Origin of the sequence: Mesorhizobium hunchu (genome assembly GCF_040081975.1) — a bacterium.
Lineage (GTDB): Bacteria > Pseudomonadota > Alphaproteobacteria > Rhizobiales > Rhizobiaceae > Mesorhizobium > Mesorhizobium hunchu.
On sequence record NZ_JBEBMG010000005.1, the window covers coordinates 57,145 to 285,788 of the forward strand.

Sequence of the window (228,644 nt, forward strand, 5' to 3'; positions counted from 1 at the left end):
GTCAAGGGCGTGGACGACAAGCTGCCGCAATAAGCGGTCGAACTGGCGTACAAAGCGAAAAGGGCGCCGTGAGGTGCCCTTTTTCTTGGCGAGGTTTACCTTGCCAACTTTTCCGGGTCAGACGGACTGACCGTAAAGATCACAGGCGTCGGCACGGTCGATCTTCGCCTCGTCGAGCCAGTGCAGAAGCATCCGGGGCCGTCCTCCGTCTTGCCGGAGAGCCGGCGATGAAGGTCGAGCGGGATGCGCTCCAGCGTCTTCGGGCGCCGCGGCTGACAAAGCTCACGCAGGGAGCGGACATCCAGGAGTTTTCCGCAGGCGTTTCTCCCGATGCCGCTACCCTGATCAGCTTACCGCGTTGTTGACGTGCGGCCAGACTTCCATCCAGCCGCGCCAGACCATGTCCAACGCGACGTAGAGGATGATGAGCAGGCCGATATAGGCGATCCAGCGGTGGCGATGCAGCAGCCTGGCGATGAAGGAGGCGGCCAGCCCCATGAGGGCGATCGACAGGATGAGGCCGGTCACCAGCACGGCGAAATGATCGCGCGCAGCACCCGCTACGGCCAGCACATTGTCCAGCGACATGGAGACGTCGGCGATGACGATCTGCGTGGCCGCCTGCGCAAGCGTCTTCCGGGTCCGGCCGGCGACGGTTCCGTCGCGGTCGATATCGACGTTGGAAAGCGCCTCCGCCGCCTCGTTCTCGTCGTCATGCGAAGTGCGCAACTCGCGCCACATCTTCCAGCATACCCACAAGAGCAGGATGCCGCCGGCCAGCAGCAGCCCGACGATGGCCAGCAGTTTCACGGTGACGGCGGCGAAAAGGATCCTGAGCACGGTTGCCGCAAGCACGCCGATGAGGATCGCCTTCTTGCGCTGTTCGGCTGGAAGGCCGGCGGCGGCGAGGCCGATGACGATGGCATTGTCGCCGGCCAGCACCAGGTCGATGGCCACCACCTGCAGGAGAGCGGTTATTCCGGCGGCACTGAATATGTCCATCGACCCGTCGCCTCTCGTCTCGGATACCCTGTCGGTGGGCTATCGCGTCTTTTCGTCCCCCGTCAAGCGGCGGATGGGCAATCTACGGCAATGAAGGTGTTGACGAGGGTGAGTGCAGGACGGCGGTTGGACGGATAAAGGACAATCCGGCGACGACCACACGCTCATGAGCGCCGGTCATGCTCAATCATACAGATTGTATCTGGTCCACTCGTCCTTGGGGATTTCGGCGCCGATCTTGTATTTGAAGTCCAGCACTTCCATGTGGTCGGGCGCCGTCTCGCACTTGAATTTCAGCCGATACCACTCGCCTTTGCTTCGGAACGCCGCGCCCGGACTGCGGATGGAATCGGTGGTCATCTGCGGCGTGGCGAAAGCATAGGCCACGACCCGGTCGGCCCTGTACTGACGATTATCTTGCGTGATGCGGTCCAGTACCTCTGCGTCGCAACGCTGTTCCAACCGCGTCTGCGGATCAAGCTTGAGAAGGCCGGCCCGCAGCGCGTTATCCATCGCATCGGCGTGGCCGGTGATCGCAAGGATAGCCAGAGCGGCACAGAAAGACTGGAGAATACGAGAAGACATGGGAATCAATTTGCAGTTTCGATTGTTGATCCTCGTGACGGCGAATCGGTGATCAATACACCGGAAGTCAGCAGATAATCCAACAAGCCGCCCGTGACATTTCAATTCGTCGTGTTTCATTTCCGGCGCATCGTCGACAGGCGCTACGCATCAGGAGTGCCTGTCACGCTGGTCGGGCATGATCGATGCAATCGCTTCCCTGTCTCGAGCCGTCGCCGGATTATAGACGATCATGCTCAGGTCGGGACGACCATCGATCGAGAACGCCGAATATTCGAAGGCCAGGGGGCCGATCACGGGGTGACGTATATGCTTGACGATCTCGCCGGGCGGGCCGGAAATCCCGTGGTCGCTCCACATCGCACTGAACTCCGGACTGAGGCGGCAAAGCTCGGCGACGAAAGGTTCGATCTCCGAGCCAGCGCCGGCACGCGCGGAATCGACGCGGAACGCGCCCAGCGCGAACCGCGCGACTTCTTCCCAGTCGTATTGCGCCGCTTTTGCGCGAGGATCCAGGAAGATGTAACGTAGGATGTTACGCTCCTGCGGCGGTAACGCCCCGTAGTCGATCAGCATGACGGTGGACGCCCGGTTCCAGGCCACGACGTCCCAGGTGGCTGTCCGGATCAGGGCAGGGGTCGGGTCGAGCGCATCGAGCACCCGTTGCAGCCGGGGCGTTACGCCGTCGTTCTTCCGGTAGCGCGCCTCTGGCGGCCTGCCGAGGCCGAGCAGGAACAGATGCTCGCGCTCGATATTCGTCAGCATCAATGCGCGCGCGATGCGGTCGAGCACGTCGGCGGAGGGCGCGCCGCCGCGCCCCTGTTCGAGCCATGTGTACCATGTCGGGCTGATGTTCGCCCGCTGAGCCACCTCCTCGCGTCGCAGCCCGGCTGTGCGGCGGCGCTCGGCCGAAAAGCCGAAGGCAGCCGGATCCAGCCTCATGCGCCTGTCGCGCAGATAGGAGGCCAGCGTATTTCGTACATTGGAAACGTCGCTCATCCGGTTAACAATCTTACTATGATAAAGTCACGCATTTACCAGGATACGCCGAGCGTACATCTCTGTCTCCATCAAAAACAGGAGACTTGCCCATGCGCGTTTTCGTCACCGGCGCCACCGGAAACATCGGATCGAAAGTCGTGAGAGAACTTATCTCGGCGGGCCATCAGGTGATCGGCCTGTGCCGATCCGACGCGAAGGCGCCCGCGCTCGCCGCACTGGGAGCGGAAGTGTACCGCGGATCGATCGCCGAGCCGGAAAGCCTGAAGGAAGGCGCGGCGCGCTCCGACGGAGTCATCCATCTTGCCTTCAATCACGACTTTTCCCGCTTCGCGCAGAACTGCGAGGACGACAGGCTCGTCGTCAAGGCGCTCGGCGACGTGCTTGCCGGCTCGGATCGCCCGTTGATCGTGACCTCCGGAACGCCCATCGCCAACACGGTTCCGGGCGAGCCGGCCAGGGAAGGCAACGCAACGGTCGGCTCCGAGACCCATCCGCGCGCTGCCTCGGAGGAGGCGGCCGCCGCCGCCGCTTCGCAGGGCGTCAACGTGTCGGTCGTGCGGCTTCCGCAGGTCCATGATCGCCTTACGCAGGGCCTCATCACGCCCGCGATCCAGATGTTCCGCGACATGGGCATGTGCGCCTATGTCGGAGACGGGTCGAATCGCTGGCCGGCCGCTCATGTTCTCGACGTCGCGCGCCTCTATCGCCTTGCGGTCGAGCGGGCAGAACCTGATGCCAAATATCATGCGGTGGCGGAGGAGGGCGTTCCGATGCGCGACATCGCGACGGCGATCGGCCGGCGCCTGAACCTCCCGGTCAGGTCGATACCTGAGGACGAAGTCGAGGCGGTGTTCGGCTGGCTCGCGCTGTTTGCCGGCCATGACATGCCGGCCTCGAGCGAGCGGACGCGCGCCGTGCTGAACTGGAATCCGACGGGGCCGGATCTGCTCTCCGATCTCGCGCAACTGAATATCTCAGGCGAGGGGCAAGTTTGATCGAACTGACGGGCGCAGGCGCTTGCGCCTGCGCTTCAAATCATGGAAGAGGCGCGCGAGCATCTGCGTTCTGGAGAAACACGGAATGAAGCGAATTCTGCCGGCGGCAGCCTGCATTCTTGCCGCCGCCTTGGCCGGTTGCGCAACCACGCCGGTCGATTACGCCGCCTCGCTCTCGACGCAGGATCCGAAATGGCAATCGTCGCAATGCCAGCAGGCTCGCAGCGACGCGCAGGCCTACGATGCCCGCGAGAAAGAGCATCCGAGTTGGGGGACGGGCATCTTTCTGGGACCGTACGGCCTCGGCATCGTCTCGGCCATCAAGGAGCACGAGCAGAAGCAGCGAAGGGCGTTTGCCCGCGAGGTCCACATGAATTGCTCGAGCCTGCCCTTGCCGAAAGAATTGCAGGCTGACGCGTCCTCGCAGGGCGGCTCCGCGAAATACCCTTAGGCCATAGCGGGCTTGACTGGCGGAGGGAGTGGGATTCGAACCCACGGTGACATCGCTGCCACGCCGGTTTTCAAGACCGGTGCCTTAAACCGCTCGGCCATCCCTCCGGTGTCGATTCTGGCAGCTTTCAGCGATCGTCCACTCTCGTTCGATGCTGCCACTGCCGTTTGCTTCCGCATACGGTCGCGAGTTCGGCTTTACCTCGCTGGCAATCATAGCGTCAACCTGCATCCCCACGTCTGCCGAAGGGAACCATGACGGCCTGCACGGCCGAGGCCATCGACGAGGGCGAACCGGGCACAATATCGAATTAGCCGCTGCTGGCATTGAGACCCAATTGGTTGCGATCCATGTTCTGGTGCATCCATGACTGTTTCCTGCGCCTGCGCTCGCAACAATTGCGCACCGGCAATGCCGCCGGGCCACGGCAAAGCTCCTTTTGATGTATCGCCCTCACACCACGACGAAATCCCCATTCGAGATGGTGGGATGGGTCGAGAGCGTCGCGAAGTGGATGGCGGCACCGGCGCCGCTGCCGTCGGCATCGTAGCTGAGCCAGCCGTTGGTTGCGTTGTAGAGGATATGCTGGGCGGCTGTCGTGGCTGCGCCGATGGCGAAGGCGGAGGCGGCGAGCGTGCCGGTCGCCGTCAGCGCGGTGAAGACGGCATTCTCCAGCCGGATGGTGTCGTCGGCGGCAACAAAGTCGGTGATGGTGTCGACATTGGCGGTGTTGTTGAGCGCCGTGGTGAAGGCGAACGTATCATGGCCCGTCCCGCCGGTCAGCGTGTCGTTGCCCCAGCCGCCATTGAGAGCGTTATTGCCGGCATTGCCGACCAGCAAATTGTTGAGGTCGTTGCCCGAGACGTTGACGTTGGCGCTGCCCGTCAGCACCCCCATCTCGACCGCCCCGTTGACATGAGCCGTGTCCCAAAGATTGATCGTCAGCGCCGATTGTATCCTGTCGAAACCGTTCGAACCGGCCACGCTCTCATCGACGATGTCGTTGGCGTTGTCGACGACGTAGGTGTCGTTGCCGGCACCGCCCTGCATGGTGTCGGCGCCGGCGCCGCCGTTGATGAAGTTGCCGCCGGCATTGCCGACCAGCAGGTTGTTGAGGCCGTTGCCGGTGAGGTTGACGTTGGCACTGCCCGTCAGAACGCCCATCTCGATGGCGCCCTTGAAATGGACAGCGTCGGCAAGGTTGATCGACAGCGCCGACTGCACCCGGTCGAAGCCGTTCGAACCGGCCACGCTCTCGTCGACGATGTCGTTGGCGCTGTCCACCACATAGGTATCGTTGCCGGCGCCGCCCTGCATGGTGTCGTTGCCGGCACCGCCGTTGATGAAGTTGCCGCCGGCATTGCCGACCAGCAAATTGTTGAGGCCGTTGCCGGTGAGATTCAGATTGGCGCTGCCCGTCAGAATGCCCATCTCGATGGCGCCCTTGAAATGGACAGCGTCCGCAAGGTTGATCGACAACGCCGACTGCACCCGGTCAAAGCCGCTGGCACCTGTCTCGTCGACGATGTCGCCGGCGCTGTCCACCACATAGGTATCGTTGCCGGCGCCGCCCTGCATGGTGTCGTTGCCGGCACCACCGTTGATGAAGTTGCCGCCGGCATTGCCGACCAGCAGGTTGTTGAGGCCGTTGCCGGTGAGATTGACATTGGCGCTGCCCGTCAGCACGCCCATCTCGATGGCGCCCTTGAAATGGGCCGTGTCGGCAAGATTGAGAGAGATCGACGACTGCACCCGGTCGAAGCCGCCCGAGCCGGCCACGCTCTCGTCGACGACGTCGCCGACATTGTCGACAATGTAGGTGTCATTGCCGGCGCCGCCCTGCATGGTGTCGGCACCGGCCATGCCGTTGAGTAGGTCGTTGCCCGCGCCGCTGCTGATGACGTTGTTGCCGGCGGTGCCGACGATCTGGTCGTTGCCGCCGCCGGTAATGGCGCTCTCAAAATTGATAAAGCTTTCGTAGGCGAAATTGGTCGCGCCGGTTGCCAGATTGACGGTGTAATCACCAGCGAAAGACCGCGTGTCCAACGTATCGACGCCGGCGCCACCGTCGAGCACTTCGGGAACGATTCCGCTGGAGAGTCCGGCGAGCATCAGGTCGTTATCGGCGTCGCCGTAATAATGCCCTTCGCCGCTGGAAACGATCGTGTCGTTGCCGCCGTTGCCATGCACGGTCTGGTCGACGCCTTCGGCACCTTTGAGCGTGTCGTTGTCCACGGAGCCGCTGACGGCGATGGAAGCGGCGCTGATGATTGCGCCACTGAGGTCAGCGACGCCGCCGGCGCCGACGTCGTTGCCGAGCATGTCGACAAAAACGGAGAATGCGCCGCCGACCGTGATCGTCGGCGAGGAGGTCATGAAGACATTATCGCCGGCGAGGAGCGTCAGCGAGCCGTTTGTCGTGATCCCGGCCTGCACGACGATGTCGCCGCCGCTGCGCAGCACAAGGTTCGACGCATTGGCTGGCGAGATAGCGCTGCTCACCGTGAGCCGACCCGTGAAATCGTCGACATTGCCGATGGTGAGATTAGGCGTGAAGACACGATCCAGCTCGGCGTCGGAGAGTTCCAGCGCGAAGGCAGCGTCGCCCGCGCTGCCGAGATCGATTTCGCGGCCAGCCGTGACAGGGCGAAGCATGACCTCGCCATGCTCGGCGCCGATGCCTGATGTGCTGGCAATCAGAATCCGGTCCGCGTCCACGATCACGTCGCCGGAATTGGACGCGATCGGCTGCGGACCGCCTGCAATGGACGCAGGATCGACGACGAGCGCGCCGTTTGCGCCGGTGGTCAGGATCACGTCCGCGCCTGCGTTCCCATTGGCGAAGATGCTCCCGTCGGTTCCGGCGACACTGCGCACATGGATGTTGCGGCCAGCCGTGATGGAGACGTTTCCACCCGTACCGCCGCCGAAATCGTCCGAGGCCAGGTCGGCGAAACCGTCGATGAGGAAATCGCGTCCCGCATGGATGGTGATGCTGCCGCTGGCGCGCACGTCATTGTCGAAGTCGGTGCCGATAATGCCGAAACCAATGTCGCGGCCCGCCTCTAGCACGAGGTCACCTTTCGGCACCGTGATCGCGTCCCGGTCGGCATTGGCGATGATATCCGAGTCGATCCCGTTGGCTGTTAGCGCGACGTTCCCGGAGGTGTCGCCGCCGCGGACCGACTCCGTGCCGGTGCTGTCACCGAGCAGGATCGAGCCGATGGTGGAGAAACTGATGTTGCCGGAAGTCAGGACCCGCAGGCCGCTGATGGCGTCGCTTATGCCACCGATCTGCACAGATCCGAAATTGCTGAGCGTTATGCCGCCGGTTGTGGTCTCGGCCTCGATGATCGCCGCCTGCGTCTCGATCGCATTGCCCGGTGTTCCGATGCCTGTGCCCGCACTGAAGGCGATCTGGCTCGCGACGACGTCGACACCGGCGTCGATGCCAAGCTCGGCGATGCCTCCGTTCACAGCCAGCGTGGCCGCGCCAGTGGTCCGGACATTGCCGATGGTGACCGATTGAGGCGACGCTGCCGCCGAGGCGAGGTCGCCGATGGTGAAGTTTGCGGCCCCGAGCGGATCGGTCAGGTTGACTGCCAGATTCACGCCTGGTGCATTGGTGGTGAAGGAGAGACTGTCCGCCGGATAAGCAAACGTGAAGATGACGGCGCCCGTTCCATCGCGGATCACCGAGGTGCTGTTGCCGGCAATGCCGTCGTCATCGAGAGTGTAGTTGCCCGTGGTCGTAAAAATCAGATTGAGCGGCATGATCGCATCCCTTCTGCGAACGCGCGGTACAGCGTGAACGAAACAGCATATGGGAGGCGTGTATCGACCGTATGTCGCCGGCGAAGAAGCGCCCGGTTTAGGTCGGTCGACGATTCCGCTCGAAGAAGCCATGATTCGGCCCGCCCGCCGCCGCAATCGATTAACAGGCCGCTAAACAATTCCTGCGCAGATGGAAGCGGCGCATACGGGCCGGCACGAGCCCTGGCGCTGCGGCTTTCGATTTCGACCGCGAGGCAGGGACGGCAGGGGACAATCGCAACATGCAGAATTCGGTGTGTCCGCGCCTTCGTCGCGCCTCGGCCCTCGCGATCCTTGCGGCATCGGCGGCGCTGCTTGCCGGCTGCGCCACGCCCGAACCAAAGGGAACGGTCCACAAGCCTCGGTCAAAAGAATATTTTTCCGAGAGCGACTATGGCGTGAAGGCGAGCCCTTACGCCGGCGCGCGGCGGCTCGTCGGGCGCAACCAGGTCGGCAAGCCGTACCAGGTACGCGGCAAGTGGTATTATCCCAAGGAGTACAAGACCTACTCGAAGGTCGGCACCGCATCCTGGTACGGCGACGCCTTCCACGGCCGGCTCACCGCCAACGGCGAGGTCTACAACGTGTCGGACCTGACCGCGGCCCACCCCACCATGCCGCTGCCGAGCTACGCCCGCGTCACCAATCTCGCCAACGGCTCCTCGGTGGTCGTGCGGGTGAATGACCGTGGACCGTTCCATGACGGACGATTGATCGATCTTTCCCAGCGTGCCGCCAAGATGCTGGGCTACGCCAATGTCGGCACGGCCAAGGTCAAGGTCGATTATATGGGACGCGCGCCGCTGGAGGGCGACGACCAGCCTTTCCTGATGGCTTCCTATCGACCGGGCGACCAGGCACCCGACCCGTCGGACGGGTTGCCGACCGGCGTGATGGTGGCGATGAACGGCTCGACGCCGAGCGCCAGCCCGAAAGCACCCGCCTTCCCGGGCAACCGCAAGACGGCCGCGCCGTTCGACCTCATCGCACCCGCGACCGCACAAGCCTCGCCCGCCGACCTGTCCTTGCCGGAAGTCGGACCGGCGCCTCGCGAGCGGCCCGGAGAGAAGAAGGCCGCGAAGCCGACCAAGCTGCCCTTCGCGATGGCGTCGCTTTCCTATGCCGACCAGCGCGTCAGCCGGGCGGCCGAGGCGTTCTCCGCGTTCGACGGCCGGCTGTCCTCGGACGACGTGGTCCGTTCCTGGAAGCGGCTCAATCCGCAGGCAGCGCAGGACCCGAGCGGGCAGGGGAGCGGCTATGTGGCGGTCGGTACATTCGCCACCGAGCGTGAGGCACGACGCGCCGCCGACGCGCTTGCCGGTTCAGGGCGGATCGATATCCAGCCTTCGCGGCACGATGGCAACGACTGGTATTCCGTCAACCTCCACCCGGACGGCCACGGCGACCTCGATGCGCTTCTGCAGGCTGCCTGGTCAACCGGCGCGGCCGACGCACTGGCCGTGCGGGACTGACCGTACGGCGCGCGCCCGACACCGGAAGCGGTTGCTTCCACGGGAAGGGAGCTGATAGGTTCATCCGCCTGTCCTTCCGGTCGAGCTTCGCCTTGATTTTGCCCTTCCAGATATCCCGCCGCCTCTCGACCGATAGCATCGGGCGCATTCTGTCTTCGCTGCTTTGCTTCGCGGCATTCGTCGCTGCGTGCCTGCCCGCGCAGGCACAGCTTTTCGAGACCAAGGCGGCCCACGCCTACATGATCGACGCCGATACCGGCAGCGTGCTGTTCTCGAAAGACCCCGACGCGCTGATGCCGCCGGCCTCGCTCGGCAAGCTGATGACGATGGAAATGGCCTTCAATGCAGTCAAGTCTGGTCGCCTCAGACTGGACGACACGTTCACCGTCAGCGAGCACGCCTGGCGGACGGGCGGCGCGCCGTCGGGCACGTCCACCATGTTCGCCAAGCTGAAATCCACGATCCGGCTGGAAGACCTGATCCGCGGCGTGATCGCGCAGGCGGCCAATGACGGCTGTATCGTGATCGCCGAGGGCATGGCCGGCTCGGAATTGAATTTCGCCCATCAGATGACCGAGCGCGCACGGCAGATCGGGCTGGAGAAATCGACTTTCGTCAATGCGACGGGCCTGCCGGCGGACGGCCAGCAGACGACGGTGCGTGAACTGGTGACGCTCGCGCGGCATCTGTGGCGCGACTACCCGGACCTCTACCGCTACTACGGGGAAAAGGAATTTACCTGGAACAAGATCCGCCAGCTCAACCGCAATCCGCTGCTGTCCATGGACATCGGCAGCGACGGGCTGGCCGTCGGCGCCAGCGAACAGGACGGATTCGGCATTGTCGGATCGGCCGCACAGGGCGGGCGGCGCGTGTTTGCCGCGCTGAGCGGGTTGAAGGACGACAAGGAGCGCGCCGAGGAAGCGCGCAAACTCATCGAATGGGGCCTGCGGTCCTTCGAGAAGTCCGAAGTATTCGCGGACGGAGAAACCGTCGGCGAGGCGGAGGTCTTCGGCGGGCAAAAATCCGGGGTTGCGTTGAAGGCGAAGGGGCCGGTCGAGCTTTTCCTGCCCATCACCAATCGCGACAAGATCACCGCGCGCATCGTCTATCAGGGGCCGCTGGCGGCTCCGGTCGAACAGGGCCAACCGGTGGGTGAACTGAAAGTATGGATCGGCGACACGCTCAGCCAGCAGGTGCCGCTCTACGCAGCCGAATCCGTCTCCATCGGCTCACTGCCCCAAAGGGCGCTCGATGCCGCAAAGGAACTGCTGGTCGGCTGGCTGCGCTGAGACGCCGCCTCACCGTCGCCCGTCATGGACCTTTTCGTTCCCGCGCCCTATGACCATATGCGAGGGACAGAAAAGGCTCGCAGGTGGCACGCGGATTCTTCATCACGTTCGAAGGCGGGGAAGGGGCCGGCAAGTCGACGCAGATCGACAGGCTGGCAAGCAAGTTGCGCGCCAAGAAATACGACGTCGTCCTGACCCGCGAACCTGGCGGCTCGCCGGGCGCGGAGGCCGTGCGGCACGTCCTTCTGTCCGGCGCGGCGGAGCCGTTCGGGCCTGAAATGGAGGCCCTGCTGTTCGCCGCCGCCCGTTCCGATCATGTCGAACAGGTGATCCGCCCCGCGGTCTCGCGTGGCGCGATCGTATTGTGCGACCGCTTCCTTGATTCCTCGCGCGTCTACCAGGGCGTCACCGGCGGACTCGACGACGACTTTATGGCGAGCGTCGAGCGTGTCGCGATCAACGGCATGATGCCGGACCTGACGCTCATCCTCGACATAGACCCGCGGGAGGGGTTGCGGCGGGCGACGGCACGCCGCGACAAGGACGACGGTCCCGACCGCTTCGAGAAGGAGACGCTGGCGATCCACCAGCGCCGGCGCGACGCCTTCCTTAAGATCGCCGCTGCCGAACCGGAGCGCTGCATCGTCGTCGATGCCTCCCGCGACCCCGCAGAGGTAGAGGACATCGTCACCGCGGCCGTTTTCGCCGCGCTCGCGGAACGCCTGCCGGCGACGAGGACAGCGCAGGCATGAGCTTCGAACGCATCGCGCCCGAGCAGCACGACACGCTGGACGGTGTCGCCGAACCGGCTGAGAATCCGCTGCTCGTCGGCCATGCCGACGCTGCCCGCACGCTGACGCAGGCCTATCGCGCCGGAAAGCTTCCGCATGCCCTGATCCTTGCCGGCCCCCACGGCATCGGCAAGGCGACGCTCGCCTTCCACCTCGCTCATCACCTGCTGAAATATCCGGACCACCGGGAGGCGCCGGAGAAGCTGGCCGTTCCCGATGCGGGATCGTCGCTGTTCCGGCAGGTCGCCTCGGGCGCGCACCCTTCGGTGCTGCACCTGACCAGGCCTTATGACGACCGCGCCAAGCGCTTCAAGAGCGTTTTGGCCGTGGACGAGATCCGCAAGGTCGGTCAGTTCCTGTCCATGACCTCGCATGACGGTGGCTACAGGGTCGTCATCGTCGATTCAGCAGACGACATGAATATCAATGCAGCCAATGCCTTATTGAAGAATCTTGAGGAACCGCCTAAGCGTACCGTCTTCGTCCTGGTCGTCCATGCACCGGGCCGCCTGCTGCCGACCATCCGCTCGCGCTGCCAGACGGTGCGGCTGGCGCCGCTCGCCGACGACGACCTGCTTGGCGTGCTCGACCGGACCGACCAACCGCCGCCGCAAGATCCCGAGTCGCGGGCGGCGTTGGCGAAGCGGGCAGGAGGCAGCGTGCGTGCCGCCATTCTGCTCACGCAATATGGTGGGCTGGAGATCGCCGAAGCGCTCGACAGACTGGCATTGTCGGCCACGCCCGAGATCGCCGACCGTCACAGGCTGGCGGACGCGGTTGCCGGGCGCGATCAGGCCATTCCGTTCGGCGTCTTCAACCAGCGGGCGCTGGAACTGTTGTCGAACGGGGCAGGGAAGGCGGCGGACCAAGGCGATCTCGTTCGCGCGAAATCGCTCTCCGACACTTGGCACGAGGCGCTGTCGGCTATATCAGAGGCTGAAACCTACAATCTCGACAAGAAGCAGCACGCGCTGACCATGATCGAACGGCTGAACTCTGCATTGCGAATGTGACGCTGCCCAGCGCGCCGGGATGGCAATCGCCGTCCCGATGCGATAATCCACCGCGACATTTGCATTCAGAGACCGCCCTTTCATGTCACGCGAAAAATTCTACATCACGACTGCCATTTCCTATCCCAACGGCAAGCCGCATATCGGCCACGCCTACGAGCTGATCGCCACCGATGCGCTGGCCCGTTTTCAGCGGCTCGACGGCAAGGATGTCCTGTTCCTCACCGGCACCGACGAGCACGGCATCAAGATGCTCCAGACAGCCCGCAAGGAAGGCGTGCCGCCGCGCGAACTGGCCGACCGCAACGCCGCCGAGTTCCAGCGCATGGGCAAGGTGCTGAACGCCTCCAACGACGACTTCATCCGCACGACCGAAGAGCGCCACTACAAGGCGTCCCAGGCGATCTGGAAGGCGATGGCCGCCAATGGCGACATCTACAAGGGCGGCTATGCCGGCTGGTACTCCGTGCGCGACGAAGCCTATTACGGCGAGGACGAGACGGAAGTCCGCGCCGACGACGTGCGCTACGGCCCGCAAGGCACGCCGGTCGAATGGGTCGAGGAGGAGAGCTATTTCTTCCGCCTTTCCGCCTATCAGGACAAGCTGCTCGCGCTCTACGAGAGCCAGCCGGACTTCATCGGTCCAGCGGAACGGCGCAACGAGGTTGTCAGCTTCGTCAAATCGGGTCTGAAGGACCTCTCCATCTCGCGCACCACCTTCGACTGGGGCGTGCCGGTGCCCGGCGACGAGAAGCATGTGATGTATGTGTGGGTCGACGCGCTCACGAATTACATCACTGCCGCCGGCTATCCTGATGAAAATTCAGAAAAATGGTCGTTCTGGCCGGCGAACGCGCATATCATCGGCAAGGATATCGTCCGCTTCCACGCGATCTACTGGCCGGCCTTCCTGATGTCGGCCGGAATCGAGTTGCCGAAGCGCGTCTTCGGCCACGGCTTCCTGTTCAACCGCGGCGAGAAGATGTCGAAGTCGGTCGGCAACGTCATCGACCCCTTCACGATGGTCGAGCACTATGGACTGGACGCCGTGCGCTACTTCTTCCTGCGCGAGGTGCCGTTCGGCCAGGACGGCAGCTACAGCCACGAGGCGATCGTCAACCGCACCAACGCCGATCTCGCCAACGACCTCGGCAATCTGGCGCAGCGCTCGCTGTCGATGATCGCCAAGAACTGCGATGGCAAGGTGCCGCAGCGCGGCGATCTCACCGAGGCCGACCGCGCGATCCTCGACCTCGCCACGGAAGCGCTTGCAACGGCGCGGCGCGCCATGGCCGAGCAGGCGATCCATCAGGCGCTGGCGGCGATCTTCGGCGTCGTGGCGGAAGCCAACCGCTACTTCGCCGGCGAAGCGCCCTGGGGCCTGAAGAAGACCGACCCGGAGCGCATGGAGACGGTGCTGTGGGTGACGGCCGAGACGGTGCGGCGTGTCGCGATCCTCTGCCAGCCCTACATTCCGGGCTCGGCCGGGAAACTGCTCGACACCCTGGCAGTACCTGAAGACCGTCGGCAGTTCGAGCATCTCGCGGCCGAACACGCCCTGAAGCCCGGAACCGCGCTGCCTGCGCCGCAGCCGGTGTTCCCGCGCTACGTCGAGAAGACGGAAGCGGACGCCTGATGCTCGTCGACAGCCATTGCCATCTGGATTTCCCGGATTTCGCCGAGGAGCGGGCGGCCATCGTCGCCCGCGCCCTGGCGGCCGGCATCGGCCGCATGGTGACGATCTCGACGCGCGTCAGGAAATTCGACCAGATCGTTGAAATCGCGGAGACTTTCCCGGAAGTCTATTGCTCCGTCGGCACCCATCCGCACAATGCCGGAGAAGAGACGGACATCACGGCCGGCGATCTCGTGCGGCTGGCGGGACATCCGAAAGTGGTGGCGATCGGCGAGGCCGGTCTCGACTATCACTACGACCGCGCCCCGCGCGACGCGCAGGCCGCCGGCTTCCGAACCCATATCGCGGCCGCTCGCGAAACGGGCCTGCCGCTGGTCATCCATGCGCGCAGCGCCGACGAGGACGTCGCCGCCATATTGAGGGACGAGACGGGGAAGGGGGCCTTCCCCTTCATCCTGCATTGCTTTTCTTCCGGGCGCCGGCTTGCCGAAGTCGGCATCGAACTCGGCGGCTACGTCTCCTTCTCCGGCATCCTCACCTTCAAGAACTCCGCGGACCTGCGCGCCATCGCCGCCGACATTCCGCACGACCGGTTGCTGGTGGAGACGGATGCGCCCTATCTCGCTCCTGTTCCGCATCGCGGCCAGCGCAACGAACCGGCCTTCGTGACCGAAACCGCAAGGGTGCTGGCCGAAACCGTCGGCGTCTCGCCGCAGGACATCGCCTCGATCACCACCGATAATTTCTTCCGCCTGTTCACGAAAATGCCACGGCCGACGACGCCGAACGGGCAGGGCGCCTGACGGTGGCCGATGCCGGGGTCAGTCCTGGGGGCGAGCGCCTGCGCCTGACCATCCTCGGCTGCGGTTCCTCGCCCGGAACGCCGCGCATCACCGGCGATTGGGGCAATTGCGACCCGGCCAACCCACGCAACCGCCGCATGCGCTGCGCCGCCATGATCGAGCGGATCGGTCCCGCCGGCGTCACGCGCGTCGTCATCGACACCGGGCCGGACTTTCGCGAACAGATGCTGATGGCCGACGTGGAGCGCATCGACGGCGTGGTCTACACCCATCCGCATGCCGACCATATCCATGGTATCGACGATCTGCGTTCCTTCGTGCTGGCGCAGCGGCAGCTCGTCGACATCCATGCCGACAGGCCGACGCTGGCAAGGCTGCACGAGGCCTTCGGCTACTGCTTCCAGACGCCGCCCGGCAGTTCCTATCCGCCGATCCTGCGGGCGCACACGATCGACCATGACCGGGCAGTGACGATAGAAGGAGAGGGGGGCGCCCTCACCTTCGAGCCGCTGCCGCAGGTCCACGGCGACATCGTCTCACTCGGCTTCCGGGTCGGGCCGCTGGCCTACTGCCCCGACGTCAGCGCTTTTCCGGAGACGACGGCGGCGAAGCTGACAGGCCTGTCCCTGCTGGTCATCGACGCGCTCCAGTACAAGCCGCATCCGAGCCATTTCTCGCTCTCCGAGGCACTCGGCTGGATCGACAGGCTGGCGCCCGAACGCGCCGTCCTGACCCATATGCACATCCCGCTCGACTACGCGACGGTGCTTGCGGAGACGCCGGAGACCATCGAACCCGCTTTTGACGGGATGATCCTGGAAATTCCATACAATTCAATATGAAGGAGAATTTTCTTCATGGTTGGAAGCATTGATCGGGTGACGGCGGCGGCGGCTGATGCCGGGCTTGCGATCGAAGTGAAGCGCATGGGCGCCTCGACACGCACCGCCGAGGAAGCGGCCGAACAATGCGGCTGCGGCGTCGCCCAGATCGTCAAGTCGCTGGTGTTCCAGGGCGAGACCAGCGGCAGGCTTTTCCTCTTTCTCGTATCGGGCGCCAACCAGCTCGACCTTGCCAGAGCGGCGGCGCTGGCCGGCGAAGCGCTGAAGCGCGCAGATCCGCGCCATGTCCGCGACGAGACCGGTTTCGCCATCGGCGGCGTCGCGCCGATCGGTCACCTGATCGCGATCCCGGCGTTCGCCGACGAGACGCTGCTGGCATACGACCGGGTATGGGCCGCGGCCGGCGCGCACGACGCGGTGTTCGCTGCCGAACCGAAAGCATTGATCGAGGCCGCCAAGGCACAGGTCGCTGCACTGGCGGCGTGACGGCGCAGCGTCGCCGACGAGACAGGTCGGCCAGGCGATGCGGATTGTCGGTTACGCTGAACGCCGGCCATTTCAAGGCTTTTGCGCATGTCCAATAGTTCCATAATCTATCTTATGCGACTTTCGTTGATGCGCTGGGAGCAATCCGATTCCCTGTCCTTGATCCATGAGCGGACTTCCCTGACTCGCGTCCGTTAGCGGATGCTCCCTCTTTCCCGGCGAGCAGCTTTCCGCTACGGGCGTCTTCCGCTTCACGGCCTATCCGACATCGAAGTGTGTTCGCCGTCCGGCCAGGCACCTTTGCGAAAAGCCTCAAACACCAGCGCACGTAGCCAGCGGTGGCCGCTGTCGGCGTCCATTCGCGGGTGCCATATCTGCGATATGGTGAGTTCCGGCATCGGGATGGGCAGTTCGAACAGCGTTATCTCGTAGCCGGGAAGCGCCAGGCAGGCGGAGTGCGGGACGAGACCCAGAAGGTCCGAGGCCGAGACGACCGCGATCACCGCCGGGAAGCCGGGAACGACGACCCTCACCCGACGTGAAAGCCCAAGCACGGCCAGCGTCTCGTCCGCCGGGCTGGATTTGTCGCGCCGCCGTGCGAACACCACATGGCTCCAGGCGCACAGACGTTCAGGCGTTACCGGCTGCTCGAACAAGGGATGGCCGGCCCGCGCGATACCGACATAACGGTCGCGATAGAGAGACTGGGCGCGAAGCTCGCCGGGCTCCTCGGAAATCACTCCGATCTCGATGTCGATCACGCCGGTTCGCAACGGCTCGATGTCCTTGTCCGGCTTCGGCATGAAGCGCAGCCGCACGCCAGGCGCCACAGCCGACACCGCCGCGCTCAATTTAGCGGCATAGAGCTGCGTAAAGGCCTCGTTGGCGCGGATTGTGAACTCCCGCTCCATATATCGGGGATCGACGGGCGGCGGCGGCCGCAACACCGCCTGTGTCCCCGCCGAAAGCATACGGACCTGTTCGGCGATCGCCTCGGCATGAGGCGTGAGCACCATCGCCCTGCCGGCCGGCACCAGGACCGGATCGCCGAGCGATTCCCTGAGCCGCGACAGCGTGCGGCTCATTGCGGAGATGCTGAGGCCAAGCCTGCCCGCAGCTCGCGTCACGCTGCGTTCCTGAAGCAGGACATCGAGAGCGGTCAGCAGGTTAAGGTCGATGCCACGCATGGCGTCATATGCAAATCTCGATTGACTCTATTGCGTCTGGTGCAATCTATCGCAAGGCAATATCAGGACGGAGCCATCAAGGAAAGCTCCCATGTCACAGACGATTCTCGAACCCCATGCCGACGGCCTGCCGTCACCGCGCCGGTATTTCGCCGTAGGCGTCCTTCTCCTGACCCTCGTGCTCGTGGTGCTCGACGGCGCCATCGCCAACATCGCCCTGCCCTCCATCGCGTCTTCATTGAACGCCAGCCCGAGTGATACGGTGTGGGTGATCTCGAGCTACCAGCTTGCGGTCCTTGTGGCGCTGCTGCCCTGCGGGGCCATCGGCGAAATGCTCGGCGCGCGGCGGGTCTTCCTCGCCGGCGTCGCGCTCTTCACACTGGCCTCCGCCGCCTGCACCTTTTCCACCACGCTGGAGATGCTGGTGGCCGCGCGCTTCGTACAGGGGCTCGGTGGCGGCGCGATCATGGCGCTGGGCATCATGAACATGCGCTTCTCGGTGCCGCACCGTCTCCTCGGCACCATCATCGGCATCAATGCGATGACGGTCGCCATCTCGTCTGCCGCCGGACCTGGCATAGCGGGCGCGATCCTTGCCGTTGCGTCATGGCCCTGGCTGTTCGCCGTCAACATTCCGCTCGGCATCATCGTGCTGGCATCGGGCGCCCTCCTCGCCCCTTCCCGAGGGGTGGCGCGCAAGCTCGACGGCAGGGCACTGGTCGCCAACGCGCTGATGTTCGTCCTGTTCTTCGTCGGCGCCGACCGAATTGCCGAGGCGCCGGTTTCAGGCGGCCTGCTGATCGCCGGTTCGGTCGCCTGCCTGGTCACGCTGCTGCGGATCGAGCGCAAAAGCACCGCGCCGATCGTGCCCACCGACCTGTTTGCCGCACCGGCGTTCCGCTTCTCCGCCATCGCTTCGGTGTGCTGCTTCACCGGCCAGACGCTGGGTGTGATCGCCCTGCCCTTCTATCTCCAGCATGGGCTCGGCATGACGGCGACCGAGGCCGGGCTTTACATGATGCCCTGGCCCGCGGCGGTAGCCGTCATTGCGCCGATCTCCGGGCGGCTAGCCGATCGGATGAAGACGGCCTGGCTCTGCGCTGTTGGCGGTATCCTGCTCGCCATTGGCCTCATCGGCGTCGGCCTGCTGCCGGACGACCCGCATCACGTGGCCTTCATCGTCGGCACGGTGGTCGCCGGGCTCGGCTTCGGCTTGTTCCAGACCCCGAACAACCGCATCCTGCTTCTGTCGGCGCCCAAGGCGCGCAGCGGTGCCGCCGGCGCCATGCAGGGCACCGCACGATTGACCGGGCAGACCCTCGGCGCGATTGCCATGGCGATCACTTTCTCCGTCGTCCCGCTCACCGTGGCTCCGGAGGTCGCATTGGTCCTGGCCGCTGCCTTTGCCGCAGTTGCGGCCGTGGTCAGCCTTGGCCGTGTGCGCCATGAAACGGAAGGATGGAATACGGCGATGGGGAGCGCGGCATGACTTTGGCCCCGGACCTCAAGCGACCGTCACGGGACACTGCCGCCGTTCAGTCCGTGCTCAGCCCTTCCCGCCTTCGAAGCGGCTGCTGTCGTCGCGATCGCGTTCGTAACCCTTCATCCCCGGAAACGGCGGCAGCCAGGATTCGCGACGGACGGTCCAGAGCTCGTAAGTCGGCCTGAACCGATCGATCTCGTCGAGCGCTCCGACACTGACTTCGACCTCGTCGCCGGTGCGCGCGAACACGGACGAGCCGCAGCGTGGGCAGAAATGCCGTCCGGCGTAGTCGCGCGTTTCGCCGTCGACCGTCACCGTCTCCGCGGGAAATATCGCGGAGGCGTGAAAAAGCGCTCCGTGATGCTTGCGGCAATCGAGGCAATGACAAAGGCCGACACGGTATGGACTGCCGGTCGCGACGAAACGGACATCTCCACACAGGCAGCCGCCGGCAAGTTGGTCCATTTCGCGTCCTCCCAATCGGTTCCAGTCGTTTGGCAGCGAACAACGAAACCCGCCCCAACGCAAATTCGCTGGCGGTCGACGCGCGCTTTGCGTATCACAACGCTCGCCCCCACCGGAAAACCCCCATGTTCGAAACGCTGCAAGCCGCCCCCACCGACAAGATTCTCGCGCTGATCGGCCTCTATCGGGCCGACCCGCGTGCCGGAAAAGTCGATCTCGGCGTCGGCGTGTACAAGGACAGCGACGGACGCACGCCGGTCATGTGCGCCGTGAGGGAAGCCGAAAAGCGGCTGTTGCAGGATCAGGACAGCAAGACCTATCTCGGCCTCGCCGGCGACCTCGCCTTCAATGCGGCGATGACCAAGCTGGTGTTCGGCGAGGCCGGCGATCCCGCCCGTATCCGCACCGCCCAGGCACCGGGCGGTTCCGGCGCGCTGCGCCTCGTCGCCGAACTGATCCAGCGCTCGCGACCGGGTGCTTCCGTCTGGATGTCCAGCCCCACATGGCCGAACCACGCGCCGATCATGCGCGGCGCCGGGCTCAAGACGCGCGACTATCCCTATTTCGACGCAAGGAGCGGCACGGTTAGCTTCGACGCCATGCTCGATGCGCTGGGAAAGGCCGAGCCCGGCGATGTGGTGCTCCTGCACGGCTGCTGTCACAACCCGACCGGCGCCAATCTCGACGCCGCGCAATGGGCCGCGGTCGCTGACCTGCTTGCCCACAAGCACCTCCTGCCCTTCATCGACATCGCTTACCAGGGCTTCGGCGAGGGGCTGGATGCGGATGCCGAGGGTCTTCGCATCGTCGCGGCCAGGGTCCCGGAAATGCTGGTTGCGGCGAGCTGTTCGAAGAACTTCGCCGTCTATCGCGATCGCGTCGGCGCGGCGATGGTCATGGCGGGCGACAGTGCCCAGGCCGACATCGCCATGAGCCAGATGCTGGCGGCGGCGCGCACGCTCTATTCGATGCCGCCGGACCATGGGGCCGCCGCTGTCCGCATCGTGCTGGAAGACCCCGCCCTGCGCGCCGACTGGGAATCGGAACTGGAGGACATGCGCCAGCGGATGCTGCGCCTGCGCGTCGCGTTCGCCGAAGCGCTCAGGCGCCAGTCGAATTCGGACCGCTTCGATTTCATCGCCGAGCATCGTGGCATGTTCTCGCGTCTCGGGCTCACCGAGCATCAGGTCGAGCGGCTGCGCGACGAACATGCGGTCTACATGGTCGGCGACAGCCGTATCAACGTGGCCGGCCTGCCCGAGGACCGGCTGGACGACCTGGCCAAGGCCATCGTCTCGGTGCTGGATTGAGCCGATGCGGCCATCCAAGGACATCGGACGCCTGATCGAGATCATGGCGGCGCTGCGCGCCCCCGATACGGGCTGTCCGTGGGACGTGGAGCAGGATTTCTCGACAATCGCGCCTTACACGATCGAAGAAGCCTACGAGGTCGCCGATGCGATCCAGCGCGGCGACCTCGACGATCTGCGCGACGAACTCGGTGACCTGTTGCTGCAGGTCGTCTACCACGCGCGCATGGCCGAGGAGATCGGCGAATTTGCCTTCGGTGACGTGGTCGAGGCCGTCACCACCAAGATGATCCGCCGCCATCCGCATGTCTTCGGCGACGAGAAGGCCCGCAGCGCCGGCATGGCCAAGGGCATGTGGGAGAAGATCAAGAGCGAAGAGAAGGCCGAAAAGCGCGCCGCCCGCATCGCGCGCGGGCTGGATCCGGAAGATCATGGCAAGGGGTATCTGGACTCCGTGCCGGTCGCCCTGCCCGCCCTGACGCGCGCCCTCAAACTTCAGGAGAAGGCTGCGCGGGTCGGCTTCGACTGGGGCGAGGCCGCGCCCATCCTCGACAAGATCGAGGAGGAGATCGGCGAACTCAGGGAAGCGCTCCACAAGGGAGACACGGCCTCCATCAAGGACGAGTTCGGCGATATGCTGTTCGCGCTCGTCAATCTCGGCCGCCATCTCGAACTCGATTCGGAGGCCGCGCTGGCCGGCACCAACGACAAGTTCCGCACCCGCTTCCATCATGTCGAGCGGGCGCTGGCGCAGGCAGGCAGGTCGCTGGACGAAGCCACGCTGGAGGAGATGGAAGCGCTGTGGCAGCAGGCGAAGGGGAAGGCCTAGCCTCCCTCGGTCGTCATCCCGGAATTCCGGCGCGAGCAAAGCGAGCGAGGAATATCCGGGATCTATTCCGTGGCATCTCCGAGAAATTCCGGACTGGATCCCGGCCCTCGCCTCACGCCCGGAGCCTGCAATCGGGCTTGCCGGAGGCAAGACCCGGGGGTCGCCCGGCAGCGGCCGGAATGACGAATTCGTCTATGCCCTGCCCCGCAGCCGCCCTTCCAGTTCCTCACGCGCGCTTTCGGTCATGGTAAGCGACAGCGCGACGCTGCCGTCTTCCTCGTCCTTGCGCGACACCACTTCGCTGTTGCGGTAGATCCAATCCGCGAGGCGAAGCTGCGAGGGCTGGAGCGTGACCGCGCAGGACGTCAGCTCTCCCGAGACATGCGCCTCGATCGCAGCCAGAAGCGTCTCGATCCCCTCGCCGGTCACGGCCGAAACGGCGACGGGCGGACGCCTCGATTCGGCGCCTTCGGAGAGCAGCCGCGTGCGGTTGGCCTCGTCGAGAAGATCGATCTTGTTCCACACTTCGATGACCCGCTTGGCATCATGGGCGTCGACGCCGAGATCGGCGAGAACGCCCTCGACGTCCTCGGCCTGCGCCGCCGTGTCGGGATCGGAGATGTCGCGCAGATGCAGCACGAGGTCGGCCTCGACCACTTCTTCCAGCGTCGCCCGGAAAGCGGCGACCAGATGGGTGGGAAGATCGGAGATGAAACCGACCGTGTCGGACAGGATGACAGGCGTGCCGTGCGGCAGGCGAAGACGGCGCAGCGTCGGGTCGAGCGTGGCGAACAGCATGTTCTCCGCCAGCACCCCTGCTCCCGTCAGCCGGTTGAACAGGGTGGACTTGCCGGCATTGGTGTAGCCGACGATGGCGACTACCGGAAACGGCACCTTCTTGCGCTTGGCGCGATGCAGATCGCGCGTGCGCCGCACCGTCTCCAGCTCGCGCTTCAGCTTGACGATCTTGTCCTGCAGAATCCGGCGGTCGGCCTCGATCTGCGTCTCGCCGGGGCCGCCGAGAAAGCCGGCGCCACCGCGCTGGCGCTCCAGGTGGGTCCAGCTCCGCACCAGCCGGCCCTTCTGGTAGTTCAGATGCGCAAGCTCGACCTGCAGCGTGCCTTCCTTGGTGCGCGCCCGCTCCCCGAATATCTCGAGGATCAACCCGGTCCTGTCGAGAACCTTGGTGTTGAGCTCCTTCTCCAGGTTGCGCTGCTGGACCGGCGTCAGGGGATGATCGACGATGGCGAGCTCGGCATGGCTCTCCTTCACGATCTCCGCCAGTTCCGCCACCTTGCCGGTGCCCAGCAGTGTCGCCGGTCGCGGATCGTTCACCTGGATGACCGCGACATGGACGGGATCGAGCACGATCGCGCGCGTCAGCCCGACCGCCTCGTCGCGACGGGCCTCGGGCGACCGTCTGGGATTCTGGCGCCCCGAATCATCCTGCGAACGCGTCAGGACAGGCACGATGACGACCGCGCGCGTCGCGGCCGTCGCGTCTTCCGGCCTTACGGCCGGCTTGCCGCGGACAGCGCGGTCCGCGTTTTCACTGGTGGTCAATTAGCCTTGGCTTTCCTCGGCATCGAACATCTGCACGGGCTGGCTCGGCATGATGGTCGAAATGGCATGCTTGTAGACGAGCTGCGAATGGCCGTCGCGCCTCAGCAACACGCAGAAATTGTCGAACGAGGTCACCACCCCGGTCAATTTCACGCCGTTGATGAGGAAGATCGTCAGTGGGTTCTTGCTCTTGCGAACAGAATTCAGGAACAGATCCTGAAGGTTTTGCGAACGCTCCGCCATTCTTCTTATCTTTCGCCAATCCCCGTCCCTTGCCTGACCAATGCGCCAAAATAGTCGGCACATGTCAAGGGCGCAAACATCCCCCCGTGGTCAACGGCAAGCAGTACGAGTTATATTGAAGTACATTTAACGGTTGTGCCGTTATCAGGCCGGGCTTTTTTCCGCAACGTCAAAAAATGCTTCCCTTAGGGAAAGGGTGACGGAACCGGGTTGGCCGTTTGCTATCGTCCGTCCGTCGATCTCTACGACCGGCATCGCCAGCGTCGTGGCCGAACTGACGAACGCCTCGCGGGCCTCCTTGGCTTCTTCCACTGAAAAATGGCGTTCCTCGAACCGAAGCCCGAGCTTGCCGATCACATCGAGGAGCGTGGTGCGGGTGATGCCGCGCAAGATGCCGTGTTCGGCCGGACGCGTGACCAGCACGCCGTCGCGCGTGACGATCCAGGCGTTGGACGAACCGCCCTCCTTCACCATACCCTCCGCGTCCACGAACCAGGCCTCCTGGCAGCCCGCCTCCTTGGCCTTCTGCTTGGCGAGCACGTTGGGCAGAAGCCCGACCGACTTGATGTCCACCCGCTCCCACCGGTTCTCCGGAACCGTGATGACCTTGATGCCCGTCTCCGCACGCTTGGCCTGGAAATTCGGATCGACCTTTTTGGCCGTGACCACCAGCGACGGCTTTACGTTCGACGGAAACACGAAATCGCGTCCCGCCACGCCACGCGTGACCTGGAAATAGACCAGGCCGTTTTTCACGCCATTGCGCCCGACCACCTCGCGCAGGATGATTTCCAGCGCGGCGCGCGACACCGGCCAGTCGATCGAAAGCTCGGCGAGCGACCGGTTCAGCCGGTCGAGATGACGTCGCATGTCGACGATATAGCCGCGCGCCACCTCGCAGACTTCGTAGACGCCGTCGGCGAACTGATAGCCGCGGTCCTCGATGTGCACCGTGGCTTCGCGATGCGGAAGATAACGGCCGTTGACATAGGCTATGCGGGGCATGGGTCCCTCTGAACGGATAGCGAATAACGAATTGGGAGTAACGAATAGGGAACGGAGCAGCAAGGCAAAGCGGATAAGCCAACGACCAGCGCGGCGTCTCTCCTCGCTACTCCCAATTCGCCCCCTCAAACCCCGAGCGATTTCAGCTTTCGATGCAGGGCCGAACGCTCCATGCCGATGAATTCGGCGGTCTTGGAGATGTTGCCGCCGAAACGGTTGATCTGCGCCACCAGATAATCCTTCTCGAACTGCTCGCGCGCCTCGCGCAGCGGCAGCGCCATGATATGCTGGTCCGACTGGTTGGGCGTGCGCGGCATCACGTCGCCGATTTCCGAAGGCAGGAGGTCGGCTGTGATGGGCGTTTCGGCGGTGTCGCCGCGCGCCAGGATCATCAGCCGCTCGACATTGTTGCGCAACTGCCGGACGTTGCCGGGCCAATTGTGGGCCTGCAGCACGGCCATCGCGTCGTCGCCGATCCGGCGCGGCTTGATGCCGGTCTGGCGCGCGATCTGCTTCATGAAATTGTCGACCAGATAGGGAATGTCCTCGCGACGCTCGGCCAGTCCCGGCACCATGACGGGAACGACCGCCAGACGGTGATAGAGATCCTCACGGAAGCGGCCCTCGGCGATCATCGCTTCCAGGTTCTGCGAGGTCGAGGAGATGATGCGCACGTCGACCTTGACGCGCTTGGTGCCCCCTACCCGCTCGAACTGCTGCTCGACCAGCACGCGCAAGATCTTGTTCTGCGTCTCGCGCGGCATATCGGCGACCTCGTCGATATAGAGGATGCCGCGGTGCGCCTCCTCCAGCGCGCCGACCTTGCGCTCGGTTCCGTTGGATTCGGTGCCGAACAGCTCGATCTCCATGCGCTCCGGCGTAATGGTGGCGGCCGACAGCGTCACGAACGGACCGCTCTTGCGCGCCGACAGCGCGTGGATGGCGCGCGCCGTCACTTCCTTGCCGGACCCTGAAGGGCCGATGATCATGACGCGGCTGTTGGTCGGGGCGACGCGCTCGATGGTCTGGCGCAACTGGCTCATCGCCGAGGACATGCCGATCAGGTCGAAGGTCTCGCCGCTGCGCTGCTTGAGATCGGATACCTCGCGCTTCAGCTTCGAGGTCTCCAGCGCGCGTTCGGCGATCAGGATCAGCCGGTCGGCCTTGAACGGCTTCTCGATGAAGTCGTAGGCGCCGCGTCGGATCGCCGACACGGCCGTCTCTATGTTGCCGTGGCCGGAGATCATCACCACCGGGAGATTGGGGTGCATGGTCTTGATCTCGTCCAGCAGGGCCAGGCCGTCCAGCCGCGAGCCTTGCAGCCAGATATCGAGGAAAACCAGACGCGGAACGCGATCGGCGATCGCCGCGAGCGCGCTGTCGGCGTCGTGCGCCGTGCGCGTCTCGTGGCCTTCGTCGCTCAGGATACCGGCGACGAGTTCGCGGATGTCTTCCTCGTCGTCGACGATAAGGATGTCAGACGCCATTCTCGACCTTCTCAGTTCTTCCGTCTTTCGCCGCGCCGCCGGAGTTAGTCCCCGAAGGCAGGATCAGACTGATCATTGCGCCCCGCCCGCCGTGAAAATTCGCGGGGGCGTCGTGAAGTTCCAACCGCCCGCCGTGGTCCTCGACGATCTTCTTGACGATGGCGAGCCCGAGGCCGGTGCCTTTCTCGCGCGTCGTCATATAGGGTTCCAGCAGCCGCTGGCGATGTTCGCGCGGCAGCCCCTTGCCGTTGTCGATCACATCGACCCGGTAGTTCTCGCCGTCGCGCGCCGCCCTGATGCGGATGACGCCGTGCTCGCCATCCTTCCACTCAAGTCCTTCCATGGCCTCGGCGGCGTTTTTCACGACGTTGCCGAAGGCCTGCGCCATCAGCCGGCTGTCGAAAGTGCCCTTCATCGGCTCGTTGCCGAAGTCCCGCTCGAAGGCGATGTCGGGGCGGCTCACCTCGACGAGGAAGGAGGCCTCGCGCAAAGGCTCGCGCAGGTCGATCGCCTTCATCTCCGGCTTCGGCATACGTGCGAAGGAGGAGAATTCGTCGACCATGCGCCCGATATCCCCGACCTGCCGGATGATGGTGTCGGTGCACTGGTCGAACACCTCGCGATCCTCGGTGATGACCTTGCCGTAGCGGCGGCGGATGCGTTCGGCCGAGAGCTGGATGGGCGTGAGCGGATTCTTGATCTCGTGGGCGATGCGGCGCGCCACGTCGGCCCAGGCCGACGAGCGCTGCGCCTGGACGAGGTCGGTGATGTCGTCTACGGTGACGACATAGGCCTTCTCGTCGGAATCGCCCTCGTCCTCCTCGATCGTCACCTGGACGTTGAAAGTCCGTTCCGCACCGGAGCGGAAGAAGGTCACCTGCTCCCGATAGACCGGCTTGCCCGACTTGAGTCCGATCTCGAACACCCGGCCGACATGCGGCATCAGCGCCGACAGGTTCTGGCCGACCGCAGCCTCCGAGGACAGCGCCAACATGGTCTCGGCCGACCGGTTGACGATGGTGACGATGCCGTCCTGGTCCACGCCGATGACACCGGCGGTGACGCCGGCCAGCACGGCTTCGGAGAAGCGGCGGCGCTCGTCGATCAGATCCTTGGCCGAAAGCAGCTCGTTGCGCTGCGATTTCAGTTCCAGCAGCATCTTGTTGAAGGTGTCGCCGAGATAGGCGACGTCGCCGTCAGATGGCCGCACTGGCACCGAAACGTCGAGATTGCCGGTCGCCACCTCGTCGGCCGCGCCGATCAACTGGCGGATAGGGCGAACCAGCCGGTCGGCCACCGCGATGCCGGTCCAGATCGCCGACAGGATGATGATGAGGGTCAGCGACAGGTAGGGCAGCGCGAAGGCCACCTGCGTGGTGCGCCGGTTGTCCTCCATACCCCGGTATTCGTCGGTGTTGGCCCGCACGATCTGGCGCGCCTTGATCACCTGCGGATCGACGAGCCGGATGGTGTAGAGATAGAGCCCCTCGATCTCCTTGAGCTTGATGATCGCGCCCATGATGTTGCGCGTCCGCGGCTCGATCAGCAGCGGACGACCGTTAGACGCTTCAGCCACCGCGCCGTCCGGAGGCTCGGGCATGGCGAAGTCGGCGTCGGTCTGTGCGCTCATGACGAAAGAGCCGTCGGGCTTGACCAGCGCCGCATGCGCCAGCCCGCGCCCGACGGCTTCCTTGTTCATCAGGTCGAGGAATCCGGTGCGGTCGAGCCCGTACAACTGGCGCGCATTGTCGAGGTCGTAGGCCATCGACAGGGTCGTGCCCTGCAGGTTGCGGGCGTTCTCCTGCACATAGGCGTCCGCGATCGACAGCGACGAACTAACGATTGCCTTGGTGCGGATCTCAAACCAGCGGTCGAGGCCGATATTGAGGGTTATCGCGGCGATGACGGCGACCATGATGGCCGGGATCGCCGCGACCAGCGCGAACATGGCGACAATGCGCACATGAAGCCGCGCAGCCGCCTTGCCGACGCGCCTGGCGGTGATGATGCGGTTGATCTCGCGCCCGATCAACGCAATGAGGGCCAGGATGAAGGTGGCATTGACGACGATCAGGGCCAGCGTCGTATCGGCGTCCGGCGTCAGCGGCGTGACGCCGACGAGGATCGCAAAGGAGATCGCCGCCGTCAGCAAGGCGCCGATGATCGCCACCACGCCCGGCAGCGCCAGCAGCCGGCGAGTGTCGCGCACCGCGGTCTTCGTGAACATGGCGCCGTTCAGCGCCGGAATCTGCAAGGCCATGTCGCCGTCTAAAGCTACGATTGCGTCACTTTTATGCAACGCATTGTGGCGACTTTGCAACAAACGGAACCGAAGCCCACATCTTTTGCAGACGGCCCCGGCCTGCTGAGCGGCGTGGAACGGATCAGCCCTGCCGGCCCGACTTGTAAACGTTGACGCCGAGATCGCGAATCTTCTTTCTCAGCGTATTGCGATTGACGCCGAGCAGTTCGGCCGCCTTGATCTGGTTGCCGCGCGTCGCTGTCATCGAGGCCAGGACCAGCGGGTATTCGACCTCGGCCAGAATGCGCTGGTAGAGGCCGGCCGGCGGAAGGTCCTGGCCGAAAGAGGCGAAATAACGCTGCAGGTGATGCTCCACCGCCTGACCTATGGACAGATCGTCGGGAATGAGAGCGCCGGCATCGGGAACCACCGGCCGTTCGCCGGTCTTGAGCTCCGATTCGATGATCTCGGCGGAGATCTCTTCCTGCGGGTAGAGCGCGGCCAGCCGGCGGACGAGATTCTCCAGTTCACGCACATTGCCGGGCCAGGGATAGCGCTTCATAAGCTCCAGCCCGCCAGCGGCTATGCGCTTGGTCTGCAATCCCTCCTTCTCGCCAAGCTTGAAGAAATGGCGCACGAGGTCGGGAACGTCCTCCGACCGCTCGCGCAGCGCCGGCAGGCGCAAGGGCACAACGTTCAACCGATAGAACAGGTCTTCGCGGAACAGCCCCTGGTTGATGAGTGTGCGCAGGTCCTTGTTGGTGGCGGCGACGATGCGCACGTCGGTGCGGATCGGCGTGCGGCCGCCGACGGTGGTGTATTCGCCCTGCTGGAGAACCCGCAGCAGGCGCGTCTGCGCCTCCATAGGCATGTCGCCGATCTCGTCGAGGAACAGCGTGCCGCCCTCCGCCTGCTCGAAACGGCCGGACGAGCGGTTCTGCGCGCCGGTGAAGGCGCCCTTCTCGTGGCCGAACAGCTCCGACTCGATCAGGTCGCGCGGGATGGCGGCCATGTTGATGGCGACGAAGGGGCCGCCGCGGCGGCGTCCGTATTCATGCAGCGCGCGCGCCACCAGTTCCTTGCCGGTGCCCGACTCGCCGGAGATCATCACCGTCAGGTCCGTCTGCATCATACGCGCCAGCATGCGGTAGATGTCCTGCATGGCGGCGGAGCGGCCGACCAGCGGCATGGAGTCGGGCTGGTCGTCGCCACGGCCGTCCATCTTGGGGCGCCGCGGCTCCGACAGTGCACGATCGACGATGTTGAGCAGTTCGGTCAAGTCGAACGGCTTGGGAAGATATTCGTAGGCGCCGGTCTCGGAGGCGCGAATGGCGGTCATGAAGGTGTTTTGCGCGCTCATGACGACGACCGGCAGTTCCGGCCGTGCCTTCTTGATGCGCGGCAGCATGTCGAAGGCGTTCTCTTCCGGCATCACCACATCGGTGATGACGAGGTCGCCCTCGCCCGCCGCCACCCATCGCCACAGGGTCGAGGCGTTGGAGGTCACGCGCACCTCATGTCCCACACGCGACAGCGCTTGGTTGAGAACGGTGCGGATCGCCGCATCGTCGTCGGCGACCAGAATAGTGCCGCGCGTCGTCATCCGCGGTCTCCCTGTGCATTGGCGCCGGTTGCGGCGCTCGTTCCCTTCCAGGCCGGCATCAACACGCGGAACGTGGTGCCGCGCGCCGTCGAATCGCACTCGACGATGCCGCCATGCTCGCCGATGATCTTCGCCACCAGCGCCAGTCCGAGCCCGGAGCCGTTGAGCTTGGTGGTGATGAAGGGATCGAAAAGGATCGGCAGGATGTCTTCCGAGACGCCCGGCCCATTGTCGCGCACGCAGAACTCCAGCGGCAGCGAGACGCGATCCGGCGTCCCCGGCATCGAGACGCGAATACCTGGCCGGAACGCAGTCGACAGGGTGATCTCTCCTTGCGGATCGCTGCCCACGGCTTCGGCGGCGTTCTTGACCAGGTTGAGGAACACCTGGATCAACTGGTCGCGGTTGGCGTAGACCGGAGGCAGAGATGGATCGTAGTCCTCCATGATCTTGATCCGGTTGGCGAAACCGTTCTTCGCGATCGCCTTCACATGGTCGAGGACGACATGGATGTTGACTGGATAGCGATCGATCGGCCGCTCGTCCGAAAAGACCTCCATGCGGTCCACCATCGAGACGATCCGGTCGGTCTCCTCGGTGATCAGCCGCGTCAGCGCCCGGTCCTCGTCCGAGGCCGACAGTTCGAGCAACTGCGCGGCACCCCTGATGCCGGAAAGCGGGTTCTTGATCTCGTGCGCCAGCATGGCCGCCAGCCCGGTGACCGAGCGCGCCGCCCCGCGATGCGTCATCTGGCGGTCGATCTTGTCGGCCATCGACCGTTCCTGGAACATGATCACCACCGAACCCGGAAATTCGGGCACCGGCGCCGCGTAAAGGTCCACGACCTTGTCGATGCCGAGACGGGGGGACGAGACATCGACGCGGTATTCGTTGACCGGCGCCTTGCGCTCGCGCACCTGATCGACAAGCGCCAGCAAGGGACTGCCGAACGGAACCAGCTTTTCCAGCGTATTGCGGGCGAGGATCGCGGCGCTGGAGCGGAAGAAGTCTTCCGCATCCGCATTGGCGAAGGAGACGAGTCCCTGCGGATCGACCATGATGACGGGGCGCCGGATCGTGTTGAGGACGATCTGCGCGGCATCGGCTGGATTGCCCATGCCCGAACCGGGTGCAGGACCGCTCATGCCGCGCTCCGCAGACCGGCGGCCGCTTCATCGCCGCCTTCGGAAAATGCCGCATGAAGAGCCGCAACCACCTCTTTCGGATCGAAACTCGTCAGGATCAGCCTGCGCCGCGCGTCCCCGGTCGAAGGCGCGTGACGATCGAGATACCAGCCGAGATGCTTGCGCGCCTGGCGCAGCCCGCTTTCCACACCGTAGAGCGACAGCATGTCTTCGTAATGGGAGACGATGTAGTCGGCCAGCGATCTCCCCACCGGCAGGCCAAGCATCGCCTGTCTGTCTTGTGCTTCAAGACAGTCGCCTTGAGATCTGGCGACGAATCCGGGCGCCGGGCACCCCCACCCCTGTCCCCTCCCCACAAGGGGGAGGGAGACGCCGACACCGTCATTTCGTACAAAACTGTCATCGTCGGACCACTGTGGCGCCGCCGCAAAGTTCCCCTCCCCCTTGTGGGGAGGGGTTAGGGGTGGGGGTTCGACGTGAGAGACTGCTCCGGCCGCGGCGGCAATCGCGCCGGCGGTCCACGGCGCGCCGTAATGGGCGCGACCGACCATGACGGCGTCTGCGCCCGATTGCGCAAGAATTTCAGCCGCATCGGCGACGGTTGCCACATCGCCATTGGCGACGACGGGAATGGAGACGGCTTCCTTCACCCGCCGGATGGCGCGCCAGTCTGCCCTGCCCTTGTAGAACTGGCAGCGCGTGCGTCCATGCACCGTCACCATCTTGACACCCGCCTGCTCTGCCCGGCGCGCCAGCGAAGGCGCATTGAGCGCCTCCTCATCCCACCCCAGACGCATCTTGACGGTCACCGGCACCTTCACCGCGCCGATCACGGCATCGATCAGCGTCAGCGCGTGGTCGAGATCGCGCATCAGCGCCGATCCGGCATAGCCGCCGGTCACCTTCTTCGCGGGACAGCCCATGTTGATGTCGACGATGTCGGCGCCCTCGCCTTCCGCGATCCGCGCCGCTTCGGCCATATGGGGAGCCTCGCGCCCGGCCAGTTGGACCATGTGGACCGGCAGGCCGGAATGACGGATCCGCAGGTCGAACCCCTCGCGCCCGCGCGCCAGTTCTCCGCTCGCCACCATTTCGGACACGACGAGCCCCGCCCCGTGCGCGTGGGCGCGGCGCCGGAAAGGCTCGTCGGTGACGCCTGACATAGGCGCCAGGAACACGCGGTTGCGAATTTGCACAGGGCCGATCCGCAACGGTTGCGCCAGTTTTTCAGTTTCGCTCATGCACAAAAACGCAGCAGCCATCCTAGTTGCACATAATCTAACCAGATCGATCGGTTTTGTGCAATGCAAAATAACGCCGCATCGAAGCCAAAAAGGGATCGACCTTGCCCTGAGGGGGCGTCACGTCTAATCGGTCAGACATGACAGAGGCGGCTGCCATTTCAGACGATCACTTGCGGCGAAAGGTTGCCGCCGTCATCGTTGCCGCCGGCCGGGGCGAGCGCGCCGGTCAGGCCGACGGACCGAAGCAATACAGGCCCATCGGGGGCCGCGCCGTCATCGCCCATACGCTGGAAACATTCCTTGCCCATCCCTCGATCGGCTTCGTCGTCACGGTTATCCATGCCGACGATGCGGACTTATTGCGCCAGGCGGCCGGCGAGCATCTCGATCGGCTCATCATCGTCCAGGGCGGACCGACGCGCCAGCATTCCGTCCGGCTCGGCCTGCTGGCGCTTGCCGGCCACGCGCCGCCCTTCGTGCTGATCCATGACGCCGTGCGGCCTTTCGTCGACGCAGACCTGATCGACCGCACCGTCGCGGCCATAGACGAGCGTACCGGCGCCCTGCCCGCCATGCCGGTCGCGGAGACGCTGAAACGCGGCGCGCATGACGGCACGATCGCCGAGACCGTTCCGCGCGCCGGGCTTCATGCCGCGCAGACGCCGCAGGGCTTCCCCTTCGCGCCGATCCTCGATGCGCATGAAAAGGCCTTCCGGGCCGGCCGCAGCGACTTCACCGACGACGCTGCGATCGCCGAATGGGTGCAGATGCCGGTACGGCTCGTCACCGGCTCTCCCGACAACGTCAAACTCACATGGGCGCGAGACATTGCCATGGCAGACCAAAGGCTTATGGGAAGAAGTTCACATTTCCCCGACGTCCGGGCCGGCAACGGCTACGACGTTCATTCCTTCGAGCCGGGCGACCATGTCGTGCTGTGCGGCGTCGCTATCCCGCACGGCAAGAAACTTGCCGGCCATTCGGATGCGGACGTCGGCCTTCACGCCCTCACCGACGCCCTGCTCGCCACTTGCGGCGCCGGCGACATCGGCACGCATTTCCCGCCCTCGGACCCGCAATGGAAGGGAGCGGCGTCGCGGCTCTTCGTGGAGCATGCGGCCGGGATTGTGCGCGAGCGCGGCGGCCGCATCGCCAGCGCCGACGTCACACTGATCTGCGAGGCGCCGAAGGTCGGCCCGCACCGCGCCGCCATGACGGCGGCGATGGCGGACATGCTGAAGATTTCGCCCGATCGGGTCTCGGTGAAGGCAACCACGAACGAGCAACTGGGTTTTATCGGACGCGAGGAAGGCATCGCGGCCATCGCGACCGCCAGCGTGATCTATCCAGGGGAGGTTCCCGAATGAGCGAGCCGGGACCGGGCGAAATCAAGCAGAGCGAGATCGGGCGTCTGGCCGATCTTTTTCTGAAAGCTTGCGCGCGCCACAAGATACTGGCTGCCACGGCCGAAAGCTGCACCGGAGGCCTCATCATAGCGGCGATGACCGACATTCCCGGCTCGTCGTCGATGGTGGACCGGGGGTTCGTCACCTATTCCAACGAGGCCAAGATGGACATGCTCGGCGTCTCGCCCGCCACGCTCGATGCGCACGGCGCGGTGTCGGCTGAAACAGCGCGGGAAATGGCGGCCGGTGCGCTCAGGCACTCCCGCGCGGGAATTGCGCTGGCGGTCACCGGCATCGCCGGCCCGGACGGCGGCAGCGCCGACAAGCCCGTTGGGCTGGTATGGTTCGGACTTGCGGTGAAGGACCGGCCGCCGGTCGCCGAAAAGCGCATCTTCGACAACCGCGGCCGCGGCTTCATCCGCCGCGAAACCGTCCGCCATGCGCTTGAGATGGGCTTGGAGGCGCTCGGCGAAGACTGACCGTCACCCGGTGCCGTAGATCACGTCGGCGCGCTTCTCGAAGGCTTCGGAGAACATGCGGAAGGCGCGATCGAACATGGTGCCCATGACCGCGCCGAGAAGACGGCTCTTGAACTCGTAGTCGATGAAGAAGCGCACGAAGCAGCCGTCACTCGCCGGCTCGAAGCCCCAGAGGTTGGTCAGGTATCTGAACGGTCCGTCGATGTATTTGACGTCGATGACCTTTTCCGCCGGCTTCAGCAGCACCTGCGTGGTGAAGGTCTCCCGGATCGCCTTGTAGCCGACGCTCATGTCTGCCACGAGCACGGTCTTGCCGTCGCGCTCCCGGCGCGAGCGCACGGTGAGGCTTTCGCAAAGCGGCAGGAATTCGGGATACTTCTCGACATCGGCGACAAGCGCGAACATCTCGTCCGGCGTGTGGGCGACACGGCGCGTGGCCTCAAATTTCGGCATGAAGGCTCAGGCCGACTTTCTGGCGAGTTGCGCCTCGCGCGCGGCACGCAGGCGGGCGAAGTCCTCGCCGGCGTGATGCGAGGAGCGCGTCAGCGGGCTCGACGCCATCAAAAGGAAGCCCTTCGTCCTGCCCACCGTCTCGTAGGATTTGAACTCGTCGGGCGTGACGAAACGCACGACCGGATGGTGCTTCTTCGACGGCTGCAGGTACTGGCCGATGGTCATGAAGTCGACCTGCGCGGAACGCAGATCGTCCATCAGTTGCAGGACCTCGTTCCGCTCCTCGCCGAGGCCGACCATGATGCCGGATTTGGTGAAGATCGACGGGTCGAGCTCCTTGACCCGCTGGAGAAGGCGGATCGAGTGGAAATAGCGGGCGCCCGGCCGCACCGTCAGATAGTTCGACGGAACCGTCTCGAGATTGTGGTTGAACACGTCCGGCCGCGCCGCGACGACGATTTCAAGCGCGCCTTCCTTGCGCAGGAAGTCCGGCGTCAGGATCTCGATCGTGGTCGAGGGCGTGGCGGCGCGGATCGCCCTGATGACTTCTGCGAAATGCTGCGCGCCGCCGTCCGCCAGATCGTCGCGGTCGACAGAGGTGATGACGACATGGTTCAGCCCCATCGTCTTCACCGCCCTTGCCACGCGTACAGGCTCGTCGGCGTCGAGCGGCAGGGGGATGCCCGTGGCGACGTTGCAGAAGGCGCAGGCGCGCGTGCAGACCTCGCCCATGATCATGAAGGTGGCGTGCTTCTTGTCCCAGCACTCGCCGATATTTGGGCAGCCCGCTTCCTCGCAGACGGTCACCAGCTTGTTCGACTTCACGATCTCGCGCGTCTCGGCATAGCCCTTGGAGACGGGCGCCTTGACGCGGATCCAGTCCGGCTTGCGCAGCACTTCCTGGTCGGGCCGATGCGCCTTCTCGGGGTGGCGCGGCCGGGGCTTGGCTGAAAGGTCGAGGACGGTAACCATCAGATATCGCTCTTATGTCGCCTCAGAAGGCGGGTTTCCCACACATAAGGTCTTTGCCTGCAAAGAGAAAGGCCGCGTCGGCGCATGCCGGCACGGCCTTTCCCGCATGGCTCGAAAGAACGCTCAGCGCTTGACGACGCGGGCGATGAAGATGAGCAGGCACGCCCCGACGAAACCGGTGACGAGATAGGCGATCCAGCCCGCTCCGAATGTCCCGAGGTTCAGCGCCTGAAGGATGAAGTTCAGCACCACCGCGCCGATGATGCCGAGAATGACGTTCATGAAGATGCCCATATTGCTCTTCATGACCATTTCCGCCAGCCAGCCGGCAACGCCGCCGATGACGATGGCTGCTATCCAGCCAACCCCGTTCACGTCCATGGATCGTCTCCCTCAAGGATAGGTTGAAGTGCCTGTGGAAACAGTTCTGCCGGCCGAATGGTTCCATCGTCACGCGTTCAGCGCCCGGCCGTAGGCGTCGAGCACGCTTTCCTTCATCATTTCAGAGAGCGTCGGGTGCGGGAAGACCGTGTGCATCAGTTCTTCCTCGGTCGTCTCCAGGTTCATGGCGACGACGAAGCCCTGGATCAGTTCGGTCACTTCCGCACCGATCATGTGGGCGCCGAGCAATTCACCGGTCTTCTTGTCGAAGATCGTTTTGATGAAGCCTTGGTCCTCACCGAGCGCGATGGCCTTGCCATTGGCGCCGAACTGGAAGCGGCCGACGCGGATGTCACGTCCTTCCGCTTTCGCTTTCTGTTCGGTCAGGCCGACAGAGGCGACCTGCGGGCTGCAATAGGTGCAGCCGGGAATCTTGGACTTGTCGAGGCCGTGAACGCCGGGAACGCCGGCGATCGTCTCCACGCAGATGACACCTTCGTGCTCGGCCTTGTGCGCCAGCATGGGCGGACCGGCGACATCGCCGATGGCGTATATGCCGGGCACGTTCGTCGCACCGTAGCCATCCACGGCAACGCAGCCGCGATCGGTCTTCACGCCGAGCGCTTCCAGGCCGAGGTCCTCGATATTGCCCTGCACGCCGACGGCCGAGATCATCCGGTCGGCGGTGATCTTCTCGGTGGTGCCGTCCTTCTTCTCGATGGTGGCGGTGACGGAGTTCGCACCCTTCTCGACCTTGGCGACCTTCGCCTCCAGCAGGATCTTCATGCCCTGCTTCTCGAACTGCTTCTGCGCGAATTTCGAGACTTCGGCGTCCTCGACCGGCATGACCTGCGGCATGACTTCCACCACGGTCACGTCGACGCCCATCGTGCGGTAGAAATAGGCGAATTCGATGCCGATGGCACCTGAGCCCATGACGAGCAGCGACTTCGGCATCTCCTTCGGCACCATCGCCTCGAAATAGGTCCAGATCAGCTTGCCGTCCGGCTCGATGCCGGGCAGCACACGAGGACGCGCGCCGGTGGCGACGATGATGTGCTTGGCCGTGTAGGTGCCGTCGCCTTTCACGCCCTTCGGAACAGGCGGCTGCGGTTCCATCGGCTTCTTGGCGGTCTTGGACACCACCACCTCGCCGGGTTTGCCGCCTGCCGGCGCCTTGGCGATCTTTCCCTCGCCCCAGATGACATCCACCTTGTTCTTCTTCATCAGGAAGGCGACGCCGCCGTTCAGGCGCAGCGACACTTTTCTCGAGCGGTCCACCACGGCGGCCGTGTCGGCGCTGACCTTGCCGTCGATCTTGAGGCCGTAGGCGTCCGGGTGGTCGGCATAATGCTTGATCTCGGCCGAGCGCAGCAGTGCCTTGGTCGGGATGCAGCCCCAGTTCAGGCAGATACCGCCCAGATGTTCGCGCTCCACGATCGCCGTCTTGAAGCCGAGCTGGGCCGAGCGGACAGCGGTGACATAGCCGCCGGGGCCGGAACCGATGATGATGACGTCGTAGTTTTCAGCCACGGTGTTTCTCCGTTCAAAGTTCCAGCATCACGCGCACGAGGGGCGCAAGCGCGGCCCCGATAGCCCGCGTGTTTTCGGCATCCAGATGGACGCCGTCGATCGGCGTGGTCGCCGCCACCGACCCGGCGTCGAAGAAGCCGCAGCCCAGTTCGTCGGCAAGCCCGGCATAGAGCGCGGAAAGATGGCGCGAAGCCTCGTCGCCGCCGGCGAACATTGCCTTGAATTCCGCATTGTCCGTCCGGCTGACCGAAGGCGGCGCGACGAGCAGAAGCTGCGGCGCGGGCCAACCGAACGGATAGTCGTGACACCGCACGATCTCCGCCAATCGCCGCATGCCCTGCATGGCCGCGACGGGGTTGCCATGGACCCACGGCTTCATGTCGTTCGCGCCGAGCATGACGATGACCAGATCCAGCGGCGCGTGGGTGGTCAGGAGTGTCGGCAAAAGCCGAGCGCCGTTGCGGTCGGCCCCGGCGAGCCAATCGTCGAAGGCGGTGGTGCGGCCGTTCAGACCCTCGGCGTCGACATGGACGCCATCGCCGAGGATGGCCTGCAGGACACTCGGCCAGCGATCCGCCAGCGCATGACGACCCTGCGTGGCGGCATCGTAGCCCCAGGTCTGGGAATCGCCGTAGCAGAGGACCGTTTTCATAGGCCTGTCGCGCTCCAGGATTCGGCCTCTACACCAGCATCGCCATCGGGTTTTCGATGAGCTTTTTGAAGGCGGCGATGAGTTCGGCGCCGAGCGCACCGTCGACGGCCCGGTGGTCGGTCGACAGCGTCACCGACATGACGGTGGCGATCTTGATCTCGCCGCTCTTCACCACCGCACGCTGCTCGCCCGCGCCGACCGCCAGGATCGTCGCATGCGGCGGGTTGATGACGGCGGAAAAGTCCTTCACCCCGAACATGCCGAGATTGGAAACGGCCGTCGTGCCGCCCTGATATTCCTCGGGCTTGAGCTTGCGCTCACGGGCGCGTCTGGCGAGGTCCTTCATCTCGTTGGAGATCGCCGACAGCGACTTCTGCTCGGCCTTCCTGACGATCGGCGTGATCAGACCGCCGGGAATCGAGACGGCGACGCCGACATCGGCATGCGCATGTTTCACCATCGCGCTCTCGGTCCACGAGACGTTGGCGTCCGGCACGGCAACCAAGGCCATTGCCATCGCCTTGATGATCATGTCGTTGACGGAGAGCTTGTAGGCAGGCGCCTCGCCCTTGTCGGTCTTCTTCATCGGCGAGGCGGCGTTCAGCTGCGAGCGCAGGGCCAGCAGAGCGTCGAGTTCGCAATCGACGGTCAGGTAGAAATGCGGGATGGTGGACTTCGCCTCGACCAGACGCCGCGCGATGGTCTTGCGCATGTTGTCGTGCGGGATCAGCTCGTAGGAGCCGGGCTCGAACAGCTTCAGCACCGCATCGTCCGACATCGGCATCGGCGCGGCGGTCGCAGCCTTGCCAGCGGGCGCAGCCTTCGCGCCGCCGCCGGAAATCGCCGCCTCGACATCCGCCTTGACCACCCGCCCATGCGGGCCGGAGCCGGAAATGGCGGAAACATCGACACCGGCATCCTTGGCGATACGCCGCGCCAACGGCGAAGCGAATGTCCGATCCCCATTGGCGGGTGAACCCGAAGCGACCGCCTTCGGCGCAGGCTGTGCGGGAGCCTCAGCCTTCGGCGCTTCGCTTTTCGGCGCGCCCGCCTTTGGCTCGGCCTTGGCAGCCTCGGCTTGCGGCGCTTCGGCCTTCGCTTCCGGCGCGGAATCTCCGCCGGCCTTTGCGGCAGCGGCGACATCCTCGTCCTCGCCGGCGAGTACGGCGATCAGCGCATTGACCTTGACGCCCTCGGTGCCGGCCGGCACGACGAGCTTGGCGACCGTACCCTCGTCCACGGCTTCGACTTCCATCGTCGCCTTGTCGGTCTCGATCTCGGCGATCACGTCGCCCGGCGCGACCTTATCGCCTTCCTTGACCAACCACTTGGCGAGATTGCCCTCTTCCATCGTGGGCGAAAGGGCCGGCATGGTGATGTTGATGGGCATTATTCCCTCCCCTCCGCTCAGCGATAGGTGACGGCTTTCACCGCCTCGATCACCTCGGCCACGCTCGGCAACGCCAGCTTTTCGAGATTGGCGGCGTAAGGCATCGGCACGTCCTTGCCGGCGATGGTGATGACCGGCGCATCGAGATAGTCGAATGCCTGCCGCGACACCTGGTTGGCGATGAAGTCGCCGACCGAGGACTGCGGATAGCCTTCCTCGATCGTCACCAGCCGGTTGGTCTTCTTCACCGAGGCGATGACGGTCTCCAGATCCATAGGACGGATCGTGCGCAGATCAATGATCTCGACGTCGATGCCCAGCTTGGCAAGCTCGGTCTCTGCCTTGATCGCATAGGTCATGCCGATGCCCCATGACACGATCGTGACGTCCCTGCCCGCCTTGTGGATGCGCGCCTTGCCGATCGGCAGCACGAAATCGTCCAGCTTCGGCACATCGAAGGAGTGGCCGTAGAGAATCTCGTTTTCGAGGAAGATGACCGGGTTCGGATCGCGGATCGCCGCCTTGAGCAGGCCCTTGGCGTCCGCTGCCGTGTAAGGCTGGACGACCTTCAGGCCGGGAATATGCCCGTACCAGGCACCGTAATCCTGGCTGTGCTGCGCCGCGACACGGGCGGCAGCGCCGTTGGGGCCGCGGAAGACCATTGGCGCACCCATCTGCCCGCCGGACATATAGAGCGTCTTGGCGGCCGAGTTGACGATCTGGTCGATCGCCTGCATGGCGAAGTTGAACGTCATGAACTCGACGATCGGCTTCAGGCCGGCCATCGCCGCGCCAACGCCGACGCCGGCGAAACCATGCTCGGTGATCGGGGTATCGACCACGCGCTGCGGGCCGAATTCCTGCAACAGCCCCTGCGTGACCTTGTAGGCGCCCTGATACTCGGCGACCTCCTCGCCCATGACGAAGACGTCCGGATCGCGCCGCATCTCCTCCGCCATCGCGTCGCGCAGCGCGTCGCGCACCGTGGTGGAGACCATCTCGGTGCCGGCGGGAATGTCGGGATCGGCCGTCGCTTCCGACTTCGGCGCGGCGGGAACGGGCGCCGCCTTGTCCGCCGCAGGTTCTTCGGCAGCCTTCGCGGCGGGCTCCTCGGTCTTGGCCGGCGCCTCCGCCGTGGCGGGCGCGGCGGCCTTGCCGATGTCGTCGGCGCTCTCGCCTTCCTGCAGGAGCACAGCGATCGGCGCATTGACCTTCACGCCTTCGGTGCCCTCCGGGACGATGATCTTGCCCAGCGTGCCCTCGTCCACGGCTTCGACTTCCATCGTCGCCTTGTCGGTCTCGATCTCGGCGATCACGTCGCCGGGGGCGACCTTGTCGCCCTCCTTCTTGACCCATTTGGCCAGATTGCCCTCTTCCATCGTCGGCGAGAGCGCGGGCATGAGAATATCGATCGGCATGTCCTGTCTCTCCCCTTAGAGCAGCACGTCGGTCCAGAGCTCGGACGCATCCGGCTCCGCATCGTGCTGCGCGAAATCAGCGGCATCCGCGACGATGTCGCGGACTTCCTTGTCGATGGCCTTCAGGTCGTCCTCGCTGGCCCATTTCTTGTCGATCAGGCGCGCCTTGACCTGCTCGATCGGGTCGTGCTCGGAGCGCATCTTCTGCACCTCCTCCTTGGACCGGTATTTCGCCGGGTCCGACATGGAGTGGCCGCGATAGCGATAGGTCTGCATTTCCAGGATGATCGGCCCGTTGCCCGAACGGCACCACTCCGCCGCCATCTCGCTCGCGGACTTGACCGCGCGCACATCCATGCCGTCGACCTGGATGCCGGGAATCTTGAACGAGGCGCCGCGATGCGAGAAGTTCGTCTCCGCCGAGGACCGCGTGACCGCCGTGCCCATGGCGTAGCGGTTGTTCTCGATGACGTAGATCACCGGCAGCTTCCACAGCGAAGCCATGTTGAAGCTTTCGTAGACCTGGCCCTGGTTGGCGGCGCCGTCGCCGAAATAGGTGACCGAGACGTTGTTGTTTTCGCGATACCTGTTGGCGAAGGCGAGGCCCGTGCCGAGCGGCACCTGGGCGCCGACGATGCCGTGGCCGCCGTAAAAATTCTTCTCCTTGGAGAACATGTGCATGGAACCGCCCTTGCCGCGCGAATAGCCGCCGATGCGGCCGGTCAGTTCCGCCATGACGCCGCGCGGCGACATCTCCATCGCCAGCATGTGGCCGTGATCGCGATAGGCCGTGATCATCTGGTCGCCTTCGATCAGCGCCATCTTGACGCCCGTCACCACGGCCTCCTGGCCGATATAGAGATGGCAGAAGCCGCCGATGAAGCCCATGCCGTAAAGCTGGCCGGCCTTTTCCTCGAAGCGGCGGATCAAAAGCATGCCGCGATAGGCGGAAAGCTCCTGTTCCTTGCTGAAGTCCGCGGGCTTCGGCGTCGAAGGGACGGACGCCTTCGCATCCGATCTCGATCTACCGGACTCGCTTCTCGATTTTGATGCGGCTTTGGATTTGGCAGGCGCATTTCTGGCAGCGGTGGCCATCAAATCACTCCCTGTTGGCGTCTCTTGGCGGACATGCAGGGAGATCGCGCCTCCCCATCGGTGAAGAAGGCTAGCACGCAAAATAGGCTTTCACCATGCGGAAAAACGCATGGCTGTCATGCACGTAACCGATTAGAATTATTGAATCTTAGGTTGATTAACCGATATCAGGTTAATTCGTCGCCGAGGGTATCATCACGATAACCTCGTCGGGGCGCGCCACATTGAGGGCTCGCCGCGCCTGCTCGTCGAGCATGTCCTTTTCCAAGGTGCCATCGTGCAGCAATTGCACGCGCCGTTCAAGCGCTACCCGCCGCTCCTTCACGGTATCGAGCTGCGCCTGCAATTCGGCGATCCTGGCCTGGAGCTTGTACTTGGAATTGATGCCGTATTCGCCGTGATAGGCATGGAAACCGAAATAGGCGAGGACCGCCGCGCAAAGCGTCGGCACGATCAGCCGACCGGTGTTCCTCTGCCTGTGCTGGCGTGTCCACATAAGAGCCATTCCCTGTTGGCTCTTTGTCGCCCGATTGTGCTTAATGGACGGTTACGGCACGGCATATTCCGTGCCGTACAGTCGCAGATGATGGCCGGATCGGCGTCCACTCAGCCTTTGACGATGGAACGGCCAGCATAACTCGCCTGCTCGCCCAGTTCCTCTTCGATGCGGATGAGCTGGTTATATTTGGCGATGCGGTCCGAGCGCGACAGCGAGCCTGTCTTGATCTGCCCGCAATTGGTGGCCACGGCGAGGTCGGCGATGGTCGAATCCTCGGTCTCGCCCGACCGATGCGACATCACGGCCGTATAAGCGGCCTTGTGCGCGGTCTCGACCGCATCGAGCGTCTCGGTGAGCGAGCCGATCTGGTTCACCTTGACCAGGATGGAGTTGGCGACGCCCATTCGGATGCCGTCGCGCAGGCGTGCCGAATTGGTGACGAACAGGTCATCGCCGACCAGTTGGACCTTCTTGCCGACGAGATCGGTGAGGATTTTCCAGCCTTCCCAATCGTCCTCGGCCATGCCGTCCTCGATCGAGACGATCGGGTAGTCGCCTGCCAGCTTGGCGAGATACTTGGCCTGGGCTTTCGGGTCGCGCGTCTTCTTCTCGCCTTCGTATACGTAGTTGCCATCCTTGAAGAACTCGGTCGATGCACAGTCGAGGCCGAGCGCGATCTCCTCGCCCGGCTTGTAACCGGCCTTCTCGATCGATTCCATGATGAAGTCGAGCGCCTGCGGCGCGCTCTTCAGGTTCGGCGCGAAGCCGCCCTCGTCGCCGACATTGGTGTTGTGGCCGGCGTCCTTGAGCCGCTTCCTCAACGTGTGGAACACCTCGGAACCCCAGCGGACCGCCTCGCGCAGGCTGGACGCGCCGACCGGCATGATCATGAACTCCTGGAAGTCGATCGGATTGTCGGCATGGGCGCCGCCGTTGATGATGTTCATCATCGGGACCGGAAGCACATGCGCGCCCGCGCCGCCGACATAGCGATAAAGAGGAAGGCCGGCGGCCTCGGCGGCGGCCTTGGCGACGGCCAGCGAAACGCCGAGAATGGCGTTGGCGCCGAGACGGCTCTTGTTGGGTGTGCCGTCCAGCTCGATCATGGTACGGTCGATATGGATCTGGTTTTCGGCCTCCATGCCGCCGATCGCCTCGAACAGTTCGCCGTTGACCGCCTCGACGGCCCGCTCGACGCCCTTGCCGAGATAGCGCTCGCCGCCGTCGCGCAGTTCGACCGCCTCATGCGCGCCGGTCGAGGCGCCCGACGGCACTGCGGCGCGGCCCATCGAACCGTCTTCGAGAACGACGTCGACCTCGACGGTCGGATTGCCGCGGCTGTCCAGAATCTCGCGGCCCACGATGTCGACGATGGCGGTCATTGGGCAATCCTCTTTTCGATCGATTGAAATCGTCGCCCGTCTTAGCCAAAGCGCGGCAAAACGCAATCCATGCGGCCTGAACTTTGACGTGAAGACGACAAGCAAAAGACCCCGCGTCGCCACGGGGTCTCCAATCGCTGCCGTCCTGGAAACGGCTCAATGCCAATAGGGCTGCACGCCGTAATAACTGTAGGATTCATCGCGAACGGCCTCGCCGTCGCCGGCTGTCAGCTCATTGATCGAGTGTGCGGGAGCCGCCTTGAGCTGTTCCTTGGTGAAAGGCACGACATAGCCGCCTTTGTCTTTCTCATAGTCGAGACTGGCCCACGGCACGGCGTGGTACTTCTCGCCCATGCCGAGAAAGCCGCCGAATCCGATGACGGCGAACATGATGCCGTTGGACAGCTTGTCCAGCATCACGTCCTCGATCTCACCGATGGATTCACCGGCTGAATTGTAAACCGACGTGCCGATCACGCGCGAGGCGGCGATGGCTTCGGTATGTCCTGTCTGAGTGGTCATGGTACGCTCCTCGTTGTTGCTGTCGGATACCAGAACAATGAGGCGCGGGGACGAAGGTTCCGTCCATGCTCGACCGGTCAGTCGGTGAGGACGAACGTCACCTTCATGTTGACGCGGTAGGCCACGATCCTGCCGTCCTCGACCTCCACCTTCTGTTCCTGCACCCAGGCGCCGCGGACGTTCTTCAGGGTCTTGTTGGCGCGCTCAACGCCCTTCTCGAGCGCATCCTGGAAGCTCACTTTCGACGACGAGGTGATCTCGGTGACACGGGCGACGGACATGGGCTTCTCCTCATGGCTGATCAACTTCCCCCGGTTGGAAGCCTATCGCCTGGCGTCGACCGCCACAAGGCAAGTGAATCAGGATTTCGCGATGCGGTCGAAAGCCATCAGCCGTTCCAGCAATGCCGGCAAATCCTTCAGCGGCACCATATTCGGCCCGTCGGAGGGGGCGTTGTCCGGATCCTCATGCGTCTCGATGAAGACGCCCGCGACACCGACGGCGACGGCCGCACGTGCCAGCGTTTCCACGAACCGGCGATCGCCGCCGGTCGAGCCACCCTGCCCGCCCGGCTGCTGCACCGAATGTGTCGCGTCGAAGATGACGGGCGCCCCGATCTCGGCCATCACCGGCAGCGCGCGCATGTCGGAAACCAGCGTGTTGTATCCGAACGAGGCGCCGCGCTCGGTCACCAGCACGTTGGCGTTGCCCGATTCCGTCACCTTGGCGACGACGTTCTTCATATCCCACGGCGCGAGGAATTGGCCCTTCTTGACGTTGACGACCTTGCCGGTCCGCGCAGCCGCGATCAGCAGGTCGGTCTGACGGCTGAGGAAGGCCGGTATCTGCAATATGTCCACATGCGGCGCGACGATCGCGCATTGGTCTTCCGTGTGGACGTCGGTGAGCACCGGCAGGCCGAATTCCCTGCGCAGATCGTCGAAGATCGGCATGGCCGCCTCCAGCCCGGCGCCGCGGCGGCCGGAGAGCGAAGTGCGGTTCGCCTTGTCGTAGCTGGTCTTGTAGACGAGCCCGAAGCCGAGCTTCCCGGCCAGTTCTTTCAGGCTACCTGCCATGTCGAAGGCATGCTGGCGCGATTCGAGCTGGCAGGGCCCGGCGATGACGGCCAGCGGCGCGTCATTGCCGAAGCGGACATCGCCGACGGAAACGGTTGCGTTCGGCTTGCTCATGAAATCTCCTCGAAAACGAAAGTAGCGCCCTGTCCGGAAGCCGGCGGCACGACGACCCAGCCGTCACGCAAATGGTGGCTGACATCGCCTGCGGCAAGAAGGTCCGCCAAGGGCTCGATCCGGTTCACGCCGAAGACGATGGCCGCGAAGCGCAGCGTAGACGGTTGGACCGGAACGCCGAACCGGCGCTCGAATCCGTCCGGCTCGCTCAGGGTCAATACGGCATTCGGCAGAACGAGCCTGTCGCCGGCCACGGCATCTTCCGTCGCTCCGGCCGCCTGCGCCAGGAAGCGGAGCTTGCCCGCGGGGTCGGTCGCCACCCCGACAATCTCGCGGATTGCCAACGCGCCGTTCTCATGGACCTCCAGCGCGCTGCGATCCACCTTGGGCGCGTTGACGCGCTCGCAGGCGAAGACGAAGGCGTCTGCCATGTCAGGCGACGCCGCGAAGGCCAGCCGGAACGAAGCCGTATCCTGACAGCCCGAGGCATCCACGAACGGGCGCGAGAAATCGAGCCGCCTGCCGGCCGAAATACCTGCGTCCAGATAGGTGGAGTGGTCGGCATCGGCATTGCCGGTACCGAACACGACGGCGGAAAAGCCTTCGTCGCTATTGCGGGCCCGGAAGGCGCGATCGCGGCCGACGAACACGTTGCCTGCCGCTGCCGCCCGGTCGACTTCGGCGGAATCGCCGACAGCCAGCGGCTCGATGAACGAGCCGTCCGCCAGATAGATACAGCAATTGACCGTGCCGAACGGATGCGTGCCTTGCGGCGCGACGGTAAAGCCGAGCGCCGCCAATCGCGCCCGCGCCGTCGCAAGGTCACGCGTGGGAAGAACCAGATGGTCGAGCGGATGCGTTGTCATACGGGGTTTCGTGTGCACGAAGACGAGGCCGTATTCAAGCGCCCCTTTGATGCGCGGCCCATGCGGCCGAATCGGTCAAGCGACCCGCTTCTCCACGGCGATAAGCGCGATCCGCATAAAATGTCTTTAAGGCAAAAGCCGGCAAATCATCCGGTTTCCCTTACGCAAGGTGAGGCGTAACGTCGCGCCTACGCGCTTGAGTGCGCGCAACCATCAAAAACGGGGACAGCAATGACAATACCAGGCGCTTCACCCGACCTCTACAATGAAGACCTTGCGCCGGCCAAGGTCCGCAATTGGGGTCCGTTTTCCATCTTCAACGTGTGGACGTCGGACGTTCACAGTCTTTGGGGCTATTACCTGGCCGCCAGCCTGTTCCTGTTCTGCGGTGGCTTCGTCAACTTCCTCATCGCTATCGGCGCAGGGTCGCTGATCATCTTCGTGCTGATGAACCTGATCGGCTATGCCGGCGTGAAGACCGGCGTACCCTATCCCGTTCTCGCCCGCGCCTCGTTCGGCATATGGGGCGCCAACATTCCTGCCCTGGTGCGCGCGATCGTCGCCTGCTTCTGGTACGGCGCGCAGACGGCAGCCGCGTCGGGTGCGGTCGTCGCGCTGCTGGTGCGCAATCCGTGGTTCGCGGATTTCCACGCCAATAGCCATATGCTGGGTCACTCGACGCTCGACGTGATCTGTTTTCTCATCATGTGGATACTGCAGTTGATGATCATCCAGAAAGGCATGGAAACGGTCCGCCGCTTCCAGGACTGGGCCGGGCCGACCGTATGGGTGATGATGTTGATCCTCGCCGTCTACCTGTGCTTCAAGGCCGGAACCTTCGCCATTTCCAGCGACATTCCCATGGACGTTCTTCTGGAAAAGACGAAGGACGCAGGCGTTCCCGGCACGCCGGGGTCGGTGGGCTCGCTGGCCGCGGTGGCAGCGATCTGGGTGACCTATTTTTCGGCGCTCTACCTCAACTTCTGCGACTTCGCCCGTTACGCGCCTGACAAGGCCGCGTTGCGCAAAGGCAATCTGTGGGGCCTGCCGGTCAATCTGATCCTGTTCTCGCTGGTCGCCGGCGTGACCACCATCGCCGCATGGGACGTCTATCACGAGGTGCTGCTGCATCCGGACGAGATCTCAGCCAAGTTCGATTCGTGGTTCCTCGCGGCGCTGGCTGCGCTGACCTTCGCGGTGGCGACGCTCGGCATCAACGTGGTCGCGAACTTCGTCTCGCCGGCCTTCGACTTCTCCAACGTCTTCCCGCGCCAGATCGACTTCAAGAAGGGCGGCTACATCGCCGCGCTCATCGCGCTGGTGCTCTATCCCTTCGCTCCGTGGGAAGGCTCGGCCGCATCCTTCGTCAACACGATCGGCGCGACGATGGGGCCGATCTTCGGTATCATGATGGTCGACTACTATCTGATCCGGAAAGGCGAGCTGGACGTGGTCGGTCTCTACAAGGAAGACGGCGAATTCCGCTTCCAGAACGGCTGGCACGTCAACGCCTTCATCGCCGCGATCGTCGGCGCGATCTTCTCCTCGATCCTGCCGAACTTCACCGACTGGCTGCCGGCCTGGTGGGGCGTCTACGGCTGGTTCTTCGGCGTGGCGATCGCAGGCGCGGTTTACTACGTGCTGCGCACCGCCGCGCTCGGCGCCGGCGCGAGAGCCGCGAAAGCATAGTATCTTTCCGGACGACCTCAGGAAGGGCGGCTTCGGCCGCCCTTTTTTTATGTATCGGAGATCATCTCCGCCAAGCCGCGCACCGTATTCCAGTTGCGGCTGGTGCCGACGCCGAGCCGCTTGTGGTTCATGGCCGCGAGCAGGCGCGAGTTCGGCCGGTCGCGCGAGAAGAAAATCCACGGGTCGCCGTCGACAAGCTCGACCTTCTCGTCCGGCGACGCCGCCTGGCGCAAGGGCTCGATTTCGCTCCCGGACACCTGCTTTCGCATGACGCGAACGGCGACCTGATCCGGCGCGTCGCTGGATTCGTCCGGGAAAGGATTAGCGGCGGCGAGCCTGAACCAGGCATCGGCCGTCCGGACGATGATCGGGACGAAGCGTCCGAAATTTTTCTCAAACGCAGCCTCAAGGCGCGCTTCCATGACGGAAACACTGCCCTCTTCCGTTGAAAAAACAAGGTTTCCGCTGGAGGCAAGCGTGCGGACGTTCAGCAAGCCGAGGCTCTCGGCCATGGTGCGAAGGTCCGCCATGACAACACGCTTCTGTGGCGTCAGGACGACGCTGTAGAGAAGCGCGGCGTAGGCGGCCATCGGTCTGCTCTCGTCACAGTCCAGATCGATTCTACACCAGCCGGCTCTGCTCCACCGCCGCTTCGATGAACGACGCGAACAGCGGGTGCGGCTCCAGCGGACGGCTTTTCAGTTCGGGGTGATACTGGACGCCGATGAACCAGGGATGATCGGGATATTCCACTGTCTCGGGTAGCACGCCGTCGGGTGACATGCCGGCGAACACCAGCCCGCAGTCCTCCAGCCGCTGCTTGTAGTCGATATTGACTTCGTAGCGGTGACGATGACGCTCGAAAATATCGGTGCCGCCATAGATGTCGGCGATCTTGGATTCGGGGGCCAGCCGCGCCTCGTAGGCGCCGAGGCGCATCGTACCGCCGAGATCGCCGGCTGCCTTGCGCTTCTCCAGCATGTTGCCTTTCAGCCATTCGGTCATCAAGCCGACGACGGGTTCCTTGGTTGGGCCGAATTCCGTGGACGACGCATTCTCGATGCCGGCGAGCGAGCGAGCCGCCTCGATGCAGGCCATCTGCATGCCGAAGCAGATGCCGAAATACGGCACCTTGCGCTCACGCGCGAACTTCGCCGCGAGAATCTTGCCTTCCGAGCCACGCTCGCCGAAGCCGCCGGGCACGAGGATGCCATGCACCTTCTCCAGGAACGGCGCGGGATCTTCCTTTTCGAAGATTTCGCTCTCGATCCAGTCGAGCTTGACCTTGACGCGATTGGCCATGCCGCCATGCGACAGCGCCTCGATCAGCGATTTGTAGGCGTCCTTCAGCCCGGTGTATTTGCCCACGATGGCAATGGTCACCTCGCCTTCCGGGTTGTGGATCAGGTTGGAAACGCCCTCCCAGGGGGCCATGCGCGGTTTCGGGGCGGGCTCGATGCCAAAGGCGGCCAGCACTTCGCCGTCCAGTCCTTCCTTGTGATAGGCGATCGGCACGTCGTAGATGTGACCGACGTCGAGCGCCTGGATCACCGCCGACTCGCGCACGTTGCAGAAGAGCGAAAGCTTGCGGCGCTCTTCCTTCGGAATGGCACGGTCGGCGCGCACCAGCAGGATATCCGGCGCGATGCCGATGGAGCGCAGCTCCTTGACCGAATGCTGGGTCGGCTTGGTCTTCAGCTCGCCTGCTGCGGGAATCCACGGCATCAGGGTCAGGTGAACATAGACGGCCTGCCCGCGCGGCAAGTCGTTGCCGATCTGGCGAATCGATTCGAGGAACGGCATCGCCTCGATGTCGCCCACCGTGCCGCCGATCTCGCAGATGACGAAGTCATAGTCCTCGTTGCCGTCGAGGACGAAATTCTTGATCTCGTCGGTGACGTGGGGAATCACCTGCACGGTCGCGCCGAGATAGTCGCCGCGCCGCTCGCGCTCGATGATGTTCTTGTAGATGCGCCCGGTGGTAATGTTGTCGGCCTGGTTGGCCGAGCGGCCGGTGAAGCGCTCGTAGTGGCCAAGGTCGAGGTCCGTCTCGGCCCCGTCGTCGGTCACGAACACCTCGCCGTGCTGATAGGGGCTCATCGTGCCCGGATCGACATTGAGGTAGGGATCGAGCTTCTTGATGCGCGCGCGGTAGCCGCGCGCCTGCAACAGGGCTCCGAGAGCCGCTGCGGCTATGCCTTTTCCAAGGGAAGAAACCACGCCGCCAGTGATGAATACGTATCGCGCCATGGGACCCATCGCTTAACGCGGCTTGATTGATTCCGCCAGAGGAAAAACCGCCGCGATCGGTTTTTCCCGGCATTGCTTGCCCGCTTTGCGGCCTTGCCGGCGCTTGCGGTCAAAACAAAAGGGCCGGCTCGTCGCCGGCCCTTTCGCCAGAATTCGTCGTCCGTCAGAGAATGACGACCTTGGTTCCCATCTTCACGCGGCGATAGAGGTCCATCACCTGATCGTTGATCATGCGGAAGCAGCCGTTGGAGGCGCTGGTGCCGATGGTCTGCGGCTGGTTGGTGCCGTGGATGCGCAGATGCGTGTCGGTCCTGCCCTGGTAAAGGTAGATGGCGCGCGCGCCGAGCGGGTTGTCGGGGCCGCCGGGCATGCCGTCCTTGTACTGGCCGTAATGCTTCGGCTCGCGCTTCTGCATGTCGAGAGTCGGGATCCAGCGCGGCCATTCCTGCTTGTCGCCGACCGTGGTGGCGCCCTTGAACTGCAGGCCCTCGCGCCCGACAGCGATGGCATAACGACGCGCCGTGAAGGGCGTTTCGACCAGATACAGGCGACGCTCGGACGTGTTGATGACGATCGTGCCCGGCTCATAGCCGGTGAAGTTCACCTCCTGCGGCTCGAATTCCGGTTTCACCTTGAACGGCCTGCGGGCCTGGCGCTTTTCCAGCACCGAATCCAGCGCACGCGTCTCCGGCAGATAGGAGATCGTCGACGCGCTGCTGCCGCCGAAAAGACCGGCGAACAGCCCGCCGGACGACCTCGATCCCGACGTATCCGAACGAAGCTCGCCATTGTTACCAGTGGACGTGATGGTCGCGACATCGGCGGAAACAGGCTGCTCGACTTCTTTCACCGACTCGGCCTTGGCCACCGCCTTGACAGGCTTGGCTTCCTCGGCCGTCTTCTGGCCTTTGGAAGACAGAAATGCCTCGCGTCTCGCCTGTGCCCTCGCCTTGGCCGCTTCGCGCAGCGCGAGCTTCCTGGCCTCAAGCGCCTTTGTCCTGGCTGCGGCCTGCTCGGCCTTCACCTGTGCCTCGAGTTCCTTGATGCGGGCGAGATCCCCGTCCGTCGGCTTCTTCTTGCGCTTCAGCTGCCTCAACTCGGCCGCGGGACTCTTGGCCGCGACGAGAACAACGTCCGACTTGACGGCCTCAGCCGACGGTTCGGCCGACGGCATGGCGGCGAAAGCGGGAGCGCCGAGGCAAAGCACGGCGGCTAGCCCGGCGAGGATGGAGCTGCGAAGCTTCATGACGATATCCGATCAGGTGTGTTGCCCACGGCATAGCCCGCGCTCGCCCGAGCGCTGCAACTGCCGCACTTTCGCTATAATCGATCAGGAGGACGAGCCTCAAGCGGCAGCGAGGGCTGAACGCGGTCGAATCTTCGTGAACGCGTGGCATTTGCCGCAACTGTGTTCAAACGACAACAGGTGGCTGGCCACACCACGCGACCGGCGACAACAGGTGGCCAGGGCGGCCACCTGACGGAAACCTGCTTACTGGTTGGGAACCTGCGGCGTGGCCGGGGTCTCGGGCGAGACCGGCGCGGTCGGCGTCGTGCTGGGCGCAGCCGGCGCGGTTTCCGACGGAGCCGGAGCCATGGCGGGCGCGCTGCCTTCGGTCGAAGGCGCGGTCGTGGCCGGAGCGGAGCTGGCCGGGGCGGCAGGCGCCGGCGCGGCACCGGATGCGTCGCTGCCCGAGGGCGGCGTCGTGGTGGGATTGGCGTCCGGCGTCACGGGGCCTGTGGAACCGGGAAGCTGGTCGAGGATACCCTTGCCGGTCTCCTGCTGGGTAGCGGGCGCGCGGTCGAGAATATCGATCGGCTTCTCGCCATAGCGGGCGACGATGGACAGGATAAGCGAAGTGGCGAAAAAAGCCGCGGCGAGGATAGCCGTCGCACGGGTCAGCGCGTTGGCCGCGCCGCGTGCAGTCATGAAGCCGGAACCGCCGCCGATCCCGAGCCCGCCGCCTTCGGAGCGCTGCAGGAGCACCACGCCGACAAGCGCGAGCACGACCATGAGATGGACGACGATCAGTACGGTTTCCATTATCTATCCCGATGAGGCGTCCGGTCAGCGCGAGCGCGACCGCAAAAACTGGAGGCGGCTCCTTACAATGCTTTCAGAGCATTTCCAAGCCCGCCTCCGCATATGGGGGCGGATCAAGGCTTTGCAACATCTCCGATGCTGCGTTTCCTGTTGTTTCAGACCCTGTAGGCGTCGGCGATGCCGAGGAAATCGGCGGCCTTGAGGCTGGCGCCGCCGACCAGCGCACCGTCGACATTGGCGACGCCGAGCAGTTCGCGCGCATTGGCCGGTTTCACCGATCCGCCGTAGAGGATTCGCATCTTCGCCGCGGAAGCGCCGAGCTTCGCCGCCAGCTCGGCCCTTATATGGGCATGCGCGACCTCGACATCTGCCGCCGTCGGCGTCAGGCCGGTGCCGATCGCCCATACCGGCTCATAGGCGATGACGGTGTTGGCAGGGGTCGCGCTGGAAGGCACTGAGCCCGCGATCTGACGCGACAGGACGTCCAGCGTCGCGCCGGCTTCACGCTCAGCTTTAGCCTCGCCGATGCAGACGACCGCCACCAAGCCCGCTCTCCAGGCGGCAGAGGCTTTGGCGTGAACCGCCGCATCGTCCTCGCAATGATCGGTGCGCCGCTCCGAATGACCGACGATCACATGGGTGGCTCCCGCCTCCTTCAGCATTTCGGCCGATATGTCGCCGGTATGCGCGCCGGTTTCCTTCGCATGGCAATCCTGGCCGCCGACATGCACCGCCGATTGGCTCGTCGTTTCGGCGGCACGGGCGAGCAGCGTGGCTGGCACGCATACCAGCGCATCTGCGACGTCTCCCAGTTCGCCCTTGAAGCCGTTGGCGATCATCAGCAGTTCGTTCAATGAAGAACCTGTGCCGTTCATCTTCCAATTGCCGGCCACGAGAGGACGAATTCCGGGCGTCATGAGCTTTCTCCCCGAGCTTGAGCGCGTCGCCCTCCCTACCAAAAACGGGCCACAAAGCAATCGACACTGGCGATGAAGGACGCTATTGCGCTTGCTTCGGGCAATTCGGAACCAACTATGCTGACCTTTCTGAGAAACGCTGCCGGAACCTGGGTGGCCAAGGCGCTTCTGTCGCTGCTGGTTCTCAGCTTCGCCGTCTGGGGCATTTCCGGACGGCTGCTGGGCACCATTGCCGGGCACCATTCCGTCATCACGGTGGGCGGCACGTCCGTCTCGGTGAACGAATACCGGCTGGCCTATGACCGTCAGATCAACACCATGTCGCAGCAGTTCGGCCAGCGGCTCACGCGTGACCAGGCGCAGACGCTCGGCATCGACAATCAGGTCCTGTCGCAGCTCCTGTCTGGCGCGCTGCTCGACGAGCAGGCGCGCAAGATGGGCCTCGGCCTCTCCAAGGACCGTCTTGCCCAGCTCACGCGCGACGATCCCGCCTTCAAGGGACCGGGCGGCCAGTTCGACCGCCAGATGTTCGACTACATATTGCGCCAGGTCGGAATGCGGCCGGAGGATTACCTCAAGAACCGCTCACAGGTCGCCGTGCGCCAGCAGATCGTGGAAGCCGTCTCCGACGGCCTGAAGGCTCCCGACGCCTTCCTGAAAGCGTTTGCGCTCTATCGCGGCGAGGACCGCACCATCGACTATGTCGCGCTGCCCAAGTCGCTGGCCGAGCCGATCGATCCGCCGTCCGAAGACGCGCTGAAATCCTATTTCGAGGAAAACAAGAAGAAATACGCGGCGCCTGAATACCGAAAATTCTCCTATGTGCGGCTGGAGCCCGAGGACATCACGGATCCCGGCGCCGTCACCGACCAGCAGGTCAAGGACGACTACGACCAGAACAAGGCGCGTTATACCACGCCGGAAACGCGCACCATCGAGCAACTGGTTTTCAAATCGGTCGACGACGCCAAGGCCGCGCTCGATTCGATCAAGGCCGGCGCGACCTTCGACAAGGTCATGACCGCACAGGGCAAGACGGAAGCCGACATATCGCTGGGCACGCTGTCCAAGGACAAGGTCGCCGACAAGGCGGTCGCCGACGCCGCCTTTTCGCTCGGCGTGAATCAGGTCAGCGACGTGGTGCAGGGCTCGTTCGGTCCGGTGCTGCTGCGCGTCACCGAAATCAAGCCGGAAGTCGTGAAGCCGCTGCCGGAAGTCTCCGACGATATTCGCAAGCAGCTCGCGCTCGGCGAGGCTAGCCGCGTGCTGCTCGACGTGCATGACAGCTACGAGGACGCCCGCGCCGGCGGCGCGACGCTGCAGGAAGCGGCCGACAAGCTGAAGCTCAAGGTCGTCACCGTCGATGCGATCGATCGCGCCGGCCAGAAGCCGGACGGATCGGTGGTCGGCGAATTGCCCGAATCGGCGGCGCTCATCCACGCCGTGTTCGACGCGGAGACCGGCGTTGAGAACGACGGCCTCAATACGGCCGATAACGGCTTCGTGTTCTACGAGGTCACCGGCATCACCCCTGCCCGCGACCGCACGCTCGACGAGGTGCGCGAGAAGGTCGTCGCCGACTGGACGGCGCAGGAGACCGACAAGCGCCTCGCGGCGAAGGCGTCGGAACTGGAGAAACGGCTCAAGGACGGCACCTCGCTCGACACGATCGCTACCGAACTGAAACTCGAAAAGCAGACCAAGCGCGGCCTCAAGCGCGAGGCCGACGATGCCGATTTCGGCAAGGAAGGCGCTGCCGTGATGTTCAGCGTCCCCGAAGGCGGCACCGGCATCATCCCGTCGCCGACGGGGGACGCCAAGATCCTCTACAAGGTCGCGGAATCGTTCGAGCCGGCAGGCGCCGACGCAAGCTCGGTTCCAGAGGACGCGCAGAAATCCTTCGCGTCCGGCATGTCCGACGATCTTCTCGACCAGCTCGTCGCGCAGCTGCAGACCCAGTACGAGGTTCACATCGACCAGACGGCGATCGAGCAGGCGAGGGTCCAATGACCGCCCTGAAACCCCATATCGCCAAGGTGGCGTCGGGCACCGCGCTTTCCTTCGAGGAAGCGCGCGACGCCTTCGACATCATCATGTCGGGCGACGCGACGCCGGGGCAGATCGGCGGCTTCCTGATGGCGCTGCGCGTGCGCGGCGAGACGGTCGACGAGATTTCCGGCGCCGTCGCCACCATGCGCGACAAGATGCTGCGCGTCGTGGCGCCGCCCGGCGCCATCGACATCGTCGGTACCGGCGGCGACAATTCGCACAGCGTCAACATTTCGACCGCCTCGGCCTTCGTCATCGCCGCCGCCGGCGTGCCGGTCGCCAAGCACGGCAACCGCGCGCTGTCCTCTTCTACGGGCGCGGCCGACGTGCTGATGGCGCTCGGCGTCAAGATCGACCTGACGCCCGAGGAGATCGGCCGCTGCATCGCCGAGGCAGGCGTCGGCTTCATGTTCGCGCCCGCTCACCACCCGGCGATGAAGCATGTCGGGCCGACGCGGGTGGAGCTCGGCACGCGCACCATTTTCAACCTGCTGGGACCGCTGTCCAATCCGGCCGGCGTCAACCGCCAGATGGTCGGCGTATTCGCGCCGGAGTGGGTGATTCCGGTCGCCGAGACGCTGCTCGGCCTCGGCGCCGAGCATAGCTGGGTGGCGCATGGCGACGGCTTCGATGAGATCACCACGACCGGCGAGACGACGGTGGCGGAACTGCGCGACGGCAGGATCCGCACCTTCACGCTGACGCCCGAGGGTATGGGCCTGCCGCGCCGCACCAAGGAAGAGCTGCGTGGTGGCGACGCCGCCTACAATGCCGGCGAACTGCGCAAGGTTCTCGCCGGCGAATCGGGCGCCTATCGCGACACGGTGCTGATGAACGCCGGCGCAGGCCTCGTCGTCGCCGGCAAGGTTTCAGACCTGGCGGACGGCATCCGGCTTGCCGCTGAAGTCATCGATTCCGGCAAGAGCCGGGCCGTGCTGGAAACGCTGGTCAGGGTTTCGAACAGGTAGACGTCCGTGACCGATATCCTGAAAAAGATCGAAGCCTACAAGCGCGACGAGATTGCCGCCGCCAAGACCCGGGTGCCGGTGGCCGATATCCGGGCGCGGGCGCGGGACGCCTCGCCGCCGCGCGGCTTCCTGTCGGCACTCGAAGCCGCGCGCAAGGCCGGGCGCTTTGCGCTGATCGCCGAGGTCAAGAAGGCAAGTCCGTCCAAGGGACTGATCCGCCCGGATTTTGACCCGCCCGTACTGGCACGCGCCTACGAGGCCGGCGGCGCGACCTGTCTGTCGGTACTCACGGACACGCCGTCCTTCCAGGGTGCGCCGGAATTCCTGACGGTGGCCCGCACAGCGACCACCCTGCCCGCGCTGCGCAAGGATTTCCTGTTCGATCCCTACCAGGTCTACGAAGCACGCGCCTGGGGCGCCGACGCCATCCTGATCATCATGGCCAGCGTCGATGACGCCCTGGCTCGCGAGTTGGAGGAAGCTGCCTTCTCGCTTGGCATGGATGCGCTTGTCGAGGTGCATGACGAAGCCGAGATGGAGCGCGCGCTGAAGCAGTCGTCACGGCTTATCGGTATCAACAACCGCAACCTGAGAACCTTCGAGACCACGTTGGAAACCTCCGAGCGGCTGGCGGGCATGGTGTCCGGCGACCGGGTTCTGGTGGGCGAAAGCGGCATCTTTACCAATGCCGATTGCCGGCGGTTGGAAAAGGTCGGCATCGGCACCTTTCTGGTCGGCGAGAGCCTGATGCGGCAGGCCGACGTGACCGCCGCGACAAAAACCCTGCTCGGCCTCGACCATCCCGCCGGAGCGGCCTGATGGCCGGCGGCCTGACGCATCTGGACACCGACGGCACGGCCAACATGGTCGATGTCGGTTCCAAGGCCGAGACCGAACGCACCGCGATCGCCGAGGGACTGGTGACCATGCAGGCCGAAACGCTGCGCATGATCCTGACAGGGAACGCGAAGAAGGGTGACGTCCTCGGCGCGGCCCGCATCGCCGGCATCATGGCAGCGAAGAAGACGCATGAACTCGTCCCGCTCTGCCATCCGCTGCTCCTGACCAAGGTGTCGGTCGACATCGAGCCGGACGACGGGCTGCCGGGCCTGAAGGTTACGGCACTGGCGCGCGTCAACGGCAAGACCGGCGTCGAGATGGAAGCGCTGACGGCCGCCTCCGTCGCCTGCCTGACCATCTACGACATGGCCAAGGCGGTGGATCGCGGCATGGTCATTTCAGGCATCCGCCTGCTGGAAAAATCGGGCGGAAAATCCGGCGACTACACCGCGCCCCCGACTGGGAAAGCCGACTGATGGCGCTGGTGCCGGTCGCCGAGGCGCTCAGCCTCCTGCTGGAAGACGCTGCTCCGCTGCCCGCCGAGACCGTACCGTTGCACGAAGGCTATTCCCGCGTGCTGGCCGAGCCGCTCGTGGCGCTGCGCAGGCAGCCGCCTTTCGACGCTTCGGCGATGGACGGTTACGCGGTGCGCAGCGCCGACGTCTCCGCCGTTCCCTCCCGGCTCTCGGTCATCGGCGCCGCTCCCGCGGGCCGTGGCTTCTCGGGAACCATTATGCGGGGACAGGCCGTGCGGGTCTTCACCGGAGCGCCCTTGCCCGCAGGCGCCGACACGATCGTCATCCAGGAGAACGTCCGCGATCTCGGAGATGGCCGCATCGAGGTCTTGGAACCGACGGATGCCAACCGGCATGTGCGCCGCGCCGGGCTCGATTTCCGCGAAGGCGACGTTCTGCTGGAAAAAGGCCGGCTGCTCGATCCCGCCGCGCTGTCGCTGGCCGCGTCGGGCAACCACCCTGCCGTTCCGGTCGTCGGCCAGCCGCTCGTCGCCATCATCGCCACGGGCGACGAATTGCTGCCGCCGGGAAGCACACTCGGCCCGGACCAGATCATCTCGTCCAACGCCTACGGTGTCGCGGCCGCCGCCCGGTCGGTGGGCGCACGCGCGCTCGACCTCGGCATAGCGGCCGACCGCAACGACGCCATCGCCGCCCTCGTGCGCAAGGCGGTGGACGCCGGCGCGCATGTCATTGTCACCCTCGGCGGCGCGTCCGTCGGCGATCACGATCTCGTCCACGACGTGCTGACCGGCGAAGGTATGACGCTCGACTTCTGGAAGATCGCCATGCGCCCCGGCAAGCCGCTGATGTTCGGGCGCATGGGCGAGACGCGCTGCATCGGCCTGCCGGGCAACCCCGTTGCCAGCCTCGTCTGCTCGCAGCTCTTCCTGAAGCCCCTGCTGGCCCGGCTCGCCGGACGCCCGTTCATGCAGGATGTGCGCGAGGCACGGCTGGCCGCATCGATGGCGGCGAATGACCACCGGCAGGACTATATTCGAGCCGTCGTCCGCAAGGAACCGGAAGGCCTGACCGCCACCCCGTTCGGTGTACAGGACTCCTCCATGCTGAAGACGCTTGCCGACGCCAACGGCCTGATCGTGCGCGAACCGCACGCTCCTCCCTCCGTTGCCGGAGATAACTGCCGGGTATTGATGCTGCGCCATCCGGCATAACCGGAGAGCTGGCCCTGGCGGCAGCCTGAACAAAGCGTCAACGAATTCATTAAACTTTAAAAGGTTGCGGAACACAACTGGAACAGATAGTGTTTGTTCCGGGTTTGTTTTCCGATTCTGTTTCGACCCTGTCCGCTTCGAGATCACTGGGGGCCGCCGATGTTGACGCGCAAGCAGCACGAACTTCTTCTCTTCATCCACGAGCGGTTGAAAGAGACCGGCATCCCGCCTTCCTTCGACGAGATGAAGGAGGCGCTGGACCTCGCTTCGAAGTCCGGCATCCATCGCCTGATCACGGCGCTTGAGGAGCGCGGCTTCATTCGCCGCCTGCCCAATCGGGCGCGCGCGATGGAAATCGTCAAGCTGCCGGACTCCATGGCGCCAGGGCTGAACGCCGCCAGGAAATTCTCGCCGGGGGTTATCCAGGGCGGCCTGGGTCGGCCGGCGGCAAAGGAACCGGCACGGCTACAGGCTGCCAGCAATGACGATGCCGACAGTGCATCGGTCTCGATCCCGGTCATGGGCCGCATCGCCGCCGGCGTGCCGATCGCTGCGATCGAGAACCGCACCCATTCCATCTCCGTGCCGCCCGACATGATCCACAGCGGCGAGCATTATGCCCTTGAGGTCAAAGGCGATTCGATGATCGAGGCCGGCATCTTCGACGGCGATACGGTCATCATCAGAAACGCGAATACGGCGACGCCCGGCGAGATCGTCGTCGCCATCGTCGATGACGAGGAAGCGACGTTGAAGCGCTTCCGCCGCAAGGGCGACTCGATTGCGCTGGAGGCGGCCAACCCCGCTTACGAGACCCGCATCTTCGGGCCCGACCGCGTCAGCGTGCGTGGCAAGCTGGTGGGGCTGATCCGGCGGTATTGAGAAGAGAACCCTGCGGCAACAGGAAGCGCGCACAGCGTCATCCCGAACGCCGCCGAGCACCCCCGGGGTCTTGCCTCCGGCAAGCCCAAGGGCAGGCTCCGGGCGAGAGCCGAAAGCCGGAATCCAGTCCGGAAGATTGTAGGCCATGGCTGGCTTGAAATAACCATCGCTTCACAAGACGTCCATGGTTACGGATGAAACCCGCGCCTCCCGGAAAAACGGGATGACGCAAAAGCTGGCTTACCTGCTCCGCTTCCGGCTCTTGCTCTGCTGATAAGGTCTTCGAGGCTGATACGGGCCAAGACCTCGTGCCTCGCGCGAGAATTTCCGCTGCATGTGCCAGGGGCGATAGTCTTGTTCGACGGCGAAGAGAATCGTCGGCTGCGTATCCGCAGCTTTAGCGAAGTAGATCGCTGCGCTTCCCCGTCGTGCGAGGTCGCGCGCCGTGATGACGGCGACCAGCGTGTCATGGCACGGATCTCGCGCGGTGGCGTCGGCAATGACGATGAGCGAAGCATAGGCGCAGGCCCGCCGGGCCGCTTTCGCCGTTCGCGCCGTCGCCACGATGGCGCCCGAAGCATGGCGCGCCAGGCACAGGTCATCCCCGCACAGGAACGGGGTTCCCGAGGGCAGGTCCAGCGGACTGTCGAATGCAAACCGCGCATCTTCCCCCATCGGTTTTTCAGGCAGGACGACAGCTTCGGCGTCGAGGGCACGCCGCCAGTTGTCGATGGTGAATTCGTTCGGCCTGTTGCGGCTCGCCGCCAGTTCGCCGCCGCCTATAGGCAGGGCGACCAGTCGCGCGTCCTCGGAGACCAGAGCATCCGGCAGGCGCACCTGATGGATGGTCATCAGTCCGGCCAGGGCGAAGGGCAAGGCGGCCATTCTCAACCTTGTCGTCGCCATCGTGCCGACTATCAGCGCAACGGTGACGAACAGCACCGATCGCCCCGAGATCAGACCGACGCCGTCGAGCGGCGAATGCGCGGCGATCGCTTCGGAGATGGCGATCATGGCGGCAAGCCCCTTCCCCATGACCCACAGGAACGGATAGTCGAGGCCGAACGGCATCAGGATCGCGCTGAACACGGCGAAGGGCATGACGATCAGCGAAGTGATGGGCATGACCGCCAGATTGGCGAAGAGACTGAGCGGGGCGACCCGCTGGAAATGCCATACGGCGTAGAGCGTGGTCGCGCAGCCGGCCACGATCGAGGTCATCGCGGCTCCGCCGACGCCGCCGGCGAGTTTGCGAGCGACACGCGCCGACGCCGATCGCTGCGGCGGCGGCCCCGACGTCCTTCCCGCGTTGCGGTTCGCCCACGCCGCATAGGCGCCGACCAGTGCTGCGGTGGCCGCGAACGACATCTGGAAACTCGGTCCGACGACCTCATGCGGGGAGGCCACGATGACGATGATCGCCGAGATCGCTAGATTGCGCATGGTCAGCGCGGCACGGTCGAACAGGACGGCCAGCAGCATCACCGCCAGCATGATGAAGCTGCGCTCGGCGGCAACGACGATTCCGGAAATCAGCAGATAGGCGGCGATGGCGAAGAGCGCTGCCGCTGCGGCGTATTTCTTGACCGGGCGGCGCGACGAGAATCCCGGGAAAAGCGCGAACGCCCCGCGCATCAGCGCCATCACCGTGCCGGCGACCAGCGCCATATGCAGGCCCGATATCGAGATGATGTGATAGATGCCGGTCTTGCGCATGGCCTCGTTGATCGCGTCGGGAATGCCGGCGCGCACGCCCACGATCAGCGCCGCCGCAATCTCGCCTTCCGGGCCGCCGATGCTGGAGCGGACGCGGTCGGCGACGATGTCCCTGAAGTCTTCGACTGCCGCCCAGGCGCGCGCGCGAAGCGGCACCGGCTTCCCGGCCACGGGCTTGGGAGTGCCGAGAAAAAAGCCGCTGGCGCCGAGTCCGCCAAAATAGCTTTCGAAGGAAAAATCATACCCTTCGGGGCGAACCGGCCCGGTCGGCGGCAGCAGGCGCGCATAGCCCGTGACGGTCGCACCGGGCACGATCCCACCGCCCACGGCGCGTGCCGAAAGCCGGATGCGCTGCGGCTGGTAGCGCAGCTTCGGCCGCGCCGTAGATATGACGTCCAAGGTTAACCGGACGCGCCCGCTTGCCAGATCGTCGATCGAAACGACGCGACCGGTGACATGCGTCGAAATCTCCGCTCCCAACGTGGTCCCGGCCGCGCGCCACGTCTCGAATTTTGCAAGCAGAAGTCCCGCCGCAACGAGAAAGGCTGCCATGCAGGCGAGATGGATGGCTCGACGGTGCGCGGTCGCGACGGCAAGCAGGGCCAGCGCTGATGCAACGGCCAGAGGACGAAACCATCCTGGCTCCAACGAGAGCGAAAAATAGAAGACCGCACCTGCGGCCAGGAACACGGGAACCAGCAGGAAGGCGAGGCCACGGTCCAGTTCCAGTTCCGCGTCCCGGCCTGCGGCGGCTACCAGTGCGACGAGAGAAAAACCGCGCCGCCGGCGGACAAGGCGGCCGACAATGCCGACGTCCGGCGGACGCAGCGGTTCGGGCGATGCAGGCTTTTCAGACGAAGGACTTGCCGGTCGCGCGCCCGGCACAGCCTCCGGCAAGGCGTCGCCAGGCTTTCCGGGCGCAAACAGGGTGCGTTCGCTGAGCGCCTGCGCCCCGCGCGCTTGTGCGTCCGCGCTTCGGCCCCGCCCCGTCATCCGGCCATGCCCCTTGCGCCCTCGACCTCCTATGCTACATGAACGCGCGCTGCGGAAAAGTCCGCAAGTCCCTTCCTTCATCACCCGCCGGCCGGGGAGTTCCATGTCCGATCAGGTTGTCACCCGCTTTGCCCCCTCGCCCACCGGCTTCCTTCACATAGGCGGCGCGCGCACGGCGCTGTTCAACTGGCTCTACGCCAGACACACCGGTGGCAAGATGCTGCTCAGGATCGAGGATACCGACCGCGAGCGCTCCACCGACGCGGCCACGGCCGCCATCCTCGACGGATTGACCTGGCTCGGCCTGACCTGGGACGGCGACGCGATCTCGCAGTTCGGCCGCGCCGCGCGCCATCGCGAGGTGGCCGAGGAACTGGTACGCCTCGGCAAGGCCTATTACGCCTACGAGACGCCAGCCGAGCTCGACGCCATGCGCGAAAAAGCCCGGGCCGAGGGTCGGCCGCCGCGCTACAACGGCCAGTGGCGTGATCGCGACCCTTCCGAAGCGCCGGAAGGCGTTCCGGGCGTCATCCGCATCAAGGCGCCGCTCGAAGGCGAGACCGTCGTTCACGATCTCGTGCAGGGCGACGTGCGCTTTCCCAACAAGGATCTTGACGATCTGATCATCCTGCGTTCGGACGGCGTTCCGACCTACATGCATGCCGTGGTGGTGGACGATCACGACATGGGCGTCACCCACATCATCCGCGGTGACGACCATCTCACCAATGCGGCCCGCCAGACCGTTATCTACCAGGCGATGGGCTGGGACGTACCGAAGATGGCCCATATCCCGCTCATTCACGGCGCGGACGGTGCCAAGCTTTCGAAGCGTCACGGCGCGCTCGGCGTCGAGGCCTATCGCGCCATGGGTTACCTGCCTGAGGCGCTGCTCAACTATCTGGCGCGGCTCGGCTGGAGCCACGGTGACGATGAAGTGATGTCGGTCGAGGACATGATCTCGTGGTTCGATATCGCCGATGTGAACAAGGGCGCGGCGCGCTTCGACTTCGCCAAGTTGGAGGCCCTGAACGGCGTGCATATGCGCGCGATGGACGACGGCCGGCTGACCGGCCTCCTGCTCGAGACCCTGCCCCACCTGCCCTATGGCGAAGCGCTCGCGGACAAACTCACCGACAAGGCGAAGGCGCAGCTTCTGCAGGCGATGCCAGGCCTCAAGGAGCGCGCGAAGACGCTGGTCGAACTTGCCGACAACGCATACTTTATCGTCGCAGACCGCCCGCTCGTGCTGGATGAAAAGGCCGCCGCCATCCTGGACGGGGACGCCAAAGGCGTGCTGAAGGCGCTCCAGCCGATGCTGGGTGCTTTGCCGGAATGGACAGCCGAAACGACGGAAGCCGCCGTCAGGGCCTATGCGGAGCAAGCCGGATTGAAGCTCGGCAAGGTTGCGCAACCGCTGCGGGCGGCGCTGACCGGCCGCTCCACATCGCCGGGCGTCTTCGACGTTCTGGCCGTTCTCGGTCGTGAGGAAAGCCTCGACCGCATCAACGATCAAATCGATTAGGAGAACTGGCCCAAGAAGATTGGCATTGAAAGGAACCTGTTGCGGTGCAACATTAGCCGTTGGCCTAACTTGGCACACCATCACGAATGCAGTAGCACTCCCCGGTCCGGGCCGCGCTCTCAGTTTTGCGGATGCGCACCAGCCTGCGCCGGTTGCTAGGGAAAAAGGAAATCGCCATGTCGGAAGCAGCGAAAAAAGTCGATCTCGATGCGAAAGCCGAAGAAGCGGCGGCGACGATCGAAGTGGCCGGCAAGGCGCATGACTTCGCAGTCCGAAGCGGGACGATTGGTCCAGATGTGATCGACATCGGTTCCCTTTACAAGGATACCGGCGCCTTCACCTATGATCCTGGCTTCACCTCTACCGCGAGCTGCGAATCCGCCATCACCTATATCGACGGCGATGCCGGCATCCTGCTCCATCGCGGCTATCCGATCGACCAGTTGGCCGAGCACGGCGATTTTCTGGAAATCTGCTACCTGCTGCTTTACGGCGAACTGCCGACCAAGGCGCAGAAGGAGGATTTCGACTATCGCGTGACCCGTCATACGATGGTGCACGAGCAGATGACGAAGTTCTTCAGCGGCTTCCGCCGCGACGCGCACCCGATGGCGGTGATGTGCGGCGTCGTCGGCGCGCTGTCGGCCTTCTATCACGACTCGACCGATATCTCCGATCCCTACCAGCGCATGATCGCCTCGATCCGGCTGATCGCCAAGATGCCGACGATCGCTGCGATGGCCTACAAGTATCATATCGGCCAGCCGTTCGTTTACCCCAAGAACGATCTCGGCTTCGCTGCCAACTTCCTGCATATGTGCTTCGCCGTGCCGTGCGAGGAATACAAGGTCAATCCCGTGCTGGCGCGCGCGATGGAGCGCATCTTCATCCTGCATGCCGACCATGAGCAGAACGCGTCGACCTCGACGGTGCGCCTTGCCGGCTCGTCGGGCGCCAATCCGTTCGCCTGCATCGCGGCCGGCATCGCTTGCCTGTGGGGACCGGCGCACGGCGGCGCCAACGAGGCGGCGCTCAACATGCTGGGCGAGATCGGCCATGTCGACCACATCCCCGAATTCATCGACCGCGCCAAGGACAAGAACGATCCCTTCCGCCTGATGGGCTTCGGCCACCGCGTCTACAAGAACTACGACCCGCGCGCCAAGATCATGCAGAAGACCGCGCACGAGGTTCTCGGCGAACTCGGCATCAAGGACGATCCGCTGCTCGACATCGCGATGGAACTGGAAAAGATCGCGCTCACCGACGAATATTTCATCGAGAAGAAGCTTTATCCGAACGTCGATTTCTATTCCGGCATCACGCTGAAGGCGCTCGGCTTCCCCACGACCATGTTCACGGTGCTGTTCGCGGTCGCCCGCACCGTCGGCTGGATCGCCCAGTGGAAGGAAATGATCGAGGATCCGCACCAGAGGATCGGCCGCCCGCGCCAGCTTTATATCGGCGCAACCGAGCGCGACTACGTGCCGATCGCGAAACGGTAAAATCGGGCAGTCGGCAATTATGAACGAGTTGATCGAGGAGGCGGCGTTGCGGCGCCGGCTGATCATCCCGACTGCCGACTGCCCATTGCCGACTGCTTCACCACTCCCATCACCGCCTCCGCCGCCAGGTCTCCCGCCGGCCGGTCCGTCTCCATCCGTCGGCGCACCTCGGCGAAGCCGTCCTTTTGCCAGGCGCGCATGCCGCTCTCCACGAACAGGGCTTCCAGGTGCCGCGCAAGGTTTTGCGGGCGCACATAGCGGTCGTAGAATTCCGGAACCACCGGCCGGTCGGCAATCAGGTTGGGAAGCAGGGCCGACCACGTCGTTATCAGCCCCTGCGCCATCCGCATGACGGGGTCGAGCCGGTAGGTAGAGACCATCGGCACGCCGCTCATCGCCAGTTCCAGGGAAACGGTGCCGGAGGCGATCAGCGCCGCGTCGGCCTCGCCGAAGGCCCGCCATTTGTCCTGAGCCTCGATGAGGATTTGCGGCCGGTGTGCCCAGCCGGCGACCGCATCGCGGACCAGATCGGCGACATGCGGCACCGTCGGCAGCAGCAGGCGCAGCCTGTGGCCCCGCGACGCAAGCACCGAAACCGTCTCGCCGAACGGCTCGATCAGCCGGCGCACCTCACCCCGGCGTGATCCGGGCAGCAGCAGCAGCGTCTTCTCGCGCTCCGGCGACAGGTCGCGCGGCGCGGCCTGCATCGCGGCGGCCGCATCGACATCAGCGTCTCGCGTCAGCCGATGGCCCACATAGACGCCTTCCGGCCCGCCCAGCCGTTCCAACTCGGCAGGCTCGAACGGCAGGAGGCACAGGATGCGGTCGACATGATCCCGCATCGCCGCCGCCCTGCCCGGCCGCCACGCCCACACGCTCGGGCAGACATAATGCACGATGGGAATGGACGGATCGGCCGCCCTGACCTTGCGCGCGACCCTGAGCGCGAAGTCGGGACTGTCGATTGTGACGAGACAGTCGGGTTTCTGCGCGACGATGGCGTCGGCGGCCTGCCCGATCCGGCGCAGCAGGCGCGGCAGGTCGCGCAGCACCGCGCTGACGCCGACCAGCGCGATGTCGCCGGCGTCGAAGATCGACGACAGGCCGAGTTCGCCGAGATGGCGCCCGCCGACGCCGGCAAGCTGGACGGTGCGGCCCGTCAGACGCTGCAGTGCGCGCACCAGATCCGCGCCGAGCAGGTCGCCCGATTCCTCGCCGGCCACCACGGCGAGCCTGAAAGGACGTGAGGTTTCCTGTTTCGTCTCAGCCATGATCGTCTCGCGCCTCGAGGCCGACGACGAACAGGCCGAGCCGGTCGGCAAGGGAGACCATGTCGGGACCATCCATCACCAGCGAGCGGCCGGCCTCGATGCCGACGCCGGACAGGCCGGCCGCATGCGCGAGTTCCACCGTCTGCGGGCCGATCGTGGGCATGTCGGCGCGCATCTCCTGGCGCGGCTTGGCGCATTTGACCAGAACGCCGCCGGCCTTTCCGGCCAGGCGCCCGTGCTGGCGAAGGTCCTTCACGCGTTCCAGCATACCGTTGGTTCCCTCGATGCCTTCCAGCGCGATGACGCGGCCGCCGATCGCCACCGCGCCCTGACCGATGTCGAGGCCGCCGATGGCCTTGGCGGCGGCATAGGCGGCGTCGAGATTGGCCTTGTCGGACGCCGCAGGCGCCTTGCGCGTCAACGGCCCCTCTCCGGCGACGAGGTCCGGCACGAGCTGGTGCGCGCCGACGACCGTGAAGCCGCGCGTCTCAAGCCCCCTGATGACGACGCGCAGCAGGCCGTCGTCGCCCTTGGCAAGAGCGGCCACGACAGTCGGGACGATCGCCAGCAGCCCTAGGCTGATGCGCATCGCCGCCAATCTCGGACGCCTGCGGATTTCGCCGGCCAGCACGACATGGGTGACGCGATGGCGCTTCAGCGTCGCCACCAGCGAACCGAGTTCCTCCAGCGTCAGTACGTCGTGGTCGAAGCGATCGAGCCCGGAATCGGGAGACGATTCACCCGCCACGATCAGCACGAACGGGTTCAGTCCCTGTTCCGACAGACAGTTGGCGACCTCGACGGGGAGCGCGCCGCCACCGGCGACGATGCCGACCCTGGAGCCGGCGGGAAACTGGAAGCGAGGCGCCTTGTCAGTCCTCGTCATCGCCGCCGTCACCGCCTCCGCCCTTCAACGGCGGCACGGTATAGTAGCGTTTGTCGCGGGTCGAGATGAAGTCCACGATCTTCATGACGGTGGGCGAGCCGGAGAACTCGGCCCTGGCCTTCCCGACATTCTCCGAAACGGGATGCGCGGGATCGAAGATCATGCGATAGGCGCGCCGCATCGTCTGGATTTCCGACCGGGCCATGCCCGACCGCTTCAGGCCGATGATGTTGAAGCCGCGCAGCTTGGCGCGGTTGCCGACGGCGATCGCATAGGGGATGACGTCGCCCACGACGGCCGAGCAGCCGCCCAGGAAGGCGTTGTCGCCCACCCGCACGAACTGGTGGACCGCCGTCAGGCCGCCGATGTTGACGTTGTCGCCGACCTCGCAATGCCCGCCCAGCGTCGCGCCATTGGCAAAGGTGCAGTTGTCGCCGACGATGCAGTCATGCGCGATATGCGAATAGGCGAGGAAATTGCCGTTGTCGCCGACGACGGTGGTGCCGCGGCTGGTATCGGTGCCGGTGTGCATCGTCACGTTCTCGCGGATCGTGCAGTTCTTGCCTATGACGAGCGTGGTGCGGCCGCCCTTATGCTTGGTGTTCTGCGGCGGCGCGCCCAGCGTGGTCATCGGATAGACCCTGGTTCCGGCGCCGATGGTGGTGGCGCTGAGCACAGATACATGGCCGACCAGTTCGACGCCGTCGCCGATGACGGCTTCCGAGGAAATGTGGCAGAACGGCCCGATGCGCACGCCCGCGCCGATCTGCGCTCCCGCTTCGATGACGGAAGACGGATGGATAACTGTCTGATCTTGCATGGATATCGGAACTCAGTCGTTGTCGACCATCATCGCCTGAATCTCGGCCTCTGCGACCTTGGTGTCGTCGACGATGGCCTCACAGGCGAATTTCAGGAGGTTGCCCCGCTTCTTGAGCTTTTTTACGTGAATGCGCAACTGGTCTCCCGGCACGACGGGCTTGCGGAACTTGGCGCCGTCGATCGTCAGGAAATAGACCAGCGAGGGTTTGCCCACGCCGGCGGCGCGGATGCAGATGGCGCCCGCCGTCTGCGCCATCGCCTCGACGATGAGCACGCCCGGCATGACCGGCTGGCCGGGAAAATGGCCGAGGAAATGCGGCTCGTTGAAAGTGACGTTCTTCACCCCGACGGCCGAGTCGTCGCCGTCGATGTCGATGATACGGTCGATCATCAGGAAGGGATAACGATGCGGCAGGAGCTTCATCAGCCCGTGAATGTCGACCGCCTCGAGTGTCGTCGACGCGCCGTCAACCATCCTTGGTCCCCCTGCCGTGCTTGGTGAAATTGCGTATCGCGGAAAGCTCGCGAAAGAAATCCCGCATCGGCTGGGCGGGCATGCCTGCCCAGCGTTCCCCGGCGGGAATGTCGTACATCAGCCCGGCCGACGCCGCCACCTGCACCCGGTCGCCGATGGTCAGATGGTCCGCGATGCCGACGCGCCCCCCGAGCATCACGTAATCGCCGAGCGTCACCGAGCCTGAAATGCCGCAATGGCCCGCGATGATGCAGCCGCGGCCGATGCGGACGTTGTGGGCGATCTGGACGAGGTTGTCGATCTTGGTGCCTTCGCCGATGACCGTGTCGGCCATGGCGCCGCGATCGACCGTGGTGTTCGAACCCACCTCCACGTCGTCCTGGATGACGACGCGGCCGATCTGCGGCATGCGCTCCGGCCCCTTGGCGCCGGAAACGAAGCCGAAGCCGTCCTGACCGATGCGCGCGCCGCCGTGGACGACGACACGGTTGCCGATCAGCGCATACTGGACGGAAGCGCCCGGCCCGACATAGCTGTCGCGGCCGATCTGGCAATGGCGGCCGATGACCGCATTCGGCGCGATGACGGTGCCGCTGCCGATGCCGACGCCCGGTCCGATGACGGCACCCGCCTCGATGACGGCGCCAGGCTCCACCTTGGCCGCCGGATCGACAAAAGCCTGTGGTGAGACGCCTGTTTCCGACGTGAGCGGTTCCGGCGTCGCGGCGGCGGGAAAAAGCAGCCGCCCCACCATGGCGAACGCCTGCTGCGGCCTTGGATTGACCAGGACGGCCACGCCGGCCGGCGCCTTGTCGGCGAATTCCGGCGGGCAAAGTACCGCCGTGGCGGTCAGCGCCGCCATCAGTTCGGCATTGCGCTTGCCTTCCACGAACACCAGCGCGTTCGTGCTGCCGTCGCCTGCGGCGGCGATGGTCTCGATGATGGCGTCGGCATAGGCCGCATTGGCAAGCGTGGAACCGGTCAGGTTCGCGACTTCGGTCACCGTGTACCGGCGCGAAGGGACAAAAAACACCGGATCGGTCATTCCAGAACAATGTCCAGTCTGGTCGGAACGCCGTTTCCGGGCCAAATGTCCGGAAACGGCTTCACCCGAGCATCAGAAGCGGGTGGAGATGCCGAAATTGAATTCCTGCGTATCGTCGGTGTCTTCCTTCGCGAGCGGGATCGCGTAGTCGATGCGCAGCGGACCGAACGGCGAAGCCCACATCAAGCCGATACCGGCCGACGCGCGCCATTTCATGTCGTCGGAGCCGGGCTTAATTCTATTCGAAGCCAACTCAGTGCCATAAAGCGTGGCAGCGTCTGCAAATACCGCACCGCGCAGGCCAAGGCTCTCAGGAACAAGTGGCAATGGGAATTGCGCTTCGGCCGAAGCATTAAAGTACGTGGTGCCACCCAGATGGTCATTTTCATTATCTGATATTGGACCAATGCCGTTGTATTCGAAGCCACGGATCATGCGGTCATTGTTTTCGAAGTTGTCAAAGATACGCAGGCTCTTATCACCATAACTGGAGATATAGCCCGCACCGCCGGACAAAACACCGACGATGTCGAGCTCTTCAGAAAGGGTCTGATAGACAGAAGCGCGCGCCGTGAATTTGTAGAACTTGGCATCACCACCAAGACCGGCAAATTCAGCACCAACATTGGCAAAGATGCCATAATGCGGATTCTTTGGATCGTCGATCGTGTTGTAGGTAATACCGCCGCTGACCGACGACTTGAGCCATGGACTCTGGTCGATTCCGTCCAAAATAGCCTGCGAGACATTGCAAGTTCCGCCATCTGAAGGCAGGACGCAATCGTCATCACGCTCATATTTCTCCTGAGAAATATTGTAGGCGAGCTGAGTCGAGATGTTGTCGGTGATCGGCAGGCCGAAGCGGATGGTGGCGCCGGTGCTTTGCGAATCGTAGTCGTCATATTCGCGCGTCGAGCGGTAGATGTCGAAGCCCGCCGCGATGCGGCGGCCGAGGAAATACGGCTCGGTGAAGGAGAAGCTGTAGTCGCGCGAATGCTTGCCGCCGCCGGCGGACAGGCTGATGTACTGGCCGCGGCCGAGGAAGTTGCGCTCGCTGATGCCGCCCGAAAGCGAGGGGCCGGGCGTGTCGCCGCCGGTCGAATAGCCGGCGCCGATGGTGAACTGGCCGGTCGATTTCTCGACCACGTTGACGACCAGAACCACCTGGTCCGGCTCCGAGCCGGGCGCGGTGGAGATATCGACCTTCTCAAAGTAATCAAGCTTCTCCAGGCGCTTCTTCGCGCGCTGGATCAGAACCTGGTTGAAGGCGTCGCCTTCGCTGACGTCGAACTCGCGGCGGATGACGTAGTCGCGCGTGCGCGTGTTGCCGCGAATCTCGATGCGCTCGACATAGGCCTTCGGCCCCTGGTCGATCGTGTAGGTGACCGAGATCGTGTGGTTCTCGAAATTGCGGTCGCCGCGCGGCGTCACCTGGGCGAAGGCATAGCCCTGTCCCGCCACCCGCTCGGTCAGCGCGACGATCGAATCCTCGACGTCCTTGGCGCTGTAGACATCGCCCTTGTGCGATTCGACGACCGACTGCAGCGCATTGGCATCGACTTCCGGAATCGAGGAATCGACGCTGACGTCGCCGAAGGTGTAGCGCTCGCCCTCCTCCACGGTGATGTTGACCGTGTAGGCGTTCGTCGCATCGTCGAGCTGACCGAAGGCCGAGACGACCTGGAAGTCGGCATAGCCGTGGTTGTAGTAGAAGCGGCGCAGCAGCTCTTCGTCGGCCTTCAGCTTCTCCTCGTCGAACACGTCGTCGCGCAACAGGAACGACAGCATGTTGGAACGCTTGGTGTTGATGACGTCGGAGAGCCGGCGGCTCGAATAGGCGTGGTTGCCGATGAAGTTGATGGCCGCAATCTTGGTGCGGTCGCCTTCGTTGATGTTGAAGACGACGTTCACGCGGTTCTCGCCGAGATCCATGACCTGACCGCTCACGGTGGCGTCGTCGCGCCCGATATGGGAATAGGCCGCCTTGATCGTCTCGACGTCGGCATCCAGCGCGGCCTGCGAGAACGCGCCGCGCGGCTTCAACTGCACCGTATTGGAGAGCTGGGCGTCCTTCAGCTTCTTGTTGCCCTGGAACAGGACCTGGTTCACCACCTTGTATTCGGACACGGTAACGACCAGCGCGGACCCCACCTGGTTGATCTGCACGTCCGAAAACAGGCCGGTACCGAACAGCGACTTCACCGCGTCGTCCACGTCGGCGCTGGAGAAGGATTTGCCGGGCTTGATCTTGATGTAGTTGCGGACGGTCTCCGCATCGACGCGCGAATTCCCGCGCACTTCCACCCTGCTGACGACGGCAGCCTGCGCCACGGACGTGGCGACAAGCTGCAAAGCGAGCGCCGACGGCACAATCAGGGCGGCGGACAAGGCCGCCGCGGACGCGGCGCTCATAAACTTGGATGCTGCCTTCATCGGGCTTTAAAACCTTTTTCTCGAAGTCCCCACGGCGAGAAAACCGGACGTCGCGGTCGAATTCTCATACCGTAATAACCGGATTTTCCCTACACGCAAGGCTTCTGGTTAATTTGTATTTACTTCCCCAATCGGCGTGGCTTTCGCGTCACGCCAATCCCTCGCCATGGTAAACGAGCCCTCAACGGCGGACCGTTCCGGAGGGAATTTCTTCATGATTTCAGCAGCCAAACAGGTCGTTCCAGAAAACGAAGCCCATGAAGGCCAGCACGAGCACGAAACCGGTCCTGTAGACCGCCTCCATCGCGCGCTCCGAGACGGGACGCCGCAGCACGGCCTCGATGGCGTAGAAAAGCAGATGCCCCCCATCCAGCGGCGGAATCGGCAGCAGATTCAGGATCCCGATTCCGACCGACAAAAGGGCGATCAACTGCACCAGCCATTCGAATCCGAGCTTGGCCGCCTGCTCGGCCATGCCGGCGATGCGCACCGGCCCGCCGAGCTGGCACCTGTCCTCCCGCCCGACCACGAAACGCTTGAGGAACTGACCGGTGCGCTGGACGATGTGGCCCGTCTCCTCGACCGCCGCAACGACCGCCCCGGCGGGCGAATAGGTCACCAGACGAGGCTGCCCCATCTCCCTGTTGTTGACGACGCCGATGACGGCGAGCTTGACCTTGTTACCCAGCGCGTCTTCCTGTTCCATCAGCCGCGGCGTTGCGACCACGGTCACGTCCTTGCCGTCGCGCAGCATCACGAAGGTGATGGCGTCGCCGGCTCGCCCGGAAACGAGCCGCTGCACGTCGGCGAAGCTCTCGACCTTGGTGCCGTCGATGCTGACGAAGCGATCGCCCGGCTGGATGCCGGCCTGTTCGGCGGGGCTGCCTGCGGTCACCTCGGCGACCATGGGCTCCGACACGTAGCGCCCATAGGCTGAAAACAACACGGCGAAGACGGCGATGGTCAGCAGGAAATTGAACAGCGGACCAGCGAACACGGTGGCCGCACGCTTCCAGATCGGCTGCGTGTGGAAGGCGACGCGCCGCTCGTCCTCGCTCAGCGCCTCCAGTTCCGTGGAATCGGGCGTGGACGTGGCGTTCATGTCGCCGACGAACTTGACATAGCCGCCGAGCGGGATGGCGCACAGCTTCCAGCGGGTGCCGTGGCGGTCGTTGAAGCCGACCAGTTCCGGGCCGAAGCCGATGGAAAACGCCGTCACCCCGATGCCGCACAACCGGCCGACGAGGTAGTGACCCATCTCGTGCACGAACACCACGACCGTCAGCACGAACAGGAACGGGATGATGGTGCCCAGAACAAAGGCCTGCGTGCTGTGCGCGGCGGTAAGGATATCGTTCAATTGCTGCCCTCGGTTGCGCTGAGGCTGCCTCGAGACTGTGCCGGCAAAGCCGGCAAATCCGTGACCATTGCAAACGGCTTCCGGCCGATCGTCACATCGGGAACAGTCCCGATGCCGGATGATCGGCCGAAGCCATCAGCCAACCGATCACGTATAGGGCGAGCGCGGCCGCGACAAGCCCGTCGACGCGGTCCATCACGCCGCCATGACCGGGAATGACGTGGCCGGAATCCTTGCGCCCATGCCGGCGCTTCACCCATGATTCGAAGAGATCGCCGGCCTGGGAGACGACCGACAGCGCCAACGCCGCGAACCCCAGCAGAACGAGATTGCCCGCTCCCGCAACGATGGCGACCAGCAGTCCGGCGACGATTCCGCCAACGGCACCGCCCACCGCGCCGCTGCGGGTCTTGCCGGGCGAGATCGCCGGCGCCAGTTTCGGTCCGCCGACCGCCCTGCCAACGAAATAGGCGAAAATGTCGGTCGCCCAGACCACAGCGAACAGGAAGAGGATCGCAACGAGGCCCGAGCGGTCGCCGCCCCGCAGCATGGCCAGTGCGAATCCGGACAGGCCCGCATAGGCGATGCCGGGAGCATCCCATCGGCTCGTCCCGGCCAGTTTTGCTGCAACCGCCCAGGCCACCACCGCGACAGCCAGCAGGCCAAGCAGCACCATCGCCGGCAGGCCGGCGATCAGCGCGATCAGGAAAACGGCCAGCAGCGCGTCCGGCACGCGGGCCAGCAGCCCTGCCCTGCCGCCCTGACGCGCCATCGCCGCCCATTCGAGGAAGACCGCCCCGGCGACGACCGCCGCAAACAGCCGGAACGGCAGGCCGCCCCACCATGCCAGCGCAAGGGTTAGCGCCGCCATGACGATGGAAGAAAGGACGCGGACCTGGAGATTGCTCATGCGGCCGCCATTCACGGTCCCGCCGCTCACAGGGCGACGTCTTGCGGCGCCAGCCCGCCGAAGCGGCGCTCGCGGCGGCCGAACTCCCGCACGGCTTCGGCGAGATGGTCGGCGCTGAAATCGGGCCAGTAGCAGGGCAGGAACGCCAGTTCGCTGTAGGCCGCCTGCCACAACAGGAAGTTCGACAGGCGCAATTCCCCGCTGGTGCGGATCACCAGTTCCGGATCGGGAATGCCGGCCGTGTCGAGCGCGCTGGAGAACGCGGCGGGCGTGATGTCCTCGGGATCGATCTCACCGCGCGCAACGCTCAGGGCGAGCTTGCGAGCGGCGCGCGCGATCTCGTCGCGGCCGCCGTAGTTGAAGGCGATCGCCAGCGTGAGCGCGCCGTTGCCCGCGGTCAGCAATTCAGCCTCCTCCAGGAGGCTGCGGATCTCGGGCTGGAGAGTGGCCCTGTCGCCGATGACGACGACTTTCACGCCATTCTGGTGAAGTTCGGCAAGGTCGCGGCGAATGAAGATTTTCAGCAGCCCCATGAGGTCGCTGACTTCGGATTGCGGGCGCGACCAGTTCTCGGAGGAAAACGCGTAGACCGTCAGATAGGCTATGCCGAGGCCCGGCGCTGCACGGACCGTCCGGCGCAAGGCCTCGACGCCGGCGCGATGGCCGGCAAGGCGCGGCAGGCCGCGCGCCTTGGCCCAGCGGCCGTTCCCGTCCATGATGATCGCGACATGCGCGGGGGTTGCCCCGTAGGTTGTCATGGTCTCGCTTTCGAACCGGGGCCGCGACGGCCGCCGACCCTAAACCTGCATGATTTCCGCTTCCTTTTCGGCAAGCAGGCTGTCGATGGTGGAGATCGTCTCGTCGGTCAGCTTTTGCACGCGGTCGGATGCTTTGCGTTGATCGTCCTCGCTGATATCGCCGTCCTTTTCGGACTTTTTGAGGAAGTCCATGCCGTCGCGCCGGACATGGCGCGCCGCGACGCGGGCATTCTCGGCATAGCCGTGCGAAATCTTGACCAGTTCCTTGCGCCGCTGCTCGTTGAGCTCAGGCAGCGGGATGCGCAGGTTGGTGCCGTCGACGATCGGATTGAAGCCGAGATTGGATTCGCGGATCGCCCGGTCGACAGCCCCGACCATCGACTTGTCCCAGATGGAAACAGAGATCATGCGCGGCTCAGGCACCGAGATCGTCGCCACCTGGTTGATCGGCATGGCCGTGCCGTATGCCTGCACCTGGACCGCATCGAGCAGGTTGGAGGAAGCGCGCCCGGTGCGCAGCGACGCCAGATCCTGCTTGAAGGCGGCGATGGCCCCGTCCATGCGTCGTTTGAGATCGTTGTAGTCGCCGCTCATCGTCGTCTCCCCGGCCCTTTTGCGGGCCCACTGAATTCAGGCGTGACCCTTGTTGTCACCAAGCCCCTGTGTCAATCGTCGGCGACGACCGTGCAACGGCCGCCACCCTTGAGTATCTCCCCGAAGCCGCCTTTCTCGTGGATTGAATAGACGATTATGGGAATGTGGTTTTCGCGCGCAAGCGCAATCGCAGCCGTATCCATGATGGAAAGGCCGCGATTGATGACTTCGGCATGGCTGATGCGCTCGAAGCGCGTGGCGGCCGGATCCTTCTTCGGGTCGGCCGAATAGACGCCGTCGACCTGCGTTCCCTTGAACAGCGCATCGGCGCCGATCTCGGCGGCGCGAAGCGCGGCGGCTGAATCGGTCGTGAAAAACGGATTGCCCGTGCCGCCGGCGAAGATGACAACCTTGCCCTCGTTCATGTAGGCGGTGGCCTGGCGCTGCGAGAAGCTTTCGCACAGTTCCGGCATGGCGATCGCCGACAGCACCACGGCGTCGACGCCGATCTTGATCAGGGAAGTGCGCAGGGCCAGCGAATTGATGACCGTCGCCAGCATGCCCATATGGTCGCCGGTGACGCGGTCTCCGCCCTTGGACGCCACCGCCACGCCGCGGAAGATGTTGCCGCCGCCGATGACCACGCCAACCTCGACACCCAGCGAGCGCGCCTCGGCGATGTCGGCGGCGATGCGGTCGACGACCGACACGTCGATGCCGAAATGCTGCTCCCCCATAAGGGCTTCGCCCGACGCTTTCAGGAGAACACGTCGGTAAAGCGGCTTCATCTGACCCCCGGGGTTTTCTCATGCGCCCGACCGGACGGCGAACCGGCCCGATGGCTACTTACTGGTTTCGTGATTCCGACCCGATACACGAAGGGCGCCGCGATGTCACGCGGCGCCCTTCGTCAACAGGTTCTGAGGGAACGGCTTACTTCTTGACAGCCGCCGCGACTTCCGCCGCGAAATCGCTCTCTTCCTTCTCGATGCCCTCGCCCAGCGCGAAGCGAACGTAGGCGGTGATCTTCGCCGGCGCACCGATTTCCTTTTCGGCTTCCTTGAGCGCTTTCTCGACCGTCAGGTCGGGATTGATCACGAAGGCCTGCTTGAGCAGCACCACTTCCTCGTAGAACTTGCGCAGCCGGCCCTCGATCATCTTCTCGATGACGTTCTCGGGCTTGCCGGAAGCGCGCGCCTGCTCGGAGAAGATCGCCTTCTCACGCTCGACCGCAGCCGGGTCGAGCTCGTCGGTCGACAGCGCCAGCGGATTAGTGGCGGCCACGTGCATGGCGACCTGGCGGGCAAAGGCGCCGGCCTTGTGCGCATCGCCGGTGGTTTCGATGGCCACCAGGACGCCCAGCTTGCCGAGATTGTCGGCCACCGCGTTGTGGATATAGGTCGCGACCGCGCCCTGCGAAACGGCCAGTTTCTGCGAGCGGCGGAAGCCCAGGTTCTCGCCGATGGTGCCGACGGCGTCACGGATCGTATCGGTGACCGACTTGTCGGAGCCCGGATATTTCGCGTTCGCCACGGCGTCGGTGTCGCCATAGGCCAGCGCGACCTTGGCGACATTCGCCACGATCTGCTGGAAGGCCTCGTTGCGGGCCACGAAATCGGTCTCGGAATTGACCTCGACGATCGCCGCCTCGCGAACGCCGGCGTCGACGCCGATCAGGCCCTCGGCGGCGGTGCGGCCGGCCTTCTTGTCGGCCTTGGCGATGCCCTTGGCGCGCAGCCAGTCGACCGCCGCCTCCATGTCGCCGCCGGTCTCCGCCAACGCCGCCTTGCAATCCATCATGCCTGCGCCGGTCAGGTCGCGCAGTTCTTTGACCTGTGCTGCTGAAATGCTCATTGTCGCCTCTTTGTCTCAAACGGACGCATTCGGTACGAATGCGCTGGCGCACCATCGAACCCCGATGATGCGCCGCCTAGGGCGCGATAGCGCGCCCGAATTTCAGGAAGATGAAAGCCGGATCACCGGCTTTCGCTCAGCCTTCCGAGGAATCGGCGGCCGGAGCCTCCGTCGCCGGGGCTACCGCCGCGGGAGCTTCTTCGATGGCTGGCTCGACAGGAGCCTCTTCCGCAGCGCCGACATCGACGCCCAGCGCGCCCTGCTGACGGGCGATGCCGTCGATGGCGGCCTTCGCGATCAGGTCGCAGTAGAGCTGGATGGCGCGCGCCGCGTCGTCATTGCCGGGGATCGGGAAGTCGACCTTGTCCGGATCGCAGTTCGAATCGACGATGGCCACGACCGGAATGCCGAGGCGCTTGGCCTCCTGGATGGCGATCGCCTCCTTGTTGGTGTCGATCACGAACATCAGGTCCGGCGTCGAGCCCATGTCCTTGATGCCGCCCAGCGCCTTGTCGAGCTTCTCGCGCTCGCGGTCGAGGTTGAGGCGCTCCTTCTTGGTGAAGGCTTGGGCCTCGCCGCTCGACAGCATCTCGTCGAGCTTGCGCAGGCGCGAAATCGAATTGGAGATCGTCTTCCAGTTGGTCAGCATGCCGCCGAGCCAGCGCGAGTTCACGTAATACTGTGCCGAGCGCTGCGCGGCGTCGGCCACGATGTCCGAGGCCTGGCGCTTGGTGCCGACGAACAGCACGCGGCCACCGCGGGCGACGGTGTCGGAAACCTGCTTGAGCGCCTGATGCAGCAGCGGAACCGACTGCGACAGGTCGATGATGTGGATGTTGTTGCGGGCGCCGTAGATATAAGGCGCCATCTTCGGGTTCCAGCGGTGGGTCTGGTGGCCGAAATGAACACCAGCTTCCAGAAGCTGGCGCATGCTGAAATCAGGCAGAGCCATTCAAAAGTTCCTTTCCGGTTGGCCTCCACGGACAACGGCGTTCGGGAACAGCCCCTTGCGCCACCGGCGGTCGCCTCCGGATTTCTCCCGGTCGGAAACCAAAGTCCGTGTGTGGAATGCGGCGGCATATAGAGGGGAAGCACCGCAAATGCAAGCGCGACGGACAGACTCGGGCAAACACGCTCTATCGTCTGACCTTTCCGCCCTTCACCCTCACGCGCCGGAACACCGCGACGATCTCCTCGCGGCTGCATTCGACGGCGCCGAACCGGACCGCGCGGTCACGCTCCAGCCCGGTGATGTCGTAATGCGGCGCGGACGTCTTCGGCGGCCCCTGGTAGGACGATCGCTTCACGCCCAGATGCGCGGCGAAACGATGGAGTTCCGCCTCGTCGTCGGCAAGCATGTGGCACCAGCGCCGCCCGGCGTAGCGCCATATCGCCGCGTCGACATAGACAGCCACGAGCGGCCTACTGGTTGCAGGCTTTCTTCGGGCTGGCGTTGAACAGCGCCAGATTGACCAGTTTCCCGGTCATCGAGAACTCGCCATAGTCCATCGTCAGGTCACGCGTGACGCCATTGGGATTCAGCTTGAAGCTGATCCGGTATTCCGGCAATTCCTCGCCGTCGCCTGCCTTGCTGTCGTCGAAATAGGCGATGTCGACCGGCCAGTATTTGTCCTTGGCGAGCTTGTTGAGCGCCGGCAGTTCAGGATCGTCCTTGGCTGCCACCACCGGCTTGCCGACGATGACCGTCGTGCTCATGATCCGGTCCGCGTCCTCCGATCCGTCGAACAGGTTGGTCTGATAGAAGGTTTCCCCCTTCTCGGCCTTGCCGATCAGCTCTTCCAGATGCTGGGTCGGGAACTGGGTCGGCCCGAGGTTCAGGGTCTGCTTTTCCGGCTTGTCGAGCGCGACCCTGACGCCTTTGGCGTCCTTCGTCGCCGTTCCCTTCACCTCCTTGTCGAGCGCCTGGTCGACGAAGGATTTGGTCACGAAGGAAAAGGTCTTGCCCTTCGCGTCCTCGAACGTCGTGGTCTGCTGGTCGGTCAGGCGCGAATTGTCGCTGGTGTCGATCTGAGTGACGAAGCGGAACTTGACGGTATAGCCTTCGCAGGGCGAACCGTTGAACTCATAGACCATGCGTCCTGTAAGTCCCGTGATTCCGGAGCGATCGCTCGCCTTGTCGAGCGACAGGTCATAGACGGCCCGGTGCGGCTGAAGCAGCGGAAGTGCGGCCGCCGGCTGGATCGCCACGGCAAGGGCAAGCACTGTCGAAGAAAGAAGAACGCGCGCTGCGCGCATGGGCGGGCTCCGGGCTCGCGGCTGGGGCAAGCCGCAGGGAAAGATGGACCACGTTAAAAAAAGTCGTGGCGGAAGCGAGGCAAAAATAGCAATTTCGCCCCAACCGACACGGCTCCATCAAGCAATAGGGAAATAGCATGAGCGAAACAATCGAAAAGCGGCTGGCGGATATGGGCATCGTCATCCCGGCCGCCGCCGCGCCCGCGGCGAACTACGTTCCGTTCGTGTTGAGCGGCAATTTGCTTTTTCCCTCCGGCCAATTGCCGATGAAGGACGGCAAGCTGGCGGCGACGGGCCTGCTCGGCCGCGACCTCGACACGGCGGCCGGCCAGGAAGCGGCAAAGCTTTGCGCGATCAACGTTCTGGCGCAGGCCAAGGCGGCGCTCGGCGACCTGGAGAGGATCAGGCGGCTGGTCAAGATCAATATCTACGTCGCTTCGGCGCCGGGCTTTACCGAGCAGCACCTGGTCGGCAACGGCGCCTCCGACCTGTTCGCGGCCGTGCTCGGCGAGCGCGGAAAGCATGCCCGCGTGGCGGTAGGCATGGCGGCCCTACCCCTTAACGCAGCCGTCGAGATCGAAGCCGTCATCGAGGTCGAGTAGCTTATGGGCGACTTTTCCTGGCTGACCGCGCAGCCGATCGCGCATCGCGGCTATCACGATCTCAACAAGCAATGCTGGGAAAACACGCTGTCGGCATTCGCGGCGGCGGTGGAGCGCGGCTTCGCCATCGAATGCGACGTGCATCTTTCCGCCGATCGCGTGCCGGTCGTCATCCATGACGACAATTTCCAGCGTCTGGCCGACCGTGACGGCTTCGTGTGGCAGCGCACCGCCGCCGAGATCGGCGCCATGAAGGTAGGCGGCACGGCTGATCATTTTCCAACGTTGAAGGAGACGCTGGACCTCGTGGCCGGGCGGGTGCCGCTGGTCATCGAGGTAAAGGGTACTCCCGGCCATGACGACGGGCTGGTCGAAAGCGTCGGCAGGCTGCTCGAAACCTATGACGGCAAGGTCGCGATCATGTCCTTCGATCACTGGCTGATCCGCGACTTCGCCAGATATGCACCGGGAATTCCGGCCGGCCTGACGGCCTACGGCAAGGACAACCAGTTGATCGAGGCGCATTTCTCGATGCTGGCGCACCAGATCGACTTCACCTCCTATGCCGCCGGCGACCTGCCCAACCCGTTCGTGTCGTTCGTGCGCGACAGGCTGAAGATGCCGGTGATCACCTGGACGATCCGCGACCAGCCGGCCATCGACCTGACTTTCCGCTACGCCGACCAGATGACCTTCGAGGGCTTCGACCCGGCGACGATGCGCATTGCCTGAGGAACACGACGACCACACTTGCGCGTCACACTGGGGCGCTTAAGTAAGCGTCATGGACCAGGAACCTGAGGATGCGAAGGATGCGGACTATTCGGTCCGCGTCGCGGCCACAATCGACGCGTTCACCCGCGCCGAATGGGACAGCCTGGGCGGCACGACCAGAGTTTCGGAAAGCGGCTACAACCCGTTCCTTTCCTTCGACTTCCTGAGCGCTTTGGAAGACTCCGGATGCGCTGTCCGGCGCACCGGCTGGCAGGGCCACCATCTTCGCTTGGAGACGGCAGGCGGACGGCTGCTCGGCGCGGTCCCCTGCTATGCGAAGTCCCACAGCCAGGGCGAATACGTCTTCGACCACGGCTGGGCCGACGCCTTCGAGCGCGCCGGCGGCGATTATTATCCGAAGCTGCAATGCTCCGTGCCCTTCACCCCGGTGACGGGTCCACGCCTTCTGGTGGCGCGGGACGAAGCGCCCGGAACGGTGAAGGCAGGTCTCGCCGCCGCGCTCAAACTGGTGACCGACAGGACCGGCGTGTCCTCCGCCCATGTTACGTTCCTGCCCGAAACCGATCTGCCGACGCTCGAGGCGGCCGGCTTCCTGCACCGCACCGACAAGCAGTTCCACTTCTTCAACGAGGGTTTTTCGTCCTACGACGACTTCCTCGCCACGCTGGCCTCGCGCAAGCGCAAGGCACTGAAGAAGGAGCGGCGCGAGGCGCTGGCCGACGGCATCGCTATCGACAGGCTGACGGGCAAGGACATCACCGAAAGCGTGTGGGACGATTTCTACGCCTTCTACACGGATACCGGCAGCCGCAAATGGGGCCGGCCCTATCTCAACCGGCAGTTCTTTTCGCTGATCGGAGAAAGCATGGCCGACGACATTTTGCTCGTCATGGCCAGGCGTAACGGCCGCTATGTCGCCGGCGCCATCAATTTCATCGGGTCGGACGCGCTCTACGGCCGCAACTGGGGCTGCATCGAGGATCACCCCTTCCTGCATTTCGAAGTCTGCTATCACCAGGCGATCGACTTCGCCATCGGACGAAAGCTGAGAGTGGTCGAAGCGGGGGCGCAGGGCGAGCACAAGCTGGCGCGCGGCTACCGGCCGGTGACGATGCACTCGGCGCACTATATCGCCCATCCCGGCCTGCGCCATGCGATCGCGGACTATCTTGAACGCGAACGGCGCGAAGTGGCACATATGAGCGATTATCTGGAAGAGCACACGCCTTTCAGGAAAGACCTCGAAGAGCACGATTGACCGCCACTGTTCAAACCTTTCGCTCGCCGACGATGGGCACCAGGAAGGAAAAGCATGCGATCAGGAAGAAGACGCCGCCTGCAAGCGCCAGCATGTCGCCCGCCCGCCACGCCGCCGCGATGAAGAACAGCGCCGAGACGATGAACAGCAGCCATCCGGCAAGGATCCACTTCATGAGAGACTCCGACTTGACGATCGCGCCTTCGGCGACAAACATCCCGGTCCCTTCTACCTGCGAGGCATCATGACGGTCTACGATCCCGACAACATCTTCGCCAAAATCCTGCGCGGGGACCTGCCGTCCCACAAGGTCTACGAGGACGACCACGTCGTGGCCTTCATGGACGTGATGCCCCAGGGCACGGGTCACACGCTGGTCGTGCCGAAAGCGCCGTCACGCAACCTGCTCGACGCCGACCCGGCGACCTTCGGCCCGCTTTTCGCCGTCACGCAGAAGATCGCTTCAGCCGTGAAAAAAGCCTTCGCCGCCGACGGCGTCGCCATCATGCAGTTCAACGAACCGGCGTCGGGACAGACGGTCTATCACCTCCACGTCCATGTCATCCCCCGCTTCGACGGCGTGCCGCTGAGGCCCCATACCGGCGATATGGAGAAACCCGAGGTGCTGGCCGCCAATGCCGCAAGGATCAAGGCGGCGCTGGAAGGTTAGAGCATGAGCAGGCCCGCGATCAGGAGCGCCTCGGCCACGAGGATGCCGACGATCATGCGCTTGCCGCTTGCGAAATAGGCGGCAAAGCCGACGACCGCAGCCCCGAGGCGGAGCGCCAGCGGCGTCGTGGCCAGCGCGCCGCCGGGGAAGACGATGAGGTTTCCCACCACCCCGGCGACAAGCGCTGTCGCCACCGAGCGGACCAGGACGAGCAGGTCCGACCCCTCCGCCATGCGGCCGCCGAGCGCCACGCCGAGGAAGCGCCAGAAGTCGGTGGCGACCCAGCCGGCAAGCAGGATGAAGAGGTACGGCCACCACCAGTGGCCGGATCCGAAATAAGTCATGAAGCGATCGCCCTGCGCGCGCGGTGCCATCCATAGGCGGCGCCACCGCCGACCAATCCGGCCGCCAGCAGGTCTCCGTCCGGAACGAGGATGTGAAACAGGGGCCCGAGCACGACGCCGAGGATCATCGCGACATGCCCTGCCTGCTCGCGCGCGGACCCCCACAACGAGGTCACGAAATACATCGGAGTGAGCATCAATAGCGCTGCCGAGATCGGAGCCGGCAGGGAATCGGCCAGCGCATAGACGACCGCCACCACGATCATGTTCATGCCGATGAGCGTAAAACCGAGGCCGGCGTAATAGGTCGTGCGCAAAGGGCGGGGCACGTCCTTCAGCCGCTCCAGCGCGAGAACCCAGGACGTGACGGCGACGCAATGAGCCAACGCATAGAGCACCCACCGAGGCGTGCGCTCGCTGCGCAATTCGGGAATCAGCGCCATCGCCATCGGCATCAGTCGTATCGCCGAAAGCGTCACGCCCAGCGCCACGGCAGGCAGCGTCACGCCGGCCGCGACAGCGCCGACAAGAACGACCTTGGAGGGCAGCGCCCAGACGACGCCCGTCATGAACACAGCCTGCGCGGCCGTTACCCCCGCCGCCTTGGCCAGCGCCGCGAAGCCCACGAACGAACTGATGAGGATGAGGCCCGGCAGCGAAATCGCGCCGCTCATGCCGCGCAGCAGCCAATAGGCCCGAGATCCGTCCGCCTCGGACACCTGCGTTTCGCCTGTCTCCATCATGCGGAGGGACCTAACACGGCAAGCAATTTGCTGCGACGCAAAACGATTGGCCCAAAAGTGCGGATATCACCCGGCAGGCATGAACCGGCGACACTTCGGCCAAAGAAAAAGCCCCGTCGCCGGGGCTTTCTCGTTTAGCAGGGGAAGGATCAGTTCTTGCGCGGAAGCTGCGGCACGAGGCTACGCTTTCCGCCGTCCTTGCCTTTCGCAGCCGGTTTCTTCGCAATAGCCGGCTTGGCCTTCTTTACCGGCGCCTTGCGGCTCTTGGGACGATCCGCCGGCTCTTCCTTCTTCGGGCTGACCGGCGTGTCGTCGGCCAAGGTCTCGAGTTTCAGGCCCGAATCGCCGGTCTCCTTCTTCTCGACGGTGATGCGAACCGTGCCGCCCTTCCTGAGCTTGCCGAACAGCACCTCGTCGGCCAGCGGCTTCTTGATGTGCTCCTGGATGACGCGGCCGAGCGGGCGGGCGCCCATGCGCTCGTCATAGCCCTTGTCCGCCAGCCAGGCGATCGCGTCCGGCTCGAGCTCGAAAGTCACGCCGCGGTCGGCCAGTTGCGCCTCGAGTTGCATGACGAACTTCTGCACGACCTGATGAATGACCGGCACCGGCAGCGAACCGAACGGGATGATCGCATCGAGGCGGTTGCGGAACTCGGGCGTGAACAGCCGGTTGATCGCCTCCACGTCGTCGCCTTCGCGTTTTGTGGAGCCGAAGCCGATCGCTGCGCGCTGCGCATCCGCGGCGCCCGCATTCGTGGTCATGATCAGGATCACGTTGCGGAAGTCGATCGACTTGCCGTTGTGATCGGTCAGCTTGCCGTGGTCCATCACCTGCAGCAGGATGTTGAACAGGTCCGGATGGGCCTTCTCGACCTCGTCCAGCAACAGCACGCAATGCGGATGCTGGTCGACGCCGTCGGTCAACAGACCGCCCTGGTCGAAGCCGACATAGCCGGGAGGCGCGCCGATCAGCCGCGAAACGGTATGGCGCTCCATGTATTCCGACATGTCGAAGCGAAGCAGTTCGACGCCGAGCGAAGCGGCCAACTGCTTGGCGACCTCGGTCTTGCCGACGCCGGTCGGGCCGGAGAACAGGTAGGAGCCGATCGGCTTCTCCGGTTCGCGCAGGCCCGCACGGGCGAGCTTGATGGCCGAGGTGAGCGCGGTGATCGCCGTATCCTGGCCATAGACCACCCGCTTCAGCTCGACGTCGAGCCCCGCCAGCACCTTCTCGTCGTCGGCCGAAACCGTCTTCGGCGGGATGCGCGCCATCGTGGCGATCGTTGCCTCGATTTCCCTGATGCCGATGGTCTTCTTACGCTTGGCTTCGGGCACCAGCATCTGCGAGGCGCCGGTCTCGTCGATCACGTCGATCGCCTTGTCCGGCAGCTTGCGGTCGCTGATATATCGCGCCGACAGTTCCACCGCGCCCTTGATGGCGTCGGTGGTGTACTTCACCTTGTGGAATTCCTCGAAATAGGGCTTCAGGCCCTTCATGATCTCGATGGCGTCCTCGACCGACGGCTCGTTGACGTCGATCTTCTGGAAGCGGCGCACCAAGGCCCGGTCCTTCTCGAAGAACTGGCGGAATTCCTTGTAGGTGGTCGAGCCGATGCAGCGGATCGCGCCGGAGGACAGCGCCGGCTTGAGCAGGTTGGACGCATCCATCGCGCCGCCGGAGGTCGCGCCGGCGCCGATCACCGTATGGATCTCGTCGATGAACAGGACGGCGCCGGGGAAATCCTCCAGTTCCTTCACCACCTGCTTCAGCCTCTCCTCGAAGTCGCCGCGATAGCGCGTGCCGGCGAGCAACGTGCCCATGTCGAGCGCGAAGATGGTGGCGTCCTGAAGCACTTCCGGCACGTCGCCCTCGACGATCCGCTTGGCCAGCCCTTCGGCGATCGCCGTCTTGCCGACACCGGGATCGCCGACATAGAGCGGATTGTTCTTGGAGCGGCGGCACAGCACCTGGATGGTGCGGTTGATCTCAGGTGTGCGGCCGATCAGCGGGTCGATGCGGCCCGAACGGGCCTTGTCGTTGAGGTTGACGCAGTAGGCCGTCAGGGCGTCCTGCTGTTTCTTCTTGCCCTCTTCCTGCTGTTCGGCGCCGGGAGCGCCCTGCTCTTCCTCCGCGCCGCGCGGCGTGCGGCTCTCGGAAGACCCCGGACGCTTGGCGATGCCGTGCGAGATGTAGTTGACCGCGTCGTAGCGGGTCATCTGCTGTTCCTGCAGGAAGTAGGCGGCGTGGCTCTCGCGCTCTGCGAAGATGGCGACGAGCACGTTGGCGCCCGAAACCTCCTCGCGTCCCGACGACTGCACATGGATCACCGCGCGCTGGATGACGCGCTGGAAACCCGCGGTCGGCTTGGAATCCTCGTCATAGCCGGTGACGAGATTGTCGAGTTCGGTATCGATATAGGTCAGCACCGTCTGCTTGAGCTCATCGAGGTCGACGTTGCAGGCACGCATGACCGCGGCCGCTTCCGTGTCGTCGATGAGCGCCAGCAGAAGATGCTCCAGCGTGGCGTATTCATGGTGCCGCTCGTTGGCGAGCGTCAGCGCCTGGTGAAGCGCCTTTTCAAGCCCCTGCGAAAATGCCGGCATAATTCCTCACTTCTTTTCCATCACGCATTGCAGCGGATGCTGGTTCTGTCTTGCGAAATCCATGACCTGGGACACCTTGGTCTCGGCCACTTCGAATGTATAGACGCCGCATTCGCCGACGCCGTGGTTATGGACGTGCAGCATGATGCGGGTCGCCGCTTCCCGGTCCTTCTGGAAGAAACGCTCCAGCACATGGACCACGAATTCCATGGGTGTGTAGTCGTCGTTGAGGATGAGGACCCGGTAGAGGCTGGGCTTCTTGGTTCTGGTCCTGGTGCGCGTTATGACGGTCGTGCCGCGGCCGGTTCCATTACCGTCGCCACCGTTCTGCATGCGCACCGCTCCAGTCGCGGCTTCCAGACTGATGCTCACGAAAAAGCTGCCCTTAAACGAATCCTCGTGCGAAACCGACATGTAGGTTCTCGATGCAGGATTTTAAGCCCTTCTGTTTAGCTGACAATATGGCTAGGTCGGCAATCAGGCCGGATTTTCACGGTTCGCCGCCGCCAGGCCGAACGGCGACGAAAAAACCCGGCCGCGCGGTCGCGACCGGGTCTTCGACAGACCGCGCCAATGGCTCGCGCGGTGGATTTCGCGCGCTCAATCCGCTGTGGCGGCGCCCGGTGTGGCGACGAATGATTCGAACGGCTTGTAAGCGCTCTTGGCAAGGTCGGCGTAAAGCGCGCTGAACTTGCCGGCCTCGGCCACGAACGTCTCATAGGACGCTTTGAGGTAGCCCGCCTGGATGTCGACCGCGTCTTCGATCGACTTCGCCGAAAACAGCGCCTCGATGAAATCCTGTCCGGCCTCGGCGCTTTTGCGCGTGTATTCGCTGGCTTCGGCGGCAATCGACTGTGCGCCGCTCGACAGCGAGTTCAGGCTCGTCGTGCCGTTCTCGACGAACTCCCTGCTGTACTGTGTGAAATCCTCGTAGGTCATCGCGGCCTCCCTTCAAAGAGCGCCCGACAGGGCATTGTGCGATGCATGAAAGCTATGGTGCGCCGCACAAGAAGTCAATTTCCTCTCCACCATCACCGCATTTGAATAAAGCTCGCATCGATTGCGGCGAAAAGTATGAACGCGCCGGTTACCATAAACGGATTGGTAACGCTGACGCTGGTAGCGTGCCCTGCAAGTGAGGTCGGACCCTTTGCCGGCCGTCAGTTGCAACAAGAATCCAAGGGTAGTGACAGTGGGTAGCGCGTTGTCGGTCATCGTCTCCGGGACAAGGTTTTCCTTCAAGCCATTGGCGATCGTTATATTGGCGGCGACGCTGGTGGCGGGCGACGCAGTCGCGGCTTTCGCGGCCCAGTATTCGGCCATCGTGGTCGACGCCAGGAACGGCAAGACGCTCTATTCGAAAGATTCGAACGGACGTCGCTACCCGGCGTCGCTGACCAAGATGATGACGCTGTACCTGACGTTCGAGGCGCTGAACAAAGGCCGCATCTCAAAATCGACCCCCGTTGTCTTCTCCGCCAACGCAGCCGCGGAACCGCCGACCAAGCTCGGCGTACGCAAGGGCGGTTCGGTCACCGTCGAGACGGCGATCCTGTCGATGGTGACGAAATCGGCCAATGATTCCGCCACCGCGCTCGGTGAATTGCTCGGAGGCTCGGAGGCGAACTTCGCGCGCATGATGACCGCCAAGGCGCGTCAGCTCGGCATGGACAGCACCGTTTTCCGCAACGCCAACGGATTGCCCAATCCCGGCCAGTTCACCACGGCGCACGACATGGCCATCCTCGGCATAGCGTTGCGCGAGCACTACCCGCAGTACTACGGTTATTTCTCGACGCGTTCCTTCATGTACGGCAAGCGCCGCATCAACGGCCACAATCGCCTGCTTGGCCGGATCAAGGGCGTTGACGGCATCAAGACCGGCTATACGCGCGCGTCGGGCTTCAACCTCGTGACCTCGGTTTCGACCGGCGGGCGGCGTCTCGTCGCAGTCGTCATGGGCGGCAAAACCGGTCGTGCCCGCGACAACCAGATGGCCAGGCTGATCCACACCTATCTGCCAAAGGCCAGCACGCGCGGCGGCGGCGACCTTGTGGCAAAGAACGATTCTTCGCCTGTCGCCGCGATCGCCAAGGTGCTTCTGCCCAAGCACGACGCGCCGACCCCCGACAAGCGGCCGGTCGTGCAGGTGGCGGACGACGACACGGCTCAAACCACCGTGGATACCGTCGAGGCGAAGACGGCGACGGTCGCCGCCTACGCGGAAGCCAGCCAGGTCGACCCGCTTGCCACCGCATCCGTGTCGAAAGGCGCATGGGTCGTGCAGATCGCCTCCTCGCCCCGGCAGTCCGAGGCGAAAGCCTTCCTGGAAAAGGCGACCAAGAAGGCGCCGACGGTGCTGGCCGACGCGTCGAGCTTCACCGTCGCCTTCGACAATGGCGGCACCACCTACTACCGCGCGCGCTTCGGTGGATTCGGCTCACAGACCGCCGCCCTCAAGGCCTGCAAGGCGCTGAAGCGCAAGAAGATCGATTGCTATGCCGTTCAGCAGTAGCGGCGTTGCGGGAATGAACTCCGGCAAGTTTTTCGTCGAAGGAGAGTCAGCCGTGATCGGAGAGAAGAACGTCCTTGGCCTGATCGATCCGCGCCGCCAGGAACGAAGCGCGGTGGACATCGGGGTTCAGGCGCTGCATCAGACGGCGGTGCGCCTTGCGGACATCCGCCGCGGCGGCTCCCGCCTCAAGACCAAGGACCTTGTAGGCCTCCTCCTTAGTCATGGCGCCCGCACCTGGCGCAACGCCCAACCCATCGTCACCGTTCGCCTGCACGTCAGCACGCCAGGCGGGAAACCGGGCGTCAAGATACGTTTCCAGTAACTGCCGGCTGTCGGCGTCGCTCGACAGTTCGCTAAACAGTTCCGTCAGTTCGGGAAGCGACATCGTGCCGAGCATGCGGCCTTCGGCACGTCCGGCAAGCACGAGCCCTTCCAGCGCGCCCGTGCGGTGATCGAGTTCCATCTCCAGGGCGGCGGTGCGCACCATCGAACGCTGGTTCGTCGGTCTCGGCCTCCGCGCTCCGTTCCGAAGGGCATAGAAGGCCAAGGCCGCAAGGACAAACCCAGCGCCTATCGCTGGCCACCCCGCCAGGGCGGCGCCAAATCCCGCCAATAGCAAGGCCGAGGGGCCAGACATTCGCACGGAGCCGGCCAGACGGGCCGGGTTGGCACGCATGAACAGAAAAATGCCGACGGCAAGCAGCAGCACCACAAGCAGGATGCCGATAACCACATTCATCGTCAGCCACCTCGGAAACGGCGACGCACGTTCCTCCTGAAGCGGATCGCGATCCTCGGAGTCGCGTCCTGCGCCTCAGGCATCTTCCTCGGCATGTCCTTGCCCGGCGCCCGCTTTCGCGAACATGCTTTAGACAGCAATCATGACTTTGAAAGGGTCGGAACGCCAGCCTTTATGCCGCGTCACAACAGCCCGAGTTCCGCGAGTTCCTGGCGCAGTTGCGGCGGCATGGCCGCCACGCCCGCGCTACCCCTGCCGAGGTCCGCCGGCGCATCCGCGGCCTTGAGGTAACGCCACCCCTGGAAGGCCCGGCGCGGCTGCCAATGGGTGCGCACGACCTGCGGATCGAGCATCAGCCGGCAGCGGCCGATGCCATCGTCGTCCGTGAAAGGCCGGATATCGGTGATGCGCTGGCGGCATTGGACCGAACCCTTGATGACCCAGTAGAGCGAGCCGCCGTCCAGCACCTCGCCCGTCCGCGACGGCACCATCCGCGTTGTATGCCAATGCTCGACAGGCTCCCCGGCACGCCGCCTGATCTCCAGGCGCTCGGCGATCCACTCTTCGAGATCCTCGACGCTGTCGCAGCCGACGCAGAGCTTTATGATGTTGAGGGCCATGACCGGAATTTAGCGGGACCGACACGCAGGTTCAACGATGCGGCGCGTTATGCACAGCGAAGTCAGCTTTCGGCCACCGTCTCGATTGCCTTGGCAACCCATTCGTTCAGGCTCTTGTTCTCGGCCGCCGCCGCGATGACCGCCGCTTCGTGCGTCTTGGGATCCAACCTCACATTGAACCGGCCCGAAAATTCCCGAAACGGAGAAATGCCTTTCTCCCTGCACATCTCCAGGAAAATACGCAGCGAAGCCGCCCCCTCGCGGGAAAGCTGATCGACATCCCGGGCGTAGAAATCCGCGCCCCCGTTCAGGCCGAGAAACTCCCCGCGGAGCATACCGATTTCAGGATCGAACGAAACGACCGCCTTGTGACTGTCGATCTCAATGATGTTCTTCATGGTTCTATTCCGTGGCTTTCCAGCCATTTTCGAATGCTGGCAACAGCGCCCTTGTCGGTCTGCGGACTCGGATGAGGCCGATGAAAAACCCGGACCTCGCCGAAAAGAAAAACGCCGATACGAGAGCCTTCACGTTCGCTGATTTCCGCGCCCAAGGCGATGAAGAGGCCTTCAATGTCCGACCAGCGAATGGTGCCGCTGACCGGTCGGGCGAAAATCTGCGTCAGTGTTCCCTGATGCTTTCGCTTCATACTAGATAGTACCAATATATGGTATCATTCGCAAGAGATGCAATCACTAGGTTAAGTGCCTACTGGGCGCTCGGCGATTGAAGACGTTCACACGTAGGCCGTCATCCAGGTTTCGCTGCGCAACCAGAATAACGTAGAAAAGGGCATCAACACTCCACCACGTTCACGGCAAGGCCGCCAAGGCTGGTTTCCTTGTATTTCTCGTTCATGTCGAGGCCGGTCTGGCGCATCGTCTCGATGGCCGAATCGAGCGGCACGAAATGCTTGCCGTCGCCCTTGATGGCAAGCGAGGCCGCCGTTACCGCCTTGACCGCGCCCAGCGCGTTGCGCTCGATGCAGGGCACCTGCACCAGTCCGGCGACCGGGTCGCAGGTCATGCCGAGATGATGCTCCAGCGCGATCTCGGCAGCGTTCTCCACCTGCTCGGGCGTACCGCTCATGACGGCGCACAAGCCGGCGGCGGCCATCGCCGAAGCGGAACCGACCTCGCCCTGACAGCCGACCTCGGCGCCCGAGATCGAGGCGTTCGACTTGATGATGCCGCCAACAGCGGCGGCCGTCAGCAGGAAATCGCGGATCGAGGCCTGGTCGGCCTCGGGATGGAAATGCAGCCAGTAGCGCATCACCGCCGGCACCACCCCGGCCGCGCCATTAGTCGGCGCGGTGACCACGCGGCCGCCGCCGGCGTTCTCCTCGTTGACCGCCATGGCATAGATCGACAGCCAGTCGTTGGCGAGAAGCGGATTGGGTCGGTTCTGCTGCCATTGCTCCTGCAGCTTGTCGTGAAGCTGCTTGGCGCGGCGGCGCACTTTCAGGCCACCGGGCATGATGCCCTCCTGGCCCAGCCCCCGGTCGATGCAACCCTTCATGGCCGCCCAGATGGCGTCGAGCCCCGAATCCAGTTCCTCGCGCGTCATGTGGGTTTCCTCGTTGACGCGCTTCATGTCGGCGATGGAAAGCCCGCTTCGCTCCGCCATGGAGAGCATTTCCGCCGCATTCCTGAACGGATGCGGCACCTTCCTGCCCTCCGTCGTCACCGAGCCGCGCGCCTTCATGCGCTGCAATTCCTCCTCGGAAACGACGAAGCCGCCGCCGATCGAATAGTAGATCCGCTTCAGGAGAAGCCGCCCGCCGGCATCATAGGCGTAGAAGGCCATGCCGTTGGCATGACCCGTCAACGGCGTTTTCTTGTCGAGCACGAGATCCGCCGCCGGATCGAAGCGATAGGCCGGATGCCCTGGCGGCACGATCTTCTTCTCGGCCGCGATCCTCGCGATGATGGCGTCCGCCTGGTCCGGATCGACGGTCTGCGGGCTTTCGCCGGCGAGGCCGAGGATGACCGCGCGATCGGAGCCGTGGCCGATCCCGGTATAGGCCAGCGAACCGTGCAGGCTGGCCCCGACACGCTCAACCGTCACGCCCGCCGGACGCGGCCAGTCGTTGCCGGCCACCTCGTCGAGAAAGCGCCGCGCCGCCGTCATCGGTCCCATCGTATGGGAGCTCGACGGCCCGATACCGATCTTGAACAGGTCGAACACCGAAAGGAACACGCTGCGCCAGCCTCCGTCGTTCACTACCGATCTATATAGGAATTGCGGCGAGTCTCGACTGTTTCCTGTTCCGTGGCTGAGCGCCGGCCGACCTCGCCTGCTCCGGCCGCGACATGAAGCGAGCGGTTGGCGCTACGGCGTTGTCCTGCCGCCGCGCACCGCAAACGCTCGCGAAGTCCGCCGTCAGGCTGCGGCCAGCAGGCTCGCATTGCCGCCTGCGGCGGTGGTGTCGACGCAGACGGCACGCTCATGGGCATAGGCGGCCGGATTATAGATCTCGCTGACCAGCGGCACGATCGGCCCGTCGCGCTCGGCGATGATCCGGCGAACCGTCCGCATCGATTCGGGCGTGCCGGAATAGGCCACCACGTCGACCTTCAGCGACCGCGCCTCGACCGGATCGGGCCGCCCGTCCAGCACAGACAGCGGCAGCCCCTTGCCGGTGAGCGGCGAAAGCGCCGCGCCAGCGCCAGGCGCCACGGCAAGAACGGCATTGCCGGCCGCGAGCGCCTGGATCGTCTGGGCAAGCAGCGTGTCGGGGTCGGGTCCGAGTGCCAGCACCCTGCCCCGCGGCGCCAGCGACAGGGTGTTGGCCTCGCCGGTCGGGCCGGGCAGATCGACCTGCCCGTATTCCAGGCTCGACGCCGCATTCATGGCGGCCGCGCCCTTGCCGCGCAGATGCTTGCGCAGGATGGCGATACGATCCGCGCGCGTCGACCAGCCGCCCAGCGCGGGGTCCGGCATGTTGTCCGCCAATTCCGTTGCCGTCACCTTGCGGGCGTCGGGCAGATGGGCGCCGGTCTCAGGTCCCTTGCGGAAACGGCGCAGGTAGTGCGGGCCGCCGGCCTTCGGGCCGGTGCCGGACAGGCCCTCGCCGCCGAAGGGCTGCGAGCCGACCACCGCGCCGATCTGGTTGCGGTTGACATAGACATTGCCGACATGCAGCCGGTCGACCACATGCTGGACGCGCGCCTCGATGCGCGTGTGCAGGCCGAACGTCAGGCCATAGCCCTTGCGATTGATCGCGGCGACGACGCGGTCGATGTCCTCGGCGTCGAAGCTCGCGACATGCAGGACAGGGCCGAACACCTCGCGCTGCATCTCCTCGATGCCCTTCACACGGAACACCGAAGGCGGCACGAAGCGGCCGCCCTCCGGCGCATCAAGCGCAGAAACAAGTCGGCCATCCAGATACATCCTGTTGCAATAGGCATCGATCGACGTTCTGGCCTCGTCGTCGATCACCGGCCCGACATCGGTGGAGGCAAGCCACGGGTCGCCTATCCTGAGCGCCTGCATGGCGCCTTTCAGCATTTCCAGCATCTTCGCCTCGACATCCTTCTGGACGTAGAGGATGCGCAGCGCCGAGCAGCGCTGGCCGGCGCTCTGGAAGGCGGAGGCGAGCACGTCGCGGATCGCCTGTTCGGGAAGCGCCGTCGAGTCGACGATCATTGCGTTCAGCCCGCCGGTCTCGGCGATCAGCATGGCGTCAGGCACAGCCGTCTTCGCCAGTTGCCTCTCGATCAGCTTGGCGACCTCGGTCGAGCCGGTGAAGCACACGCCGGCAATGCGCGGGTCGGCGGTCAGAGGCGCGCCGACCGACGGGCCGTCACCGGGCAGCAACTGGAGGACATCGGCGGGCACGCCCGCCTCGTGCAGCATCTCGACCGCCCTGAAGGCGATCAGCGGCGTCTGCTCGGCCGGCTTGGCCAGCACCGCGTTGCCGGTGACCAGCGCCGCGGCGATCTGACCGGTGAAGATGGCGAGCGGAAAATTCCACGGCGAGATGCAGACGATCGCGCCGCGCGCAGAGGTGCCGGCTTCGACGTTGGCCGCCTGCTCTGCATAATAACGCAGGAAATCCACCGCCTCACGTACCTCGGCGACGCCGTCGGCCAGCGTCTTGCCTGCCTCGCGGGTGCACAGCGCGAAGAATTCGACCGCGTGCTTCTCATAGAGGTCCGCCGCGCGATGCAGGACGGCGGCGCGTTCGGAAACCGGCCGCTTCGCCCAGGCCGGTTGCGCCTTGACGGCGAACCCGACCGCCGTAGCTGCCTGCTTCGCCGTCGCTTCGGCGATCATGCCCACAGCCTCTGACGGACGCGCCGGATTGACGACCGGACGCGCCTTGCCAGCGCCGGCGGCGCGGGTCAGCGGCTTCGCCCGCCATTGGTGAGGCGCGGCGAACTTTTCGCGTTCCGTGTCGATTTCGGCCAGCGTGACCGGATCGGTAATATCGAACCCCTTGGAGTTGCTGCGCACGCCCTTGAAGATCGCGGCCGGCGTCGGAATGTTAGGGTTGGCCGCCAGCCCCTGCGTTTCCACGACGGTAAACGGGTCGCGGGCGATCTCCTCGGGTTCCACGTCGTCATCGGTCAACTGATGCACGAAGGAGGAATTGGCGCCGTTCTCCAGCAGGCGGCGCACCAGATAGGCCAGCAGGTCGGAATGCGCGCCGACCGGCGCATAGATGCGGCAACGCGTGCCTTCCGCCTTGCGTACCGTCTCGTGCAGCGCCTCGCCCATGCCGTGCAACCGCTGGAACTCGAAACTTTCGCGGTCCCCCGCCATCGACAGGATGGCCGCGACGGTATGCGCGTTGTGGGTCGCGAATTGCGGATAGATACGGTCCGTCATCGACAGCAGCTTGCGCGCGCAGGCCATGTAGGACACGTCCGTGTTCGGCTTGCGGGTGAACACCGGATAGCCCGGCAGGCCGAGCGTCTGGGCGCGCTTAATCTCGGTGTCCCAATAGGCGCCCTTGACCAGACGAACCATGATGGTGCGGTCCAGCCGCTTCGCCAGCGCGTAAAGCCAGTCGATCACGTGGAAGGCGCGCGGACCATAGGCCTGCACCACGACGCCGAAGCCGTCCCAGTCGGCCAGCCGCGGATCGGCCAGGACCTTGGCTATGACGTCGAGCGACAGGTCGAGCCGGTCGGCTTCCTCGGCATCGACGTTGAGGCCCATGCGGCTCTGGCGGGCGTCGAGCGCGAGCGATAGAAGCCGCTCGCACATCACCGGCAGCATCGTCTCCTTCTGCAGGATCTCGTAGCGCGGATGCAGCGCCGAGAGTTTGACCGAAATGCCGTGGTTAAGCCGGATTTCGGGACCATTGGTGCCGGCGTCGAGCGAGGAGATGGCGTCCGAATAGGCCTTCAGGTAGCGCAGGGCGTCCACCTCGGTACGGGCCGCTTCGCCCAGCATGTCGAAGGAATAGAGATAGCCCTTGCGGGTCATTGCGCTGCCCCGGCGCACGGCTTCCTCGATCGTGCGCCCGAGCACGAATTGCTCGCCCATCTCGCGCATCGCCGCCGCCACCGCCTTACGGATGACCGGCTCGCCGAGGCGCCGCACCATGCCGCGCAGCGTGCGCTCGATAGAGCCTTCGCCCTCCTCCAGCACGCGGCCGGTCAGCATCAGCGCCCATGTCGAGGCATTGACGAAGATCGAACTGGATTCGCCCGAATGCGCCGACCAGTCATGCGGCGCGATCTTGTCGGCGATCAGGTCGTCCATCGTCTCGGCGTCCGGCACGCGCAGCAGGGCTTCGGCAAGGCACATCAGCGCCACGCCTTCCTTGGTGGAGAGGCCGTAGGCCGAAAGGAAGACCTCCATCAGCCTCGGGTCGGTCGAGCCGCGCACGGCCCGGACCAGATCGGCGGCGCGCTTGGAAATCGCCTTGCGTTCATCCGCGCCCAACCCGGTCGCTGTGACGAGCCGTTGCAGCACCTCATTCTCTTCAGGGATGTAGTTGGCGCGAATCTGCTGGCGGATCGAGTCGAGTGTAGCCATGGCGTTCCATCGCAAAGCACATGTGGGCCGGCGGCGCCGGAATGACGACGGAGCCTAGCACAACCGCCGCTTTCAACGTGGTCCAAAGAGGTTGGCCGATTAGGGAAATAACGCTATGATAGCCTGACTTAATAAGCCATTTGGACTGAAATTTTCATGTCAGAAGACCAATTGGACCGCATCGACCGCAACATCATCACTGCGATGGCGAAAAACGGCCGCCTCTCGATGGCTGAGCTGGCGGAAAAAGTGGGCCTGTCCAAGACCCCGGTCCAGGCCAGGCTCAAACGACTCGAGCGAGACGGCTACATTCGCGGCTATGCGGCAATCGTCGACCGGGAGAAGATGGGCGAAGGCCACGTCGCCTTCGTGCAGGTAAAGCTGTCGGACACGCGCTCGGCCGCGCTCGACGCCTTCAACCGCGCGGCGGCCGCCGTACCCGAGATCGAGCAGTGCCACATGATGGCGGCCAGCTTCGATTACCTCCTGAAAGTGCGCACCCGCGATATCGCCGCCTACCGCCGCATCCTCGGAGAACGCATCTCCGGCCTGCCGCATGTCGCGCAGACCTCCACATTCGTGGCGATGGAGACGGTGAAGGACCGATAGGAGCGCTCACGCCGCCCGAGCCTGGTCCATAGTCTCCCCCGGATCACGCCACCTCGCGCTGTGGAAAGACGCGCTTCGACCGTCCTTGGCCGCCGGCAAGGATGGCGCTCGCGAAATCAACAAGCTACAGCGTTGACCGCAGGACGGAGATATTCATGGGTACGACCGCGCAAGGCAACGGCATCGCATCGATCGGCGAGTGCATGATCGAACTGTCCGGCGGTCAGGCCAGCAACTGGCGCATGGGCTTCGCCGGCGATACCTTCAACACGCTCTGGGCGCTGCATGCGCTGAGCAGGGACAGGCCGGCCACCTATGTCTCCGCCTTCGGCGACGACCCGTTCTCGCGCGACCAGATCGACTTCCTCGCCACGCACGGCATCGGCATCGGCTCCAGTCCCGTCATTTCCGGCGCCCGGCCCGGCCTTTACGCCATCACGCTGACGGGCGCCGAGCGTTCCTTCACCTATTGGCGCGGAGACGCCGCCGCGCGGCAACTGGCAAGCGATCCGGTCAAGCTGTCGAAAAGCCTGGAAGATCAGTCTCTTGTCTATTTTTCCGGAATCACTTTGGCAATTCTGGACACGCAGGGAAGAAAGATCCTGCTGGAGGCACTTGCCACCGCCCGGTCGGCCGGGAGCCTTATCGCATTCGACCCCAACTACCGCCCTCGCCTGTGGCCGAGCCGGGAAGCGGCTCAGGTGGCCATCACCGAGGCGCTCGGCGTGACCGACATCGCGCTCCCGACCTACCCCGACGAAGAAGCGCTGTTCGGCGACGAGACGCCCGCGGCAACGGCCGCCCGCCTGGCACAGCAGGTCAGGGAGGTCGTGGTCAAGAATGGCGAGCAGCCGGCCCTGATCGTTGCCGACGGCGCCAGCGAAAGCATCGAGGCGGTGCATGTCCCCTCGCCGCTCGATACGACCGGCGCCGGCGATTCCTTCAACGGCGGCTACCTCGCCGCCCGCCTCGCCGGCTTCGCCCCGGCAGAGGCCGCGAAACGCGCGCACCGGGTCGCGGCTGCCGTCGTCCAGGTGCGCGGCGCGCTGGCGCCCTTCGAAGTGCTGCGGAAGGCCTTCGAAAGCTAGAATGGACAGAAGCTAAGGCAGGCGGAACCGATATTCGGTGACGTGATGATAAACCGCTCCGGGCCACAGCGTCGCCTGCGGGAAATAAGGCCGGTTGGGTGCGTCCGGCCAGATCTGCGGCTCAAGGCAGAAGCCCGAGAACGGCCTGTATCCGATGCCGTCGATGCCCGGGCCGGGCGGCGAGACATGCTGGCCGATATAGAGCTGCAGTCCCGGTTCGGTGGTCCACAGTTCCATTTCCACGCCCGACGATGCGCCCTGCACCCATGCGGCCTGCCGCAAGGGGCCGCGCGCAGCGGAAAGGCAGAAATTGACGTCGTAGTCCGGTTTCGCGACGCTCCCGTCCGAAGCGATCTGGCGCGCATGGCGAAAGTCGAAAGGCGTGGCGTCCACGGGTTGCACGACCCCCGTCGGGATCATGTCTGCATCGACCGGCAGGTAGGCGCCGGCATTGAGCATCATGCGATGGCCGAGAATGTCTCCGGCGCCGCCGTCGTCCAGGTTGAAATAGGAATGCTGGGTAAGATTGCAGACAGTCGGCTCCTCGCAGGTCGCGGTCAGTTCGACCGACAGCGTCCCCGGTATCTTGAGCCTGTAGGTGCAGGTCACTTCCAGCGCGCCGGGAAACCCCATCGACCCGGCCGGATCGTGCAGGGTCAGCGTCACGAAGTCCCGGCCATGCAGGGAAACCGTCCAGGGTCGGTGAAAATAGCCGTTCGAGCCGCCGTGGAGCAGGTGCCTGTCGAGAAAATTCCGGTCGAGCTGATGGCGCTCGCCCGCCAGCGTGAAGCGGCCGTCGCGGATGCGGTTGGCGTAGCGCCCGACGACGGTGCCGAAGAAATGCGTATCGGTTTCGTAAGGCGCCAGCCTGTCGAAGCCGAGCACCAGCGGGGCGTCGTGGCCGGCGAGCCGCAGATCCTGGATGATCGCCCCGAGGCCGATGATGTTGGCCGTCAGGCCACCGCCCCGGATGGAGAAACGGCGGATATCCTCGCCCGCTTCCGTCGTGCCGAAGACCTCGCCGTTCTTCATCCGTGCAGTATCCGCCGAGGCCCGGCGCCTTCTCTTGCCAACAAGGCCGGCAGCCCGGTCAGAAACCGAGGCCGCCGATGCAGACGTATTTGGTATCGAGGTAGTCGTCCATGCCCTGGTGCCCGCCTTCACGGCCGAGCCCGGATTCCTTGACGCCGCCGAACGGCGCTTCCGGCGTGGTGATCAGGCCTTCGTTCACGCCCACCATGCCGTATTTCAGCCCTTCCATGACGCGGAAGGCGCGGCCGAGATCGCCGGTGTAGAAATAGGCGGCGAGGCCGAATTCCGTGTCGTTGGCCATCGCGACGGCTTCCTCTTCCGTCTCGAACTTGAAGACGGGGGCCACCGGCCCGAAAATCTCGTCCTTCATGAACTTCATGTCGGGCGTAGCGCCGGAAATGACTGTCGGCTGGAAGAACGAGCCGCCCAGCGCATGGCGCTTGCCGCCGGCCACGATCTTGCCGCCCTTGGCAGTTGCGTCGCTGATGAATTCCTCGACCTTCTCGACCGCCTTCTCGTCGATCAGCGGCCCCTGCTGGACGCCGTCGTCCATGCCTGGACCGACCTTGAGCTTGTCCGACGCATCGGCCAGCTTCTCAACGAACCTGTCATAGATACCCGCCTGCACGAAGAAGCGGTTGGTGCACACGCAGGTCTGACCGGAATTGCGGTATTTCGCAGTGACGGCGCCCTGCACGGCACGATCGAGGTCGGCGTCGTCGAAGACCAGGAACGGCGCATTGCCGCCGAGTTCCATCGAAACCTTCTTCACCGTCGAAGCCGACTTCTCGATCAGGATCTTGCCGACCTCGGTCGAGCCGGTGAAGGTGATCTTCTTCACCAACGGATTGGCGCAGATCTCGTCGCCGATCTCGCCGGCCGAGCCGGTGACGATGTTGACCACGCCCTTCGGGATGCCGACTTCCTCGCACAGCGCGCCCCAGGCGAGACCCGAATAGGGCGTCTGCGAAGCGGGCTTCACCACTGCGGTGCAGCCGGCGGCCAGCGCCGGGCCAATCTTGCGCGACAGCATCGAGGACGGGAAGTTCCACGGTGTGATGGCGGCGATGACGCCCACCGGCTCGCGCGTTACCAGGACGCGGCGGTCAGCCCAGGGCGAAGGCACCACGTCGCCATAGGCGCGGCGCGCTTCCTCGGCGAACCAGAGAACATAGGCTGCGGACGAGCCGATCTCGCCCCTGGATTCGGTCAGCGATTTGCCCTGCTCGATGGTGAGCAGTTCGGCCAGCGCGTCCTGATTGTCCATGATGGCGTCATGCAGCTTGCGCAGCAGCTTCGAGCGCTCCAGCGCCGACGTCTTCTTCCAGTCCTTGAACGCCGCATCGGCCGCCTCGATCGCCCGGCGCGTCTCCGCCCTGCCCGCCTTCGGCACGGTGCCGATCTTCAGGCCGGTCGCCGGATTGATGACATCGATCGTTTGCCCGGAGTCCGCCTGGACCCATTCACCGTTGATGAGAATGGCTTCCTTCATGAAATGACTGGTCTTCTGGAGCATGGCCAAGCCTCCGATCGCCGCGCCGCGAAGGCGCATGTGCAGGAAAATTCTTCCGTGGAGTGCGCTCGATAGAGTGCGACGCACTGGACCACCGCTCTTACTCCACGGCAAGGGCGGCGATCAATCGATATAGGGCACCCTAAGCGCTGGGCCAGCGGGAAACAATAGACGCAGATCTATTTGTCTGACAAATAGTCAGCCAAAAACGTGCTGCACGACGACCAGCCAGAACGCCATCGTAGCCACAGCGAGGGCGGTCGCAATGGTCAACTGGTTCGAGGCGAGCGCCTGGCCGGTGCCGAACTGCGTTGCGATCAGGTAGGAATTCACGCCCGAGGGCAGCCCGGCCGCGATCACCACCACCTTGGCCGTCAAAGGCGGAAGCCCGAACAGCCATACCAGCGCAAGCGCCAGCGCGGGCATCACCAGCAGTTTCAGGAAAGACAGGGCGAGCGCCGGACGAATATTGCCGGATATGCCGAAGCGGCGCAGGCCGAGCCCCATGGCGAAAAGCGCCACAGGTCCGGCCACGTCGGCCAGCGCGTCGACCAGCCGCGCGGCAAGCGCGGGCAATGGCAGGCCGACGAACCGCCATGCCAGCCCGGCAAGAATTCCGATGATCAGGGGATTGGAGAATATCCTCGAGCCGAAACTCCGCAACACCTTGAGAGCACGGAACTGGCCGTCTCCCCGCGGCCCGAAAATCTCGAACAGGATGATGGAGGCCATCATCATGAGGGGCAGGTGCACCGACACCAGCAGCGAAAGCACGTCGACGCCCGGTTGGCCGAAAACGCCGATCATGAACGGGATGCCGAGCAGCACGAGATTGGAGAACGCCGAGGAAACGCCACCGACGACGCCGACACGGCCGTCCCGGCCGAACAGGCGCGTCACGATCAGGTGACCCGCCGCCCAGGTTATCGCAACGGCGAGGAAATAAGCTACCCACAACAGCCACGGCGCCGCGCCATGGAAATCGACCTTGGCGATGGTGCGGAAAAGCAGGAGCGGCATGGCCACCCCCACCGCGAACTCCGAAATTGCCTCTCCGCTCTCGGCCTTGAGATAGCCCGTCAGCCCGGTGAGATAACCGAGCGCGACGAGGCCGAAAACGAACAGGACGGTTTGGGCGAGCGCGGACATGGCTGCCCCTGTAGGCGAGCCCCCGCCATCGCGCAACGGACGACACGGTAAAGAGGAAGATTTTAAACCGATGCAAGGCTGGCACGCGGCATTTGTTTCCTCCAGGCACTTCGATGCCTATATGCCTTCGACTGCTTGTTCGATCGAAAGACCCCCGATGCTCCGACTGGCGCTGATTTTCCTGCTTCTGGCTGCGCCGGCGGCCCATGCCACCGAAGCCGGCTGGGCGCTGCTGCGCGACGGCGGCCATGTCGTGCTGCTTCGGCACGCCTACGCCAACGGCACGGGCGATCCCGCCACGCTCGACATCGAAAAATGCGCGACCCAACGCAATCTGTCCGACAGAGGCAAGCAGCAGGCCCGCAAGATCGGCTCGCTGTTCGCCGCCCGCGCCGCGCCGGTGGAACGGGTGCTGTCCAGCCGCTACTGCCGTTGTCTGGACACCGCACGCATCGCCTTCGAATCGGAGCCCGAGCCGTTCGCGCCGCTCGATCCGCCGGATGCGGACCCGGCGAAGCGTGCGGCCCAGCTCGCCGCCATCGTCGAGAAAATCCGCGACTACGCGGGCGCGGACAATATGATCCTGGTCACCCATCTGGAGGACGTCGAGGCGCTCACCGGCATTTCACCGCGCGAGGGCGAAGCGGTGATCGTGGGGGCTCAGGACGACGGTTTGCGCGTCATGGGCCGCGTCACCTTCTAGGCGATCGGCGAACTCGCCTGGCCGGGTCTTGTTCGGGAGCCGTTGCCATACTACCTGCCATCGGCACATTCGGCCTTTTCCTGCGCGGAAAAACCGATTAGACACCGCCAGACTACCTACCGACCGCAAACTGCCCGCAATCGAAGGAACAGACCTTGGCCACCACGTTCGAAAAAGTCGCCAAGATCATCGCCGACACGAGCGAGATCGATATCGACACCATCACGCCGGAAAGCCATACCATCGACGATCTGGGCATCGACAGCCTCGACTTCCTCGACATCGTCTTTGCCATCGACAAGGAGTTCGGCATCAAGGTGCCGCTCGAGAAGTGGACGCAGGAAGTCAACGACGGCAAGGCATCGACCGACGAATATTTCGTCATGAAGAACCTGTGCGCCAAGATCGACGGCCTTGTCGCGGCCAAGAACGCCGGCGGCGCCGCAAGCTGAGGCGGGCCGGCGCCCGCTTGACCGGCGGCCCGTCGCCCGGTAACTGCCGCCCATGAGCCTTCACGACGTCGTCATCACCGGCATTGGTCTGGTTTCCTCGCTGGGCGAAGGGCCGGATGCGCATTGGGCGAAGCTGAGCGAGCCAAATCCGACCCCGGTTCTGGAGACGGAACGCTTCGCGCCCTATACCGTCCATCCCCTTCCCGAGATCGACTGGAACCTGCAGATCGCCAAGCGCGGCGACCAGCGCCAGATGGAAACCTGGCAGCGGCTAGGCACCTATACGGCCGGTCTCGCCCTGGACGACGCCGGTATCAAGGGCGACGAGGCGCTGTGCGCCTCGATGGACATGGTGGTGGCGGCCGGCGGCGGCGAGCGGGACGTTTCGGTCGACAATTCCATCCTCGCGGCTTCGACCGGGCGCACGGACTTCGACGTGCTGCTCAATGAGAAGTTGACGACGGACCTGCGCCCGACATTGTTCCTGGCGCAGCTTTCCAACCTGCTCGCCGGCAACATCTCCATCGTCCACAAGGTCACCGGCTCGTCCCGTACCTTCATGGGCGAGGAAGGCGCCGGCGTGGCGGCGGTTGAGACGGCGGCGGCCCGCATCCGTTCCGGCCAGTCCACGCACATGCTGGTCGGCGGAGCTTTCCAGACCGAACATCCCGACATGCTTCTCGGCTACGAACTCGCAGGCTACCTGCATCGCGGGCAGTGGAAACCCGTCTGGCAACGCCATGCTTCCGAAGGCGGCGGCGTGGTGTCGGGCTCGGGCGGCGCGTTCCTGGTGCTGGAAAGCCGCGAGCATGCCGAACGGCGCGGCCGCAGGGCCTATGCGACCCTCGGTCCGGTCCATTCCGCCCGCGCCCGCCGGGCGCGCGGCGAACTCGACGCCGGCATCGCCGGACTGCTCGAGGCAGCGGACCTGCCGGAAGGCGACCTGCTCGCGGTGTCCGGCGCTTCGGGAGCCCATAACGCCACCGCCGCCGAGAAGGCCCTGCTCGATGCCAATCCATTCATTGCGGCGCGAGGCTTCTCCTCACTGACCGGCCATCTCAAGGAGGCGCAGTTTCCTTTTGCGGTGGCTCTCGCCGCGCTGGCGGTCGCCAACAAGGCGCCCTACTCCGTCTTCGACGCGGAAAACGAAAAGCCGTTCGAAAAAAGTCCGCAACAGGTTCTGGCAACGGCGATCGGCTATCACCAATTCGAAGGCATGGCGCTGGTCGGCGGCGCCTGAACGTCGCGATAGGAATGTGCGCATGGCCAGCTTCAAGGATCATCTCGGGCGTCCCGTCGTCGCCGTCACGGGCATCGGCGTCGTCACCTCTCTCGGCAAGGGCAAGCAGGAGAACTGGGCGGCGCTGACGTCGGGGAAATCCGGCATCCATCCCATCAGCCGCTTCCCTGTCGATCATCTCAATACCCGCATTTCCGGCATGGTCGATTTCCTGCCGTCCAGTTCGAAAGGCGCCAGCGCGCTCACTTACGAGCTGGCTGAAACGGCGGCGGTGGAGGCGATCGAGGAATCCGGCCTCTCTCTCGACGATTTCGGCGGCCCGCTGTTTCTCGCCTCGCCGCCTGTCGAGCTCGACTGGCACGATCGGCTGGCGCTCTACAAAGGCGGCGACAACGAGGATGCCTCGGAGCGCCTTCTCGAAGTCGCGCGCAGCCTGAATGCGTCGGATATGTTCGACAGCTCGCAGTTCGGCTTCATCGCAGACCGGCTGGCCGACCGCTTCGGCGCGACCGGACTGCCGATCACGCTCTCGACCGCCTGCGCTTCCGGCGCAACGGCAATCCAGCTCGGCGTCGAGGCTATCCGGCGCGGCGAATGCGACCGCGCGCTGGCGATCGGCGCCGACGGTTCCGCCACGGCGGAAGCGCTGATCCGCTTCTCGCTGCTGTCGGCGCTGTCCACCAGCAACGACGCGCCGGAGAAGGCGTCGAAACCCTTCTCCAAAGATCGCGACGGTTTTGTCCTGGCCGAAGGCTCGGCGGCGCTGGTGCTGGAATCGCTGGAAGCGGCGCTCGCGCGCGGCGCAACCGTGCTCGGCATATTGCGCGGCTGCGGCGAGAAAGCCGACGACTTCCACCGCACGCGCTCGAAGCCTGATGCCTCGCCTGCCATCGCCGCCGTCAAGGCCGCACTCGCCGACGCCGGGCTCGCAGAAGACGAGATCGACTACATCAACGCGCACGGCACCTCGACGCCCGAGAACGACAAGATGGAGCACCTGTCTCTCTCCACCGTCTTCGGCGAACGGATCGGCCGCATTCCCGTCTCGTCGAACAAATCGATGATCGGCCACACCCTGTCGGCGGCCGGAGCCATCGAAGCCGCGTTTTCGCTGATGACGATGCGCGAGGGCGTCATCCCACCGACCATCAACTACGACAATCCCGATCCGGCGATCGCGCTCGACGTGGTGCCGAACGTGAAGCGCGAGACATCGGTGCGCACCGTGCTTTCCAACTCCTTCGGCTTCGGCGGCCAGAACACCTGCCTTGTCATGGCGCGGGAACCAACGTGAAGAGCGTGAATGGTGAATAGTAAAATGGTAAGTGGCCGGGAGAATGACTTCAGCGCATTGCCGCCAGCATTCAGGCGGGGTATCCGGCTGCCATTCACCATTCACCTTTCGCCATTCACCCGGTGACCACCATGCGCGCATTGCAACTCATTGAGGACCGGCGGCTCGAAACCGTCGATCTGCCGCCGCCTCCGCCACCTTCGCTCGGCGAGGTCACGCTGCGCATCAAGGCCGTGGCGCTCAACCATATCGACGTCTGGGGCTGGCGCGGCATGGCGTTCGCCAAGCGCAAGCTGCCGCTGGTGGTGGGCGCGGAAGCCTCCGGCGAGGTCGAGGCCATCGGTTCCGGCGTCTCCAACCTGCTTCCCGGCCAGCTCGTCTCGATCTACGGCGCGCGTACCTGCGGCCTGTGCCGAGCCTGCCGCGAAGGCCGCGATAATTTGTGCGAGCACGTTTCGGGCGTGCACGGCTTCCATCTCGATGGCTTTGCACAGGAGAAGATCAACCTGCCGGCGCGACTGCTCGTCCCCGCCCCACCCGGCGTAGATGCGATCGGCGCGGCGGTGGCGCCCGTCACCTTCGGCACGGTCGAGCACATGCTGTTCGACAATGCGAAGCTGGAGCCGGGCGAGACGATCCTCGTCCATGCCGGCGGCTCCGGCATCGGCAGCGCGGCCATCCAGCTCGCGAAGAAGATGGGTTGTACGGTCATCACCACCGTGGGCTCGAACGACAAGGTCGAGAAGGCGAAGGCGCTCGGCGCCGACCACGTCATCAATTACCGCGAAGACCGCTTCGAGGGCGTGGTGCGCAAGCTGACCAAGAAGAAGGGCGTCGATGTCGTCTTCGAGCATGTCGGCAAAGACACATGGGCCGGCTCCATGTTCAGCCTCAAGCGCGGCGGCCGGCTCGTCACATGCGGCTCCACCTCCGGTGTCTCGACCGAGGTGAACCTGATGATGCTCTTCCAGCAGCAATTGAAGCTGCTCGGCTCCTTCGGCTGCCGCATGGAGAACATGGCGAACGCCATGCTCAAGATGGCCGCCGGCCAGGTCCATCCCGTCATCGATACCGAGGTCGATTTCGACGGCATCGGCACGGCGCTCAAGCGCATGGAAGGCCGCGACGTGTTCGGCAAGATCATCCTCAAGGTCGGTTGAGGCGACCCTTGGCGAAACGCAAAAGCAGCGGCTGGCGCTACGAGCTTGTGGTGCGGCTGCGCAAGGCCAGACACTGGCTGATCGCGCGGCTCGCCATGACGATCATGGGTGCGCTGCGGCTCCTGCCGATGGACAGCGCGCTCGATTTCATCGCTGCCGCCGCCAGACGCGTGGGGCCGCTGGTTGGCCGCCATCAGGTGGCGCTGGACAATCTGCGCCACGCCTACCCCGACAAGAGCGCCGAGGAACTTCAGGCCATTGCGCTCGACATGTGGGGCAACATGGCGAGGCTGGCGGCTGAATACGTCTTCCTCGACCAGCTTTTCGACTTCGACCCCAAGGCTGCGCAACCGGGCCGAGTCGAGGTCGCGCCGGAAAGCATCACCCTTTTCGAGCGGATCGCCGGGGAGGAGCGGCCGCATATCCTGTTCACCGGCCATCTCGGCAATTTCGAACTGCTGCCGGTGGCGGCCGCAACCTTCGGCATGGAGATCACCGCCCTGTTCCGTCCGCCGGAGAACCCTTACCTTGCCGATTATGTCCTCACGTCGCGCCGCTCGACGATGGGCGGCCTGCTGCCTTCGTCGAGCGGCGCTTCGTTCGCGCTCGCGGGCATTCTCGACAAGGGCGGCAATGTCGGCGTCCTGGTCGACCAGAAATTCTCGCGCGGCATCGAGACACAATTCTTCGGCAGGCTGTGCCAGAGCAACCCCGTGCTTGCGATGCTTGCCCGGCACTATGAATGCGACGTCTATCCCACGCGCTGCATTAGGCTGCCGAACAACCGCTTCCGGCTGGAGGTGGAAGAGAAGCTGACGCTGCCGCGCGATGCCGGGGGTCATGTCGACATCGCGGCGACCACGCAGCTTCTGGCCGACGTCGTCGAACGATGGGTGCGGGAACACCCCGGCCAATGGATGTGGTTCCACAAGCGCTGGCAGATCAAAGGCCGCGCGCGCCGGGTGCGCGGCGCGCCGTGACCGTCCTCAGGCCGCCTGGCCGATCACTTCGTTGTAGGTGTCGAGATCGACGTAAAAGACGCGAATGATCTCCTTGATCATGTCCTCGTCGTCGTACCCTTGCGATTTCAGGATGTTGATGGCCGTCAGAATGTCGAAGCGCTCGGTGAGACGCTGCTTCTGATAGTCCTCGAAAAATCGTTCCATCTTCCGCCCCCTGCCCGCTTGCGCCCGCTTCGCGGGATCAAGCCGTCGATTGCAGATGGAGCGTAGAAAGGGTCGCTTGCGTGGAACTTGCCTGCGCCGCCGTCCGCCGCTCGATCTGACTGAAACCAGACTCGGAAAAAGCGGCCGACTCACGAGGCCCGGATGGAGGATAACATGCAACCGGCCGCACGCCAGGATCGCGGAAACGACAGGCCGGATCGCGGCACCCGAAATGGCCTACCCGCAACAGTCGGGACAATTCGCGGACGATCGGCGTTTTCGGTCTTGGATCGTATCGCAAGCGGACGCCATAATCGGCGCCATGCTCCGGTTATCGACCACCCTCGCCCTGGCGCTTCTGATGTTTCCCGCATCCGCCGATGCGGGTTTTTCCAACGGGCGGCTGCCGGACGGTGTCTATCATTGCGAAGTCTACCTGCTCGGCGCCTTCCTCAACCTCGGCGACATCACCATCAAGGGGGACGTCTATAGCGGCCCGACCTACGGCGGGTGGACGGTGCAGGGTTACAACTACCAGATGGACGCCAATGGAGAGATAGACTGGCTGGGACCGCTGGGAGGGTTCACGACGGGCGGCAACAGCGTCTCGCTGTCCCAGGCAACGCTGATCGAGGGAAAACCGCCGTCGTTTGACGTCATCATGCGCCAGCCCGACGGCGCCTTCACGGCCGCCACCTGCACGCGCGGCTGATGCTGTCCATCCACCGCCAGTCCGTCCCTTTGGTACAGGTGGCCGGCCGTCCGGTCACAGTCGCAACGTGAAGAAAGCGTAGGCTTCAGCCTTCCAGCACCTCTTTGACCACGGTCGCCAACTGCTTGAGCGAGAACGGCTTCGGCAGGAACCCGAAATGCGCGTCCTCGGGCAGGTTCTTCGCGAAGGCGTCTTCGGCGTAGCCCGAGACGAAGACGAACTTAATGTCCGGTTGCCGCTTGCGCAATTCGCCGAGCAGCGTCGGGCCGTCCATTTCCGGCATGACGACGTCCGACACGACGATGTCGATCTTGCCGTCCAGGGAATCGAACACCTCCAGGGCCTCGACGCCGGAAGAGGCTTCGTGGACGGTGTAACCGCGCGAGGTCAGCGCCCTCATGCCGCCCATCCTGACGGCGTCCTCGTCCTCGACGAGAAGGACGATGGCCGAGCCGGACAGATCCTTGGCGGTCTCCGCGGCCCTGGCGGGCGCCGCGCTTTCCTTCGCGGCGTCCGGCTGGTCGCCGCCGGGCGCACCCGCGGCGGATTCCCCCTGCTTCCTGGCCTCCGCCACATACCGCGGCAGGAAGATGAGGAAGGTCGTGCCCTTGCCGACCTCGGAATCGCAGAAAATGAAGCCGCCGGTCTGCTTGACGATGCCATAGACCATCGACAGGCCGAGACCGGTTCCCTTGCCCACCTCCTTGGTGGTGAAGAACGGCTCGAAAATCTTGCCCAGCACGTCGGGCGCGATGCCGCTGCCGGTATCCGCGACCTCGACAAGCACATAGTCGCCGGGCGTCAGTTCGCGATAGGGATAGCCTCTGCTTTCGTCGACGCCGACATTGCGCGTACGCACCGTGATCTCGCCGCCATCCGGCATGGCGTCACGCGCGTTGACGGCGAGATTGACCACCACTTGCTCGAACTGGCCGATATCGACCTTGACCGGCCACAGGTCGCGGCCGTGCTCGACCTTGAGCTTGATGTCGTTGCCGACGAGCCGCGCCAGAAGCATTCTGAGGTCGGCAAGGACGTCGGTCAGGCTGAGCACTTCCGGGCGCAGCGTCTGCTTGCGCGAGAACGCCAGCAACTGCCTGACCAGCGAGGCCGCCCGGTTCGCGTTCTGCTTGATGTTCATGATGTCCGGGAAGGACGGGTCGGACGGCCGGTGGTTGGTCAGCAGGAGGTCGGACGCCATGATGATGGCGGTGAGCACGTTGTTGAAATCGTGCGCGATGCCGCCGGCGAGTTGCCCGACCGCCTGCATCTTCTGGCTCTGCGCCATCTGGCTCTCGAGTGCCTTCTGCTCCGTGGTGTCGACCGCATAGACGATCGCCGCCTCCTCGGCCCCCTCGCCGGTGCCTTCCGCCACATCGGCGACGGCATTGACGTAGAAGCGCACATGGCGCTCCTCGTTGTTCGGCAAAACCGTGTCGATAGGCGCGATGTCCGCCTGCTGCTGGCGCGCTCTTTCCAGCGCGGCGGCAAATGCCGGGCGGTCGCGTTCGTGGATGACGGTATCCAGCTTGACGCGCCGGTCGAGTGCGTCTCGGTCGACGGCCGAACTGAACAGCGACAGGAACGGCGCATTGGTGCGCAGGATGCGGCCTGCCTGGTCGACGCCCGCGATCGCCATCGGCGTGGAATTGAAGAAGCGGGTGAAGCGCACTTCGGCGGCACGCAGATCGGCGGACGCGTCCTCGCCCTGCGCCCGATTGAGAACGATGGTGCGCGTCGGTCCGCTCAGGCCTTCCCGGCTCGCGGTGACGCGGTGCATGAAGCGCACCGGCAGCGCTTCGCCGTTGGTCTTGGTGAGATCGAGGTCGATGACCGCGTTTCGCGTCGTGCCGGGATCGGCCTTGACCGAGCGGATCAGCGCCATTCCGTCGCCCGCGACGATGTCCGGTAGTTTGACGGCACCCGGCGTGAACGACGCCAGATCGAGGCCGAGCCATTCCGCGAGCGTCGCGTTGATATAGGTGACGCGGCCGTCCTGATCGGCGGCGAAGAAACCGGCCGGCGCATGGTCGAGATGATCGATCGCCTTCTGGAGATCGAGGAAGAAGCGCTCCTGTTCGGCGCGCTCGGACGAAATGTCGGCAAGCTGCCAGGCAAACAACGGTTGCCGCTGTCCGGGAGCATTGAAGGTGCGCGCCCTGGCGCGATACCAGCGCGCTCCAGGCTCAGCGCCCGGACGGATCGCCTGCGCGAGACGGAACTCGCCGTCTCCCGGCTTGCCGTCGCGCAGGCCGGATGCCAGCCGGTAAACCACGGACGATGCTTCCGGCACGTCGGAGAGCAGACCCTCCACTGTCTTCAGATCCGCCGCCGACGTCGCGCCCGTCATGTCCGCGTAGGCTCGGTTGGCGTAGATGACCCGACCCTTGCCATCGGCGACCAGGAGCCCTTGCGACATGGAATCGACGAAGGCCTTCGACAATTCGTCCCCCGTGGAACGCGGCGCGATCTGGATGAAGCCGACGGCCGTGGCGAACAGGAAACCGACCCCGATCATGGCCAGCACGCCGAGCATTCCGAGCAGAAAGGGATCGCCGAAGCGTTCTCGGAAAATGCCGAAGACGATGGCGGCGACCGTCAGGACGACGATGAAGATGATGAGCCGTGTGATGGCGCCGGGCCGCGTGCTCTGATCGACGATCGGAACGGGATAGAAATCGCCGTTCGCTTCCTTGGTCATGGCACCCCTGCTCACGAAATTCGCGCCTGTCTCGGTCCGTTGAATCACATTCTCAATACATGAAAAAGGGCCGGGCTGCATTTGTCCGTGCAAAACGGTGTCATCGATTTGTCCGTCAAATACCGACATCCGGCTCATATTGCGCGATCTTGCCTTGTCGCCGCGCGACGCAACGGTTTACTGTTGGGAAAAATCGGGAAATCGAAGCCGGGGGAACAGGATGCTGGACTGGTTGGATGGCATGGCAGGTCCGGAATACACACGCGCGATTCTGTGGACGCTCGCCGCCCTCGTTCTCCTCGTCCTGGTTCTCCTGGTAATACGGCTGGTGCGGGGTCTGTCCACCGGCACCTACGTCGCCGGCGGCCGGACACGCAAGACACGGCTGTCGGTCATGGACGCGACGGCCGTCGACAGCCACCGCCGGCTGGTTCTGGTCCGGCGCGACGATGTCGAACACCTTCTTCTCATCGGCGGATCGAGCGACCTGGTGGTCGAGCGCGACATCCGGCTGGCAGCACCCCGCAAGCCAGCTTTGACGGCCGGCGCACCGGCGCCTCAACCGCAGAAACCGGCCACCGCTCCGCAGGCCCCGGTCGCCGCACCAGCGCCGCCGCGTTCGTCCTGGCAATCGACGAGCGGCGCCAATGGCGGACCGGCGCGCCATGCGCCTGCCGTGCCGGCTCCCGCCGTCAGCCGATCCCCGCCTCAGGAAGCCTACGATCCGATCGATGATGCGCTGCTGAGCGAATTGGAAGTCTCGCTGGACGACGAGCCAGCCGCCGCGAAGGCATCGCCCTCGCTCGACGACGAAATGGCGAAATTACTCGGCGAACTGTCGCACCAGAAGAAATGACGACAAGAAAATGGCCGGAATAATCCGGCCATCGCAACTTTTCCTCACACAACACTTCAGGACCGTCAATCGTCCCGATAGACACGCTCGCGGCGCTCATGGCGCTCCTGCGCTTCGATCGACAAGGTCGCGATCGGGCGAGCGTCGAGGCGCTTGAGCGATATCGGCTCGCCGGTCTCCTCGCAGTAGCCGTAGGTGCCCTCATCGATCCGCTGCAAGGCCGAATCGATCTTCGCGATCAGCTTGCGCTGGCGGTCGCGGGCGCGCAGTTCGATCGCGCGGTCGGTCTCCGACGATGCCCGGTCGGCGAGGTCAGGATGATTGGCGTTTTCCTGCTGCAGGATCTCAAGCGTCTCGCGCGCTTCGCGCAGGATATCGTTCTTCCACGTTACAAGCTTCTGGCGAAAGTACGACTTCTGCCGTTCGTTCATGAACGGCTCGTCTTCGGAGGGAATGTAATCGGTTGCAACTGTATCGTTCATTCGACTCACCCGACAACCCCTGGAAAGTGGCGCCTATATATTCGCCGCTCAAGGCTGGCACAAGCGCAAATGCCAACTGGGTCACGGATTTGTTAGGCCTTCGTCGCGGCGCTGTCGGCGTCTTCGACGAACGCATTGCGCGGCGCCCCGTTCCGTGGCTAAGTCATTGACCTTAGGTTGCAAAGAGGTTCGGTGAGCACGCTTCTCCTTCTCCGTCACGCGAAAGCAGGCTGGGCGCAGCCGGGAATGCGCGACTTCGACCGCTCACTGGACGCGTCGGGCGTGGAAGACGCGGCGGCGATCGGGAAAGCCATGCACGAAGGCGGCTACGTGCCCGAACTGACCTTGTGCTCGAACGCGCTTCGCTGCCGCGAGACTCTGGAGAACGTGGCCGGATACGCCGACACGGGGCGCGTGCTGTTCCTCGACACCCTCTATACCGAGGATGCGGCCGGCTATCTGTCGATCATTCGCGAGCATGGCGCGGCGAGCAGCCTGCTGGTGATCGGCCACAACCCGATGACCGAGGATCTGGCCCTGGCGCTTGCCGGTTCCGGTCCTGGGGAAACCAGGGAAGCGCTCTCCTACGGGTTTCCAACCGCGGGATTGGCCGCGATCCGCTTCGGCGGCGGACTGGCGCAAGCGGAGCCGGGTACAGGTTTCCTCGAAGCGTTCATGGTTCCCGCCGATCTCTGACGGCATTTCAAAGCCGTCCGCCAAGCCCTATATCAAGCCACTGTCGTCGAAAATCCGCGGGTCGGGAAACACTTGGCATCGTCACTGACTACCTTCTCGGACGAGGCGCGCATCGCGCTCGACACGTTTTCAGGACGGGCGGCCGGTCTGTTCTCGCCGTCGCTGCGGCTCGGCGTCACCGGACTGTCGCGAGCCGGCAAGACCGTGTTCATCTCCGCACTTGTCCACAACCTCGTGCACGGCGGCAGGCTGCCGCTGTTCGAGGCGCAGAAATCCGGCAGGATCGCCCGCGCCTATCTGGAAGAACAGCCTGACGACGCCGTGCCGCGCTTCCAGTACGAGGACCACATCGCCGCGCTGGTGGACGAGCGGGTATGGCCGGACTCCACCCGCGCCATTTCCGAGCTTCGGCTGACCATCGAGTTCGAATCCGCGTCCGCCTGGAACCGCATGTTCTCGGCCGGCAAGCTCTCGGTGGACATCGTCGATTATCCCGGCGAGTGGCTGCTGGACCTGCCGCTGCTCGGTAAGTCCTTCGCGGATTTTTCCCGCGAAGCCACGGAGATGGCCGCGTCGCCGATACGCGCGGACCTTTCGGCGCAATGGCGGACCCTCGCAGCAGCAGCCGCTCCCGACGGCGAGGCCGACGAGATGACGGCACGGCGGCTGGCGGAAAGCTTCGCCGCCTATCTGAAGGCCTGCAAGCTGGACGACCGGGCGCTTTCGACCCTGCCGCCGGGCCGCTTCCTCATGCCGGGCGATCTCGAAGGCTCGCCGGCCCTCACCTTCTCGCCGCTTATCGGCGCAAGCGACGGCAAGGCACGGCCCGGTTCGCTTGGCGCCATGATGGAGCGGCGCTACGAAGCCTACAAGACGCATGTCATCAAGCCGTTCTTCCGCGAGCATGTCGCGCGGCTGGATCGCCAGATCGTTCTGATCGACGCGTTGCAGGCGCTCAACGCCGGCGCCGAGGCGATGGCCGACATGGAACGGGCGGTGACGGAAATCCTCGCCTGCTTCCGGCCGGGGCGCGGCAGTTTTCTCACCGACCTGTTCTCGCGCCGGATCGACCGCATCCTGGTGGCGGCGACCAAGGCGGACCACCTTCACCACGAGAGCCACGATCGCCTGCAGGCGATCGTGCGTCGGCTAGCCGACCGCGCCATCGCCCGCGCGAACTTCACCGGCGCCGAGGTCGACGTCGTCGCCATGGCCGCGGTGCGCGCGACCCGCGAAGGCACGGTCCGGCAAGGCCGGGAAACGCTGCCCGTCATCATCGGCACGCCGATCGCGGGCGAGCGCATCGGCGACGAGACGTTCGACGGCAACACCGAGACCGCGATCTTTCCCGGCGACCTGCCGGCCAAGCCGGGCGATGCCTTCAAGCCGCGCCCCGACGTGGAAAAATCCGATCTTCGGTTCGTCCGCTTCCGTCCGCCGAAGCTTGAAAAAACGGCCGAGGGTGTGACCCTTTCGCTGCCGCATATCCGCCTCGACCGCGCGCTTCAGTTCCTGATCGGAGATCGCCTGGCATGACGCAAGCCCGCAAGCCGGCTTCCTTCCGCATCGAACCGGAAGCACCGGCGCCCGCCAAATCGCCGGAGCGGGCCGGCCGGACCGTTGAACCGGCCAGAAAGCCCCGCTCGCTGAAACCTCCCGTCGTCGTCTCGGCGGCGATCGACGTCTTCGACGAACCCGACATCGTCGTGGCCGAACCGCCGCCGGCGGCCGCGCCGCGCCGGCGCTCCCTGCTCGCCACGGTCTTCTTCAGCGCCTTCGGCGTCCTCCTGTCGCTGGCGATCGGCCTGTGGACGGACAGCCTGATCCGCGCCCTGTTCGAGCGGGCCGAATGGCTGGGCTGGCTGGCCGCCGGCGTGGCCGGCATCGCGGCGCTTGCCCTGCTGGTCATCCTGCTGAGGGAGTTCATCGCCATCAGCCGCCTCGCGGAAGTGGAGAAGATGCAGCGGCGGGCGCTCGACGCCGTCGCCCGCGACGATCCGAAAGCGGCGCGCGCCGTCGTGGACGAACTCTCTTCTTTTGTGGCGGCCAAGCCGCAGACCGCCGCCGGCCGGCGCGCGCTGGCCGATCTCAGCGGCGACATCATCGATGGCGGCAATCTGGTGCGGCTGGCGGAAACCGAAATCCTCGGCCCGCTCGACGCGCAGGCAAAGGTGATGATCCTGGACGCCGCCAAGCGCGTCTCGCTGGTGACGGCGATCAGCCCGCGGGCGCTGGTGGACATAGCCTACGTCGTCTTCGAGGCCGGCCGCCTGATTCGCCGCCTGTCGGAGCTTTACGGCGGCCGTCCCGGCACGCTCGGCTTCTTCCGCCTCGCCCGCAGCGTGCTTGCACATCTCGCCGTGACCGGCTCCATCGCGTTCGGCGACAGCGTCGTCCAGCAGATCGTCGGCCACGGGCTGGCGGCACGGCTTTCGGCCAAGCTCGGCGAAGGTGTCGTCAACGGCATGATGACGGCGCGCATCGGCCTTGCCGCCATGGAGACGACGCGCCCCCTGCCCTTCATCGCCGCCAAGCGCCCCGGAATGGGCGATTTCCTGACCGCCCTGACGTCTTTCGCGAAGGCGAAGGGCGGTTCCGAGACAAGGGCCGACAACTGACGCTTCCTGCGCGCATTTCTTCCCGGTCATCGGGTCAAGTGACGAAGCATTAACCATTCTTCTTCATGGTCGGGCCGGTTCCTTTCAGCGTCGCCGTCACCGGGTTTCCTTGATGAAAAACGTGGTTCTGTCCGCCCTCCTGCCCCTCGCGATCGCAGCGTCTTCGTTGGCCGCAGCGCAGGCGTCCGCCGCGGAGCGCGACAGCCAGTTCTTCCGCTCGGTCGAGGGCAAATGGGCAGGCCCCGGCGAGATCGTCGCCGGCAAATACAAGGGCACGCGCTTCACCTGCAATTTCACCGGCACCACGCCCGGCGACAAGGTGGGCATGACGCTGGACGGCGGCTGCCGGGTCGGCCTGTTCACCCAGCAGATGTCCGCGACGGTGCAGCGCAAGGGCCGTCGCGGCTACACCGGCAGCTTCATGGGTGGTTCTTCCGGAACGGGACTCGACATTATTTCCGGTAATGTGGTCAACGCCCGCAAGGTCGTCTTCGCCATCAACCGCAAGCAGTTGAACGGCGTGATGCAGGCCCGCGTTCCCGACGACAATTCGATGATCGTGACCGTTTCCGTGCGCGTGGCCGACCAGATGGTTCCGGTGATCGGCATGAACCTGAAGCGCGTCGATCCCGTCGAGGTCGGCTCCATCGCCAAGGATTGACCACAGTCGGCCTGGATGCTTGCCTCCTGATCGGCCGCCAATTCCGGCAAGCCGTTTCCGGAGGACTTCATGCGGCGACTTTTCACTTCTCTGATTCTGGTCGGCGTGCTCGCCTCAGGAAGCGCCTTCGCTGACGGCGTCGTCCAGAAATTGATCACCCCCGCCGACCAGAAGAAGCTCGACCATTACGACGAAACGCGCAAATCGGCCGTTGCCGCGGCCCAGGCCGGGAACCCCTCCGAGGTTCAAGACCTCAACGCGGTGCTGGCGCGCCCGCTGGTCGCCTTCTCCGACAAGGATCTCACCGGCTCCTGGAAATGCCGGACCTTCAAGCTGGACACCGGCCTGCCGCTGATCGTCTATCCCTGGTTCAAATGCGAAGTGACGGACGACGGCTCCGGCTGGATGCTGAAAAAGACCACCGGCTCGCAGCGCACGACGGGCCGTCTCTACGACGATGGCGAGAAGCGCGCGATCTACCTCGGCGAATTGTCGTTCAACGACGATCCGGCAGGACGTTATGGCAGCGACCCGAAGAACGATCAGGCCGGCTATGCCTTCCGCACCGGCGCGGACGGCTGGCGCATCGAGTTTCCGGATCCCTACTACGAATCCAGAATGGATATTCTCGAACTGAAGCGCTGACCGGCCGGAATACCCCAGTCGGCTGAAGCCGACTTCGATGGGGCAGTTTGCGACATTATGCTGCGTCGCTTTTGAAGGCCCATGCGTCGTCCCATGAGAAGCGGGCCTCCCAAGCTTGCGGCAATGCTCGAAACCAAGAGGAGTTCACCAAACATGGCCGACCTGATCATCGTCTACTGGCGCGACATCCCGGCCCAGGTCACCGTCAAGCGGGGCCGGCTGAATGCCAAGCGCGAACTGTCGTTGCGCTTCACCGAAGCGATCGACATGGCGGCAATGCGGTCCGGGGCAGCCGCCACCGACGATTACCTCGCCGAATGGCGACGCGCCGACCCGGTACCCGTCGGCGACGACCTGGAAGCCGAAGCCGACAAGGCGGTGAGCGAACTCGAAGCGGCGTACGACCGGGACCGGCTGGTCGCTCTCGCCAAGGCAGGCGGCAAGGAAGATGTCTGATACCCAGCCGAAATCCACCACCGCCGCCGGGCCAGCCAGTTCGGCGAAAGAGGTTTTGCCGCCATCGGCCACCGCCGGCACGACGCAGGCAAGCGTCGTCAAGAAGACGGCGCCGAAATCGGACTACAAGCCGGCCGACGTGTCGCCGCAGCGGCGCGTGCAGCGCTCCTATTCGGTACGGTTGTGGTCGATCCGGCATTCACGCCTGCTCGAATGGTTCTATGCGCGCTTCGCCGACGCTTTCCTGATGCTTCACCCGCTGTGGAAAGGCATCGGCTACGGTCGCGTCGAAGCGCCGGTCAAGTTCGTCGAGAAGCGGGTCAAGGGCTTCATGTTCGACTGCCGCATGTGCGGCCAGTGCGTGCTGTCCTCGACCGGCATGTCGTGCCCGATGAACTGCCCCAAGCAGTTGCGCAACGGTCCGTGCGGCGGCGTGCGGGCAAACGGAAACTGCGAGGTCGAACCCGACATGCCCTGCGTATGGGTCAAGGCATGGGAAGGCTCGCGCAACATGGCCAAGGGCGACGCCATCCTGAATGTGCAGAAACCCGTCGACCAGTCGCTGCGCGAAACCTCCGCCTGGCTGCGGGTAACCGCGCAGGCTGCAGCCGCGCGCGAAGCGCCAAAAGCCGGGGCATCGGCATGAACACGCCCCGCCCCCCGCAGATAGACGAAAATCCGGCAGGCATAGAGCTTCCGCTGGAATCCCTACCCGGCCACACCTCGCGCGGCCGGCTGGAGCGGGTGCTGCGGCGCGGTGAGTTCGCGGTAACGACCGAACTGAACCCGCCCGACAGCGCCGACCCGGAAGACGTCTACAACCGCGCCAGGATTTTCGATGGCTGGGTGGACGGCATCAACGCCGTCGATGCCTCCGGCGCCAACTGCCACATGTCGTCGGTCGGCATCTGCGCGCTGCTGACGCGCATGGGCTACGCGCCCATCATGCAGATCGCCTGCCGCGACAAGAACCGCATCGCCATCCAGGGCGACGTGCTGGGCGGCGCCGCGATGGGCGTGGCCAACATATTGTGCCTGACAGGCGACGGCGTGCAGGCGGGCGACCAGCCCGGCGCCAAGCCGGTGTTCGACCTCGATTCCATGTCGCTGCTCGAAACCGTCCGCATCATGCGCGACAACGGTAAATTCCTGTCGGGCCGCAAGCTGACGACGCCGCCGCAGCTCTTTCTCGGCGCCGCCGTCAACCCCTTCGCGCCGCCGCATGATTTCCGCCCCGTCCACCTCGGCAAGAAGATCGCGGCGGGCGCGCAGTTCGTGCAGACTCAATATTGCTTCGACGTACCGATGTTCAAAGCCTTCATGGACAGGGCGCGCGATCTCGGTCATCTCGAAAAGGTGTTTCTGCTTGTCGGCGTCGGCCCGCTGGCTTCGGCCAAGACAGCGAAATGGATCCGCTCAAACGTTCCCGGCATCCATATCCCCGATGCCGTCATCAAGCGGCTGGAGGGCGCCGAGGACCAGAAGGCCGAGGGCAAAAGGCTCTGCATCGACATCATCAACGAGGTGAAGGAAATTCCCGGCGTTTCCGGCGTGCACGTCATGGCCTACCGGCAGGAGGAATACGTCGCCGAGATCGTCGATGAATCGGGCGTGCTGAAAGGCCGCCGGCCTTGGAAGCGCGAGATGCGCCCGGACGACGCGCTGGTGGCCGAGCGCCTCGGCCGCATCCTGCACGACAACATCACCGAAACCCAGGTGGACATGGTCAAGACCGCCCATTGAAACCAATCAGATAACGATATAAAGAAATCTTTATATCACTAGGAGACCTTCATGACCCGGACAATCGTCGCCTCGGCGACCCGCGAAATCGTCATCGGCTTCGACCAGCCCTTCTGCGTGATCGGCGAGCGCATCAACCCGACCGGCCGCAAGAAGCTTGCCGCCGAGATGGTCGAGGGCAACTTCGAGACGGTAAAGAAGGATGCGCTGGAGCAGGCCGCGGCCGGCGCCACCATGCTCGACGTCAATGCCGGCGTCACCGCCGTCGATCCCAACGCGACCGAACCAGCCCTGCTGGTCCAGACGCTGGAGATCGTCCAGGGTCTCGTCGACCTGCCGCTTTCCATCGACTCCTCGGTTTCCGGCGCCATCGAGGCGGCGTTGAAGGTCGCCAAGGGCCGCCCGCTGGTGAACTCCGTGACCGGCGAGGAGGAGAAGCTTGAAGCGATCCTGCCGCTGGTGAAGAAGTACGATGTTCCCGTGGTTGCCATCTCCAACGACGAGACCGGCATCTCGATGGACCCGGACGTGCGCTTCGCCGTGGCCAAGAAGATCGTCGAGCGCTGCGCCGACTTCGGCATCCCCGCGCACGACGTGGTGGTCGATCCGCTGGTCATGCCGATCGGGGCGTTGGGCGACGCCGGCCGGCAGGTCTTCGCGCTGCTGCGACGCCTGCGCGAGGAACTGAAGGTCAACACGACCTGCGGCCTGTCCAATATCTCCTTCGGCCTGCCGCACCGCCACGGCATCAACGCCGCCTTCATACCGATGGTGATCGGCGCCGGCATGACCTCGGCCATCATGAATCCCTGCCGGCCGCAGGAGATGGAGGCCGTGCGCGGCGCCAACGTGCTCGCCGGCACCGACAAGGACTGCATGACCTGGATCAAGACCTACAAGGACTTCAAGCCGGGCGAGCACGCCGCCCCGCCGCCGGTAGCGGTGGTGTCGCCGAACGCCGAAGGCGGCGCGGCTGCGGGCGGCCGTCGTCGCGGCGGCCGCGAGGCGAGGATGGCGAGGGGGTAGAGGACTATTGTGCGTCCTTCGAGGCTCGCCCGCTCAACACTACGCCAAACCCTCCGGCGTGAGCGGAGGCTCGCACCTCAGGATGAGGGCGGCATAGCGCCGACCTTCCTCATCCTGAGGTGCGAGCGGAGCGAGCCTCGAAGGACGCACCCCCTACTTGCCCACGAGATGCCCCCGCCGCGAAAGCGCCGGCAGGCTTTCATAGGCAAGCGTGATGAGCGCTTCTTTCTTGCGCCGCGACCAACCCTTGATCTGCCGCTCACGCGCAATGGCATCGGTAATCCGGTCGTAGCTTTCGGTGAAGACAAGGACGACGGGGCGACGGCGTGCCGTGTAGCTATCGCTGGGGAGATTGTTGTGCTCCCAGACTCTCGCCTCGATTTCCTGTTTGGTCGAACCGACATAATAGCTGCCGTCGACGCAACGAAGCATGTAAACCGTCATCTCAAATTGCATTCGGTGCGTCCTTCGAGGCTCGCTTCGCTCGCACCTCAGGATGAGGAACGTCGGTGTCGTTCGTCCCGAATTTCAAAGCATTGTCGCCAGCATATCACAGCTTCCAGGCTTCTCAGAACTTGGCATCCGAACAGCAGCACCCACCCCCCTCATTCTGAGGTGCGAGCGAAGCGAGCCTCGAAGGACACACCACTGTCATGAACGCTCCCGTAAACCAGACCGATCCCCTCGTGCTCTTCATGCCCTCCGGCAAGCGCGGGCGCTTTCCGGTCGGCACGCCGATCCTCGACGCCGCGCGCCAGCTCGGCGTCTACGTCGAGTCGGTATGCGGCGGGCGCGCGACGTGCGGCCGCTGCCAGATCGAGGTTCAGGAAGGCAATTTCGCCAAGCACAAGATCGTCTCCTCGCTCGACCACATCTCGCCCAAGGGGCCGAAGGAAGAGCGCTACGAGCGCGTGCGCGGCTTGGCCGACGGGCGCCGGCTGTCGTGTTCGGCAACCATCCAGGGCGATCTCGTCGTCGACGTGCCGCAGGACACGGTCATCAACGCCCAGACCATCCGCAAGGCCGCGACCGACCGCGTCATCGAGCGCAACCCCGCCATCCAGATGTGCTATGTCGAGGTAGACGAGCCCGACATGCACAAGCCGCTGGGCGACCTCGACCGGCTAAAGGCCGTGCTCGCCAAAGACTGGGGCTGGAAGGACCTGCGCGTCGCCCAGCACATCATTCCGGACGTCCAGAAGATCCTGCGCAAGGAGAACTGGGCCGTCACCGCCGCCATCCACAAGGACATGGAATTCTCGCGGCCCACGGTGCTTGCGCTCTATCCCGGCCTCAAGAACGAAGCCTACGGCATCGCCTGCGACATCGGCTCGACCACCATCGCCATGCATCTGGTGTCGCTGCTGTCGGGCCGCATCGTGGCGTCGGCCGGCGCGCCGAACCCGCAGATCCGCTTCGGCGAGGACGTGATGAGCCGCGTCTCCTACGTGATGATGAACCCGGACGGGCGCGAGGCGATGACCGGCGCCGTGCGCGAGGCCGTGAACGGACTGATCGGCAAGGTTTGCGCCGAGGGCGGCGTCGACCGCAACGACATCTTCGACAGCGTCTTTGTCTGCAATCCGATCATGCATCATCTGTTCCTCGGCATCGATCCCACCGAGCTTGGACAGGCGCCCTTCGCGCTCGCCGTCTCGGGCGCCGTTCAGGGCTGGACGCATGATATCGGCATCGACGTCAACCGCGGCGCGCGCTTCTATCTGCTGCCCTGCATCGCTGGCCACGTCGGCGCCGACGCCGCCGGCGCCACCCTGTCGGAAGGCCCCTACCGGCAGGACAAGATGATGCTCTTGGTCGATGTCGGCACCAATGCCGAGATCGTGCTGGGCAACGACAAGCATGTCGTCGCCGCCTCCTCGCCGACCGGCCCCGCCTTCGAGGGCGCGGAGATCTCCTCGGGTCAGCGCGCCGCGCCCGGCGCCATCGAGCGCGTGCGGATCGATCCGGAGACGCTGGAGCCGAAATACCGCATCATCGGCGTCGACAAATGGTCCGACGAGGACGGCTTCGAGGAAGCCGCCAAGGCCACCGGCGTCACCGGCATCTGCGGTTCGGCCATCATCGAGGTCGTGGCGGAGATGTACCTGACCGGCATCATCTCGGAAGACGGGGTGATCGACGGCGCGCTGGCCGAACGCTCGCCGCGCATCTTCCAGAACGGGCGCACCTTTTCCTACCTGCTGCGCGAAAGCCAGGACGGCGGCCCCCGCATCACCGTGATCCAGAACGACATCCGCGCCATCCAGCTCGCCAAGGCGGCCCTCTATGCGGGCACCAAGCTGCTGATGGACAAGCAGGGCGTGACCACGGTCGACACCATCCGCTTCGCCGGCGCCTTCGGGTCCTTCATCGATCCGAAATATGCCATGGTGCTCGGCCTCATTCCCGATTGCGAGCTTTCGGAGGTCAAGGCGGTCGGTAATGCCGCAGGCACCGGCGCGCTGATGGCACTGCTCAACCGCGACCACCGCCGCGAGATCGAACAGGAAGTGTCGAGGATCGAGAAGATCGAGACGGCGCTGGAGCCCGACTTCCAGCAGCTCTTCATCAACGCCATGGCGTTGCCCAACAAGGTGGATGCCTTCCCGAAACTGGCCGAACAGGTGAAGCTGCCGCCGCGCAAGGTCCTGGAGGCGAGCGCGGATGGCGAAGCCGGACCGCGCCGCCGTTCGCGCGAGGAACGGGCCGCGAGACGGGGAAGAACCTGACACGGTCCTAACGTCGAGCTGAAGCAAGACAATCCTCACCCGGACCGCCTCTCCTCCTTGCGGGCAGGATAATCGCATGGGGCACCGCACCCACCCCACAAGGGGAAAGGGGACTCTGCAGCAGCGCAACGAAGCAGCAACGTCGGCGATTTTAGGTGGAACGATGGCGTCGGCGTCTCCCTTCCCTTGTAGGGAGGGAACAAGTGTGGGGTGCGCGACCGTCGGAAGCCAAGTGGCTCGCGCGGCGCTTCCTCTCCCCCCGTCGAACCGGGCGGATGCGAGACCTTACACCGGGCCTACCCCTGCTGCTTAGCCGCCTCCAGCACCAATCGCTGCGCCCGGTAGGCGCCCCATTGCTGGTCGATCATCACGCCGATCAGGATCACGCCGCCCATCACCGCGAAATTGAGCGACGACGGAATGCCAAGCAGGTTGACCAGGTTCTGCAACTCCTGAAGCAGCACGGTGCCGAGCACCACGCCGATCAGCGAACCCTCGCCGCCGCGCAGGGAAAAGCCGCCCAGCACCGCCGCCGCGATGGCATAGAGCTCATAGAACTGGCCGTGGCTCGCGGGCGAGATGGAGCGCGTATACATGGCGAAATAGATGGCCGAAAGCGCGGTCAGCACGCCGCAGATGACATAGGCCGAAATGACGACACGGTTGGTGTGGATGCCGGAATACTTCGCCGCCTCCTCGTTCTTGCCGATGGCGTAGAGATAGCGGCCGAAAACCGAGCGGTGCAGCACCACCCACATGACCGCCGCGATGACGATCAGCGCGATGAAGGAGTTGGGAACGCCGTGGAAACGGCCGGCCGTCAGGAATTCCAGCGAGGGGAAATTCTGGCCGAAGGCGAAACCGGCGGTGCCGTCCTTGGTGTAGAAGCGCGCCACGCCGCGATAGATCAGAAGGCCGCACAGCGTCACCACGAAGGGCTGCAATTTCAACCGCGCGATCAGCCAGCCGTGTGCGAGACCGATGACGCCGCCCAGCACGATGATGAGCGGCAGCGCGACCGGCCACGGCACGCCGCGCGTGGCGATGAGGTCGACGAACAGGACACCGAGCAGCGCCACCAGAGAACCGACCGACAATTCGATGCCGCCGGTGATGATGACGAAGGCCTGGCCGATCGACAGAATGCCGAACAGCCCGATCAGGTTCGACGTATTCGCCAGGTTGATCGGCAACAGGAAGCGCGGATTGATCGCCGCCACGACGATGCCGACCGCCACGATCAGAAGCAGCAGACCGAGATCCTTCTTGTTCATCGCCTAGGCCTCCCCCAAGTGTCCCGTTTCGGTGCCCGCATCATCTCACCTCATCCGGCATCTGGCTCGCCTTCGCTCCGGCATGTCTGGGCTGCTTGCCGACGGCCAGCAGAAGGACGTTTTCCTGGCTGAACTGCTCCCGATCGAGATAGCCTGCAATCCGGCCTTCGTGCATGACGGCGATCCGGTCGGACGCGCCGATGACCTCCTCCATGTCGCTGGAGATCATCAGCACCGCCACGCCCGCGTCGGCCAGCCCGCGCATCAGCGTGTAAATCTCGGCCTTGGCGCCGATGTCGATACCACGCGTCGGTTCGTCCAGGATCATCACCCTGGGCTTCATCGCCAGCCACTTGGCCAGGACGACCTTCTGCTGGTTGCCGCCCGAAAGCGTGCCGGTGCGCGTGCCGACCGTCGGTGCCTTGATGGCAAGGTTCCTGCGCTGCGCCTCGGCGGTCTCGGTTTCGCTGCGAGCCGAGACGAGCCAGCGGCGCGCATGGGCGCGAAGATTGGGCAGGGAAATGTTCTGCGCGATCGGCATGTCCAGAAGCACGCCTGTCAGCTTGCGGTCCTCGGGCACCAGGAAAATGCCGCTGCGAACGGCGTCCATCGCCGACTTCAGCACCAGTTCCTCGCCGTCGAGCGACATCGAGCCGCCGAGGCTTCGATCGATGCCGAAGAGCACGCGGGCCAGTTCGGTCCGGCCCGAGCCCACCAAGCCCGCCAGGCCGAGAATCTCCCCCCGCCTGAGATCGAGATCGACCGCCCGATGCGGATAGGCGGGCGTGCGGACGCCGCGCGCCGAAAGCGCCACCGCTCCCGGCTCGCGTGCCGGCTCCAGGGCCTCCCTGGCCTTCAGCGCCCGCCCGATCATCAGGCGCACCATTTCGTCATGGCTGATTTCGGCCTTCGACAAGGTTCCCACCAGCGCGCCGTCGCGCATGACGATCACCCGGTCGGCGGCCCGCTCGATCTCGTGCAGCCTGTGCGAGATGAAGATGACGGAAATGCCCTGCGCCTTCAGCGTCGCGATCACCTCCAGCAACCTGTCTGTCTCCGCGGCGGGAAGGCTGGAGGTCGGCTCGTCGAGGATGACCAGCCGCGCCTGCATCGACAGCGCCTTGGCGATCTCGACCATCTGCTGCTGCGCCAGCGACAGCGACGCGACCGGCGTGTCGGCGGAAAAATTGGCGCCGACCTGTTCTAGGAAGGGCGTGCAAGCTTCCCTGAGCGCCGATCGGTCCACCAGTCTCAAAGGCCCCGCGCGAAGCGGCTCCCGGCCGAGAAAGACATTGGCGGCGACATCGAGATTGTCGAACAGGTTGAGTTCCTGGTGCACGAAGGCGATGCCCGCCCGCATGCTTGTCTCGACGGTCAACCGCTCATGCGCCGTCCCGTCCACCGTTATCGTGCCCTGGTCGGGCGCGACGATCCCGCCGAGGACCTTCATCAGCGTCGACTTGCCGGCGCCGTTCTCGCCGACGAGCCCGACGACCTCGCCCGGCGCGATGTCCAGGGAAAAGCGTTCCAGCGCAACGACGCCGGGATAGGTCTTGCGGATGCCTTCCAGCGAAAGGAAGGCTTTCTGCACAACCGGATTTTCAGTCACATTCAGCATCAGCCGCCCGGGTTCAGCAAAACCGGCAGTCAGTTTCCGTCAGGGTCATCCATTGCGCAAGCAGAAGCCTGCGCAGGATGCGGCAAGCCGGCCCAGGGCGGGAGTCGACAACCCCGGACCGGCGTCGGGTCGCTCGATCGCGACCCGGCTCTTGCTCAGTTGCCTGCCATCGCCTTCAGGTTCGCCGCATAGGCGTCGACGTCATCCTTGCCGATGATCTTGGTCGGCACGATGATGAGCTTGTTCTCCGGGATGCCAGATTTGTCGCCACCAACATAGGCCGCCATCAGCTTCATGCCCTGGTAGGCCCACTCGAACGGCTGCTGTACGACCGTACCGGCGATGTTGCCTTCCTTGACGCCGCCCAGCGTGATCGGATCGTCGTCGAAGCCGACGACCGTGATCTGGCCGAGCTTGCCGGAATCGCGCAGCGCCTCGTAGATGCGCGGCGTGTTGTAGGAATAGAAGCCGACCATGCAGGTGATGTCGGGATTGGCCACCAGCGCGTCCTCGACATTGGCCTTGGCGCGCGTCTGGTCGATATCGTCGCCGCGAACGTCGACCAGTTCGATCTTGGAGCCTTCGAGGCCGTCCTTCATGCCCTGGATGCGTTCCTTGGCGTTATCGGCGCCGAGCAGGCCGACGAAGCCCATGCACTTGCCGCCGTCCGGCATCGCCTTCTTGGCGATCTCGGCCGCCTGTTTGCCGGCGTCGACGTTCGACGAGCCGATATAGGCGACGCGGTTGGTCTGCGGCGCGTCGGAATCGGTGGTGAACAGCGCGGTCTCGGACGCGATCTTGTTCAGGCCGTCCGTCGAGGTCTTCGGATCGACGGCGGAGACCATGATCGCCTTCACGCCGGCCGTGACAAGGTCGTCCATGAGCCGCTGCTGGATCGCCACTGAGGCCTGCTCGGGATATTTCAATTCCATGTTGTAGTCGGGCAGTTCGGCCTGCGCCTTCTTGACGCCGGCTTCGGCCGCCTTCCAGAAATCGGATGCGCCGTTGACGACGAACGCCAGGGTTGGCTTGTCCTGTGCGGCGGCAAGCGAAACGGCCGACAGGCCCAAAAGCAGGGCGCCGGCGGCGACTGCGGTGCTGCGAAGAATGGATTTCATGCTCGATATCCTCCCTGTTTCATTCAGCGAACGTCGCTGATCCGGTCTCACCTCGCGGGCTGGAAGCCTCCGCCCTCCTCCAGGGCCTCTCCTGAAGAGAGATCGGCGCCACCGCGGTCGGGACCTTAATGAATCGACGAATGACGGTAAAGTCATTTGTCAGACAATTAAAAGCGATCCGAACCGGCGGCGTACCGGGCGGCCTCCACCGTTGACCTTGCCCGTGCGGGCCAGCCATCGGCGACGACGCGTTGACACTAGCAGCTTATTGATATTAGTAAATAGAATTAATTGAAGCCTCGATCTTCTCAGCGTCCGGATGTCTCAAGGAGCTATCATTACCCGAGAAGTCGCCGGAAATCGATCCGGACCGCTAGGATTGCAAGCTAATAAAATTCGACTCCATTAATTGAATGGCTTAAAACCTCTACTCTATAAGTTGAAAGAAGGCCGGCAATGGGAGGAAGCTTGGCATGAATGACCGGCCGCAATCGGATGCCCTGCAGACTCGGTCGCGTCGCAGCCGCTCCGGCAAGAGCGCGAGCCGGCGCGTGACCATGACCGATATCGCCAAGGCCGCCGGATGCTCCCAGGCGACCGTCTCCTTCGTCCTCAACAACACGCCCGGCATAAAACTGTCCGCGCAAACGCGCCAGCGCGTCGCGGAAGCCGCGCGAGCCCTGGGTTATCGCCTGCCTGCACCGACCCGCGTCATGCCGCGACGCTCGCCTGTCACGATGCTGGACGGCGTCATCGGCTTCATGGTCGACCAGCTGGCGACCAGCCCCGAGGCGGTCGTGGCCATCGAAGGCGCACGGCAAGCCTCCTGGAATGCCGGCAACGTGGTTCTCGTCGCACAGACGATGAACGACCCGGTCATGGAACCACGGGCGATGGAAGCGCTGAAGGCGCAGCATATTTCCGGGCTGATCTACATGACGATCTTCACGCGCGAGATCGTCGCGCCGGAGTTCCTCCACGCGCTCGACATGCCGGTCGTCCTGTTGAACTGCTATACCGCCGATTACGCCTTCCCGGCGGTCGTGCCGAGCGAGATCGCCGGGGGCCAGAGCGCCACCCAACATCTGATCGACCACGGCCATCGCCGCATCGCGACCATCACCGGCGAGCCGTGGATGCAGGCCGCGCAGGACCGCCTGGAAGGTTATCGCCGGGCGCTGGCCACCGCCGACATTCCCTTCGACGCCGATCTGGTGATCGAAGGCGACTGGTCGGCCAGCGCGGGCTATGCGGCGACCGTCAGGCTCCTGCAACTGGAGCAGCAGCCAACCGCGATCTTCTGCCAGAACGACCGCACGGCGATCGGCTGCTATGAGGCGCTGAAGGAAGCCGGGCTTCATATTCCCGAAGACATATCGGTGGTCGGCTATGACGACGAGGAGATCGCGCGCCATCTGTTTCCGCCGCTGACCACGCTGATCCTGCCGCATCAGGCGATGGGACAGTGGGCGATCGAGCAGTTGGAGACGCCCGCGCATCAGGCCGGCGGGCGCCATCCCATCACCAAGCTGGAATGCCCGCTGGTGGAGCGCGGCTCTGTGGCCGCCGTGAAGGGCGACCGCTAAACCGCGTGGACCGTCGGAGACGAAAGGCACTCGAGTAAGGCCGTCATTCCGGGGCCGCGCAGCGGAACCCGGAATCCAGAGTGAGAAGGCTGCGGACATAATCCCTGACGAACAGGGCCGGCGTTGTGGATCCCGGGTTCCGCTGTGCGGCCCCGGGATGACGGCAAATCGCCGCTCCCAAAAGACCGGCGACAGGGAACCGCGGCCCCTACCCTACCCAGCGCTCGTAATCCGAGACCAGCAGATGCAGCGGCGCGACGTCCTCCTCGATGTCGGAGAAACGGCCGATCGGCTCGCGGAAGATATTGTCGGTCAGGTCGTCGTTGACGGTCGAGACTTCGCCGATCAGCACATCCTTGCCCTCTGCCCAGAAGGCGTGCCAGACGCCCGGCAGCAGCGTGACGCTCTCGCCCGGATCGAGCTTCAGCAGGCCGCCGGCCGGCAGCTTACGAATGGTGCCATCAACCGGCACCGACACTTCCGCCTTCGGATCGATGCCGCCCCCTTCGTTCGGCATGAACAGTTCCAGCACCAGCTTGCCGCCGCCGCGATTGATGATGTCCTCTGCCTTGATGACATGCCGGTGCATCGGCGAAAGCTGGTCCTTGCGCGAGATCATGATCTTTTCGGCATAAAGCATGCCGGCGCCCTTCTTCATGTCCTCGAAGCGGCCGTTGCGCACGGTGAACAGGAACAGGCCGAGGTCCCTGAACTTGCCCTGCCCATAGTCGGTGATGTCCCAGCCGAGCCGCGCGTCGAAGATGCCGGCCGAGCTTTGCCGGCGCGCCTTCATGTCTTCCGGCGACCAGTAGGCGAAAGGCGGCATGATATAGCCGAAGGAGCGGATGAAGGCGTCGGCTTCGCGAATGATCTCGTTGATGGCTGACCGTTTCATGCGCCTATTCTCCCAGGGTCTCGCGCGACCCGCATAGCCGAACGCGCGGGCGCTGTCGATCCGTCGTTCAAATCGATTTTATGCGCCGGCCTGCCTCGCCGCCAGCCGGCGCATGGCGATGACGCGGCGGCGTCCGATCTCGGTGCGCATGGCCATGATATGCAGGGTGAAGAACAGGAGCGTGAAGCCGATCGCCATGACGAGCAGCGGCCACAACAGGCTCGGATCTATCGTCGGGCCGTCGAGCCGGAACACCGATGCCGGCTGGTGCAGCGTGTTCCACCAGTCGACAGAGAACTTGATGATCGGAATATTGACGAAGCCGACGAGCGTGATGATCGCCGCCGCCCACGCCGCGCGATGGACGTCGTCGAAAGCGCGGGTCAGCGCGATGATGCCGAGATACATCAGGAACAGCACGAAGACCGATGTCAGCCGCGCATCCCATACCCACCAGGTTCCCCACATGGGCTTGCCCCAGATCGATCCGGTGACCAGCGCCAGCGCCGTGAAGACGGCGCCGATGGGTGCTGCGGATTTCAAGGCGACATCGGCCAGCGGATGGCGCCAGACAAGCGTGCCGAGCGCGGAGACAGCCATCAGCGTGTAGCAGAGCATGGCCAGCCAGGCGAACGGCACATGGATATACATGATGCGCACCGTGATGCCCTGCTGGAAATCCGGCGGCGCGGCAAAGCTCATATAGAGTCCGGCGGCGAGAACCAGTGCCGAAGCGCCCGCCAGCCATGGCACGATGCGGTCGGCGAGCGCGACGAAACGCGTCGGGTTGGCCAGATCCATCCAGCTTGCGGGGCGGGCGCCGGCTGGCGCTTGGCTGTCACTCATACAGCCTACATAGCGCCCGCGACGGATGACGGCAATCGGGCTTTGGCCTCAGCCGCCATCAGGAGGCCGGGACCCGGCAGCAGCTTCGGCTCAGGCCGCAACGTCCTTGATGGAGACGAGGTTTGGCCGCCGCACATCGTCGTCGCTCAGCAGGCCGCCGGCACGCAGCAGGCCGGCAAAACGGCCATTGCGCATCGAAAGCTCCTCGAAGCCGCCCATCTCGACGACACGGCCCTTGTCCATGAAAACCACGAGATCGGCGTCGCGCACCGTCGTCAGCCGGTGGGCGATGACGAAGGTCGTGCGGCCGCGACGCAGGTCGTCGATCGCCTCCTTCACCCGGCCCTCGGTCTCGACATCGAGCGCGCTGGTCGCCTCGTCCAGCACCAGGATCGGCGCGTCCTTGAGGACGGCGCGGGCGATGGCGATGCGCTGGCGCTCGCCGCCGGAGAGCTGGCCGCCACGCTCGCCGACGAGCGTGTCGTAGCCTTCGCTCTTGGACAGGATGAAATCCTGCGCGACGGCTGCTTCGGCGGCGGCGTGCACCTCCTCGTAACTCGCGTCCGAACGGCCGATGCGGATGTTGTCCTCGATCGAACGGTTGAGCAGGCCGGCGTCCTGGAAGACGGTGGCGATCGAATGGCGCAGCGACTTGCGCGTCACCGTACGCGTGTCGGTGCCGTCAATCAGGATGCGCCCGGCCTTGGGATTGAACACGCGCTGCAGAAGGTTGATCAGCGTGGTCTTGCCAGCGCCGGTCGGGCCGACGATGGCGACGGTATGGCCGGCGGGAACCTCGAACGACACGTCCTCGACGCCCTGGCCGGAGTTCGGAAACTCGAAGCTGACGTTCTCGAAACGGACGTGGCCCTTGACCTGCTCCAGATCGCGCAGCCCCTCCGGCTCGGCCTCGTCGACGGCGGAATCCTCCATCTTGTAGAATTCTTCCAGCTTGGCCCGCGCCTCGGAAATCTGGTTCACGAAGGCGGACACCTGGTCGAGGCGGGCGACGAGCAGCGTCGCGAAGCCGGTGAAGGCAATGACCTCGCCGATCTTGAGTTCGCCGCGGGTGACCAGATAGGCGCCGATCATCAGCACGATCATCATCGAGATGGTCGAAGACAGGCGGTTCAGCGCGCTGGCGATCGCCCACCAGTCGAGAACCGGGTTCTGGGCCTTGAGCAGGTCGTTGACATAGCGCTTGAGCGCCTCGGTCTCATGGCCGATGCGGTTGTAGCTCTGCAGGACGGAGATGTTGGTGACCGAATCGGTCACATGGGCGAACACCTTGTGGTAGTGCCGTTCGACATTGGCCTGCCCCACCTTGGTCTTGCGCATCACCAGCCGGCCGATGGCGAAATAGAGAACGCCGAGCACCACCAGCACGGCCGACATGCGCAGGTCCAGCGACAGCGCGGTCGGGATCAGCAGCACCAGCGCCACCACCGTGGACAGGTGCAGGCGCATGAATTCCAGCCACAGGCTGAACAGGGTCTCGACGGCGCGCAGCAGCGTGTGGAGCGAATTCGACGTCCCACGCTCATGATGCCACGAAAGAGGCATGGTGATGATGCGCTCGAAGGACTCGGAAAGCACATCGCCACGCAGGATATGCGCGAAGCGGTCCGCTCCCCGTGCGACCAGCACGAAGGCGACGATGTTGAATGCGCCAAGGCCGGCCCACATGGCCAGCGCCGGCACCGCATCGACATGATCGGAGATGGCATCGATGACGCGGCCGAACATGATCGGCTCGAGAATGGCGATCAGCGCCAGCGCGACGTTGGCGGCGCAGATGAACGTGACACGCTTCCTGTCGGCTCCGAGATAGGAGAGCGCACGACCGTATATTCGCAGAAGGGACACTCGGCTACTCCGCGTGACTTTCCGTATAATGCCACATCATTCGAGGGGACTCGTATCGCTAGCAATGGTGCAAAACAATGGCCACCGCCGGCTTCGGTTCCGAATCATCGAACAAAACATGGCAACGCGCGGAAATCTGCCGTGAAGAGGTAACGGGTTGAGATAAAAGGTGAAATACAGCCAGACGGCAAAATTGCGGCAGCGGAGCCCCGCCGCCGCAATTTCAGGCACCTTCCCTAGACGGGAATCTTCACCACGATCTCGCTTGCTCCTTTCGGCTCGAAGGCATTTCCCTTGACCTTGGCGCCATTCACTTCCAGCGAAACGGACCTGGCCTTGGCCCTTACGACCCTGACCTTGTGCTCGTGCCCCAGGAAGGTGATCCTGGCCGAATAGCCGTCCCAATGGCTCGGCAGGCGCGGATTGAAGGCAAGCCGGGTGCCCGAGCGCTCGATGCCGAGGATCCCTTCCACGGCGGCGCGATAAAGCCAGCCGGCCGAGCCCGTATACCAGGTCCAGCCGCCTCGCCCGCCCTTGTCGCCGGAATAGATATCGGCGGCAACGACATAGGGTTCGACCCGGTAATGCTCCGCTTCGGCCTCGTTCGTCGCGTGATTGGCGGGATTGAGCATCGAGAAGCAGCGATAGGCTTCGTCCGCCCGCCCCATCTGCGCCAGCGCTATGACGAACCATGTGGCGGCATGGGTGTACTGCCCGCCATTCTCGCGCACGCCCGGAGGATAGCTCTTGATGTAGCCGGGGTTCTTGTCGGTCTTCGAAAAGGGTGGCGTGAAGAGCTTGACGATCTTCAGGTCCTCATCGACCAGCATCCTGGTTGCGCTTGCCATCGCGGTCTGCGAACGCGCCGGATCCCCCTCACCCGAAAGCACGCTCCAGGATTGGGCGATCGAGTCGATCTTGCATTCCTCGGACGTTCGCGAGCCGAGCGGCGTGCCGTCGTCGAAACTGCCGCGGCGATACCACTCGCCGTCCCAGGCGGTGTTCTCCAGTGCGCGTTTGAGGACATCGGCATGCTTTTCCCAGGCCTTCGCATGCTTGTCGTCGCCCTGCCCCTTGGCGATGGCGGCAAAATCGCCGAGCGTCTTGAGTAGGAACCAGCCCAGCCAGACACTCTCGCCCTTGCCTTCCTCGCCGACGCGATTCATGCCGTCGTTCCAGTCGCCGCCGAGGATCAGCGGCAAGCCGGCGTCACTGCTGCGCTTGACCGCAAGGTCGAGCGCGCGGGCGCAATGCTCGTAGAGCGAGACGGTCTTCTTCGACGTTTCAGGCGTGAAGAACGCGTCGTGCTCGCCCTCTTGAAGCGCCTGGCCCTCGACGAACGGAAGCTGTTCCTTGAGGATTTTCGTGTCGCCCGTCGCGCTCACGTAGAGGTTGACGGCGTAGGCCAGCCAGACGACGTCGTCCGAGATCATCGTCCTGACGCCCGCCCCCGTCCGCGGCAGCCACCAGTGCTGCACGTCGCCCTCCGGGAACTGGCGGCCCGCGGCATTGAGGATCTGCTCGCGCGCCAGCTTCGGATCGTGCGACAGCAGCGCCAGCGTGTCCTGTAACTGGTCGCGGAAGCCGTAGGCCCCGCTTGCCTGGTAGAACGCCGAACGCGCGCGCACGCGGCAGGCCAGCGCCTGATACGGCAGCCAGTGATTGACCAGCGCGTCCATCGCCTTGTCCGGGGTCTCGACCTGGACGGTATCGAGGAAGGCGCGCCAGTCGCGCTCGTTGTCGGCGAGGCGCTGGTCGAAATCCTTGTCACGATGGCGCTTGACCAACTCGCTTGCTTCCTCCGGCGAGCCGGCGTCGCCGAGCAGCCACAGCAGAGTCACGTCGCCGTTCGCCGGGATCTCGACATCGCGCGCAAGCGCCGCGCACGGGTCTTCTCCCGCGTCGAGCCGGCCCGAAAGCGTCGCGCCGGTCAGGACCGCGCGCGGCGCCGTGCTGACGCCGTGCCTGCCCAGGAATTCCTGGCGGTCGGCGGTGAAGGACTGCGGCTCGCGGTCGCCGGCGAGGAAGGCCACCCGGTCGCCGAAGTCGAGATGATAGGGATTGTGGGCCAGCAACGCGCCCGTCCCGGCATCGCGGGAAGGCACGATCGTGGCCGCCGTCTGGGCGCGATGCGCGCCAAGCACCCACTCCGCATAGGCATAAACCCGCAGGCGCACAGGCGCGGAACCCGTGTTCTGGATGCGAAGCCGTGACACCCTGACCGAATCCACCGGATCGACGACATGCGTCAGGTCCATGGACAGCGGACCGCGCCTCGTCCGGAACGTCGAAAAGCCCTGCCCATGCCATGTCTCGTAAGTCATGGCGGGATCTCGAACCACCGTCGCCGTCGGCGAGAACGCCTCGCCGCTGTCGAGATCGTGGATGTAGATGCCCTCGCCGGGCCGGTTGGTCACCGGATCGTTCGACCAGGGCGTTATCTGGAAATCGCGGCTGTTGCGGCTCCAGGTAAACGCGGCGCCCTCGGCGGACACGTGGAAGCCGAACGCCTCGTTGGCGATGACGTTGATCCACGGCTGCGGCGTGACGCGCTGGTCGGGCAGCCGCACGACATAATGCCGGCCGTCTCCTTCGAACCCGCCGAAGCCGTTCCAGTGGCTCAGGCCGCTGCCGTCCGCGGCAATGCCTTGCGAGAGCGGCTTCGGGGGCGCCGAGCGTGCCGGTAGCTGACGCAAGGCCATGACGCCGCCGGGCGATGCCGAATCGCGTGCCTGCAGGGCCGCCGTTTCGGCCCGCTCGATCTGGTCGAAGATCGTACCGTTTCGGGTATGCAGCACGACGCGGGCCACCGCCAGCAGCGTGCGGTAGGTCGGCTCGTCCATCAGATCGCGACGCACCGCGAAGATATGCTGGCGCGGACCCAGTTCCTTGCCGCGCAGGCGGCTGTTTTCGCAAAGCGATTCAATGGCCTGTTGAAGGTCCTGGACATAGGACGATGCCTGCTCGTTGACGACCACCAGATCGACCATCATGCCGCGGGTGCGCATATATTCCTGGAAGCGCAGGGCCTGGGCGACGATCTCGATGTCCTCGATGTCGCCGATGCGCACCACGAAGATGGGGAAATCGCCCGAGATCGAGGTCGGCCACAGGCTCGACTGCTTGCCGAGGCCGGAGACGATCGACTCCGACGGCAGGCGCAGGAATGGATCGGGATAGATCAGATAACGCGCCAGCTTCTGGACATTGGCGGCGTCGGCCAGGCTGAGGCCCATATGGCGGGTCTGCACCTGCGAGCGCGTCCAGGCGAGCATCGCCTGTCGTGCGAAGCTTTCTGCATGGTCAAGCCGGGACATGGTCTCTTCCAGCTCGCCGCGGCTCGGCCCGACGATCGTCCAGAAGACCAGCGAGACCTTCTTGTTGGCGGGCACGCGCACGCGCCGGCGCAGCGCCGCGATCGGATCGAGCGTAAAGCCGGCGTGGCCGCCCAGCTTCGCACCCGCGTCGAAGGCGGCCGCGTCGGCGATATCGCGCCCGCGCCCGATGAAGGCGCGCCGGTCCGTCTCTGCCTCCGTATCGCGCTCCAGCTCCGAAGGATCGGTGACGAAGTGAAGTGCGGCCACGTCCGGCTCGCTCGCCTCGCGCTTGCGCCGGGTCGCGAAGATCGCGCCGTTGTTGGCGGCGATCTCCGTCTCCACGAACATCTTGGAGAAAGCCGGATGGGCATTGTCGGCGACCTCGGACCCGAGCACCAGCTCGGTAAACGAGGTCACCTCGATGTGACGGTCGCTGGTTCCGTCGTTGTAGAGCGTAATGCGCCGCCCCTCGCCGTTGCCCTCGGACACGACGATGCACTCCACCTCGGATCGCAGCGTGCCGACGGACTTGATGAAGCTCGCCTTGTCGTCCGAAAAATGCGTTTGCGCCACTTCGTCCGGCGCCTGGCGCGGTTCGGCCGTGGCCGACCACCAATTGCCGGTCTCGGTATCCCTGAGGAAGATGAAGGAGCCGAGCCTGTCCTCGGTCGGATCCGGCTGCCAGCGTGTCACCGCGAGCTCGCCCCAGCGGCTGTAGCCGGTGCCGGTGGCGCTCACCATCACCGAATAGCGGCCGTTGGACATCACGCAGGTCGAGCGCAACGCCCACAGCGGATCGAGGATGATGCGCGTGTCCGGGCTCTGGACCTCCGTCTCGTCCTTCGAGGTCCGTTCCTCCGCTTCCGTCCGCACCGTGTCGGCCGGAATCTCACGCGGCGCCTTCTCCTGCAGCAGAAGCTCGGCCGATTCGATGACCGGATCGCTGTGGAAGCGGTCGCGCAGGCGGCCCTCGAAGACGGCGTCGGCGACGGCGGCGATCGACATGCCGGAGTGATGCGCGAAATAGTTCAGCACCACGGCGTGATCGGTGCCCTCCGGCACACGCTGCGGCGTGAAATCGACCGCGTCGTAGTAGCCGTAGCGGCCGAGCGCGCCGATCTCGCGCAGGCGCTTGAGGTTGGCGACGGCCTCGCGCGGCATGAACTGCGCCGCCAGGATCGTCGCATAGGGCGCCACCACCGTGTTCTGGCCAAGGCCGCGTTTCAGGCCGAGGCCCGGCACGCCGAAATTGGTGTATTGATAGGTCAGTTCCCTGTCGCGGGCGTTGTAAGCGGCTTCCGATATGCCCCAGGGAATATGCTTTTCGCGCCCATATTGCATCTGGCGCTTGATGACGAGGTTGCTCGTCTGGTTGAGAATGGATCCGTGCGGCTCCTTCATCACCAGGGGCGGCATCAAGTACTCGAACATCGAGCCCGACCACGACATCAGCGCACCCTTGAAGCCGATCTCGACGATCGGCCGGCCGAGCTTGAACCAGTGCTCGGTGGGGAGATCGCCCTTGGCGATGGCGAACAGGCTGGTCAGCCGCGCCTCCGAGGCCAGCAGGTCGTAACAGGCCTCGTCGAGTTGATGTTCCTCGACCCGGTAGCCGATCGAGAGCAGCTTGCGCTCCTGCCGCATCAGGAAGGAGAAATCCATCTCGAAGGCGAAGCGGCGTGCCCGCTCGCGCAGGGCGAGAAGCTTCGAGCGGATCGCTTCGACGGCCTTCTCGTCGGCATGGGCATCCTGAACGTGGGCTTCGCACGTCGCCTCGATGAGCGCCGCCCAGTCCGCCACGATCTCGCTTTCCGCGGACTCGACCTCCGTATGGATGGCGGTGGCGAGCTTGCGGATCTCGCCCGCAAGGACGGCCAGGTTGATCGTTCGGATCGACGCCATTTCCGGCTGTGCCTTGATGGTGCGGACCGCGCGGCGCATGCCGTCCAGCCGATCCAGCAGACGCTGCCTGAGCGGGCGAAGCTGGCGCCTGTCGTCCGGCAGTTCGCTCAGGCTCTCGTCGAGAATGGCGACGGTGTCCAGAATGCCTTCGAAGTCGCCCTGCAGGTGAACGGAAGGCGCTTCCGCCCACTCGGCGCACGCACCGGCGACGGCCACGAGATGGCCCGCCAGATTGCCGCTGTCGACCGCGGAAATGTAGAGCGGATAAAGCGGCTTGAGCGTCTTGGTGTCGTACCAGTTGAAAAGATGGCCACGGCTGCGCGGCATTGCCTCGATCGTCGAAAGCGTGGTCTCTATGCGCTTGAGCGCTTCGGACAGGCTGATCCAGCCGAAATCGCGCGCCGAAACAACCGAAAGCAGGTACACGCCGACATTGGTGGGCGACGTGCGCTGCGCCACCACCGGCGCCGGGCTTTCCTGGAAATTATCCGGCGGCAGGTGGTTGTGCTCATCAGTGACGAAAGCCTCGTAATAGTGCCACGTGCGGCGCGCGGCGATACGCAATGCCCGCGTGTCCTGCGGCGAAAGGTGCAGCCTGTCTTCGGTTTCGGCCGAGCGGCTGACCAGCCAGGCAAAGGCCGGCGAGCCGATCCAGAACAGCGCGAAGAAGAAGGCGACGAACGCGCCCGTCGAATCCGCCAGGACAGGGATCGCCAGGCCGACGATGCCGATGACGACCGCGCCGTACATCGCCGCGTAGTAGGAGCTCAGCGTATTACCGTCGCCCTTCTGCGCCTGCGAGGCCGTCCGCCACTCAAGCAGATGCTTGCGGGTGACGAACAGGCGATAGAGGGTCCGCCCGATCGCATCGGCCATCATCCAGGCCAGGTGCGCCATGAACACGATCTTCAGGGCCACCATCGCCGTACCGAATGCGACATCCCGCGCCAGGGCGGAAAAATGCCCGCGCGCGGTCGCGTCGAGGTTCTTCGGGATGATCGCGTTGACCACGTCGAAGGTCGGCGCCATGAACAGCGTCAGGATCAGCAGAGCCTGCCATTGCGCGGCCTGGGTGAAGGGCAGGAACGCCCAGCCCGCGATCGAGGCCATCACCCAGAAGATCGGCGTGACCGAGCGGCGCAGATTGTCGATCATCTTCCAGCGCGACAGGGCCGGAACCTCGGAGCGCGGATCGAAGATGAAGTTGAGCAACTGCCAGTCACCCCGTGCCCAGCGATGCTGGCGGGAGGCGTCGACCGAGTAGCGTGTGGGATAATCCTCGACCAGTTCGACGTCGGTGACGAGCGCCGAGCGCGCCAGCGCGCCTTCCAGCAGGTCGTGGCTGAGAACCGTGTTTTCCTCGATACGGTCCTTCAGCGCCGCTTCGAAGGCATCGATGTGATAGAGGCCCTTGCCGGTGAAGGAGCCATCCTCGAAGACGTCCTGATAGAGATCAGAAACCGCAAAGACATAAGGGTCGAGACCCCGATTGGCCGAGAAGACCCGCTGGAAGAACGACGCCTCGTCGCCTGTCGTTAGGGAAGGCGTTATGCGCGGCTGAAGGATGGTGTAGCCGCGCGTCACCTTTCGCCGAACGGCATCGAAATGCGGCTTGTTGAGCGGGTGCATCAGCTTGCCGATGAGCCGGACCACCGCGTCGCGCGTGGTGCGGGTATCGGCGTCCAGCGTCATGACGTGGACGATGTTCTCCGGCAAAGGCGCGTCCAGCGGCATGAAGGTCGTGTCGCTGTCGCCGCGCAGCAGGAGGTTGAGCTCGTGCAATTTGCCGCGCTTGCGCTCCCAGCCCATCCAGCGCTCCTGCGCGGGATTGTAGAGACGATGGCGGTGCAGAAGATGGAAACGGGGCGCGCCTTCGCTTGGATAGCGCGTATTGAGCCTGGCGATCTGCTCGCGGGCGAAGTCGAGGATCTCGGTGTCGATCGTGTCGATCTCGGCCTTGCTGTCCGGCCAATCCGAGAGCAGCGCGAAGTAAAGCTGTTCGGACGCGTTGGCGAGATAGTGGACCTCGATGTTGCGGATGTTCTCCTCGACGTCGTCGCGGGATCCGATCAGCGAAGGGACGACGACCAGCGTGCGGGCCGAGGCTGGAACGCCATCCTTGTATTCGTAACCGACCAATCGGCTCGGCTTCAGGAACAGCAGGACGACCGTGTTGAAGAAGGCGAGCGCGCCTTCGCTGGCGGGCACCGCGAAGAGCACCAGCATGACGGCGATGGCCGAGGTCGAAAGGCCAAGCGCGGCCAGCGCATTGCCGGCCAGCCAGATCAGAAGCACCGTCAGGGCGAAAACGGGCACGACGATGCCCAACCAGCCCGTGCTGCGGAACACGCGCTTTATCCGTTCGGGCAGCCCGGGCCGGAAGCCCAACGCCTTTTCCAGTTCGCGACGCCGCGGACCGACGAGGAAGAACCCGACATCGACCGGCTCTCCCGGCTCCGTCCCCTCCTCGCCCTGCGGGGCGCCGGGCCGCAGCGCATAGCCGGCAAGCTCGGTGGCCTTCTCGGCGACGGCGTATTCCGACTTGTCGGAACGCTTCGCCAGTTCCTCTATCTCGGTGCGATACTGGTCGCGCGAGGCGAAATCCAGCGCAGCGAAATTGGTGCGCTCGCGCAGAAGTGCGTCGATACGGCTGACTTCCTCGAACCAGACGGTCCAGTCGACGTCGTTGATGAGCCTGAGGCCCCGAATGATGTTGCCTGTGGTGACGTTGCCGCTGGACAGCGTCTGGTGCTCGGCGAGGATGATCTCCTCGGCATCGGTGCCGGAACGTTCCAGTTCGCCCTCGAGCCATTCGAGCGCCCTGCCGGCGTTTTGCGACCCGTCGCGCAGCCGGTAGAGAAGCTGCGTCGCGAAGGTCGTATCCTGGGCATGCGCCGCATAGGGCGCCAGGATCACCCGGTCGTCGTCCGTGCGGTCGGCCAGCACCTTGTCGGCAACGTCGTTTGCGACGGTGCGCATGTCGCGGGAACGAGCCACCCGGACAGCGAGCCTGCGCAGATTCTCGATCAGCACGAAACGCAACAGCGACGGCAGAGCCCAGATCTCGCCGATCTTTATCGGCTCGACCGACTGGAAGCCTTCGACAATGGCCTTGAACATGCCTGCCGATACGGAACTGTCGGAATGCGCGACATAGGCCCAGGCAATCGCCAGCGCACGCGGAATGGTCGCACCGTCCGACAGCTTCAGGGTCGGAAGCTGGCGATAGAAGCGACGCGGCAGGTCGCGCTTGATCTGATAGATCGTCTCCTCGACCATGTAGTTGTTGTCGAGCATCCATTGCGCGGCCGGTGTGATGGTCTCGCCCTTGCCCTGCGCCGCGTTGACGGACCGGTAAACCTCCAGGATCTTCCTGGCGTCCTCCCGGATGCGCGCCTGGAAATCGAACGGCTGCAGCCCATGCAGGTCGCGTATCTCGCCCTTCGCGAGACTTTCGCCGAGCGCTCGCAGCCGTTCTTCGGACAGATAGGTGGAACGAATGGGTTCCTGGGTTCCCGGCACGGCGGATCTGGCTTTTTCAATGTTGCCGGGACTGGTTTGAATGTTCATTGGCAATCCGTACGGAGGAAACGGTCTACGGCGAGGAGCCCGAGGTCAGAACCCGACATTGTGGTGAAGGCGAGCCCGCCTGTTACGGCTGGTGAGGAAACCGCCCCAGCGGTGTTTGGTTGCATTGCAATGACGGCGGCTGGCGTAGGCATAATCACTTCCGACAGACAATAGCAGGCGCGCTCCTCCCGGCAACCGCGAACCGTTGCGGCTTAAAAGGAGAAAAGGCCAGATTCCGATCTGGCGCGATGGTATGGAGCGCGACCCGCTTTTTTTCAACGGGTTGTCGGTAAAGCTTGGAGACCGGCTTTAATCGTTGCCGCCGACTGCGTTGATCAGGATGACGAAGACTGTCGCCCGGTCATCGGCGGACAGCCGCAGGGCGGGGCCTCCGCGATCGATCCGGAGCGCATCCAGGGCGTCGAGAACGACGGTTTCCAGACCATCGGCCCGCACCCTGCCCCGGTGACAAAAGACCAGCATCGTTTCAGCCGCGATGGCCAACTCGACGGTTCCCGCAATGGTCATCCGTTCGACCGAATGCATCATGCGCGCGCGGCGGGACATAACGTTGAGATCGACGATCGGCCCGGCGATCAGGTTCGCCCGTGTCGGCACGTCGGCGGGAAACGGCAAGGGTTCCGAGGCCTTCGTCAGCCCGAAAGGAATGCGGTCGGAGACATTCAGGATCACCCCCTCGCCCTCGAGAATCGACAATGTGCGGTCGATGCCAGGAAAGGCCGAGAACGGTCCGTCCTGCTCTACCCGCGCCATCGAGACGCGCCAGTCGAAGTCGTCCAGCGCTGCGCCTTCGGGCGAGACTGCGATTTCGGTCGTCGTCCCGCCGCCGTTCTTCCATGGCATCACTCGATAGTCCGTGGCGCGCAGGATGTGCATCACGTCAGCCAAGTATGCCCGGCAGGTTGAGCTGGTGCTCCTTGGCGCACTCTATGGCGATGTCGTAGCCTGCATCGGCGTGGCGCATGACGCCGGTCGCCGGATCGTTCCACAATACGCGCTCGATACGCTGCGCCGCGTCCGCGCTGCCGTCGCACACGATGACCATGCCGGAATGCTGCGAGAAGCCCATGCCGACGCCGCCGCCGTGATGCAACGATACCCAGGTCGCGCCCGAGGCCGTGTTCAAGAGCGCATTGAGCAGCGGCCAGTCGGAGACGGCATCCGAACCGTCCTTCATCGCTTCCGTTTCGCGGTTCGGCGAGGCGACCGAGCCTGAATCCAGATGATCACGACCAATGACGACGGGGGCTTTCAACTCGCCCTTCGCCACCATCTCGTTGAACGCGAGCCCGAGTCGATGGCGGTCGCCGAGCCCGACCCAGCAGATGCGCGCCGGCAATCCTTGGAAGGAAATACGCTCGCGCGCCATATCCAGCCAGTTGTGCAGATGATGGTTGCCGGGCGTGAGTTCCTTCACCTTGGCGTCGGTCCTGTAGATGTCCTCGGGGTCGCCGGAGAGCGCCGCCCAGCGGAACGGCCCGATGCCACGACAGAACAGCGGGCGGATATAGGCCGGCACGAAGCCGGGGAAGGCGAAGGCGTTCTCGAAGCCCTCGTCCTTCGCCACCTGGCGGATGTTGTTGCCGTAGTCGAGCGTCGGCACGCCGGCGTTCCAGAACGCGACCATCGCTTCGACATGCTCGCGCATGGACGCGCGAGCGGCTTTCTCCACAGCCTGCGGGTCGCTGACGCGCTTCTCGCGCCACTCGGCCATCGACCAGCCTTTCGGCAGGTAGCCATTGATCGGATCGTGCGCGGAGGTCTGGTCGGTCAGGATATCGGGGCGGATGCCGCGCCGGAACATCTCCGGCACCAGTTCGGCCGCGTTGCCGAGCAGCCCGACCGACTTCGCCTCGCCGGCCTTCGCCCAGCGATCGATCATCTCCATCGCCTCGTCCAGCGTCTCGGCTTTCTCATCCAGATATCTGGTGCGCAAGCGGAAATCGATCGAGTCCGGGTTGCATTCGATGGCGAGGCAGGAGGCGCCGGCCATGACCGCCGCGAGCGGCTGCGCGCCGCCCATGCCGCCGAGCCCGCCGGTCAGGATCCACTTGCCCTTGAGATTGCCGTCATAGTGCTGCCGTCCGGCTTCGACGAACGTCTCGTAGGTGCCCTGCACGATGCCCTGCGTGCCGATATAGATCCATGAGCCGGCCGTCATCTGGCCGTACATCATGAGCCCCTTCCGATCGAGCTCGTTGAATTTCTCCCAGGTCGCCCAGTGCGGCACGAGGTTGGAATTGGCGATCAGAACGCGCGGCGCGTCCTTGTGGGTGCGGAAGACGCCGACCGGCTTGCCGGACTGCACCAACAGCGTCTCGTCCTCATTCAGCGATTTCAGCGAGGCGACGATGCGATCGAAATCGTTCCAGGTGCGGGCAGCGCGGCCGATGCCGCCATAGACGACCAGTTCGTTGGGGTTCTCGGCCACGTCCGGGTCGAGATTGTTCATCAGCATCCTGAGCGGCGCCTCGGTCGTCCAGAACTTGGCGTTCAGCTGGTCGCCGCGCGGCGCTCGGACTTCGCGGATGTTGTGGCGGGGGTCGGTCATAGTGTTGGTCCCTGGAAAGGAGGGGCGGCCGGCTCAGCCGCGCGCCCAAGCCGTTGCGGTTTCGAAAATGTTTGTCAGCGTCGCGCGGATCGGCGCGGCATAGTCGCCGTCATAAGACACGGGCCAGTTGTCAGGCTCGCTCGGAACCTCCGGTTCGCGCATGTAGCCGCGGCAGGACAATTCCATCTGGAGCGCATGGACGCCGTCCTCCGGCCGCCCGTAGCGGCGGGTGATCCAGCCGCCCTTGAAACGGCCATTGACGACGAACGTCTCGCCCGTATCGGCCAGTATCTCCGTCACCATCTGCTGCAAGGCCGGGTCGGCGCTCATGCCGTCATTGGTGCCGAGATTGAACACCGGAAGCCGGCCTTCGAACAGGCGCGGCAGCACGGAGCGGATCGAATGGCAGTCATAGAGCACGATGTTTTCGTGCAGGCCGCGCAGCCGGCCGATCTCGGCTTGCAAGGCATCATGGTAGGGCTGGAAGAAGGTCCGCCGCCGGCGATCGATCTCGTCGGCGTCCGGCTCGAATCCTTCCCGATAGAGCGGGATGCCCTCGAAGGTTTCGGTCGGACAGAGCGTGGTCGTCGTCTGGCCGGGATAGAGCGAGGCGCCGGACGGGTCGCGGTTGACGTCGATCACGGTGCGGGAAATGTTAGTCCGCACCACGGTCGCGCCGAGATCGGCCGCGAAATCGTACAATGTCTCGATCCACCAGTCGGTGTCGCAACGGCCGAGCCAGGGCGATGCGAGGCCGGCTTCGATGTCGGCAAGATCGGTGCCGGTATGCGGGATGGACACCAGCAGCGGCGCGGTGCCCTGGTGCACGGAAAGCCAGGACGGGCGGTTCATGCCGGATCTCCCGAGAGTGCAGGCAATGCGACGGCGCTTGCCGCCTCTATCAACGCCCTTGTCCGCACCAGCGCGATCGCCTTTTCCATGTCGGGATGGAAATGCCTGTCGTCGTCCAGATGGGGCACCTCTGCCCGAACCAGATACCGGACGGCTTCAAGCGGCGGACTGGAAGCCAATGGCGCGTGGAAGTCGCACCCCTGTGCGGCCGCCAGCACCTCGATGCCGATGACGGAACTGGCGTTCTCGACCATGCCGAGCAGACGCCGCGCCCCATGCGCGGCCATCGAGACATGGTCTTCCTGATTGGCGGACGTCGGGATCGAGTCGACCGAGGCGGGATAAGCCTTCTGCTTGTTTTCCGATACGAGTGCCGCCGCCGTCACCTGCGGGATCATGAAGCCGGAGTTGAGGCCGGGTTTCGGCGTAAGGAAAGCCGGCATTCCCGACAGCGCCGGATCGACCAGCATGGCGATACGTCGTTCCGACAGCGAACCGATCTCGCAGACAGCCAGCGCGATCATGTCGGCGGCGAAGGCCACCGGCTCGGCGTGGAAGTTGCCGCCGGACAGCGCGGTGTCGTCCCCATGATCGCCGCCTGGGAAAATCAGCGGATTGTCGGTGACGCCGTTCGCCTCGGTCTCCAGCGTGTCGGCGGCCTTGCGCAGCACGTCGAGCGCCGCGCCCATCACCTGCGGCTGGCAGCGCAGGCAGTACGGGTCCTGTACGCGCTCGTCGCCGACGCGGTGCGATTCGCGGATGGCGCTTCCGGCCATCAGGGCGCGCAGCGCGTCCGCCGTCTCGATCTGGCCCCTGTGCCTGCGCAGAAGATGGATACGAGGGTCGAACGGCGCGTCGGAACCGCGCGCGGCGTCGGTGGAGAGCGCGCCGGCCACCAGCGCCGACTGATAGAGAGTCTCCGCATCGAACAGAGCGGCCAGCGCATAGGCGGTGGAGAACTGCGTGCCGTTGAGCAGCGCAAGACCCTCCTTGGCACCCAGCGTCACCGGCTCCAGCCCGTGCGACACGAAGGCAACGGCGGCCGGAACGCGGCCGTGCGGCGTAAAACATTCGCCGACGCCGATCAGGACCGCCGTCATATGCGACAGCGGCGCGAGATCGCCCGAGGCGCCGACGGAGCCCTGGCATGGAACGACAGGAACGACGTCCGCCGCGAGCATCGCCTGCAACAGGTCGATCACCTCCTGGCGCACGCCCGACGCGCCCTGCGCGAGCGATGCCATTTTCAGCGCCATCATCAGCCGCGCGACCGGCACAGGCATCGGCTCGCCGACGCCTGCGGCATGCGACAGCACGATGTTGCGCTGGAGCGTTTCGAGGTCGCCAGCCGGAATGCGCACGCTGGCCAGCTTTCCGAAGCCGGTGTTGATGCCGTAGACCGGCTCGCCCCTTGCGACGATACGCGCCACCGCCTCGGCGCTCACCGCGATCTTGCCGCGGCAGGCGGGATCGAGCACGGGCGTCGCGCCGCGATAGATGGCGCGCCAGTCGGCGAGCGAGGCGCCGCCGGGCTTCAGAACAAGATCGTTCATTGTCCTCTCCAGATGCGCGCATGGAGCGGATTGAAGCCCATGCGATAGACGAGTTCGGCCGGTCGCTCGATGCCCCAGATGGCGAGGTCGGCTCGTTTGCCGGCTTCCAGCGTGCCGGTTTCTTCCAGAAGCCCGAGCGCCCGCGCTGCCTCGCGCGTCGTGCCGGCGAGGCATTCGTCCACGGTAAGGCCGAACAGCGTGGCGGCCATGTTCATGGTCAGGAGCAGCGCGGTGAGCGGCGACGTGCCGGGGTTGCAGTCGGTCGCGACGGCCATCTTCACGCCATGCCTGCGAAAGAGGTCGACCGGCGGCTTCTTCGTCTCGCGGATGAAATAGAAGGCGCCGGGCAGGACCGTGGCAACGGTCCCCGTTTGCGCCATCGCGGCGGCGCCCGCCTCGTCCGTATATTCCAGATGATCGGCCGACAGCGCGCCGTAACGGGCGGCGAGAGCCGCGCCGTGCAGGTTGGACAGTTGGTCGGCGTGGAGTTTCACCGGCAGGCCGAGTTTATGCGCCGTGTCGAAGACGCGCGCGATCTGCTCCGGCGAAAAGGCGATGCCCTCGCAGAAGCCATCAACCGCGTCGGCCAACCCTTCGGCGGCGATGGCTGGAAGGATTTCACCGCAGACCTTGGAAATGTAGGCCTCCTTGTCGCCGGCAGCTTCAGGCGGCAGGGCGTGGGCGGCAAGGCAGGTTGCCGTCACATTAACCGGCCTCTCAAAACCAAGTCGCCGCGCCGCGCGCAGGGATTTCGCCTCGTTTTCCAAGTCAAGGCCGTAGCCCGACTTGACCTCGACGGTGGTGACGCCTTCGGCGATCAGCGCATCCAGCCTCGGCAGCGACTGTCGCACCAGTTCGTCCTCGCCAGCGGCGCGCAGCGCCTTCACCGACGAGACGATGCCGCCACCGGCCTTGGCTACTTCCTCATAGGTCGCGCCTGCCAGCCGCATCTCGAATTCGTTGGCGCGGTCGCCAGACCAGACGAGATGCGTGTGGCAATCGATCAGGCCGGGCGTGATCCAGCGCCCCTCGCAGTCGATGATCTCGGCATCGGCGGGTGCCGCAGGCAGGTCGTCTTCCGCGCCGGCGAAGACGATGCGCTCCCCTTCCGCAACGACGGCGCCACGCTCGACGACGCCCAGTCCAGGCAACGTTTCAGCAAGCGTCGCGAGGCGCGCATTGCGCCAGATTCGCCTGCCTCCTGCCCGCGCTTTCTCCTCCGCCATCATCTTTTCCGTTTTCTTTGGATTTCATTATGTATATACATATTAAAGACCGACGCAAGAGCGATTGTCGTCGGCGCAACGAAATTGGAGGACGTCGTGGGCGCGATCTTTGCAGCGGAAGCCTTGCTCGCCGACGGATGGGCCGCAGATGTGCGCCTGACGATCGATTCCGGCGTCGTCGAGAGCATAGAGAAGGACGCGACCCCTCTCCCCGGCGACGAGCGGCACGCGATCCTTCTTCCCGGCATGCCCAACCTGCACAGCCACGCCTTCCAGCGCGGCATGGCGGGACTGGCCGAGACCCGCGGCCCGGGCGCCGATTCCTTCTGGTCCTGGCGCGAGGTGATGTACCGCTTCGCGCTGACGATGAGCCCCGAGCAGGTCGAGGCGGTGGCGGCGCAACTCTATGTCGAGATGCTGGAAGCCGGCTTCACCCGCATCGGCGAGTTCCACTATTTGCATCACGACCGCGACGGCTTCCCCTACGCCAACATCGCCGAGATGGCCGAGCGCATCGCCGCCGCCGCCGCACAGACCGGGATCGGGCTGACGCTTCTGCCCGTCTTCTACGCCCATTCGGGCTTCGGCGGCAGCGCGCCGAGTGAGGGGCAGCGGCGGTTTATCAACGATCCCGCCCAGTTCGCCGCGCTTCTTGAAAAATCGCGCCAAGCGGTTGGCGGGTTGGACGGCGGCATGATCGGCATCGCGCCGCACAGCCTGCGCGCCGTCACGCCGGCCGAGCTCGCCGAAGTGACGCGCCTTGCCCCGGACGGACCGATCCACATCCATATCGCCGAGCAGGTGAAGGAAGTGGAGGATTGCGTCGCCTGGTCAGGCAAACGCCCTGTCGAGTGGCTGCTGGAGAATGCCGATGTCGACGAACGCTGGTGTCTGATTCACGCCACCCACATGACCGAAGCCGAAACGGTCGCCCTTGCCCGCAGCGGCGCGGTCGCGGGCCTTTGCCCGGTCACCGAGGCCAACCTCGGCGACGGCACCTTCGCCGCGCCCTTGTTCATCGAGAACGGCTGCCGGCTCGGCGTGGGGTCGGACTCTAACGTGCTGATCGGCGTTGCCGACGAATTGCGCCAGCTCGAATATTCGCAGCGCCTCGCCCACCGTGCCCGCAACGTGCTGGCCCGCCCCGGCCAGTCGAACGGCCGCGCCCTGTTCGACGTTGCATTGGACGGCGGCGCTCGGGCGCTCGGTGCCGGTCCGCCCGGCATTGCCGAAGGCGCCTCGGCCGACTTTGTTTCGCTCGACCCGAGCCATCCCACACTTGCCGGCAAGGCGCGCGATGCCGTCCTCGACGCCTGGATCTTCGCCGCCGGGGCGCATGTGGACTGCGTCTGGACACGCGGAAACAAACGGGTGAGCGGCGGGCGGCATCTCCGGCGCGACGAAACGGCGCGCCGCTTCGCCGCCGTCATGAAGGACCTGTCCGCCGGCTGAGCCAGGCGGAGGAAGGCAGAGCGGGATGGCAGCAAACGAAACAAGCGAAGCCGAAGGCGAGACGCTGCATCAGCGCATCCTGTCGGATATCAGCGACCGCATCCTGTCCGGCGCGTGGGTACCTGGCCACCGCATCCCGTTCGAACATGAGTTGGCGACGCAGTACGGCTGCTCGCGCATGACCGTGAACAAGGCGCTGTCGCAACTCGCCAAGGCCGGGCTGATCGAGCGCCGCCGCCGGTCAGGCAGCTTCGTTCGGCAGCCGCAATCACAGGCGGCCGTGCTGGAAATCCACGACATCCGCGTGGAGGTCGAAGCGCTCGGCCTGCCCTACCGCTACGAACTGGAGCGCCGCGACAAGCGTCGCGCCACCGCGCAGGACCGCGCATTGCTCGGCGTTCAGGCTCCGTCAGCGGTACTTATGCTGGAATGTCGGCATTTCGCCGGGACGCGGCCATTCTGCCATGAGGCGCGCCTCATCAGCCTCGCGGCGGTGCCGGATGCGATCGACGAGCCTTTCAAGACGATCGCGCCCGGTCCCTGGCTGGTCGCGCGCGTGCCGTGGAGCGCGGCCGAACACCGCATCCGTGCGACCGCCGCCGACGCCGGCATCGCCGCCGCGCTCGACATTGCGGTCGGCTCACCCTGCCTGGTGATCGAGCGGCGGACATGGAGCGCCGAGCATCCGGTCACCCATGTCCGCTTCACCTACGCAGCCGAAAGCCACGCGCTGGTGGCGCGCTTCACGCCGTCACAGGCATAGCCACTCGAGAAGCCGAACCTCAGATCGCCGCGGTGACGATGATCTCGACCAGGTATTTCGGCGCGGCGAGCTTGGCCTCGCCGGTGGCGCGCGCCGGCGTATGGCCCTGCGGCACCCAGGCGTCCCATTCCTTGTTCATTTCGGCGAAGGTGGACATGTCCGACAGCCAGATGATCGCCTGCACGATCTTGGTCTTGTCGGTTCCGGCCTTGGCCAGCAGCGAATCGATGGAAGCCAGAATGTCCTTCGTCTGCGCGGCGACGCTGTCGCCCTCGCCCGTCTGGCCCGCCAGATAGACGGTGTTGCCGTGAATGACGATCTGGCTCATGCGGGGACCGACGTCGATGCGGCGAATGCTCATGGCGTTTCCTTCCTGCTCATTGGAGCCGTTGCTTCGGCGCCTGTTTAGAGTTCCGGCCACGGTCGGGCAAGTCGCGAAGCAAAGCGAATATCGGTCCAGCGCGCATTGACATATGTAATAACATCACATACCCAGTCCGCATTATCCCAGTCGATGACCGCCGCCGATGACCGAGCCTTGCCTCACATTCCAGGATCTGACGCTGGGCTACAACAGCCATCCGGCCGTACACCATCTCAGCGGCACGGTCCGCAGGGGATCGCTGACGGCCGTGGTCGGCGCGAACGGCTCCGGCAAATCGACCTTGATGAAGGGCATCGTCGGCATCCTCAAGCCGATGTCCGGCACAGTGGTGAAAGCGAGCGGCGCGCGCATCGCCTATCTGCCGCAGCAGTCGGAACTCGACCGCACCTTCCCGGCCCGCGTCCTTGACCTTGTGTCCATGGGCCTGTGGCCCCGGCGCGGCTTGCTCGGCCGTCATACCGCGCAGGATCGCGAATCCGTCGCAGCCGCCTTGCAAGCGGTCGGGCTACAGGATTTCGAGCAGCGCGCGCTCGACACGTTGTCCGGCGGACAGCTTCAGCGCGCCCTGTTCGCCCGCGTGCTGGTGCAGGACGCCGATCTCATCTTGCTCGACGAACCGTTCAACGCGATCGACGCCAAGACGGTCGGCGACCTGATCGATCTCATCCGGCGCTGGCACGGCGAGGAGCGCACGGTGATGGTCGTCGCGCACGATCTGGACCTCGTGCGGCGGCACTTTCCCGAAACCCTGCTGATGGCACGCCAACCGATGGCGTGGGGGGAAACGCTGGCGACCCTCAAGCCGGAAAACCTGCTGCGTGCCCGCCGTTTTCACGAGGCCTGGGAAGAAAACGCGCCTTGGTGCGAGCCCGAAGGCCATGCGCATCCGCACGAACATGAGCACGACGGGCTTGGGCATGATCATGCGCACACGTATGGCCGCGCTCAAGGCGAGACGGCTTCCGCTTCCGGACCGAAGGCTGCGTGATGCACGGCGTCTATTCCCTGCTCGTCGCGCCCTTCGTGGACTACGCCTTCATGCAGCGCGCCCTTGCCGGCTCGCTGCTGCTGTCGCTCGGCACCTGCCCGATCGGCGTCTTCCTCATGCTCAGGCGCATGAGCCTTTCGGGAGACGCCATGTCGCACGCCATCTTGCCGGGCGCGGCCGCGGGCTTCCTGTTCTACGGGCTGGAGATCCTGCCGATGACCATTGGCGGGCTGGTCGCGGGGCTGGTCGTCGCACTCGGTGCCGGCGCCATCTCGCGCTTCACAGTCCAGCGCGAGGACGCCTCGATGGCCGCCTTCTACCTGATCTCGCTGGCGCTCGGCGTGCTGATGGTGTCGATCCGCGGATCGAGCGTCGATCTCATGCACGTCCTTTTCGGCACAGTGCTGGCGCTGGATAACGAGGCGCTGGTGCTGATCGGCGGCATCGCCGCCGTCACCCTTGCGGCGCTATTCGTGTTCTGGCGCGCCCTCGTCGCCGAATGCCTCGATCCGCTTTTCCTGCGCTCCGTGAGCCGCTGGGGCGGCCCCGTGCACTTCGTCTTCCTCGGGCTCGTCGTGCTCAATCTCGTCGGCGGCTTCCAGGCGCTCGGCACCCTGCTTTCGGTCGGACTGATGATGCTGCCGGCCGCCGCAGCGCGCTTCTGGACGAATCGCGCCGGCTTCATGTGCGTCCTTTCGGTGGCGATCGGCTTCGCGTCCTGCACAGCCGGCCTGCTGCTTTCCTACCACGCCGCCCTGCCGTCGGGCCCCGCCATCATCCTGTCGGCCGGCGTCGTCTACTTTCTTTCCATCCTGCTCGGACCGCGCGGCGTCCTGCGCACGCGCACCATCGCCCATCGGCACAGGACGGCCTGACCCTCAACCAACGGAGACTGCGACATGCTGAAGACTTTCAAACGCGCCCTCGCGATGACTGTTATAACATTAACATCGATCGGAGCATCGTCCGCCTTCGCCGCGCCGCTGAAGGTCGTCGCGTCCTTCACCGTCATTGCCGACCTTGCGAAGAACGTCGGCGGCGACCGGGTCGACATCACCACCATTGTCGGACCCGATGGCGACGCCCATGTCTACGAACCGACCCCGGCAGACGCGGTCGCCATGAGCAAGGCCGACGTGGTGCTGGTCAACGGCCTTCACTTCGAAGGCTTTCTCAAGCGGCTCGTCAACACCAGCGCCACAAAGGCGGCCATCGTGGAACTGACCAAGGGCGTCACGCCCATCAAGTTCAAGCCGGAGTTCGCCGAAGCCGACGAGGACCATGACGGCGGGGCCGAAGCGGATGCCGGCGATCACGATCACGGCAGCATCGATCCCCACGCCTTCCAGTCGATCCCCAACGCCGAAATCTACGTGAAGAACATCGCCGAGGCTTTCTGCGCGGCCGACAGCGAAGGCTGCGTCGAATACCAGAGCAAGGCGGCCGCCTACACGAAGAAACTGCAGGCGCTCGACGCCGAGGTGCGCACGGCGATCGACGCCATTCCCGCCGACAAGCGGGTCGTCATCACCTCGCATGACGCCTTCGGCTATTTCGAGCACGAATACGGGCTGACCTTCCTTGCGCCTCAAGGCCTTTCGACCGAGTCCGAACCGTCCGCCGCCGATGTCGCCCGGTTGATCGAGCAGGTAAAGGCCGACAAGGCGGCCGCGATCTTCGTGGAGAACATCACCAATCCGCGCCTGATCGACCAGATCGCATCGGAAACCGGGATCAAGGTCGGCGGCACGCTCTATTCGGACGCGCTCTCCGGTCCGGACGGTCCGGCGCCCACCTATATCGACATGATGAAGAACAACATCGCCCAGATCCGCGGCGCCATAACGGGCAGCTAAGCCCCGACCGGCACGCGACGCTCGCGGGCATTGCCCCGGTGGCCCGACAATGGCAAGACTGTTGCCGGGCCACACGGCAGAACCTTGCGAGGACAAAGATGGAATACCGCCAGATCAGCGAAGACTATTCGGTATCGGGCCAGATCGAGCCGCAGGACGTGGAGGCCATAAAGGCAGCCGGCTTCCGCAGCATCATCTGCAACAGGCCCGACGACGAACAGCCCGGCCAGCCTGCACACGATGCGATCAAGGCCGCGGCCGAAGCCGCCGGACTGGGCTTTCGCTATGTCCCGGTGATCAGCGGCCAGATGACGATGGACAACGTCGATGAACAGGCCGGGGCGCTGGACAGCCTCGACGGGCCGGTCTTCGCCTATTGCCGCTCCGGCGCGCGCAGCACCAATCTTTATGGTCTTGTGCAGGAGCGAAAGCAGGGTTAGTCACGGCGCTCCCGAGCGGTTCGGGTTGTTTTTGAGATCGACCGGACCGCTGCTCATCGTCTCGCCGAATTTCGGGGGCCGGAACCGCTTCGCGTTTTTCAGCCCGCCTGCTCCAAGGATCGAACCCGTGACCGACGTCACCGTCTCCCAGGCCATAGAGGCCATCTATACGTCTCTTCAGAACGACAATGAAGACCTCGACGCCCACATTGCCGCGCTCAAGGGCGCCATGGCCCGGGAAGGCGTGAAGGAAGCCACGTTCGAAACCGGCAAGCTCGCCCAGCCGAACCGCCAGGGCCGCAAGCTGATGCAATCCTATTTCAGGAAGAAGGGCGTCGCCGTCGGCTTCGCCTGAGCGCCCCGCTGACGCAACAGGCCGCTACCAGTCCATCACCACCTTGCCGGAACTGCCGCTTCTCATCGCCTCGAAGCCGGACTGGTAGTCGTCTATGCCGATGCGATGGGTGATCAGGCCGGTCACGTCGAGCGGACCCTGCACCAGCGCGATCATCTTGTACCAGGTCTCGAACATCTCGCGGCCATAGATGCCCTTGAGCGTCAGCATCTTGAAGATGACCTTGTTCCAGTCGATCTCGAACCCGGTCGGCGAGATACCGAGGATGGCGATCCTGCCGCCATTGTTCATGGTGTCGATCATGTCGCGGAAGGCGACCGCAGAGCCGGACATTTCCAGGCCGACGTCGAACCCTTCCTTCATTCCCTCTTGCCCCATCACCTCTTTCAACGTCTCTTTCGAGGCGTTGACGACGTGATGGATGCCGACCTTGCGGGCGAGGTCGAGCCGGTAGGGATTGATATCGGTGATGACCACCTTGCGCGCGCCGACCGCCTGGGCGACCAGCGCGCCCATGATGCCGATCGGCCCGGCGCCGGTGACCAGCACATCCTCGCCGACAAGGTCGAAGGACAGCGCGGTATGGACGGCGTTGCCGAGCGGGTCGAAGATCGCCGCTATTTCGTCCGGCACATCGTCGGGGATCGGCACGACATTGTGCTGGGGGATGGCGACATATTCGGCGAAGGAGCCTGGCCGGTTGACGCCGACGCCTTGCGTGTTGCGGCACAGATGCCCCCTGCCCGCGCGGCAGTTGCGGCAATGGCCGCAGACGATATGCCCTTCGCCGGAAACGCGCTGGCCGACCTTGTATTCACTCACCGCCGAGCCGACCTCGGCCACCGTGCCGACGAATTCGTGGCCGGTCACCATCGGCACCGGCACGGTCTTTTCCGCCCATTTGTCCCAGTTGTAGATATGGACGTCCGTGCCGCAGATCGCCGACTTGCGGACCTTGATCAGCACGTCGTTCGGGCCGATCTCGGGCACCGGCACCCGTTCCATCCAGATACCGGGCTCGGCCTTGGCCTTCACCAGCGCCCGCATCATGTTCGACATGGAATGCTCCCAGGAATTGCTTCTTGCGCGTGGCCTCCCGGCCGCGAAGTCAACGAAATCGAAGCGGTCAGGTCGGTTGGGCCTGCCGGCCGGTGATTTCTTCCATATGAATCCGGTAGAAAAGATGCGGCGTTGGCGCATCTGCCACCGGCTTCAGCCCGCCCGGCTCCCACCACTGCGCATGCTGGCTGAGCAGCGACCACGCCCGCTCGCGCTGCACCTTGGTGCCGATCCGGTCCGGCAATTCCTCGAAGCTTCCATAGATGACGACGCTGCGCCATTCGCGCTGGCTTTTCAGATCGTCGATCTGAACGCACACCTTTGCGTTCTGCCGCATCCACTCGACCTTCTTCCCGGCAAGCGAAAAGCTGTAGAGATAACTTCCGTCCAGGGCGAGGCTGACCGGCACGATGTAGGGTTGGCCCTCGAGCGCACAGGCAAGGCGCCCGATCCGCGCCGTGTGCAGCAGCGCCAGGCAGGCCGTGCGATCCATTTCCTTGATGATCATGGTCCTTACTCCAGTCTGAGGCGGTCGCGGGAGAACATCATATCACGCCAAGTTCCCTGCCGACTTCGCCGAACGCCGCAACCGCGCGATCGATATCGGCGCTCGAATGCGCCGCCGACATCTGGGTGCGGATGCGCGCCTGCCCCTTCGGCACGACCGGAAAGGAAAAGCCGATGACGTAGATGCCTCGCTCCAGCATCTTCGCCGCCATTGCCTGCGCAAGCGCCGCATCGCCCAACATGACAGGAATGATCGGATGATCGGCGCCTGCGAGCGTGAAGCCGAGCCTCGTCATCCCGGAACGGAAGCGCGCAGCATTGTCGGTGAGTTGTCGCCGCAGTGCCTCGCCGTTATCGACGATTTCGAAAACCTTCAGTGATGCAGCGGCGATCGCCGGCATCAGCGTGTTCGAGAACAGATAGGGTCGCGAGCGCTGGCGCAGCCAGTCCACCACCTGCCGCCTGCCCGCCGTGTAGCCGCCGGACGCGCCGCCCAGCGCTTTGCCGAGCGTGCCGGTGATGATGTCCACCCTGCCCTCGACGCCGCAATACTCGGCTGAGCCACGGCCGTTCCTGCCGACGAAGCCAACCGCGTGGCTGTCGTCCACCATGACCATCGCGCCGTATTTCTCCGCCAAGTCGCAGACGCCCTGCAGATTGGCGATGATGCCGTCCATCGAGAACACGCCGTCGGTGGCGATCAGCTTGAAGCGGCTGCCTTCAGCCTTCTTCAGCTCTTCCTCCAGCGCCGCCATGTCATTGTTGGCATAGCGGAAGCGCTTCGCCTTGGAGAGCCGCACGCCGTCGATGATCGAGGCGTGGTTGAGCGCATCGGAGATGATCGCGTCCTCTTCACCGAGCAGGGTCTCGAAAAGCCCGCCATTAGCGTCGAAGCAGGAGCCGTAGAGGATCGTGTCTTCCATGCCGAGAAAGCTCGAAATCCGTGCCTCGAGCTGCTTGTGCTCCTCCTGCGTGCCGCAGATGAAGCGGACGGAGGCCATGCCGTAGCCGTAACGATCGAGCGCGGCCTTGGCCGCCTGCCGCAAGTCCTCGTTGTCGGCGAGCCCGAGATAGTTGTTGGCGCAGAAGTTCAGGACGCGGTCGCCGCCGCTCACCTCGATTTCGGCGGACTGCATCGAGGTGATCACCCGCTCGGACTTGTAGAGGCCGGCGGCCTTCAACTGTTCGAGTTCGCTGTCGAGGTGGTTCAGAAACGGCGCTGTCATGACGGTCCTTCTTCCTGCAACGGCAGCGCCTGATTAGCACAACGATGCCGGGCAACCTATCGTTTCCGCGACCATCAATTCGCCTTCGCTAAAATGCGGAGCCGCATTGAAACAGGGCGATAACCATTGCCACCGTTTCCGTCGCAACAAATGTACACCCATGTTCAGGCTTTTCCGCTTGTTAACCTTTCCACGCCGATGGTCCGCCGGTGGTTCGGGGACTATTCTGAAAATGCCGAAGTCGCAGGCACAGGCTGTATCGAGCAGGCTCGTACTGTTGATCAAGTGCGCCTACTGGGTGGCGCTGCTCATCATCGCGGCCATGGCGCTGGCGTCCTTCCTGCTCTTGCAGCAGATGATCGCAGCCCAGCAGCGCGACGATGCGCTGCTCGACCTCGTATCGACGCAAAAGACGCTGTCGCAACGGATCGTTTTTCTGTCGGGCGCCGCGGAAAGCGCCGCCCCGCACAACAAACCGCCGTTGGTCGCCCAGCTCAGGACCGCTACCGACGAATTCGAAAAGAACTATCAGCTCTTTCTCGACAGGACCGGTGCGGATTCAATTGCGCTTTCGACGCAGGATTCGAACTCCTTTCACCACATCCTGTTCTCGAAGCCGTTCCACCTGGATTATTTTACGGTGGGCCTCGCGGCCAACGCCCATCGCCTTGCGGCGGCGCTTGACGCCGGGCGGACCGACGGAAGCGGCGGCTACAAGAATGCCGGCGGCGAATACATCGCGCTCGACCCGTTGCTGGCCAACGCGACGCTGTCGGGATATGCCGCCCTCAGCGATCGCATCGGCACGCTCGCCGACCAGCGCTCGCAGGGACTGGTCGATCTTCACCGCCGCCTGTTCCTGGCCACCATCAGCGTCATCGTGCTGGTCGCGCTGCTGATCTTCCAGCCGATGGCCAACGTCATCCAGCGCAAGACCCACGAGTTGATCGACGCGCGCAACTCGATGGCCTTCATCGCAGTCCATGACGGACTGACCGGCCTCCACAACCGTTCCTTCCTGATAGACCATTTCGAGACGCTTCTGGCTGCCGCGCGCCGGCGGCGCGAGCGGCTTGCCGTCATCCAGCTCGACCTCGACCGGTTCAAGCAGATCAACGACACGCTGGGCCACGCCGCCGGCGACTATGTGCTGGTGGCGACCGCGCAGCGCATGCGCGAATCGTGCCGCGCTTCGGACCTGTGCGTGCGGTTGGGCGGCGACGAGTTCGTCATGATCCTCAGCGGCGCCGGCACGACCGAGGACATCGAGATGGTCACGAAGCGGATCCTCGCACATCTCAACCGCGCGATCGTCTTCCAGGGCGCGACGATCCTGCCCGGCGCCAGCGCCGGCGTCGCCGTCTACCCGGTCGACGCCGACAATGCGGCGGATCTGCTCGTCCATGCCGATCTGGCGCTCTACTCGGCCAAGAAGCTCGGAGGCGGCGCGCTGTCGTTCTTCTCGGAGGAATTGCGCCGGGAACTCGACCATCGCAAGCAGATCGAGCAGGACATGCGCACCGCGATCGCCGCCCAGGCGTTCGACGTTCATTTCCAGCCGCAGGTGTCGCTCAAGAGCGGCGCCATCAGCGGCGTCGAGGCTCTGGTGCGCTGGAAACATCCCACGCGCGGCATGGTCTCGCCCGCCGAGTTCATTCCCATCGCTGAGAAATGCGGCCTGATGAGCGATATCGGCCGTATCGTCATCGCCAAGGCCATCGCACAGGCCGCCGACTGGTACCGGTCCGACATCGAGTTCGGCCGGCTGGCCGTCAACGTCTCCGGCACGGAACTGCGCGAGGCCGATTTCGACGCCTTCCTGTTCGATACATTGGAAAAGGCAGGGTTGCCACCGCAGAAACTGTCGCTGGAAATCGTCGAATCCGTCATCCTGGACGACGAGAAGACCGGCATCGCGGCGAAGCTGCGCCACATCCGCTCGACCGGCGTGCACCTGGAACTGGACGACTTCGGCACGGGCTACGCCTCGCTCAGCCACGTCAATCCGAACGAGATCGACCGCCTCAAGATCGATCGCCGCTTCGTCCAGAACATCCACCAGAACGGCGACAATTCGAAGATCGTGCGCGCCATCACCGAATTGGCTCGCGGCCTCGGCATCTCGATCGTCGCGGAAGGCGCGGAGACCGAAGCCGAGCTGGATTCGCTGCTGGCGATCGGCTGCGAACAGGTCCAGGGCTATTCCATCGCCTTCCCGATGCCGGCCGAAAAGGCAAGCGAGTGGCTTCTCGCACGCAGTCCGAAGAAGGCCAGGTTCAGGGTCGTTCAAGGTGGAAGCGTGGCCTGACGGCCCGCGGCGCCCCCATCCTCAGAACCGCTCCAGCCTTCGCTTGACCTTGTCCAGGAAGGCTTTGCGGCTTTCAGGCGTGGACGAATCCATTAGGTAGTGCGCCATGTAGGTCGTGCGGCAGCGCCAGCCGCACAGGCCGCGTATGCCGCGGGTGATCGTCTTGCGGCCGGGCTGGCCGACGAGGACGCTCCACCACCACGGCGCGCCGCACGTCGTCACCACCGCAATCTTGCGGATATGCCCCATCAGCGGCTCCATCGTCGGGCGCGCATTGTCGAAGGTGAAAGCCACGTCCTTCGCCCAGACGCGGTCGAGCCAGCCCTTGAGCATGGCCGGCAGGCCGTACCACCAGGTCGGATAGACGAACACCATCGCCTCGGCCCAGCGCAGGCGCTCTATATGCGGCTGCAAGGCGGGATCGTCCGGCGCATGCTCGTTATAGCCGCGCCGTTCTCCCGCCCGCATCACCGGGTCGAAATCCTCGGCGTAAAGGTCGAGAACATGCGCCTCACACCCTTTGGCGTGGATGGCGGCGACGGCGGCGTCCCGCAGGGCGGCGCAAAAGCTATCCTCGACGGGGTGGCAATAGACGACCAGCACCCTCATGGCAGGTTCCCGGTCATTTCGCCGTGCGCTCCAGCCCCCTGAACAGGAAGGTGCGTCCACTGCGATAGTCGTAGTCAGGGTTTTCCCAGGCGATCATCTTGCCTGGATTGAGCAACCCCAACGGATCCGCCTCGCGCTTGAAGGCAAGCTGCACGGCGTCCGTCTGCTTCATGCCGCCCTCCTCCAGCGTGTAGCGATGCGGATTGAAGATCGGGCAGCCGTTTTCCTCGAAGGCGCGGATGATCTCGTCCAGCCGCGCCTCGGTGGTGAACTTCACCAGGTTGAGGCCGAAACAGGTGATGTTGCCGTCCAGTCGCACGAATTCCAGATGCGAAAAGACCTCGCCGGGGAACATCGCATCCATCTTCTCCACCAGCGCAAGCTGGTTGGGAAACGGATAGAGGGATTGCAGGTAGGTGATCGATGGATCGACCCGGAGCGCGCGCAGCGTCGTGTGGTTCCAGGCCAGTTCATAGGCCGGCGGCAACCCCTTTTTCTCCTCGGGCGGCAGGTCGGCCGCATTGTAGGTGACCGTGCCGCCGGCCCGGCGCGTAAAGGCGAGGAAGGCGTCGAGCGATTGCGGCGCCACCATGCACGCGCAGATGCTCATGCCGTCCTGGAGGAACCGCGCGTGGCGCTTGAAATAGAGCTGCGGCACCGGTGCGGCGATCGGCGTGATAAGCTTCGTCAGGATGCCATCCTGGCAGGCCAGCGCGTTGCCATAGCGGGCGGCATCCATGAAACTGTCGAAGCCGACGATGACGTCCACCCAGTCGTAGGCGGCCGTCAGCGGCACCTCGATTTCGGTGATGACGCCGTTGGTGCCGTAGGCGTGGGTGACCTTGTGCAAGTCCTCGCCGGTCAGGTCCAGAAGCCGGGGCTCGGCCTCCATCGTCGCCACGCGCAGGCGGACGATATTGCCGAAGTCGCGCAGTCCGCCGAAATTGATCGAGCCGACGCCGCCGGACCCGCCGGCGATGAAGCCGCCGATCGAGGCGGTGTTGTAGGTGGACGGAAACATCCGCAGTTCCTGGCTCGAATGCGCCCGCGTCGCCCGGTCGATGTCGGCCAGGATGGCGCCCGGCTGGACGACGACGCGCCCCGGCGCGATCTCCTTCACCTCGTTCATCTCCGAAAGATTGAGCACGACGCCGCCTGAAAGCGGCATCGCCTGCCCGTAATTGCCGGTGCCCGAGCCGCGCGGCGTCACCGGCGCGCCATGCCTGTGGCAGGCCGCGAGGATACGCAGAACCTCCGCCTCCGATTGCGGCGTGACGACGAGATCGGCGCTCACGTGGTCGAGCTGGCGCTTGAGGACGGGGCTGTACCAGTAGAAATCACGGCTCTTCTGCTGCACCAGCTTCGGATTGTCCTCGATCTTCAGCCCGTCGAGATCGCGCTTCAATGCTGCAAGGTCCATCGTCATTCCATCAGGTCGTCGAGTTCGGCATAGTCGGGCAAGACGGCATCGATAGCGCGACCACCGCGCACGACGATGCGATCCGATTCGGGCCGCGACAGCAATTCTGTCCAGCTTCGGCCCTTGAAGATCACGAAATCGGCAGGCCCTCCCGCCCGCAGGCTTCCGGCGTCGTGTAACCGCATGATGCTGGCCGGTGTCGAGCTCACCGCTTTGGGCCAGTCGCCCACAGGATGGTCGAAATGAAGGACCCGCGTCGCCGCGCGATACACTTCAAGCATGTCGAGATCGCCATAAGCGTAGAATGGGTCGCGCGTGTTGTCGGAGGCCACCGCGACCGGAATGCCTCGCGCCTTCATCTCGTGCAGGAGCGTGACGCCACGCCAGCGCGGGGTCGTCCCGTCGGTGCGGCGGTCCTGAAGATAGAGGTTGCACAGCGGCAGCGAAACGACGGCGAGCCCGGCTTCGGCAACCTTGTCCAGCGTGTTCGCGATCTCGCGATCCGGCTGGCGCGCCAGCGAGCAGCAATGACCGACGAGAACCTGGCCCTCGAAACGGTGCCGCAGCGCCGCCTCGGCGATCCTCTTTAGCGAAATGGCTTCGACGGAATCGGTCTCGTCGGCGTGGAAATCGAGATCCAGCCCGTGCTCGATGGCAGCGCGGAACATGCGGTCGAGCAGCGCGTCCAGATCGGGCACCATGTAGGTGACCGCGCCGAGAATGCCGCCGACAGCCGAGACCCGCCGCACCATTCCGCTGAACCAATCCTGATCGCGAACGCGTTCGATGCCGAACAGGCAGGCCGCCTGCAGGTCGATTCGTCCGCGCCAGCGCTCGCGCATGGCTTCGAGGACGGACCATGAAATCTCATCCTGCGGCGGTATGCTGTCCAGATGGGTGCGGATTGCGCCGGTGCCGTGCGCATAGGCGCATCGCAGCGCAAAATCCATGCGCCGGTCGACATCGACGGCGCTCCAGCGGGCCACCCGATCGGCATCCGCCGCTTCCAGCGCGCCCATGAACGTCCCGTCGGGGTTCGGTTTGCGCGGCCAGATATGACCCTTGTCGAGATGGGTGTGGCAATCCACGAAGCAGGGCAGGACGATGCGGCCGGCAAGGTCGATGGCACCTTCGGCCATCGTCCGCTGGGCGGTTTCGATGCGGCTTATTCGGCCATCCGCCACGACGATGTCGGCGAGGACGAAACCCTCGGCATCGACCGGCGCCGTCAGTCCCGGCGTCAGCGAGCAATGTAGCCGCGCGTTGACGAGGGCGTAGGAAGAAGCGGAAAAGATCGACGACTTCACGACCTGGCCGCCGCATACATGCCGATCGTCGTCTCGGCCAAGCATGAGCGAAGCGATTGCGCGAGCCGGGATCCATTCCGTAACCCATGCAATATCACGGAATGGATCCCGAATAGCGATACGTCCACTTCGCTGCGGATAACTTGCGGAATGACGCAATTCACGGCCACTCTCACCCTTCCTGCCTGATCGCGCTTTCGTGCCAGCGCCGCAGAATCAGGTGCGACACAAGCGACAGGACAAGGAAGATGATGATGCCCGTCGCCGAGATCAGGATCAGCGCCGCGAACAGGCGCGGCGCGTTGAGGCGGTATCCGGCCTCGATGATGCGCGAGGCGAGCCCCGACGACTGGCCGGAAGCACCCGCGACGAACTCGGCCACCACCGCGCCGATCAGGGACAGGCCCCCGGCGATCTTCAACCCGCCGAGGAAATAAGGCATCGCCGCAGGCAGCCGCAGATGCCAAAGCTCCTGCCACCGCGACGCGCCGTTCAGTTTGAACAGGTCGCGCAGGTTGCGATCGACCGAATTCAGACCGAGCGTCGTGTTGGACAGGATCGGGAAGAAGGCCACGATCCATGCGCACAGCAGCAGCTTCGCCGTCTGGTTGCCGACATAGATGTTGATGAGCGGAAACACCGCCACGATGGGCGTGACCTGAAGGATGACGGCGAACGGAAAGAACGTCATCTCCACCCATTTCGACTGCGCGAACAGGACCGACAGTCCGACGCCGCCGACAACGGCCAGGACGAGGCCCAGGAAGGTGATCTTGAGCGTGAAAAGCAGCGAGGAAAACAGGAGCCCGGCATCGTCGTGCAGGGTCTGGAGCACTTCGAGCGGCCGCGGCAGGATGTATCTGGGAATCCCGTTCCACACGCAGATGCGATCCCACAGCCAGACCGCGAGCGCCATGACGATGAGCGGAAACAGCCACCGGCCGATGCGCTCGACGCGCCGCTGCCTGACGCGGCGCGCTTCCTCCGGATCGAGCTTCACGGCGGAAATCTCAGTGGCCGTCATCGCGTCCGCCTCCGTTTGCCTGCATGGCGGCCGACAGCACGTCCGAAGCCCGCCGGCACAGCGCCGCATAATCGGGCGAGGTGCGGAACGCCTCGTCGCGCGGATAGGCGGCCTCGACGGCAAGTTCCTCGAACACCCTGCCCGGCCGCGCCGCCATCACGACGATGCGGCTGGACAGGAAAACGCTTTCGAACACCGAATGGGTAACGAAGATCGCCGTGAAGCGCTCGTCCTGCCACAGGCTCAGAAGATCGTCGTTGAGCCGGAAACGGGTGATCTCGTCCAGCGCCGCGAACGGTTCGTCCATCAAAAGCAGTCGCGGCTTCGTCACCAGGGCGCGGGCGATGGAAACGCGCATCTTCATGCCACCGGAAAGCTCCCGCGGCACCGCCTCGGCGAACCCGTCGAGATGGACGCGCGACAGCATTTCCATGATCGCCGGCGCAGCTTTGGCCTTCGAGACGCCGCGCAGCCGAAGCGGCAGCCAGACATTGTCGAAGACGCTCGCCCAGGGCAGCAGCGTCGGTTCCTGGAAGACGAAGCCGATGCCGGAGCGGTCGAACGAGCCGCCGCGCCACTCAAGCGTGCCCGAGGTCGGAAGCGACAGGCCGGCGATGATCCGCAGCGCCGTCGACTTGCCGCAGCCTGACGGGCCGAGAAGTGAAACGAAATCGCCCTCGCCGATCGCCAGATCGACATTGTCCAGCGCCGTCACGCCGTTGGAGAACACCTTGCCCACGCCGGCGAGCGACAGCAACGCCCCGCTCGCCCGCACCGGCGGCAAATCGACCTTGTTCTGCTGCACGATCGGATCCGGACTATTTCTTCAAATCCAGGCCAACGCCCTTGTTCACGAACTGCAGCGTATAAGCCTTTGAAATATCGATTCCTTCCGGCTCGACCTTGGCCTTGACCATCTTGTCGTAGAAGTCCTTCATGCGCGCATCCGTCATCGCGCCGATGCCCATCTTCTCGGTGTCACCCGAATCGACGATGCCGTATTTCTTGAGCTGCTCGATGGTGAAGGCGATCTGCTCGTCGGTGATGTCGGGATTGTCCTTCTTGATGAGGTCGTTGGCGGCCTTGTTGTCGCCGTAGAGATATTTGTACCAGCCCTTGGCCGACGCATCGACGAAGCACTGGACCACCTCGGGCCGCTTGTCGATCGTGTCCTGCATCGCCTCCACGGTGGTGGAATAGGTGCTGTAGCCGTAGTCGGCGAGCAGGAAGACGTTCGGCTTGAAGCCGCCTTCCTTCTCGACCGCGAAGGGCTCGGACGTGGCGTAGCCCTGCTGGATCGACTTCTTGTTGGCGATGAAGGGCGCCGGGTTGAAGGTATAGGGCACGCGCTTGCCGACATCGAAGCCGTATTCGCTGGCCATCCACAGAAGGAAGCTCTGCGCCCCTTCGTCGCCGATGATGTACTGGTCGGCGTTTTTCAGCTCCTCCCATGTGTCCAGTCCCTCGCCGGGATGGGACATCATTACCTGCGGCTCCTTCTGGAAATGCGCCGCCACGACGCGCAGCGGAATGCCCTGCGCCACCGCGTCGAAGGCCTGCTGCATGTTGCCGCCCATGTAGAAGTCGATCTTGCCGGCCAGAAGCAGCGGCCTGCCGGCGACCTGGGGACCGCCCTGCTGGATCGTCAGGTCGACGCCGCAGGCGGCGTAATCGCCATCGGCAAGAGCCTGATAATACCCGCCGTGCTCTGCCTGTGCGAGCCAGTTGGTGCCGAAGATCGCCTTCTCATTGGCTGCGGCCGCGTTCACCGCAAAGGCCAGGCCTGCCACGGCGCCTGCCAACTTCAATCCATCGTGCATCGACGTCACCCCTGTTCGCCCTGTTTGTTGGCGGGCTGTATCCGAAATCGAGAAAACAGACCTTACGCCCTGGTTTTCTTGTATCTTCCGTCGAAACGGAGAGTGCATGGCAGGGCGTTAGCTGTCCGGCGCGCATCGTGACGATTTTTTCCTCTACTGTCCACAATCGACACGCTGCATCCACGGCGATCTTGTGGACGGAGCACGCACCCCCTACCCTTGGCGTGAAAGGTATTCTTCATGTTCCGATTCCTGACGCCCGAGACGATCAAGCCGCCCTTCGCGCGCTACAGCCACGGCGTCGAGGTGCCGCCGGGCAAGCGACTCGTTTTCTGCTCAGGTCAGGTTGCGATCGGGGCGGACGACCGGATACCGGAGGACGTCGAGGCGCAGACGGAACTGTGCTTCGCAAACATCGCGGCGATCCTGGGGGAAACCGGACTCGGCCTTCGCGACATCGTGCGCATCAACGCCTACGTCACGGACCGCGCCCACCTGAAGGGCTACATGGCTGCGCGCGACCGGCTGGTTGCCGACCCGCCGCCCGCCTCGACGCTGATGATCGTGTCGGGTTTCGCACGGCCCGAATTCAAGGTCGAAGTCGAAGTCGTCGCTGCGGGAGATTGAGGATATCATGACAAACACGACACCGCGCCGCGTCTGGTGGGGCGACTTCCGCACGACCGAATATGCATCCATCGACCCCGAATCCACGATCGCCGTGCTTCCGGTGGCGGCGATCGAGCAGCATGGCCCGCACCTGCCGGTCTCGACCGACACGACCATCATGAACGGCATGCTGGAAACGGTGATCGCACGCCTTCCCGAAGACCTCGACATCCGCATCCTGCCGGTGCAGTCGGTCGGCAAATCGAACGAGCATGTTCATGCGCCGGGCACGCTGACACTGACGCCGCTCGCCGCCATCCAGTCGTGGGCCGATCTCGGCGCGTCGGTGGCGCGGGCCGGCGTGAAGAAGATCGTGTTCGTCAATTCGCATGGTGGCAACGAGGAGATCATGGGCATCGTCGCGCGCGAGTTGCGCGTCGCGTTCAAGATGCTGGCGGTGAAGACAAGCTGGTCGCGCTTCGGCCGGCCCGCCGGCCTCTACAGCGACATCGAGGACCGCTACGGCATCCACGGCGGCGACTTCGAGACCTCGGTCATGCTGCATTTCCGCCCGGACCTCGTGGACATGAGCAAGGCGCAGGATTTCGTCTCCAGCGTCCAGCGCGCCGAGCGGGAATTCGAACTGCTGAAACCGACCGGCACGCACGCCTTCGCCTGGATCGCCTCCGATCTCAACCCGAACGGCGTCGTCGGCGAAGCGCATCTCGCCACGGCGGAAAAAGGCCGGCTCACCGCCGAGCATCAGGCCGACGGCTTCATTCGGCTGCTTCAGGACGTGCGCAAGGCGAAGCTGGCGGACTGGCTGGCGTAACGTCCGTCATCTCGGCTGGCGCATGGTGCATGGCAACCGGACTCGTCATCCCAGCCAAGCGAGCTTGCGGTGAGGAGTGGTTCGCGGAGCGAACGAAAAGCCAATTGCTTGGCTTTTCGAATGACGAACGCCTGAAGGGCCAGGAGCCAGTCCGGAACGTCTCCGAAATGCTACGGAATGGATCCCGGACATTTCACGCTCGCTCTGCTCACGATGAAATTCCGGGATGACGCCCAGCGGATCGTTACGCCTCGATGCTCAGTTCGAACGGCACACCCTCGAAAGCGTCCGCGCCGCGCCCGATGGTCTTGATCGCCTCGATCATGCGGCCGTTGCGGTCGAGCATCCTGTCGGCGACGGCGATGAGGCGCGGGTTGGGCGTCGCCGAGGGGGACCGCGCCCGAAGCGTCTGGGCCAGTTCGTGTTCGTCACGTCGCGGCGCCAGGGCAGCGGCGATGATATAGGCCGAAGCGGTGGAGCGGCTGATGCCGGCATAGCAATGCACCAGCAACGGCCTGGCGCGATCCCAGCGCCGGGCAAAGGCGAGCAGGTTCGCCACATGCTCCTCGCCGGGCATGGTCATGCCGTCCTGCGCCGCGGCTATGTCGTGCATGACCAGATACAAATGGTTCTGCGGCAGGATCGATGCCGGCCGCACCATCGCCGTCCCCGTCGCCAGCAGCGAAAGCAGATGGCTCGCATCGACCCGCGTGGCCACCTCGCCGACCTTCGACAGCGGACAGACGTGAATTGCCGACAGGGTCATGGCCGAGCCTCCTCGACCGGATCGTGAACCGCTCCCGCCCAACCGGCAAGCGCGGATTCCAGCCTTTGCCATTCCTCCTGGCAGCCGGGCAGGCCGGCGCGCAGCACGTTGGGCCGACCCGCGAAATGGCGAAGAATGATGCCGTTCTCGCCCAGCGCCCGGAAAAGACCCGGCGCGCCCGCGAACTCGATGAACCTGAAAAGCGGCGTGCCGCCGGTGACGGGAATGCCGAACCGCGCAAACAGCGCATCCAGCCTGTCCGCTTCCGCGGTTAGCAGCAGGCGCATCGCGTCCCGCCAACCGATGTCGGACAAGGCACGAATGCCGTATTCGAGAGCCGGTCCGGGCACGGCCCAGGGACCAAGCCGGCTTTCCAGCCGGGTCGCGATCTCCGTATTCGCCAGCGCGAAGCCCAATCTCACCCCGGCGAGCCCGAAGAACTTGCCGAAGGAACGCAGCACGACGATCCCGCCGCTCCCGACATCGCCGGCAAGGCTCTCGCTTCGCGGACCGACATCCATGAAGGCCTCGTCGACAACGAGCAGCCCTCCCCTGCGCCGCAACCTGCCGGCAAGGTCGATCAGGCTGGCGCGCGGGATGACCCTGCCGTCGGGATTGTTCGGATTGACGACGATGGCGAGGTCCGATTGCTCCAGGTCCTCGAACGCCGCGACCTCGCGCACCTCATGACCGGCGATGCGGGCGGCGCGGGTATGCTCGGCATAGGTCGGCCCCAACACGAATGCGCGGCCGGGCGGCACGAGCGCCGAGACCAGCGGCAGCAGGATCTGCGTGCCCGGAGCCGCCGCCACGGCGGCCGCGTCCGGCGCACCGTATGTGGCCGCCGCGACATGTTTCAGGCGATGCAGCCGATCCGCCTCCGGCAGCCGCGTCAACGCTGTGGCGGGCAGGTCGAAAAGCGGATAGGAGTGCGGGTTGATCCCGGTCGAAAGATCGACGAACGGGTCCGGCGCATGGGGAAACAGCGCCCTTGCCCGGCCCAGGCTTCCGCCGTGATCCACCGTTGCCTGTCCGTCCGGAATTCCCATGTCCGTCCTGATCGCTTTCCTGTCGCTGGCCGCCGAATCCGTGATCGGCTATCCGGACCGGCTTTTCCGCGCCGTCGGTCATCCGGTGACGTGGCTCGGCCGGCTGATAGCCTTTCTGGATCGCACGCTCAACCGCGCCACCGATTCCGACACGCGGCGTCGCATGGCAGGCGTCTTCGCGCTGTTCGTCATCGTGGTCGTGCCGCTGGCGCTGGGCGCGGCCATCGAATCCCTGCTCGGCTGGTTTCCTGGCGGGTTCGTGCTGACTGCGTTGCTGGCAACCTCGCTGCTCGCGCAAAAGAGCCTGACCGCCCACGTCCGCGCGGTCGCCGAGGCGCTCGACACCGGCGGCCTCGAGGCCGGACGCAAGGCCGTCTCGATGATCGTCGGCCGCGATCCCGATCGCCTCGACGAGCCGGCGGTCTGCCGCGCCGCCATCGAGAGCCTTGCGGAAAATTTCTCCGACGGCGTCGTCGCTCCGGCCTTCTGGCTCGGCGTCGGCGGTCTGGCCGGGGGCGCGGCCTACAAGGGCGTCAACACCGCCGATTCCATGATCGGTCACAAGACGCCGCGCCATCTAGCCTTCGGCTGGGCGGCGGCGCGCTTCGACGATCTCGTCAACCTGCCAGCCTCGCGTCTTTCCGGGCTGCTGATCGTCGCGGCGGCGTTTCTGTTGCGAGACACAGATGCCCGGGCAGCCTGGCGGGCCTTGCGAAACGACGCCGGCAGGCACCGCTCGCCCAATGCCGGCTGGCCCGAAGCCGCTATGGCCGGCGCGCTGGGGCTGGCGCTCGCAGGCCCTCGCATCTATGACGGCGTCACCGTGGACGACGCCGTCATGGGCAGCGGCGGCCGCCGCGAAGCAACCAGCGCAGACATTCGCCGGGCGCTGGCGCTCTACCGGGCCGCAGACCTGCTTCTGATGGCGCTGTTCAGCGTACTCGCAGTGATCGTCCTGTCGGTCTGAAGGCTGCGCCGGCAGGCGATTTGCCCTGTTCCCGGCCGGATCGAATCCCTATGGTACGCTCAAATCCGGGGTGAGCAAGCGCCACCCCACCGGACATCCGAAGGCAGGCATGGCGGCTGAGATTACCAACGGCGGCGAACTCGTACAGGTGGTGGCGCTGCTGGCGGCGGGTGTCGTTGCCGTGCCCATATTCAAGCGGATCGGACTCGGCTCGATCCTCGGCTACCTGGCGGCCGGCCTGGCGATCGGGCCGTTCGGCCTGCGCATCTTCGCCGACCCCGAGGCGATCCTGCATGTCGCGGAACTCGGCGTCGTCATGTTCCTGTTCATCATCGGGCTGGAGATGCAGCCGTCGCGGCTATGGGGCCTGCGGCGCGAGATCTTCGGCCTCGGTACGCTGCAGGTCGGCCTGTGCGCGCTGCTTTTGACCGTCGTCGGCTGGATCGGAGGGTTTCCCATTGCGCAATCCTTCGTCGCCGGCGCCGGCTTCGTGCTGACCTCGACCGCCATCGTCATGCAGTTGCTGGAGGAACGCGGCGACATCGCCACGCCGCAAGGCCAGCGCATCGTCTCGATCCTGTTGTTCGAGGACCTGATGATCGTGCCGCTTTTGGCGCTGGTTGCCTTCCTGGCGCCCGGCGGCGGCGACGTCACCCTGGCCGAGCGCCTGCGCGAGATCGGCATCGGCGTCGGCGCCATCGTCGCCCTGGTGATCGCCGGGCGCTACCTGCTCAACCCGTTGTTCCGCATCCTCGCCGACGCGCGCGCGCGCGAGGTCATGACCGCCGCCGCGCTGCTGGTGGTGCTCGGTTCGGCGCTGGTCATGCAGCTTTCCGGCCTGTCGATGGCGATGGGCGCGTTTCTTGCCGGCGTGCTGCTTTCCGAATCGACCTTCCGGCACCAACTCGAAGCGGACGTAGAGCCCTTCAGAGGCGTGCTGCTCGGCCTGTTCTTCCTCGCCGTCGGCATGTCGCTCGACCTCAAGGTCGTCGCCGAGAGCTGGCAAATGATCGCCGTCTACGTCGTCGCCTACATGGCCATGAAGGGCATCGGCATCTACCTCGTGGCGCGGCTGCTCAAGGCCACGCACCGTGACGCGCTCGATCGTGCCGCGCTGATGGCGCAGGGCGGCGAGTTCGCCTTCGTGCTCTACTCGTCGGCGGCCGCTGTCGGACTGATCGACGCCAGCGCCAACGCGATCCTGACCGCCATCATCATCATCTCGATGGTGCTGACGCCGCTGGTCATCATCGTATTGCGCCGGCTCGCGCCGCGCGGTGAGCAATCCCTCGACGACGTCGACGTGGCCGACGGCCTGAGCGGGTCGGTGCTCATCATCGGCTTCGGCCGGTTCGGCCAGATCGTCAGCCAGCCGCTGCTGTTGCGCGGCATCGACGTTTCCACCATCGACAACGACGTGGAAATGATCCAGGCGGCGTCGAACTTCGGCTTCAAGGTCTATTACGGCGACGGCACGCGGCTCGATATTCTCCACGCCGCCGGCGCCGGCTCGGCGCGCGCCGTGCTGGTCTGCGTCGACAAGGGCGACGTGGCGGTGCGCATCACCGAATTGGTGAAGTCGGAATTTCCGCATGCATTGGTGCTGTCACGCGCTTACGATCGCGGCACGTCGCTGCAACTGGTGCGCGCCGGCGCGGATTACCAACTCCGCGAGACGTTCGAGTCGGCACTCGTCTTCGGCGGTTCGGCGCTCGAGGCGCTGGGCGTCGACCCTGAAGACGTGGCCGAAACCGTCGAGGATGTGCGGCGCCGCGACAATGCGCGCTTCGACTTGCAACTCGCCGGCAACATCCAGGACGGCCGGCTCTACTTCAAGGGCAACATGAGCACCCCGGTGCCAGCCCCGGTCGCGCAGCCGCGCTCGCCTGGCCGGGCGCTCAACGAGGAGACGGCGGGCGTTTTGACCCCGCCTCAGGAGTGAGGTCTGACCATGACGCAACTGGACGAGCGGGCGCTTTCAGTAACGGGATTCTGGCGCAAAGCCGGCGAAGACGCCTGGTTCGAGAAGAGCGACGCCTTCGACGACGATTTTCGCGAGCGTTTTCTCGATCTACACTACGCCGCCGCCCGGCGCGAACTGGACGACTGGTCGCAGCATGCGGAGGGTTCGCTGGCGTTGATGATCCTGCTCGACCAGTTCCCGCGCAACTGCTTCCGCGGCACCGGCCACATGTTCGCGACCGATCCGCTCGCCCGCCATTTCGCGGGCAAGGCCATCGCGGCCGGCCACGACATGGCCCTTGACGAGAAGCTGCGCGCCTTCATCTACCTGCCGTTCGAGCACGCGGAGGACATGAAGGACCAGGAACGCTCGGTTGCGCTGTTCGAGGCCAACTGCCCGTCGAACCTCAAATGGGCGATCGATCACCGCGACATCATCACGCGCTTCGGCCGCTTCCCGCACCGCAATCCGGCGCTCGGCCGCGCGACGACGCCCGAGGAACAGGCATTCCTCGACGGCGGCGGATTCGCGGGGTGAGGTTTAGAGCAATCCTGTTTTCGCCGGAAATGCTTTATCCCTTCCACCAGTCCTGCCCGCTTGGCAGCCGCTCGATGCCTGCCGTGTCGATGGCCTGAAGGCGTGCGGTGACCGTCTGCCCGCCGATGAGGAAATCCGGCGCGATCTCTGCCAGCGGCGCGAGCACGAAAGCGCGTTCGGTCATGCGCGGATGCGGCACGTCCAGCCCGGCCTCGTGCACCGTTCGATCGTCGAAGGTCAGGATGTCGATGTCGATGAGCCGCGGCCCCCACCGCTCCTCGCGCACCCGTTTCAACCTGCGCTCGGCCTCAAGGCACAGATCGAGCAGGCCCCGCGGCGAAAGCGTGGTGACGAGCGCGGCCGCGGCGTTGAGGAAATCCGGCTGGTCGGTCTTGCCCCAGGGCGGCGTCCGGTAGAGCGACGAGACGGCCGAGATGGAAATGGCGGCGTCCGCATCCAGTATGCGCAGCGCGGCGCCCATGGACTTTCTCGGATCGCCGATGTTGCCGCCCAGGCTGAGATAGACCCTTGAACCGGTCATGACCGCGGCCAGACGACGCTGACCTCGACATGGTCGAGGACGCCGCGCACAGGCGCGTTCGGCTTGCGGATGGTGATCTCAGCCTGCCTGATCTGCTGGAATCGCGCCGCGAGAGCCTTGGCCACCTCGAGCGCCAGCGCCTCGATGAGCAGGCGGCGCTTGCCGGTGACGATCTTTTCGATGACGTCGAAGGCGACTCCGTAATCCACTGTGCCGGCGATGGAATCCTCTTCCAGCGGCTGGCTCGGCTCCACCGTCAGTTCGGCATCGACATAGAAGCGCTGGCCGAGCGTCTCCTCTTCGTCCAATACCCCGTGACGCGCAAAGAACGCGCAATTCTTCATTCGAATGACATACATCAGGGCAGGTTCCGGTCAGGCGTGGGCGTTTCTCGGGCCAGCATAGCATCGGTGACGGCCAGGGCGTCCACGTTGATTGCGACATCATGGACGCGAAAAAGCTGTGCACCCTTGAGCCTCAGGATGACGCTGGTGGCCGCCGTGCCGACATCGCGCCCTGCGGCCTCCCGGCCGGTGACAGCGCCGATGAAGCGCTTGCGCGACGTGCCGGCCATCAGCGGAAAACCCAGCGCGTGCAGTTCCTCGAACCGCGCCATCAGGTCGAGATTTTCCTCCGGGGTTTCCTTGGCGAAGCCGAAGCCCGGATCGAGCACGATATGGTCGTCTGCAATCCCTGCCGCCCGAGCGATCTCCAGCGATTTTTTCAGGAATGCGAACTGATCCTCGATAACGTCAGGCACCTTTCGCCTGTCCCTGCCCGTGTGCATGATGACCAGCCCCGCTCCGGTATCCGCCGCGACCCGCGCGATATCCGGCTCCCGCTGCAATCCCCACACATCATTGACGATATGGGCGCCCGCCTCGACAGCCAGCTGCGCGGTCGAGGCACGGAAAGTATCGACCGAGACGATCGCTTCGGTCCCCGCAAGTCCGGCGATCACGGGCAGGACGCGCGCCTGCTCCTCCTCGGCCGACACCGGCCGGGCGCCCGGCCGCGTCGATTCGCCCCCGACGTCGACGATCGCCGCGCCCTCCGCGATCATGCGCGCCGCCTGCGCGAGCGCGCGCTCGGGGCCGTCGAACAGGCCGCCGTCGGAAAAGGAATCCGGTGTGACGTTCAGAATACCCATCACCACGGCCTTTCCGCCGAGGTCGAGATGGCGCCCATGCGCCAGATGCCATCTTTTCGTCATCGTTGCAGCCGTCTGCTGTTGCCGGCTACCCGAACCGGAATTCCGTTGCGCCGCGACTGGCCGTAACGCAAGGTGGAGGTGGAGGCAACATGATCAAGCGTTTCTTCGTCAGCGCCATTCTCGCCGCAGGCATCATCACGCCGGGGGCTGCCGCGAACGTCGTGAAGAGCTATTCCTATTTCCGCATCGGCGGACGCACGCTGGACCAGATAGAGGATCAGTTGGTCAAGCGTGGTCCGAAGGTCAAGACGACGGGACTGCGCCACCCCGGCGCGACGCGAATGGCCTTCTCTACCCGCATCGGTTACTCGGAAAGTTCGGGCTCCTGCCGGATCGTATCGGCGGTCGTGACGGTCAAGGCGCATGTCATCCTGCCCGTCTGGCGCGACCGCAGGCACGCCGACGAGGATGTGCGCATCTTCTGGGACACGCTGTCGGCCGACATCAGGCGGCACGAGAGCAGGCATGTCGAGATTGCCAAGAACCATGCACGCGCGCTGGAGAAAGCGCTGAAGGCCACCTACCCTCAGAAGACTTGCGATATCGCCAAGGCGAAGGCCAAGGAATTGACAGCCCGGGCGCTCGCCGACCACGACCGCGACCAGGCGCGGTTCGACCGGGTGGAAGGAATCAATTTCGAGAGCCGCATCCTGCGGCTGCTGCAATATCGGGTCGAGCGGATCGAAGAAGGCCGGATTCCCGGCTGACCCGCTGGACCACGACGGCGATCATTGCAGCACAGCCCCTGCCTCGCCTCGACAGCGGCGGTGCCGTCTGTTAGTGCGACGCCGCTGTTCCAGGAAACGCTTGCCGGTTGGTAGTCCGGCGATCCCGAAGATGGGATTCGGACCTTCGCACATGGCGAAGCCCCAGCGGAAATAGCCGTCCCAGCCGTCGATTTTCGACGAGCGAGGCCGACATACGTCCGGACCCTTCGCGGAAATGGTAGTAATGCCCAATGGATCAGGCTGTCGATCATAAGACCGCGCCACCCGATGTCGTCCCGGCGATTTCGGAACGCGAGAAGAACGTCATCATCGGTGGCGTCCTTCTGGCGATGCTGCTCGCCGCGCTCGATCAGACGATCGTCGCACCAGCCATGCCCACGATCGGCCGCGCGCTCGGCGACGAGCAGTATCTGCCCTGGATCGTCACCGGCTACCTGTTGACGGCGACGGCGATGGCGCCGCTCTACGGCAAGATTTCCGACATCCGCGGCCGACGGCCGACCATCCATGTCGCCATCCTGGTCTTCCTGCTGGGCTCAGTGGTCAGCGCGCTCGCCCCCAACATGCCGGTGCTCGTCGCCGGGCGGGCCATGCAAGGCATCGGCGGCGGCGGCCTGTTCGCGCTGTCGCAGACGATTATCGGCGATCTCGTGCCGCCGATGGAGCGTGCGCGCTATGCGGCGTGGATCTCGGGCATGTGGGCCGTCGCCAGCATTGCCGGACCGCTGCTCGGCGGCGCCTTCGCCGAGCATCTGCATTGGTCGCTGATCTTCTGGATCAACCTGCCGCTCGGGCTCGTGGCGATGGCGATCATCAACAATCCGCTCAAGAAACTGGCAAGCGCGGGCAAAAAGCACCGGATCGACGGCCTCGGCGCACTCTTGCTGGTCATGGCGACGGCGTTGCTGCTTCTCGCGCTCAACTGGGGCGGCAGCGCCTATCCCTGGTTCTCGTCCGAAATTCTCGGCATCGTCGCCGCCTCAGCGGTCTTCTGGGCGCTGTTCACGCTTCGACTCATGCGGGCGCAGGAGCCCCTGATTTCGCTGGAGGTCCTTGGCAACCGCATCGTTCTCACCGGAACGCTGGCGGTCTTCCTGCTGCAAGCTTCCAATGTCGGCCTTTCCGTCTATCTGCCGGTCTACCTGCAATCCTATCTCGGCTTGACGGCGGCGGAATCCGGCATGGCGCTGCTCGGCCTGCTGCTCGGCACCGTCCTGGGCGCGGCGACCAGCGGCAAGCTGATTCCGCGCTTCACGCACTACAAGCGCATCGCCCTGCTCGGCATCGCCTTCGCCAGCCTGTGCCTCGGCGCGCTCGCCTGCATCGCCGGCAGCGCGACGCTCGTGCCGATCGAAGTGCTGACCGCCTGCATCGGCTTCGGCTCCGGCACGACCTTCCCCGTCGGCACGGTCTCGGTGCAGAATGCGGTCGAGCGCGCCCACCTCGGCGTTGCGACCGGCGTCCTGACCTTTCTGCGCTCCCTGGGCGCGGCGCTCGGCGTCGCGGTCCTCGGCGCGGTCGCGCTCGGCTACGGCCTGCCGCTGGCCGGCGAAGGCGCGACCACGGGCGTCCAGGCCGCTTCGGCCTCTTCTTTCGCGGCGATCTTCCTCGTTGCCGCCGTCATGCTCGTAACGTCGTTCGTCATGCTCGCGCTGATGCCGGAAAAGCCGCTGCGCAGCGGCGCGCCGGCCGATGTCCCGGTGGTGGAGTAGCGGCATCCAAGGATTTCAGCCGCCGTAGTAGTTCATGACGGCGTGACGCGCCTCGGCGAAGAACAGCCATCGCTCCACCACGATTCCGAGCAGCGAAGCCAGGGCGGCGACGCCGGCGACCAGCGCCGCCGGCCAGCCGGGCTGGGCCGATCCGATCAACAGGAAGAACAGCAGCACGACCGGGACAACCGCTCCCACCAGCAGCGCCAGCCGCCACAGCTTGCCGGCGTGCTTGCGGGCCACCTTGAAGCCCATTTCCCTCGTCAGGTAGTTCTCCGTCATATGCGGCCTCTCGAACAGGCGCACGCGGCCGATCGCACTCAGGCCCGTGGCGCTTTCCGGCGTGGAGAGAGGACGCATGTCCAGCATCCTGCGCCGCCAGAACCGTCTCGCCGTCCAGGCCGCGGCGAGCAGGATGACGGCGGCCGGAGCAAAAAAACTCGACATGCCGGCGCCGCAAAAGGCGAGGAAACTGGCGGCGACGCAGCCGCCGGCGAGTGCAAAAAGCAGGTAGCAAAGCGGCGTCAGCGGCGTGTGCCAGGCCTGCACCGATTTCAGCGAAGCATAGATCATCGCGGTGCAGAACACGGTGACGAGACAGAGCGCCGAGCCGATCAGCCCGGCCACCACAGAATAGCGGCTTTCGACGACGCACAGCCAAGCCGAAGCTGCCAGCGGCAAAAAGGTGACGACCGCCATGACGCCCTCACGCGATAGCCAACTCGAGCGCCATTGCGAAAAAGCCCGCCAGGCGCGCTGCGGATTGCCGAGGTGTAGCGTGGACGAGGACAGTCCGGCCGCGACCAAAGCCAGCGCCAGAACCCAGCCGGCCTTGGTGGCCAGGGCCGCCGGATCGAACAGGCCGAGGCCGAGCGCGCAGGCCAGCCCGTAGCCGAGCCCCGAAAGCGTGGTGAAGACGATGATGGAGGGAGCCGGATGCATGGATCAGATTCGGTCCAGCACGCCGTCGAGCCATGCGAAGAAGCCCGTCGCGCCTTCGGTGCCTTCTTCCCGCTGCAGGGCGGACGCGCTGGCCGCCAGCGGCTTTCTTGGGCGCGGCGGCAGGTATTTGTTGACCGGCCGCGTTCCCTGCTCCGGCATCAGGTCGACCCCGCCGCGTTCGGCGACCATGATCGACACCGCCGATCCCGGATCGGCCAGATCGCCGAAATGGCGCGCATTGGCCGGACAGGTACGCACGCAGGCCGGCTGCCGGTCCGCCTCTTCCAGCGTCTCGTTGTAGATCCGGTCGATGCACAGAGTGCACTTCTTCATCACCCCGGCTGCGAGGTCCATCTCTCGCGCGCCGTACGGACAGGACCAGGCGCACAGGCCGCAGCCGATGCACTTGTCCTCCTCGACGAGAACGATGCCGTCCTCGGCGCGCTTGTAGGATGCGCCGGTCGGGCAGACGGTGACGCAGGGCGCGTCCTCGCAGTGCAGGCAGGATTTCGGGAAATGGACGATGCGCGCCTCGCCAGCCTCCCCGACCAGTTCGCCACCGTCCGGCACCACCTCGAACGTATGCACCCTGTTCAGCCAGGCGCCGGACACGTCCGCGCCGTAGGGATGCTGGTCCGACAGGGCGCTGCCGTAACCGCCGGTGTTCCATTCCTTGCAGTTGACCACGCAGGCATGGCAGCCGACGCAGACGTCCAGGTCGATGACGAGGCCGAGCTTCTTGGGCGTAGAAAGTGACGGGAGCGAGGTCATGGTACGCGCCTCCCATGATGGTGCAGACCCCCACCCCTAACCCCTCCCCGCAAGGGGGAGGGGGACTTGGAACGCGGCAGCTTCCCCTCCCCCTTGCGGGGAGGGGTTAGGGGTGGGGGTACGGCGCCTATGCTCCTCATCGCGCCCACTCCTGCCCGTAGCGCAGCACGTCGGGATGCGGTTCCGGCTCCGGCTGCGCGATGGCCGCGAAGTGCGGCTCGCTGATCGCCTCGCCAGGCTCCGCCTTCTCGATCTTCACCCTGAGATCGTACCAGGCCGCCTGTCCCGTCACCGGATCGGAATTCGACCAGCGCATGCCGTCCTCCTTCGACGGAAGAAGATCGGCGATCAGGTGATTCATCAAGAAACCTTTTTTCGCTTCCGGCGAATCCTTGTCCAGCGCCCACGCGCCGGCCCGTTTGCCGACGGCGTTCCAGGTCCAGATCGTCGAGGCATTGACCGCTTCCGTGCGCGCGACCTCGACCTTGATGCGGCCGTGATGCGACGTCACCCAGGCCCAGTCGCCGTCCTTCAGGCCAAGCTCGTCGCAGATCGGGCCCGGCACGTAGAGCGGGTTCCTGGTGTGAATCTGCCTGAGCCAGGCGTTCATCGATCCCCAGGAATGATACATGGCGGCCGGCCGCTGAGTGATTGCGTGGTATGGATATTCCTTCCGGTCCACCAGCGCTTCGCCGAATGGCCGGTACCATTCCGGCAGCGGATCGAAGCTTCCCAGTATTCGCTGCCTGTGCGTCTCCGGCGCCACCGGTTCGCGCAGGCCCTCGGCCGACAGTCGGAATTTCTGCAGCACCTCCTGGTAGAGCTGGAACGTCACCGGCTGCGGCGTGTCGAAGAAGCCCATGCGCACGGCGAAATCCTGGTAGGCCTGGTTGGCGTGTTTGAAGAACTGCGCCTCCATCGGGATGTGAGCCGAGAAGAAGGAGCCGTTCTCAATGTAGCGCTTCAACTGATCCGGATTGGAGGCCCCTCGCCCCGCCCGATCGCCCTTCAAGCCACGGAATCCGGCCAGCGGCCCGATGCCCGGCCGCCGCTCGTGGCGCACGATATAATCGGCGTAGTCCTTGTAGAGCGGCTTGCCGAGGCTATCGGCGAAGCCGGGAAGCCTGAGCCGCGCGCCGAGGTCGAGCAGGACAGTCTGGAACCCGCGCACGTCGCGGTCCGGTTCCAGCACCGGCCAGCGGATCGCGTCCTGAACGGCGTCCGGTTCGGAGATCGGCCGGTCGAGCAGCGAGATGCAGTCGTGCCGCTCCAGATAGGTCGTGTCGGGCAGGACGAGATCGGCGTAGGCGACCATCTCGGAGGCGTACGCGTCGCAATAGATGATCTTCGGAATGCGGTATTCGCCCGTGGTCGGGTCCTTGTCCTCCAGCATTCTGATGGTGCCGGCCGTGTTCATCGACGAATTCCAGGCCATGTTGGCCATGTAGAGGAACAGCACGTCCACCGGATACGGGTCGCCGGCATGGGCGTTGGCGATCACCATGTGCATCATGCCGTGCGCGGCGATCGGCGCGTCCCACGAGAACGCCTTGTCCAGGCGCGCCGGATTTCCGTCCGTGTCGATCAACAGGTCTTCCGGCCCGCCCGGAAAACCGAGATGCGGCCCCGCCAGCGGCTTGTCGGAGCCGAAATGCTCGGCGCGACCATGCGGCGTCGGATGCGCCGACAGCGGCTTGGGATAAGGCGGCTCGTAGCGGAAGCCGCCAGGGCAATCGATTGCGCCGATCAGCACCTGCAGGATGTGCAGCGCCCGCGTCGTCTGGAAACCATTGGAATGGGCGGACAGGCCGCGCATGGCGTGGAACGACACCGGCCGCCCCACATAACCCTGATGCCGTTCACCGTGCATGTCGGTCCACGGCTGTTCGACGACGATCTCCTCCTCGAAGGCGACGCGTGCGATCTCGGCTGCGAGGCCTCGAATGGTTTCGACCGCGATGCCTGTCTCGTCGGCGACCGCCTCCGGCGCATATTTCGGGTCGAGGTATTTTTCCGCCAGCAACTGAAACGACGGCACGGCGAAGCGGCCGTCCGCCAGTTCGAACCGGCCCGAAAGCGCGGCGTGCGCGCCTTTCGTGCCGGCCGGCACGGCCCGTTCCGTGACGGTTTCCCAGACCATCGGCTTTCCCTCGCCGTCGCGGGCGAACAGGCCGTGGTCCGCCGTCCCCGGCGCGTCCACCACCAACCAGGGCGCGTTGGAGTAACGAACCAGATAGTCGACGTCGATCTTCCGTGCCCTCAGGAGTTCATGGATCACGGCCAGGATCAGCAGCCCGTCCGTGCCGGGCCGTATGCCGATCCAGTTGTCGGCCACCGCAGAATAGCCGGTGCGCACCGGATTGACCGAGACGAAGCGCGCGCCGCGCTTCTTCAGTTTGGAAATACCCATCTTGATCGGGTTTGAATCGTGATCCTCCGCCACGCCGAACATCACGAACAGTTTCGTACGGTCCCAGTCGGGCGCGCCGAACTCCCAGAAGGCGCCGCCGATCGTCATGATGCCGGCAGCCGCCATGTTGACGGAGCAGAAGCCGCCATGCGCGGCATAGTTCGGCGTGCCGTATTGCTGCGCCCAGAAGCCGGTCAGCGACTGCGACTGGTCGCGACCGGTGAAGAAGGCCAGTTTCTTCGGGTCGCGATGGCGCACCTCGCCCAGCCATTTGGTGGCGATGGTCAGCGCTTCGTCCCAGGAGATTTCCTCGAATTGCCCGGAGCCGCGTGGGCCGACACGCCTCAGCGGCGCGCGCAGCCTCGCCGGCGCGTAATGTTGCATGATGCCGGCCGAGCCCTTGGCGCACAGCACGCCCTTGTTGACCGGATGGTCGCGGTTGCCCTCGATGTAGCGGATCCTGCCGTCCTTGATGTGGACGTTGATGCCGCAGCGGCAGGCACACATGTAGCAGGTGGTCTTGCGGACCTCGTCGGCCACGGGCTCTGACAGAGCGACGCTTGGGCTGGGACTCATTTCCTGGCTCCTCGACGGAGTCCTAGCCGTGCGGCACCGGAAAGGAAATGCGCCAAAACGGCGTCACGCGGCGATTTTCTTCTCCGCGCATACCGGGATGCGGAATGAACGCACTCCCTTTCCCGCTCTTTCCGGGCAAGATCCCGAAAACGCGGCTCCTTCCGAAATCAGTCGGCGACGACGATCCTTGTGTTGCCGAAACCCACTTCCTTCACCATCGAATAGAAGGTCGCCGCGTTGGCGGTACGTAGCCTGACGCAGCCGTGCGACGCCGGCGAGCCGAGCCGCCGAACGGCATTCGTGCCGTGAATCGCGTAACCGCCGTGATAGAAGACCGAATAAGGCATCGGCGACATGTGGTATTTGCGCGAATACCACATCCGTGCCGTTCGTTGCGGACGATAGGTGCCGCGCGGCGTGACGTAGCCGCTGCGCGCCGTCGAGACAGGCCAGCGATAGAGCACCTGCCCGTAGCGGCTCACGGTCATCGTCTGCGAGGAAATGTCCACGCGTGCAACCAACCCGGCAGCAGAGCTTTCAGCGACGCCGCCGAGCAACATGGCCGCCAAAGCGGCGACCGCCATGATAGTCTTCTTCATGATACCAAACCCCAATTGTTGCCTTGCATGCCCCATGCATGACTACTTTCGGCTTATTTCGCCTCTTTTTAAAGAGGAAACGAATGATAGGCGCGAGTCCTTGAACAAATGCCCAATGAGACGGAACAATTTTAACCGGTCTCTTCCAGGGGTAGCAGCGCGGCTCCTGGAGATTTCCTGACTTGTCTGGTGAGCCAATCGCGCGTGCTTGCATTCGGGCACCGAACGCGGCTCAATCGCGCCCATGTATGACCAGCTCCTCAAAACCATCGACACCCGGCGCGACGAGCTTGTCGCGCTGACCTGCGACCTGATCCGGTTCCCGACCGTCAACCCTCCGGGGGAAGCCTATACGCCTTGCGCGGAATTCCTCGGCGAACGGCTTCGCGCCAGGGGATTCGGCGTCGAATACATTCGCGCAACCGGCGTCCCCGGAGACAGCGACCGCTACCCGCGCACCAACGTCGTCGCGCGCTTCGACGGCCGCTCGCCGGGGCCGTGCGTTCATTTCAATTCGCATATCGACGTGGTGGAGGCAGGCGATGACTGGACCCTGGACCCCTTTGCGGGAATCGTGAGGGACGGCCGCATCTACGGGCGCGGCGCATGCGACATGAAGGGCGGGTTGGCCGCCTCCGTCATCGCGGTCGAGGCCTTCATGGCAACCTACCCGGATTTCCCCGGCGCCATCGAGATTTCGGGCACCGTCGACGAGGAATCCGGAGGGTTCGGCGGCGTCGCCCATCTGGCCTCCCTCGGCTATTTCTCAAGGCCCAAAGTCGATCACGTCATCATTCCCGAACCTCTCAACAAGGACCGCATCTGCCTCGGCCATCGCGGCGTCTGGTGGGCGGAGATCGAGACGAAGGGCGAGATCGCCCACGGGTCCATGCCGTTCCTCGGCGACAACGCCGTACGCCACATGGGCGCGGTGCTCGCGGCCTTCGAGGCCGACCTCTTTCCCGCGCTGGACCGCAAACGGACCACCATGCCCGTTGTGCCGCCCGGCGCGCGGCGCTCGACCATGAACATCAATTCCATCCACGGCGGCCAGACCGACGACTTCCGACCCGGCCTGCCCTCCCCTACGGTTCCCGATCGGTGCCGGCTCACCATCGATCGCCGGTTCCTGCTGGAAGAGAGGATCGACGACGTGAAATCGGAGGTCACCTCGATCCTCGACCGGCTGAAGCGTGAGCGCGAAAAGTTCGATTACGACATCCGCGACCTGATGGAGGTACAGCCGACCATGACCGAGCGCGACGCGCCGGTGGTCAAGGCCGTGGCGCAAGGCATCATGGAAGTCTTCGACCGCGAGCCGGACTATGTCATTTCGCCCGGCACCTACGACCAGAAACACGTCGCCCGCATCGGCGGCCTCTATGACTGCATCGCCTATGGACCCGGCATTCTCGACCTCGCGCATCGCCCCGACGAATGGGTAGGCATCGACGACATGATCGAATCGGCGAAGGTGATGGCGATCGGGCTTGATGTCCTCCTGCGTGGCGGGCGTGGAAACTGACGCAATAGGGTTGCCCGTCGATGTTCCGCGCCGCACGACGGGAAACATTCCGGCAAACCGTCTGTGAAAGGGGGGAGTGCGATTTACTCCCGTGCAAAATCAGGCTTCTATCCGCGCCGGTTCGGGAATTTGGGAGCAGACCGATGAGATTGTGGACGTCCATCCTCGCAGCCGCCGCTTTCGCCCTCGCCTCAGGCGGATCGGCGCTTGCCGCCCGAACCGATCTGGTGCTCGGCGTCGTGCTGGAGCCCCCGCACCTCGACCCGACCGCGAGCGCGGCAGCAGCCATCGACGAGATCCTCTACGCCAATGTCTTCGAGGGGCTGACGCGCATCGGCGCGAATGGCGAGGTCCTGCCCGACCTCGCCGAAAGCTGGACGGTCTCCGACGACGGCAAGACCTACACCTTCAAGCTGCACACCGGCGTGAAATTCCACGACGGCACCGACTTCGACGCCAATGACGTCAAGTTCTCGCTCGACCGCGCGCGCGGACCGAACTCGGTCAATGCGCAGAAGGTATTGTTCGAGGCGATCGACGCCGTCGAGGTCGTGGACCCTACCACCGTCAAGGTGACGCTGAAGCATCCGCAGGGCTCCTTCCTCTACAATATGGGCTGGGGCGACGCGGTGATCGTGGCGCCGGAATCGGCCGATACCAACAAGGAAAAGCCGATCGGCACCGGCCCGTTCAAATTCGACCACTGGGCCAAGGGCTCGGAGGTCACGCTGGTCAAATCGGACACCTATTGGGGCGAGCCGGCATCGCTCGACAAGGCGGAGTTCCGCTTCATCCCCGATGCAGCCGCGGCTGTGCCAGCGATGCTATCGGGCGACGTGCAGGCCTTCCCCTTCTTTCCGCCGGACGCCATCAGCCAGGTCGAGGGCAATCCGCAGTTGAAGGTTGTCGTCGGCTCGACCGAGGGCGAGACCATCCTCGCCATGAACAACAAGAAGCCGCCTTTCGACAAGCTGGAGGTCCGGCAGGCGATCGCCTCCGCGATCGACCGCAAGGCGATCATCGACGGCGCCTCGGGCGGGCTCGGCCAGCCCATCGGCTCGCATATGTCGCCCTCGAACAAGGCCTATGTCGATCTCACCGGCGTCTATCCGTACGATCCGGCCAAGGCAAAGGAACTGTTGAAGGAAGCGGGCCTCGAGAACGGCTTCAAGACGACGCTGAAGCTGCCGCCGCCGGCCTATGCCCGCGACGGAGGCCAGATCATCGCCTCCGAGCTGCGCGAGATCGGAATCGACGCCGAGATCATCCCGGTGGAATGGGCGCAATGGCTGGATCAGGTCTTCACCCGCAAGGATTACGACCTCACCATCGTCTCGCACACCGAGCCGAACGACATCGATATCTATTCGCGGCCCGACTACTACTTCAACTACCAGAATCCCGAGTTCAACAAGGTCATCGACGAGTTGAACCTGACATCGGACGAAGCGAAGCGAAACGAACTGCTCGGCGCCGCGCAGAAGATCCTCGCGCACGACGTCCCCGCCGCCTTCCTGTTCGAACTGCCGAAGGTCGGCGTGTGGGACTCCAAACTCACCGGCCTGTGGCAGAACGCGCCGATCCAGGCGAACGACCTGACGAAGGTAAAGTGGAGCGACTAGTCGTGCGGACTGCCGCTCGTTTCATTCCAGGCTCCGTTGCGCGGCCCCCGAATGACGGCCGGCTTCTTCTCTCCGTTCACGGCCGGGCAATCGCCTATAGCGTTGCCCCCCCACCCCTGTCCCCTCCCCACAAGGGGGACGGAGATGCCGATACCGCCGTTTCGCCGAAGATCGCTTACGCTGACTCACCGTGGTGCTGCCGCGAGGTCCCCCTCCCCCTTGTGGGGAGGGGTTAGGGATGGGGTGAGGCAAACGATGGGAGTTCAACGCCATAGGCGGTTACCCAGCAATGAACGGAGAGAAGGAAAGGCGCCTCGCGCATGACGACCTACCTTCTCAAGCGCCTGCTGATCGCCGCCGCCACCCTCGTCCTCGCGTCGATGGTGGTGTTCGCCGTGCTGCAGGTCGTGCCCGGCGATCCGGCGCGGCTGATGCTGGGCATGAACGCGGACGCCGACCAGGTCGAACTGCTGCGCAACCAGCTCGGCCTCAACGACCCGCTGGTTACCCGTTACCTGCATTGGGCCGCGGGCCTGCTCAGGTTCGATTTCGGGCGCTCCTACACCTATTCCGTGCCGGTGATCGACCTCGTGCGCGAGCGCGTCGTCGTCTCTCTGCCGCTTGCACTGATCGCTCTGGCGCTCTCCACCCTCATAGCGATCCCTGTCGGCGTCTATTCGGCCAGCCGGCACGGACGCGCCGGCGACGCGATCGCCATGGGCACCACGCAGGTCGGCGTCGCCATCCCGAATTTCTGGTTCGCCCTGCTCCTGATCTACCTGTTCGCCGTGTGGCTGCGTTGGGTGCCGGCCGGCGGCTTTCCCGGCTGGAAGGCGGGTGCATGGCCGGCGTTGAAGGCGCTTGCCCTGCCGGCGGTCGCGCTGGCGCTGCCGCAGGCCGCCATTCTCGCCCGCGTCACCCGGCAGGCGCTGGTGGAGGTGCTGACCGAGGATTATGTGCGCACCGCGCGCGCCAAGGGCCTGCCGTGGCGCGCCGTGCTGTGGCGCCATGCGCTGCGCAACGCGCTGATCCCGGTCGTGACCATCATGGGCCTGCAATTCGCCTTCCTTCTTGCCGGCACCATCATCATCGAGAACGTTTTCTATCTTCCCGGCCTCGGCCGCCTCGTCTTCCAGGCGATCACGCAGCGCGACCTGATCGTGGTGGAAAGCGTGATCATGCTGCTGGTCGCCGCCGTCATCGCCGTCAACCTGTTGGTCGACCTCTCCTACGCGGTGGTCGACCCGCGGCTGAAGGCGCGGGAGTGAGCGCGCGGTGACGCTGCACGTCGACATGCCGGAAGGCCGAATGGCAAGCCTGGCCGCCAAGGCTCTGCGGAACCGGTCCTTCGTCGTCGGGCTGGCGGTCGCCGTGATCGTGATCCTGGCGGCGCTGGTGTCGTTCGTCTGGACGCCCTACGATGTGGCCGCCCTCGTCATCGCGGACAAGCTGCGGCCGCCTTCGGCCGCACACTGGTTCGGCACCGACCATTTCGGACGCGACATCCTGTCCATGATCATGGTCGGCGCGCGCAACTCCATCGCGGTCGCCCTGGTCGCCGTCGGCATCGGCATGGGCGTCGGCGTGCCGCTCGGCTGTCTCGCGGCGGCCCGCGGCGGCCTGCTCGACGAAGCGGTGATGCGGCTGAACGACCTCGTCTTCGCCTTCCCGGCCCTCCTGTCGGCGGTGATGATCACGGCCGTGTTCGGGCCGGGCGCCGTCAACGCCATCATCGCCATCGGCATCTTCAACATTCCCGTGTTCGCGCGCGTGGCGCGGGCCGGCGCGCTGGCGATCTGGCCACGCGAATTCATCCTCGCCGCACGCGCCGCCGGCAAGGGCGGCGCGCTCATCACCGTCGAGCACATACTGCCCAACATCGCCACGCTCTTGATGGTCCAGGGAACCATCCAGTTCGCCCTCGGCATCCTGGCAGAGGCAGGTCTGTCCTATGTCGGCCTCGGCGCCCAGCCGCCGATGCCGAGTTGGGGACGCATGCTGTTCGACGCGCAGACGCGCATGGCAACCGCACCGTGGATGGCGATCTTCCCCGGCATCGCCATCGCCGTCACCGTGCTCGCGCTGAACCTGCTCGGCGACGGCATTTCCGACATCATCGACCCGAAGTCGCGGCGGCGTCGATGAAGCCTTCCGCAAGCCTCCTCGAAATCGAAGGCCTGAGGCTGGACATCGGCGGCCAGCCCGTCCTCAAGGGCGTGGATCTGTCGGTCGCCTCCGGCGAGACGGTCGCGCTGGTCGGCGAATCCGGGTCTGGCAAGTCGATGACGGCGCTGACGGTGATGCAACTCCTGCCGCAGGCTGCGCGAACATCGGGCCGCGTGACCTTCGACGGCATCGATATCCTGTCCGCGACCGAAGACCAGATGTGCGCGCTGCGCGGCGACGATGTCGGCATGGTCTTCCAGGAACCGATGACGGCGCTCAACCCGGTCAAGACCATCGGCGAGCAGGTGGCCGAGGGCATACGCTGGCATACCGGGGCCAACCGCGCCGACGCCGAAGCCCTTGCCCGCCGGATGCTCGACCGGGTCGGCTTGCCGGCGGCGAAATTCCCGCTCGCGCGCTATCCGCACGAGCTTTCCGGCGGCCAGCGCCAGCGCGTCGTCATCGCCATCGCCTGCGCACTCAAGCCGAAGCTGCTGATCGCCGACGAGCCTACCACGGCGCTCGACGTCGTCTTGCAGCAGCAGATCCTCGAATTGCTCAGGAGCCTCGTGGCGGAGAGCCGCATGGGTCTGCTGCTGATCTCGCACGACCTTGCCGTGGTCGCCGACATGTCGGACCGCATCACCGTGCTGAAAGGCGGCGAGGTGATGGAGGCGGGAGAGACGGTGCGCGTCCTGTCCGGGCAGGTGCATCCCTACACGCGGCAACTGGCGCTGGCGTCGATGCATGTGCCGAAGCGCAGCGTGCCGGCAGTCGCCAGATCGGCAGTCGCCAATCGGATTTTCCCCGAAGCCTCCCGACTGCCGATTGCCGATCTGCCGACTGCCGAGTCCTCCCTGCTCGACGTCCAGTCCGTCTCCCGCCTCTATCCCGGCCGGCGTCTTTCCCTGGTCCGGCGCGACACGCCGGTGCATGCGGTCGACGACGTGTCCTTCACCATTGCCTCCGGCCAGTCGGTGGCGCTGGTCGGCCGATCCGGCTGCGGCAAGTCCACGCTCGCCCGCATGGTGCTGGCGCTGGACAGGCCGACGAGCGGCGAAATCCGCTTTCGCGGCGAGACGATCACCGGCAGGAGCGAAACCGAGCTCAAATCGGCGCGGCGCGACATGCAGGTCGTCTTCCAGGACCCCTACGGCTCGTTCGACCCGCGCCAGAAGGTGGAACGGCTGGTGGCGGAGCCGCTGCACCTGTTGGCGAAAAAACCGGCGCGCGCCGAGCGGCGCGAGATGGTTGCCCACGCGCTGGAGGAAGTGGGCCTCAGTCCCCGCGACATGGAAAAATATCCGCACGAGTTTTCAGGCGGACAGCGCCAGCGGCTGTCGATCGCCCGCGCCGTCATCACGCGGCCGAAGCTGGTGGTGGCGGACGAACCCGTCTCTGCCCTCGACGTGTCGATCCGCGCGCAGATCCTCGATCTCTTCGCGGAACTGAACGGAAAGCTCGGGGTCGCCTACCTCTTCATCACCCACGACCTGACAGTGGCGCGCGCCATCACGGACGATGTGCTGGTCATGGACGAAGGCCGCATCGTCGAGCATGGCCGCACCGGCGACGTGCTCGGCCATCCGCAGTCGCAAGCCGCAAGGGCTCTCGTCGCCGCCGCGCCCGACCTTCACCGCGCCCTCGCCCGCAGGATGCAGGAGCAAGGATAGAGGCGCTGCCGCAAGCGGTCCGGTCAGCCGGCAGCGGGCGCCGCCCGGCCAAGCAGTGTCGAATAGTCGAGCTTCATCAGGTCTTCGACCCCGTCGACGATCATGCCGAGCGCCACATAGACGATGATGGCGAGGCCGATCCAGCCGATCCACCGGTATTTCGCCAGCAGTTTCGCCACCAGCGTCGAGGCGGCCGCCATGAGAACCACCGAGAGGACGAGGCCGAAGATCAGCGCGTCGATATTTTCCTGGGCTGCGCCGGCGACTGCAAGGACGTTGTCCAGCGACATCGACAGGTCCGCCACGATGATCTGGACGATGGCCTGGCTGAGCTTCTTCGGCGGACGGACCGGTGCCATCGCGCCCTCGCCCGCCATATCCGGCTCCTCGGCAGGTTCGCCGGCCGCGCGCAGCTCCTTGAACATGTTCCAGCAGACCCAGAACAGCAGCAGTCCGCCGAGCAGCGTGATGCCGGTTATGGCCAGGATTTCGACGGCGATGACCGCGAAGACGATGCGTATGACGGTCGCGGCCGCGATGCCGATGAAGATCGCCTTCTGTCTCAGTTCGGCAGCGAGGCCGGCAGCCGCCATACCGATGACGATGACATTGTCGCCCGACAGGACGAGATTGATGGCGATGACTTCCAGATAGGCGAGAACCGTCGACTGGTCGATTCCAAACGGCATTCGGCGGCTCCTGGACGGCTCCCCTGCGCGCGCGGCGAAACAGACGGCAGACGTCCGGGCGGCGTAGACACCTAACTGTTATGGCGGGCCTCGCAAGTCAAGGACGAGGCCTTCGTCATACGTTGAACATCGGCTTCCCGGCAGCGTTTCGGCGCCCCTGAAACGGTTTCCTTTGGGCGGAGATATGCGCTAGAGGCACAAGCAGGAATTGGAGGCAAATATGGCGTTGGACGGTTCACCGAACTCTCCGCTGATCGAAGTCTGCGTCGAGGGGATAGACGGCCTTCTGGCAGCCCAGTCGGCGGGCGCGGATCGTGTCGAACTCTGCGCCAGCCTGCTGGAAGGCGGCCTCACGCCGAGCTTCGGCACCGTCCGTGCGGCGCTGGAGCGCGCGACGATACCCTTCCACGTCATCGTGCGCCCGCGCGGCGGCGATTTCCTCTACAGCGATGCGGAATACCACTCGATGCTGGCCGATGTCGCGGCGCTGCGCGAGATGGGCGTGGCGGGTGTCGTCGTGGGATGCCTGACGGCCGAGGGCGTCATCGACGAGGCGCGCATGACGGCCCTCGTCCAGGCTGCCGACCCGCTTGCGGTCACATGCCACCGCGCCTTCGACATGACCCGCGATCCTGCCGAAGCGCTGGAGGCGCTGATCCGCTGCGGCGTCGGCCGCGTGCTGACCAGCGGCCAGCGCGACACGGCAGCCGAAGGAGCCGACCTGCTCGCGGCACTGGTGCGGCAGGCAGGCGACAGGATCGTCATCCTCGGCTGCGGCGCGCTGGGGCCAGACACTATCGGCGAAATCCGGAAAAAGACCGGATTGAAGGAAATGCACTTCGCCGCCTTGAAGGATCTGCCGAGTGAAATGCGCTACCGCAACCCGCATGTCGGCATGGGCGGCACCGATCTCGACCGGGAATACCGCATCACGGTGACGGACCCGACGCTGATCGCCGACACCATCACGGCGGCGAGGGCATGAGCAATCGGGACATCAAGACGATAGAGACCGTACCGGCCGAGTTGCAGGCTGCAGTGCTGGCGCTCAACAACGAACATGCTGAGGAGCTTTCCTGGTTGGAGCCGGAGCAATTGTCGGCGCTGCTTGGCGAGGCCTTTTATGCGCGGCGCATCGGCGCGCTGGAAGCCTTCATCATGACCTTCGACCAGAGCGCCCGCTACGACAGCCCCAACTTCCTGTGGTTCCGTGGTCGCTACCCGCGCTTCGTCTACGTCGACCGCGTGGTGGTGGCAGCCGAAGCGCGCGGTCGCGGCCACGCACGGCGGCTCTATGAAGACCTGTTTGCCCATGCGGCGCGCGCCGGGCACAGCATCGTCACCTGCGAGGTGAACGCCGAGCCGCCCAATCCGGCCTCGGATGCTTTCCACGCGGCGCTCGGCTTCGCCGAGGTGGGCTCGGCCGCGATCCATGACGGCAGGAAGACGGTGCGCTATTACGCAAGGCCATTGGCCTGAGATCACGCCAGATACGAAAAGCGGCGGGCCTGTCAGGCCCGCCGCCCTTGCGACGCAAAAACCGTAGCTGCTACTGGAACAGTTTCATCGCGTTGACCAGCGTCTGCAGCACGCCGAGAACCAGCGGGATGCCGACAAATCCCCACGCCAGCACGAGTTGCAGGGTGGTGGTGCCGTTCTGATTGTTTTCCATTGTCATTCTCCTCAGGCCCTGGCCGCGTCACCGGCGACGTCGAGCGCGGCATCGGTCTTCTCGTCCTTCATGTGGAAGCGACTGTCGACCGGCTTGACGAAGAAGTTGCAGATGAAGCCGATCACCAGAAGGCCGGCCATGATGTACATGGTGTTGTTGTAAGCATCCGCCTTCGGTACGCCGTGCGTGACGTTGTACTCACGCAGATAGTTGACGATGACCGGCCCGAATATCCCGGCCGCCGACCATGCCGTGAGCAGGAGCCCGTGGATGGCGCCGACATAGCGCGTGCCGAACATGTCGCGCAGATAGGCCGGCACGGTCGAGAAGCCGCCACCATACATCGAGATGATGATGAGGAAGCACAGCACGAAGCCGGCGACGCTGCCAGTCGCGCCCGTCAATGGAACCAGACAGTAGAGGATGAAGCCCAGCACCATGAACACGAAATAGGTGTTCTTGCGGCCGATGTAGTCGGATGTCGTCGCCCAGGCGAAGCGACCGCCCATGTTGAACAGGCTCATCAGGCCGACCAGGCCAGCCGCCGCGACCGGCGTGATCAATCCGGGGAACATCTCCTGGCTCATCGCCGAGGCCTGACCGAGCACGCCGATGCCGGCTGTCACGTTCAGGCACAGCACCCACCAGATCAACCAGAACTGCGGTGTCTTCAGCGCATCGTAGACGAAGACGTCTTTCTTGCTGATGAGTTTGTTCTCCTTGGGGGCGACATAGCCTTCCGGCTTCCAGTCGGCCGGCGGCACGCGCACGATGATCGAGCCGACGACCATGAAGATGAAATAGACGATGCCGAGGACGACGAAGGTTTCCATCACGCCGATATGGGCGTCGGTGGTGAACCTCTTCATCAGCCAGACCGACAGCGGCGCGGCGATGAAGGCGCCGCCGCCGAAGCCCATGATCGCCATTCCGGTGGCCATGCCCGGCCGATCCGGGAACCATTTGATCAGCGTCGAGACCGGCGAGATATAGCCTATGCCGAGCGCGATGCCGCCGAGCACACCGTAACCGAGATAGATCAGCCACAGATTATGAATGGAAACGCCGAAGGCCGAAATCAGAAATCCCGCAGCCCAGCAGCAGGCGGCGGTGAACATCGCCTTGCGCGGACCGCCCTCCTCGACCCAGCGGCCGAACACCGCCGACGAGACGCCGAGAAAGAAGATGGCCAGCGAGAAGATCCAGCCGAGTTCCGTCAGTTTCCAGTCGTCGGGTGCCGATTCGGATATGCCGATGAGCTTGGTCATCGGCAGGTTGAAAACGCTGAACGCATAGGCCTGGCCGATGCACAAATGCACGCACAAGGCCGCCGGCGGCACCATCCAGCGGCTGAAGCCTGGTTTTGCAATGGTACGCGAGCGGCTGAACCAGCCGCCGCCTCCTGATCCTGTATCCATGATTCCCTCCCCGATTTATCTATTATGGGCAGGAGACAGGTTATTATCGTGGTGCGATATGACAATTCACAATCGCCGCCCTACGACAATAGTCGAATACGTCTGTGGAATACGCAAACGAACAGCCAGTCGCGGGACGCGGCGCGGAATGGCTCCACGCCGCTGAATCAAGTCTTTTGAAGTCAGGCCTCAGGCGTTGGCCGCGGCGACGGCGCGCTTGGCCATGACCTTCACCAGGTTGGCGCGGTAGTCGGCCGACGCGTGCATGTCCGTCATCAGATTGCCCGCCGGCACCTTGACGCCATCGAGAGAAGCAGCGTCGAATGCCTTCGCGAGCGCGGCTTCCATTTCCTTCGAGCGGAAGACGCCGTCATCGCCAGCTCCGGTCACGGCTACCCTGATGCCGTCCTTGTCTTTCGCTACGAAGACGCCGACGATGGCGTAGCGGGACGCCGGATTGCGGAATTTCTCGTAGCCGGCCTTGGCCGGCGCGGTGAAGCTGACAGCCGTAACGATCTCGCCGTCCTTCAGAGCCGTCTCGAAAAGCCCCTTGAAGAACTTGTCGGCGGCAATCTCGCGCTTGTTGGTGACGATGGTGGCATTCAGCGCCAGCATCGCCGCTGGGTAGTCGGCAGCTGGATCGTTGTTGGCGATCGAACCGCCGATCGTGCCTTTGTGGCGAACGGCCGGATCGCCGATCAGCGAGGCGAGATGCGCCAGTGCCGGGCAGGCTTTCTGGAGCTTCGCGTCGCCCGCGACATCGTAATGCGTCGTCGCGGCGCCGATCGTGACCGTCTTGCCCGACACCTTGACGCCCTTGAGCGCATCGATGCGCGAGATGTCGACCAGGTCGGACGGAGCGGCGAGCCGCGTCTTCATTGCCGGGATCAGCGTCATGCCCCCCGACAGGAGCTTCGCATCCTCGTTTTTCAACAGCTTAGCCGCATCAGAAACCGAGGCGGCGCGGTGATAGTTGACTGCGTACATGAGCGTCCTCCTCAGTGCTTCGTCGCCTGGATCGCAGCCCACACGCGGGACGGCGAAGCGGGCATCGTCAGGTCGTTGGTGCCGATGGCGTCGGTGATGGCGTTGATGACCGCCGGCGGCGAGCCGATGGCGCCGGCCTCGCCGCAGCCCTTGATGCCGAGCGGGTTGCCGGGACACGGCGTATTGGAGGTCGATACCTGAAAGGACGGCAGGTCGCCGGCACGCGGCATGGTGTAGTCCATATAGCTCGCCGTCAGAAGCTGGCCCTCGCCATCGTAGTGCGCGCCCTCCAGCATGGCCTGACCGACGCCTTGCGCGATGCCGCCATGCACCTGTCCTTCGACGATCATCGGGTTGATGATGTTGCCGAAGTCGTCGGCGGCGACGAACTGGACGATCTCGGTCACGCCAGTCTCGGGATCGACCTCGACCTCGCAGATGTAACAGCCGGCTGGGAACGTGAAGTTGGACGGATCGTAGAACGCCGTTTCCTTCAGGCCCGGCTCCATGCCCGACGGCAGATTGTGCGCCGTATAGGCCGCCAGCGCCAGCTGGAACCAGGGCACGGTCTTGTCGGTGCCGGCGACCTTCAACTCGCCGTTCTCGATGACGATGTCGCCCTCGTCGGCCTCCATCAGGTGGGCTGCGATCTTCTTCGCCTTGGCCTCGACCTTATCCAGCGCCTTGACGATGGCCGACATGCCGACCGCGCCGGAGCGCGACCCGTAGGTGCCCATGCCCATCTGCACCTTGTCGGTGTCGCCGTGGACGATCGAGACCGAATCGAGCGGCACGCCGAAACGCTGGTTGACCAGTTGCGCGAAGGTCGTCTCATGGCCCTGCCCGTGGCTGTGCGAGCCCGTCAGTACCTCGATCGTGCCGACCGCGTTGACGCGCACCTCGGCCGATTCCCAAAGGCCGACGCCGGCGCCGAGCGAACCGACGGCTGCGGACGGCGCGATGCCGCAGGCCTCGATATAGTTGGAGAAACCGATGCCGCGCAGCTTGCCGCGTTTGGCCGCCGCGGCCTTGCGTTTCGGAAAGCCGGCATAATCGACCTGCTTCATCGCCGCGTCTAGGGAGGCGCCGAAATCGCCGGCGTCGTAGTTCATGATGACCGGCGTCTGGTGCGGGAACTGGGTGATGAAGTTCTTGCGGCGCAGTTCGGCAGGATCGACGCCGAGTTCCCGTGCCGCCGTCTCCATCGTCCGCTCCAGGAGATAGCAGGCTTCCGGACGCCCCGCGCCGCGATAGGCATCGACGGGCGCCGTGTTCGTATAGACCGCCCTGACGTTGGCGTGGATCGCGGGGATGTTGTACTGGCCCGACAGCAGCGTGGCGTAGAGGTACGTCGGCACCGACGAGGAGAACAGCGACATGTAGGCACCGAAATTGGCGATGGTGTCGACCTTCAGCCCGATGACGCGGTTGTCCTTGTCGAACGCCATCTGAACTTCCGAGACATGATCGCGTCCGTGCGCATCGGTGAGGAAGCTCTCGGTCCGGTCGGCCACCCATTTCACCGGCACGCCGGTCTTCTTCGACGCCCAGCAGCAGATGACCTCTTCCGGGTAGATGAAGATCTTGGAGCCGAATCCCCCGCCGACATCCGGTGCTATGACGCGCAGCTTGTTTTCGGGCGCGACGTTGTAGAACGCGCTCATCACCAGACGGGCGACATGCGGGTTCTGCGAGGTCGTCCAGCACGTGGTATGGTCCTCGGCCTTGTCATAGTGACCGAGCGCGGCGCGCGGCTCCATCGCATTCGGCACCAGCCGGTTGTTGACGATGTGCATCCGGGTGATGTGAGCGGCCTTGGCAAGTGCCGCGTCCGTCGCCTTGGCGTCGCCGATCTCCCAGTCGTAGATCAGATTGCCCTCGGCCTCGGGGTGAAGCTGCGGCGCGCCCTTCTTCAGCGCATCGACGGCGCTCGTCACCGACTTCAGCTCCTTGTAGGTCACCTCGACCGCTTCTGCCGCGTCGCGCGCCTGGCCCTTGGTGTCGGCCACCACGATGGCGACCGCGTCGCCGACATAACGCACCTTGTCGACAGCGAGCGGCGACCACGCCCCCATCTTCATCGGCGTGCCGTCCTTGGAATGGATCATCCAGCCGCAGATCAGGTTGCCGATGCCGTCGGCCTTGAGTTCCTTGCCGGTCAGAACGCCGATCACCCCCGGCATCGCCTTGGCTTTCGACACGTCGAGCTTCTTGATCTGCGCGTGCGAATGCGGGCTGCGCACGAACACGGCATGCTTCATGCCGGGCACCACCATGTCGTCGACATAGCGGCCGGCGCCTGTAATGAACCGCTTGTCTTCCTTGCGCGCCACGCGAGCGCCGATGCCTTCGATACCCATGTCAGTTCCTCCCTTCAGGGAGAGGCAGTCGGCAGTCGGCAATCGGCAGTCGTTGTGGACTACGCGCAATGCCCCTGCCGAAGCGCCTCCTTCAATTCGATTGCCGACTGCCGATTGCCGACTGCCGTTTCATCACGCCGCCTTCTTCGCCCTGCCCTTGCCTGCCTTCGCCATCGTCGCGGACGCGGCGAGGACGGCCTTGACGATGTTGTGATAGCCGGTGCAGCGGCAGATATTGCCTTCCAGCTCCTCGCGCACCGTCTTCTCGTCGAGGCCTTCCGGGTGACGGCGGATCATATCGGTCGCCGTCATGATCATGCCGGGCGTGCAGAAGCCACATTGCAGGCCATGATGTTCCTTGAAGGCGGCCTGCACCGGATGAAGGTCCGCACCGTCGGCGAGGCCCTCGATCGTGACGACGGTGGAGCCCGCTGCCTGGGCGGCGAGCATGGTGCAGGATTTCACCGCCTTGCCGTCGACATGCACCACGCAGGCGCCGCATTGAGACGTGTCGCAGCCGACATGTGTGCCGGTCAGCCCGAGGGTCTCGCGCAGGAAATGGACGAGCAAGGTGCGGTCTTCGGCGGAGCCGCTCACCTGCCTCCCGTTAACCGTCATCGATATGTCCGACATAAAGCCTCCCTGGGTGTTCCAACCTTGGTTCTCGGCGACCGGCCTAGCCTGCGCTCGGCGTTATTCTAGCCACGAATAACGCTTCGGCAAAGCCTCTGTATTGCCTCGCCGCGAGAATGCTATCGGCCCTTTTGGCCGTATATTGTACTTTCGGTCACGCGCGCCCCTCACGCCGCCGCCGATGCGCTTGCCAAAACAGCGATCCGCCACGACAATGGAGAAACCGCCTGCTCGAAAGCGGTCGGCGGGAGGACTTGGGAGGAAGCCCTGCTCTGCTCGCGGACAAGCTATGCCTGCGGCCTGTCGGCATTGACCACCGACAACGCCGACGCCGAAGCCTTCGCGCGGGCGGTGAACGACGAAGCGCAAGCGGTGGGAGCCGATTTCGCTTTGGTCTTCTTTTCGCAAAGCCTGATCGACGCCGCCACGCTGGCCGAGGCGCTGGCAAGACATGCGCCGACCCTTCGCCACGCCGGCTGCTCCACCGCGGGGGAAATCACGCCGCAAGGGCTCGAGGAAGGCCATATGCTGGCGATCCTCTTTCCCTCACCCGCATTCGTGACCGCAGACATCATGGTTCGCGGGCTTTCGACATCGCCGATCGACGGCATCACCGGCGACGTGGAAGCGCTCAGGCGGGATCTGCAGGCCCGCCTCGGCGAGAACGAGGATCGAAATATCTTCGCGCTCTGCTTCATTGACGGGCTTTCCTATGCGGAAGAAGCCGTTACCTCCGCCATCCATTGGGGACTGGACGACATACCGCTCATCGGCGGCTCGGCGGGCGACGATCTGAAATTCGAGACGACGCGGGTCATTTCCGACGGGCACGCGGCGTCGGACAGCGCCGTCATCGTGCTGATCGCGACGGACGTTCCATTCCAGGTCTTCAAGACCGACAATTTCGTTCCGACCGACGAAAAGCTGGTGGTGACGGCCTCCGATCCCGACAACCGCATCGTGCGGGAATTCAACGCGGCCGGCGCGGCGACGGAATATGCCGCCTCCGTCGGCATCGTGCCGGAAGCGCTGACGCCGCTTTCCTTCGCCTCGCACCCGGTCGTCGTGCGCGTCGGCGGAGAATATTACTGCCGTTCGATCCAGAAGATGCACCCCGACGGCTCGCTCTCCTTCTTCTGCGCCATCGACGACGGCATCGTGCTTTCCATCGCACAACCGAAGGGAATGGTGGAATCGACGGAAGCGGCCCTTGCCGATGTCGCGACCCGGCTCGGCGCGTTGGATCTGGTGCTTGGCTTCGATTGCGTCTTGCGCCGGCTGGACGCGCAGAACCGCCAGATCACCCGCGAAATGTCGGAACTCTACCGGTCCCACAATGTCATCGGCTTCGGCACCTACGGCGAGCAGTACCGTTCCATGCATCTCAACCAGACCTTTACCGGCATAGCCTTCGGGCTTCCCGGGGCGGCCCGCTAGGCTCCGTCATGCCCATCAGCCGGATCGACGATATCGAGCGCCTGAAGAAGATAAATGCCGCGCTGATCTCGCGCGTCGAGCGCTCGATGGATCAGCAGGGCAACGCCTTTTCGCTGTTCCAGACGGCGATCGCGCTGGAAAGCCGGGTAAGGGCACGCACGGAGGAACTCCACGCGACCCTGCGGCGGCTGGAACAATCCAACATCGACCTTTCCGCCGCCAAGGAAAGCGCGGAGCAGGCGAATCTCTCAAAAACCCGTTTTCTCGCGGCGGCGAGCCATGACGTGTTGCAGCCGCTCAACGCGGCTCACCTTTCTGTCTCGGCCCTCGCCGAATTGCAGACGAGCGAGGAAGGCAGAACGCTGGTCAGGCAGGTCGAGCGCTCGCTGGAGACGATGGAGGACCTGCTGCGCACCCTGCTGGACATCTCACGGCTCGATGCCGGCGTGGTTCAGCCCAGCATCGCCGACGTCCAGCTCGAAGCGCTGTTTTCCTCGCTGAAATCCGATTTCCAGCAATTGGCGGAACGCAAGGGCCTGACGCTGAAATTCCTGGAAACGGGGGCCGTGGTCCGCTCCGACGCGACGATGCTGCGGCGCATCCTGCAGAACATGCTGTCCAATGCGCTGCGCTACACGCGCTCCGGCGGCATTCTCGTGGGCGTGCGCAATCGCGGCGCCACCGTGCGCATCGACGTCGCCGACACCGGATGTGGTATTCCCGAAACGCAGCGAGACGCGATCTTCGAGGAGTTCCACCGCGGCACCGTTTCCCCCGATGCCGAACTGGTCGGCGGCGGGCTAGGGCTTGGGCTGGCGATCGTGCGCCGCATGGCCGGCGCGCTCGGCCATCCCGTATCATTCTCTTCACGTGTCGGCCGCGGAACGATCTTCCATGTCGACGTGCCGAGCATCGGCAGCGCTCCCGCGCATGTCGTGCCGGCCGGCGAGGCGGAGCGGCCGCGCGGCTACGGGCTGTTCGGCACGCGGGTGCTGCTGGTCGAGAACGATCCGGACGTGCTCGGCGCCATGACCTCGCTGCTGGAACGCTGGCAATGCGCGGTCCGGGCGGCGACCTCGACCGAGGAAGCGCTCGACGCGCTCGGCGACACCGCCTGGACGCCCGATATCGTCATCGCCGACCAGCACCTCGACAGCGGCGACCTGGGAACCAATACGATCACCGAGATCAGGGACTATCTGGGGCGGCCGGTCCCCGCGCTCCTGGTTACCGCCGACAATTCGGAGTTGATCGACCGCGCAGCGCAAGCCGCCGGCATCGAGCTGATGCGCAAGCCGCTCAAGCCGGCGCAGCTTCGCGCCTTGCTGGCGCATCTGCTGGCATAAGCTCTGAGTGATTTGGCCGTCAGATCGTCCGGTCCGTCCAGCGGACGATGTCGGAGGCTGCCTGGCCGAACGCCCGGTTCAGCGCATCGACGTAGGCCTTGTTGCCGCTGCCGGACACGGGAGCCGACGCGGTGAACTCCTTCGCCGCGCGCACTTCGCCGTTGCGGTCGTTGAGCAGGCGTACGAACAGATCGACCTCGGCCACGCCGCCATTGTCGGCGCGCACGCCGAAGGCCCGTATCTCGGTGATGACCTGATAGTCGATCGCCAGCCCCTCGCCCGGCTTGCCAACGCCAGCGAAGCTGCCGGAGCGCTGGAAGGTTTCCGCCAGCCTGGCCTGGACGATCAGCGGCAGCCTGTCGGCCCACTGCGCGCCCTTGAGGTATTCGATGGAACGCGAGCCGGTCTTGATGACGATGTTCTGACTGTCGAGCGCCTTGAGCGCAGCCGGCTGGGCGATCAGGATCTGACGGCGGCTATGGCCGTGCGAGGCGACGGGGGCCGCCGAAAGATCGAACGTGTCGAGCGGCGCCGGCCCGCCGCCCGGCAAGGCCGCGCAGCCGGTGAAAGACAGGGCGAGCACGCCCAGGACGAAACGGAAAACTCTCGGCTTCACGCGCTATCCCCGATGTCGCGAGCGTTTGGCTGGCGGCCCCCAACCGCCGCCCATCCGCTGTTCATGGCCACGGTCACGATCCTTGTCAACGCCGCGTCCTGCCGTTGTACTGCCGCACCTCGCCGTCGCCGCCCGACAGGATGCGCTGCGGATTGCGCTGCAGGTCGGTAACCGCCTCCTCGATGCGGTTGATGGAACGGCGGCTGTCCTGCACCAGCGAATTGACATTGCGCAGGCCCTCGCCCGAGAACCGCGCGAGATTGTCGGTGATGACGCCGAGGCGGGCGTTGAGCGTATCCGCCACCTGCTTGAACGATTTCAGCGTGGCGCGCGCATCCGCCATCACGCCGTTTGCCTCGCCCGAGCCGAGCAGCTTGTCCACCTTGGCCAGAATGCCGTCAACGCGCGTCGAAGCGTTGTTGAGGCGTTCGGCAAGCTGATGCGCGTCCTTGATGGTCTGGTCGATGTCGTCGGCGCGGTTGGCGAACTTGTCGGTGACCTTGGCGATGTCGGCCGCGGCCTTGTTGGCGTTGTCGCTGGCGCTCTGGATGTTGGCCAGTGCCTGGCGCACGTCGTCGGGATTGATGCCGTCCAGCACCTTGTCGACACGCGAAAGCGTGCCTTGCGTCTTCTGTGCGAAGGTGTTGATCGATCCGACGGCCGTGTTGACGTTGCCGATGACCTCGTCGAACCGATCGCTGGTCTGCTTCAGGTTCTTCGTGGTCTCGTCGACGTTGGCGACGATCTCGCGCACGCGGTCGCGGTCGACGGAGTTGAGCAGGTCCTGCGCCGCCGTCAGCGTGCCGTCGAGCTTGGTGGAGACGCCCTGCAAGGTGGTCGAAAGCGAAGAGACGCTTGCCAGGAACTTGTCGATTCCATCGGAATTGGCGGCCAGCGCATCGGAGAATTTCTGGACGTTCTTGACCGTGTCCGTGAGCGGGCCACGCACGTCGTTGGTGAAGCCCTCGAGCTGCGACAGCACCTTGTCGGCCCGGGTGAAGATGTCCTGCGCCGTCTCCAGAAGATTCGTCACCGCTGACGGGTTGGCGACGATCACGGCCACCTTGCCTTCGGCGTCCGCCTGGTCGAACAGCCTCGGCTCCTGGGGATTGGCGCCCTTCAGTTCGACATTGGCCTGCCCGGTCAGGCCGGCGATGCCGATATCGGCCTGGGTCGATTTGGTGATCGGCGTCAGACGGTCGACTTCGGTATCGGCGATCGCGGCGTTAGGGTTGTCCACGTCGATATAGACGCGGCGCACGTCGCCCACCTTGACGCCGTTGAACAGCACGAAGCTGCCGCGCCCGAGACCGGAAGCGGAGCCCGGAATGCGGATCCGCAGCAGCGCGGTCTCACCCCTGTCGCCGATCGCCGCCGTCCAGTAGACGAAGCCGAACGCGGCAAGGATGGCGGCCACCGTGAAGATACCGACAATGACGTAGTTGGCCCGGGTTTCCATCGCCTTCCAATTTCTATGTCCGTGCGGCGAGATCAAGCTGACGGGCGCGTTTTCCTCGGAAATACGACTTCACCCACGGCTCCTCGCTCTTGAGCATGTCCTCGATCGTGCCTTCCACCAGCACCTTCCTGTTGCCGAGAACGGCCACGCGGTCGCAGGCCGTGAACAGGGAATCGAGATCGTGCGTGACCATGTAGACGGTCAGGTCCATCGTGTCGCGCAGCTTCACCACCAGTTCGTCGAACTCGGCGGCGCTGATCGGGTCGAGTCCGGATGTCGGCTCGTCGAGGAAGACGATATCGGGATCGAGCGCCAGCGCCCTGGCAAGCGCGGCGCGCTTGATCATGCCGCCCGACAGTTCGGACGGGAACTTGCGCCCGGCATCGGCGGGAAGCCCGACCAACTCGATCTTGAGCATGGCAAGCTCGTCCATCAGCGGTTTCGGCAGGTCGAGATATTCCCGCATCGGCACCTGGACGTTTTCCAGGACCGTCAGCGCCGAGAACAGCGCGCCGTGTTGGAAGAGCACGCCGAGCCGCATGTCGATGCGCAGCCGCTCGGCTTCGCTCGCTCTGTCCACGTCGATGTCGAACAGCTTGATGGTGCCGGCCTGCTTCTTGTTGAGGCCGAGGATCGTGCGCAGCAACACCGACTTGCCCGCACCGGAAGCGCCGACGAAGCCCAGGATTTCGCCGCGCCGTATGTCGAGCGAGAGGTCCTGCAGGATCACCTTGTCGCCGAAAGCGACGGTGACATCGCGGGCGGACAGGACGATCTCGTCGTCCTCGCCATAGAGTTCGGACTTTTTGTTCTGTTCCCCGGCCATGTCAGAAATCGATCGCCGCATAGAAGATGGCGAACAGGCCGTCGAGAACGATGACCACGAAGATCGACTTCACCACCGAGGCGGTGACATGCTGCCCGAGCGATTCAGCGCTGCCGCCGACCTTCATGCCTTCGACCGAAGCGATGATGCCGATGATCATGGCCATGAACGGCGCCTTGATCATGCCCGAGAAGAAGCTGCTGAGGTCGATCGCAGCGCGCAGCCGGTCGAGGAACGCCGCCGGCGGAATATCCGAATAGAGCCAGGCCGCCAGCATACCGCCGCCGAGGGCGGCGAAATTGGCAATGATGGTCAGGCACGGCAGGCCGATGACCAGCGCGACCAGACGCGGGAACACCAGCACGCCGATCGGATTCAGGCCGATCACCTTCAGCGCATCGACCTCCTCGCGCATCTTCATGGAGCCTATTTCGGCGGTGATGGCGCTGCCGGAACGGCCGGCGATCATGATGGCGGTGAGCAGCACGCCCATCTCGCGCAGCACCAGGACGCCGACGAGGTCGACCACGAAGATGTCGGCGCCGAAATAGCGAAGCTGGTAGGCGCCCTGCTGGGCGACGATCGCCCCGACGATGAACGACATCAGCACGACCACCGGGATCGCGCCGACGCCCATGCGGTCGATCTGGTTGAAGATCGCGGCGGGATTGACCGCGTGGCCGCGGCCGAGCTTCGTCTGCGCGCCGCGGATCGTCGCGCCCAGGATGTTCATGCCGGCAAGGAAATCGTCTCTCATCTCGTAGACGCGGCGGCCGATGGCCTCCAATATGCGCAGGACGATATTGGGCGGCCTCGGCGGCGGCGTGTCATCACCGCGCGTTGCCGCGTCGCCCACGGCATTCAGCAGGATTGAGGCGATCTCGCTTTCGCCCTGGATACGGATCTTTGCACCCTTTTCCTTTTGGGCGCTGATCAGCCGGTCGATCAGCCAGGCTCCTGCCGTGTCCATCTTCTCTATCTTGGAAAGATCGAGCGCCAAGGTCGCGAAGCCGCCCCGTTCCCCGATCTTGCGCATCTGCGCATCGACATCGGCAACCGTGCGGGTCATCCATACGCCGGAAAAGGCGCAGCCCAGCACACCGTTTTCCTCGCCCACGGCGATGCGCGGCGGGGATTCGGCTTGTGCCTCCCCGTTCTCACTTGCATCGCGCTTGCGGGTGATCAACATGGCGCCCTGTTTAGCCCGACCGTGCCGGACTGTCATTTACCGACAAGCGGTATGGTCTTGCGGCGGAGAAGAAAAATATGACGCGTGTCATTTCTGTCGAGCGGGAAATTTTTCCTATCGCGGGCACTTTCACCATTTCGCGCGGCTCGAAGACGGAAGCGGAAGTCATCGTCTGCACCATTCGCGATGCGGAGAACGCGGGCCGCGGCGAATGCGTTCCCTATCGACGCTATGGCGAGACAATGGAAAGCGTTCTGGAGCAGATCGGAGCGGTCGTCCCGGCGCTTGAAAGCGGCATGAACCGGGCGGACCTGCTGGCCGCCCTGCCCGCAGGCGCCGCGCGCAACGCCGTCGACTGCGCGCTCTGGGACCTCGAGGCCAAGTCCAGTGGCGTGCGGGTCGCCGAGCGCCTCGGCATCGTTCCGGGGCGGATGGAAACCGCCTATACCTTGTCCCTGGGAACGCCGGAGGCGATGGCCGCGCAGGCGCATGCCAACGCGGCACGCCCGCTGCTCAAGGTCAAGATCGGCGGCGACGGCGACATCGAGCGCATCCGCGCCGTGCGCGAAGCCGCACCAAAGAGCCGCATCATCCTCGACGCCAACGAAGGCTGGACCGAAGCCAACGTGGAGCGGAACCTGGCCGCGGCGGCAGAGATCGGCGTGGCGCTGGTCGAACAGCCCCTGCCTGCCGGCGAGGACGCCGTGCTTGGCCGCATCTCCCGTCCCATTCCGGTCTGCGCTGACGAAAGCGTCCACGAGACCAGGGACATAAGCGCCCTCGTCGGCCTCTACGACGCCGTCAACATCAAGCTCGACAAGGCCGGCGGCCTGACGGAAGCGCTGGCCCTGCGCGAAGCCGCGGAGCGGCAGGGCTTCGCCGTCATGGTCGGCTGCATGGTGGGAACGTCGCTGGGCATGGCGCCGGCCGTGCTGCTGGCCCAGGGCGCGGCCTTCGTCGATCTCGACGGGCCGCTGCTTCTGGCGCGCGATCGCGACCCGGGCCTCGTCTATGAAGGGTCGCTCGTGTCGCCTCCCGCCGCCGCGCTGTGGGGCTGAGGCCCCGCCAGCACGGCAAGCGCCAGTCCGGCCAGCGCGACCGGCACCATGCCGAACGCGCCGGCGGCCCCGAAACTGGCGTACAAAGGCCCTGACGCCAGCGTCGCGGCGGCGGTGAAGATGTAATTGGAAAAATAAGCCATGCCCTGCGCCGCGCCGGTACGGCTGTCGGACACCGTCTCGCCGATCATCTTCTGCAGGCCGATCAGCACCAGCGCGGTCGAAATCGCATGCAGCGCCTGCACGACGAAGAACCCGGCGACGCCAAGGCCAAGCGGCCAAATCAGCGGAAACAGCGTCCAGCGCAACACGGCGCCCAGAGCGGCGGCAACCATCAGCGTCACCGCCGAATGGTGACCGAAGACGCGCCTGAAGGAAAAGAAGACGCAGACTTCGGCGACCACGGCGAACGCCCACAGCACGCCGATGGCCGGATCGCTTATCCCGATCGATCGCCAGTAGATCGAGGCGAACCCGTTGATGAAGGAATGGCTGGCGATGATCAGTCCGGTCGCGAGCATGAAACAGACGAAATAGCGGCCGAGCAGCCGCGGCGCCTTGGCCTGGATTTCAGTGGCCGACAGGGGCGAGCCCAGCCGCGGCCTGCCGAGGCGCGGCGCGAACAAGCCGGCGACGAGCGCCAGGCAGAACGAGGCGAAAACGGTCACCGGCACGGCGTCGGCGCTGAAGGCCGCCAGCAGGAAACCGCCGGCGAGGTTGGCCAAAAGGTAGGAGATCGATCCCCACACCCGCATCGACGGGTAGTTCGCCTTGAAGCGCCTGACGCCCGAAAGGGCAAGCGAATCGGCGATCGGCGAATGCGGCGTCCAGACGGTGGAGAGCAGCAGCGAAACCGCCAGCACCAGACCATAGGCAGGCGTCAGGAAATAGCCCGCCGAGACGACCGCCGAAGCGGCGACGAGGGCGATGTAGATATCGGCCCTGTCCCGCGCCCTGTCCGCCAGCGCCGTCAGAAGCGGCGTCGTCACCACCCTGAGGAACATGGGCGCCGACAGGATGACGGCGATCTGCTCGGGGTCGAATCCGTGCTTCTGGAGCCACAGCGGAAAATATGGAATGTAGATTCCGCCGGGGATCAACAGGGTGAAGAACATCGCCGACAGCCTCAGTTCGAAATAGCGAGGCTTGACCTTCTGTTCGGGCGAAAGCGGTGGCAGCGACATGAGTGGTCCGGCGGCGAGTCGGCCGGCAGGCCGAATGCTCCGGCACGGCCTAACATGTCCGTGCGGGCGGCAAAACGGGTCGGACGGGAATTTCGATCCGGTTCAATTCGCAGCGCCGTTCGTCCGCCAGCCAAACGGACCGGGCGCATGCAACAGAGCAAGGCGGTTGCGATTGGTCCAGCAGCGGGGCTAGCTTGGCCGCTCACGATGGAGACTTGAAATGGATCTTGGAATTCGCGGCAAAAAGGCGATCGTCTGCGCCTCCAGCAAGGGACTGGGCAAGGGCTGCGCGGCAGCGCTGGCGGAAGCCGGCTGCGACCTGGCGATTAATGGCCGCGATGCCGATCTTCTGGCCAGGACAGCGGAAGAGCTTCGCTCCAAATGGGGCGTCACGGTTGTCGAGGTTGCCGGCGACGTGTCCCGGCCCGAGGTTCAGGAAGCGCTCACCGGCGCTTTCCCGCAGGTCGACATCCTCGTCAACAACAACGGCGGACCCCCCTTCCGCGATTTCCGCGAACTGGACCGCGAAAAGATCCTGCAGGGCGTGACCAACAACATGGTCACCCCGATCGAACTGATCAAGGCGGTGATCGACGGCATGGCCGAACGGCGCTTCGGCCGCATCGTCAACATCACCTCGCTGTCGGTCTATACGCCGATCCCCGGCCTCGACCTGTCGTCGGGCGCGCGCGCCGGGCTGACGTCGTTCCTCGCGGGCGTCGCCCGCACCGTGATCGACAGCAACGTCACCATCAACAACATGCTGCCCGGCAAGCTCGACACCGACAGGCTGCGTGGCCCGCACGAACCCGGCAGCGTCGAAAGTCCGGAAGCTGCGGCGGCGCGAAAGACGCGCATATCCGCCGACATCCCCGCCAAAAGGCTTGGCACGCCCGAGGAGTTCGGCCAGATCTGCGCCTTCCTCTGCTCCGTCCATGCCGGATACCTGACCGGACAGAACATTCCGGTGGACGGCGGCCTCTATGTCAGCGCGTTCTAAGGCTGCTCATTCACAGCAGCCGTTCATCCGATGCCTGAATTGATTTTCACAATAAACTGAATTCAGTTTCATATTTCGATTTAGAGTTCTGCATTCGGAATTTCGCGTCCGCATGATAGAACGGACACGGCACGGCAAGGGAGCGATGGGCATGGACGACACCGGCAAACCGGCACGATCGGATCTGGAAGAAGCGGCACTCTACTTCCACAAGCATCCGACACCGGGCAAGCTGGAGATTCAATCGACCAAGCCCCTCGGCAACCAGCGCGATCTTGCGCTGGCCTATTCTCCCGGCGTCGCCGCACCCTGCCTGGCGATTCGCGACGATCCGGCAACGGCGGCGGACTATACCAGCCGCGCCAATCTGGTCGCGGTCGTGTCCAACGGGTCGGCCGTGCTCGGCCTCGGCAATATCGGCCCGCTGGCCTCCAAGCCGGTGATGGAAGGCAAGGCGGTCCTGTTCAAGAAATTCGCCGGGATCGACGTTTTCGACATCGAGATCGACGCACCCGGGATCGAGCGCATGGTCGAGACCGTGGCCGCGCTGGAGCCGACCTTCGGCGGCATCAACCTGGAGGACATCAAGGCGCCGGAGTGCTTCGAGGTCGAGGAGCAATTGAAGGCGCGCATGCGCATTCCCGTCTTCCACGACGACCAGCACGGCACCGCCATCATCGTCGCCGCGGCGGTGCTGAACGGTCTGGAACTGGCCGGCAAGAAAATCGAGGACATCAAGATCGTCACCTCGGGCGCGGGCGCGGCCGCCCTTGCCTGTCTCAACCTGCTGGTTTCGCTGGGCGCGCGCGTCGACAACATCTGGGTCACCGACCGGCACGGCGTCGCCTACAAGGGCCGCGTCGAGGAGATGGACCGGTGGAAGGACCCTTACGTCAAGGACACCAACGCGCGCACGCTTGCCGACGTCATCGGCGGCGCGGACGTCTTCCTCGGCCTCTCTGCGGCCGGCGTGCTCAAGCCCGAGCTTCTGGCCGAGATGGCGGACAAGCCGCTGATACTGGCGCTGGCCAACCCGACTCCCGAAATCATGCCGGAGGTGGCGCGGGCCGCGCGGCCGGACGCGATGATCTGCACCGGCAGATCGGATTTCCCCAATCAGGTCAACAACGTATTGTGTTTTCCTTATATCTTCCGTGGAGCGTTGGACTGCGGTGCGAGCGCCATCAACGAGGAGATGAAGATGGCGGCGGTGCGGGCCATCGCGGCCCTCGCCCGTGAGGAACCGTCCGACGTGGCCGCCAAGGCATATTCCGGCGAAACACCGGTCTTCGGGCCGGATTTCCTCATCCCTTCGCCCTTCGACCCACGTCTCATATTGCGCATCGCGCCCGCCGTCGCCAAGGCGGCCTGCGAAACAGGCGTGGCGACGCGCCCGATCGCCGATTTTGTTGCCTATGTCGACAAGTTGAACCGCTTCGTCTGGCGTTCCGGCCTCGTCATGAAGCCGGTGTTCTCGACCGCCAGAGCATCCTCGGCCAAGCGCGTCATCTATGCCGACGGCGAGGACGAGCGGGTGCTGCGCGCCGCGCAGGTCGTTCTGGAAGAAGGCATCGCGGAGCCGATCCTGATCGGCCGTCCGCACGTCATCGAGGTCAGGCTGAAGCGCTATGGACTGAGAATCCGGCCGGAGGTCGATTTCGGCCTCATCAATCCGGAGGACGACCCGCGCTACCGCAGCTATGTCGATCTCCTGATGGAACTCGGCGGCCGGCGCGGCGTCACGCCCGAGGCCGCCCGCACCATGGTGCGCACGGACAACACGGTCATCGCCGCACTGGCGCTGAAGCGCAACGAGGCCGACGCGATGATCTGCGGTCTGGAAGGCCGCTTCGCCAGGCACCTGCGCAATGTCAGGCTGATCATCGGCGCGCGTCCCGGCGTCGAGGATCGTGACCTTTCCGCGCTGTCGATGCTGATCTCGCAGCGCGGCGTGCTGTTCCTCACTGACACCTACGTCACGATCGACCCGACGCCCGAGGAAATCGCCGAGATGACGGTTCTGGCGGCGCAGGAGATCCGCCGCTTCGGCATTGAGCCCAAGGCCGCGCTTCTGTCACTGTCCGATTTCGGCTCCAGGGAATGCCCGAGCGCGCACAAGATGCGCAAAGCGGCGGAAATCATCCATCACGTCGCGCCGGACCTGGAATGCGACGGCGAGATGCACGCCGATTCCGCCCTGTCGGCACAATTGCGCCAACGCGTCTATCCGCATTCGAGGCTGAAGGACGAGGCGAACCTGCTGGTCTTCCCGGACCTCGATTCGGCGAACATCACGCTGACGGCGCTGCGCACCATGCTCGACGCGCTGCATGTCGGCCCGATCCTTTTGGGCACGGATCGGCCCGCCCATATCCTCACGCCGTCCGTCACCTCGCGAGGCGTCGTCAACATGACCGCGCTTGCGGTGGTCGAGGCTTCGCAGCAGGCACAGGCCATCGCGGAAATCGGCACGGCCGCGCCACGCTAAAGAGAAGGTTAACCCGCCGAACGGTAGGGTTTCACCGCAATCGGCCGGCGGGACGTTCGATGAAGGGCAAGGCATCGAGACGACTGTTCGCGGTCGCGCTTTTCGGCGCGGCGACGTTTGTTTGCGCCCTGCCCGCGGACGCAGCCTCACGCATATGCCGGCAATTGCAGGCGGAACTCCAGCACGCTGGAAGCGGCGGCAAGGCCAAGCCCCGGCTTCTCGTCAAGTATGACGACGCCATCGACCGGCAGCGCGGCGAGATCGACAAGGCCCGCAGGCAGGCGCGCCGCGCCGGATGCGGCTTCCTGCTGTTCGGCGGCAATGTTTCGCGTTGCGCGGGCCTCAATGCCGCCATCGATCGCATGGGCGGCAATCTGGACAAGCTTGTCGCCAAGCGCGCCAGTCTCGCCACGGGCGGATCGCGGCGTGACCGGCGGCGCATCCTGGCGAAACTCGACGCCAACGGCTGCAACGGCGCACCGCCGGCAAAGTCCCGACCTGCGGTCGGCGATCAAACTCGCGTGGATATCTCCGACGACAGCGACAATTCCGAACGGATCAGCCGCGTGCTCAACCAGCAGCCCGGCATGCCGATCCGGATTCCGCCGCTGCCGCAAGGCACGGGCGAATACCGGACGATGTGCGTACGCACCTGTGACGGCTATTTCTTTCCGATGTCCAATGCAGCGACCGTCGGCGACTTCGAGCGCGACCAGAAGAATTGCGAGTCCAGTTGCCCCGGAACCGAGATGCAGGTGTTCTACAGCCGCGGCATGGGTGGAGACGCCGCCGACATGACGTCCGTCGCGAGCGGCCAGCCCTATCGCGACCTGCCGACAGCCTATCTCTACAAGCGCCCGGATGTGTCGCTGCCGCAATGCGGCTGCAAGGCGGCCGGCGGCTATTCCGTGATCGGCGACACAGCCGCGCCGAACCGGGCGCCGCAGGAAGGCAAGGCCGTCTCGTCCTCGATCGTCGCGTTCCCGGCCCCGACGGCGCCGAAGCCGAAGGCCACGCCGGTCGAAGCCACCGGCAACGAACCTGAAATCAAGGCAATTCCGCTGAGCGAGGAGAAGCGGAACGTCAGGGTCGTCGGGCCAAAGTTCCTTCCCGACCCAAAAGGGGCAATAGATCTGCGAGATCCGGGCCGGACGGAAGCCCGGTGAGCGCAAGCCGCAACGGCATGAACAGCGCCTTGCCCTTGCGGCCGCTCTCTTCACGGACCTTGCCGGTCCATTTGCGCCAGATTGATCCGTCCCAAGGCTCTTCCGGCAGAAGATCGAGCGCCTTGTCCACGAATTCGCGGTCCTCCGCTGAGAGGTCGGGCTTTTCCTGAGGTCCCTCGTTGACCACCGCCCACCACTGGGTGGCGTCGGACAGCCTGTCCAGATTGCCACGCACGGCATTCCAGAACGCCTCGGCTCGATCGCCCGCAATGCCAAGCGCCGCCAGCCTGTCGCGCGCCTGCTCGAACGGCATGTGATGAAGCAGCGACCGGTTGAGCACGAGAAGCTCGTCCGGATCGAACTTCGCCGCCGACTTCGACGTGGCGGCGGGGTCGAAGCGCTCGACGAGGTCGGCCATCGTCGGTACCGCCTGCACGCTCTCTGAGGTGCCGATCAGCACGGCGAGCGACGCCACGGCCATCGGCTCGATGCCGGCTTCGCGCAGCCCCTCGATCGACAGCGCGCCGGTCCGCTTGGAAAGCCCCTCGCCCGAAATGGTCGTGAGAAGGTTATGATGCCCGAACGCCGGCGGCTCTGAGCCCAGCGCCTTGAAAAGCGCGATCTGCACGCCGGTGTTGGTGACGTGGTCGTCGCCGCGGATGACATGGGTCACCGCCATGTCGATATCGTCCACGACCGAGGGCAGCGTATAGAGATAGGTACCATCCTCACGCACCAGGACGGGATCGGAAACCGATGCCAGGTCCACCGTTTCGTCACCGCGAACGACATCGTTCCAGTGGATTTCGGTGCGCTGCGGCTCCATCGGGTCGCCGGCGAAATTCGGCAGGAGGAAGCGCCAATGCGGCCTGCGCCCGTCGCTTTCGAACTCCGCGACCTGGGCCGACGTCAATTCCAGCGCCTCGCGGCCATAGACCGGCGGCAGGCCGCGCGTGCGCCTGATCTTGCGGCGCAGGTCCAGTTCCTCGGGCGTCTCGTAGCAGGGATAGAGGACGCCGGCGGCCTTCAGCCGCTCGACGGCGGCGTCATAGGCCTCGATGCGGCGCGACTGGTATTCGGTGGCGTCCTGGAAGATGCCCAGCCAGTGCAGGTCGTAGAGGATGGAATCCGCGTATTCCTGCCGGGAGCGCAGCGTGTCGGTATCGTCGAAGCGCTGGATGAAGCGGCCGCGGTGCTTTTGCGCAAACAGCCAGTTGAACAGTGCCGTGCGGGCGTTCCCGATATGGATGCGGCCGGTTGGCGACGGTGCGAAACGGACAGTAACGGTCATGGGCGGGGCGTAGCGGAAGCTCTCAATCTTGACAAGACGCGCCCCCGCGCGGCGTCGCGTTACGAGAGGAAGACGGCAAAGAAAAGGCCGCTGCGCACAGCTTTCCCGAATTTCGAGCGCCGTGAGGCGATTTCCCGGGTAGCGATCAGCCCTGGCGCTCCGGCACGCGCACGATCAGGCCGTCCAGTTCGTCACGAACCTTGATCTGGCAGGATAGGCGCGAATTGGGCTGCACGTCGTAGGCGAAGTCCAGCATGTCCTCTTCCATCGCTTCGGGCTCCCCCACCGCGTCGGTCCAGGCCGGATCGACATAGACATGACAGGTCGCACACGCACAGGCGCCGCCGCACTCTGCTTCGATGCCAGGCACCGAATTGCGGATCGCGTTCTCCATCACCGTGGAGCCGTTCTCGGCTTCCACGTCGAACTGCGTGCCGTCGAAGGCGATGTATGTCAGCTTTGTCATGATTGTCACCTGAGGAGCAATGCCGAGATAATCACTCCGGCAGGCATGTCAACTGCGGCGCGATACCGGCGCCCCGTGACGCTTTCGGCAAACCCCGGCGCCGCGTGCGATGGCTCAGCGGTTGATGGCGGCAATAAAATCCCGCACTTCCTCGATCAGCGCGCCGAGGCGTTTGACCGCGCGGCTGTCGTCCGGTTTGTCCTCGATCTGCGCGGAACAGTCGGCGACCGCGAACGCGCCGACGCCGCGAGCCGAACCTTTGAGACCGTGTGCCAACATGGTGCGTTCCCGGACGTCCGCATCGGCGATCCTGTCCCGAACCGAAAGCGCCTGCTGTACGAACAGGGCGAGCACCTCGCGCTCCAGGTCCCTGTCGTCCATCGTCTGGCGCGCCAGATGGACGAGATCGACCGGCCGGCTGCGCGCCGCCCCGCAGGCTTCGCCGCCAGGCATGGAAAAGGCTACGTCGGGCTGACTTTGCATTGCACCGCAACTCCAATTGCCGCTGCCGAAGACAGGCGCGGCGAGACTACCACCATCAAGTGGACGGGCGGTTAATCCGACTTCATGGAAAATATGCGGCGGCCGCGCCAACTCACGGTCCCGTTAACCCTATATTTAAAGTTTTACGTATGCGGCCGAATGCAGGTTTTCTTTACCCCCCTGTGTCATTACGATACGAGGGTCCATATTCAGGCCTCATGCGCGGGCGTCGAAAAGCCACAAACAACAAGCCCGTGGCACCAGTACAGGGTAGCGAAGGCATGGCGAAGAAAAGCACAACAACAAAATCTCTCGACAGCGACGTAGCCAGAGAGCTCGAGCAGGCGCTGGATATAGACCTCAATTCCGAAACGGGCGGCGACCTGGATATCGCTGCGTCCATGGAGGATCTGGAAGCGCAGATCTCGCAGGCGGCCGAGGAACTGGCCCGCGCCGGTCGGTCCGGCAATGCGCGCGCCGCGGCGAACGAGCCGGCGGCATCGCCCGCCGCATCGGCGCCGTCCTCCCGGCAACAGGAGTTGCGCCCGGTCGAGCCGAAGTCGAATGGCGCCGACGAACGCGCGCCCCAGCCGACGCCGTTCTCGCCGGCGAACGACGATCGCCAGAAGGACTACCGCTCGCTTCTGCACAGCCTGAACCGACGCGCGTCGAACACGGTCTATTGGATCGTTGCCCTTGTCTCGATCGCGTGGATCGCGGGCGCCGCCGCACTTGCCAACATGATCTTCGGTCCCTCCATCTGGCGCGTCCGCACGGTGGACCAGTTGCTCGCCCGTCCGGAGCTTATCGGCGTGCTGGTCGCGGCCATCGTTCCCGTCGTGCTGTTCTGGGCCTTCGCGGCGATGGTGCGCCGCGCGCAGGACATGCGCATCGCCGCGCAGTCCATGACCGAGGTGGCGTTCCGGCTCACCGAGCCCGAGAACATGGCGCAGGATCGCGTCATGATGATCGGCCAGGCGGTCCGCCGCGAAGTGGCGGCCATGGGCGAAGGCATCGAACGCACCCTTGCGCGCGCCGTCGAGCTCGAAACGCTGGTTCATAGCGAAGTCAACCAGATCGAGCGCTCCTACAGCGACAACGAAGCCCGCATTCGTTCCCTCGTCGACGGCCTGGGCAACGAGCGCGAGGCCGTGATCGGCCATGCCGAGCGCGTCCGCGCATCGATCGCCGGCGCCCATGAATCATTGAAGGACGAGATCAGTTCGGCGGGCGACCTGATCCGCGAGAACATCCTGTCGGCCTCGACCAACCTGTCGATGACGATCAACCAGTCCGGCGACACGCTCATCGACCGCATCAACGAAAGTTCGATGTCGATCTTCGATTCGGTGGAGAACCGGCTGGATTCCATCACCGATCGCCTGTCGACCTCCGGCGAGGCCTTCGCCAGCCTGCTCGACACCCGCATCGCCAAGCTGACCGACACCACCGACGGCCTGACCCGCTCGCTCAGCGAGCTTCTGGAGGACCGGACGGCCGGCATGGTCTCCCTGCTGGGCGGCGCGGCGCGCACGTTGAACGCCGATTTCGAGGCGAGCCTGAACGGCATCGAGCGGACGCTGGCCGAGCGCGGCCAGGCGCTCATCAGCGAGTTCCAGACCCGCGCCGAAGCGCTCGACACCGGCGCGCAGAAGCTCAACGCCGCACTGGAGGCCCGCGCGCGCCAGATCAACGAGACGCTCGTCGATCGCGCCCGCGACATTTCCAACGCCTTCACGGAAGGCAAGGATACACTGGAATCGATGATCGAGGACGGCCGCTCGCGCATCGGCGCCTCTATGGCCGAGATCGTCGACTCGACCTCGGCAATGCTCGAATCGCGCGCCGCCGACTTCGCCGACCGGGCGACTTCGGCCAGCGACAGCATTTCGCGTGCCTTCGACGTCGACATCCAGCGTCTCGCCGACGCCCGCTCGGGCATCGAGCAGGCCGTCGAGCAGCATGCCGCGAAGCTGGCGGAAAGCCGCGACCGCATGACAGCCGCCATGCACGAGGATCTTGCATCCTTCGCCGACGAGCGCGCCGCCATCGATGCCGCGGTCACCAGCCAGGTGCACAAGCTGGGTGAAGGCCGCGCCCTCATCGCGCGTGCCCTCGAAGAGGATTTGCGCAAGGTCAACGAGTCCCGCGCCGCCATCGATGCGTCTCTCGGAGACCATCTCGAACGGCTCGAACAGGGCCGGGAACGGCTCTCGGCAGCTCTTCACCAGGACTCCGACAGGCTCGTCCAAGCCAAGGCAATCATTGACGAAATGGTTTCGGGGCACGTCGGCAAACTGGCCGAGGGGCGCAACATCCTGTCGCGCGCAATGGAAGCGGACCTCGCCAAGCTGACGGAGAACCGCGCCGACATCGACCGGCTGGTCTCGGCCCAGGTCGAGAAGATTTCGGAAGGCCGCGACGTGCTGGCCCGGGCGCTGGAAGCCGACATGGATCGGCTCAAGGGACTTATGGAAGCACACTCGGCGCAACTGGCCGACGACCGCGGCGAACTCGGCCGCGCGCTCGAAACCGACCTATCCAACGTACGCAAGCTGGTCGAGGACCATTCCGGCAAACTGGCGGAGGAGCGTACCCTGCTCTCCCAGACGCTGGCGGATGACCTCGCCAAGCTCGCTGAAAGCCGCTCCAGCATCGATGGACTGGTTGCCGGGCAAGTCGAGAAGCTGGCCGAGGGCCGCGACATTCTCAAGCGCGCGCTCGAAGGCGATCTGAACACCATCAAAGGCGTCATTTCCGACCAATCGCAGAAGCTGGCAGAGGATCGCGCGCAGTTCGCCAAGGCGCTCGAGAGCGATTTGGACAGCATCAACGGCGCCATCAGGGATCATATGGATCGCCTGGCGACAGACCGCTCGCTGCTGTCGAAGGCGCTGGAGGACGATCTGGCCAAGCTCGCCGAAAGCCGTTCCAGCATCGACGGACTGGTCGCAGGCCAGGTCGAGAAGCTCGCCGAGGGCCGCGACATCCTCAAGCGCGCGCTCGAAGACGATCTCGCCAAGCTGGCCGAAAGCCGCGCCGGCATCGACGGGCTGGTCGCAGGCCAGGTCGAGAAGCTGGCCGAGGGCCGCGACATCCTTAAGCGCGCGCTGGAGAACGACCTCAACACCATCCAGAGCGCCATCGACGGGCAGTCGCAGAAACTGGTCGACAGCCGCGCCAGCTTCTCGCAGGCGCTGGATGACGACCTCAGGCGTGTCAGCGGCCTTCTCGAAGGTCACCAGGATCGGCTCGTCGCCGATCGGTCGACCCTGTCGAAGGCCCTCGAGGACGATCTCGCCAAGCTGGCCGAAAGCCGTTCCAGCATCGACGGGCTGGTCGCGGGCCAGGTCGAGAAGCTCGCAGAGGGTCGCGACATCCTCAAGCGCGCGCTGGAAGCCGATCTCGCCAAGATCGCCGAAGAACGCTCGGGCATCGACGGCGTGGTCGCCGGCCATGTCGGCAAGCTGGCAGAAGGCCGGGCCTTGCTCACGCAGGCGCTGGAAAGCGACCTCGCCAAGCTGGAAGCCGCACGCGGCGACATCGATCACGCCGTCTCAGGCCATATCGATCAGATCGCTGCCAAAAGCGCCCGCATTTCCGATGCGATCGCAGCCGACGTCGAAAAGATGGAGGATGCCTTCAACCGCCAGACCGGCATCATCGAGGAACGCGCCGGCACGATGGAGCGCGCCCTCTCGGCAGGCGTCGACAACATTCGCGGCGTTCTCGAAAAGAGCGCGGTGTTCGTTGCCGGCCAATTGCGCGAAAAAGTCCTCGAGGTCACGAGTGCGCTGCATGAACAGGCCGGCGCTGCCTTCAGCGACGCCGACCGCAAGATCGTCGAGCGCGCCGAGCAGACCTCGGCCGCCCTCCTCGCCCGCGCCGAAGACATCGCCCACGCCTTCGAAGCGGCGGACGAACGCATGGCGGCGCGTGCGCAGGAAACCTCGCAGGTCCTGCTGGCCCACGGCGAGGATACGGCTGCGCGCATGACGGAACAGGTGAACACGATCGCCGCGACCTTCGACGCCGCCGACCAGAAACTGGCCGCGCGCGCCATCGAGACCGCGCAGTCGCTGGCTACCCGTGCCGGAGACATCCTGCGCAACTTCGAGGATGCCGACCAGCGGCTCGGCCAGCGTATCGGTGAATCCGCCGAAGCCCTTGCGGCCCGCGCCACGGATCTCGGCCGTATCTTCGATGGAGCCGACGAGAAACTCGCCGCGCGCATCAGCGAGGGCGCCGAAGCCCTGTCGGCCCGTGTGGCGGAAATCGGCCATGTCTTCGACGAAGCCGACGGCCGCATGGCGTCGCGCATCGCCGAGAGCGCTTCGGTGATCGGGCAGCACACCGACAACATCGTCGGCGCCTTCGGCGAGACCGAGCAACGGGTCGCCGAGCGCGCCCGCCAGACCGGTCTCGAACTCGCCGCCCACGCGCGCCAGATCGAGGAGGCGCTGACCGGCGCCGACGAGCGTCTGGCGGCCAGCGCGGCCGAAACGACGAAGCGCGTGGGACAGCACGTCGCGGACGTCGAGAGCCGCCTCTCCCGCTCCGGCGAAACGCTGGGCCAGACGCTCGGCGAGAAGGTCGCGCAGGCGGAAGAGCAGCTTGTCGCCCGTGCCAACACCATCGCCGAAACCTTCGCCGCGGTCGGCCAGCATATCGGCCAGAGCACCAACGAAGCGGCCAAGACCATCGGCGCCAACACCCGCGAGCTCAACTCCATGCTGGCTTCGCGGTCTGCCGAAATCGGCAAGATCCTCGACGAGACCGCCCGTCCGCTGGTCGACCGGCTCGCCGGCAGCGGCAACGATCTGCAGCGCAGCCTGGAGGAAGCGACCGAACGCGCGACCGAGAAGCTGCGGCAGGAGAACACGGCGCTGGCCGAGGCGATTGCGGCGCGCACTGCCGAGACGCTTTCGGCGGTCGACGGCGCACGGTCCTCGCTTGCCGGCAGCGTCGGCGACTTGATCGGCCGCATGACGGCGTCGAGCGAGCAGCTCAACGAGCTGATCGAGCGCGCCGCGGCCAATCTCGGCACTGTCGAGGGCCAGCTGTCCAGCTCGACACAGAGCTTCGCGGCGACCACGGAGAAGGCTGCGCAGACCTTCGCCAGCTCGGCACGCCTGGTGGATTCCAACACCACCCGGCTTACCGAGCTGTCGTCCGCCACGCTGCGTGAGGTCGCCTCGATCGCCACGCGCTTCGACGAGCACAGCCGGCTTCTCGCCAGCGCCTCGGACCTGCTCGGCTCTGCGCAGAGCAACCTCGAGCATACGCTGGAGCGGCAGTCCTCGCTGGAGGATCTTGCGGTTGGCCTTGTCAAGAAGTCCGAGGACCTCGAGAAGGTCATGCGGTCCTTCGAAGGGCTGGTCGGCCAGACCATGGAAAAGGCCGAAGGCAAGACGCTGGCATCCGCCGAAAAGATCCGCTCGGCCATCACCGAGGCGGTCGAAGCCGCGACCACCCGCTTCGCCGACGCCACCGAGCAGATGCGCAAGACGGCGGGTTCCATCAAGAGCGAGCTCGACCTCACCCGCGCCGAACTGCGCAAGGGCGTCATCGAGATGCCGGAAGAAGCGAAGGAATCGACCACGGCGATCCGCCGCGCGGTTTCCGAGCAGATCAACGCGCTGAAGGAACTGTCGGACATCGTTGCCAAATCAGGCCGCATGACCGACGTCTCCGAGGCGCGCGCGCAGCGTCCGGCGCCGCAGGCCCCTGCCCGCGCTCCGGATCAGCCGCGACGACCTGCGCCTGCGCCGCAACCTTCGTCGCCCGCCGGCGAAACCGGCTTGCGCGGGACCTTGGAACTCGATCGCTCGTCGGCTGGCCGCGATACGTCGCGCTCGCCGCAGGGCGGCTGGGTCCGCGATCTGTTGACCGGCGCTTCGCAGGAAGGTGCCGCCACCCCGGCGACGCCGCGCACCGAGGCGCCGCGTCCCGCGCCGGTTCAGCGTTCGCCGCTGCATGTCGTGGAGTCGCTCAACTCGCTGTCCGTGGACATCGCCCGCGCCATCGATCACGACGCCTCGATCGAACTGTGGAATCGCTACCGCAAAGGCGAGCGCGATGTCTTCACGCGCCGCCTCTACACGCTGAAGGGTCAGCAGACCTTCGACGAAATCCGCCGCAAGTACCAGGCGGAGGGCGAGTTCCGGGCTGCCGTGGACCGTTACTGCGACGACTTCGAGAAGCTGTTGAAGGACGTTTCGCGCAACGACCGCGACAACATCATGACGCAGACCTACCTGTCGTCCGATACCGGCAAGGTCTACACCATGCTCGCCCATGCGAGCGGCCGGCTGCGCTGACGACGGCAAGAACAGAAACAAAGAAAGGCGGGACCATTGTCCCGCCTTTTTCGTATCCTGAGCCCCGAAAAGCGGAGTGCCCGCCTCGCCTCGTCAGCCCTTCTTGCGGCGTTCGTACAGCATCACCAGCGTCTCGGCGAGCAGCGCGGGCTTCTCCTCGCCCTCGATCTCCAGCGTGTTTTCCACCGTCATGAGATACTGTCCGGGCGCCTTCTCCTCCATCGACAGAAGCCGGCAGCGCAACCTGACCCGTGCACCGGACTTCACCGGCGAAATGAAGCGCGTCCTGTTCAGGCCGTAGTTGAAGGCGGCGAGCGTATTTTCCGGCAGGATGTTCATGTCCTGCACAAGGCCGCCGAGCAGCGACAGGCTGAGATAGCCATGCGCGATGGTGCTGCGGAAAGGGCTTCTGCGTCGGGCGCGGTCCGGATCGACATGGATCCACTGGTGATCGCCGGTGCAATCGGCAAACTGGTCTATGCGCGCCTGGTCGACCAGCGCCCAGTCGGACACGCCGAGTTCCTTCCCGACCATGCCAAGCAATTGCTGGAAAGTGGGCGGGTCCGGCGTTCGCTCCTGTGCCGCCGCATCGTCGTCCATGCCCCTGTCCGATCACGAACGGGCGATCATGTCAATCGAATGCCCGGAAACAGATGCTCCGGAACGGCCGCAGCCGGCCACTCAACCGGCGAAGAAGACATGTTCGACTCCGTAAAGCGCCAACCCCGCCAGCCCGCCGACCACCATGCCGTTGAAACGAATATATTGCAGGTCCCGGCCGATATTGAGCTCGATGAGGCGCGTAAGCTGGCCGAGATCCCAGCGCTTCACCTGATCGGCGATGAATGTCGAGACGCCGCTCTTCTGGCTCTCCACGAAGGAGGAAAGCGCCACCACGAACCCCTCGTTCATGTCGGCGCGAATATCGGGATCGTTGCGCAGATGCCTTCCGATCTCGACGAACATGCCGGTCAGATGACGGCGGATCGCCGAATCCTCGGAACGCGCGTCCTGCTCGATGACGGCGCGCAGGCTCGTCCACATATCCTGCACCATGTCACGCAATTGCGGACGGGCGAGAAAATCCCGCTTCAGCTTCTCGGCGCGGCGCTGATACTCCTTCGATGATTTCAGGCGCGCGATGAAAGCCTTGACGAAACGGTCGAATTCCTGCCGCATCGGATGGTCGGGATCCGCCCGCACCTCGTCCAGCAAGGTGCCCGCCGAGGCGACGATGCGCTTGAGCAGATAGGCATCGGCCCTGAACAGGTTGAAGACCGACGGCAGTTCCTCTCGGATCCTGTCGCGCATGGCCGCCAGCGCGCTTTCGTCGCTCAGGAACCGGCCTGCCATTCCCAGGAACTCGTCGAACAGCTTCTGGTGGCGCCGGTCGTCGCTGAAGGCAGACAGCAGTTCGGCCGCCAGCGGCGCCAGCGGAACCTTTTCGACCTGTTCGACGAGCAGTTGTGTTCCGAAGGTCTTCAGCCCCGACCGCTCGATCGCCGCCAGTGCCTGCGGCACCAGCCGGTCGACGAAGCGGGAGAGCCCGGCCGCCCGGCGCTCGTCCGAGAGCCAGTCGGCGACGAGCGCGGCGAAGTCGACCTCTTCGAGCTTCTCGCGGACAGGTCCAGCCGCCAGGAAATTGACTTCGATGAACCGGCCGAGATTGTCCGCGATGCGCTCTTGATTCGCGGGAATGATGGCCGTGTGGGGAATCGGCAGGCCGAGCGGGCGGCGAAACAGTGCGACCACGGCGTACCAGTCCGCCAGCCCGCCGATGATGGCCGCCTCGGCGAAGGCCGCGACGAAACCGAGCCAGGGACGGCCGGCCCCGAAAAGCTTGGCCGCGACGAGAACGGCCGCACAAAGCACGAGCGCTGCAATCGCCAGCGCCTTGGTGCGCCTGAGCGCCACGCGCTTGGCGGCCTCCTCTCCCGAAAACCTCGAAGCGGTCGAAACCACCGCCGTTTGCTGCTGTGACATTGCCGCTCGTTCCATTCCAATCAAAGTGATCGCGACGACCGCTGGCTCCTCATGTGGATGTATGGATCGAAACTTCCACACTTTCGAGGTGGCCGTGCTGCCGCCGGCCGCCTCTCCTCCGCGAAAAGTGAGGCACGGCGCGGCACGTCCGTCCGCTTTTCTTCACTGTCATACTGGCGTGGCCGCGATCGGTTCTATACTTGTTGCACCCCGACGAAATCGAGGAACCGCGATGGCGAACAGCAACATCGATCACGCTTTCACCGCCCGCTCCAAGACCGGAGGCTCTTTCGAGCCGACCTATGCCGGCGCGCTCTCCTTCATGCGCCGCCGCTATACGAAGGACGTCAAGGGCGCGGACGTGGTGGTGTGGGGCGTTCCCTTCGATGCCGCCGTGACCAACCGGCCGGGCGCAAGGTTCGGGCCGCAGGCGATCCGCCGCGCTTCCGCGATCCTCGACAACGACCCGCAATACCCGTTCACGCGCGACCTGTTCGAATCCCTCGCGGTGGTCGACTACGGCGATTGCCTGCTGGACAGCGGCAACCATCAGAAGACGCCGGCGACGATCGAGCGCGAAGCCGCCAGGATCCTCAAGTCCGGGGCCTTCCTGCTGACGTTGGGCGGCGACCATTTCATCACCTATCCACTGCTGAAGGCGCACGCGGCTATCCACGGCCCACTGGCGCTGGTGCAGTTCGACGCGCATCAGGATACGTGGCCCGACGACGGCAAGCGCATCGACCACGGCTCATTCGTGGCGCGCGCCGTCAAGGAAGGGCTGATCGACCCCGACCGTTCCATCCAGATCGGTATCCGCACCCATGCGCCCGAGACCTGCGGCATCAAGATCATCCACGGTTACGAGGTCGACGAGATGCGCGCCTCCGACCTCGCCTATGCGATCGTCGAACGCACCGGCGGCCACAAGACCTATTTCACCTTCGACATCGATTGCCTCGACCCCGCTTTCGCCCCGGGCACCGGCACGCCGGTAGCTGGCGGCCCCTCCTCGGCACGCATCCTGTCGACGCTCAGCCGTCTCGGCCAGATCGATCTTGTCGGCGCCGACGTGGTGGAGGTTGCGCCGGCCTATGATCATGCCGACATAACGGCCATCGCCGGTTCGGCCGTCGCCATGCACTATCTCGGCCTCCTGGCCGAGCGCCGCGCGCGGCAGGACGGCAACGGCGACGCGCATCACGGCCAGGACATCTAACGCAGGAATTCGAGGGCATGAAACCGAAAGTCTTCATCGACGGCGAACACGGAACGACGGGCCTGCAGATAAGGTCCCTGCTGTCCGGCCGCGACGACATCGAGATCATCTCGGCGCCGGTCGAGCGCCGCAAGGACCCGCGGGCACGGGCCGAGTTCCTCAACGCAGCCGACGTCGCCATCCTGTGCCTTCCCGACGACGCCGCACGCGAAAGCGTCTCGCTCATCACCAACGACACCACCCGCGTGATCGACGCCTCGACGGCGCATCGCGTCGCCGGCGGCTGGGAATACGGCTTTCCCGAAATGGACAAGGGGCAATCCGACAGGATTGCCAAGGCCATGCGCGTGGCCAATCCCGGCTGCTGGCCGCAGGGCCCGATCGCCACGCTGCGCCCGCTGGTCAGCGCCGGCCTCGTGCCGGACGGCTACGCCGTCACCGTCAACGGCATTTCAGGTTATTCGGGCGGCGGACGGCCGATGATCGAGGACTACGTCGCCAAGGGCGAGGACGCGCCCGAATTCCTGCCTTACGGCCTCACCCTCAAGCACAAGCACGTGCCGGAACTGAAAGCCTACGCGAAGCTGAAGCACGATCCGATCATGCAGCCGGCGGTGGGCAATTTCGCGCAAGGGATGATCACCGTCGTGCCGCTCCAGCTTGCCGCCCTGCCGCATGTGCCGAAGGGCGCGGACCTGCATGCGGCGATCGCCGATCACTTCGCCTCGATCAAGGGCGGCATGGTCGAGGTCGCGCCCTACCAGGAAGTCGAGCGCGTGCCGGAGATCGACCCCGAGGTCTATAACGGCACGAACCGCATGCGCCTCTATGTCTTCGCCAATGACAGCCGCGCGCAGGCGCTGCTGATCGCGGTCTACGACAATCTCGGCAAGGGCGCTTCCGGCGCGGCGGTCCAGAATCTCGACCTGATGCTCGGTCTCAATTCCTGATGCGGACGCCTTCCTTTCCGGACCGCTGGAAGATCGGCGGCGCGGAAATGATCGCGGAGACCTTTTCCAGCCGCATCTGGAAGGTCGTCCGCGCCGATGGTTCGCCGGCCGTCGTCAAGGCACTGAAGCTTTTCGACGACGTCGAGGACGAGTTGCGCGGCGCGCACTTCCTCGCCTGGCGTCGCGGCGAAGGCGCGGTGAGGCTTCTGGGTCGCGACGGCAGGAAGATGCTGGTCGAATACGCCGGGACGCGCCACCTGGCCGACGTACTCGACCGGGATGGCGACGACGCGGCAACCGAGATCGCCGCGGAAGTGATAGTCAGGCTGCATTCGCCTTCGCCGCATCTAGTTCCGGGCGGCTTGCAGCCGCTGCGTGCCCGCTTTGCCGCGCTCTTCGCCCGTGCCGGCGCGGATAGAGAGGACGCGAGGCAGGCCTTCTATATCGAGGCGGCAAGCCTTGCCGACCGCATCCTCGACGACCAGACTGGCATACGTCCCCTGCATGGCGATCTGCACCACGAGAACATGCTGCAATCGCCACGCGGCTGGTTGGCCATCGATCCGAAGGGCGTTCTGGGCGATCCCTGCTTCGACGCCGCGAACATGTTCTACAATCCGCTCGACCGGGACGATCTGTGCCTGTCGCCTGACCGGATCTCGGCAATGGCGGCGACCTTGTCGCGCAGCATAAACGTCGATCCGCGCCGCCTGCTCGACCACGCGATCGCCTATGGCTGCCTCTCGGCGGCATTGCACGCCGAGGACGGCAACCGCAAGGACGAGGAACGCGAGCTCGACGTGGCGAGCGCCGTCCGCAGGGTCCGCCTCAGTCTCTGAGTTCGACCTCGTGCGGCAGCGGATAGGCGCCCTTGGTGCCGCGCCAGTGCGCGGTGGCGAAGATAAGCACCATGATCGCCATGAACTGATGGGTCAGCGCCACGTCTATCGGCGCCTGCATCAGCAGCGTCGCGATGCCGAGCGTTGCCTGAGCGAGCACCAGCAGCACCAGAACCCAGGCACGCCGCGCATGGGTGGTGCCGGGCGTGGACATGGATGTCGCGATGGCGTGCCACAGCGTTACCGCAAGCACCGTGTAGGCGAACATGCGATGGATGAACTGCACCGTCTTCGGGTTTTCGAAGAGATTGCGCCAAGCCGGATCGATGGTGAAAAGATTGCCGGGGATGATCGCGCCGTCCATCAGCGGCCAGGTATTGTAGGTCAGACCGGCGTGCAGGCCGGCGACGAGCGCGCCGAGGTATATCTGGACAAGGACCATGACGACGAGGATGCCGGCAAAGCGCTGGATGCCGCGCGCCGCCGGTCGCTCCGTATAGATCGCAAGCCCGCGCGCGACAGCCGTGATGGCCACGATGATGATCGATGCCATGGTGAGATGCGTCGCCAGCCGGTATTGGCTGACCGACACCCGCCCGGCGAGGCCGGAGGCCACCATCCACCAGCCGATCGCGCCCTGCAGCGCGCCAAGCAGCAGGATGCCGGCAAGCTTCGGCTTCACGCCCTTTTCGAGCCGGCCCGTCAGCCAGAAGAACAGCAGCGGGATCGCGACCAGGAAACCGACGCCCCGCGCCAGCAGACGGTGGGACCATTCCCACCAGAAGATGCCCTTGAACTCGCCCAGCGTCATGTCGCTGTTGAGTTCGCTGAACTGCGGGATCTGCTGGTACTTCTCGAACTCCTCCTGCCACTCGACGGGATTGAGCGGCGGGATGACACCGTGTATCGGCTGCCATTCCGTGATCGACAATCCGGAACCGGTCATGCGCGTTGCGCCGCCGACCATGACCAGCGCCACAAGCACCAGCAGGACGAGATAAAGCCAGCCGCGCACGAGCCCGCGGTTCTTCATGTCCCTGTCTCGGGCGGCGAGCGGCGCGGCCGCGGTGTCGGCTGTGACTGTCATGGCTTTTTCCGGTTGCGGATTGGTGGACCAAGGGCGAGCGTCTTGCAAGCACGTCCGGCGCGGCACGCGGTCGCGTTTTCGGCAACGGCTTGCGCCGCGGCCTCGATAGTCCTAATCGGGGCGCCAGAGGAAGCGAAACATGCCCATTCGCCTGAAGAAACTGATCGGAACCGTTCTCCTGGTGCTGCTGGTCATCGTCTATGCGATCGTGGCGACGTTGATTGCGGTCGCGCAGTTCTCGCAATCCGGCCCGCTGGTCCATCTGGTTTTCTTCCTGGTCAGCGGACTGCTGTGGGTGCTGCCGGCGATGGGCATCATCAGGTGGCTGATCATAGAGCCGCGGCCGAAAGCCTGACCGTCCGACCCCGGTTGTCAGCAAACCGATCACCCGATTGATTGCCTTTCGAGGTCGTTGTCATTCATTCATTCATCTTTTGTCCCTAGGCTCCACGCGCCCGACTCTATGCGGACGGACCTCGTGGGTGGCGAGATCAGATCAAGGACGAACGATGGCTGACGCGACCGCGTCGATGGACGGCAACGGCCGTGCAGCCGCCATGCCGGCGCAGCGCGTGTCGACCGGCCATGCCGCCACGGCGGTCGTCGTCTCCGAGGCATCCGCCGACGCCCTTGCCAAATACGCAGCCTTCTGCGGGCAGGCGCTCCATGCGCCCGCGCAGGGTGCGCACTGGGCCAGGCATTGGACGAGGAGCGTCAATGCCGATGCGCTTATCGCCACGCTGAGCGTCGATCAGAAACCTGTCCTTGCGCTTGCGCTGGAAGTCGTGCGCGCCGGGCCTTTCCGTATCGCCCGCTTCATGGGCGGGCGCCACGCCAACGGCAATTTCAGCGCAGCGGATCGGGCATGGCTCGGCAAGGCCGATTGCGCCGCCATCCGCTCGCTGTTCGACGCCATCGCAGCGGCACGTCCCGATATCGACGTGCTGGCACTGCAGCGGCTGGCGTCCGAGCTGGATGGCGCACCCAATCCTTTCATGGCGCTCTCCGGCTTCACCAGCCCGAACGTATCGCTCGCGGCAGACCTGGACGGCGGTTTCGACGCCGTGCTCGATCGCGCCAGCGGCAGGCGCAAGCGCAAGAAGCACCGCTCTCAGATCCGCAAATTCGAGGCCGCGGGCGGCTTCCGCCGCGTAGAGGCAACGACGCTGGAGCAGGTCGGCGCTTTTCTCGACGCCTTCTTTTCCATGAAGGAGCAGCGTCTGCGCCGAATGGGTATCACGGATGCTTTTCGTGACCCTGACGTGCGCAGGTTTTTCCATTCGCTCTTCACCGATGCCTTGCACCGACAGCCGCCGTCCTTCGTCCTGCACGGGCTGGAGGTGGACGGCAGGCTCAGGGCTGTTACAGGCACCAGCGTATGCGGCGATCGCCTGATCTGCGAATTCGCCGCGATCTCCGAGGACGAACTGACCCCGGCCAGTCCCGGCGAGTTCCTGTTCTTCGGCAATATCGAGGAAGCCTGCGCGCGAGGATTCCGTCTCTACGATTTTTCCGTGGGAGACGAACGCTACAAGCGGGAATGGTGCAACCTGGAGACGCGCCACCGTGACGTGTTGGTGCCGCTGACGACGAAGGGGCGGGTCCTGGCTCTCACCCTTCATGGCTGCGCTCGCGTCACGGCACTCGTCAAGAACAGCCCGGTGGTCTGGCGACTGACCAAGGCCCTGCGCCGCAAGGCGGCCGGCAAGTCCTGCGCTCAGGAGTGACGCGCCGCGCGCTGCTCCTCATGCCGCCGATCACCCTTCATCGGTGTTCCCGGCCTGTCGTGCCCGACCGGCGTCACCAACGTCACGTCGGCGTAGCCCGCCTCGATGAGGCCCGCCGTCGTTTGCGTCACGACGTCGTCCGGTTCGATCATGCTGACGAAGATCTCGCTGCCCTGACTGGCGACGCGGCCGATCCCCCGGGAGTCGGTGGGGCCGCATTCGACGATGACGAGATCATAGGCCGTGGTCAGCGAACGCATGATGATAGGTAACCGGTCGGCCCCGCGCATGGCTCGCACGGGATCGGCCGTTCCCACAGGGATGACGTGGCAGTCCGAATAGCGATCCGGATGAATGACGTCGGAAAATTGCGACTCGGAACTGAGAAGATTGGTGATTCCCGGGAAAAGCCCGCTCTCCAGCATCGGCCTCGAGGCCGCACCGGATGCAGTCAGGTCCAGCAGCAGTACGCGCAGTCCGGCATCGGAAACCGATCGCGCCACCAGAACCGAGCTGGCGGCGGCCTCGTCGCCTTCTGGCGAGACGAAGATGGCGCGTGAGGCTCCCGACTCGATCAGCTTCGCGGCTGCGCTGGCGATATCGATTTCCCCGATCCGCGAGGCGATAGCTTCCTCAGTATCTTCCGCCTCCTCGACGTCCGCGGGCCGCAACACCGGATCGGCCATTGCAACGGCAACCGGCTCGGAGATGACCTTCGCTTCGGGTTGCGGCTCGGGCTCGCGTTCGGGCTGCGGTTCGGGTTCGGGCGCAGGTTCGGGTTCCGGCTGGACCTGCGCTACCGGCATCTCCACTTCCCGCACCGTTTCGAGCGCCCTGCCCGGCGCCGGTCGCATGGCCCTGCCGGAAAAGAGTTCCCTCAACAGGGTAATGACGCTCATAGCGAGCAGCGAGGCGATGAAGGCGGCCGAGACGATCGGCACGATCTTGGGGAAATACGGCTCTGCCGGCGTGACGGCGCGCGAGAAGATGCGCGCATCCACCGGCAGGTAGTTGCGGTCCTCGCGCGAGGACGCTTCGCGATAGCGGGTCATATAGGATTCGAGCAGTTGCCGTTGTGCTGTGGCCTCCCGCTCGAGCGCGTTCAGTTCGACCTGCTTCTCGCCGGCGTCTGCCGACTGGGCCTTCAACTGATTCAGGTCGGCGGAAATCTGGTTCTCGCGCGCCTGCGCCGTCTGCGCCTGCGATGTCAGGCTTGCCAGCACTTTCTCGGCCTCGGCCCTGATCTGGCTGTCGAGATCGGCGAGTTGGGAACGCAGGGAGCGCAGGCGCGGATGGTTGTCCAGAAGCGTGGTCGACAGGTCGGCAATCTCGTTGCGCAACTGAACGCGCCGCTCGCGCAGCCTCTGGATGAGGTTGGACGACAGCACTTCAGGAAGCGCATCCAGCGAACCACCGCTCTTCAAGGCTGCGCGAACGCTCGCGGCCGTCGCCTCCGCCGCCGCCCTGCTGGCGCGCACACGCGAAAGCTCGCTCGACATCTCGGAAAGCTGCTGCGTGGCCAGGATCGAATTGTTCTGCCCGATCAGCAGGCCGGACTGCGCCCTGTAGGCCGCGACCTTGGCTTCGGCGTCCTTCACGCGTTTCGACAGGTCGGCGATCTCGGGCGCAAGCCAGTCGGTGGCGGCGGAGTTCGATTCCAGCTTGGCGTGACCCTGGGCTGCGATATAGGCATCGGCAATCGCGTTCGGGATTTCGGCGGCGAGGCGTGGATCGTTCGAGGAGAATTCGATGACGATGACGCGCGAGCCCTCGACGCGATAGACCGACAGCTTCTCGCGCATCACCTTGAGGACGCGCTCCTCGACCGGAATCTCGTTCGGGTCGCTCATCAATCCTGCGATGACGAGCAGATGTGACGGCAAGGTCATCCTCAGCGCCGGGTCGAACTCCCGCAGCTTCGCCAGCCCGAGCTTGTCGGCCACCTGCTTCAATATATCCGTCGAGGAAATGACCTGCACCTGGCTGGTCACGCCCTCTTCGTCGAGAATAGGCCGGTCCGCGTCGGCACCCGTATCGGGACGGGTGAAAACGGATTCGCGCGTCTCGATCAGCAGGCGCGTCTCGGCCTTGTATTTCGGCTTGACCATCCACGTGAACGCCAGCGCCAAGCCGGTCACGACCAGGGCAATGACAAGGATTCTCAGCCAGTTCCTCGCGATGCTGGCGAAGAGCTGCCTCAGGTCGACATCGAGATCGGCGGCCGTGGTCGGTGCTGCGGACATGCAACTGCTTCCGTTTCGGGTTGCCCGCACCGTAAACAATTATGGTAACTCACCCGTTAAGAGCGCTGTCGTGCTCCAGG

At 64.8% G+C, this 228,644-nt stretch carries 202 protein-coding genes and 1 tRNA gene (1 of these 203 running past the window's edge); 85 read left to right on the forward strand and 118 right to left on the reverse strand.

Features of this window, described 5'->3' with window-relative positions; all coding sequences use genetic code 11:
- Positions 1-33: the end of a BMP family ABC transporter substrate-binding protein gene (locus tag ABMA46_RS10685; protein ID WP_348999334.1), read on the forward strand. It extends 1,035 nt beyond the left edge of the window; only the last 33 of its 1,068 coding nucleotides appear in the window; its start codon lies off the left edge, out of view; it ends in the stop codon at positions 31-33.
- A 312-nt stretch (positions 34-345) separates the two neighbouring features.
- Here ABMA46_RS10685 and ABMA46_RS10690 read toward each other — a convergent pair whose 3' ends face one another.
- From ABMA46_RS10690 to ABMA46_RS10700, 3 genes are all read right to left on the reverse strand, one after another.
- On the reverse strand, positions 346-1,002 hold the full coding sequence (locus tag ABMA46_RS10690) for a TerC family protein (RefSeq protein WP_348999335.1): 657 nt from the start codon (positions 1,000-1,002) through the stop codon (positions 346-348).
- 183 nt (positions 1,003-1,185) lie between these two features.
- On the reverse strand, positions 1,186-1,515 hold the full coding sequence (locus ABMA46_RS10695; protein ID WP_425475728.1) for a DUF930 domain-containing protein: 330 nt from the start codon (positions 1,513-1,515) through the stop codon (positions 1,186-1,188).
- A gap of 222 nt (positions 1,516-1,737) precedes the next feature.
- Complete coding sequence (locus tag ABMA46_RS10700) at positions 1,738-2,586, reverse strand: helix-turn-helix transcriptional regulator (protein WP_348999336.1); 849 nt, start codon at positions 2,584-2,586, stop codon at positions 1,738-1,740.
- A 92-nt stretch (positions 2,587-2,678) separates the two neighbouring features.
- Here ABMA46_RS10700 and ABMA46_RS10705 point away from each other — a divergent pair, with 92 nt between their 5' ends.
- Together ABMA46_RS10705 and ABMA46_RS10710 are read left to right on the forward strand one after the other, a co-directional pair.
- On the forward strand, positions 2,679-3,584 hold the full coding sequence (locus ABMA46_RS10705) for an SDR family oxidoreductase (RefSeq protein WP_348999337.1): 906 nt from the start codon (positions 2,679-2,681) through the stop codon (positions 3,582-3,584).
- 85 nt (positions 3,585-3,669) lie between these two features.
- Positions 3,670-4,035, forward strand: coding sequence for a hypothetical protein (locus ABMA46_RS10710; RefSeq protein ID WP_348999627.1), 366 nt, complete (start codon positions 3,670-3,672; stop codon positions 4,033-4,035).
- A gap of 17 nt (positions 4,036-4,052) precedes the next feature.
- Here ABMA46_RS10710 and ABMA46_RS10715 read toward each other — a convergent pair.
- A tRNA-Ser gene (locus tag ABMA46_RS10715) sits at positions 4,053-4,142 on the reverse strand.
- Positions 4,143-4,488: 346 nt separating this feature from the next.
- Entirely contained in the window at positions 4,489-7,809 is a 3,321-nt protein-coding gene (locus ABMA46_RS10720; protein ID WP_348999338.1) for a beta strand repeat-containing protein, read from the reverse strand.
- A gap of 281 nt (positions 7,810-8,090) precedes the next feature.
- On the opposite strand from ABMA46_RS10720, the gene ABMA46_RS10725 reads away from it, so the two are divergent.
- The 8 genes from ABMA46_RS10725 to ABMA46_RS10760 all read left to right on the forward strand — a co-directional run bounded on the left by ABMA46_RS10725 (position 8,091) and on the right by ABMA46_RS10760 (position 16,183).
- Positions 8,091-9,320: a septal ring lytic transglycosylase RlpA family protein gene (locus ABMA46_RS10725; RefSeq protein WP_348999339.1), complete on the forward strand. Its 1,230-nt coding sequence runs from the start codon at positions 8,091-8,093 to the stop codon at positions 9,318-9,320.
- Positions 9,321-9,457: 137 nt separating this feature from the next.
- Positions 9,458-10,612, forward strand: a complete 1,155-nt coding sequence (locus tag ABMA46_RS10730; protein ID WP_425475729.1) for a D-alanyl-D-alanine carboxypeptidase family protein — start codon at positions 9,458-9,460, stop codon at positions 10,610-10,612.
- An 83-nt stretch (positions 10,613-10,695) separates the two neighbouring features.
- Positions 10,696-11,364, forward strand: coding sequence for a dTMP kinase (gene tmk, locus ABMA46_RS10735; protein ID WP_348999340.1), 669 nt, complete (start codon positions 10,696-10,698; stop codon positions 11,362-11,364).
- The gene (locus tag ABMA46_RS10740) at positions 11,361-12,416 is read left to right on the forward strand and encodes a DNA polymerase III subunit delta' (RefSeq protein ID WP_348999341.1); all 1,056 of its coding nucleotides are present in this window, start codon (positions 11,361-11,363) and stop codon (positions 12,414-12,416) included. Before tmk ends, ABMA46_RS10740 begins: the two co-directional genes overlap by 4 nt.
- Positions 12,417-12,498: 82 nt before the next feature.
- Positions 12,499-14,052, forward strand: a complete 1,554-nt coding sequence (gene metG / locus ABMA46_RS10745) for a methionine--tRNA ligase (RefSeq protein ID WP_348999342.1) — start codon at positions 12,499-12,501, stop codon at positions 14,050-14,052.
- Positions 14,052-14,855 (forward strand): TatD family hydrolase, encoded by an 804-nt coding sequence (locus ABMA46_RS10750; RefSeq protein WP_348999343.1) that lies wholly within the window; start codon positions 14,052-14,054, stop codon positions 14,853-14,855. The genes metG and ABMA46_RS10750 overlap by 1 nt, the downstream gene beginning before the upstream one ends.
- Before the next feature lie 2 nt (positions 14,856-14,857).
- Positions 14,858-15,697, forward strand: a complete 840-nt coding sequence (locus tag ABMA46_RS10755) for an MBL fold metallo-hydrolase (protein ID WP_348999344.1) — start codon at positions 14,858-14,860, stop codon at positions 15,695-15,697.
- 15 nt (positions 15,698-15,712) lie between these two features.
- Positions 15,713-16,183 (forward strand): YbaK/EbsC family protein, encoded by a 471-nt coding sequence (locus ABMA46_RS10760; RefSeq protein ID WP_348999345.1) that lies wholly within the window; start codon positions 15,713-15,715, stop codon positions 16,181-16,183.
- A gap of 251 nt (positions 16,184-16,434) precedes the next feature.
- On the opposite strand, the gene ABMA46_RS10765 is transcribed toward ABMA46_RS10760, so the two are convergent.
- The gene (locus ABMA46_RS10765; RefSeq protein ID WP_348999346.1) at positions 16,435-17,370 is read right to left on the reverse strand and encodes a LysR family transcriptional regulator; all 936 of its coding nucleotides are present in this window, start codon (positions 17,368-17,370) and stop codon (positions 16,435-16,437) included.
- 91 nt (positions 17,371-17,461) lie between these two features.
- Here ABMA46_RS10765 and ABMA46_RS10770 point away from each other — a divergent pair, with 91 nt between their 5' ends.
- Positions 17,462-18,859: an MFS transporter gene (locus tag ABMA46_RS10770; RefSeq protein WP_348999347.1), complete on the forward strand. Its 1,398-nt coding sequence runs from the start codon at positions 17,462-17,464 to the stop codon at positions 18,857-18,859.
- Between the two features lie 57 nt (positions 18,860-18,916).
- On the opposite strand, the gene ABMA46_RS10775 is transcribed toward ABMA46_RS10770, so the two are convergent.
- Complete coding sequence (locus tag ABMA46_RS10775; protein WP_348999348.1) at positions 18,917-19,318, reverse strand: GFA family protein; 402 nt, start codon at positions 19,316-19,318, stop codon at positions 18,917-18,919.
- A 125-nt stretch (positions 19,319-19,443) separates the two neighbouring features.
- Between ABMA46_RS10775 and ABMA46_RS10780 the strand changes: the two genes are divergently transcribed.
- Both ABMA46_RS10780 and mazG read left to right on the forward strand, forming a co-directional pair.
- Positions 19,444-20,628, forward strand: a complete 1,185-nt coding sequence (locus ABMA46_RS10780; protein ID WP_348999349.1) for an amino acid aminotransferase — start codon at positions 19,444-19,446, stop codon at positions 20,626-20,628.
- Between the two features lie 4 nt (positions 20,629-20,632).
- The gene (mazG, locus tag ABMA46_RS10785) at positions 20,633-21,457 is read left to right on the forward strand and encodes a nucleoside triphosphate pyrophosphohydrolase (RefSeq protein ID WP_348999350.1); all 825 of its coding nucleotides are present in this window, start codon (positions 20,633-20,635) and stop codon (positions 21,455-21,457) included.
- Between the two features lie 192 nt (positions 21,458-21,649).
- On the opposite strand, the gene hflX is transcribed toward mazG, so the two are convergent.
- From hflX to dusB, 8 genes are all read right to left on the reverse strand, one after another.
- Positions 21,650-23,020: a GTPase HflX gene (gene hflX / locus ABMA46_RS10790; RefSeq protein ID WP_348999351.1), complete on the reverse strand. Its 1,371-nt coding sequence runs from the start codon at positions 23,018-23,020 to the stop codon at positions 21,650-21,652.
- A complete protein-coding gene (gene hfq / locus ABMA46_RS10795) occupies positions 23,021-23,263 on the reverse strand; it encodes an RNA chaperone Hfq (RefSeq protein WP_348999352.1) in 243 nt (80 codons plus the stop codon).
- A gap of 144 nt (positions 23,264-23,407) precedes the next feature.
- Positions 23,408-24,268 carry a D-amino-acid transaminase gene (locus ABMA46_RS10800; RefSeq protein ID WP_348999353.1) on the reverse strand — a complete coding sequence of 287 codons (861 nt, stop codon included), beginning with the start codon at positions 24,266-24,268 and terminating at the stop codon, positions 23,408-23,410.
- Between the two features lie 125 nt (positions 24,269-24,393).
- Complete coding sequence (ntrX, locus tag ABMA46_RS10805) at positions 24,394-25,755, reverse strand: nitrogen assimilation response regulator NtrX (RefSeq protein ID WP_348999354.1); 1,362 nt, start codon at positions 25,753-25,755, stop codon at positions 24,394-24,396.
- Positions 25,745-28,015: a sensor histidine kinase NtrY-like gene (locus ABMA46_RS10810; RefSeq protein WP_348999355.1), complete on the reverse strand. Its 2,271-nt coding sequence runs from the start codon at positions 28,013-28,015 to the stop codon at positions 25,745-25,747. Before ABMA46_RS10810 ends, ntrX begins: the two co-directional genes overlap by 11 nt.
- A gap of 124 nt (positions 28,016-28,139) precedes the next feature.
- On the reverse strand, positions 28,140-29,600 hold the full coding sequence (gene ntrC, locus ABMA46_RS10815; RefSeq protein ID WP_348999356.1) for a nitrogen regulation protein NR(I): 1,461 nt from the start codon (positions 29,598-29,600) through the stop codon (positions 28,140-28,142).
- Positions 29,597-30,745, reverse strand: a complete 1,149-nt coding sequence (locus ABMA46_RS10820; RefSeq protein WP_348999357.1) for a two-component system sensor histidine kinase NtrB — start codon at positions 30,743-30,745, stop codon at positions 29,597-29,599. Before ABMA46_RS10820 ends, ntrC begins: the two co-directional genes overlap by 4 nt.
- Positions 30,742-31,986, reverse strand: a complete 1,245-nt coding sequence (dusB, locus tag ABMA46_RS10825) for a tRNA dihydrouridine synthase DusB (RefSeq protein ID WP_348999358.1) — start codon at positions 31,984-31,986, stop codon at positions 30,742-30,744. The genes ABMA46_RS10820 and dusB overlap by 4 nt, the downstream gene beginning before the upstream one ends.
- Before the next feature lie 173 nt (positions 31,987-32,159).
- Here dusB and ABMA46_RS10830 point away from each other — a divergent pair, with 173 nt between their 5' ends.
- Positions 32,160-33,356, forward strand: a complete 1,197-nt coding sequence (locus tag ABMA46_RS10830) for a bifunctional 2-C-methyl-D-erythritol 4-phosphate cytidylyltransferase/2-C-methyl-D-erythritol 2,4-cyclodiphosphate synthase (protein ID WP_425475725.1) — start codon at positions 32,160-32,162, stop codon at positions 33,354-33,356.
- Complete coding sequence (locus ABMA46_RS10835) at positions 33,353-33,874, forward strand: CinA family protein (protein WP_348999360.1); 522 nt, start codon at positions 33,353-33,355, stop codon at positions 33,872-33,874. The genes ABMA46_RS10830 and ABMA46_RS10835 overlap by 4 nt, the downstream gene beginning before the upstream one ends.
- Before the next feature lie 3 nt (positions 33,875-33,877).
- Here the strand turns inward: ABMA46_RS10835 and ABMA46_RS10840 are convergent, their stop codons facing one another.
- From ABMA46_RS10840 to ABMA46_RS10905, 14 genes are all read right to left on the reverse strand, one after another.
- Positions 33,878-34,327 carry a type II toxin-antitoxin system RatA family toxin gene (locus ABMA46_RS10840; RefSeq protein WP_348999361.1) on the reverse strand — a complete coding sequence of 150 codons (450 nt, stop codon included), beginning with the start codon at positions 34,325-34,327 and terminating at the stop codon, positions 33,878-33,880.
- A gap of 6 nt (positions 34,328-34,333) precedes the next feature.
- Entirely contained in the window at positions 34,334-35,299 is a 966-nt protein-coding gene (gene lipA, locus ABMA46_RS10845; RefSeq protein WP_348999362.1) for a lipoyl synthase, read from the reverse strand.
- A 123-nt stretch (positions 35,300-35,422) separates the two neighbouring features.
- A complete protein-coding gene (locus ABMA46_RS10850) occupies positions 35,423-35,680 on the reverse strand; it encodes a GlsB/YeaQ/YmgE family stress response membrane protein (protein ID WP_348999363.1) in 258 nt (85 codons plus the stop codon).
- Between the two features lie 69 nt (positions 35,681-35,749).
- Positions 35,750-37,213, reverse strand: coding sequence for a dihydrolipoyl dehydrogenase (gene lpdA, locus ABMA46_RS10855; RefSeq protein ID WP_348999364.1), 1,464 nt, complete (start codon positions 37,211-37,213; stop codon positions 35,750-35,752).
- 13 nt (positions 37,214-37,226) lie between these two features.
- Positions 37,227-37,865 (reverse strand): SGNH/GDSL hydrolase family protein, encoded by a 639-nt coding sequence (locus ABMA46_RS10860; RefSeq protein ID WP_348999365.1) that lies wholly within the window; start codon positions 37,863-37,865, stop codon positions 37,227-37,229.
- A 28-nt stretch (positions 37,866-37,893) separates the two neighbouring features.
- Positions 37,894-39,255, reverse strand: coding sequence for a pyruvate dehydrogenase complex dihydrolipoamide acetyltransferase (locus ABMA46_RS10865; protein ID WP_348999366.1), 1,362 nt, complete (start codon positions 39,253-39,255; stop codon positions 37,894-37,896).
- Between the two features lie 17 nt (positions 39,256-39,272).
- Positions 39,273-40,673, reverse strand: coding sequence for a pyruvate dehydrogenase complex E1 component subunit beta (locus ABMA46_RS10870; RefSeq protein WP_348999367.1), 1,401 nt, complete (start codon positions 40,671-40,673; stop codon positions 39,273-39,275).
- Positions 40,674-40,688: 15 nt separating this feature from the next.
- Positions 40,689-41,768 carry a pyruvate dehydrogenase (acetyl-transferring) E1 component subunit alpha gene (pdhA, locus tag ABMA46_RS10875; protein ID WP_348999368.1) on the reverse strand — a complete coding sequence of 360 codons (1,080 nt, stop codon included), beginning with the start codon at positions 41,766-41,768 and terminating at the stop codon, positions 40,689-40,691.
- A 172-nt stretch (positions 41,769-41,940) separates the two neighbouring features.
- Entirely contained in the window at positions 41,941-42,264 is a 324-nt protein-coding gene (locus ABMA46_RS10880; protein WP_348999369.1) for an FtsB family cell division protein, read from the reverse strand.
- A gap of 110 nt (positions 42,265-42,374) precedes the next feature.
- Positions 42,375-43,649, reverse strand: a complete 1,275-nt coding sequence (gene eno, locus ABMA46_RS10885; protein ID WP_348999370.1) for a phosphopyruvate hydratase — start codon at positions 43,647-43,649, stop codon at positions 42,375-42,377.
- 156 nt (positions 43,650-43,805) lie between these two features.
- Entirely contained in the window at positions 43,806-44,171 is a 366-nt protein-coding gene (locus ABMA46_RS10890) for a PRC-barrel domain-containing protein (RefSeq protein ID WP_348999371.1), read from the reverse strand.
- Between the two features lie 77 nt (positions 44,172-44,248).
- A complete protein-coding gene (locus ABMA46_RS10895; protein ID WP_348999372.1) occupies positions 44,249-44,452 on the reverse strand; it encodes a dodecin family protein in 204 nt (67 codons plus the stop codon).
- A gap of 78 nt (positions 44,453-44,530) precedes the next feature.
- Positions 44,531-45,361 carry a 3-deoxy-8-phosphooctulonate synthase gene (kdsA, locus tag ABMA46_RS10900; protein ID WP_348999373.1) on the reverse strand — a complete coding sequence of 277 codons (831 nt, stop codon included), beginning with the start codon at positions 45,359-45,361 and terminating at the stop codon, positions 44,531-44,533.
- Positions 45,358-46,227, reverse strand: a complete 870-nt coding sequence (locus ABMA46_RS10905) for a VOC family protein (protein WP_348999374.1) — start codon at positions 46,225-46,227, stop codon at positions 45,358-45,360. The genes kdsA and ABMA46_RS10905 overlap by 4 nt, the downstream gene beginning before the upstream one ends.
- Positions 46,228-46,458: 231 nt before the next feature.
- Here ABMA46_RS10905 and ABMA46_RS10910 point away from each other — a divergent pair, with 231 nt between their 5' ends.
- Positions 46,459-47,916 carry an NCS1 family nucleobase:cation symporter-1 gene (locus ABMA46_RS10910; protein ID WP_348999375.1) on the forward strand — a complete coding sequence of 486 codons (1,458 nt, stop codon included), beginning with the start codon at positions 46,459-46,461 and terminating at the stop codon, positions 47,914-47,916.
- Positions 47,917-47,963: 47 nt separating this feature from the next.
- On the opposite strand, the gene ABMA46_RS10915 is transcribed toward ABMA46_RS10910, so the two are convergent.
- The 5 genes from ABMA46_RS10915 to tpiA form a co-directional block, all read right to left on the reverse strand.
- Entirely contained in the window at positions 47,964-48,506 is a 543-nt protein-coding gene (locus ABMA46_RS10915; RefSeq protein ID WP_348999376.1) for a DUF1697 domain-containing protein, read from the reverse strand.
- Between the two features lie 31 nt (positions 48,507-48,537).
- Complete coding sequence (gene pyrG / locus ABMA46_RS10920; protein ID WP_348999377.1) at positions 48,538-50,175, reverse strand: CTP synthase; 1,638 nt, start codon at positions 50,173-50,175, stop codon at positions 48,538-48,540.
- A gap of 154 nt (positions 50,176-50,329) precedes the next feature.
- On the reverse strand, positions 50,330-51,412 hold the full coding sequence (locus ABMA46_RS10925; RefSeq protein WP_348999378.1) for a L,D-transpeptidase family protein: 1,083 nt from the start codon (positions 51,410-51,412) through the stop codon (positions 50,330-50,332).
- Between the two features lie 246 nt (positions 51,413-51,658).
- Positions 51,659-52,210 (reverse strand): preprotein translocase subunit SecG, encoded by a 552-nt coding sequence (secG, locus tag ABMA46_RS10930; protein ID WP_348999379.1) that lies wholly within the window; start codon positions 52,208-52,210, stop codon positions 51,659-51,661.
- A gap of 155 nt (positions 52,211-52,365) precedes the next feature.
- On the reverse strand, positions 52,366-53,127 hold the full coding sequence (gene tpiA, locus ABMA46_RS10935; RefSeq protein WP_348999380.1) for a triose-phosphate isomerase: 762 nt from the start codon (positions 53,125-53,127) through the stop codon (positions 52,366-52,368).
- 117 nt (positions 53,128-53,244) lie between these two features.
- On the opposite strand from tpiA, the gene ABMA46_RS10940 reads away from it, so the two are divergent.
- The 6 genes from ABMA46_RS10940 to lexA all read left to right on the forward strand — a co-directional run bounded on the left by ABMA46_RS10940 (position 53,245) and on the right by lexA (position 59,556).
- Positions 53,245-55,137: a SurA N-terminal domain-containing protein gene (locus ABMA46_RS10940; RefSeq protein WP_348999381.1), complete on the forward strand. Its 1,893-nt coding sequence runs from the start codon at positions 53,245-53,247 to the stop codon at positions 55,135-55,137.
- Positions 55,134-56,144, forward strand: a complete 1,011-nt coding sequence (trpD, locus tag ABMA46_RS10945; protein ID WP_348999382.1) for an anthranilate phosphoribosyltransferase — start codon at positions 55,134-55,136, stop codon at positions 56,142-56,144. Before ABMA46_RS10940 ends, trpD begins: the two co-directional genes overlap by 4 nt.
- Positions 56,145-56,150: 6 nt before the next feature.
- Positions 56,151-56,963 (forward strand): indole-3-glycerol phosphate synthase TrpC, encoded by an 813-nt coding sequence (gene trpC, locus ABMA46_RS10950; RefSeq protein ID WP_348999383.1) that lies wholly within the window; start codon positions 56,151-56,153, stop codon positions 56,961-56,963.
- Positions 56,963-57,460, forward strand: a complete 498-nt coding sequence (gene moaC, locus ABMA46_RS10955) for a cyclic pyranopterin monophosphate synthase MoaC (RefSeq protein WP_348999384.1) — start codon at positions 56,963-56,965, stop codon at positions 57,458-57,460. Before trpC ends, moaC begins: the two co-directional genes overlap by 1 nt.
- Positions 57,460-58,674 carry a molybdopterin molybdotransferase MoeA gene (locus ABMA46_RS10960; protein ID WP_348999385.1) on the forward strand — a complete coding sequence of 405 codons (1,215 nt, stop codon included), beginning with the start codon at positions 57,460-57,462 and terminating at the stop codon, positions 58,672-58,674. The genes moaC and ABMA46_RS10960 overlap by 1 nt, the downstream gene beginning before the upstream one ends.
- A 159-nt stretch (positions 58,675-58,833) precedes the next feature.
- Positions 58,834-59,556 (forward strand): transcriptional repressor LexA, encoded by a 723-nt coding sequence (gene lexA, locus ABMA46_RS10965; protein ID WP_348999386.1) that lies wholly within the window; start codon positions 58,834-58,836, stop codon positions 59,554-59,556.
- Positions 59,557-59,796: 240 nt separating this feature from the next.
- Here lexA and ABMA46_RS10970 read toward each other — a convergent pair whose 3' ends face one another.
- On the reverse strand, positions 59,797-62,265 hold the full coding sequence (locus ABMA46_RS10970) for a ComEC/Rec2 family competence protein (RefSeq protein WP_348999387.1): 2,469 nt from the start codon (positions 62,263-62,265) through the stop codon (positions 59,797-59,799).
- 103 nt (positions 62,266-62,368) lie between these two features.
- Between ABMA46_RS10970 and gltX (ABMA46_RS10975) the strand changes: the two genes are divergently transcribed.
- Together gltX (ABMA46_RS10975) and gltA are read left to right on the forward strand one after the other, a co-directional pair.
- Positions 62,369-63,790 (forward strand): glutamate--tRNA ligase, encoded by a 1,422-nt coding sequence (gene gltX, locus ABMA46_RS10975; RefSeq protein WP_348999388.1) that lies wholly within the window; start codon positions 62,369-62,371, stop codon positions 63,788-63,790.
- A 176-nt stretch (positions 63,791-63,966) separates the two neighbouring features.
- Positions 63,967-65,295: a citrate synthase gene (gene gltA, locus ABMA46_RS10980; protein ID WP_348999389.1), complete on the forward strand. Its 1,329-nt coding sequence runs from the start codon at positions 63,967-63,969 to the stop codon at positions 65,293-65,295.
- A gap of 62 nt (positions 65,296-65,357) precedes the next feature.
- Here gltA and lpxB read toward each other — a convergent pair whose 3' ends face one another.
- From lpxB to ABMA46_RS11055, 15 genes are all read right to left on the reverse strand, one after another.
- A complete protein-coding gene (gene lpxB, locus ABMA46_RS10985; RefSeq protein WP_348999390.1) occupies positions 65,358-66,566 on the reverse strand; it encodes a lipid-A-disaccharide synthase in 1,209 nt (402 codons plus the stop codon).
- Positions 66,559-67,452, reverse strand: a complete 894-nt coding sequence (locus tag ABMA46_RS10990; protein ID WP_348999391.1) for an LpxI family protein — start codon at positions 67,450-67,452, stop codon at positions 66,559-66,561. The genes lpxB and ABMA46_RS10990 overlap by 8 nt, the downstream gene beginning before the upstream one ends.
- On the reverse strand, positions 67,439-68,272 hold the full coding sequence (gene lpxA / locus ABMA46_RS10995) for an acyl-ACP--UDP-N-acetylglucosamine O-acyltransferase (protein WP_348999392.1): 834 nt from the start codon (positions 68,270-68,272) through the stop codon (positions 67,439-67,441). The genes ABMA46_RS10990 and lpxA overlap by 14 nt, the downstream gene beginning before the upstream one ends.
- A gap of 12 nt (positions 68,273-68,284) precedes the next feature.
- Positions 68,285-68,749: a 3-hydroxyacyl-ACP dehydratase FabZ gene (gene fabZ, locus ABMA46_RS11000; protein WP_348999393.1), complete on the reverse strand. Its 465-nt coding sequence runs from the start codon at positions 68,747-68,749 to the stop codon at positions 68,285-68,287.
- On the reverse strand, positions 68,742-69,794 hold the full coding sequence (gene lpxD, locus ABMA46_RS11005; RefSeq protein WP_348999394.1) for a UDP-3-O-(3-hydroxymyristoyl)glucosamine N-acyltransferase: 1,053 nt from the start codon (positions 69,792-69,794) through the stop codon (positions 68,742-68,744). Before lpxD ends, fabZ begins: the two co-directional genes overlap by 8 nt.
- 72 nt (positions 69,795-69,866) lie before the next feature.
- Entirely contained in the window at positions 69,867-72,227 is a 2,361-nt protein-coding gene (gene bamA, locus ABMA46_RS11010; RefSeq protein WP_348999395.1) for an outer membrane protein assembly factor BamA, read from the reverse strand.
- 220 nt (positions 72,228-72,447) lie between these two features.
- Complete coding sequence (gene rseP, locus ABMA46_RS11015) at positions 72,448-73,587, reverse strand: RIP metalloprotease RseP (RefSeq protein WP_348999396.1); 1,140 nt, start codon at positions 73,585-73,587, stop codon at positions 72,448-72,450.
- Positions 73,588-73,678: 91 nt separating this feature from the next.
- The gene (locus ABMA46_RS11020) at positions 73,679-74,497 is read right to left on the reverse strand and encodes a phosphatidate cytidylyltransferase (protein WP_348999397.1); all 819 of its coding nucleotides are present in this window, start codon (positions 74,495-74,497) and stop codon (positions 73,679-73,681) included.
- A gap of 26 nt (positions 74,498-74,523) precedes the next feature.
- Positions 74,524-75,255 carry an isoprenyl transferase gene (locus ABMA46_RS11025; protein WP_348999398.1) on the reverse strand — a complete coding sequence of 244 codons (732 nt, stop codon included), beginning with the start codon at positions 75,253-75,255 and terminating at the stop codon, positions 74,524-74,526.
- 39 nt (positions 75,256-75,294) lie between these two features.
- Positions 75,295-75,849: a ribosome recycling factor gene (gene frr, locus ABMA46_RS11030; protein WP_348999399.1), complete on the reverse strand. Its 555-nt coding sequence runs from the start codon at positions 75,847-75,849 to the stop codon at positions 75,295-75,297.
- Between the two features lie 71 nt (positions 75,850-75,920).
- Positions 75,921-76,637 carry a UMP kinase gene (pyrH, locus tag ABMA46_RS11035; protein ID WP_348999400.1) on the reverse strand — a complete coding sequence of 239 codons (717 nt, stop codon included), beginning with the start codon at positions 76,635-76,637 and terminating at the stop codon, positions 75,921-75,923.
- A 145-nt stretch (positions 76,638-76,782) separates the two neighbouring features.
- The gene (gene tsf, locus ABMA46_RS11040) at positions 76,783-77,703 is read right to left on the reverse strand and encodes a translation elongation factor Ts (protein WP_348999401.1); all 921 of its coding nucleotides are present in this window, start codon (positions 77,701-77,703) and stop codon (positions 76,783-76,785) included.
- 136 nt (positions 77,704-77,839) lie between these two features.
- Positions 77,840-78,655, reverse strand: a complete 816-nt coding sequence (gene rpsB / locus ABMA46_RS11045) for a 30S ribosomal protein S2 (protein WP_348999402.1) — start codon at positions 78,653-78,655, stop codon at positions 77,840-77,842.
- Between the two features lie 184 nt (positions 78,656-78,839).
- Positions 78,840-79,118: a DUF4031 domain-containing protein gene (locus ABMA46_RS11050; protein ID WP_348999403.1), complete on the reverse strand. Its 279-nt coding sequence runs from the start codon at positions 79,116-79,118 to the stop codon at positions 78,840-78,842.
- A gap of 7 nt (positions 79,119-79,125) precedes the next feature.
- Positions 79,126-79,959 carry a cell envelope integrity EipB family protein gene (locus ABMA46_RS11055; protein ID WP_348999404.1) on the reverse strand — a complete coding sequence of 278 codons (834 nt, stop codon included), beginning with the start codon at positions 79,957-79,959 and terminating at the stop codon, positions 79,126-79,128.
- 137 nt (positions 79,960-80,096) lie between these two features.
- On the opposite strand from ABMA46_RS11055, the gene ABMA46_RS11060 reads away from it, so the two are divergent.
- From ABMA46_RS11060 to ABMA46_RS11070, 3 genes are read left to right on the forward strand one after another with little or no spacing between them, the layout of a single operon-like run.
- Complete coding sequence (locus tag ABMA46_RS11060; RefSeq protein ID WP_348999405.1) at positions 80,097-80,561, forward strand: RidA family protein; 465 nt, start codon at positions 80,097-80,099, stop codon at positions 80,559-80,561.
- A gap of 3 nt (positions 80,562-80,564) precedes the next feature.
- Complete coding sequence (locus ABMA46_RS11065; RefSeq protein ID WP_348999406.1) at positions 80,565-81,293, forward strand: glycerophosphodiester phosphodiesterase; 729 nt, start codon at positions 80,565-80,567, stop codon at positions 81,291-81,293.
- Positions 81,294-81,345: 52 nt separating this feature from the next.
- Positions 81,346-82,554, forward strand: coding sequence for a GNAT family N-acetyltransferase (locus ABMA46_RS11070; protein WP_348999407.1), 1,209 nt, complete (start codon positions 81,346-81,348; stop codon positions 82,552-82,554).
- A gap of 10 nt (positions 82,555-82,564) precedes the next feature.
- Here ABMA46_RS11070 and ABMA46_RS11075 read toward each other — a convergent pair whose 3' ends face one another.
- The gene (locus tag ABMA46_RS11075; protein WP_348999408.1) at positions 82,565-82,771 is read right to left on the reverse strand and encodes a hypothetical protein; all 207 of its coding nucleotides are present in this window, start codon (positions 82,769-82,771) and stop codon (positions 82,565-82,567) included.
- Between the two features lie 27 nt (positions 82,772-82,798).
- Here ABMA46_RS11075 and ABMA46_RS11080 point away from each other — a divergent pair, with 27 nt between their 5' ends.
- Positions 82,799-83,224, forward strand: coding sequence for an HIT family protein (locus ABMA46_RS11080; RefSeq protein ID WP_348999409.1), 426 nt, complete (start codon positions 82,799-82,801; stop codon positions 83,222-83,224).
- Here ABMA46_RS11080 and ABMA46_RS11085 read toward each other — a convergent pair.
- The 5 genes from ABMA46_RS11085 to ABMA46_RS11105 all read right to left on the reverse strand — a co-directional run bounded on the left by ABMA46_RS11085 (position 83,221) and on the right by ABMA46_RS11105 (position 87,853).
- Entirely contained in the window at positions 83,221-83,568 is a 348-nt protein-coding gene (locus tag ABMA46_RS11085) for an AzlD domain-containing protein (RefSeq protein WP_348999410.1), read from the reverse strand. The genes ABMA46_RS11080 and ABMA46_RS11085 overlap by 4 nt on opposite strands.
- The gene (locus ABMA46_RS11090; protein WP_348999411.1) at positions 83,565-84,311 is read right to left on the reverse strand and encodes an AzlC family ABC transporter permease; all 747 of its coding nucleotides are present in this window, start codon (positions 84,309-84,311) and stop codon (positions 83,565-83,567) included. The genes ABMA46_RS11085 and ABMA46_RS11090 overlap by 4 nt, the downstream gene beginning before the upstream one ends.
- Before the next feature lie 149 nt (positions 84,312-84,460).
- Entirely contained in the window at positions 84,461-86,914 is a 2,454-nt protein-coding gene (clpA, locus tag ABMA46_RS11095) for an ATP-dependent Clp protease ATP-binding subunit ClpA (RefSeq protein WP_348999412.1), read from the reverse strand.
- 6 nt (positions 86,915-86,920) lie between these two features.
- Positions 86,921-87,247 carry an ATP-dependent Clp protease adapter ClpS gene (gene clpS / locus ABMA46_RS11100; protein ID WP_348999631.1) on the reverse strand — a complete coding sequence of 109 codons (327 nt, stop codon included), beginning with the start codon at positions 87,245-87,247 and terminating at the stop codon, positions 86,921-86,923.
- A 267-nt stretch (positions 87,248-87,514) separates the two neighbouring features.
- Complete coding sequence (locus tag ABMA46_RS11105; protein ID WP_348999413.1) at positions 87,515-87,853, reverse strand: phasin family protein; 339 nt, start codon at positions 87,851-87,853, stop codon at positions 87,515-87,517.
- 253 nt (positions 87,854-88,106) lie between these two features.
- Between ABMA46_RS11105 and ABMA46_RS11110 the strand changes: the two genes are divergently transcribed.
- Entirely contained in the window at positions 88,107-89,429 is a 1,323-nt protein-coding gene (locus ABMA46_RS11110) for a D-alanyl-D-alanine carboxypeptidase (RefSeq protein WP_348999414.1), read from the forward strand.
- 46 nt (positions 89,430-89,475) lie between these two features.
- On the opposite strand, the gene ABMA46_RS11115 is transcribed toward ABMA46_RS11110, so the two are convergent.
- From ABMA46_RS11115 to putA, 6 genes are all read right to left on the reverse strand, one after another.
- A complete protein-coding gene (locus ABMA46_RS11115) occupies positions 89,476-90,168 on the reverse strand; it encodes a J domain-containing protein (RefSeq protein WP_348999415.1) in 693 nt (230 codons plus the stop codon).
- Between the two features lie 182 nt (positions 90,169-90,350).
- Complete coding sequence (locus tag ABMA46_RS11120) at positions 90,351-90,788, reverse strand: DUF1489 family protein (RefSeq protein ID WP_348999416.1); 438 nt, start codon at positions 90,786-90,788, stop codon at positions 90,351-90,353.
- A gap of 62 nt (positions 90,789-90,850) precedes the next feature.
- Positions 90,851-91,213, reverse strand: a complete 363-nt coding sequence (locus tag ABMA46_RS11125; RefSeq protein ID WP_348999417.1) for a type II toxin-antitoxin system HicB family antitoxin — start codon at positions 91,211-91,213, stop codon at positions 90,851-90,853.
- Entirely contained in the window at positions 91,183-91,437 is a 255-nt protein-coding gene (locus ABMA46_RS11130; protein ID WP_348999418.1) for a type II toxin-antitoxin system HicA family toxin, read from the reverse strand. The genes ABMA46_RS11125 and ABMA46_RS11130 overlap by 31 nt, the downstream gene beginning before the upstream one ends.
- A 146-nt stretch (positions 91,438-91,583) precedes the next feature.
- Entirely contained in the window at positions 91,584-92,987 is a 1,404-nt protein-coding gene (locus ABMA46_RS11135; RefSeq protein ID WP_348999419.1) for an L-serine ammonia-lyase, read from the reverse strand.
- 183 nt (positions 92,988-93,170) lie between these two features.
- Entirely contained in the window at positions 93,171-96,782 is a 3,612-nt protein-coding gene (gene putA, locus ABMA46_RS11140) for a bifunctional proline dehydrogenase/L-glutamate gamma-semialdehyde dehydrogenase PutA (RefSeq protein WP_348999420.1), read from the reverse strand.
- A gap of 156 nt (positions 96,783-96,938) precedes the next feature.
- On the opposite strand from putA, the gene ABMA46_RS11145 reads away from it, so the two are divergent.
- Both ABMA46_RS11145 and ABMA46_RS11150 read left to right on the forward strand, forming a co-directional pair.
- On the forward strand, positions 96,939-97,391 hold the full coding sequence (locus tag ABMA46_RS11145; RefSeq protein WP_348999421.1) for an Lrp/AsnC family transcriptional regulator: 453 nt from the start codon (positions 96,939-96,941) through the stop codon (positions 97,389-97,391).
- Positions 97,392-97,546: 155 nt separating this feature from the next.
- Positions 97,547-98,479 (forward strand): sugar kinase, encoded by a 933-nt coding sequence (locus ABMA46_RS11150; protein ID WP_348999422.1) that lies wholly within the window; start codon positions 97,547-97,549, stop codon positions 98,477-98,479.
- A gap of 12 nt (positions 98,480-98,491) precedes the next feature.
- On the opposite strand, the gene ABMA46_RS11155 is transcribed toward ABMA46_RS11150, so the two are convergent.
- From ABMA46_RS11155 to ABMA46_RS11165, 3 genes are all read right to left on the reverse strand, one after another.
- Positions 98,492-99,511 (reverse strand): aldose epimerase family protein, encoded by a 1,020-nt coding sequence (locus ABMA46_RS11155; RefSeq protein WP_348999423.1) that lies wholly within the window; start codon positions 99,509-99,511, stop codon positions 98,492-98,494.
- Between the two features lie 58 nt (positions 99,512-99,569).
- Positions 99,570-101,027 (reverse strand): NAD-dependent succinate-semialdehyde dehydrogenase, encoded by a 1,458-nt coding sequence (locus tag ABMA46_RS11160; RefSeq protein ID WP_348999424.1) that lies wholly within the window; start codon positions 101,025-101,027, stop codon positions 99,570-99,572.
- Positions 101,028-101,222: 195 nt separating this feature from the next.
- Entirely contained in the window at positions 101,223-102,173 is a 951-nt protein-coding gene (locus tag ABMA46_RS11165) for an AEC family transporter (RefSeq protein WP_348999425.1), read from the reverse strand.
- A gap of 157 nt (positions 102,174-102,330) precedes the next feature.
- Between ABMA46_RS11165 and ABMA46_RS11170 the strand changes: the two genes are divergently transcribed.
- The 6 genes from ABMA46_RS11170 (at position 102,331) to ABMA46_RS11195 (ending at position 108,002) form a co-directional block, all read left to right on the forward strand.
- Entirely contained in the window at positions 102,331-102,876 is a 546-nt protein-coding gene (locus ABMA46_RS11170) for a histidine phosphatase family protein (protein WP_348999426.1), read from the forward strand.
- Between the two features lie 155 nt (positions 102,877-103,031).
- A complete protein-coding gene (locus ABMA46_RS11175; RefSeq protein WP_348999427.1) occupies positions 103,032-103,328 on the forward strand; it encodes an acyl carrier protein in 297 nt (98 codons plus the stop codon).
- Between the two features lie 52 nt (positions 103,329-103,380).
- Positions 103,381-104,568 carry a beta-ketoacyl-ACP synthase gene (locus tag ABMA46_RS11180; protein ID WP_348999428.1) on the forward strand — a complete coding sequence of 396 codons (1,188 nt, stop codon included), beginning with the start codon at positions 103,381-103,383 and terminating at the stop codon, positions 104,566-104,568.
- A 22-nt stretch (positions 104,569-104,590) separates the two neighbouring features.
- Positions 104,591-105,862 carry a beta-ketoacyl-ACP synthase gene (locus ABMA46_RS11185; protein WP_348999429.1) on the forward strand — a complete coding sequence of 424 codons (1,272 nt, stop codon included), beginning with the start codon at positions 104,591-104,593 and terminating at the stop codon, positions 105,860-105,862.
- Positions 105,863-105,993: 131 nt separating this feature from the next.
- The gene (locus ABMA46_RS11190; RefSeq protein ID WP_348999430.1) at positions 105,994-107,022 is read left to right on the forward strand and encodes a zinc-binding dehydrogenase; all 1,029 of its coding nucleotides are present in this window, start codon (positions 105,994-105,996) and stop codon (positions 107,020-107,022) included.
- Between the two features lie 47 nt (positions 107,023-107,069).
- Positions 107,070-108,002: a lipid A biosynthesis lauroyl acyltransferase gene (locus ABMA46_RS11195; protein ID WP_425475730.1), complete on the forward strand. Its 933-nt coding sequence runs from the start codon at positions 107,070-107,072 to the stop codon at positions 108,000-108,002.
- 6 nt (positions 108,003-108,008) lie between these two features.
- Here the strand turns inward: ABMA46_RS11195 and ABMA46_RS11200 are convergent, their stop codons facing one another.
- Positions 108,009-108,188, reverse strand: a complete 180-nt coding sequence (locus ABMA46_RS11200; protein ID WP_348999432.1) for a hypothetical protein — start codon at positions 108,186-108,188, stop codon at positions 108,009-108,011.
- A gap of 322 nt (positions 108,189-108,510) precedes the next feature.
- Between ABMA46_RS11200 and ABMA46_RS11205 the strand changes: the two genes are divergently transcribed.
- Positions 108,511-108,900 carry a hypothetical protein gene (locus tag ABMA46_RS11205; RefSeq protein ID WP_348999433.1) on the forward strand — a complete coding sequence of 130 codons (390 nt, stop codon included), beginning with the start codon at positions 108,511-108,513 and terminating at the stop codon, positions 108,898-108,900.
- Between the two features lie 85 nt (positions 108,901-108,985).
- On the opposite strand, the gene cckA is transcribed toward ABMA46_RS11205, so the two are convergent.
- Positions 108,986-111,601, reverse strand: coding sequence for a cell cycle histidine kinase CckA (gene cckA, locus ABMA46_RS11210; RefSeq protein ID WP_348999434.1), 2,616 nt, complete (start codon positions 111,599-111,601; stop codon positions 108,986-108,988).
- Positions 111,602-111,821: 220 nt separating this feature from the next.
- Between cckA and ABMA46_RS11215 the strand changes: the two genes are divergently transcribed.
- Positions 111,822-112,457, forward strand: coding sequence for a hypothetical protein (locus tag ABMA46_RS11215; RefSeq protein ID WP_348999435.1), 636 nt, complete (start codon positions 111,822-111,824; stop codon positions 112,455-112,457).
- A gap of 65 nt (positions 112,458-112,522) precedes the next feature.
- Here ABMA46_RS11215 and dksA read toward each other — a convergent pair whose 3' ends face one another.
- Positions 112,523-112,939 (reverse strand): RNA polymerase-binding protein DksA, encoded by a 417-nt coding sequence (dksA, locus tag ABMA46_RS11220; RefSeq protein ID WP_348999436.1) that lies wholly within the window; start codon positions 112,937-112,939, stop codon positions 112,523-112,525.
- Positions 112,940-113,131: 192 nt separating this feature from the next.
- Between dksA and ABMA46_RS11225 the strand changes: the two genes are divergently transcribed.
- From ABMA46_RS11225 to ABMA46_RS11265, 9 genes are all read left to right on the forward strand, one after another.
- Entirely contained in the window at positions 113,132-113,635 is a 504-nt protein-coding gene (locus ABMA46_RS11225) for a SixA phosphatase family protein (RefSeq protein WP_348999437.1), read from the forward strand.
- A 72-nt stretch (positions 113,636-113,707) separates the two neighbouring features.
- Complete coding sequence (locus ABMA46_RS11230; protein WP_348999438.1) at positions 113,708-115,171, forward strand: YcjX family GTP-binding protein; 1,464 nt, start codon at positions 113,708-113,710, stop codon at positions 115,169-115,171.
- Positions 115,168-116,253 carry a YcjF family protein gene (locus ABMA46_RS11235; protein ID WP_348999439.1) on the forward strand — a complete coding sequence of 362 codons (1,086 nt, stop codon included), beginning with the start codon at positions 115,168-115,170 and terminating at the stop codon, positions 116,251-116,253. Before ABMA46_RS11230 ends, ABMA46_RS11235 begins: the two co-directional genes overlap by 4 nt.
- 112 nt (positions 116,254-116,365) lie before the next feature.
- Positions 116,366-116,914 carry a hypothetical protein gene (locus tag ABMA46_RS11240; protein ID WP_348999440.1) on the forward strand — a complete coding sequence of 183 codons (549 nt, stop codon included), beginning with the start codon at positions 116,366-116,368 and terminating at the stop codon, positions 116,912-116,914.
- Between the two features lie 69 nt (positions 116,915-116,983).
- Positions 116,984-117,559, forward strand: coding sequence for a DUF4893 domain-containing protein (locus tag ABMA46_RS11245; RefSeq protein ID WP_348999441.1), 576 nt, complete (start codon positions 116,984-116,986; stop codon positions 117,557-117,559).
- A gap of 153 nt (positions 117,560-117,712) precedes the next feature.
- The gene (locus ABMA46_RS11250) at positions 117,713-118,015 is read left to right on the forward strand and encodes a virulence factor (RefSeq protein ID WP_348999442.1); all 303 of its coding nucleotides are present in this window, start codon (positions 117,713-117,715) and stop codon (positions 118,013-118,015) included.
- Positions 118,008-118,661, forward strand: coding sequence for a methylenetetrahydrofolate reductase C-terminal domain-containing protein (locus ABMA46_RS11255; RefSeq protein ID WP_348999443.1), 654 nt, complete (start codon positions 118,008-118,010; stop codon positions 118,659-118,661). The genes ABMA46_RS11250 and ABMA46_RS11255 overlap by 8 nt, the downstream gene beginning before the upstream one ends.
- Positions 118,658-119,758: a methylenetetrahydrofolate reductase gene (locus tag ABMA46_RS11260; protein WP_348999444.1), complete on the forward strand. Its 1,101-nt coding sequence runs from the start codon at positions 118,658-118,660 to the stop codon at positions 119,756-119,758. The genes ABMA46_RS11255 and ABMA46_RS11260 overlap by 4 nt, the downstream gene beginning before the upstream one ends.
- 51 nt (positions 119,759-119,809) lie before the next feature.
- On the forward strand, positions 119,810-120,784 hold the full coding sequence (locus ABMA46_RS11265; RefSeq protein WP_348999445.1) for a methyltetrahydrofolate cobalamin methyltransferase: 975 nt from the start codon (positions 119,810-119,812) through the stop codon (positions 120,782-120,784).
- Between the two features lie 153 nt (positions 120,785-120,937).
- Here the strand turns inward: ABMA46_RS11265 and ABMA46_RS11270 are convergent, their stop codons facing one another.
- Entirely contained in the window at positions 120,938-121,240 is a 303-nt protein-coding gene (locus ABMA46_RS11270) for a GIY-YIG nuclease family protein (RefSeq protein ID WP_348999446.1), read from the reverse strand.
- A gap of 197 nt (positions 121,241-121,437) precedes the next feature.
- On the opposite strand from ABMA46_RS11270, the gene ABMA46_RS11275 reads away from it, so the two are divergent.
- A complete protein-coding gene (locus ABMA46_RS11275) occupies positions 121,438-123,513 on the forward strand; it encodes an ASKHA domain-containing protein (protein ID WP_348999447.1) in 2,076 nt (691 codons plus the stop codon).
- 296 nt (positions 123,514-123,809) lie between these two features.
- Here ABMA46_RS11275 and ABMA46_RS11280 read toward each other — a convergent pair whose 3' ends face one another.
- The 3 genes from ABMA46_RS11280 to ABMA46_RS11290 form a co-directional block, all read right to left on the reverse strand.
- A complete protein-coding gene (locus tag ABMA46_RS11280; protein ID WP_348999448.1) occupies positions 123,810-124,787 on the reverse strand; it encodes an ABC transporter permease in 978 nt (325 codons plus the stop codon).
- A 40-nt stretch (positions 124,788-124,827) separates the two neighbouring features.
- Complete coding sequence (locus tag ABMA46_RS11285) at positions 124,828-126,378, reverse strand: sugar ABC transporter ATP-binding protein (RefSeq protein ID WP_348999449.1); 1,551 nt, start codon at positions 126,376-126,378, stop codon at positions 124,828-124,830.
- Between the two features lie 182 nt (positions 126,379-126,560).
- On the reverse strand, positions 126,561-127,523 hold the full coding sequence (locus ABMA46_RS11290; RefSeq protein ID WP_348999450.1) for a sugar-binding protein: 963 nt from the start codon (positions 127,521-127,523) through the stop codon (positions 126,561-126,563).
- Positions 127,524-128,080: 557 nt separating this feature from the next.
- Here ABMA46_RS11290 and ABMA46_RS11295 point away from each other — a divergent pair.
- Positions 128,081-129,109 carry a LacI family DNA-binding transcriptional regulator gene (locus ABMA46_RS11295; protein WP_425475731.1) on the forward strand — a complete coding sequence of 343 codons (1,029 nt, stop codon included), beginning with the start codon at positions 128,081-128,083 and terminating at the stop codon, positions 129,107-129,109.
- Between the two features lie 208 nt (positions 129,110-129,317).
- On the opposite strand, the gene ABMA46_RS11300 is transcribed toward ABMA46_RS11295, so the two are convergent.
- The 9 genes from ABMA46_RS11300 to hutI all read right to left on the reverse strand — a co-directional run bounded on the left by ABMA46_RS11300 (position 129,318) and on the right by hutI (position 147,711).
- Complete coding sequence (locus ABMA46_RS11300) at positions 129,318-130,004, reverse strand: D-lyxose/D-mannose family sugar isomerase (RefSeq protein ID WP_348999452.1); 687 nt, start codon at positions 130,002-130,004, stop codon at positions 129,318-129,320.
- A gap of 78 nt (positions 130,005-130,082) precedes the next feature.
- Positions 130,083-130,850 (reverse strand): heme ABC transporter permease, encoded by a 768-nt coding sequence (locus tag ABMA46_RS11305; RefSeq protein WP_348999453.1) that lies wholly within the window; start codon positions 130,848-130,850, stop codon positions 130,083-130,085.
- Between the two features lie 90 nt (positions 130,851-130,940).
- Positions 130,941-132,716 (reverse strand): glucan ABC transporter ATP-binding protein/ permease, encoded by a 1,776-nt coding sequence (locus tag ABMA46_RS11310; protein ID WP_348999454.1) that lies wholly within the window; start codon positions 132,714-132,716, stop codon positions 130,941-130,943.
- A gap of 236 nt (positions 132,717-132,952) precedes the next feature.
- Complete coding sequence (locus ABMA46_RS11315; RefSeq protein WP_348999455.1) at positions 132,953-141,505, reverse strand: glycoside hydrolase family 94 protein; 8,553 nt, start codon at positions 141,503-141,505, stop codon at positions 132,953-132,955.
- A 309-nt stretch (positions 141,506-141,814) separates the two neighbouring features.
- Complete coding sequence (locus tag ABMA46_RS11320) at positions 141,815-142,402, reverse strand: HutD/Ves family protein (RefSeq protein ID WP_348999632.1); 588 nt, start codon at positions 142,400-142,402, stop codon at positions 141,815-141,817.
- 4 nt (positions 142,403-142,406) lie between these two features.
- Positions 142,407-144,077 carry a urocanate hydratase gene (gene hutU, locus ABMA46_RS11325; RefSeq protein WP_348999456.1) on the reverse strand — a complete coding sequence of 557 codons (1,671 nt, stop codon included), beginning with the start codon at positions 144,075-144,077 and terminating at the stop codon, positions 142,407-142,409.
- 33 nt (positions 144,078-144,110) lie between these two features.
- Positions 144,111-144,929, reverse strand: coding sequence for an N-formylglutamate deformylase (hutG, locus tag ABMA46_RS11330; protein WP_348999457.1), 819 nt, complete (start codon positions 144,927-144,929; stop codon positions 144,111-144,113).
- Complete coding sequence (hutH, locus tag ABMA46_RS11335; protein ID WP_348999458.1) at positions 144,926-146,482, reverse strand: histidine ammonia-lyase; 1,557 nt, start codon at positions 146,480-146,482, stop codon at positions 144,926-144,928. Before hutH ends, hutG begins: the two co-directional genes overlap by 4 nt.
- The gene (gene hutI / locus ABMA46_RS11340) at positions 146,479-147,711 is read right to left on the reverse strand and encodes an imidazolonepropionase (protein ID WP_348999459.1); all 1,233 of its coding nucleotides are present in this window, start codon (positions 147,709-147,711) and stop codon (positions 146,479-146,481) included. Before hutI ends, hutH begins: the two co-directional genes overlap by 4 nt.
- 93 nt (positions 147,712-147,804) lie before the next feature.
- Between hutI and ABMA46_RS11345 the strand changes: the two genes are divergently transcribed.
- Positions 147,805-149,160, forward strand: a complete 1,356-nt coding sequence (locus ABMA46_RS11345) for a formimidoylglutamate deiminase (RefSeq protein ID WP_348999460.1) — start codon at positions 147,805-147,807, stop codon at positions 149,158-149,160.
- A gap of 25 nt (positions 149,161-149,185) precedes the next feature.
- Positions 149,186-149,923, forward strand: a complete 738-nt coding sequence (gene hutC, locus ABMA46_RS11350; RefSeq protein ID WP_348999461.1) for a histidine utilization transcriptional repressor HutC — start codon at positions 149,186-149,188, stop codon at positions 149,921-149,923.
- A gap of 19 nt (positions 149,924-149,942) precedes the next feature.
- Here the strand turns inward: hutC and ABMA46_RS11355 are convergent, their stop codons facing one another.
- The gene (locus tag ABMA46_RS11355; protein ID WP_348999462.1) at positions 149,943-150,284 is read right to left on the reverse strand and encodes a RidA family protein; all 342 of its coding nucleotides are present in this window, start codon (positions 150,282-150,284) and stop codon (positions 149,943-149,945) included.
- 166 nt (positions 150,285-150,450) lie between these two features.
- On the opposite strand from ABMA46_RS11355, the gene aztA reads away from it, so the two are divergent.
- The 5 genes from aztA (at position 150,451) to ABMA46_RS11380 (ending at position 153,947) form a co-directional block, all read left to right on the forward strand.
- The gene (gene aztA / locus ABMA46_RS11360; protein ID WP_348999463.1) at positions 150,451-151,296 is read left to right on the forward strand and encodes a zinc ABC transporter ATP-binding protein AztA; all 846 of its coding nucleotides are present in this window, start codon (positions 150,451-150,453) and stop codon (positions 151,294-151,296) included.
- Entirely contained in the window at positions 151,296-152,171 is an 876-nt protein-coding gene (gene aztB, locus ABMA46_RS11365) for a zinc ABC transporter permease AztB (RefSeq protein ID WP_348999464.1), read from the forward strand. Before aztA ends, aztB begins: the two co-directional genes overlap by 1 nt.
- Before the next feature lie 24 nt (positions 152,172-152,195).
- Positions 152,196-153,152 carry a zinc ABC transporter substrate-binding protein AztC gene (aztC, locus tag ABMA46_RS11370; RefSeq protein ID WP_348999465.1) on the forward strand — a complete coding sequence of 319 codons (957 nt, stop codon included), beginning with the start codon at positions 152,196-152,198 and terminating at the stop codon, positions 153,150-153,152.
- Between the two features lie 98 nt (positions 153,153-153,250).
- The gene (locus ABMA46_RS11375; RefSeq protein WP_348999466.1) at positions 153,251-153,592 is read left to right on the forward strand and encodes a protein tyrosine phosphatase family protein; all 342 of its coding nucleotides are present in this window, start codon (positions 153,251-153,253) and stop codon (positions 153,590-153,592) included.
- A gap of 127 nt (positions 153,593-153,719) precedes the next feature.
- A complete protein-coding gene (locus ABMA46_RS11380) occupies positions 153,720-153,947 on the forward strand; it encodes a hypothetical protein (protein WP_348999467.1) in 228 nt (75 codons plus the stop codon).
- Between the two features lie 24 nt (positions 153,948-153,971).
- Here the strand turns inward: ABMA46_RS11380 and tdh are convergent, their stop codons facing one another.
- The 3 genes from tdh to ABMA46_RS11395 form a co-directional block, all read right to left on the reverse strand.
- Positions 153,972-155,006, reverse strand: a complete 1,035-nt coding sequence (gene tdh, locus ABMA46_RS11385) for an L-threonine 3-dehydrogenase (protein ID WP_348999468.1) — start codon at positions 155,004-155,006, stop codon at positions 153,972-153,974.
- A gap of 67 nt (positions 155,007-155,073) precedes the next feature.
- Complete coding sequence (locus ABMA46_RS11390) at positions 155,074-155,514, reverse strand: pyridoxamine 5'-phosphate oxidase family protein (protein WP_348999469.1); 441 nt, start codon at positions 155,512-155,514, stop codon at positions 155,074-155,076.
- Between the two features lie 37 nt (positions 155,515-155,551).
- Positions 155,552-156,739, reverse strand: coding sequence for a glycine C-acetyltransferase (locus tag ABMA46_RS11395; protein ID WP_348999470.1), 1,188 nt, complete (start codon positions 156,737-156,739; stop codon positions 155,552-155,554).
- Between the two features lie 232 nt (positions 156,740-156,971).
- Here ABMA46_RS11395 and ABMA46_RS11400 point away from each other — a divergent pair, with 232 nt between their 5' ends.
- A complete protein-coding gene (locus ABMA46_RS11400) occupies positions 156,972-159,047 on the forward strand; it encodes a putative bifunctional diguanylate cyclase/phosphodiesterase (RefSeq protein WP_348999471.1) in 2,076 nt (691 codons plus the stop codon).
- A 21-nt stretch (positions 159,048-159,068) separates the two neighbouring features.
- Here the strand turns inward: ABMA46_RS11400 and ABMA46_RS11405 are convergent, their stop codons facing one another.
- The 6 genes from ABMA46_RS11405 to ABMA46_RS11430 all read right to left on the reverse strand — a co-directional run bounded on the left by ABMA46_RS11405 (position 159,069) and on the right by ABMA46_RS11430 (position 165,227).
- Complete coding sequence (locus ABMA46_RS11405; protein ID WP_348999472.1) at positions 159,069-159,656, reverse strand: NAD(P)H-dependent oxidoreductase; 588 nt, start codon at positions 159,654-159,656, stop codon at positions 159,069-159,071.
- 13 nt (positions 159,657-159,669) lie between these two features.
- The gene (locus ABMA46_RS11410) at positions 159,670-161,076 is read right to left on the reverse strand and encodes an FAD-binding oxidoreductase (protein ID WP_348999473.1); all 1,407 of its coding nucleotides are present in this window, start codon (positions 161,074-161,076) and stop codon (positions 159,670-159,672) included.
- 2 nt (positions 161,077-161,078) lie between these two features.
- Positions 161,079-162,383 carry a cytosine deaminase gene (locus ABMA46_RS11415; RefSeq protein WP_348999474.1) on the reverse strand — a complete coding sequence of 435 codons (1,305 nt, stop codon included), beginning with the start codon at positions 162,381-162,383 and terminating at the stop codon, positions 161,079-161,081.
- Positions 162,384-162,555: 172 nt separating this feature from the next.
- The gene (locus ABMA46_RS11420; RefSeq protein WP_348999475.1) at positions 162,556-163,407 is read right to left on the reverse strand and encodes an ABC transporter permease; all 852 of its coding nucleotides are present in this window, start codon (positions 163,405-163,407) and stop codon (positions 162,556-162,558) included.
- Positions 163,394-164,212: an ABC transporter ATP-binding protein gene (locus ABMA46_RS11425; protein WP_348999476.1), complete on the reverse strand. Its 819-nt coding sequence runs from the start codon at positions 164,210-164,212 to the stop codon at positions 163,394-163,396. The genes ABMA46_RS11420 and ABMA46_RS11425 overlap by 14 nt, the downstream gene beginning before the upstream one ends.
- A gap of 13 nt (positions 164,213-164,225) precedes the next feature.
- Entirely contained in the window at positions 164,226-165,227 is a 1,002-nt protein-coding gene (locus ABMA46_RS11430) for an ABC transporter substrate-binding protein (protein ID WP_348999477.1), read from the reverse strand.
- Positions 165,228-165,467: 240 nt separating this feature from the next.
- Between ABMA46_RS11430 and ABMA46_RS11435 the strand changes: the two genes are divergently transcribed.
- Together ABMA46_RS11435 and ABMA46_RS11440 are read left to right on the forward strand one after the other, a co-directional pair.
- A complete protein-coding gene (locus ABMA46_RS11435) occupies positions 165,468-165,854 on the forward strand; it encodes a RidA family protein (protein WP_348999478.1) in 387 nt (128 codons plus the stop codon).
- 7 nt (positions 165,855-165,861) lie between these two features.
- On the forward strand, positions 165,862-166,668 hold the full coding sequence (locus tag ABMA46_RS11440) for a creatininase family protein (RefSeq protein WP_348999479.1): 807 nt from the start codon (positions 165,862-165,864) through the stop codon (positions 166,666-166,668).
- 244 nt (positions 166,669-166,912) lie between these two features.
- On the opposite strand, the gene ABMA46_RS11445 is transcribed toward ABMA46_RS11440, so the two are convergent.
- On the reverse strand, positions 166,913-167,434 hold the full coding sequence (locus ABMA46_RS11445; protein WP_348999480.1) for a tyrosine phosphatase family protein: 522 nt from the start codon (positions 167,432-167,434) through the stop codon (positions 166,913-166,915).
- Positions 167,431-168,483, reverse strand: coding sequence for a threonine-phosphate decarboxylase CobD (cobD, locus tag ABMA46_RS11450; protein ID WP_348999481.1), 1,053 nt, complete (start codon positions 168,481-168,483; stop codon positions 167,431-167,433). The genes ABMA46_RS11445 and cobD overlap by 4 nt, the downstream gene beginning before the upstream one ends.
- On the opposite strand from cobD, the gene cbiB reads away from it, so the two are divergent.
- The 3 genes from cbiB to ABMA46_RS11465 all read left to right on the forward strand — a co-directional run bounded on the left by cbiB (position 168,482) and on the right by ABMA46_RS11465 (position 171,950).
- Positions 168,482-169,450, forward strand: coding sequence for an adenosylcobinamide-phosphate synthase CbiB (gene cbiB, locus ABMA46_RS11455; RefSeq protein ID WP_348999482.1), 969 nt, complete (start codon positions 168,482-168,484; stop codon positions 169,448-169,450). The two genes, cobD and cbiB, sit on opposite strands and share 2 nt — an antisense overlap.
- 109 nt (positions 169,451-169,559) lie before the next feature.
- Positions 169,560-171,392 (forward strand): monovalent cation:proton antiporter-2 (CPA2) family protein, encoded by a 1,833-nt coding sequence (locus ABMA46_RS11460; protein WP_348999483.1) that lies wholly within the window; start codon positions 169,560-169,562, stop codon positions 171,390-171,392.
- A 9-nt stretch (positions 171,393-171,401) separates the two neighbouring features.
- Positions 171,402-171,950 (forward strand): DUF924 family protein, encoded by a 549-nt coding sequence (locus tag ABMA46_RS11465; RefSeq protein ID WP_348999484.1) that lies wholly within the window; start codon positions 171,402-171,404, stop codon positions 171,948-171,950.
- 34 nt (positions 171,951-171,984) lie between these two features.
- Here the strand turns inward: ABMA46_RS11465 and folK are convergent, their stop codons facing one another.
- Genes folK through folP form a run of 3 tightly spaced genes read right to left on the reverse strand, consistent with a single transcriptional unit; the run spans position 171,985 to position 173,704 of the window.
- Positions 171,985-172,491, reverse strand: coding sequence for a 2-amino-4-hydroxy-6-hydroxymethyldihydropteridine diphosphokinase (gene folK, locus ABMA46_RS11470; RefSeq protein WP_348999485.1), 507 nt, complete (start codon positions 172,489-172,491; stop codon positions 171,985-171,987).
- Positions 172,488-172,850 (reverse strand): dihydroneopterin aldolase, encoded by a 363-nt coding sequence (folB, locus tag ABMA46_RS11475; RefSeq protein ID WP_348999486.1) that lies wholly within the window; start codon positions 172,848-172,850, stop codon positions 172,488-172,490. Before folB ends, folK begins: the two co-directional genes overlap by 4 nt.
- Complete coding sequence (gene folP, locus ABMA46_RS11480) at positions 172,850-173,704, reverse strand: dihydropteroate synthase (protein WP_348999487.1); 855 nt, start codon at positions 173,702-173,704, stop codon at positions 172,850-172,852. Before folP ends, folB begins: the two co-directional genes overlap by 1 nt.
- Positions 173,705-173,793: 89 nt before the next feature.
- Here folP and ABMA46_RS11485 point away from each other — a divergent pair, with 89 nt between their 5' ends.
- On the forward strand, positions 173,794-174,411 hold the full coding sequence (locus tag ABMA46_RS11485; protein ID WP_348999488.1) for a DUF922 domain-containing Zn-dependent protease: 618 nt from the start codon (positions 173,794-173,796) through the stop codon (positions 174,409-174,411).
- Between the two features lie 251 nt (positions 174,412-174,662).
- On the forward strand, positions 174,663-176,144 hold the full coding sequence (locus ABMA46_RS11490) for an MDR family MFS transporter (protein ID WP_348999489.1): 1,482 nt from the start codon (positions 174,663-174,665) through the stop codon (positions 176,142-176,144).
- Positions 176,145-176,159: 15 nt separating this feature from the next.
- On the opposite strand, the gene ABMA46_RS11495 is transcribed toward ABMA46_RS11490, so the two are convergent.
- The 4 genes from ABMA46_RS11495 to ABMA46_RS11510 form a co-directional block, all read right to left on the reverse strand.
- A complete protein-coding gene (locus ABMA46_RS11495; RefSeq protein ID WP_348999490.1) occupies positions 176,160-177,086 on the reverse strand; it encodes a dimethyl sulfoxide reductase anchor subunit family protein in 927 nt (308 codons plus the stop codon).
- 3 nt (positions 177,087-177,089) lie between these two features.
- Positions 177,090-177,857, reverse strand: a complete 768-nt coding sequence (locus ABMA46_RS11500) for a 4Fe-4S dicluster domain-containing protein (protein ID WP_348999491.1) — start codon at positions 177,855-177,857, stop codon at positions 177,090-177,092.
- 136 nt (positions 177,858-177,993) lie between these two features.
- Complete coding sequence (locus ABMA46_RS11505) at positions 177,994-180,843, reverse strand: molybdopterin oxidoreductase family protein (protein WP_348999492.1); 2,850 nt, start codon at positions 180,841-180,843, stop codon at positions 177,994-177,996.
- A 167-nt stretch (positions 180,844-181,010) separates the two neighbouring features.
- Positions 181,011-181,442: a L,D-transpeptidase gene (locus tag ABMA46_RS11510; protein ID WP_348999493.1), complete on the reverse strand. Its 432-nt coding sequence runs from the start codon at positions 181,440-181,442 to the stop codon at positions 181,011-181,013.
- Positions 181,443-181,686: 244 nt separating this feature from the next.
- Between ABMA46_RS11510 and ABMA46_RS11515 the strand changes: the two genes are divergently transcribed.
- From ABMA46_RS11515 to ABMA46_RS11535, 5 genes are all read left to right on the forward strand, one after another.
- Positions 181,687-182,967: an acetylornithine deacetylase/succinyl-diaminopimelate desuccinylase family protein gene (locus ABMA46_RS11515; RefSeq protein ID WP_348999494.1), complete on the forward strand. Its 1,281-nt coding sequence runs from the start codon at positions 181,687-181,689 to the stop codon at positions 182,965-182,967.
- 143 nt (positions 182,968-183,110) lie between these two features.
- The gene (locus tag ABMA46_RS11520) at positions 183,111-184,589 is read left to right on the forward strand and encodes an ABC transporter substrate-binding protein (RefSeq protein ID WP_348999495.1); all 1,479 of its coding nucleotides are present in this window, start codon (positions 183,111-183,113) and stop codon (positions 184,587-184,589) included.
- Between the two features lie 320 nt (positions 184,590-184,909).
- Positions 184,910-185,857, forward strand: coding sequence for an ABC transporter permease (locus ABMA46_RS11525; RefSeq protein ID WP_348999496.1), 948 nt, complete (start codon positions 184,910-184,912; stop codon positions 185,855-185,857).
- A 7-nt stretch (positions 185,858-185,864) separates the two neighbouring features.
- Complete coding sequence (locus ABMA46_RS11530; RefSeq protein WP_348999497.1) at positions 185,865-186,734, forward strand: ABC transporter permease; 870 nt, start codon at positions 185,865-185,867, stop codon at positions 186,732-186,734.
- Positions 186,731-188,428, forward strand: coding sequence for an ABC transporter ATP-binding protein (locus ABMA46_RS11535; protein ID WP_348999498.1), 1,698 nt, complete (start codon positions 186,731-186,733; stop codon positions 188,426-188,428). Before ABMA46_RS11530 ends, ABMA46_RS11535 begins: the two co-directional genes overlap by 4 nt.
- Positions 188,429-188,451: 23 nt before the next feature.
- Here the strand turns inward: ABMA46_RS11535 and ABMA46_RS11540 are convergent, their stop codons facing one another.
- Positions 188,452-189,117: a YjbE family putative metal transport protein gene (locus tag ABMA46_RS11540; RefSeq protein WP_348999499.1), complete on the reverse strand. Its 666-nt coding sequence runs from the start codon at positions 189,115-189,117 to the stop codon at positions 188,452-188,454.
- A gap of 220 nt (positions 189,118-189,337) precedes the next feature.
- Here ABMA46_RS11540 and ABMA46_RS11545 point away from each other — a divergent pair, with 220 nt between their 5' ends.
- Complete coding sequence (locus tag ABMA46_RS11545; protein WP_348999500.1) at positions 189,338-190,102, forward strand: copper homeostasis protein CutC; 765 nt, start codon at positions 189,338-189,340, stop codon at positions 190,100-190,102.
- Positions 190,099-190,596 carry a GNAT family N-acetyltransferase gene (locus ABMA46_RS11550; protein ID WP_348999501.1) on the forward strand — a complete coding sequence of 166 codons (498 nt, stop codon included), beginning with the start codon at positions 190,099-190,101 and terminating at the stop codon, positions 190,594-190,596. The genes ABMA46_RS11545 and ABMA46_RS11550 overlap by 4 nt, the downstream gene beginning before the upstream one ends.
- A gap of 70 nt (positions 190,597-190,666) precedes the next feature.
- Here ABMA46_RS11550 and ABMA46_RS11555 read toward each other — a convergent pair whose 3' ends face one another.
- From ABMA46_RS11555 to ABMA46_RS11575, 5 genes are all read right to left on the reverse strand, one after another.
- Positions 190,667-190,789, reverse strand: coding sequence for an MFS transporter small subunit (locus ABMA46_RS11555; RefSeq protein ID WP_348999502.1), 123 nt, complete (start codon positions 190,787-190,789; stop codon positions 190,667-190,669).
- An 11-nt stretch (positions 190,790-190,800) separates the two neighbouring features.
- Entirely contained in the window at positions 190,801-192,207 is a 1,407-nt protein-coding gene (locus tag ABMA46_RS11560; RefSeq protein ID WP_348999503.1) for an L-lactate MFS transporter, read from the reverse strand.
- Positions 192,208-192,396: 189 nt separating this feature from the next.
- Positions 192,397-193,194 (reverse strand): FAD binding domain-containing protein, encoded by a 798-nt coding sequence (locus tag ABMA46_RS11565; protein WP_348999504.1) that lies wholly within the window; start codon positions 193,192-193,194, stop codon positions 192,397-192,399.
- Between the two features lie 11 nt (positions 193,195-193,205).
- Positions 193,206-195,554, reverse strand: coding sequence for a xanthine dehydrogenase family protein molybdopterin-binding subunit (locus ABMA46_RS11570; RefSeq protein WP_348999505.1), 2,349 nt, complete (start codon positions 195,552-195,554; stop codon positions 193,206-193,208).
- A gap of 132 nt (positions 195,555-195,686) precedes the next feature.
- Positions 195,687-196,187, reverse strand: coding sequence for a (2Fe-2S)-binding protein (locus tag ABMA46_RS11575; RefSeq protein ID WP_348999506.1), 501 nt, complete (start codon positions 196,185-196,187; stop codon positions 195,687-195,689).
- Positions 196,188-196,496: 309 nt separating this feature from the next.
- Between ABMA46_RS11575 and ABMA46_RS11580 the strand changes: the two genes are divergently transcribed.
- Complete coding sequence (locus ABMA46_RS11580) at positions 196,497-197,624, forward strand: FIST N-terminal domain-containing protein (protein ID WP_348999507.1); 1,128 nt, start codon at positions 196,497-196,499, stop codon at positions 197,622-197,624.
- A gap of 8 nt (positions 197,625-197,632) precedes the next feature.
- Positions 197,633-198,970: an ATP-binding response regulator gene (locus ABMA46_RS11585; protein WP_348999508.1), complete on the forward strand. Its 1,338-nt coding sequence runs from the start codon at positions 197,633-197,635 to the stop codon at positions 198,968-198,970.
- A gap of 19 nt (positions 198,971-198,989) precedes the next feature.
- Here ABMA46_RS11585 and ABMA46_RS11590 read toward each other — a convergent pair whose 3' ends face one another.
- The 4 genes from ABMA46_RS11590 to ABMA46_RS11605 form a co-directional block, all read right to left on the reverse strand.
- Complete coding sequence (locus ABMA46_RS11590; protein ID WP_348999509.1) at positions 198,990-199,586, reverse strand: ABC-type transport auxiliary lipoprotein family protein; 597 nt, start codon at positions 199,584-199,586, stop codon at positions 198,990-198,992.
- An 85-nt stretch (positions 199,587-199,671) separates the two neighbouring features.
- Positions 199,672-201,045, reverse strand: a complete 1,374-nt coding sequence (locus tag ABMA46_RS11595) for an MlaD family protein (RefSeq protein ID WP_348999510.1) — start codon at positions 201,043-201,045, stop codon at positions 199,672-199,674.
- Between the two features lie 13 nt (positions 201,046-201,058).
- On the reverse strand, positions 201,059-201,871 hold the full coding sequence (locus ABMA46_RS11600; protein WP_348999511.1) for an ABC transporter ATP-binding protein: 813 nt from the start codon (positions 201,869-201,871) through the stop codon (positions 201,059-201,061).
- Between the two features lies 1 nt (position 201,872).
- Entirely contained in the window at positions 201,873-203,060 is a 1,188-nt protein-coding gene (locus ABMA46_RS11605) for an MlaE family ABC transporter permease (protein WP_348999512.1), read from the reverse strand.
- Between the two features lie 77 nt (positions 203,061-203,137).
- Here ABMA46_RS11605 and dgcA point away from each other — a divergent pair, with 77 nt between their 5' ends.
- Positions 203,138-204,118 carry an N-acetyl-D-Glu racemase DgcA gene (dgcA, locus tag ABMA46_RS11610; RefSeq protein ID WP_348999513.1) on the forward strand — a complete coding sequence of 327 codons (981 nt, stop codon included), beginning with the start codon at positions 203,138-203,140 and terminating at the stop codon, positions 204,116-204,118.
- Here dgcA and ABMA46_RS11615 read toward each other — a convergent pair.
- Complete coding sequence (locus ABMA46_RS11615; protein ID WP_348999514.1) at positions 204,070-205,302, reverse strand: MFS transporter; 1,233 nt, start codon at positions 205,300-205,302, stop codon at positions 204,070-204,072. The two genes, dgcA and ABMA46_RS11615, sit on opposite strands and share 49 nt — an antisense overlap.
- Positions 205,303-205,522: 220 nt before the next feature.
- Here ABMA46_RS11615 and ABMA46_RS11620 point away from each other — a divergent pair, with 220 nt between their 5' ends.
- The 3 genes from ABMA46_RS11620 (at position 205,523) to ABMA46_RS11630 (ending at position 209,956) form a co-directional block, all read left to right on the forward strand.
- A complete protein-coding gene (locus tag ABMA46_RS11620; RefSeq protein WP_348999515.1) occupies positions 205,523-206,302 on the forward strand; it encodes an SDR family oxidoreductase in 780 nt (259 codons plus the stop codon).
- Positions 206,303-206,414: 112 nt separating this feature from the next.
- Positions 206,415-208,790: an NADP-dependent malic enzyme gene (locus tag ABMA46_RS11625; RefSeq protein ID WP_425475726.1), complete on the forward strand. Its 2,376-nt coding sequence runs from the start codon at positions 206,415-206,417 to the stop codon at positions 208,788-208,790.
- 59 nt (positions 208,791-208,849) lie between these two features.
- Entirely contained in the window at positions 208,850-209,956 is a 1,107-nt protein-coding gene (locus tag ABMA46_RS11630) for a DUF2865 domain-containing protein (RefSeq protein ID WP_348999516.1), read from the forward strand.
- Here ABMA46_RS11630 and gltX (ABMA46_RS11635) read toward each other — a convergent pair.
- The 3 genes from gltX (ABMA46_RS11635) to ABMA46_RS11645 all read right to left on the reverse strand — a co-directional run bounded on the left by gltX (ABMA46_RS11635) (position 209,874) and on the right by ABMA46_RS11645 (position 212,196).
- Positions 209,874-211,247, reverse strand: coding sequence for a glutamate--tRNA ligase (gene gltX / locus ABMA46_RS11635; RefSeq protein ID WP_348999517.1), 1,374 nt, complete (start codon positions 211,245-211,247; stop codon positions 209,874-209,876). The two genes, ABMA46_RS11630 and gltX (ABMA46_RS11635), sit on opposite strands and share 83 nt — an antisense overlap.
- Positions 211,248-211,392: 145 nt before the next feature.
- A complete protein-coding gene (locus tag ABMA46_RS11640; RefSeq protein ID WP_348999518.1) occupies positions 211,393-211,713 on the reverse strand; it encodes a 2Fe-2S iron-sulfur cluster-binding protein in 321 nt (106 codons plus the stop codon).
- A gap of 114 nt (positions 211,714-211,827) precedes the next feature.
- Positions 211,828-212,196 (reverse strand): Hpt domain-containing protein, encoded by a 369-nt coding sequence (locus ABMA46_RS11645; protein WP_348999635.1) that lies wholly within the window; start codon positions 212,194-212,196, stop codon positions 211,828-211,830.
- A gap of 281 nt (positions 212,197-212,477) precedes the next feature.
- On the opposite strand from ABMA46_RS11645, the gene ABMA46_RS11650 reads away from it, so the two are divergent.
- Positions 212,478-218,516: an apolipoprotein A-IV repeat region-like domain-containing protein gene (locus ABMA46_RS11650; protein WP_348999519.1), complete on the forward strand. Its 6,039-nt coding sequence runs from the start codon at positions 212,478-212,480 to the stop codon at positions 218,514-218,516.
- A gap of 93 nt (positions 218,517-218,609) precedes the next feature.
- On the opposite strand, the gene ABMA46_RS11655 is transcribed toward ABMA46_RS11650, so the two are convergent.
- Together ABMA46_RS11655 and ABMA46_RS11660 are read right to left on the reverse strand one after the other, a co-directional pair.
- Complete coding sequence (locus ABMA46_RS11655) at positions 218,610-219,116, reverse strand: MaoC family dehydratase (RefSeq protein ID WP_425475727.1); 507 nt, start codon at positions 219,114-219,116, stop codon at positions 218,610-218,612.
- 81 nt (positions 219,117-219,197) lie between these two features.
- Entirely contained in the window at positions 219,198-220,499 is a 1,302-nt protein-coding gene (locus tag ABMA46_RS11660) for a DUF445 domain-containing protein (RefSeq protein ID WP_348999520.1), read from the reverse strand.
- Positions 220,500-220,731: 232 nt separating this feature from the next.
- Here ABMA46_RS11660 and speB point away from each other — a divergent pair, with 232 nt between their 5' ends.
- The 3 genes from speB to ABMA46_RS11675 are packed head-to-tail and all read left to right on the forward strand — an operon-like array spanning position 220,732 to position 223,507.
- Positions 220,732-221,718 carry an agmatinase gene (gene speB / locus ABMA46_RS11665; RefSeq protein WP_348999521.1) on the forward strand — a complete coding sequence of 329 codons (987 nt, stop codon included), beginning with the start codon at positions 220,732-220,734 and terminating at the stop codon, positions 221,716-221,718.
- A gap of 17 nt (positions 221,719-221,735) precedes the next feature.
- Positions 221,736-222,668 (forward strand): N-acetyl-gamma-glutamyl-phosphate reductase, encoded by a 933-nt coding sequence (argC, locus tag ABMA46_RS11670; protein ID WP_348999522.1) that lies wholly within the window; start codon positions 221,736-221,738, stop codon positions 222,666-222,668.
- The gene (locus ABMA46_RS11675) at positions 222,665-223,507 is read left to right on the forward strand and encodes an aminoglycoside phosphotransferase family protein (RefSeq protein WP_425475732.1); all 843 of its coding nucleotides are present in this window, start codon (positions 222,665-222,667) and stop codon (positions 223,505-223,507) included. The genes argC and ABMA46_RS11675 overlap by 4 nt, the downstream gene beginning before the upstream one ends.
- Here the strand turns inward: ABMA46_RS11675 and ABMA46_RS11680 are convergent.
- Positions 223,497-224,594 carry a COX15/CtaA family protein gene (locus ABMA46_RS11680; RefSeq protein WP_348999524.1) on the reverse strand — a complete coding sequence of 366 codons (1,098 nt, stop codon included), beginning with the start codon at positions 224,592-224,594 and terminating at the stop codon, positions 223,497-223,499. The genes ABMA46_RS11675 and ABMA46_RS11680 overlap by 11 nt on opposite strands.
- 139 nt (positions 224,595-224,733) lie before the next feature.
- On the opposite strand from ABMA46_RS11680, the gene ABMA46_RS11685 reads away from it, so the two are divergent.
- Positions 224,734-224,949: a DUF2842 domain-containing protein gene (locus ABMA46_RS11685; protein WP_348999525.1), complete on the forward strand. Its 216-nt coding sequence runs from the start codon at positions 224,734-224,736 to the stop codon at positions 224,947-224,949.
- A 154-nt stretch (positions 224,950-225,103) separates the two neighbouring features.
- On the forward strand, positions 225,104-226,321 hold the full coding sequence (locus tag ABMA46_RS11690; RefSeq protein WP_348999526.1) for a GNAT family N-acetyltransferase: 1,218 nt from the start codon (positions 225,104-225,106) through the stop codon (positions 226,319-226,321).
- On the opposite strand, the gene ABMA46_RS11695 is transcribed toward ABMA46_RS11690, so the two are convergent.
- Positions 226,312-228,564, reverse strand: coding sequence for a GumC family protein (locus ABMA46_RS11695; protein ID WP_348999527.1), 2,253 nt, complete (start codon positions 228,562-228,564; stop codon positions 226,312-226,314). The genes ABMA46_RS11690 and ABMA46_RS11695 overlap by 10 nt on opposite strands.
- Positions 228,565-228,644: the final 80 nt, after the last annotated feature.

Excerpts from the sequence above, each read along its gene's own strand:
- ABMA46_RS11375 (WP_348999466.1), top strand. The coding sequence starts at position 153,251 with ATGGAATACCGCCAGATCAGCGAAGACTATTCGGTATCGGGCCAGATC.
- pdhA (WP_348999368.1), bottom strand. The coding sequence starts at position 41,768 with ATGGCCACCGCTGCCAGAAATGCGCCTGCCAAATCCAAAGCCGCATCA.
- ABMA46_RS11400 (WP_348999471.1), top strand. The coding sequence starts at position 156,972 with ATGCCGAAGTCGCAGGCACAGGCTGTATCGAGCAGGCTCGTACTGTTG.
- ABMA46_RS11510 (WP_348999493.1), bottom strand. The coding sequence starts at position 181,442 with ATGAAGAAGACTATCATGGCGGTCGCCGCTTTGGCGGCCATGTTGCTC.
- tsf (WP_348999401.1), bottom strand. The coding sequence starts at position 77,703 with ATGAGCATTTCAGCAGCACAGGTCAAAGAACTGCGCGACCTGACCGGC.
- ABMA46_RS11515 (WP_348999494.1), top strand. The coding sequence starts at position 181,687 with ATGTATGACCAGCTCCTCAAAACCATCGACACCCGGCGCGACGAGCTT.
- kdsA (WP_348999373.1), bottom strand. The coding sequence starts at position 45,361 with ATGAGCAAGCCGAACGCAACCGTTTCCGTCGGCGATGTCCGCTTCGGC.
- ABMA46_RS11130 (WP_348999418.1), bottom strand. The coding sequence starts at position 91,437 with ATGAAGCGAAAGCATCAGGGAACACTGACGCAGATTTTCGCCCGACCG.
- ABMA46_RS11525 (WP_348999496.1), top strand. The coding sequence starts at position 184,910 with ATGACGACCTACCTTCTCAAGCGCCTGCTGATCGCCGCCGCCACCCTC.
- ABMA46_RS11090 (WP_348999411.1), bottom strand. The coding sequence starts at position 84,311 with ATGATGGAGACAGGCGAAACGCAGGTGTCCGAGGCGGACGGATCTCGG.
- aztA (WP_348999463.1), top strand. The coding sequence starts at position 150,451 with ATGACCGAGCCTTGCCTCACATTCCAGGATCTGACGCTGGGCTACAAC.
- ABMA46_RS11655 (WP_425475727.1), bottom strand. The coding sequence starts at position 219,116 with ATGGACGACGATGCGGCGGCACAGGAGCGAACGCCGGACCCGCCCACT.
- ABMA46_RS11410 (WP_348999473.1), bottom strand. The coding sequence starts at position 161,076 with ATGGACCTTGCAGCATTGAAGCGCGATCTCGACGGGCTGAAGATCGAG.
- ABMA46_RS11270 (WP_348999446.1), bottom strand. The coding sequence starts at position 121,240 with ATGCAATTTGAGATGACGGTTTACATGCTTCGTTGCGTCGACGGCAGC.
- ABMA46_RS11680 (WP_348999524.1), bottom strand. The coding sequence starts at position 224,594 with ATGACAGTCACAGCCGACACCGCGGCCGCGCCGCTCGCCGCCCGAGAC.
- ABMA46_RS10870 (WP_348999367.1), bottom strand. The coding sequence starts at position 40,673 with ATGCCGATCGATATTCTCATGCCCGCGCTCTCGCCGACGATGGAAGAG.
- ABMA46_RS10725 (WP_348999339.1), top strand. The coding sequence starts at position 8,091 with ATGCAGAATTCGGTGTGTCCGCGCCTTCGTCGCGCCTCGGCCCTCGCG.
- pyrG (WP_348999377.1), bottom strand. The coding sequence starts at position 50,175 with ATGGGTCCCATGGCGCGATACGTATTCATCACTGGCGGCGTGGTTTCT.
- hutU (WP_348999456.1), bottom strand. The coding sequence starts at position 144,077 with ATGACCGACCCCCGCCACAACATCCGCGAAGTCCGAGCGCCGCGCGGC.
- ABMA46_RS11440 (WP_348999479.1), top strand. The coding sequence starts at position 165,862 with ATGACAAACACGACACCGCGCCGCGTCTGGTGGGGCGACTTCCGCACG.
- eno (WP_348999370.1), bottom strand. The coding sequence starts at position 43,649 with ATGACCGCCATCGTCGACATCGTGGGCCGCGAGATTCTGGACAGCCGC.
- ABMA46_RS11290 (WP_348999450.1), bottom strand. The coding sequence starts at position 127,523 with ATGAAATCCATTCTTCGCAGCACCGCAGTCGCCGCCGGCGCCCTGCTT.
- lpxB (WP_348999390.1), bottom strand. The coding sequence starts at position 66,566 with ATGGCTGAGACGAAACAGGAAACCTCACGTCCTTTCAGGCTCGCCGTG.
- ABMA46_RS11535 (WP_348999498.1), top strand. The coding sequence starts at position 186,731 with ATGAAGCCTTCCGCAAGCCTCCTCGAAATCGAAGGCCTGAGGCTGGAC.
- clpS (WP_348999631.1), bottom strand. The coding sequence starts at position 87,247 with ATGCAGAACGGTGGCGACGGTAATGGAACCGGCCGCGGCACGACCGTC.
- secG (WP_348999379.1), bottom strand. The coding sequence starts at position 52,210 with ATGGAAACCGTACTGATCGTCGTCCATCTCATGGTCGTGCTCGCGCTT.
- ABMA46_RS11300 (WP_348999452.1), bottom strand. The coding sequence starts at position 130,004 with ATGAAACGGTCAGCCATCAACGAGATCATTCGCGAAGCCGACGCCTTC.
- gltA (WP_348999389.1), top strand. The coding sequence starts at position 63,967 with ATGTCGGAAGCAGCGAAAAAAGTCGATCTCGATGCGAAAGCCGAAGAA.
- ABMA46_RS10720 (WP_348999338.1), bottom strand. The coding sequence starts at position 7,809 with ATGCCGCTCAATCTGATTTTTACGACCACGGGCAACTACACTCTCGAT.
- ABMA46_RS10905 (WP_348999374.1), bottom strand. The coding sequence starts at position 46,227 with ATGACAACGCATCCGCTCGACCATCTGGTTCTTCCCACGCGTGACCTT.
- ABMA46_RS11465 (WP_348999484.1), top strand. The coding sequence starts at position 171,402 with ATGACGCAACTGGACGAGCGGGCGCTTTCAGTAACGGGATTCTGGCGC.
- ABMA46_RS10915 (WP_348999376.1), bottom strand. The coding sequence starts at position 48,506 with ATGGCCGCCTACGCCGCGCTTCTCTACAGCGTCGTCCTGACGCCACAG.
- ABMA46_RS11660 (WP_348999520.1), bottom strand. The coding sequence starts at position 220,499 with ATGTCACAGCAGCAAACGGCGGTGGTTTCGACCGCTTCGAGGTTTTCG.
- ABMA46_RS10700 (WP_348999336.1), bottom strand. The coding sequence starts at position 2,586 with ATGAGCGACGTTTCCAATGTACGAAATACGCTGGCCTCCTATCTGCGC.
- ABMA46_RS10940 (WP_348999381.1), top strand. The coding sequence starts at position 53,245 with ATGCTGACCTTTCTGAGAAACGCTGCCGGAACCTGGGTGGCCAAGGCG.
- ABMA46_RS11060 (WP_348999405.1), top strand. The coding sequence starts at position 80,097 with ATGAGCGAAACAATCGAAAAGCGGCTGGCGGATATGGGCATCGTCATC.
- ABMA46_RS11505 (WP_348999492.1), bottom strand. The coding sequence starts at position 180,843 with ATGAGTCCCAGCCCAAGCGTCGCTCTGTCAGAGCCCGTGGCCGACGAG.
- ABMA46_RS11185 (WP_348999429.1), top strand. The coding sequence starts at position 104,591 with ATGGCCAGCTTCAAGGATCATCTCGGGCGTCCCGTCGTCGCCGTCACG.
- ABMA46_RS11265 (WP_348999445.1), top strand. The coding sequence starts at position 119,810 with ATGACCCGGACAATCGTCGCCTCGGCGACCCGCGAAATCGTCATCGGC.
- ABMA46_RS11205 (WP_348999433.1), top strand. The coding sequence starts at position 108,511 with ATGCTCCGGTTATCGACCACCCTCGCCCTGGCGCTTCTGATGTTTCCC.
- folP (WP_348999487.1), bottom strand. The coding sequence starts at position 173,704 with ATGACGAAAAGATGGCATCTGGCGCATGGGCGCCATCTCGACCTCGGC.
- ABMA46_RS10710 (WP_348999627.1), top strand. The coding sequence starts at position 3,670 with ATGAAGCGAATTCTGCCGGCGGCAGCCTGCATTCTTGCCGCCGCCTTG.
- ABMA46_RS11105 (WP_348999413.1), bottom strand. The coding sequence starts at position 87,853 with ATGACCTACGAGGATTTCACACAGTACAGCAGGGAGTTCGTCGAGAAC.
- ABMA46_RS11540 (WP_348999499.1), bottom strand. The coding sequence starts at position 189,117 with ATGCCGTTTGGAATCGACCAGTCGACGGTTCTCGCCTATCTGGAAGTC.
- ABMA46_RS11070 (WP_348999407.1), top strand. The coding sequence starts at position 81,346 with ATGGACCAGGAACCTGAGGATGCGAAGGATGCGGACTATTCGGTCCGC.
- ABMA46_RS10740 (WP_348999341.1), top strand. The coding sequence starts at position 11,361 with ATGAGCTTCGAACGCATCGCGCCCGAGCAGCACGACACGCTGGACGGT.
- dusB (WP_348999358.1), bottom strand. The coding sequence starts at position 31,986 with ATGAGCGAAACTGAAAAACTGGCGCAACCGTTGCGGATCGGCCCTGTG.
- bamA (WP_348999395.1), bottom strand. The coding sequence starts at position 72,227 with ATGAAGGCAGCATCCAAGTTTATGAGCGCCGCGTCCGCGGCGGCCTTG.
- ABMA46_RS11165 (WP_348999425.1), bottom strand. The coding sequence starts at position 102,173 with ATGTCCGCGCTCGCCCAAACCGTCCTGTTCGTTTTCGGCCTCGTCGCG.
- ABMA46_RS11065 (WP_348999406.1), top strand. The coding sequence starts at position 80,565 with ATGGGCGACTTTTCCTGGCTGACCGCGCAGCCGATCGCGCATCGCGGC.
- ABMA46_RS10780 (WP_348999349.1), top strand. The coding sequence starts at position 19,444 with ATGTTCGAAACGCTGCAAGCCGCCCCCACCGACAAGATTCTCGCGCTG.
- ABMA46_RS11055 (WP_348999404.1), bottom strand. The coding sequence starts at position 79,959 with ATGCGCGCAGCGCGCGTTCTTCTTTCTTCGACAGTGCTTGCCCTTGCC.
- speB (WP_348999521.1), top strand. The coding sequence starts at position 220,732 with ATGGCGAACAGCAACATCGATCACGCTTTCACCGCCCGCTCCAAGACC.
- metG (WP_348999342.1), top strand. The coding sequence starts at position 12,499 with ATGTCACGCGAAAAATTCTACATCACGACTGCCATTTCCTATCCCAAC.
- ABMA46_RS11555 (WP_348999502.1), bottom strand. The coding sequence starts at position 190,789 with ATGGAAAACAATCAGAACGGCACCACCACCCTGCAACTCGTGCTGGCG.
- mazG (WP_348999350.1), top strand. The coding sequence starts at position 20,633 with ATGCGGCCATCCAAGGACATCGGACGCCTGATCGAGATCATGGCGGCG.
- lipA (WP_348999362.1), bottom strand. The coding sequence starts at position 35,299 with ATGGTTACCGTCCTCGACCTTTCAGCCAAGCCCCGGCCGCGCCACCCC.
- ABMA46_RS11500 (WP_348999491.1), bottom strand. The coding sequence starts at position 177,857 with ATGACCTCGCTCCCGTCACTTTCTACGCCCAAGAAGCTCGGCCTCGTC.
- cckA (WP_348999434.1), bottom strand. The coding sequence starts at position 111,601 with ATGACCAAGGAAGCGAACGGCGATTTCTATCCCGTTCCGATCGTCGAT.
- ABMA46_RS11020 (WP_348999397.1), bottom strand. The coding sequence starts at position 74,497 with ATGAGCAATCTCCAGGTCCGCGTCCTTTCTTCCATCGTCATGGCGGCG.
- ABMA46_RS11085 (WP_348999410.1), bottom strand. The coding sequence starts at position 83,568 with ATGACTTATTTCGGATCCGGCCACTGGTGGTGGCCGTACCTCTTCATC.
- gltX (WP_348999517.1), bottom strand. The coding sequence starts at position 211,247 with ATGACCGTTACTGTCCGTTTCGCACCGTCGCCAACCGGCCGCATCCAT.
- ABMA46_RS11405 (WP_348999472.1), bottom strand. The coding sequence starts at position 159,656 with ATGAGGGTGCTGGTCGTCTATTGCCACCCCGTCGAGGATAGCTTTTGC.
- ABMA46_RS11545 (WP_348999500.1), top strand. The coding sequence starts at position 189,338 with ATGGCGTTGGACGGTTCACCGAACTCTCCGCTGATCGAAGTCTGCGTC.
- ABMA46_RS11320 (WP_348999632.1), bottom strand. The coding sequence starts at position 142,402 with ATGCACATCCTGCGCGCCACGGACTATCGAGTGATGCCATGGAAGAAC.
- dgcA (WP_348999513.1), top strand. The coding sequence starts at position 203,138 with ATGACGCGTGTCATTTCTGTCGAGCGGGAAATTTTTCCTATCGCGGGC.
- ABMA46_RS11395 (WP_348999470.1), bottom strand. The coding sequence starts at position 156,739 with ATGACAGCGCCGTTTCTGAACCACCTCGACAGCGAACTCGAACAGTTG.
- ABMA46_RS11150 (WP_348999422.1), top strand. The coding sequence starts at position 97,547 with ATGGGTACGACCGCGCAAGGCAACGGCATCGCATCGATCGGCGAGTGC.
- ABMA46_RS11485 (WP_348999488.1), top strand. The coding sequence starts at position 173,794 with ATGATCAAGCGTTTCTTCGTCAGCGCCATTCTCGCCGCAGGCATCATC.
- ABMA46_RS11075 (WP_348999408.1), bottom strand. The coding sequence starts at position 82,771 with ATGTTTGTCGCCGAAGGCGCGATCGTCAAGTCGGAGTCTCTCATGAAG.
- argC (WP_348999522.1), top strand. The coding sequence starts at position 221,736 with ATGAAACCGAAAGTCTTCATCGACGGCGAACACGGAACGACGGGCCTG.
- ABMA46_RS11180 (WP_348999428.1), top strand. The coding sequence starts at position 103,381 with ATGAGCCTTCACGACGTCGTCATCACCGGCATTGGTCTGGTTTCCTCG.
- ABMA46_RS11190 (WP_348999430.1), top strand. The coding sequence starts at position 105,994 with ATGCGCGCATTGCAACTCATTGAGGACCGGCGGCTCGAAACCGTCGAT.
- ABMA46_RS11565 (WP_348999504.1), bottom strand. The coding sequence starts at position 193,194 with ATGTACGCAGTCAACTATCACCGCGCCGCCTCGGTTTCTGATGCGGCT.
- ABMA46_RS10970 (WP_348999387.1), bottom strand. The coding sequence starts at position 62,265 with ATGACGGGGCGGGGCCGAAGCGCGGACGCACAAGCGCGCGGGGCGCAG.
- ABMA46_RS11260 (WP_348999444.1), top strand. The coding sequence starts at position 118,658 with ATGAACACGCCCCGCCCCCCGCAGATAGACGAAAATCCGGCAGGCATA.
- folB (WP_348999486.1), bottom strand. The coding sequence starts at position 172,850 with ATGTATGTCATTCGAATGAAGAATTGCGCGTTCTTTGCGCGTCACGGG.
- ABMA46_RS11460 (WP_348999483.1), top strand. The coding sequence starts at position 169,560 with ATGGCGGCTGAGATTACCAACGGCGGCGAACTCGTACAGGTGGTGGCG.
- ABMA46_RS11120 (WP_348999416.1), bottom strand. The coding sequence starts at position 90,788 with ATGGCCCTCAACATCATAAAGCTCTGCGTCGGCTGCGACAGCGTCGAG.
- ABMA46_RS11275 (WP_348999447.1), top strand. The coding sequence starts at position 121,438 with ATGAACGCTCCCGTAAACCAGACCGATCCCCTCGTGCTCTTCATGCCC.
- hutG (WP_348999457.1), bottom strand. The coding sequence starts at position 144,929 with ATGAACCGCCCGTCCTGGCTTTCCGTGCACCAGGGCACCGCGCCGCTG.
- ntrC (WP_348999356.1), bottom strand. The coding sequence starts at position 29,600 with ATGACGACGCGCGGCACTATTCTGGTCGCCGACGACGATGCGGCGATC.
- ABMA46_RS11550 (WP_348999501.1), top strand. The coding sequence starts at position 190,099 with ATGAGCAATCGGGACATCAAGACGATAGAGACCGTACCGGCCGAGTTG.
- ABMA46_RS10895 (WP_348999372.1), bottom strand. The coding sequence starts at position 44,452 with ATGTCCGTCGCCCGTGTCACCGAGATCACCTCGTCGTCGAAAGTGAGC.
- ABMA46_RS10865 (WP_348999366.1), bottom strand. The coding sequence starts at position 39,255 with ATGCCCATCAACATCACCATGCCGGCCCTTTCGCCCACGATGGAAGAG.
- cbiB (WP_348999482.1), top strand. The coding sequence starts at position 168,482 with ATGTCCGTCCTGATCGCTTTCCTGTCGCTGGCCGCCGAATCCGTGATC.
- ABMA46_RS11560 (WP_348999503.1), bottom strand. The coding sequence starts at position 192,207 with ATGGATACAGGATCAGGAGGCGGCGGCTGGTTCAGCCGCTCGCGTACC.
- lexA (WP_348999386.1), top strand. The coding sequence starts at position 58,834 with ATGTTGACGCGCAAGCAGCACGAACTTCTTCTCTTCATCCACGAGCGG.
- ABMA46_RS11575 (WP_348999506.1), bottom strand. The coding sequence starts at position 196,187 with ATGTCGGACATATCGATGACGGTTAACGGGAGGCAGGTGAGCGGCTCC.
- ABMA46_RS11315 (WP_348999455.1), bottom strand. The coding sequence starts at position 141,505 with ATGAACATTCAAACCAGTCCCGGCAACATTGAAAAAGCCAGATCCGCC.
- ABMA46_RS11495 (WP_348999490.1), bottom strand. The coding sequence starts at position 177,086 with ATGCATCCGGCTCCCTCCATCATCGTCTTCACCACGCTTTCGGGGCTC.
- ABMA46_RS11125 (WP_348999417.1), bottom strand. The coding sequence starts at position 91,213 with ATGGCTGGAAAGCCACGGAATAGAACCATGAAGAACATCATTGAGATC.
- ABMA46_RS11600 (WP_348999511.1), bottom strand. The coding sequence starts at position 201,871 with ATGGCCGGGGAACAGAACAAAAAGTCCGAACTCTATGGCGAGGACGAC.
- lpxD (WP_348999394.1), bottom strand. The coding sequence starts at position 69,794 with ATGACCGATCCGGTGTTTTTTGTCCCTTCGCGCCGGTACACGGTGACC.
- ABMA46_RS11650 (WP_348999519.1), top strand. The coding sequence starts at position 212,478 with ATGGCGAAGAAAAGCACAACAACAAAATCTCTCGACAGCGACGTAGCC.
- ABMA46_RS11625 (WP_425475726.1), top strand. The coding sequence starts at position 206,415 with ATGATAGAACGGACACGGCACGGCAAGGGAGCGATGGGCATGGACGAC.
- lpxA (WP_348999392.1), bottom strand. The coding sequence starts at position 68,272 with ATGCAAGATCAGACAGTTATCCATCCGTCTTCCGTCATCGAAGCGGGA.
- ABMA46_RS10705 (WP_348999337.1), top strand. The coding sequence starts at position 2,679 with ATGCGCGTTTTCGTCACCGGCGCCACCGGAAACATCGGATCGAAAGTC.
- ABMA46_RS11615 (WP_348999514.1), bottom strand. The coding sequence starts at position 205,302 with ATGTCGCTGCCACCGCTTTCGCCCGAACAGAAGGTCAAGCCTCGCTAT.
- ABMA46_RS11080 (WP_348999409.1), top strand. The coding sequence starts at position 82,799 with ATGACGGTCTACGATCCCGACAACATCTTCGCCAAAATCCTGCGCGGG.
- ABMA46_RS10840 (WP_348999361.1), bottom strand. The coding sequence starts at position 34,327 with ATGCCGAAATTTGAGGCCACGCGCCGTGTCGCCCACACGCCGGACGAG.
- ABMA46_RS11170 (WP_348999426.1), top strand. The coding sequence starts at position 102,331 with ATGCTCCGACTGGCGCTGATTTTCCTGCTTCTGGCTGCGCCGGCGGCC.
- ABMA46_RS10775 (WP_348999348.1), bottom strand. The coding sequence starts at position 19,318 with ATGGACCAACTTGCCGGCGGCTGCCTGTGTGGAGATGTCCGTTTCGTC.
- ABMA46_RS10860 (WP_348999365.1), bottom strand. The coding sequence starts at position 37,865 with ATGAAAACGGTCCTCTGCTACGGCGATTCCCAGACCTGGGGCTACGAT.
- ABMA46_RS11520 (WP_348999495.1), top strand. The coding sequence starts at position 183,111 with ATGAGATTGTGGACGTCCATCCTCGCAGCCGCCGCTTTCGCCCTCGCC.
- trpD (WP_348999382.1), top strand. The coding sequence starts at position 55,134 with ATGACCGCCCTGAAACCCCATATCGCCAAGGTGGCGTCGGGCACCGCG.
- ABMA46_RS11255 (WP_348999443.1), top strand. The coding sequence starts at position 118,008 with ATGTCTGATACCCAGCCGAAATCCACCACCGCCGCCGGGCCAGCCAGT.
- ABMA46_RS11160 (WP_348999424.1), bottom strand. The coding sequence starts at position 101,027 with ATGCTCCAGAAGACCAGTCATTTCATGAAGGAAGCCATTCTCATCAAC.
- ABMA46_RS11430 (WP_348999477.1), bottom strand. The coding sequence starts at position 165,227 with ATGCACGATGGATTGAAGTTGGCAGGCGCCGTGGCAGGCCTGGCCTTT.
- ABMA46_RS11420 (WP_348999475.1), bottom strand. The coding sequence starts at position 163,407 with ATGACGGCCACTGAGATTTCCGCCGTGAAGCTCGATCCGGAGGAAGCG.
- ABMA46_RS11200 (WP_348999432.1), bottom strand. The coding sequence starts at position 108,188 with ATGGAACGATTTTTCGAGGACTATCAGAAGCAGCGTCTCACCGAGCGC.
- ABMA46_RS10765 (WP_348999346.1), bottom strand. The coding sequence starts at position 17,370 with ATGCGTGGCATCGACCTTAACCTGCTGACCGCTCTCGATGTCCTGCTT.
- tdh (WP_348999468.1), bottom strand. The coding sequence starts at position 155,006 with ATGTCGAACATGATGCGGGCGCTGGTGAAGGCCAAGGCCGAGCCCGGT.
- ABMA46_RS10960 (WP_348999385.1), top strand. The coding sequence starts at position 57,460 with ATGGCGCTGGTGCCGGTCGCCGAGGCGCTCAGCCTCCTGCTGGAAGAC.
- aztB (WP_348999464.1), top strand. The coding sequence starts at position 151,296 with ATGCACGGCGTCTATTCCCTGCTCGTCGCGCCCTTCGTGGACTACGCC.
- ABMA46_RS10760 (WP_348999345.1), top strand. The coding sequence starts at position 15,713 with ATGGTTGGAAGCATTGATCGGGTGACGGCGGCGGCGGCTGATGCCGGG.
- ABMA46_RS10690 (WP_348999335.1), bottom strand. The coding sequence starts at position 1,002 with ATGGACATATTCAGTGCCGCCGGAATAACCGCTCTCCTGCAGGTGGTG.
- cobD (WP_348999481.1), bottom strand. The coding sequence starts at position 168,483 with ATGGGAATTCCGGACGGACAGGCAACGGTGGATCACGGCGGAAGCCTG.
- hutH (WP_348999458.1), bottom strand. The coding sequence starts at position 146,482 with ATGAACGATCTTGTTCTGAAGCCCGGCGGCGCCTCGCTCGCCGACTGG.
- ABMA46_RS11445 (WP_348999480.1), bottom strand. The coding sequence starts at position 167,434 with ATGACCCTGTCGGCAATTCACGTCTGTCCGCTGTCGAAGGTCGGCGAG.
- ABMA46_RS11435 (WP_348999478.1), top strand. The coding sequence starts at position 165,468 with ATGTTCCGATTCCTGACGCCCGAGACGATCAAGCCGCCCTTCGCGCGC.
- ABMA46_RS11685 (WP_348999525.1), top strand. The coding sequence starts at position 224,734 with ATGCCCATTCGCCTGAAGAAACTGATCGGAACCGTTCTCCTGGTGCTG.
- ABMA46_RS10890 (WP_348999371.1), bottom strand. The coding sequence starts at position 44,171 with ATGACCACTCAGACAGGACATACCGAAGCCATCGCCGCCTCGCGCGTG.
- ABMA46_RS11155 (WP_348999423.1), bottom strand. The coding sequence starts at position 99,511 with ATGAAGAACGGCGAGGTCTTCGGCACGACGGAAGCGGGCGAGGATATC.
- ABMA46_RS10800 (WP_348999353.1), bottom strand. The coding sequence starts at position 24,268 with ATGCCCCGCATAGCCTATGTCAACGGCCGTTATCTTCCGCATCGCGAA.
- ABMA46_RS10770 (WP_348999347.1), top strand. The coding sequence starts at position 17,462 with ATGTCACAGACGATTCTCGAACCCCATGCCGACGGCCTGCCGTCACCG.
- ABMA46_RS11145 (WP_348999421.1), top strand. The coding sequence starts at position 96,939 with ATGTCAGAAGACCAATTGGACCGCATCGACCGCAACATCATCACTGCG.
- ABMA46_RS10850 (WP_348999363.1), bottom strand. The coding sequence starts at position 35,680 with ATGGACGTGAACGGGGTTGGCTGGATAGCAGCCATCGTCATCGGCGGC.
- hutC (WP_348999461.1), top strand. The coding sequence starts at position 149,186 with ATGGCAGCAAACGAAACAAGCGAAGCCGAAGGCGAGACGCTGCATCAG.
- ABMA46_RS10880 (WP_348999369.1), bottom strand. The coding sequence starts at position 42,264 with ATGTGGACACGCCAGCACAGGCAGAGGAACACCGGTCGGCTGATCGTG.
- gltX (WP_348999388.1), top strand. The coding sequence starts at position 62,369 with ATGTCCGATCAGGTTGTCACCCGCTTTGCCCCCTCGCCCACCGGCTTC.
- dksA (WP_348999436.1), bottom strand. The coding sequence starts at position 112,939 with ATGAACGATACAGTTGCAACCGATTACATTCCCTCCGAAGACGAGCCG.
- clpA (WP_348999412.1), bottom strand. The coding sequence starts at position 86,914 with ATGCCGGCATTTTCGCAGGGGCTTGAAAAGGCGCTTCACCAGGCGCTG.
- moaC (WP_348999384.1), top strand. The coding sequence starts at position 56,963 with ATGGCCGGCGGCCTGACGCATCTGGACACCGACGGCACGGCCAACATG.
- ABMA46_RS11690 (WP_348999526.1), top strand. The coding sequence starts at position 225,104 with ATGGCTGACGCGACCGCGTCGATGGACGGCAACGGCCGTGCAGCCGCC.
- ABMA46_RS11605 (WP_348999512.1), bottom strand. The coding sequence starts at position 203,060 with ATGTTGATCACCCGCAAGCGCGATGCAAGTGAGAACGGGGAGGCACAA.
- ABMA46_RS11025 (WP_348999398.1), bottom strand. The coding sequence starts at position 75,255 with ATGACAACCTACGGGGCAACCCCCGCGCATGTCGCGATCATCATGGAC.
- ABMA46_RS11250 (WP_348999442.1), top strand. The coding sequence starts at position 117,713 with ATGGCCGACCTGATCATCGTCTACTGGCGCGACATCCCGGCCCAGGTC.
- ABMA46_RS10695 (WP_425475728.1), bottom strand. The coding sequence starts at position 1,515 with ATGGATAACGCGCTGCGGGCCGGCCTTCTCAAGCTTGATCCGCAGACG.
- putA (WP_348999420.1), bottom strand. The coding sequence starts at position 96,782 with ATGGCTACACTCGACTCGATCCGCCAGCAGATTCGCGCCAACTACATC.
- hfq (WP_348999352.1), bottom strand. The coding sequence starts at position 23,263 with ATGGCGGAGCGTTCGCAAAACCTTCAGGATCTGTTCCTGAATTCTGTT.
- rpsB (WP_348999402.1), bottom strand. The coding sequence starts at position 78,655 with ATGGCTCTGCCTGATTTCAGCATGCGCCAGCTTCTGGAAGCTGGTGTT.
- ABMA46_RS10810 (WP_348999355.1), bottom strand. The coding sequence starts at position 28,015 with ATGGCCTTGCAGATTCCGGCGCTGAACGGCGCCATGTTCACGAAGACC.
- ABMA46_RS11355 (WP_348999462.1), bottom strand. The coding sequence starts at position 150,284 with ATGAGCATTCGCCGCATCGACGTCGGTCCCCGCATGAGCCAGATCGTC.
- ABMA46_RS11215 (WP_348999435.1), top strand. The coding sequence starts at position 111,822 with ATGCTGGACTGGTTGGATGGCATGGCAGGTCCGGAATACACACGCGCG.
- ABMA46_RS11595 (WP_348999510.1), bottom strand. The coding sequence starts at position 201,045 with ATGGAAACCCGGGCCAACTACGTCATTGTCGGTATCTTCACGGTGGCC.
- ntrX (WP_348999354.1), bottom strand. The coding sequence starts at position 25,755 with ATGGCGTCTGACATCCTTATCGTCGACGACGAGGAAGACATCCGCGAA.
- ABMA46_RS10910 (WP_348999375.1), top strand. The coding sequence starts at position 46,459 with ATGACAATACCAGGCGCTTCACCCGACCTCTACAATGAAGACCTTGCG.
- ABMA46_RS11645 (WP_348999635.1), bottom strand. The coding sequence starts at position 212,196 with ATGCAAAGTCAGCCCGACGTAGCCTTTTCCATGCCTGGCGGCGAAGCC.
- ABMA46_RS10820 (WP_348999357.1), bottom strand. The coding sequence starts at position 30,745 with ATGAGCGGTCCTGCACCCGGTTCGGGCATGGGCAATCCAGCCGATGCC.
- ABMA46_RS11235 (WP_348999439.1), top strand. The coding sequence starts at position 115,168 with ATGACGCAAGCCCGCAAGCCGGCTTCCTTCCGCATCGAACCGGAAGCA.
- ABMA46_RS10925 (WP_348999378.1), bottom strand. The coding sequence starts at position 51,412 with ATGAAGCTTCGCAGCTCCATCCTCGCCGGGCTAGCCGCCGTGCTTTGC.
- ABMA46_RS11295 (WP_425475731.1), top strand. The coding sequence starts at position 128,081 with ATGACCGATATCGCCAAGGCCGCCGGATGCTCCCAGGCGACCGTCTCC.
- ABMA46_RS11695 (WP_348999527.1), bottom strand. The coding sequence starts at position 228,564 with ATGTCCGCAGCACCGACCACGGCCGCCGATCTCGATGTCGACCTGAGG.
- ABMA46_RS11640 (WP_348999518.1), bottom strand. The coding sequence starts at position 211,713 with ATGACAAAGCTGACATACATCGCCTTCGACGGCACGCAGTTCGACGTG.
- ABMA46_RS11245 (WP_348999441.1), top strand. The coding sequence starts at position 116,984 with ATGCGGCGACTTTTCACTTCTCTGATTCTGGTCGGCGTGCTCGCCTCA.
- ABMA46_RS11585 (WP_348999508.1), top strand. The coding sequence starts at position 197,633 with ATGCCCATCAGCCGGATCGACGATATCGAGCGCCTGAAGAAGATAAAT.
- ABMA46_RS11280 (WP_348999448.1), bottom strand. The coding sequence starts at position 124,787 with ATGAACAAGAAGGATCTCGGTCTGCTGCTTCTGATCGTGGCGGTCGGC.
- ABMA46_RS10990 (WP_348999391.1), bottom strand. The coding sequence starts at position 67,452 with ATGACGAGGACTGACAAGGCGCCTCGCTTCCAGTTTCCCGCCGGCTCC.
- folK (WP_348999485.1), bottom strand. The coding sequence starts at position 172,491 with ATGACCGGTTCAAGGGTCTATCTCAGCCTGGGCGGCAACATCGGCGAT.
- fabZ (WP_348999393.1), bottom strand. The coding sequence starts at position 68,749 with ATGGTTGACGGCGCGTCGACGACACTCGAGGCGGTCGACATTCACGGG.
- ABMA46_RS11490 (WP_348999489.1), top strand. The coding sequence starts at position 174,663 with ATGGATCAGGCTGTCGATCATAAGACCGCGCCACCCGATGTCGTCCCG.
- ABMA46_RS11390 (WP_348999469.1), bottom strand. The coding sequence starts at position 155,514 with ATGATCATCAAGGAAATGGATCGCACGGCCTGCCTGGCGCTGCTGCAC.
- ABMA46_RS10750 (WP_348999343.1), top strand. The coding sequence starts at position 14,052 with ATGCTCGTCGACAGCCATTGCCATCTGGATTTCCCGGATTTCGCCGAG.
- ABMA46_RS11630 (WP_348999516.1), top strand. The coding sequence starts at position 208,850 with ATGAAGGGCAAGGCATCGAGACGACTGTTCGCGGTCGCGCTTTTCGGC.
- ABMA46_RS10835 (WP_348999360.1), top strand. The coding sequence starts at position 33,353 with ATGAGCGAGCCGGGACCGGGCGAAATCAAGCAGAGCGAGATCGGGCGT.
- ABMA46_RS11305 (WP_348999453.1), bottom strand. The coding sequence starts at position 130,850 with ATGAGTGACAGCCAAGCGCCAGCCGGCGCCCGCCCCGCAAGCTGGATG.
- frr (WP_348999399.1), bottom strand. The coding sequence starts at position 75,849 with ATGAGCGGCGACTACAACGATCTCAAACGACGCATGGACGGGGCCATC.
- ABMA46_RS11570 (WP_348999505.1), bottom strand. The coding sequence starts at position 195,554 with ATGGGTATCGAAGGCATCGGCGCTCGCGTGGCGCGCAAGGAAGACAAG.
- pyrH (WP_348999400.1), bottom strand. The coding sequence starts at position 76,637 with ATGAAGCCGCTTTACCGACGTGTTCTCCTGAAAGCGTCGGGCGAAGCC.
- tpiA (WP_348999380.1), bottom strand. The coding sequence starts at position 53,127 with ATGACGCCCGGAATTCGTCCTCTCGTGGCCGGCAATTGGAAGATGAAC.
- aztC (WP_348999465.1), top strand. The coding sequence starts at position 152,196 with ATGCTGAAGACTTTCAAACGCGCCCTCGCGATGACTGTTATAACATTA.
- ABMA46_RS11240 (WP_348999440.1), top strand. The coding sequence starts at position 116,366 with ATGAAAAACGTGGTTCTGTCCGCCCTCCTGCCCCTCGCGATCGCAGCG.
- ABMA46_RS11620 (WP_348999515.1), top strand. The coding sequence starts at position 205,523 with ATGGATCTTGGAATTCGCGGCAAAAAGGCGATCGTCTGCGCCTCCAGC.
- hutI (WP_348999459.1), bottom strand. The coding sequence starts at position 147,711 with ATGATGGCGGAGGAGAAAGCGCGGGCAGGAGGCAGGCGAATCTGGCGC.
- ABMA46_RS11115 (WP_348999415.1), bottom strand. The coding sequence starts at position 90,168 with ATGAATGTGGTTATCGGCATCCTGCTTGTGGTGCTGCTGCTTGCCGTC.